We start from the raw sequence: 223,992 nt of genomic DNA, 5'->3' as shown, positions 1-223,992 counted from the left end.
GCACGCGGTCCTGCAGCATCTCGGCCAGGCGCTCGCCTTCGCGGGCGCGGGCTTCGACCAGGGCCTGCACGGCGCTGTCGGCCACCTGCGGCACGATGTCCTGCCAGTCCACGCAGACGGCGTTGCCGCTGCCGGCCAGGCGCAGCGCATCGGCCACGGACAGGCCCTTGGCGTCGGGCAGCCAGGCCTGCACCAGGTCCTGCACGCTTTGCATGCGCTGCAGCAGGGCGGGCGTGGGCTGGGGCAGCGAGGCGGAGATGTCCACATCGATGGCGGCGCGCACTTCCACCTTGCCGCGCTTGAGGCGCTGGGTCAGCAGGGTGCGCAGGGCGGGTTCCTGGCTGCGCAGCTCATCGGGCAGGCGGAAGGTCAGATCCAGAAAGCGGCTGTTGACGGCGCGGATTTCAAGCCCCAGACGCACATTGGGCGCAGAGGTGTTGTCCTCGATGGACGCCGGCGTGTGCTGGACGCTGGCGTATCCGGTCATGCTGTAAACTGCCATTGGACGTTTCTTTTGGTTGCTTGCAATCCCCTGATTATCCGGTTTCCGCTCCGACCTTGAGGTTTACCTGCACAAAATGTCTTCCCGGATCAAGCCAGCGCCCTTGCCACCCGATACCGTGATTGGCGACTACCGCGTGGTGCGCAAGGTGGCCTCGGGGGGCTTCGGGGTGGTCTATCTGGCACAGGACCGACAGGGGCAGGACGTGGCCATCAAGGAATATTTGCCTGCGGCCCTGGCCACGCGCGCGCCGGGCGAGCTGGTGCCCAAGGTGGCGCAGGACAAGCTGTCGCTGTACCGGCTGGGCCTGAAAAGTTTCTTTGAAGAAGGCCGTGCGCTGACGCAAATCTCCCACGCCTCGGTGGTGAGCGTGCTCAACTTCTTCCGCGAGAACGAAACCGTCTACATGGTCATGAACTTCCTGCGTGGCGCCTCGCTGCAGGAATACATCGTGACGGCGCGGGCCCAGCAGCACGCCAAGGTGCTGCGCGAGTCGTCCATCCGCTCGCTGTTCGACGAGGTGCTGCGCGGTCTGCGCATCGTGCACCAGCACAAGATGCTGCACCTGGACATCAAGCCGGCCAATATCTTTGTCACCGACGATGACCGCGCGGTGATGATCGACTTCGGCGCGGCCCGCGAGGTGCTGAACAAAGAGGGCAACTTCATCCGCCCGATGTACACCCCTGGCTTTGCGGCCCCTGAGATGTACCGGCGCAACGGTAGCATGGGCCCGTGGACCGACATCTACGCCATCGGCGCCTGCATGTTCGCCTGCATGACCGGCCAGCCGCCGGCCGATGTGCCCAGCCGCCGCGAGAAGGACCGCCTGCTGGTGGCCCTGGCGCGCTTGCGCGGTGTGTACTCCGACAACCTGCTGGAGCTGGTGCAGTGGGCCATGGCCCTGGACCCGCTGGACCGGCCGCAGTCGGTGTTTGCCCTGCACAAGGCCCTGAGCCAAGACACCGAACGCCGCTACACCCCGCTGAGCGTGTCGGAAAAGGTGCGACTGCAGCTGGACTCGCTGATCGGCGAGGGGCGCAAGACGCAGTCGCCGGGTGAAACCTCGGTCCGCATCAAGGCCCCATGAAATTCTCCGTCTTCCAGCTCAGCCGCCGCGGCGGGCGTGCCGTCAACGAAGACCGCATGGGCTACTGCTACACGCGCGATGCGGCGCTGTTCCTGCTGGCCGACGGCATGGGCGGCCATGCCGAGGGCGAGGTGGCCGCGCAATTGGCCCTGCAAAGCATTGCGGCGCAGTTCCAGCGCGAGGCCACGCCGGCGCTGGCCGATCCCACGGACTTCCTGAACCGTGCCGTCATCACGGCGCACCAGCACATCCAGCGCTATGCCAAGCTCAAGAAGATGGCGGACTCGCCGCGCACCACGGTGGTGGCGGCGGTGGTGCAGGGGGGGCAGGCGACCTGGCTGCACTGCGGTGACTCGCGCCTGTACTGGGTGCGCGATGGCAAGCTGCTGGCGCGCACGCGCGACCACTCGTACCTGGAGATGGAGCGCGGCGCGGCCACGCCACTGCTGCTGGCGCACCGGCTGCTGAATCGCAACGTGCTGTTCACCTGCCTGGGTGCCTCCGGCATGCCCATCTTCGATGTCAGCGGCCCGCACCCGCTGCGCAGCGGCGACCGGCTGCTGCTGTGCTCCGACGGTTTGTGGGGCGTGCTGAAAGAGCCGGCCCTGCTGCACGGCCTGTCGATCCTGCCGGTGGACCACGCCATCCCGGCGCTGGTGGATTCGGCCTTGCAGATTGCCGGCAACAAGAGCGACAACGTCACGGCCCTGGCCATGGAGTGGGAAGTGCCGGAGGACGTGCACAGCCAGCACGGGGTGGAGACCGATACCGCCACGACCACGCAGTGGTTTGCCTCCACCATCCAGTCCTCGCACGAGCTGGACACGCTGGACGATCCCCTGGACGAGGACGAGATCGAGCGCAACATCGCCGAGATCAACGCCGCCATCCGCCGCTCGGCCGCGCGCAAGTCCTGAGCCGGCCTGACCACTCCAGTGGCCCACATGGGCTTGCAGTTTGTCGGACACTGGGCGCTGGCTGGCACCAAGCGGACGCGCCGGCCTTGTCATCAACATCAAAATAGATAGCTATGGGCGCTTGCCATGTCTGCGTGAGTGCCTGATTAGACCCATGAAAATTGTTCTCGCCTCCAACAACCGCGGCAAGCTGGCCGAATTGCAGTCCATGTTCGCCCCGCTGGGCGTGGAGCTGATCTGCCAGGGCGATCTGTTTGAGGGCGAAGCCCCCGAGCCCTTTGGCACCTTTGTGGAAAATGCTCTGAGCAAGGCGCGCTTTGCCGCCGAGCGCACCGGCCTGCCGGCGATTGCCGACGACGCCGGCCTGTGCGTGGACGCCTTTGACGGCCAGCCCGGCGTGGACACGGCCTACTACTGCACGCACTACGGCTACGAGAAAAGCGACGCCAACAACGTCACCTGCCTGCTGGAAAACCTGGCGCCACACGCCAACCGCCAGGCCGCCATGGTCAGCACCCTGGTGGGCGTGCGCCACCCCAAGGACCCTGAGCCGCTGATCGCCGTGGGCCGCGTGCACGTGGAGATCGCCACCGCGCGCCGCGGCAGCAGCGGCTTTGGCTTTGACCCGGTGCTGATCATTCCCGAGATCGGCAAGACCTTTGCCGAGATGGCACCCGAGTTCAAGAACGACCACAGCCACCGTGGCCGCAGCACGCGCGCCATGATGGAGTTGCTGCGCACCACGTGGCTGGCCACGGCCTGAGGCAGAGGCGGGTGGGGGCTGTGCCGCCGCCGCGGGTGGCCTGCCGCGCAGCCTGAGTACCGATTGACGTTTGAATGCGATGAATATTCCTATTAATCCGGCAGAGACCGCAGCCCTGGGCCAGTCGCCCAAGGACGTGCAGCACTACATGCGCGCCGGCACGCTGGGCCTGCCGGCGCTGCCGCCGCTGTCGCTGTACATCCACCTGCCCTGGTGCCTGAAGAAGTGCCCGTACTGCGACTTCAACTCGCACGAGCAGCGCAGCCAGGCCGACGGTGGTGTCCCGGAGCAGCGCTACATCGACGCCCTGATGGCCGATCTGGAGGCCAGCCTGCCCTTGATCTGGGGGCGCACCGTGCACAGCGTCTTCATCGGGGGCGGCACGCCCAGCCTGTTCAGCCCGGACAGCATCGACCGCCTGATCAGCGGCCTGCGCGCGCGCCTGCGCATGGAGCCGGACTGCGAAATCACCATGGAGGCCAACCCCGGCACCTTCGAGAAGGAACGCTTTCGCGCCTACCGGCATGCCGGGGTGACGCGCCTGTCGATCGGCGTGCAAAGCTTTGACGACCGCTTCCTGCAGGCCCTGGGTCGTGTGCACGACGGCGCCCAGGCGCGTGCGGCGGTGCAGGAGGCGGCCGAGGCCTTCGAGACCTTCAACCTCGACATCATGTACGCCCTGCCGGGGCAGACCGAGGCCGACCTGGTGCGCGACCTGGAAACGGCGCTGGGCTTCCACCCCCCGCACATCTCCATCTACCACCTGACCATCGAGCCCAACACCTATTTCGCCAAGTTCCCGCCCGTGGTGCCCGAGGAGGACACGGCCTACGACATGCTGGATCGCATCACCGCCATGACCGGTGCGGCCGGCATGCAGCGCTACGAGATCTCGGCCTATGCGCGCGAAGGCCACCAGTGCTTCCACAACACCAACTACTGGCAGTTCGGCGACTACCTGGGCATTGGCGCGGGAGCGCACGGCAAGCTCAGCTTTGCGCACCGCGTGGTGCGCCAGGTGAAGCTGCGCGATCCGCAGCGCTACATGGACGCCGCCCTGGCCGGGCGTGCCCTGGCCAGCGATGAGGATGTGCGCCGCAAGGACCTGCCGTTCGAGTACATGCTGAACGCGCTGCGCCTGCGCGGTGGCTTTGCCATCCAGGAATACCTGGACCGCACCGGCCTGCCCATCAGCACCATCAGCGCGGCCCTGGACGAGGCCGAGCGCAAGGGGCTGGTGCTGCGCCAGCACGGGCGCGTGACCCCGACGGAGCGCGGCTTTGATTTCCTCAGCGATCTGCAGGCGCTGTTCCTGGGCGATGCCTGAGCGACTGGGTGCCCGGGGCCTTGCGGTCCGGGTCTGTGCAACTCCCAAAAAGAAAGCACCTCGCGCAGGTGCTTGCTGGTTTTCAGGTCGTTAGGTGCTGAAAGCAGCCGTGCCTGCTGCGTGACCTGCTATCAAAAGCGTCAGCCGCAGCGTGCCGCGACAATGCGACCGGTGGCGTCCACTTCCAGGTTCAGGCGCTCGGCGTTGAACTCCATGGTCACGGCCTGGCCGGGGCGCAGCACGCGCACCATGTAGGCGCCGGCCTTTTTGCGCGCCTCGGACACGTTGTGCTCGGTGTTGGTCTTGCCCACGGCCCATTGCGCCTTGTCCGGGTTGCAGTTCTGCACGGTGCGGGGGGCCTGCTGGGGGCCGGCCCCACCGGCGCGGGGCGGCGTCAGCGTACAGCCAGCGGCCAGTGCGGCCACCGCGGTCATGGCAAGTGCGTGCAATCCAACGTGCATGGGACGGGCTCCTTCTTGAACATGCTGGGACCATACCAGCCCACGTCGGCCATTTTGCGCTTCATGTGTGACGGTTTGTGTCGATCTGCAAGCCGGTGTGGCGGGCCTGAGCGCCATGGCCCCGCCACGGCAAAACGCGCCTAGCCGCGCGGATGCTGGAACACGCTGGCGTCGATGCGCAGCTGCTTGGCCTTGACGGCGGCCTGCTCGGCCTGCTGGCGCGTGTCGAACGGACCGATGCGCAGGCGCGTGAGATCGCCCTTGCTGCTGCTGACGGTTTGGCGCAGGGCATTCAGCTTGGCGCCCTGCAATTGCTGGACGGCCTTGTCGACATTCGCGGCCTGGGCGTAGACACCGGCGTTCAGGTAAAACTTGCCGGGCACCAGGCGCCCGTTGGTTGTTGCGGGCGCAGGCTTGGGCTCGGGGGGGCTCTTGCTGGTCTTGTCGGCTTTCCCGGCCTTGGCGGTCTTGGTGCCCTTGTCGGTTTTTTCGGGCTTGGCCGGTGCGGGGGGCTTGGCGGCTGGCGCAGGCGGTGTCACGGCTTTCTTGGCCGGGGCTGGCTGCGTTGCCGGGGGCGATGCCGCGGCCAGGGCTGGTGGCGGCACAGGCACAACGGCCGGTGCTGCAGGGGCTGGCGCAATCGCCGCTGCCGGCTCGGCGACCAGGGCCGTTTTTGGGGCGACTTCGGGCGTGGCGGGCACGGCCTGGGCCAGTGTGACGAGGGACAGCGCGGGCGCTGCGGGCGCGCTGTCGGCGGGATGGTCGGCCGCAGGCGTGGGGGTGAAGGCCACAGGCTGCGTCGGTGCCAGGTTGGACACCTGGGGAATGACGAGGTCGGGCGGGCCGGACGGTGCGGGGGCCTCGCTCGGTCCACCTTGCTTGACCTGGTGCAGCACCAGGCCGGTCAGGGCGGCCAGCAGCAGGGCCTGGATGGAGGCGATGGTGTGCAGGCGGTCCTTGGTCACGGCCTGCTCCGCCAGCTGCGCGCGTGCCTGTGACAGCGAGCTGGCGCGGGTCAGCGTCTGCAGCGTGTGCTGGCGCACATGCTGGTAGTACAAGGCGTTGCCCAGGGTGCCCGGCACCACACACAGCAGCATGCCGACCAGCAGGCACAGGGCCAGCTCCAGCGGCAGCGGCAGCCGCCCGTGCACGCCGCCCCACCACACCAGCAGCAGCGCGGCCAGCAGGCACAGGTACAGGGCCGCCGGGCGCCACAGCTTGCGCAGCACCAGCCAGGCCAGCGTGCAGAAGGCGGCGCCATGGTTCCAGGTGGGCACGGCCTTGCCCAGGGTCTCGAAGCGCTGGAAGTGCCGTTGGTAATACGCTGCGTTGACGGGGCCGACGCTCAGCCGGTACAGGTCGGGCATGATGCCCGTGTCCCCGGAGGAGGGGGCAGGCGTGAAGGCGTTGGAGCGGGAAGGCGTCGCAGGCATGCGGGCGATTGTGGCATGGCCGGTGTGCGGCCCTGAATTGTCAAACAATGTTTGTCACACCCGGCCCACACGGCGGTCGCAGGTGGTTGCGCCGCGCCTTTTGGGCGCACACCCTTGCGCGGGCTTTTACACTGGCGGCTTTGTTTTCGCGGCGCGACCCCTGCTTGGGGGCTGTGCCCACCGTGGCGGCTGTGCAGGCCGCCGTGCTACCGAGTCAGTAGGTCATGCAACAACAACACGAATGGCAGTTTTTCCGGGCGGGCGGGGTGGATCAGGTCACCATCCGCACCGGTGCAGATATCGCAAACATTGGGCAACTGGATCAGAAGCTGTGGGTGGCCCTGGCCTGTCCCACACGCGGCATTGAATTCGACAGTGCCACGCTGGACATGATCGACCTGGATGCCGACGGTCGCATCCGCGCGCCGGAACTGGTGCAGGCCTGCGAATGGGCGGTCTCCATGGTCCAGGACCCGGAGGTGCTGACCACCGGGTCGGACGTGCTGCAGCTGTCGTCGCTGCGCACAGATTCCGACGAGGCGCGGGCCCTGCTGGATGAAGCCCGGCGCATCCTGGCGCTGCAAGGGCGTAGCTGCACCGACAGCGTCTCGCTGGCCGAGGTGCAGCAGCGGCTGACGACGCTCAACAGCATGCCCTTCAACGGCGACGGCATCCTGAACCCCGTGACCCTGGCTGATCACCCCGCGCTGGCCGCCCTGGCGGAGCGCATCATGGCCGCCTATGGCAGCGCCCAGGGGTGTGACGGCCAGCCGGGCCTGGGCCGCGCGCAGCTGGACAACTTCTTCACCGACGTGCAGACGATTGCCGACTGGCATGCGCGCGCCCAGTCCAACACCTGTGCCCTGCCCACGCAGGAGCAGGCCATGGCCGCCGCGCAGGCGCTGAATGCCGTGCAGGCCAAGGTCGAGGACTTTTTTGCGCGCACGCGCCTGGCGGCTTTCGACGCCAGCGCCCTGGTGCCGCTGAGCCCGTCCGTCGAAGGCTACGCCGCCCTGGGCAAGCAACTGCTGAGCCAGGAGGACGCCGCGATTGCCGCCCTGCCCGTGGCCACCGTGGTGGCCGGGGGCGAGCTGCCGCTGACGCAGGGCATCAACCCCGCCTGGGCCGAGGCGATGGCCACCCTGCGCACCACGGCCGTCGAGCCGCTGCTGGGCCCGCTGGACAGCCTGAGTGCCGCGCAGTGGGCGCAGCTCAAGGCGCAGCTGGCGCCGTGCCAGGCTTGGCTGGCGGACTACCCGGCGACCCCGCTGGGCACGGTGGCGCAGGCCGAGGCCCAGGCCCTGCTGGACAGCGGCATGCAGCAGCAGTTGCAGGATTTCATTCAGCACGATGAGGACGAAAAGCAGCACAGCGTGCACGCGATCGCGCTGGAGAAGCTGATCCGCTACCAGCGCGACCTGCTGGCGCTGTTGAACAACTTCGTGGCCTTCTCGCAGTTCTACAGCCGCCAGGGCGCGGCCTTCCAGGCCGGCACCCTGTTCCTGGACGGGCGCAGCTGCGACCTGACGGTGGATGTGGCCAACCCCGCTGCGCACGCCACGCTGGCCGGCATGGCCAAGGTCTTCCTGGCGTATTGCGAGTGCCAGCGCAACGGCCAGAAGCGCCACATCGTGGCCGCCTTCACGGCCGGGGATGTGGACTTCCTGTTCGTCGGGCGCAACGGCATCTTCTACGACCGTGCCGGCCAGGACTGGGATGCCACCATCACCAAGCTGATCGAGAACCCCACCAGCATCGGCCAGGCCTTCTTCTCGCCCTACAAGAAGTTCGTGCGCATGGTCGAGGAGCAGGTGGCCAAGCGCGCCGCCGCCAAGGACGCCTCGGTCACCGCCAGCCTGGACGCCCAGGCCAGCAAGCTGGTCGACGTGAGCAAGAGCGCCGCCGCCGCGCCGGCCCCCGCTGCCGCGGCGGGCAAGAAGACCGATGTCGGCACGGTGGCCGCCATCGGTGTGGCGCTGGGCTCCATCAGCACGGTGTTGGTCGGCATATTCGGCAAGTTCGTGGAGCTGGGGCCCTGGATCCCCGTGGCCTTGCTGGGCATCATCCTGGCCATCTCCGGCCCCAGCATGCTGATTGCCTGGCTGAAGCTGCGTGAGCGCAGCCTGGGCCCCATCCTGGACGCCAGCGGCTGGGCCATCAATGGCCGCATGAAGATCAACCTGCAGCTGGGCAACTCGCTGTCGCAGGCGGCCAAGGTGCCGCTGAGCGCCAAGCGCATCACCCACGACCCGTTTGCCGACAAGCACACCGCCCGCTGGGTCTGGGGCGTGGTGGCCGTGCTGGTGCTGGCCGCGCTGGCCTGGCGCTGCGGCTGGGTGGACCGCGTGCTGCCCCAGCCCTGGCAGTACGACGCGGTGATGGCCGAGGTGGCGCCGCCGCCGGCAGCCACGCCTGCACCCGCTCCTTCGCCTGCGCCTTGAGCGGCGTCCTATAGCCCCCACAAGCCAGCAGCCTGCTGGCTTTTTTCATAGCTGCAGGCGCAGGATAGATAAGGGCTAGAGGTCATTTTGGCCAGAAATTGCGGGAGACCGGTCCGTGCCGGTCTCCGCAGCGGTCGGTCGTGCCGGCCCGGTGCGCCCCGAACACGCAGTCCCCAAAGGCCTGGGGGTGCCGCAGCAAGTGCCTGCCATGGCTATGCCCCGTCAGCGCCCGCAGCGCGGGTTGTGAGATGGCGACGCCGGGCTTACCAGCCCTTGGCGGCCAGCGCCTTGGCGATCTTGTTGCGCGGCACGGTGGGCTTGGGCACCTTGAAGTCGAACCAGTTGCGCACGTCCTCTTCCACGCCGATGCCGTGCATGAAGTTGTAGATGGCTTTCTTCAGCCCCACGCCCAGGGCGTCGTGGTCCACGCCGGTGGGGTCGATGAAGGGGATGTCGTTGCGCGCAAACGTGGCGGGCGGCAGCGCAGGCAGGGTCACGCCGTAGGCCTGCGGGTTCTGGCCCACGGGCGAGTGGATGGTGCAGGCAAAGCGGTGGAAGAAGCCGCTCTGGATGCAGCCGTTCTCGAACAGCTGGCGCACATACTCCAGCGCATCCACCGTGTCCTGCGCCGTCTGCGTGGGAAAGCCGTACATCAGGTAGGCGTGCACCAGAATGCCCGCGTCGGTCAGCGCCTTGGTCACGCGCGCCACCTGTTCCACGCTGACGCCTTTTTTCATCAGGTTGAGCAGGCGGTCCGAGGCCACTTCCAGCCCGCCGGACACGGCGATGCAGCCGCTGTCGGCCATCAGCTGGGCCAGCTCGGGGCTGAAGGTTTTCTCGAAGCGGATGTTGCCCCACCAGCTGATGTCGGTGCCGCGCGCGATCAGCTCCTGGGACAGGGCCTTGAGCGCCTTGGGCGGCGCGGCCTCGTCCACGAAGTGAAAGCCGGTCTGGCCGGTCTCGGCCACGATGGTGTCGATGCGGTTGGCCAGCTCGGTGGCGCTGGCGCCTTCGTAGCGGCCGATGTAGTCCAGGCCCACGTCGCAGAAGCTGCACTTCTTCCAGTAGCAGCCGTGGGCAATCGTCAGCTTGTTCCAGCGGCCGTCGCTCCACATGCGGTGCATGGGGTTGAGCATGTCCAGCAGCGACAGGTAGTCGTGGATGGGCAGGCCGTCCCAGGTGGGCGTGCCCACCTCGGCAAAGGCGATGTCGGCTTCCATCAGGTTGATGTACTGCACCGCGCCCTCGTCGTTGCGCACGAAGGTGCGCACCAGGCGCGAGCGGCCACGCTCGCCGCGCAGGTGTTCCAGCAGCGCCAGCAGCGGGCGCTCGCCCGCATCCAGCGTGATGAAGTCGAAATAGTCGAACACGCGCGGCTCGGCCAGCGTGCGCAACTCGGTGTTCACAAAGCCGCCGCCCAGCACCAGCGTGATGTGGGGGAACTCGGCCTTGATGGTCTGGGCGATGCGGAAGGCCGCGTAGACCGAACCCGGGAAAGGCGTGGACAGCAGCACCACCGTGGGGCGGTGGCGCCAGACGGCCTTGCGCGTCAGCTCGGCCAGCGCGTCATCGACCAGGGTGGGGGCGGCGGCCAAGGCCTCGGCCAGCGGATCGAAGGTGGGCTGGTTGCCCGACAGCGACTCGGCATAGCGCACAAATTCAAAGCGCGGGTCGGCCGCGTCGCGGATCACGTCGGCCAGGTCGTTCAGGTACAGCGTGGCGTAGTGCTTGGCGCGGTCCTGCTGGCCCAGTGCGCCGAAGGCCCAGCCCACGGGGTCGCCCGAGCCATCGTCCATGTAGTGTTCCAGCGCATCGAAGCGCGGGCCCTCGGGCAGCCAGGCGCGGCTGACGATGCGGTGGCTCAGCGTGCTGTCCTTGCCCTGCAGGAAGGCGATGACGCGGTTCACCGTGGCCAGGTACTGGTCGCGCTGGCCCATGAAGCTTTGCACGGCGGGGCTGAACAGGCGGCCCGGGTCGGCGTCGTACTGCGCCTGCACCAGGTCGATGATCTGCGCCAGGCCGTCGCGCGACAGCAGCTTGAGCACCAGGGCCAGGGCCAGGTCTTCCTGCACCGCATCCACCCCGCGCGAACGCAGAAAGCCCGTCAGATAGGGCGCAGAAGGGTAGGGCGTGTTGAGCTGCGTCATCGGCGGGATGAGCGACAGCACGCGGGTGTCAGGAGCAGTCATGAAGGTTCAGCAGGCCGGCGGGGCGGCACGCAGGGCCGCACAACAAAAGCCCGGCTGGACAGCAGGGCGGGGCGATATTGTCGCTGGCTTGGCGAAAAAGCGCCGGCACCGGGTTTCTGGCGGCCCGGCCCCAGGGCCTGCGCGGGCGCAAAAAAAGCCACCCGCAGGTGGCTGTCAAGGAAGGAAGCGGGGGTATGCCTCAGTTGGCAGAGAGCTTGCGCTCTTTCACCACGCGGCCCCACTGCTCATATTCTTTTTTCATGAACGCCGCCAGTTCCTGGCGCGTGGTGGGCTGCGGCGTCAGGCCATGGTCGTTCAAGGCCTTTTTCACGCCTTCGTCGTTCAGGGCCTTGACGATCTCCACGTTCCAGCGGTCCAGGATGGCCGTGGGGGTTTTGCTGGGCGCCACGAAGGCGTACCAGTTCAGGGCCTCAAAGCCGGGGTAGCCGGCTTCGGCCACGGTGGGGATGTCCGGCATGTAGGCCGGGCGTGTCAGGCCGGTGGTGGCCAGGGGGATCAGCTTGCCGGCCTGCACATGCGGCAGGGCGGTGGGCGGTGCGGCGAAGTAGCTGGTCACGCGCTCGCCCAGCAGGTCCTGCAGGGCCGGGGCGCCGCCCTTGTAGGGCACGTGCACCATTTCCACGCCGGCGCGCTGGTTGAACAGCTCACCCGCCAGGTGCGAGGCCGAGCCGGCGCCGGTGGAGGCGTAGTCCACCTTGCCGGGCGACTTCTTGGCCAGCGCCACGAACTCCTGCAGGTTCTTCACCCCCGCGCCCTTGTGCACCACCAGCACGTTCGGGAAGTTGACGCCCCCGGACAGCGGTGCCAGGTCCTTGAACGGGTCGTAGGTCAGCTTCATCAGGTGCGGTGCGATGGTCAGCGGGCCGACCGAGCCGAACAGGATCACCGATCCGTCGGTGGCGGCATTCGCCACCTGGCCGTGGGCGATGTTGCCGCCCGCGCCGCCCTTGTTCTCCACCACCACGGACTGGCCGATGTTCTCGCTCAGCTTCTTGGCGATCAGGCGCGCAGCGGCGTCGGCCGCGCCACCGGCGGCAAAGCCCACCACCATGGTCACGGGTTTCTTGGGCGGGAAATCCTGGGCCAGGGCCGGCAGACCGCCCAGCAAGCCGGCGCTGAGCAGCACGGCAGAGGATTGGATGAGGGTGCGTCGTTGCATGCGGTATCTCCTGAATGGGTGTTATGTTTTGGGTGTGGGGGAGTTCAGCGCCGCGGGGCTTGTGGCCCCGCACGCCTCAATCGGCCCCTAGGCCGATGGGGTTGGGTTGGCGTTTTTCGGTGGCGTGGCGCAGCAAGGCCGCGGTGCGGAACACACCATGGGCAAACTTGCCGTAGGGCAGGGTGGCGAACAAGGCCATCACCGCGCCCAGGTGCAGGCACAGCAGCAGGGCCAGGGCGGGGGTGGCACGGGCCCACCACAGCGCCAGGCCGCTGGTGGCCACCAGGAACAGCAGGGCGATGAAGCCCAGGTCCATGGGTTTTTGCTGGGCATCGCCATGCAGCGGGTGGCGGCGGCGGTTGAGGCGCCACAGGCCGGCCGTGCCCAGGGCCAGCATCACGCCGCCCGTGCCGCCCAGCAGCTTGGGCAGGCTGGGCAGGTCGTAGGGCGCGGCCCAGCCCAGCAGGTAGTGGTAGAGCGTGGCCACGCCGGTGGCGGCAAAGCACAGCAGGAAACCGTAGAAGGTCAGGTGGTGGCAGCGGCGGCGCTGCAGGGTGTAGGCATCGTCCTCGTTGTGGCAACCGTCGCCGTGGCCGCCATCCAGGTACTTCAGGCGCAGCACGTCGCCGGTGGCTTCGGCGGCTGCGGGCCGACTGACGTCGGCGCCACTGGTCGCGTGCTTGATGTCCTTCCAGAAGCGGCGCACGCCCATGGACAGCGCCAGCACCACGAACAGGAACACCGGCGCAAACAGGCCCACCAGCAGGTTGTGCGGGAACAGCTGGTAGAAGTTGCCACCCAGATCGGCTCCCCACAGTGCGCCCAGGCCGCCGCCTTGCAGCACGGCGCCCAGCACCAGGAACAGGCTCAGCGCGGCCACCAGGGCCAGCGACAGCGTCAGGCCGTTGCGCTGGTACAGCTGGCCCAGCGCCGGGGGCCAGGCGTAGTCCGCATAGGTCTGGCCGCGCACCTCGGCCATGGCCTTGGGGATGTTGATGCCGAACTCGTGTGGCGGGGCGTACTGGCAGGCGTGCAGGCAGGCGCCGCAGTTGTGGCACAGGTTGGCCAGGTAGTTCACATCGGCCTTGCCAAACTCCAGGCGGCGCGTCATGGCCGGGAACACGGCGCAAAAGCCCTCGCAGTAGCGGCAGGCGTTGCAGATCTGCATGACGCGGGCCACTTCGCCTTCGGCCGCGCTCAGGGGCAGGATGGGAATGACCTTGCCGCTGTGGCCAGAGGCCAGGGCCTGGGCTTCCTGGCCCAGCGTTTCAAAGGATTGGATGCTCATGGTGGCTTACACCTCGTCTTTCACGGCGCCGTGTTCGGCGCCTTTACCCGCAGCGGCCAGCGCCGCGTTGCGTCCGGCGATGCGGCCAAAGGCCGTGCCGATGGACATGCCCACACCGGCGGTGTAGCCCTTGCCCAGCACGTTGCCGGCCATCATTTCGCCGGCCACAAACAGGTTGCGACTGGGCTGCCCTGCAAAGCGCACGGCGGCGGTGTCGTCGGTTTCAAGGCCCAGGTAGGTGAAGGTCACGCCGGGGCGCAGGGCGTAGCCGTAGAACGGGCCGGTGTCGATGGGGCGGGCCCAGTGCGTCTTGGCGGGGGTCACGCCTTCGGTGTGGCAGTCGTCCAGCGCCGTGTGGTCGAACTGGCCCACCTGGCAGGCGCCGTTGTAGGCGTTGAGCGTGCGCATGAAGGTGTCCACGTTCAGCCCCAGCTTCTGCGCCAGCTCGGGCAGGCTGTCGGCCTTGACGCCGGGGAACACGGGCGGCATGAAGCGCCCGATGGCCTTGCTGTCGATGATGGAGTAGGCAATCTGTCCGGGTTGCTGGGCCACCAGGCGGCCCCAGATGGCGTAGCGCTTGGGCCAGAAGTCCTCGCCCTCGTCGTAGAAGCGCTCGGCCTCGCGGTTGACCACCACGCCCAGGGACACGCAGTCGATGCGGGTGCAGATGCCGCCGTCGTACAGCGGTGCGCGCGCGTCGATGGCCACCATGTGGGCCTGGGTGGGGTCGCCAATGCCGTCGACCCGGTGGTCCTCCAGCAGGTGCTTGAGCAGCACCCCCTTGTTGAAGGCGGTGCCACGGATGATGAAGTTGTCGGCCGGCCATTCGCCACGCGCGTTCTGGCCCCAGGCCTCGCGCAGCCATTCGCGGTTGGACTCGAAGCCGCCGGCGGCCAGCACGCAGCTGCGGGCGGTGATGCGCTGGCCGTTCACATAGGCTGCCTTGAAGATGCCGTGGTCGATGTCAATGCGATCCACCGGCGACTCGTAGCGAATCTCCACACCCAGCGCCTCGGCACTGCGGTAGTAGGCGTTGACCAGCGCCTTGCCGCCGCCCATGAAGAAGGCATTGGTGCGGGCCACATGCAGCGCGCCCGACAGCGGGGGCTGAAAGTGCACGCCGTGCTGGCGCATCCAGTGACGGCAGGTGGAGGAGGCGCGGATCACCATGCGCGCCAGGTGCTCGTTGGTGATGCCCCCCGTCACCTTCAGCAGGTCTTGCCAGTATTCCTCTTCGGGGTAGGCCTCGACCAGCACATCCTGCGGCGCATCGTGCATGCAGCGCAGGTTGCGGGTGTGGGCGGAGTTGCCGCCGCGCCATGCGCGCGGTGCGGACTCCAGCAGCAGCACGCGGGCACCTGCTTCGCGCGCCATCAGCGCGGCGCACAGGGCGGCATTGCCACCACCGATGACCAGAACATCGGTGTCCATGAATCTCTCTCCTTGCAGTCTCACTCGTGGGGAAGATCGACTGTAGGGAGCGCACCCGGCCCTGGGCAGGGGGTTCAGGGAATGGGGGTATCAGTTTTTGTGATGGCTCAACGTGGCGCCGGCCCAGGCGCCGCTGGTCACCAGGTGCTCGGCGCAATCGCGCAGCACCACGCGGGCGGCCAGCGCGGCGGGCGACAGCTCATCCTCCGACAGGCCGCACAGCATGGCCGGGCGGCGCACCTGGCCGTCCACGATCTCCGACCACAGGAATTCGCCCTGCGTGGCGTGGTGCAGCTTGACGGCCGACCAGGGCTGCACCGTGGCGCCCATGCCGGCCATCACGGCCTCCATCAGCAGTGGCAGGCCGTCAATCTCCAGTGCCATGTTCAAGGGCAGGCCCGCATGCGCGAAGGCGGTGACGATGGCATTGCGCAGCCCGTGGCTGCCCGAGGGCAGGATCAGCGGCACGCCGCCCATCTGCGCCATGGTGGTGGTGGCCGTGTGCGGGCACACCGGGCGGCGCTTGGACTGGATCAGGTAGAGCTTTTCCTCCAGCAGCGGCTGCACGCTCCAGCGGCGGGCGCCCTGTGCATCGAACAGGATGGCCAGATCCAGCTGGCGCGCATTCAGCAGGCTGGTCAGGTGGCCCGACAGCGCCGACACCATGTGCAGGCGCACCTCGGGGTAGCGCTGGCGCAGGGCCTGCATCAGCGGCAGGCCCAGCACCGAGGCAATCGTCGGTGACAGGCCAATGCTCACGGCCCCCGACAGCCGCGCCTGTTGCGCCGCGTGGATGGCCTGCTCGGCATGCCGCAGCGTCAGCTGGGCCTCGTGGAAAAAGGCCAGCCCGGCCTCGGTCGGGGCCGTGCCCTTGCTGGAGCGCTGCAGCAGGCGGGTGCTGAGTTCGCTCTCCAGGCGGCTGATCTGCTGGCTCAGGGCGGACTGCACCATGTCCAGGTCCATGGCGGCGCGGCTCATGGAGCCCAGTTCCACCACACGCACGAAGTAGCGCAGTTGGCGCAGTTCCATAGGTGGTTCACAGTGAAGACAGAAAACGCGGGCGCGATGCCCCCGCACCAGCCGGCATGGTAGCGGCCCCGCAAGGGCGACGCCGTGCACGGTCCGCATGGCGTGGCATTGCGCTTGCTTATCTGCGGGCATGCCTGACCTGATCCTGACCCCCGAACCCCTGACGCCTGCGCGCTTTGCCTCTTTTGGCCACGTGCTGGCCGTGCAGGGGCAATCGCCCGCGCTGCCCGCCTGGCCCATCAACGGTGGCAACGCCATGCGGCATGAACTGCTGGCCGACCTGCAGCTGACGGCCGAGGGCGGCGTGCCCATGCTGGCGCTGTTCAGCGCCCAGGCGCGGCAGTTTCCGCTGGCCGTGACCGAGCTGGAGCGCCACGCCCTGGGCAGCCAGACCTTTGTGCCGCTGGGCACGCAGCGCTTTGTGGTCGTGGTGGCCCGCCCCGGGCCGGCCCCCCAGGCGGGCGAGCTGCAGGCGTTCGTCACCGACGGCCGCCAGGGCGTGGTGCTGGCGCCGGGGACCTGGCACCACGCCCTGCTGGCGGTGGAGGGCGGGGATTTTGTGGTGGTGGAGCGGCGCGCGGCGGTGGTGGATTGCGAGGTTTGTCGCCTGGACCCGGGCGTGCAGCTGCGGTTCTAGCGCCCCGGCGCCCATGAAAAAGCGCCCGCAGGGGGCGCTGGTGGGGGCTGCGGTGCCTAGGGCTTGAAGTCCAACCCCTGCTGCACGGCATCGCGCATGCGCTGGTCGCGCTCGTCACCGGGCATGGGCTTGCGGTTGCGGTCCTCGATCTGGGCGTCCGACTCTCCAAACACCGGCGGGGGCGAGCGCGTGATCTCGCCTTTGGGCAAGTAGGAGGGCTGGGCCTGGAAGTACAGCAGCAAAGCGGCGCAGGTGGCAGCGGCGATCCAGCGGTTCTTGCGCTTCCAGCTCAGTCCGAAGCCGATGGCGGCGATCAAAAAGGGCAGGAGGTTGAGCAGCAGGATCATTTGGCGATGCTCACCATGGGCACGCTGTCACCCAGCGTGGTAGTGGGCAGCTGGCCGTTCCACTTCTCGATCCAGGCGCGGTCATTTTCCAGCTTGCGCAGCTGCAGCACGCGGGCATCGACGGACTGGGCCAGCACCGATTGCGACATGGCTTCGGTTTCGGCCTTTTCCTTGTCGATGGCGCGCTGCAGTCGGGCCTCCTGCAGCTCACGCTCCAGCTGGGCCTTGGAAATCGCCAGCTGGGCCTCTTCCTTCTGGATGGCTTCCCGGCGCTCGGCCGCTGACTCCTGCGCGTCGGTGATGATCTTGGGGTATTTCAGGTTGGTGATGCCGACAAAGCGCACCGAGAACGGCGTCAGCGACTCGATGGCCTTGCCCAGCTGCAGGCGCAGGTCGGCGTTGATCTTTTCATTGCTGGAGGCGATCTCGCTGATCGACAGCTTGCTCAGGTATTCGCGCACCTCGGCCTGGATGATCTGGCTGGCGTAGGTGCGGTACACCTGCTCGTTGGCAATCGTCGAGACATGCTCCGACATCTCGGTGGGGGCGATCGCATTGAACAGCTCCGCCGTCTTCTTGGGGTTGATGCTCAGCGTCGCGCGGATGGTCACCTCCAGGTTCAGCTTGTCTTCTGGGATGAAGATGCTCATGGCCTCCTGGTAGGCCTTGTCGGAGACATCCAGCAGCACCAGGCGGTCGCAGTAGGCCCAGCACTTGCCCAGCCGGAATTTGGAGGTGGGGATCAGGTTGTCCTGGTAGCCATCCTTGGTCATGATCTTGCCGATGTGGGCTGGTGGCACCTCGACCTTCTGGCCGCATGCGGCCAGGGTCACTACGGTGGCGACAGCGGCCAGCATCTTCGTGTACTGCGTCAGTCTGCTCATTCTCGTCCGCCTCCTTTGCGGCATCGTGCTGGTCCTTGTGCCCGGGTGGGGGGCACAGCCTCTGTGCACCAGCATGGGGCATGTATCACACCACAGTTTCGCGGCGCCACGGCGCTGGGGCCCGTCGAGCAGGCCCCAGCGTCCATGGTGTGGGCCAGATCAAACATGTGCCGCATGGCCTGTGGGCGCAGCGCACGCCGGTGCCACCCCATGACGCAACAGCCCCGCGGCCATGGCCTGCGGGGCTGTGCTGCAGGGCGGGGCCTCAGGCCGTGGCGGCCAGCCGCTGCGCCATGGCGATCAGGCTGCGGTCGCTGCCGGCGGGGCCCAGCAGCGACAGGCCCAGCGGTGCCCCCTGGCGCCCGGCCAGGGGCAGCGAAATCTGCGGAAAGCCCGACAGCCCGGCGATGCACAGCATCTGCACGGCCTGGTTGCGGTAGTGCTCCAGCGCGGCCTCGTCGGTGCTGCGCAGCGGGGCGATGTCGGGCATGCTGGGCATGACCAGCACGCCGTCCGGGCCCAGCAACTGGCGCAGGTGGGCGGTGAAGCGGGTGCGGAAGGCCAGGGCCTGTTCGACCTGGGCGTCGGTGACATCCCGGGACCAGGCAAAGCGTTCCTTCACGCCGGGGCCCAGCACGGGGGCGTAGCGTTCGATGAAGGCGCCGTCGGTCATCCAGGCTTCGCGGCCCTGGAGGTAGCGGAAGCTCCAGTACATGGCCTCAAAGCTGTCCAGCGCCACGCTGGTGGGCGCGGCTTCGCCGTACACGGCCTGGGCCTGGGCCCGCGCGCTGTCCCAGGCGGGCCGCACGTCGGCGGCGATCAGGCCCCAAACGTCGGTGGGGCTCAGCAGGCGCGGCCGGGCGGGCAGCGGGGCGGGGTCGGCACCCAGCAGCACGTCGCCGACGCGGGCGAAGGTGGTGGCGTCCCGGGCGAACCAGCCGCAGGTGTCGTAGCTGTGGCACAGCGCCAGGGCCGATTGCAGGCTGACGCGGCCGTGCGTGGGGCGGATGCCGTACAGGCCGCAATGGCTGGCGGGCGCACGCACCGAGCCACCGGTGTCGGTGCCCAGGGCAAAGTCGCACAGCCGGCTGGACACGGCCGAGGCCGAACCCGAGGACGAGCCGCCGGTGATGCGCTCCGGCGCCGCGCCGTTGAGCGGCGCGCCGAAGTGGGCGTTGTTGCCATTCATGGAAAAGGCCAGCTCGTCGGTGACGGTCTTGCCGGCGAAGGCGGCGCCGGCGTCCAGCAGCTGTTGCACGGTGGGCGCGGTGTGGGTCTTGGTGCCCGACAGGGCCAGCACCAGCGGGTTGCCGCCGCCCGTGGGGTAGCCGGCCACGTCGAACAGGTCCTTGACGCCGAAGTACAGGCCGCTGAGCGGGCCGGTGCTGGCGTGGGGCACGGGCACGTCGGGATAGGGTACGAAGGCGTGGGCGGGATCGTTCAAGGGCATGGCAGGCTTTCCAGAGGACAGGGATACAGACAACGAGCACGTGAAAACAGGAGCGCATGGCGCGCGCCCATTCGGCATTTCCAAGCGAAAAGGCTTGAAAAATGCCGCTGGAGGCGCGCCAGCTGCTCTTTTTTATGCAGGGGTGCCACCCGGGCGTTCAGGCCGCCAGCGGTTGTGGAGCGTGCCGCGCGGCTTCGTCGGTGCGCACGCAGCGTGCCAGGTGGCCGGGGGCCACCTCCCGCGCGGCGGGCACGTCCTGCAGGCAGACTTCGGTGGCAAAGCGGCAGCGTGGGGCAAAGGCGCAACCGGGGGGGATGGCGGTCAGGTCGGGCGGCGCACCGGGGATGGTCTGCAGCGGCTGGCCGCGTTCCATGGCACCGTGCGAGCGGCTTTGCAGCAGGGCCATGGTGTAGGGGTGGCGCGGGTGGCGGATCAGTTGTTCGGCCGTGCCTTCCTCGACGATGCGTCCGGCGTACATCACGGCGATGCGGTCGGCCACCTCCACGGCGGCGCCGATGTCGTGCGTGACGAAGATGATGCCCAGGCCCAGGTCGCGCTGCAACTCGCGCAGCAGCAGCAGGATCTGGATCTGCACCGTGGCGTCGAGTGCGGTGGTGGGCTCGTCGGCCAGCAGCACCTGGGGGTTGCAGGCCAGGGCCAGTGCGATCATGGCGCGCTGGCGCATGCCGCCCGACATTTCGTGCGGATAGGCCTTGAGGCGCTGCGCCGGGCTGGGGATGCTGACGCGCTCGAACAGCTGCAGCGCGCGCGCTTCGGCCTCGGCCTTGCTGGTCTGGGGTTCGTGGCGGCGGATGGCTTCGACGATCTGCGCGCCCACGGGGTAGACGGGGTCCAGGGCCAGCAGCGGGTCCTGGAAGATCATGGCGCAGGTCTTGCCGCGGAAGGCGGGCAATTCCTGGTCGCGCAGGGCCAGCACATCGTGGCCGGCCACTTGCACCTGGCCTTGCATGGTGGTCTTGCGTTCGGGGTGCAGGCGCAGCAGGGTGCGCAGGGTCACGCTTTTGCCCGAGCCGGACTCGCCGATGAGGGCCACGGATTCACCGCGCTGCACGCGCAGGCTGACGCCGCTGACGGCCTGCACCACTTTTTTGCCGCTGCTGAAGCGGATGTTCAGGTCTTCGATCTGCACCAAGGGGGTGGACGGGGTGGTCATGTGCAACTCCTGGGTTCTTACGCCGCCATGGCGGGGGGCATCTCGGCCGCAGCCAGTGGGTGGCCGCTGCTGAATTCGTGCACCAGACAACGGGCGTTGTGGTGCAACTGGACGTGGGAGATGGTCGGCACCCGTTCGGAACAGATGGGTGCAGCCTGCGGGCAGCGTGGGTGAAAACGGCAGCCCGAGGGCGGGTTGATGGGGTTGGGGGGATCACCCGCCAGCGGTGCCTGCTGGGTGCGGTGGGCGGGGTCCATGGACGGCACGGACGACAGCAGAGCCTTGGTGTAGGGGTGGGCGGGGTGGGCGAACAGGCTGTCCGAAGGGCCGATCTCGGCCACCTGGCCCAGGTACATCACCATCACGCGGTCGCTGATGTAGTGCACCACGCCCAGGTCGTGGCTGATGAAGACATAGGTCAGGCCGAACTCGCGCTTGAGGTCGGACAGCAGGTTCAGCACCTGGGCCTCGACCGACTTGTCCAGGGCGGAGACGGCCTCGTCCAGGATCACCATGCGCGGCTGCAGGGCCAGGGCGCGGGCGATGTTGATGCGCTGGCGCTGGCCGCCGGACAGCTCGTGCGGGTAGCGTTCGGCGAAGCGGTTGGGGGCCAGGCCCACGCGGTCCATCAGGTGGTGGGTGCGGGCGATGGCTTCCTTTTTGGATACGCCGTGCACCTGGGGGCCGAAGGCGATGGAGTCCTCGATCGTCAGGCGCGGGTTCAGCGAGGCATAGCTGTCCTGGAACACCATCTGCACCTGGCGGCGGAATTCCTTGAGTGGCAGGTCGCGCGAGCCCACGGTGCGGCCGTCGAAGATCAGCTCGCCCGCCGTGGGGTCCATGAGGTGCATCAGCAGGCGGGCCGTGGTGGATTTGCCGCAGCCCGATTCGCCGACCACGCCCAAGGTTTCGCCCTTGAGCACTTCAAAGTCCACGCCATCGACGGCGCGCACGGTGGCGCCGTTCTTCAGCGGAAAGTGCTTGGTCAGCCCACGGATGGTGAGCAGCGGCTGGGCGGGGCCGCCCACGTCGGGAAGGGTGGTGTGCAAGCGCATGGGTTTACCCCTTGTTGTCCATGGCCGAACGCAGGCCGTCCGACAGCAGGTTGAACGAGATCGAGGTGATGAAGATCATCACGCCGGGCAGGGCGGCCACCCAGGGCTGGGTGTAGATGGCGGTGCGCAGGGTGTTGAGCATCAGGCCCCATTCGGGTTCGGGCGGCTTGACGCCCAGGCCCAGGAAGGACAGGCCCGAGGCCAGGATCATGGACACCGCGATCAGGCTGGTGGCGTAGACAAAGATGGGCCCCAGCACATTGCCCAGCACGTGCACGCGCACGATGGTGAAGGCGCTGGCGCCGGTGGCACGCGCGGCTTCCACATAGTCGCGGTTGCGCGCCTGGGCTGTCACGCTTTCGGCCACGCGGGCGATCTGCGGGATGAAGACGATGGTCAGCGACACCAGGGAGTTGACGATGCCCGCGCCCAGGGCGCCCGACAGGGCGATGGCCAGCAGCACCGAGGGGAAGGCGTAGAACACGTCGATGGTGCGCATGATCACGGTGTTGGTGCGCCCGCCGGCATAGCCGGCCAGGATACCGATGCCGGTGCCGATCACAAAGGCCATCAGCACGGGCGTGATGCCCATGAACAGCGACAGCCGCGCCCCCACCATCAGGCGCGACAGCAGGTCGCGCCCCAGCTCGTCGCTGCCCAGGGGCAGGCCTTCGGTGCCGATGGGTTTGAGGCGCTTGATGATGGACGTGGCATAGGGGTCGGCCGGGGCCAGCCAGGGGGCCAGCAGGGCCATCAGGATCAGCAGGGCCACCACGGCGGCGGCGCCCATGGCCACGGGGTCGCGCACCAGGCGCTGCAGCACCGAGGCCCAGTAGCCGCGCGAACGGTGTTCCGGCAGCGGCTGGACTGCGGCGGCCGCATCGGGGGAGAGGGACAGGCTGGACATGGGGAGGGGCTCCTTCAAGGGTCAGCGCGCAATGCGGGGGTCAAGCAGGGTCTGCACCACGTCGACCAGCAGGTTGAGCAGCACGAAGAACACCGCCAGCACGAGGATGGAGCCCTGCAGCAGGGGCAGGTCGCGCTGGAAGATGGCCTGGTTCAGCAGGAAGCCGGTGCCGGGCCAGGAGAACACGGTCTCGATCAGGATGGAGCCGCCCAGCAGGTAGCCCAGTTGCAGGCCCATCACGGCCAGGGCCGTGGGCGCGGCGTTCTTGAGCACGTGGCGGAAGATGCCCAGGTGGGTCAGGCCCTTGGCCTTGAGGCCGACGATGAACTCCTGGTCCAGCAGCTCGGCCACCAGGGCGCGCACGGTGCGCGCGATGATGCCCATCGGGATGACCGACATGGTGATGGCCGGCAGGATCATGAACTGCACGTGCGCCCAGTCCCAGACCCAGCCGCCCGAGCCGCCAGGCCCTGCGCCCGTGGCGGGCAGCCACATCAGCTGGGACGAGAAGAGGATGACCATCACCATGCCCAGCCAGTAGTGGGGCACGCTGACGCCCAGCACCGACAGCACGGAACACAGGCGGTCCATCACGGAGTTGCGGAAGTAGCCCGCCACAAAGCCGAACAGGCAGCCCAGCACGAAGCCGATCAGCGTGGCCACCAGGGCCAGGCGCAGGGTGTTGACCACGGCGGTCATCACCTCGGTGGCGACGGGGCGGCTGGTGGCGATGGACTGGCCCAGGTCGCCCTGCAGGGCGCGCCAGACCCAGCGCAGGAACTGCTCGGGCAGGGGCTGGTTGAAGCCATACAGCTCGCGCATCTGCGCCTGGAGTTCGGCCGAGGCGTCGGCCGGCAGGATGGACACCAGGGGATCGCCCGGTGCGATGTGGACCAGGGCAAAGCACAGCAGGGCCACGCCCAGCATGATGGGCAGGGTGTAGAGAACGCGTCGCAACAGGTAGTTCAGCATGGGGTGTGGCGTCGTGGGGGGTCAGGAAGGTCCACGTCCGTGCGCAGGGCGCAACGCGGGGCGGACCGGGCCGGACCTGGGGCCCGGCCCGGCGGCGGCTTACTTCAGGGTCATGGTGGCGATGTCGATGAACCAGCTTTGCGGCTGGACCACATTGCCCACCTTGGCCGACATGGCGCGCGGGCCCACGTCGTGCGCCACGAACAGGAAGGGCGACTCGTCCACGACCAGGGTGTGCAGCTCGGCCAGGGCCTTGTCACGTTCCTTGGCGTCGAAGGTGGTGCGCGCCTTGTCCACCACGGCATCCACCTTGGGGTTGCTGTAGAAGCCCCAGTTGTTGGACAGCGGCGGGAAAGACTTGGTGCTGACGAAGCGCACCATGGCAAAGAACGGGTCCATGGTGGCGGCCGTCACGTTGGTGGCGCTGGCCTTGTTGGCGCCGGGATCCTTGGCGCCCAGGCGCCAGCCCGAGAACAGGGTGTTCCACTCGACCACGTCGAACTGCACATCGAAGTGGCACTGCTTGAGGGTTTCCTGGATGAACTCGTTCATCGGCAGCGGCTGCATCTGGCCCGAGCCGGAGGCCGAGGTCTGGATCTTGACCTTCAGTGGCTTGGCGGCCGTGTGCCCGGCCTGCTCCATCAGGGCCTTGCCAGCGGCCACGTCGTACTTGATCTGGAAGCTGGGGTTGCCGCGCCAGGGGTGGCCGGGTTCGAAGATGCCGGTGGCCGGCTCCATCATGCCGCCCAGCAACTGCTTCATGCTGGCGCGGTCCACGCACAGGTTGGCGGCGTGGCGCACGCGCTTGTCCAGCCAGGGCGAACCTTCGACGAAGGAGAACTGCCAGGGCCAGATGTGGGGCTGCAGGTTGGAGTAGACCTTGAAGCCGCGGCCTTTGAGGGCGTCCAGCGCGTCGGGCGCGGGGGCTTCGATCCAGTCCACCTGGCCGCTCATCAGCGCGGCGGTGCGCGAGTTGGCCTCGGGCAGGGGCAGCAGCACCACGCGGTCGATGGTGGGGGTGCGCTTGGGGTCCCAGTAGGCGCTGTTCTTCACCATTTCAAAGCGCTCGCGCGCCACAAAGCGTGCGGCCTTGAACGGGCCGGAGCCGGCCGGGTCGGCGGCAAACGCGGTCCACGCGGCCTTGCTGCGTTCGGCTTTGCCGCTCACCGTGGCGGGCACGGCCGCCAGCTTCTTGGCCCAGTGCGCGGGCGAGGCCATGAACAGGTTGGTCAGGTTGATGGGCAGGAAGGCATCGGGCTCGGAGGTGGTCAGCTCCACCGTCAGGTCGTCGATCTTCTTGGCCGAGCGCAGCGTGGGCATGCGCGAGGCGGTCACCCCCACCTGGGCGGGGTCGTACTGCTCGGCCTCCTTGTCCAGCACCTTGCCCACGTTCCAGACCACGGCATCGGCGTTGAAGGCGCTGCCGTCGTGGAACTTCACGCCGGGGCGCAGCTTGAACACCCACTTGGTCTTGTCCTTGTCGTTCACCGCCCAGGACAGGGCCAGGCCGGGGATCAGCTCGCTGGGCTTGTCGGCCTTGCTCAGGTCCCAGTGGGTCAGTGCGTCGTACAGCGGAATGCCGGTGAAGCGGTTGCCTTCAAAGCCCTGGTCCGGCTGGCCCGAGGTGCGGGGGATGTCGCCAGCGGTCATGGCGATGCGCAACACCTTGTCCTGCGCCATGGCGCTGCTGGCGCCACCGGCCAGGGTCATGGCCACAGCCAGCGTCAGCCCGTGGAGTGCCGGGCGGGAAACAGAGAAAGCAGAAGACTTGCGCATGGGAGACCTTTCCATCGGAGGGTTGGGGTAAGCCTCGCAATGCAAGCGCCGTGCCATATCGCGCATATCGTTTATCGATATGCGTTGCTGCGTGTTCGATGTGAATTGGCATGTTTTGTGCGATTTAGGCGGCTCTCATTCCTTTGTCTCTTGCCGGGAGCCTGCCCATGAACCCCTCCGCCGCGCAGCTGCGCATCGATGACCAACGCCTGTGGCAGTCCCTGATGGACCTGGCCGCCATCGGCGCCACCCCCAAGGGCGGTGTCTGCCGCATCGCCCTGACACCCGAAGACCAGCAGGGCCGCGACCTGGTGGTGCAGTGGTTCCAGCAGGCCGGGCTGAGTGTGCGCGTGGACGAGGTCGGCAATGTCTTTGGCCGCCGCGCGGGCACCGACCCGCAGGCCCGCGCCGTGGCCACGGGCAGCCACATCGACACCCAGCCCACGGGCGGCAAGTTCGATGGCAACTATGGCGTGATGGCCGGCCTGGAGGTGGTGCGCACCTTGAACGCCCACGGCATCCAGACCCACGCACCGATCGAGGTGGCGTTCTGGACCAACGAGGAGGGCACGCGCTTCACCCCGGTGATGATGGGCTCTGGTGCATTTGCAGGCGTTTTTGGTGCAAAAGACATGCACTTGCAACAAGATGGCGCAGGCATCAGCGTGGGCGAGGCCTTGCAGCGCATTGGCTACCTGGGCGATGTGGCCTGCGGCGCTGTGCCCGGCGGTGCCTTTGCCGCCTACTTCGAGGCCCACATCGAGCAAGGCCCGGTGCTGGAGGCCTATGACAAGCCCATCGGCATTGTCAGCGGCGCCCTGGGCCAGCAGTGGTACGACGTGACCGTGACCGGCATGGACGCCCATGCCGGACCCACGCCCATGGAACTGCGCCACGACGCTCTGCTGGCGGCCGCGCGCATGGTGGAGGCGGTGAACCGCATCGCCCTGGACGAGGCCCCGCACGGCCGTGGCACGGTGGGCCATGTGCAGGTCTTGCCCAATTCGCGCAACGTGATCCCGGGGCAGGTCAAGTTCACCGTGGATTTCCGCAACCTGTCGCAAGCCGGGCTGGACCGCATGGACGCCGCCATGCGCCAGCAGTTTGCGGCGCTGGCCGCACAGTGCCAGTGCACGGTGGAGATGGCGCAGGTGGTGAAGTTCGAGCCCTGCGTGTTCGACCCCGACTGCGTGGCCAGCGTGCGCCAGGCCGCCACGCAGCTGGGCTATGCCCACATGGAGGTGGTCAGCGGGGCCGGGCACGACGCGGTCTACGTCAACCAGGTGGCGCCGACGGCCATGATCTTCGTGCCCTGCAAGGACGGCATCAGCCACAACGAGATCGAGGATGCCCAGCCTGCACACCTGGCCGCCGGCTGCAACGTGCTGCTGCACGCCATGCTGGCGCGGGCCGGCGTGGCGTGAAGCCGCGCTGCCCCCCTGGCACCGGGCTTGCATGCCCGGCCGGCACCTGCCTGGCAGGTGCACCCCCAGGAGTTGACATGCCGGCCACCCACCACGTCCTCATCATCAATCCGAACACCTCGCGCAGCGTGACCGAGCGCCTGCTGTCCCAGCTGTCGCCGGGCCTGCCCGAGGTGCAGCTGCACGGCGCCACGGCCCAGTTCGGGGCGGCGTACATCGCCGACGAATACAGCTATTGCGTGGCCGGCCACGCGGTGCTGGATGCCTGGGAGCGTGCCCAGCCGCTGGCGCCGCCAGGCGGCTACCACGCCGTGCTGGTGGGCTGTTTCGGGGACCCGGGCCTGCCGGCCCTGGACGAGGTGGCGGGCATCCCGGTGCTGGGGCTGGCGCAGGCTGCGGTGCAGGCCATGGCGCGCCAGGGCTGGCAGCGCGTAGCCGTCGTCACCGGTGGTGAGAAATGGCAGCCCATGCTGGAGCGCTGGAGCCGCGCGGCCGGCCATGACGGCACCGGCGCCGCGCTGCAGATCGTGCAGGTGCGTACCCTGGCGGCCACCGGCCTGCAGATGATGCAGTCGCCGGACCGCACGGCCCAGGCACTGGCCCAGGCCAGCGCCGAGAGCCTGCAGGGCACGGGCGCGCAGGCCGTGCTGTTGGGCGGTGCCGGCCTGGCGGGCATGGGCGAGCGCGTGCGCGCCATCACCGGCCTGCCGGTGTGGGACTGTGTGGAGGCCGCCCAGCAATCCCTGCAGCACATGCTGGTCACAGCGAACCGGCGCGCGGCCGTGGCCTGATCCGCCTACAGCGGCGCCAGCCGCGAAATGGCGCGTGCGCACTCCACCACCAGCGGGGCCAGCCGGGCCTGGGCTTCGTCCATGCGCCAGCGGCTGGTGGGCGGGGCGACGTGGACGGCACCCACCACCTGGCCGCGCAGGTTCAGCACCGGCGCGGCGATGCCCATGTCACCCAGGAACAGCTCTTCGCAGTTGGTGGCATAGCCCGTGTCGCGGCAGCGCTGCAGGCGGGCCAGGATGTCGGGGACCTGGGTCAGGGTGGCGCGGGTGCGCGCGGGGCGGGGCATGCGCTCCAGCCAGGGCTGCGCCTGCGCGTCGGGCCACTGGCTCAGGTAGGCGCGGCCGCAGCTGCTGGCGTACATCGGCACCTGGGTGCCCACGGGTGTCAGCACGGGGATGTGCTGGGTGGTCAGCACCTGTGCCAGGTACACCATGTGGTCGCCGTTGGGCTCGGTCAGCGTGGCGGTCTCGCCGCTGTCGCGCGCCAGCTGCGCCAGGTAGCTGTGGGCCGCGGCAATCAGCGGGTGGGCTTCGAGGTAGTTGAAGCCCAGCTCCACCACGCGCGGCAGCAGGCCAAAGCGCTGGGTGCTGGGGTGCTTGCCGATGTAGCCCAGCCGCTGCAGGGTGTGGACCGAGCGCTGGGCTGAGGCCTTGGTCATGCCGGTGCGCGCGGCGATGTCCCCCAGGGTGAGGCTGCGGTGGCCGGCCTGGAAGGCGCACAGCACCTGCAGGCCCTTGGCCAGTGACTGGTTGAACAAGGCATCCGGTGTGGCAGTGGGTTCGGGTGGCAACATGGGCGCACGCAGGGTGGAGTGACCCAGGCACCAGCAAGAAACAAACCAGATCGGCCGCGCCCGTGCTATTTAAAAAAGGAGCGGTCAGCGCTGGTTTTACAAGGACTTCAAGCATTCTTAATGCCTGAAGTCCTTGTTTCCCCAGCGCCAACCGCTCCTGTTTTTTCAGCGGCTGCTGGGGAAGCTGAACACTGCGCCTTCGCGCACGCCGGCGCTGGGCCAGCGCTGGGTGATGGTCTTGCGCTTGGTGTAGAAGCGCACCGCATCAGGCCCGTAGGCGTGCAGGTCACCGAACAGGCTGCGCTTCCAGCCGCCGAAGGAGTGGTAGGCCACGGGCACGGGCAGGGGCACGTTCACGCCCACCATGCCGACCTGGATGTGGTCGGTGAAGTAGCGGGCGGCTTCGCCGTCGCGCGTGAAGATGCAGGTGCCGTTGCCGTATTCGTGGTCGTTGATCAGCTGCATGGCTTCCTGCAGCGTCTTCACGCGCACCACGCCCAGCACGGGGCCGAAGATCTCTTCCTGGTAGATCTTCATGCCGGGCTTCACGTTATCGAACAGGCAGGCGCCCAGGAAGTAGCCTTCCTCGTGGCCTTCCACCTTCACGCCGCGGCCGTCGACCACCAGCGTCGCGCCTTCGGCCACGCCGCTGTCCACATAGGCCTTCACTTTCTCGAAGTGCGGCTGGGTCACCAGTGGGCCCATGTCATTGCCGTTGTCGGTGCCGGGGCCGACCTTCATCTTGGCGATTTCGGTCTTCAGGCCGGCAATGACGGCGTCGCCCACGGCGTCGCCCACGGCCACCAGCAGCGGGATGGCCATGCAGCGCTCGCCGCACGAGCCGTACGCCGCGCCCATCAGCGCGCTGACTGCGTTGTCCACATCGGCGTCGGGCATCAGCACGGCGTGGTTCTTGGCGCCGCCCAGGGCCTGCACGCGCTTGCCATGCTTGCAGCCTTCGGCGTAGATGTATTCCGCAATCGGCGTGGAGCCGACAAAGCTCACGGCCTTGACGCGCGCGTCGCGCAGCAGCGTGTCCACAGCGGTCTTGTCGCCGTTGACCACGTTCAGCACGCCGGGCGGCAGGCCGGCTTCCAGCGCGAGCTGGGCGATGAACAGGGTGGACGAGGGATCGCGCTCCGAGGGCTTGAGCACAAAGGTGTTGCCACAGGTCACGGCCATGGGCCACATCCACAGCGGCACCATGGCCGGGAAGTTGAACGGCGTGATGCCGGCGGTGACGCCCAGCGCCTGAAATTCGCTCCAGCTGTCGATGCCCGGGCCCACGTTGCGGCTGTGTTCGCCCTTGAGCAGCTCGGGCGCGTAGCTGGCGTATTCCACGTTCTCGATGCCGCGCTGCAGCTCGCCGTGCGCATCGGCCAGCACCTTGCCGTGCTCGGCGGTGATCATCGCGGCGATCTTGTCGGCGTGCTCTTCGAGCAGCTGCTTGAACCTGGACATCACGCGCGCGCGCTTGAGCGGTGGCGTGGCACGCCAGGCGGGGAAGGCCGCCTCGGCCGAGGCGATGGCGGCTTCCACCGTGGCCTGGCTGGCCAGGGCCACGCTGGTGGTCGATTGGCCGGTGGCGGGGTTGAACACCGGCTGCGTGCGCTCGGTGTCGGCCACGATCTGGCCGTCGATCAGGTGGCCGATGGTCGAGGTGATGGAGGAATCCTTGTGCATGGGGTGGTGCTCCAAAAAGGCTGCAGCGCAGATGGATGGTGCGTCAGCAGCTATGGTTTCAGGGGATTGGGCCAGTATCCGCAGCGCGCCGGCTGCGGGCCAGCGCCTGCGGGACAGTGGTGTGGGCCCCAGCCTGCGGGTTTACGCGGTGGCGTTCAGCGTCTCGCCCAGGGCGTTGACCAGGCTGTCGATTTCCGCGGGCGTGCTGATGAAGGGCGGTGCCAGCTGGATGGTGTCGGCGCCGTAGCGCACGTAAAAGCCCTTGTCCCACATCGACATGGCGATCTCGTAGGGGCGCTTGGCGGGTTCGCCCGGCAGCGCGGCGATGCTGAAGCCGGCCGCCAGACCGAAGTTGCGGATGTCGGCCACGTGCTGGCAGCCGCGCAGGCTGTGCACGGCCTGCTCGAAATGCGGGGCCAGGGCGCGCACGCGGCCCGGCGCGTCCTCGCGCTCCAGCAGGTCCAGCGCGGCCAGGCCGGCGGCGCAGGCCACGGGGTGGGCCGAGTAGGTGTAGCCGTGGGCAAACTCCAGCATGTACTCGGGGCCGCCAGCGGCCATGAAGGTGTCGTAGATCTCCTTGCGCACCACGCAGCCGCCCAGGGGCTGGGCGCCGTTGGTGACCTGCTTGGCGAAGTTCAGGATGTCGGGCGTGACGCCAAAGACCTCCGAGCCCGTCCAGCCGCCGCAGCGGCCAAAGCCGGTGATGACCTCGTCAAAGATCAGCAGGATGTGGTGCTGGGTGCAGATCTCGCGCAGGCGCTGCAGATAGCCGGCCGGCGGAATCACCACGCCGGCCGAGCCGGAGAAGGGCTCGACGATCACGGCGGCGATGGTGCTGGCGTCGTGCAGGGCGATCACGTCCAGCAGGCGGTCGGCCAGCGCGCGGCCGTCTAGGTCGGGCATGCCCCGGCAGAACGAGCCGGCCGGAGGCTGGGTGTGGGGCAGGTGGTCGGCTTCAATCCCCTGGCCGAACAGCTTGCGGTTGCCAGCCAGACCGCCGACCGAGATGCCGCCGTAGTTCACGCCGTGGTAGCCCTTTTCGCGGCCGATCAGGCGGGTCTTGCCGGCCTGGCCTTTGGTGCGCCAGTAGGCGCGGGCCATCTTCAGCGAGGTGTCGGCGGCCTCGGAGCCCGAGCCGGTGAAGAACACGTGGTCCAGGCCGGCGGGCGTCAGCTCCACCAGCTTGTTGGCCAGGGCGAACGAGGCCGGGTGGCCGAACTGGAAGGCGGGCGCATAGTCCAGCTGCAGGGCGGCCTGGCCCACTGCCTGGGCGATCTCCTGGCGTCCATGGCCCAGGCCCGTACACCACAGGCCCGACAGGCCATCAAAAATCTTGCGGCCGGCGCTGTCGTGCAGGTAGGCGCCCTGGGCGCCGACGATCATGCGCGGCTGGGCCTTGAAGTTGCGGTTGCCGGTGAAGGGCATCCAGTGCGCTTCCAGCCAGGCGGCGTCCTGGCGGGTGGCGGTCGTGGCAGATGGGGCGGTGTCGGTGAAGTCCATGGCAATTTCCTCGGGCAAACGCTGTGCTGGGGGCCATTGTTGGAGGCGGCGACGTTTTCTTGAATAGTCGTACATCCATGTTTACTTGCGCAATATTGCAAGTAATGGGGCGTGTGTGCTGTGACGGCCGTGCCCTGCGGCAACCCATCTCAACATCGGGTGCGCGGGGCGGCAGCCCCCAACACCGGCGGTGCAGGCCCAGCGCGGCGGGATGAGGCCGTCGCCGCGCCTAGCGGCGCTGCTCCAGGGCCAGGCGCACGGCCAGACCGGCCAGCACCGTGCCCATGACCCATTTCTGGGCCCGCAGCCAGTGCGGGTTGCCCTGGAACCAGCGGGCGATGTGCGCGGCGAACAGCGTGATCAGCAGGTTGACGCTGAAACTGGTGGTGATCTGGACCATGCCCAGCGTCATGCTCTGCCAGAACACCGAGCCGTGCGCGGCACTGACGAACTGCGGAAAGATGGACAGGTAGAACATCGCCACCTTGGGGTTGAGGATGCTGGTGAGCAGGCCCATGGCAAACAGCCTGCGCGGCGATTCGGCCGGCAGGGGCAGGGTTGGGTCGAAAGGCGAGGCCCCACCGGGCCGGACGGCTTGCCAGGCCATCCACAGCAGGTAGGCAGCCCCGGCCCATTTCAGCACTTCAAACGCCAGCGGCACGGCCATGAACAGCGCGGTGATGCCCAGGCTGGCCGCCAGCATGTGCACGCCAAACCCCAGCACCACGCCGGCCAGCGAAATGACGCCGGCGGCGCGCCCCTGGCAGAGGGAGCGTGAGATCAGGTACAGCATGTTGGGCCCCGGGGTCAGGACCAGCAGCAGGGAGGCGCCGGCGAACACCAGCAGATCGTGGACAGGCATCATGGTGGGCTGCAGCGCGCAAGACAGGGTGTTCGATGACACCAGGGGGCTGGGCTGCCTGGCAAGCCACCGTGCGACCAGCCGGGGTCCGCTGGGGGGCAGCCATGGCGACCTGCGGTCCGCCGCTAGGCAGCTGGTGCAAAACTTGCTCTAATCCCAGCCATGACGCCACGGCCTGCTCCCATTTCTGCATCGGATATCCACCCCGCCAGCGCTTCGGCGGACGGGGGCATTGCGGCGCCGCTGGGCCGTTCGCGGGCGGTGCTGGGCCAGCTCAGCGACATGGACCTGCGCCTGCTGCGCATCTTCAAGAGCGTGGTGGAGTGCGGTGGCATGTCGGCTGCCGAGCTGGAACTGAACATCAGCGCCTCCACACTCAGTCGCCACATGAAGGATCTGGAGGAGCGCCTGGGCCTGGTGCTGTGCCGCCGTGGGCGCGCCGGCTTCGCCCTCACGCCCGAGGGCGCGCAGGTCTACGAGGCCACCTTGCAGCTGCTGGGCGGGGTGGGCCTGTTTCGCAGCCGCATCCATGCCATCCATGACCGCATGGGGGGCAGCCTGGAAATCGCGGTGTTCGACAAGACCGTGACCAACCCGCAGGCGCACATCGATCGGGCCCTCCAGGCCTTTCACCAGCAGGCGCCGGACGTGGAGATCCAGCTGCATGTGACCCACATGCACGAGATCGAGCGGGGCCTGATGGACGGGCGCTTCCAGGTGGGCGTGATCCCTGCGCACCGCAGCTCGGGCAGCCTGGTGTACCGCGACCTGTTTGCCGAGCACATGCTGCTGTACTGCGGCCCCGGCCACCCGCTGTACGGCGCGGACCACAGCCAGCTGGACTGGCCGCACCTGCAGGCGCATGCGTTTGCGGGGCTGGGCTACCACTCGCCCAACATGGAGCTGGCCCACCGCGTGGGCCTGCGCCGCAGGGCCACCGGCTTTGACCAGGAGGCGATTGCCACCCTGGTGCAGACCGGCTGCTACCTGGGCTTTCTGCCCGACCACTATGGGCGCCTGCTGCAGACCACCGGCCGGTTGCAGGCGATTGCGCCCGAGCGCTTTCACTACGACTGCCAGTTCGTCGCCATGTGGCGCCTGTCGCCGGCCCCCAGCCGTGCGGCGCAGGTCTTCATCGATTGCCTGGTGCAGGCACACGCGGGCTAGGCGCCCGGTGTTGCCGGCCTGGCCGGGGCACCGTTCACGATCAGCACCGGCAGTGCGGCGCGGCGCAAGACCTGGTCGGCCACGGAGCCCAGCAGCACCGATTCGGCCGCCGTCAGTCCTTGCGAGCCGACCGCAATCCCCAGGCTGCCCAGCCTGTGCGCCAGGCCCACGATCTCGTCCGCGGCCTCGCCCATGAGGACATGCAGGTTCCATGGAATGGACGCCGCCTCCAGCAGGTGGCGCGCAGGGGCCGTGGCCACCCAGCCGCCGCGTGCCAGCCCGGTTTCTGCGGCTTCCTTGCTCAGCCAGGACTGCACGTGCACCAGATCAATGCCACTCCCCTGGCCCAGGGCCACCAGGCGGGCCGCCGCCTGCACGGCGTGCAAGGCACAGGCCGAGCCATCGACCGCCACCAGCCAGCGCGCACTGCCGGCCTGCTGACCTTCTGCCGTGCCCAGCCAGGTCACGGCGACGAGTCGGCCCAGGTCATCACGCTGGACCCGGTCGGGGATGCGGTCGTGATCGTGGGAAGTGGACTGGGTCATAGCACACTCCGGGTTTTGCGGTGGGAGAGGTGCATGCTGAGCAGCACCGAGGCCAGAACGATGGATCCGACGATCGCCAGCGACCACTGCACCGGCATGTGGAACCAGGGCATGGCCAGCATCTTGCCGCCGATATAGATCAGCACCAGGGCCAGGCCGTACTTGAGCAGGTGGAAGCGCTCGGCCATGTCGGCCAGCAGGAAGTACAGCGCCCGCAGGCCCATGATGGCGAAGATGTTGGACGTGAACACGATGAAGGGGTCGGTGGTCACGGCGAAGATGGCCGGAATGCTGTCGACGGCAAACACCAGGTCGCTGGCTTCGATCATCATCAGCACCAGGAACATCGGCGTTGCGTAGCGCAGGCCGTCGATGCGCACGAAGAAGGCCTGCCCGTGAAAGCCGGGCGTGATGCGCATGTGGCCACGCAGCCAGCGCAGCAAGGGGTTCTTCTCCAGGTCCGGCTTCTGGTCGGCCATGACCAGCATCTTGACCCCGGTGACCACCAGCAGCAGGCCGAACACGTAGAGCACCCAGGCAAACTGCGACACCAGCCAGATGCCGCCCAGGATCATGACCGCCCGCATCGCGATGGCGCCGAGCACGCCATACAGCAGCACGCGTCGCTGCAGCTCCGGCGGCACGGCGAAGTAGTTGAAGATCATCACGAAGACAAACATGTTGTCGACCGACAGGGCCTGCTCGATGAGGTAGCCGGTGAAGAACTCCAGCGCCTTGCGGTTGGCGATCTCGCGGCCGGCCGTGCCGTCCAGGTACCACCACCACAGAGCGCCAAAGGTGATGGCCAGGGCCATCCAGGTGGCGGTCCAGCAGGCCGCTTCCCGCGCGGAAACGCGGTGTGCCTTGTTGCCACCCAGCACGAACAGGTCCAGCAGCAGCATGGCCAGCACGAAGGCGATGAATCCGGCCCACATCGGGCCGGTGGCCAGGGATTCGATGTTGCTCATGGGCAGGCTCCCGAGAGGGTGTGGGGCGTTGGGGGTAGCAGCGTGGCGCGGCGGGCATCAGCCGCCGCGGTGCATGCGCTCAGTTCGCGGCCATCCACAGGGCCAGCAGGCCCGCCCCCGTACCGACACCGGCCGGAATGCCCACGCGCTCCAGCCGCGAGGCCGCTTCGCCCGCGATCACCTCCACGGGCACGCTGGTGCGCTCCAGCACCTGGTTGGTGACCGAGTTCTCGACCAGCCGGACCAGGGAGCTCTTGCGCGCCGTGCCCATGACGATGGCATCGCACTGCAGCCGGCGTGCGGTCTCGACAATGCAGTCGACCCTGTCGCCCACTTCGCAATGCACGGTGTAGGCCAGCCCGGCGCTGTCCAGCAGCTGCCGCACCGGCGCCAGGGCCTGCCGGGCCTGTTCCCGGTGGAACTCCATCCGGCCTTCATCGCTGCTGTGGTCGCTGATGAATTTCGAGAAGGGTGGCTGCACGTTGAGCAGGTGGATGTCGAGCGCGCGGTGCTTGCCGCATTCGCTGATGACGTGGCGTACCGCACATTGCGAACTGGCGGAACCATCCGATGGGACCAGGACTTTCAACATGGCGCGTCTCCTTGCAATAGGTTGGCCTGTCAGGAACATCGCGTGCAGGTCCGGTGACGGTCCAAGGGCTGTGCCGTGGGAAGGCCGCCGGTCTTGCACAGAATGCAGCCCCACGATAGCGGGGCACCGGATTTGTAAAAGCAGATAATTGGGAAACCTCAGTTCTGGAAAACCGAACCATGGGCCCTGGCTTCAGTTACCGGCATCTGTACTACTTCTGGGTGGTCGCCAAGGAGGGGGGCATGGCCCGCGCCGCAGCCCGCCTGGGCATGGCCGTGCAGACCGTGAGCACCCAGGTGCGCGAGCTGGAGCGTTCGCTGGGCTATGCCTTGTTCAAGCCTGCCGGACGGGGCGTGGCGCTGACCGAGGCCGGCATCGCCGCCATGCGCCAGGCAGAGCAGATCTTCCAGTTGGGGGAACAGTTGCCCGACGTCGTGCGCGACGCCGTGGGTTCGCCCTCGGTCCGACTGGTGATCGGCATTTCCGATGAGCTGCCCAAGCTGGCGGTCCGCAGCCTGATCCAGCCGGTGCTGCGCGAGCCCCACTTGCGGTTGCTGTGCCTGGTCGACGAGTTCGAGGACTTGCTGGGCGATCTGGCGCTGCACCGGCTGGACATTGTGCTGGCCGACCGTGCCGCGCCGCCCAATCCCAGCCTGAAGGTGTACAGCCACGCGCTGGGGGCCTCGGCCCTGGCCTGGTACGCGCCGGCCTCGCTGTACGCGGCTGCGCGCCGGGGCTTTCCGGATTCTCTGGCGCGCGTGCCCGTGCTGCTGCCCACCACCCACGCGGCCGTGCGTGCCCGGCTGGACCAGTGGTTTGAGCGCCTGGGGATCAAGCCGCACGTGGTGGGCGAATTCGAGGACAGCGCCTTGCTCAAGACCTTTGGTGCCGCCGGCATGGGGGTCTTTCCGATGGCCGGTCTGGTGCACGACGAACTGGTGTCGCGCTACGGGGTGAAGCGCGTGGGTGCTTGTGACGGCGTCGAGGAGTACTTCTTCGCGATCGGCGCCAACAAGAAGGTGCTGCACCCGTTGGTGCAAAGGCTGCTGCCCAACCAACGCTAGGAACGCCTGGCACGGTGTGGGTGCGTTGCGAGACCGGCAGGGCAGTGCAGCGGGTGAGGGCTGGGTGCCCCAAAGAAAAAGCGCCGTAAAGGCGCTGGTTGATTGGCTATCTGGCGGAGGCTGTGAGATTCGGCGTCAGTTGATAAAAGTTATTAAAAATCAACAGCTTATGAAGTTTTAAAAACTGCGTGTGTACCAATCAAATGGACCGCTTAGTGTACCAATAAGAAGCGTCTTGCAGTAGTGTGGCCGTAGACCTCAGTTGACTTAAATGTCAGTTAGCGCTGTCCAACGCTGTTGGTCATGAACAAAAACAACTGGCCTATTTGCAGCGGAAGCAGCCCTTCAACACCGAGAGCAAACGCGGCCGTTGCAGGCAACGGCCGCACCTCATGCCTCAACTCTAGCCTTGCAGGAAGTGCGTTTAGGTTAATAGTCGTTTGGCCTGACGGTAAATCGTCCAGCTATTCCTTGATAGCTGAACCTTAGGCGGACACTGTTAAAAGGCGCCGCCTGACCGGTGAATTGACGTCAAGTCGGCAATAGAACTGAGGCGGATGAAAACCCGGCATGACTGTTCGAAGGGCTTCAAGCGTGATGGGCTTCTTCAATTTCTTGGCACCAGACAGCGCCATCGCCGACGCCACAGCCACTCCGTCAAAGTAGCTCATGAACTCGGACTTGGCGAGGCCTGAGACGGAGCGGTATTTACGCCAGACGGTGCTTGGCGCGGCCGAGTAGATCGTGCCCACGGTCGCAAAACCAACGACTGCACCTACAGGTTTTTTTACGTAGAACCAAACCGTCGAGCCTGGCTCAACGTGCATGGTTCTGCGCCTTAGCTCCACTTGCTTAGTACCAGCGAGGATGTTGTTTGCATGGCGCTCGTCAAGTGATATGAGCACATGCTGGTTCGATTGCATCAAAGTCCTTTTTCTAGGATCGCCTGAACCTGCTCGGAAGACAGGCGTTGGCAAGTAATCAGTTGGTGTGCCTCGCCGCAATTCAATGCCTTGAGCTCATGCAAAGGTACAGGCCTGGGAAGGCGCAACACATTGTCGAACACCGTGATGGTCTTGGTTTTCGAGACCCCGATGCTGGAGAGTTGGCTGCTATCCAACACCGAGGGTGCCAAGTCGTCGGTCTGCATGGCAGCTTCATCGCGAAGGTAGGCACGTAGTACGCGACCAACAGCAATGACAGCGCCGGCCCCTCCGTTCTTCACGGGCTCGTAGAAGAACATCAAATCACCGCGCGAATAGTTCTTAAGCGTCTTCTTGTCGCTAAGGTAGTGGCGCAACGGTGCGAGATGTGCCTTTCCTTTGGGTAGGAAAGAGTCCTGCGGTGAGTCCGCCAAGAGATGCTCCTCAAATTGCTGTTGTGGGTAATTAAAGTCGTAAACCGGCAAATAAAGTCGTAAACACAGGGCAAGCATTCATGCGGGTTTGCGGGGCGGTGATTTGTAACCGTAAAGTCGTAAACCCAAGCGGCTCTTTGTGATTTTTGCCAGTTATATCTAGACTTTCATCGCTGCAGATTGATCTCTTTTGCTACGAAAAAAGCGCTCTGATGGAGCGCTTTTTCTTCTATGGGGCAGGCGCTGCATGTACAGCGAGGTATAGAGGGCGTCTGATCACACAAAGAGTCGCTTGAAGAGTCGATAGGTTCTATCAGGCAGTTATGAGCGTAGAAGCATGTTTGGAGAGCACACGACTGGAGGGCAGCCGAGGCTGAGCAGCCGTTTGCTTCAGTTGATGCAGACGACTGCTATGCAGCGTGAGCGGTCGGTCAATCGGCTCGGTGAAAACGTCATCTCACGGCCAGGACCGGTATCTCACGTTGGTCAGCTTGCCGAGTTGTCAACTAGCTGCCCGATGACAGTTCGGCTACCGACTTGAGCGATCCTGCAGATCATTATTTGCACGCCAGCTCACATCAGGGCAGTAGAACGATTTCCGTAGGGAATGCCTAAACAGCCCTCACGCCCTGCTGAGTTGTAGGCGATGGGGCGATGCCGGCGCATGAGTTCGAGCAATGGCTACACACTTGGCAGGTACCCTTATCCTGGAAGGGATTCAAACCTGACAGTCGCTCCGCGCTGCCCGTGCCGTTCACATACGTCGACCACCGGGTCTGGATTTCCCAGATGATCGACTATCTGTCAGGTAAGACCCAAGTGCCGCCTCAACCCGAAGCACTCCAATACTGGCAGGATCAAAGTGGCCGCCCTACGTTCTTCGGCAAGGATCCTGATGATCAGGTCGATGTCCTGCATCAGAGCATCCAGCAGTTAGCGCACACCCTGAGTGAAATGAAAAATGCCGGCCGTGTCGAGGCATTGAGGGCTGGCATCGACAAGTTGCAACATTTGCAGGCGGATCTGCTGGGATTGCTGCCGCCAGATCAGAAGCCGGATTGATGCCATGCATGGGACAAAGGGTTGACGTGCAAGAGGCTGATCCACCCATCGGCGGCGCCACGGGCGCGCAGGACACTATGCGCTGGGTGGCTTCGCAATTGCCTCGGCAATCCAGGTGTAATCGAGTCGTCTTCTCGGACTCCCCGTTCCATTAACGTTTCATTGAAAGAGAGAGCAACGCTTATGCATAAGGAATCTGGCCACACGGCCCTTGACGAGATGCGCTCCCAGTGGCGGTTGATGACGGTTTACGAGCGCTTCGAGCAGGTCGTCGCCCTCGTTCTGTCGGCGGTAATTGCCGTCATCATCGTGGTGTCGCTGTTCCAGCTCATCGCCATCGTCTTCACGCTGCTGGTCCTCGATGCCTTCAATCCCCTGGATCACAAGGTATTCCAAAGTGTGTTCGGCATGATCATGACGCTCTTGATCGCGATGGAGTTCAAGCATTCCATCGTGCGCGTGGCGCTGCGTCGGGACAGCATCATCCAGGTCAAGACCGTGATCCTCATCAGTCTGATCGCGCTGGCGCGCAAGTTCGTGATCCTTGACCCCGAGGCGAGCCCCGCAAAGATAGCCGCGCTGGCAGGCGCCACGCTGGCTCTGGGTGCGACCTACTGGCTGCTGCGCAAGCGCGGCGACCGCGCCGCCGAGACCTCTGAGCATGACCCGTCATCATCCCAGTGATCCGCGCACGGCGCTGTTGCAACACCGCTGGCTCAACCGCCTGCAGACCGGGCTGTTGGTCCTGACCCTGGTCGGGATCGCAGCCGCAGCAGGGAGACTGTCGTTTGGGGAAGGCGGCCTGTGGCTCGCGCTGTTTGCCGTTGCAGGTGCGTTGCTGCTGGAACCGGTAGCCGCATCGGCGCTGAGCTTGCGCCTGTACCGCGTACGGTCCTTGCACCCGCAAGAAGCGCCCGAGATTTGGGCCATGTTGCGCGAACTGTCCGCCCGTGCCGGTTTGTCCGCCACGCCGGTGCCGCACTACGTGCCCAGCGGCATCGTCAATGTCAATGCCTTTGCCACCGGCTCCAGGCGCCTTGCCTCCATTGCCCTCACGGATGGTCTGCCCGGCTGGGGAAATCCCGAGCCGTCTTGGTTGCGCACGCATACGGCGGCAGAGGATCGTATCGCGCGCCTGATGGAGTTGGCGCCTCAGCCATCGCAGACCCTGCCGTTCCAAACGGATTATCTCGTGCCAAGGTCGTTCGCCCCGATGTGCCCACCACGCCGGGGCCTGAGCTGCCTTTGGCGCTAAATCACTCGAAGGAGCCTCCGTCATGTCTTCCCCCGGTCCTTACCCACAACGCCCAGCTCCGGATCATTTCGTCCGGCGGTGGCTCGTCATCACTGCGTGCGTTGCAGCACTCATGCTGTTCTGGCAGTTCCTGCCCGCCATCGAAGCCTGGTTCAGCCCGCGCCAAGCCGCTGAGCGCACCGTCACGCCGCGTGGCGATCTGGCCGCTGACGAACAGGCCACCATCGAGCTGTTCGAGAAATCCCGGGCATCGGTGGTCTACATCACGACGTCCCAACTGGTACGAGATGTCTGGACGCGCAACGTCTTTTCTGTGCCGCGCGGCACGGGTTCGGGTTTTATCTGGGATGACGCCGGTCATGTTGTTACCAACTTTCATGTGATTCAGGGGGCGTCGGAGGCCACGGTCAAACTGGCCGACGGCCGCGATTACCAAGCCGCGCTGGTCGGAGTGAGTCCGGCACACGATATCGCGGTGCTCAAAATCGGCGTCGGCTTCCAGCGCCCGCCCGCCGTTCCGGTCGGCACCAGCGCAGACCTCAAGGTGGGACAAAAGGTGTTCGCCATCGGCAACCCCTTCGGCCTGGATTGGACACTCACCAACGGCATCGTGTCCGCGCTAGATCGATCGCTGCCCGGAGAATCTGGCGGAGTGACCATCGAACACCTGATTCAAACCGATGCCGCTATCAACCCCGGCAACTCGGGTGGGCCGTTGCTCGATTCCGCCGGCCGCCTGATTGGCATCAACACAGCGATCTACAGCCCTTCCGGTGCATCGGCTGGGATTGGCTTCGCCGTACCGGTGGACACGGTCATGCGTGTGGTGCCACAACTCATCAAGACAGGAAAATACATCCGCCCGGCGCTTGGGATCGAGGTAGACGAGCAGCTCAACCTCCGATTGCAGGCACTGACCAGTACCCAAGGCGTGTTCGTGCTCCGTGTCGCCCCTGGCTCAGCGGCGCAAAAGGCGGGCCTGAGCGGTATCTCCGTTGGCCCCGAAGGCATCGTGCCGGGAGACCGTATCACAGGCATAGGTGGCGCTCCCGTCGACGATGTCGCCAAGCTGCTCGCACGGCTTGACGACCAAAAGGTAGGGGATGTGGTTGTCTTGTCAGTTGAGCGGGCCGGTAAGCCAAGGGAGGTGCGCGTGGAGTTGCAGCCTGGCGCCTGATCTGAAGTAGAGAACTTCTGGGGATCGGTAAAAAATAACGATGGATGCATCAAGTATTCGAGCCGCAGAAACTTGATGCCCTACACTTTGGTTGCCAAGGCTTTTTGCTTTTGGGCTCGGACCTCTTCTTGCGCTAGTCCTTATATCGGCAGCAGCTAGCAGCTCAGTTCTCGACGCACAGCAGAAGATCACGCTTGCATCTTGAGCCGCCGGTAAGTAGCGGCGGGCTGCCGTTCGCGGCCTAACCGTCACCTCCGGGCGTCTTACAGATAACCGTTATCCGATTGCCCGCAGTTTTACCAAGCCAAGGGCAGCTGACACTGGCGGTGCGCAGAATTACAGCGGTGTCTCGAGGGGCTGCTGCCGTAGATTGCGACCAGGAATTTCCGAACCTGACTGAACTCGATATGGGAGGATAGCGCGGCCTCGGCGCTACCTGAGCCGGAGACGATGTACGAGTTCGGCGGGCGGCGAAGCAAACCGAGGCAACTTATCAATTAAAGATCGTGATGGCGCACAACACTCGGTAGACGCCATCGATTCACAGCTTCGCAAGATCGAAGAGCAGAGCCTTGGGTATAAAGTGGCTCATTTCTTCGGTCTTCTGGGGCGGTGATTTACGCGACCTGCAGTGTCGGATAGTCTGTATAGCCCTTGGCGCCACCTGCGTAGAACGTGTTGGAGTCAGGCGTGTTCAGCGGTGCCTTGGCCCTGATGCGTGCGGGCAGGTCCGGGTTAGCCAAGAAGGCGGTGCCAAAGGCCACAGCGTCAAGCTTACCTTCGGCAATAGCTGCCTCTGCCTCATCAGCGCTGTAACCCATATTGCCCACCAACACACCCTTGTACTTTTCACGCGCTACGGGCATGACATCGGCCTTCTGCACGCCGAAGAAATCGGCCCGCATCACGTGCAGGTAAGCCAGCTTGAAGGCGTTGAGCTTGTCGGCCAAGAAACCGATGAGGGCCAGCGGGTCGCTGTCTTTCATGCTGTTGAAGCTGTTGAGGGGCGACAGGCGCAGACCCACACGTTCGGAACCGATGGCCTGGGTCACGGCAGTGAGTACCTCGAACAGCAAACGTGCACGGTTTTCCAGCGATCCGCCGTAAGCATCGGTGCGCTGGTTGGGCGTGTCGCGCAGAAACTGGTCAATCAGGTAGCCGTTGGCGCCGTGTACTTCCACACCATCAAAGCCGGCGGCAATGGCGTTGCGTGCGCCTTGAGCAAACGCGGCCACGATGCCGGGAATCTCTTCGATGGTCAGGGCGCGGGGCACCGCGTGCGGCACCTTGCCTTGGGGCGTGTGGATCTCACCCTCAATGGCGGTGGCACTGCTGGAGACAATGGGGGCGCCATCGGCAGCGCCAGGGTAGGCTGCGCGGCCAGCGTGCCAGATCTGCATGAAGATGCGTCCGCCCTTGGCGTGCACCGCGTCGGTCACCTGCCTCCAGGCTGCAATCTGCGCGTCGTTGTAGATGCCAGGCTCATTGACGAAGGCCGATGTACCGGGCGCCACCATGGTGCATTCGGAAATCAGCAGGCCGCCGGTGGCTCGCTGGCTGTAGTACTCGGCCATCAGCGCGTTGGGCATGTGGCCAGCGTCGGCACGGGCGCGTGTCAGTGGTGCCAGAAGGATGCGGTTGGGCAGGGTGAGAGAACCTACTTGAAGTGGATTGAATAGCATGTGGATGAAAACCCAGATTAGTGAACAGAAAACAGTGGTAAAGCTAACAGTGTTCCCAATACTCAGACCTTTGAAAGGTCACTGAAGACTGCTTTGGCACGGCTGGTGCTTTTGCACCCAACGCACGATGTAGTAGACACAAGTGGGTAAGCCTTTGCTTCCGACAGTTTCGCGGCGGTCTCCAGCCGTACATGCACCAAACGCCTTTGGTCATCCACCATGTCGCAACTCCCTGACACCCCTGCCCAGCTTGCGGCGCAACAGGGCCCGCAGCGTCACTCCATCCGAGTACCCGACCTGTGCGGCGACCTGGTCGACGCTGGCGTTGCTTGTGCGCAAGAGATGGACGGCATGCTCCACGCGCAAGTCCTGGAAATACGACAGCGGTGTCTTTCCCAAAACGCTTTGCAGCCGCCGCGCCAAGGTGCGCTCGCTTGTGCCCACGGCGCTGGCCGCCTCGGCCAGCGAGAACCCCTGCGCGAGCCGACGTCTGGCCCAGCACTCGAAGCGCTCTACCATCGGGTCGGCATGCGCAAGGTGGTCGGGAATCACGAACTCGGCTTGCGAACTGCGTGTCTCGATCAGCAGATAGCGTGCCACCAGGGCCGCCAGCGCCGGACTGCGCCCTCGGATGATGCGCAAGGCCAAGTCGACGTGGGCCAAAGCGGCACCCGCGGTGGTGAAGCGTGTCGAGTTCACGATCATGCGTGACTCGTCCAGCGCGACGTTCGGATAGCGCTGCCGAAACATCGGCCCCAGCCACCATGATGTCGTCGCACGATGCCCATCCAGCAGGCCACTCTCTGCAAGCAAGAAACTACCGGAGCAAGCGGCACCAAGGTGCGCGCCAGCGGTGGACCACTGCTGTAGCGCCGCGACCGCGTCGGGCACATCGGGTCGTGTGAGTCGAGCCGAGAGCGTGTCAGGCATCTTGTCGCCAAACGCGGGCACGAGCACGACGTCTGGTTCGGGCACACCATGCGCAGTGACCACGGGGACCGTCAAGCCTTGCGCAGTGCGGATGCGACGCCGCACACCCACCAGCGTGAGCTCTATGCGAGAGGGGGCCTGTGGCAGCGAGCCTGCCATCGCATTGGCTAAGCCCACTGTGTCAGTGAGCGCCGCAAGCCCCAGATCAAACACGCCATCACAAACAAGGAGGTGGAGTTTCATGGCAACAATGATATCAATGTTGTCATTATTGCCTATAGAGATGTCTGTCATGAAGACTTAGACTGCAGCCTCGTCGATCCCTTAACCTACTTTTCCATTTACCCAAAGGAATACAGCATGACCAAGCTCGCCCTGTTTGTTCGCCTCGAAGCTAAACCCGGCCAGGAGGCTGCGCTTGCCGACTTCCTGGCCAGCGCACTGCCGCTCGCCAACGCCGAGTCCGGCACCACGGCCTGGTTCGCATTGAAGTTTGGCCCTTCGACGTTTGGTGTGTTCGATGCCTTCGCCGATGAGGCAGGTCGCCAGGCACATCTGAACGGCCAGATCGCCGCGGCCTTGATGGCCAACGCCGCGACCTTGCTCAGTTCTCCGCCCAATATCGAGAAGGTCGAACTGCTTGCAGCCAAACTGCCTGCATGACAACTCGGCCTTGACCCAATCAGGTCACGCTACAGGATAGGGGTCACACAGCCCTACGTGCGATCCCCACCTCCTTGCTGTCATTCTTGCAGTCTATGGATTTTTCGGCGAGAAAAGGGCAGATTCAAACCTGCCCACCCACCCCCTTGAACTTCTCCACAAACGCAGCGATCTTCTGAAACACCGTCTGCTTCTTGGTGAGGTACTGCGGGTTCAGTGGACTGACCCTAATCAGATAGACAAAACCCTGCCTCACGTCCGGGCCCGCGCTAATTCCTGCGCAAGGAACGGAGCGGTTCTGCTGCCAGACGTTCGGGCCACCTGCTGAGGGGAGCCCGCCACCACGATGCTGCCGCCGGCAGCGCCTGCACCAGGCCCTACGTCGATCACCCAATCGGCCTGGGCCACCGCGCGCATATCGTGCTCGATCATCACCACGGTGTTGCCGGCATCGACCAGGCGCTGCAACTGCACCAGCAGCCGGTCAGCGTCCGACGCATGCAGCCCGGTAGTCGGCTCGTCGAGCACGTACAGGCTTCGGCCGCGCTGGCTGCGCTGAAGCTCGGTCGCCAGCTTGATGCGCTGCGCCTCGCCACCGGAAAGCTCGGTGGCCGGTTGCCCCAGGCGCAGATAGCCCAGTCCGATATCGCGCAGCAGTTGCAGTGGCCTTGCCACAGCGTCTTCACCCGCGAAGAATTCGCTGGCTTCGTCCACGGTCATCTGCAGCACCTCGGCGATGTTGCGCCCGTTCCATTGCACCTTCAGCGTGGCCTCGTTGTAGCGTGCGCCATGGCACGTCGGGCACGGCGCGTACACGCTGGGCATGAACAGCAGTTCCACGCTGACGAAGCCCTCGCCCTCGCAGGTCTCGCAGCGCCCCTTGGCGACGTTGAACGAGAAGCGCCCGGCGTCATAGCGGCGGCGTCGCGCATCGGGTGTGGCGGCGAACAGCTTGCGCACATGGTCGAACAGGCCCGTGTAGGTGGCCAGGTTCGACCGCGGCGTGCGCCCGATCGGTTTCTGGTCCACCTGCACCATGCGCTGTATGGCGTCCACGTCGCCCGCCAGACGACCGCCAGTCGCTTCGATCACTGCCGGCCCTTCGCTGGTGGCGCTTTCGGCCGCATCGTCTTCCGGCTCGTGGCCCAGGTGCAGCAGCACCAGCTCCGGCAGGGCCTGCGCCACGAGGCTGGACTTGCCCGAGCCGGAGATGCCGGTGACGGCCGTCAGCACGCCCAGCGGAATGCGCGCATTCACGCCATGCAGGTTGTGGCGGTGAATGTCCTGCAGCTCCAGCCAGCCGGTCGCTTCGCGTGCCCGGCTTCCCGGCGCGGGGATCTCATCGAACAGGTAGCGTGCAGTACGCGATTCGGCAATCTTGCGCAGGCCATCCGGCTCGCCGCTGTAGAGCACGCGGCCGCCACGCTCCCCAGCATCCGGCCCGACATCCACCAGCCATTGCGCGCGGCGCATCAGGTCCAAGTCGTGCTCCACCACGAACACCGAGTTGCCGGCGTCGCGCAGCCGGTCGAGCGCGTCGTACAGGGCCTGGCTATCGGAGGGGTGCAGGCCCGCGGAGGGCTCGTCGAGCACGTACACGACACCGAACAGCAGGGAACTCAATTGCGTGGCCAGCCGCAGGCGCTGCAACTCGCCGGCCGAAAGCGTCGGCGTGGCCCGGTCCAGCGTCAGGTAGCCCAGGCCCAGCCCACGCAGTTGGCGCAGGCGTGCCATCACGCCACCGGCCAGGCGCTGCGCGGCGAGGCGCTTTTCTTCCGATAGCGCCGAGGTGCGGCGCACGTCGGGCGATACCGCATGGACGGCGCGGCCGGAGGCCGCGCGTTCGGCACGGTCGCGTCGGGTCGCTTCCTTGTCCGTAGCCGCCCCCGCTGCATGGGCGCGGAAATCGCCCTGGGCGATGGGTTCGAGCAAGGCCGCCAACTGGTCCAGCGGCATCTGCATGAACGCGCCGATGTCCACGCCGGCGAAGGTGACCGACAGCGCCTCGGGCTTGAGCCGCTTGCCGTGGCAGGTGGGGCACGGTTTGCCCTCCATGAACCGGGACACGCGCTTTCTCATCAACGCGCTCTGGGTGTTGGCAAAGGTGTGCAGCACGTAGCGCCTGGCGCCGGTGAAGGTGCCCATGTAGCTCGGCTCCATCTTGCGCTTGAGCGCGGCGCGGGTTTCGGCGGGCGTGAAGCCGGCGTACACCGGCACCGTCGGTGTTTCCTCGGTGAACAGAATCCAGTCGCGATCCTTCTTCGGCAGGTCCTTCCACGGTCGGTCAACGTCGTAGCCCATGCTGACCAGGATGTCGCGCAGGTTCTGGCCTTGCCAGGCGGGGGGCCAGGAGGCGATCGCCCGCTCGCGGATGCTCAGGGAGGGATCGGGCACCATGATGGCCTCGGTCACCTCGTACACATGGCCCAGGCCGTAGCAGGTCGGGCACGCTCCCTGCGGCGTGTTGGGCGAAAAATCCTCGGCGTACAGCATCGGTTGGCCGGCCGGGTAGGCGCCGGCGCGCGAATACATCATCCGCACCAGGCTGGACAAGGTGGTCACACTGCCCACAGAGGAACGCGCGTTGCTGGAGCCCCGCTGCTGCTGCAGTGCCACCGCCGGCGGCAGGCCGTCGATCGCATCGACGTCCGGCACGCCGGCCTGGTCGATCAGTCGCCGCGCATAGGGGGCCACCGACTCGAAGTAGCGCCGCTGGGCCTCGGCATAGATGGTGCCAAAGGCCAGCGAGGACTTCCCGGAGCCGGAGACACCCGAGAACACCACCAGCGCGTTACGCGGGATGGAGACGTCCACCTCCTTGAGGTTGTTCTCGCGCGCGCCACGCACCTGCACGAGGCCGCTGGCCGCAGCGGCACAAGAGGATTCACCGAAAGAATTGTTTGGCATGTTCTTGACTTGTAGTTCGTCCCGCTCAGGACGGGACTTCCTGAGTTCGGGTGCCGCGGCGGCTGGCTTCAAGCGCTGCGGTGACAGAGCGGGCGTCGTAGCTGCCGCGCAGGCGGCGACCCTCGACGAAGAACGTCGGCGTGGCATGCGCACCGCTGGCGACCGCACTGGCGAGGTCGCGCTCGACACGCTCGATCACCGCAGGGCTGTCGAGATCGGCGATGAACCGATCGACGTCGAGCCCAAGCTCTGCGGCGTAGCCGATCAGATCCTCGCGCTCCAGCGCGTGCTGACGGCTGAACACGAAGTCCAGCCACGGCCAGAACATCCCCTGGTTCGCCGCTGCCTCGGACGCACGCGCGGCAATCGGCCCGTGCGGGTGGTGCGGCAGATGGCGCACCACATACCGCAGGTCGTCACCGAAGTGGGCGCGAAGATCGTCCCACGAACCGGTGGCGTGCGCACAGTACTCGCACTCGAAGTCCACGTACTCGACGAGAGTGAGTTGGGCGTCCTCTGGCCCGCGAATGTGATCGACCTCGGGATCGACCGGCGGCTCAAGCACCATCGGCAGATCGGCGTTCTCCTCACCCCACCTGCGAGCGGCAACCTTGAAGATGAGCCACCCGAGCAACGTGGCGAGCATCATCGACACGAGCACGCCGACCGTCGCCTGGCGGCCCAGGTCGGAGGTCGTGCCGAACGCGAGCCCGATGATGAGCAGCGACACGGTGAACCCGATCCCGGACAGTGCCGCACCACCGAACACGCTCCCCATTCCGACGCCCTCGGGCAGCCGGCCCAGGCCGAGACGGACGGCGACGAGCGTGGTGAGCCCGATGCCCAGGAGCTTGCCGAGCACGAGCCCCGCGATGACGCCCCAGGTCACGGGCGAGCCGAAGGCCTCAGCGAGCAGCCCACCACGCAGGTCCACCCCGGCGTTCGCCAAGGCGAACACCGGCACGATCAGCAGCGCTGTCGGCAGCCGCAGGAACTCGTGCAGCCGCTCGTTCACCGAGATACCCTGGGACAGCCCGCAGTCCACCGCGCGAGCCGATGCGGCACTCGGAGACTGCCAGAAGTCACGGAACAACTGTCTTGCCGCAACGACCCCGTGACGTTGCGTCGCATAGGCGGGGATCAGCAGCCCCGCGGCCATCCCGGCGAGGGAGGCATGGATGCCGGAATACACGGTTGCGAGCCACAGCACGATCACGATCAGCACATACGGCATTGCCCGCCACTGGCGGGTGCGCCCCAGCAACCACAACCCGACGAGACTGGCAAGGGCGATCAGCAACGGGACGACCCGGATCTCCTCGCTATAGACGATGCCGATGATGGACACGGCGAGGAAGTCATCGACCACGGTCAGGGTGAGCAGGAACACACGCAATTGACCGGACAGCCGCGGACCGACGATCGCCAGGGTGCCCAGCATGAACGCCGTATCGGTGCCGACCACCGCACCCCACCCGTGCAGGCCCTGACCTCCGGCCAGCCCCACGAGCAGGACGTACACCAGAGCGGGAAGCACAACACCCGCGACCCCCGCGATCAGGGCGAGACGGGCACGGCTGGGGTCCCTGAGCGACCCGTGGGCGAATTCCTGACGCACCTCCAGGCCGATCAGGAAGAAGAAGACGACCATCAGGCCGTCGTTGACCCAGTGATGCAGGTCCATGTGCAGGCCCAATGGCCCAAAGTTGAACCCGACGTCCAGGTGCCACAACTTGAAATAGGCATCGGATAGCGGCGAGTTCGCCCACGCCAGCGCCACAACCGTGACGATCACCAGGAGCACCGCAGCCCCAGACTCAGTGCGTAGATAGCGGGCAACTCGACTCCGTCTGATATTCGCAGAGGATTCACCGATAGAAGCGTCTGGCATGTTCTTATCCTGTAGTTCGTGAGGTAGCGATGGGCCGATTTCGGGGGGGAGGTCGGTCAAGCGTCCGGGCTTGGCGGCGTCGCGTCATCGAGCGAGCGCAGCCAAGTAAGCCTTTCTCCCAGCCTTCGCTCGACGCCCCTGTCCGTTGGCTGGTACCAGCCCGGCCGCGCCACGCCCTCGGGAAAATAGGTTTGCCCAGCGGCATAGCCGTTGGGCTCATCATGCACGTAGCGGTAGCCTTCGCGATAGCCCATCTGCTTCATCAGCTTCGTCGGCGCATTGCGAAGATGGAGCGGCACAGCCTGGGAGCCGCTGCGCTTGACGAATGCCTTGGCCTGATCCCAGGCGGCATAGGCGGCATTCGACTTGGGGGCCAGAGCGAGGTAAGTCACCGCCTGGGCCAGCGGTATCTCGCCTTCGGGTGAGCCCAGCCTGTCGTAGGCCAGCGCGGCATTGAGTGCCAGTTGCAGCGCCTGCGGGTCGGCATTGCCGATGTCTTCGCTGGCCATCACCACCATGCGGCGGGTCACCTGACTCACATCACCGCTGCCATCGAGGATGCGGGCCAGCCAATACAGGGCCGCATCGGGGTCGGAACCCCGCAGCGATTTGTGGAATGCCGAGAGCTGCCAGTAGAACTCGTCGCCGCCCTTATCGAAGCGGCGCAGCGACGGACTGGTGGACAACCTGGTGAACTCGCCATCGACCAGCGGTTTGCCGGCGCCCGCCGCCGCATTTGTCACCTGCTCAAGCAGATTGAGGAAGCGCCTGCCATCGCCATCGGCGAAGCCCTTGAGCAAGTCCAGCGCGTCCGCCTCCAACGTAATGCCCTGCAGATGCGGCAGCGCGCGTGCATAGAGCTGCTGCATCTCTTCGCCAGACAGCGGCTCCAGTGTGTAGACCTGAGCACGAGAGAGAAGGGCGGAATTGACAGCCAACCCCGGATGCTCCGTAGTCCCTCCCACCAGGGTAAGCAGACCAGACTCGACATGGGGCAACAACGCATCCTGCTGCGCCTTGTTGAAGCGATGGATTTCATCGACGAAAAGGACTGTAGAACTGTATTGACCCAGCGGTTTCTGCACAGGTCAGGCTGCTAAAGCATAAGCCTCAGCGGGGGTCTTCATGCCCAGCGCCTGATGAGGGCGCCGGTGGTTATAAAAGCCGATCCAATCTGCGATCACACGACAGGCGTGCTGCAGTGTCTCGAAACGGTGGCGGTGTACGCATTGGTCTTTGAGCGTTCTGATCACGCGCTCGACCATGCCGTTTTGCTCCGGGCTGTACGGGGTGATGAACTCCTGCTGCAGGCCATAGCTTTTGACCAAGGCCGTGTAGCTGCGGCTGGTGAACACCAGACCGTTGTCTGACCTCAACAGGAACGGGTGCCGGACCTTGCCCAGACAGCCGTACCTGGCAATCAACGCCTGCTCCAGCGCCGCTTCAGCGGTCTTGGATCGGCCACTTCGGCTGAGGTGCCAGCCCAGCAGCTCGCGGCTGTAGCAGTCGATCACCAGGGCCAGCGAAGCCCAGCCATCACGCCCTGTCCACACGCGGCACAGATCGGTGGCCCAGCGCTCATCTGGCGCCTTGGCCACAGAAGGCAATGCCTGGATGCGAGGCCTGAAGCCCACCGGGCGCTTGCGCACCTGCCAGCCCTTGAGCTGGAAGACCCGCTGCACGGTGTTCTTGTTGAAGCCAAGCAGGTGCGCCACGGTGCGATAGCCGAACGACGGGTTCTCTTCGATCATGGCCTTGATGGGTTTGACGAAGTGTTCCTGAACCTTCGGTGGTGCCTTGGTGCTGCGGTAGTACACCGTGCGCCGGGGCATCTCGAACCAATGGCACAGCTTGACCAGGCTGACTTTGAATCCGTCTTGGGCCAGTCCCTGCTGAAGGCTGAGGATCATTTCTCGTCCTCGTTGCCCAGCAGGGACGCCAGCTTTTTTCTGGCACGCAGCTCCAACATGGCTTCGCCATAGGCCTGCTGAAGTTCGCGCAGTTGCTTCTCGTACTGCTCTTTGACTTCCAAGGGCTTGGTGCGCAGGGCGTTCTCCATGCCACGTTTGCCTTCATCGACCCATTGCTCAACCTCCGAGGGGTTGAGGTCGAAGGCACGGCTGGCCTCCGAGATCGTGGTCTTGCCCTGGATGATGTCCAGGACAAGGGCTGTCTTACGCTTGGCTGTCCAGCGCTTGATGTCGTCTTCCATCAGGGTGCTCATCGTCGTTTCCTTCAACGTTAACACCTGAGCAGGAATTCACTGGGTCAATACAGAACGACCGTGGTTATCCAGTTCAGCCTGGGCTTCGTCGATGGCTTGCCGAATGTCCTTTACCCCGGCCAGCACGGCGGAGATGGCGATGAAGCGGCTGTCGGTCACGCTGGCGGCTAGACGGCCCAGGGTGGTCTTGCCCACGCCCGGTGGCCCCCAGAGGATGAACGAGTGCAGCTTGCCCGACTCGAATGCGAGGCGCAGCGGCTTGCCGTGGCCAAGCAAGTGCCTTTGCCCGACGAATTCATCCAGCGTCTTGGGACGCAGTAGTTCGGCCAAGGGAGGCTTGGGCTTTGTCGTGAATAGATCGGTCAAGTTCGTCTCCCAGGCATTTCAAAAAAATGATTCCGATGACGCAGGTTCTTGTGTAAGCACACGTATTTCTTCAATCCCAACATTTGAGTTGACTGGAACCAGTCAGCGACTGCGCTGAATTACCCCTGGTTCACAAGGCGCTATTGCCATGAGACAGCGAGTTCACTACGGCAACTATCGCGATCCCAAGCAGAAGCCAAGCCACTTGTATCGTGGCGTCCTTCGCCGTTCGGCGTTGCTGCATCCGGGGTATTACGTCTGAGAGAGCCACATAGATAAAGCTGCTCCCAGCGACAGCCATCAAGAATGGTTGCAAATGCTGTAGCTTTTCAAGCAGAAGATATCCACTCACACCTCCTAATGCTGTCATCCCGCCAGCCATGGTGAGTTTCAGAACCGCAGAACCTCGATAACTCCCCTCCCGTAGAACGGCCAGATCACCCATGTGATGAGGTATCTCATGCGCTGATACTGATGCGGCAGCAATCGCGCCCAATCGAATGTCCACGATGAACATAGAAGCGATCAGAACGCCGTCACCGAAACAATAAACACCATCACCAATCAGCAATGCCCAACTGGAGCCTCTGTGAGAAGGGCTTGTATGTTCATGGTCGTGCGGGTGATGCCATAGCTCTGCCTTGCCCAAAAGAAAAAAGAAAACCAAGCCCGCAAGAATGACCAAGAAGAGCTCATGCGCATCTACATTGCTTTCAAGCGCTTCAGGCAGCAGATGAGTGAGGCTTGTAGTTAAAAGTGCGCCAGCTGCCAAACCAAGAAAGCCTTGGTGCGCGTAACTAGTCTGTCCATTGCTTGCCCTGGTACGGGCGACCAACAGATAGGCTATCCAGACGCTCCCTATGCCCGCGGCCAGCGTTGCCAGGATGATGATCATCAGTGACATAGATTTTGTACGTAGTTAGTAGGCCAATGGATGTGAAAGAGCAGCTGTCTTGCCTGAATTGCCAACTGGCTACTTGACTGCGCGGCCTGGCGCGCTGTTTAGAACAACCAGCTGTCTTATCCAAGCTACTGACGATCAACGTCAATTAAGCAAGACGATCAAGAATCCGTACTGCACCCAAACGTGGTCTTGCCTACTCCGGAGCATGGTCCTCTAATCCTAAGGTCTGGATTTACCCAACGCCATAGGCTTAGGGGTGGTCCTTGCTCGGGCTTGTCCGAAGGATGATGCGAGAGCCTCGGTAGCCAATGCTGTGGTTCCATACCCAACTCAAGGCAACGCTAAGGCGATTTCGAGTACCAATAAGAAAGTAGATATGCGCGAGTTTCCAAATCCACCATGCAAACGCTCCGCGCAGCTTCACTCGTCCCATGTCAATGACCGCCAGGCTACGGCCTATGGTTGCTAGGTTCCCCTGATGTCGGTATTTAAAGGGACCATCGCTGGGCTTACCCTTCAAGCGTCGCCCAATCAGGCTAGCAACGTACTTGCCTTGCTGTTTTGCTGCTGGTGCAATTCCTGGGACAGGCTTTCCATCAGGCATAGTGCACGAGGCCGTATCGCCGATGGCAAAGATCTCAGGGTGTCCCGCCACCGTCAGGTCGGCCCCAACGACAACTCGGCCAGCACGATCAGAGGCAGCACCCAACCAGCGGGCTGCAGGAGACGCTTGGACTCCGGCGGCCCAGACGATGGTCTTGGCCGAAAGGGGATTGCCGCCATACATCACGCCGTCGGCCGAGCATTCGGTGACCGGCGTACCCAGCACGACCTCGACCCCGAGCTTTTCGAACGCCTGGCGCGTATAGGCCGAAAGATCCTCGGGAAAGACGGACAACAGGCGTTGACCAGCCTCGATCAGTACAACCCGCGACGTGCTTGGATCGATGGAGCGAAAGTCTCGCGCCAGCGTGTCTCGTGCAAGCTCCGCGATGGTGCCCGCCAGTTCCACCCCGGTGGGGCCGCCACCAATGATGACGAAGGTCTGCAACGCAGCGCGTCGTTGCGGATCGCTCGTGCGCTCGGCCTCTTCGAATGCAGCCAGAATTCGGCCTCGGATGGTCGTGGCGTCCTCAAGAGTTTTCAGGCCTGGGGCAAAAGGCTCCCATTCGTCATGCCCGAAATAAGCGTGGGTCGCGCCTGTAGCGAGCACGAGCGTGTCATAGGGCTGGCGCGATCCATTGCTGAGAATGACTTCACGTGCGTCCGTGTCTACACCTTCCACTTCGGCCATCAACGTGTTCACTTCCGGCCGATTGCGAAAGAGATAGCGGATAGGCCAAGCGATCTCCGAGGTAGATAGGGACGCCCCTGCGACTTGGTAAAGCAAGGGTTGGAACAGATGATGATTGCGCCGATCGATGATCGTCACATCGACCTCGGCACCAGCAAGCTGGTTTGCAACCTCGATCCCACCGAAGCCCGCTCCGATAATGACGACGTGATGTCGGTTTTTGGAGGTCTTTGTCATAACCTGATCTCATCTCTCTCAGCGTTTCAGCGCCGATGCGTGGTGTGCCATATGCTCGCCAATGAAACTGGCAATGAAGTAGTAGCTGTGGTCGTAGCCTGGGCGCAGATTCAACGTGAGCGGGTGCCCCGTCTCGTCGCAGGCTTTGCGCAGCAGATCGGGCTGAAGCTGACTCTCCAGGAACTCGTCGCCCAAGCCCTGATCCACCAGCAGCGGCAGACGCTCCTGCACGGTGCGAATCAGCTCCACGGTGTCGTACTGCTTCCACGCCTCCCGGTCGCTGCCCAGGTACGCCTCGAAGGCCTTGTGTCCCCAGGGAACCTGGGTGGGGGCGACGATGGGCGAGAAGGCCGAGACGCTTCGATAACGGCCCGGGTTGCGCAGGGCGATGACCAGAGCACCATGTCCCCCCATGGAATGGCCGCTGATGCTCCGCTCCGCCGTCACGGGAAAGTGGGCCTCGATCAGCGCCGGTAGTTCCTGCACCACGTAGTCATACATCCGATGATTCGCAGCCCAGGGTTCCTGCGTGGCGTTGACGTAGAAACCCGCCCCCTGTCCGAGGTCATAGGCGGGATCGTCGGCAACGCCTTCGCCGCGAGCGCTGGTATCGGGCGCGACGACGGCAATGCCATGTTCGGCTGCGTAGCGCTGGACGGCGGACTTGGTGATGAAGTTCTGCTCGGTGCAGGTGAGGCCTGAAAGCCAGTAGAGCACCGGCACCTTGCTGTGCTGTGCCTGCGGAGGCAGATAGACGCCGACTTTCATCGTGCAACCGAGCGTCGTGGATTCATGCTGATAAACGTCCTGCCAACCATCAAAGCTGGCGTGATGTTCGATGCGTTCCATGGTGTTCTCCTATGTTCAAAGGAACGGCGCAGCTCTCGCGCGCCAGGACGGCAGCTCGTCAGGAAGATTTCTCTTCCGCTGCCGTGTCGCCGTGGGCGTGTCTGATCCTGCGAACGATCCACCAGACCGTCAGCATCACCGCAGGCACCAGGACCGCCATCACCGGCGCCACGCTGTCGTGAACCATCGGAATGCCCTTAAGCAAATAGCCGAGAAGACTCACGACGTAATAAGAAATTGCCGCGACCGAAAGGCCTTCGACGGTTTGCTGAAGGCGCAATTGCATCTTGGCCCGGTTGTTCATCGACGCAAGTAGATCGCGGTTCTGGCGTTCAAGCTCGACGTCGATCCAGGAACGCAGCAACGCGATGGCCCGGGTCAGCTTGTCGGAGAGCTTGGTCTGGCGCTCCTTTACGGATTGGCATGTCCGCATGGCGGGAGCGATGCGACGCTGCAGGAAATCCGCCCAGGTGAAGTACCCGGATACGGCCTCTTCCGAAAGCGCTGCCAGCCTTTCCTCGACGATCTCGTAGTAGGCACGGCTGGCGCCGAAGCGATAGAGATTCGCCGCAATGCCAGCTTCCAGCTCGGCAGCCAGGCCGGTCAATTCGGACAGCAGCACGTCGCTGTCGCGCCGTTCCACCAAGCTCGTACACATCTCGTCGGTGATCGCCGCAAGGCGCGACTCCATGCGTCGCAGCTCCGACGTCATCGATCGTGTCAACGGCAGGGACAGCAACGCCAAGGTGCGGTAAGTCTCGATCTCCAGCAGACGTTGAGCCAGCGCACCCGCACGCGCCGGGGTCAAATCGCGGGCCAGGACGAGGATTTGCGTCAGGCCGTCCTCATCCTGTCGAAAGTCGGTCAGGATGGCGGCAGAGCCGTTCTCCACCAGCGAGTAGCACAGGCTGGCAGGATCGAAGCGATCGACCTCCTTCTCCGTTTCCGGCATCCACGGAAGAAGTCTCAAACGGATGCCGGATACGACCGGGCCGGGAGGAACAAATCCATGCTTGAACGGATTTTCGCCACACGGCTCTCCCGTCTCGGAATCCAGCGAAGCGCACCAGAGATACGTCGAGAACTCGGTGTGCTTTTCGCAGTGCAGGTCTCCTTCATCCCATGTCACGCCGTGAAGCGGCGTAGCATGGTCGGGTTCGGCAACGCCGAAGCGATGAGACAACTCGCTCATCGCCATCTGATCCCTGGCCTGGTCGCCTTCGGTCATGAAAGCGAGCTGCAATATACCGCGGGGGGCCTGAATCAAGAGATGCGGGCGCGCATGCACTTCACCCACGGCGGCAGCACGATCGGTATAGGCCGGCATGCCGTACACGGTGGCGGTCGGGGCGGGTTGTACGGTCGTCGTATTGATGTTGGCCGGCTCTTGCATAACGACCTCATTTCTCATTGGTTGAAAAACACGCTTCAAAGCAACTGCCCGCAGCCATGCGTTTCGCACATGGCTGCGGGCCGATCTTCATGAGCGGGCACCGCTCTACACGGTCCGTCCAATAGGCTCGCCGTGTAGAGGCTTGTGCTGGCCTTTTCAGAACGCCCTCAGCTTCCTGGCTTTCAGACGAAGGTGTACGCGCAAACCTTGTTGCCCGCCGGATCACGCAGGTAGGCCGCATAGGCACCCGGCAGGTGGCCACGCGGGCCGGGCTGGCCCTCGTCGGTGCCGCCTGCGGCAAGGCCGGCGGCGTGGAAGGCGTCCACTTCGGCGGGAGTGGCGGCCGCAAAGCCGACCGTCACGCCGTTGCCGGAAGGCGCTTCACCATTGCCCGGACGGGCGATGATGAAAGCCGGCTTTTCGCGACCGAAAAGCACCCATCCGTTGCCGAAAGGACCGAGATTCTTGATGCCGAGAGCACCCAGAGCGGCGTCATAGAACGCGGTCGACTTCTGGAGGTCGGCGGCGCCGACGAAGACGTGCGAGAAGATGCCGTCGCCGGAAATGACAGGATTGGACATGGTTAATTTCCTTGGTGGTTGGTGTTGAATGGATAGTGGGTGATCAGTAGTGGATCACCGTGCGAATCGACTTGCCTTCATGCATCAGGTCGAAGGCCTTGTTGATGTCGTCGAGGCCCATGGTGTGGGTGACGAACGGGGCGAGATCGATCTCGCCTTTCATTGCGTCTTCCACCATGCCGGGAAGTTGGGTGCGGCCCTTGACCCCACCGAAAGCCGAACCCTTCCAGGTGCGACCGGTGACCAACTGGAACGGGCGGGTCGAAATTTCCTTGCCAGCACCAGCCACGCCGATGACGATCGACTGGCCCCAGCCGCGGTGTGCTGCTTCCAATGCAGAACGCATCACATTGACGTTACCAATGCATTCGAAGGTGTGATCGACACCCCAGCCGGTCATCTCGATCAGAACCTCGTGAATCGGCTTGTCGAAGTCCTTCGGGTTGAGACATTCGGTCGCGCCGAAGGTACGAGCCAGTTCGAACTTCGCCGGATTGGTATCGATGGCGATGATGCGGCCCGCTTTGGCCTGGCGTGCACCTTGAATCGCAGCGAGACCGATGCCGCCGAGGCCGAAGATGGCCACCGAGTCGCCGGGCTGTACCTTGGCCGTGTTGTGCACGGCGCCGATGCCGGTGGTCACGCCGCAGCCCAGCAGGCAGACGTGCTCGGGGTTGGCGTCCGGGTTGATCTTGGCCAGCGAGACTTCGGCGACGACTGTGTATTCGCTGAAGGTCGAGCAGCCCATGTAGTGGTAAACCGGCTGACCGTTGTACGAGAAGCGAGTCGTACCATCGGGCATCAGCCCCTTGCCCTGGGTTGCGCGAACCGCGACACACAGGTTGGTCTTACCGGACTTGCAGAACAGGCACTCGCCGCATTCGGCGGTGTAGAGCGGAATGACGTGATCGCCAGGCTTCACGCTGGTCACACCTTCACCCACCTCCACGACGATACCCGCACCTTCATGACCCAGCACGACCGGGAAGATACCTTCGGGGTCGTCGCCGGACAGGGTGAAGGCGTCTGTATGGCAAACGCCGGTATTCGTGATCTTGATGAGCACCTCGCCCTTGCGCGGCGGCTCGACATCGATCTCGACGATTTCCAGCGGCTTTCCTGGCCCGAAGGCAACTGCTGCACGTGATTTCATGATGTTGTTTCCTTTACTAACTAAATTTGACGTCAGCGATGATGAATATTGAGCACATCAAGCGCCGCCAATAACGCAACTGGCTTCGCGATCGCTGCAGTGCAAGGTGCCGTAGTAGGTGGTGATCTATGCAGAAGTATTCATTCGCGGTTCCTGTGGAGTTGCTCTGGAATCGAAGTATGTGATTCCGCAAAACTCTTGTATATGGAATTGTTTCGATTTATTAATTCCAATTTATGGAATAATAAACGCGCAGTGGAACTGACCAGGTGAAGCGCTCGTCATGAACAAGGAAATTGAACTGCTGCGTATCTTTAGAGTGGCGGCCGAAAGCAGCAGTTTTCGCGATGCGGCCGTCCGGCTCAGTACTTCCCCGCAAGGCGTTACACGCGCGATCCAGCAGCTGGAGCAACACTATGGCGAGGTGTTGTTTCATAGAAGCACGCGCCAGGTACGCATCACTGCGTTTGGTGAAGGTTTGTTAGACCAGGTGCGCCCCGCATTGGAGCGGTTCGAGGAACTCTGGCGAGTTCCTGGGCGTGACGAGCAGACATCCCTCTCTGGCACGGTTCGCATCACGGCACCGCTCAGCTTAGGCACCAGGGCGGTTCTGCCTGCACTGGAGCGCGTGGCCGCGCGTCATCCCGCAATCACACTGGATGTCCGTTTGTCCGATCGCATCAGCAATACGGTTGAAGAAGGGATAGACGTTGGCGTCAGACTCGGATTTATGCGCGATAGCCGCTTTGTCGCGCGAAAGGCCGCCGACATGAAATTTCCAATCGTTGCCGCACCGCATTTGATCAGAAAAGTTGGCGCACCTGACACCATTGATGCCCTCAGTAGACTGCCGACCACTGCGTCTGTCGATCTCAATACCGGCCGCCCCTGGCCTTGGTATTTCAAAGCGGGACGTCAGTGGACACCCATTGCTGCTGCAATCATCGTCGACAATGCCGACATGGAATTGGGGGCGGCGTTGGCAGGCATCGCCTTTGCACAACTGCCAGACTACGTAGTCGCCCCATACATTGCCAGCGGAAAGCTTGTGCGCGTGCTGGAGAAAGAAGAATCTTCAGCATGGGGTTTGTACGTTTATCGGCCGCAGCGCGGCCCGGTCTCGGGAAGAGTTCGGGCGGTATTTGATGAAATGTTGGCTGCCGTTAAATCGTTGCCGGCATTGAGGTGACACACCACCACGCGTCGTAGGTAGGGCCTAAGCTTCGGAAAGCGAAGCGCCGAGCCTTGGTCGCTGATTACGTACGCCCGAATTGTTCGTCGACTGAATCGCCCCGGGTTTCAAGGAGGCCGATTGGTTTAAGTTGACACCTCTGCCGAGGTGTCGCTGACGGCTAGTTGCCTCCAGTAGTTTGCCTCAGCTTCTGCCGGAGGGATGCCCCCAATCGGCGTGAGCAATCGGACATGGTTGAACCAGTGCACCCATTGCAGGGTGGCCAGTTCCACGGATTCCCTGGTCTTCCAGGGTCCCCGGCGGTGAATCAGCTCGGCCTTGTACAGACCGTTGATGGTCTCGGCCAGCGCGTTGTCGTAGCTGTCACCCCGGCTGCCCACCTAGGGCTGTATGCCCGCCTGGTCCAGCCGTTCGGTGTAGCGGATGCTGACGTATTGACTGCCCCTGTCGGAATGGTGCGTCAAGGCATGGGCTGCTGGCTGGCGGTCATACAGCGCCTGCTCCAGCGCATCCAGCACGAAGTCCGTTTGCATGCTGCGGCTGACTCGCCAGCCCACGATGCGCCGGGCATACACATCCACAACAAAGGCCACATACAGCCAGCCCTGCCAGGTGGAGACATAGGTGAAGTCCGACACCCATAGCTCGTTGGGACGGCTGGCCTTGAAGTGCCGGTTGACGTGGTCCAGCGGGCACGGCGCTGATGTGTCAGGCGTGGTGGTACGTACCGCCCTGTCACGGCGAGCCCCTTGCAAGCCCATGGCACGCATCAGTCGCTCCACAGTACAACGTGCCACCGGGATGCCCTCGCGGTTCATCTGCAGCCAGACCTTATCGGCCCCGTAGACCTGCCAGTTGGCATGCCACACGCGCTGGATGTCCGCCTTCAAGCACTCGTCACGCTGGGCGCGTTGACTGCGCAGTTGCGGGTTACGCAGCCGGGCTGCGTGGCGCCAGTAACACGACGGGGCCATCTGCAGCACCCGGCAGATGGGCTCGACCCCGTAGTCGTCACGGTGGCAGTCGATGTAGTTCTTCAAGACTTCAATCGGCGGTCGAGCTGCGCCTGCGCAAAAAACGCGCTGGCCGTCTTCAGGATGTCGTTGGCCCGGCGCAGCTCCTTGACCTCACGTTCCAGCTCCTTGATGCGCTGGGCTTCTGACGTGGTGGTACCGGCACGCTGGCCGCTGTCGACCTCGGCCTTCTTGACCCAATCGTTCAAGGTCTGCGGCACGCAGCCAATCTTGGGGGCTATTGATTCAATGGCTGCCCACAGCGAAGGGTAGTCGGCTCGGTGCTCCTGCACCATGCGTTCGGCACGCTCGCGGACCTCGGGTGAGAACTTGTTTGACTTGGTCATAGCTCCATCTTCTCAAGTGTTGGAGCCTCCTCAAAACCCGGGGCGATTCACTCATATGAATGTCGTCTCAACGTGCTCACACGCAGCTCGCCTGTTACGGAGCTGGTTCTTCGAGGAAGCGAATTGAAGGGCCGCCCGGGAACAGTGAGGCCTGCAGCTAAGCAGCTACAGCCTTTTGGAAAGTGAGCGAGATATCTCTAGAGTCACCAGCCAACTGGTGCGAGCCTTCGTGAGAAGCTAGGCATGGAGTTCTCTAGTCGGATAGATCTGAGTGGCTGCCGTGAATGGGCTGTCCACAAGATGGCACGAGAGATGACTTGACCCTCCGCTCGACGGCGGATAAATTGGAGACCGTGCATTGATCTCTGGGTTCATCTCGGAGTAACGCGGCCCTGGACTGCAATCCTGGGCCGCGTTTGTTTTTCCGCATTCAGTTTGGGCGGAAAGCAGAGGCGCTGTGTTATGGGCTGGGGCTATTTCATGCGAAGCTCCTTGGCGATCTGGGCACTCTCGCCGCGCAAACACTTACGTTGTCCTCGCAAAATTTCGTATACCAGCCGGGGGTTGAATCCACGGTCTCTGGCCCAGGAAGACACAGAGATGCCCGCAGCATGAAAATCCGCCCACGTCAGTGCCCCATGGGTGGGCATGGGGGCTTCTGTGTGTCTTTGTGGAGTTTGATGGACTTGCATTTTCTACAAGCTTGCTGCAAGAGGTACTTATGCATGCATACTATTTGCAAGTCCGTTTATCGTCTACTCACTGAGATGTCTATATAAATCAATCTGGTTGCAGATCTACATTTTTTTATCACATTAAATCTATACGAAGAAATGTCATTTATGCAGAGATCTTGCGAAAAGTACAAATAAATATCTGAATAGATAGGAAGCGTTTTTCGAAGGTAAATAGCCTTGTTTTGTTTCAATTTGTTGCAATTTATCTTTGGATTGGATGCTCTCCGTGCACACCAAGATCCTTGGTTAAATAGGCAATATTGAGTGCATCGTCCAGTGCGCGGTGATGTTGACCTATGGGTTCCTGCCCTTGAATTTTTAAGGCGGTTGTCATTCCTACCTGTTTGATGCGACGATTTTTCGCAAATATTTTTTTCAAATTGATGTGCTGTAGCGGTGTCAATGGATTGTTGACTCCATGTCGAAGGCACTCCCGCTCGATTTGCTTGCGGTCGAAGTCGCCCCAGCTTCCCCAGTGCTGAGCAGCTACGTGTTTTGAGTGACAAAACGCTGCTAGAGCGCAGGCAACGCTTGGGAACATCGGAGCGTTGTCCACTTGTGATTGGGTAATACCAGTGAGGTCCATGCAAAACTGGGTTAAGCAAGGATGCTCGATGGGGCGTACAAATGACTGAAAGGTATCGAGCACAGCACCTTCTGTTGTGACCCAGCAAGCGCCAACTTCAATAATTTCCATTGATTCTTCTGTAATATATTTATCGTCACTGCATGTGGCTTCTAAATCAATGATTAGCATCATGATAATTATCCTTTGATTTTAATTTGTTAGATATTTTTGAAATGCCTATTATTCAAAAATAATATCTTGAAAATTAATAATTTGCTTAAAGTTGCAATCAATAGGGTGAAGAATAATATTAATTTTGGCATTCCCTCAAAAAATAATGATTGTGCTGTCGGTCTTGAAGAGCAAGCGTGCTGATGCATGAACTGTGGTGTTACTACTATGCTGCGTTGAATTCTTTCGCCCTAGCATTTACCCAGGAAATGGTGATTCTTGATCTCAGTCAGGAGTACATAGTTATACTGAAAATGCTGCAACTTTGACTGATGGGTTCTGCTTGTTGCAGCGAGTTCCACGTTTGTTGTGGACTTTCGTGGAGGCATCGTCAAGTCTTTGCGGAGACTCTCCAGTCTTGCAAAGGGTTAGATGCCATCTGCAGATGGAGTCGCGTTACACGAGATGCTCCTAGACATTGGAATAGAGACGCACAAGCTTTGCTCTTTCTAAGAAAAGTGGTTGACTCAGAAGCTTCAGGTCCTGGGCAGCCTTAGCTATGCTGGACAAGAGGTGCGTTTGACTGGCTTAGGCCTCGATCGCTAAGGAGTTACGAATGTTTGATTCGTTACCAACAAAGTTGCCACTGCCGGACAAGACTAGGGGAAAGCTCAAACGAGAACTCGAGTTACTGCCTAAGATGAGTTATGCCAGATGGGCTACGTCTGAGCAGAAGGCTGCTCGCGGGAGGGCCGTGGCAGATCTGCTGGATGCAGACTTGGTGGCTCGTAAAAACAGGCTCAACTAGCGAGAAAGTCCTATGTTGGAACAGATATCAGGACTGTCAACTATCTACAACCTTCTGAACGATTAAACGTGTGTGTCGGTCAGTTTCTATAGCTAGCATGAGCAGTGCTGCAAGCCAAAACGGTTTGAGGGTTTACGACATTAGTTGAGCATGGGATGACGCGCGTGGTTTCGCAAGCCGCATGGATGCTAGGTTGGTGTTTACGACTTTAATGACCCGGAATAATTGCTTTCGCAAGGGGACCATCACACCTTCTCTACCAGGCAAGCAAATGAGCATCGGCGCCAGCAAAGACTCCAACTTGAAAAGCGGGACCAAGACTTTCTGCCCGTCTGGTCGAATCACTGAAATTTGCTGATCCACATGTCTGAACGGTGGTGGGGTGTCTGGCAAACCTAGTTTGCTCACTGCTTCCAACGATTTGCGCCCGACATTCCAGTTCTGTTCGGTCATGCGCCATTTGGCGACAATCTTCTGAAGGTCGTCCGACGTGGATGAGGATGCCACATAGCCAAAGGTTGCCGCGACTTCGCGAAGCGTGGCTTGACGAGGAGGGCAGCTTAACCGCACCCGGCCTACCCCCCCTGGTTTCACGATGCTCAGAACATGTCGGAGCAAGGTTTGAGCAATCTCGTATGCATCTCTCTGCTCCTCGGAAACTGCCGCAAAAGCTCGAATTTCCTGTCCTCGAATGCTCGTTGGCATTACTAGGTAGCCAGCGACGACACCGTTGCATCGCGCCACGTGGCGCAAGCATGCCGAATTGCCGGTCTCAGTCGCAGCCCATTCGTTAACCTGGGTTGCAGTGTCGAGGTCAAGGTTCGTCAAGAGACTCCGAATGGCCGTTGCATCGCTTGACGATGCGGGTTGCACTTCGATAATGTCCTCACTATGAGCCTTGTGCACAACAGGGCTTGCCGTGTGGTCGGGCTCGACTCGAAACAACTCAGGCGAAATTGCATCCACCCCAAACTGCCTTCTGAGATCAGGTGCCCGCTCAAGAATTCTCCCGTCGCTGGTTATGAGTCCTGGCAGGCCGTGGTGAATAGCCGTTGCGAGGTGCCGAAGGTCAGACCTGTCGTTCTCCGACAACGAACCCGACGCATGGCGCTGGGGAAAAACGATTGCGGCAAGCACCGGCAAAAGGCGTCTCCACTCGCTGTCGGGCGGCGTCGAGAACTTCGCAAGAGTTCCTGCGAACGAGAGCATAGGATCCGTCTTTCCTTCGTGGGCGGTGCGACGCAGCTCCGTCTCAATCTCGCTACTAATCGCCAGTGAACATGTCCGCATCCGCTCGGCTCTGAAGACGCTCATGGCTAGTTCATTCCGAGGCCGGCGAGGTCCGAGGTCAAAAAGCACGTTCAAGTCCAGAAGGTAGAGCGGCTTGCCTCCGCTCTCCAAGGTATCTAGGCCGAGTGGGTCAACGGCGTTGATTCCGCTGGGAGCAAAGAGCTGAGGAGTGTCAAGTTCATGGGCGCGAACCACGATCATGCGATTGCGACTAGCCCCTCCTGGTTCCACGCGTTGGGCGTAGAACCCCTGCGCTTCCCAGAAAAAATTGGCGTCTTTGAGGTCTTCAGCGACCCGGGCATGAATCGCAATGAACTGTGCCTCCGTCAACATTTTTTTCAAGGCATCAAGCAGCGCTCGACCAATGTTTCGACTGCGATTGCCCTTAGGAACATAGATCTGCCGAACGTGTGCTTTAGGGAAGCGGAGGTCAAACAACAGATGACCCACATACGTCTCGCCTTGACCGTCACTCTCGACGGCCACAAACAACTGCCCTTTGCGACAGAAGTCCGCATAGACGCTGCGCGAGAAAAATCCAAGCGCATCTCGGTCGCTGTCTGCTGCCTGCACGACCTCTCCCAAGAATGCTGTAGCAGCACTTGGCTCCGTAAGAATCCTGACTGCACCTCCGCTCTTTGTCATAGTTTCCCTTTTGGTGTTATGGATTAACTTTAACGGAAACGCAAGCAAGCCTGCCGTGAACGGAAAGTGGTGAGCTTGTCTCGATTTGAGCGGCAGACTGCTCTCCGACGGAGAGATTTGAAATCTGGATGACTCGCAAAGAGTCGATTGCAGGCGGGAATGAACGACCACATACACGCACCACCTCTGGGTCATTGGTGCTCCAGCCTGCGTAAGAGGTGAACGACGGCTCTCAGCCTGAAGCAGTCCACACCTCACGGTTCAAGCGAGCCAGCGATACCGGGGCTCGCACTAGAACATCTTTGGCTGCGCTACACATCGCATGGCTCTTCAAGGGGCCGCGGAGACCTTGCGTAGCAAGGGCGATCGTGGGGCAAGGCGTTCAGCCGCTGATAGCTTGTGCCCGGGAGACTCAGGTGCTCAGGTCACTAGGTAGGTTTGGATGGTTGCGAACGCGTGATATCGGAGCACTATGCTGGAATCGCTGGCTACCAAAGCCGGTGGCCCCTCTTGATTTGGCAGCCGTAAATGCAACCGACTCTGGGCTTCGCATGGCGCAGAGAACGCTTAAGCGCTTGCGCCTTCAGAATAAGGTGATTTCATCGCAAGCACCTGATGGCAGCATCGTTTACGCGCTCGCAGAAGCAGGTGTGCGAGTACTGCAAGAAGCTGGGGTTGATGCTGCAAGTGGTAAAGACCTGGTGCGCGGATTCAGTGCTGCTTTTTTCAGACATCGATGCATTGCAAACGAAGTGGCGATTGCCGCTATCAACCAGGGCTTTCGAGTTTCAACAGAGCGTGAAATCGCTAAAGGGCTCTGGCTTGGTGGCGAAGCAGGGGTCTTTGGCAAACGACCAGATGTCGTGATCCGAGACGGCAAACGGGTCACCTTTTGCGAAGTTGAAAAATCTCGCAAAAAACAGGCTGAGTACCAATCGCTTGTGCGCTGGCTGTCCAGGCTTTTGCAGCTTCAGCAGAAGTCCGGCGGCCAGGCACAGCTTTCGCCTGAAGTGTGCTTGGAGCGAGTCGTTTTCATCTGCACCCAAGGCTTCCGGACGAAGCTCATGCGCGATCTTGATGCAGCGGGATGGTCGCAGGCCCAACAAAGTGCCCTGATTGAGTATTCATGTGAGCTATACCAATTCAGAGACATATTGTTCCAATGATCCAGCACTTGCTGACGGCTTTGTTGCATAAATCGGCCATAGGCCAAGGCATCCCCAATCCCAAATAGATTTACGCAGCAGCGACTGTCTGGGGCGTGCCCAGAGCGGTAAATTGATTGAGGATTGAAGCTCGGATGTGCAGCTCGGTCACCTGGCGCTCAAACGTCCTGGCCATGACCTTCTCGCCCAGGCGCTTGAAGCAATTCATCTTGGTCTCCACCAGTGACCTTCGGTGGTAGCCGCTCCAGCGTTTCCAGATAGCCCGCCCCAACTGCCTACACGCCTTGACCGCTTCATTGCGGTGAGCAAATGCCAGCCCTTTGCGCAGCTTCGCTCCTTTGCGCGGCGGGATGATTGGAATGGCTCCCCGCAGGTAGCACGCCTTATGTACATCCTGCGTGTCGTACGCCCCATCACCGGTAAAGCTAGCTATCTCTTCATTGCTTGGAATTTGACCTAGCAGGTCTGCTGCCATGGGCGAGTCGCCCACTTCATTGGTTGTTACTGCGATGGCCCGAATCTGCAGTGTCTGGGCATCAATACCCAGATGCACCTTGCGCCACTGGCGGCGGCGCTCGGCACCGTGCTTTTTGGTTTTCCACTCACCTTCGCCCAAGAACTTGATGCCCGTGGAGTCGGCCAGCATGTGCAAGCCTTTGTCACTTGCACGGTAGCGCACCTGCACATCCAAGCTCTTTTGCCTGCGACACACCGTGCTGTAGTCGGGCACTGGCCAATGCAGGCCTGCCATACCCAATAGCGACTCAACCAGGCCCAGTGTCTGGCGCAAGGGCTGGCCAAACAAGCACTTGATGGTCAGGCAAAACTGGATGGCCGCATCTGAGAACTTCTGGCAACGACCACGCTTGCCCGTGGGCCGAGCTAGCCACTGCATATCCCTATCGAGCCAAATGGTCAGCTCACCTCGCGCCTTCAACGCTGCGTTGTAAGCCTTCCAGTTCGTTGTGCGGTACTTAACCCGACCCCAGCTCGTCTCTCTCATCTCCCGAGCCTACCTCAGCTGCGACCGGCATTTGTGCAACAACGCCCCTTGCCGGACAGCTGCAAGCGACGGACAAACCGTCAAGGCGTAATGCTGATGCCGTTGGGAGTCTTGCCTACCGGAACGGTCTTCACAACCTTGCGATCCTTCACATCAAGCACGGAAACCGAATTGGCGTACATGTTGGTAACGTAGGCGTACCGGCCTTCACGGTCGACAACCACGCCATGAGCACCGGCGCCGGTCACGACGGTCTTGGCAACCTTGAAACTCTCCAGCTCAATCAGGCTGACGGTTTTGCCAGGCTTCTTGGGCGTGCCCTGATTGGCCACCAGCAGCGTGCGCGAATCCGGCGTGACATACAGCTGGATGGGGACTGTTCCGACGGCAACCTTGCGAATCACCTTGCGCGTAGCCGGGTCGATCACGGCGACCGCGTTTTCCTCCGACAGCGACACCAAGACAAGACTCCCGTCCGGCGTGAAGCCCACTTGAGCCGGCCCCTTGCCTGCAGGAACTTGCGCGATCTCCTTCTGGCTGGCGGTATCGATGACCGACACCGTTCCGCCCTTGAGGTTGGCGACGTAGGCCTGCTTGCCGTCCGGACTGATGCGAAGACCGTGGGGAAACTTGCCGACCGGAATCGTCGCCACGAGGCTCCGCGCCGCTGTGTCGATCACACTGACCGTGTTGTCGTCGCCGTTGGTGATGTAGGCGAAGCGGCCGTCGGGCGACACCACCACATGGGCCGGGTGCATGCCAACCGGCACCTTGGCGACGACTGCGTTAGTCGCGGTATCGATGGCCCAAACCGCGCCGGGCTTTCCCATCGCATCGTGGCTGCCTTGGGCCATCTCCTTGTGCTCCGACGCGTCGGCCGTTTGAGCAGGCTCCCCGTTATTGGTCACCCATACGACCTTGCCGTCGGGCGATACCTGCACGTTGTGCGGTGCCTTGCCGACGCGCACGCTTGCCAGTGTCTTGAACGACGCAGCATCGAGCACGCTCACCGTGTCAGCCCCCTCGTTGGCCACATACACCTTGTCGGCGGCCAAGGTGGCGCCGGACCAGGCCAATAGGCCCATCTGCACCGCTGTCAAAAGCCAGTTGTTTTTTCTTGTCATCATGATCTCTCTTGGTTGGAAAATAAAACTTCTATCAGGGCTCAGTCGGCGTTGGGGCGCACTGAATTACCGTTGCCACCCTCTTTACCCACCATCCCCAGGACGCCTGCGAACAAGACAGGGTTTTGAAACATCAGGCGAAACGCCTGCTCGCTCGCAGCGTCTCGGCCTTCGCGCAGCCTTCCCAGCGCATGGGTCACTTCCCCTGCAGCTTCACGCTCACGCTCGATCAACGGGTGATGCGGCGCAAGCGGCTGGCGGTTCTTGCTAAGCGGCTCGGCCAGCAAGGCAACGCCGCGCATCCACGGACTGAACGTTTCCGAGAGCAAATACCGACTGGTGCGCATCGGATGGAGCCACTTGAGCATTTGGGCTGTCCAGGGTGTGGACAGCGCTTGCGCCCAAGGACTGACGAATGCCCGGTAAAGCGCCTCGTTGAATGTCGAGACCTGTTTCACCCGCTCAAAAGCTTCCTGCGGGTAATCCGTTTTCAGGTCTTCAACCTGACGGGGTTCAAAGCGGATGCTGTAGGTGGGCTTATGGCAGTCCGGGTCACCCGACGGGTTGTCGATCTTCATTTCATAGAGGCCCGGGGCCAGCGCCTCAATCTCAGCCAGGCTCTCCAGGATCGCCCGGTGCTCCAGACGCGCCACCCCGGCGGAGACAAAAATGCCGAGATGGCCGACGTGCGGGTTCGTGAGGTAGACGATGCGCTGTCCGGCCTGCTTGAGATCCTCGGTGTCTTTGTAGACTGCCGGAATCCATCCGAGCGCCTGGTGTGGTGGCGTAATGTTGTCGCCGTAGGACGCAAAGATGACGATTGGATTCCTGATCCGCCTGAGGTCAGCAGTGCAACCCTGGCAAATCTGGAAAAGACCCTGTTCAAGCTGGTTGCCGATGAACAGGTTTTCAACAATCGCAAGGATCTCTTCCCGACTCAGGAAATAAAAACCGTTCCACCAACGCTCGAACTCCAGAAAACGCGCCTGCTCACTGTCGACGTTGGTGAAGAGTTGGGCGTACTTCTCCCAAACAGCCTTTTCGGGCTTGAGGTTCTCGAAATTCTGCGCCAGCCAGGCTCCATCGAAGCGGCCATTGCCCAGGTCGGCCGTCAGATGCGCCAACCAGCTGCCGCCAAGGAGCCCTCCGGAAAGACGCATTGGATTGACACCGGACTCGCCAGCCCAATATGACAAGGGTGAGCCATTGAGCACCACCGGTCCGACCAGACCGGCGCAGTCTGCGGACAGCAGCGTCAGCGCCCACCCGGCCTGGCAGTTGCCATAAAGCACAGGAGGATTGCCAGGATGGCGTTGCGCAACTTCTTCGGCGAAACGCCGCAGCACATGCAACACGTCTGCCAGGGTCTGCCCCAGAGTCGGCTCGGGAAAGAAGATCACGAAATAAACCGGATGGCCCTCGCGCATCGCCATTCCGACTTCAGAGTCGCGCTTGAAGCCGCCGATCCCAGGGCCATGGCCGGCGCGTGGATCGACAACAATGACCGGAGGTTTGTCAGGATCGACGCAGTCGTCCCAGCAATGCCCGTCGATTTCCGTGATGCGCAGCAGTGCATAGTTGACGGACCGTTCGAAGCTGCGCGCGTCCAACAGCATTTCATACTTGAAGTCCAGAAGCGGCGGCAATCCGGCTCGCTCGTGCTCCAGCATGTTGTTCGCGCGCTGGCGAAGCGTGTCCCAGAACAGAATGGTGCGTTCGAAGAAGTCGCGCTGGTAATCGAAATAGTCCTGCGCCGAAGGTGCTTCAGCTGCTCTTTTCATGCCACTAGACGCATCCTGTGGCGCAGGCTTCAACAACTCCTCGGAATGATCCAAGACGGTCGGTGGTAGATCCTTTGTCTGGCGGTGCGTCCATTGCACCGCTGCTTCCTTACCTGTCGGGTCCCGGACGATTGGCTGCTTAAAAACAAGCGTCCGTTGCTGCATGGCCGAGAGGTACTGCAAGCAGTTCTGGCAACATGGCAATCCCGTGCCAAGGAGTTGCCATGCTGATGCTGCATGGCCGAGAGGTACTGCAAGCAGTTCTGGCAACATGGCAATCCCGTGCCAAGGAGTTGCCATGCTGATCAGCCTTCATAAGAACGCTACGACCACACCTGCCACCCGTTTGGCATTGCAGCAAGCCAGTGGTACTGATCGAGAGTTGGCGCAGCAATACGGCATTGGCATAGGGACCGTGCGTAAGTGGCGGGGCAGAACCACGGTGCATGACGCCAGCCACACGGCCCACCGCCTGCAAACGACTCTCAATGCAGGGCAGGAAGAGCTGGTTATTTATCTGCGCAGCCAGCTGCGGCTACCTCTGGATGACTTATTGGCGGTGGTGCGAGAGTTCATTGAGCCTGCCATGAGCCGCTCGGCGCTGGATCGCTTGCTGCGCAGACGAGGCCACTCCAGATTGCCCGTACAGCCCAAGCCTGAGGGCGAGCACAAACCCTTCAAGGCGTATGAGCCTGGCTATGTACATGTAGATGTGAAGTACCTGCCCCAGATGCACGATGAGGACAAGCGCCGCTATGTTTTTGTTGCCATCGATCGAGCTACACGCTGGGTGTTCATTGATATCAAGCAGCACAAGACGGCAGCATCCGCCAAAGCCTTCTTGGCTGCCGTACGCAAAGCTGCAGCGTTCAAGATCCACACCATCCTCACCGACAACGGCAAAGAGTTCACAGACCGATTGTTTGGAAGCCGCACACGTCAGCCCTCAGGCGAGCACGAATTCGACCAGTTATGCCAAGCATTGGGGATAGAGCATCGGCTGACCAAGCCAAAGACGCCACAAACCAACGGCATGGTTGAGCGCTTCAATGGCCGCCTGAGCCAGGTGCTGCGCTCGCATCACTTCAACAGCGCAGAGGATTTGGAGAAGACACTGCACAGGTTTGTCTGGCTGTACAACCACCACTTGCCACAAAAGGCACTGGGGCATGAAGCCCCAGTCCAAGCACTCAAAAAATGGAAGATGAAAGCACCTGATTTATTCGTCAAGAACGTGCGTAATCATCCGGGACCTGACACTTACCCACCGCCGTGGTGCGTTGAGAGGTCCGAGGCTTTTGTGGTGACGTGGGGATTTTCATCATTCCTCCGAACTACGGGGTCATTTTTTTCCGCGCCGTAAACGCAGAGCATTGAAAATCACCGAGGCCGAGCTCAGACTCATGGCCAGCGCCGCGATCAGCGGGGACAACAACCACCCAGTGAATGGGTACAGCACGCCTGCCGCAATCGGCACCCCAATGCCGTTGTAAACGAATGCGAACAGGAGGTTCTGGCGCATGTTTCGGACGGTGTCGATAGAGATGTCGCGTGCGGCGGTGATGCCGCGCAAATCGCCTTTGACCAGCGTGATCTGGCCGCTGTTCATGGCCACATCGGTCCCCGTGCCCATGGCCACGCCGACATCGGCCTTTGCCAACGCAGGCGCATCGTTGATGCCATCGCCGGCCATGGCGACAATGTGGCCCTCTTTCTGGAGCCGTTCCACGAGCGCCAGCTTGTCTGCGGGCTTGACTTCGCCATGCACCTCGTCGATGCCAAGTTTTGCACCCACTGCCTTGGCGGTGGTCAGACCATCGCCAGTTGCCATCACGATGCGCAAGCCGCTGGCGTGCAAAGTCTTAATGGCTTCCAGCGTGGTGGCCTTGATGGGATCGGTCACAGCCAGGATGCCAGCCAGTTGTCTGTCCACGGCCAGATGCATCACGCTGGCGCCTTCACTGCGCAGACGCTCGCCATCGATCTTGAGCGCATCAGTGGCCACGCCCTCCTGCTGCATCAATGCGGTGTTGCCCAGCACCAGATGCTTCCCATCGACCATGCCGCGCACGCCAATACCGCTGCCAGATTCGAAATCTAGCGGTTTGATCAGTTCCAGGCCCTTGGCGCGTGCTGCACTGACGATGGCCTCTGCCAAAGGATGCTCGCTGCCTTGGTCCAAACTGGCAGCAAGGCGCAGAACTTCGTCCGCTGTATAGCCAGGTGCGGCAACTGCGGTGTCGAAAGCGGGTTTACCTTCGGTCAGTGTTCCTGTCTTGTCCACAATCAGCGTGTCGACCTCGCGCATTTTTTCGATGGCGCCAGCATCACGGAACAGCACCCCCTGTGTCGCGGCACGCCCTGTGGCCACCATCACCGACATCGGCGTGGCCAGCCCCAGCGCACAGGGGCAAGCGATGATCAGGACGGCCACTGCGTTAATCAAGCCAAACACCCAGCTAGGTTCCGGACCGAACCAACCCCAGACAAAGAAGGTGGCAATGGCGATGAGCACCACCACGACCACGAATTGGCCTGCGACCACGTCCGCCATGCGCTGCATGGGCGCCTTCGAGCGCTGGGCATTGGCCACCATCTGAACAATCTGCGACAGCATGGTGGCCGCACCGACCTTCTCGGCGCGCATTACCAGGGCGCCACTGGTGTTCATCGTGGCGCCAATCACCTTGTCACCAAGGCGTTTGGTCACCGGCACAGGCTCACCGGTCAGCATGGATTCATCGACCGCACTGCTGCCTTCAGTCACAACGCCGTCGACCGGCACTTTCTCGCCGGGGCGGATGCGCAACAGGTCACCGACGTGAACATGGTTCAGCGGTACGTCTTCTTCGTTGCCATCCGCATTGATGCGGCGAGCGGTCTTGGGTGCCAAACCGAGCAGCGCCTTGATCGCCGCAGAAGTTTGCGAACGGGCCTTCAACTCGATGATCTGGCCCAGCATGGTCAGCGAGATGATGACCACTGCCGCCTCGTAGTAGACCGCCACGCGCCCCATGGAAATGAATGAATCCGGGAACACGCCCGGCGCCACGGTAGCCACGAGGCTGTAGAGAAAGGCCGCGCCCGTACCCAAACCGATCAAGGTCCACATGTTGGGGCTGCGGAGGACGAGAGACTGCCAGCCGCGTACGAAGAAGGGCCACCCCGTCCACAACACGACGGGTAAGGAAAGCACCAGCTCAACCCAGGTTTGCACCTTCATGTCAAACCATCCAAGACGATGGCCGAACATTGCAAGAACGGTGACAATGACTGTGAATGGCAGCGTCCACCAGAAGCGATGCTGAAAATCCTTTAACTCATGGTTGTCTTCCTCGTCCAGTGGAATGATGGGCTCCAATGTCATGCCGCACTTGGGACAGACTCCAGGATGATCCTGCCGCACCTCGGGGTGCATAGGGCAGGTGTAGATGGTGCCGGCCGGCTCTGGCGCGGTGTCCTCGGGTGCAGTAGATACAAGGTATTGCAGTGGGTTCGCTGCGAACTTGCTTTGGCACTTGGCGCTACAGAAATAGTAGGGCCGCCCTTCGTGCGTCAATTTGTGTTCAGACTGCTCCGTAACGGTCATGCCGCACACCGGATCCTTTAGATCCTTTGGCGAGGCTGGCTCGGCAGGGGGGTGACTGCCGTGATGGTGGTGTGCATGCATGTCCATTGCTTATTCCTTGTCGTTGTTGGTGCGCCGGGGCGTCTGCGCATGGTTGCCGTGCCCACCATGGCCGCCGTGGCCGTGCATCAGGTGCATTAGCGGACAGACGAGCAGCAGCAGGTAGGGCCAATAACCCAGAACATGGCCCCAGTGCTCTCGCAGCAGATAAAAACCAGCGATCACGGCAGCCGTTGCCAGCGCCATGCCGGCTGGGCGGCGCCAGAACGATGGCGCATGGGAGTCGTTGTCAGGCTGATCCATGGCGTTGCTCCTTCAAAGTTGCCAGCAAAAGGTGCGGGCGCGGACGCGCCCAGCCGGTCGACCCTGAATCAAATACCGTGGCCGTCATCGGCAACCACAGCCCCCCGCACCGCCGCTGTGGCAGCCCGAGGCTTTAGGCTGCGAGGTCGCAGCGGGAATGGGCGCGTCTGTGGCCAGCTTTGCGGGGTAACCCGCATCCGTCAATGCCATCAACAATGGGGCGCTGCCCTGCGCCAGTTCCCCGCTCACCCGGACATGCCCAGACTGGAGATCGACCTCCACCCCACTGACACCCGGCAGCGGTTGCAATGCGTGCGTGACGTGCTTGACGCATGAGTCGCAGCTCATGCCCTCGACTTGCAGATCAATCGTTTTCATATATCAAACTCCTAAAAATTGAAACGTATACCGCCGGGGAAATATTCCAGATCATCTTTTTGACACCGAGTCAGTCGTCGACTGGGCCTTGCCCATGCGAGGGATAAACCGGGGTGTGCGCTGGGCGTATGTGTCGTACGTTGCACCGAACTGTTTGTGCATTTCGTTCTCTTCGGTGATTGCCAGACGTCCGTACATCAGGAGCAAGACAGGGAACATGGCCAAGGTCAGCAAGGTGGGCCACTGCAGCAGGAAGCCCAGCAGAATCATCACAAAAGCCACGTACTGCGGATGGCGAATGCGCGCGTAGGGGCCTGTTGTTGCAAGCGATTGGCCACGCTGAGCGTGGTAGAGCACATTCCACGCTGTGGACAACAGGTAGAAACCAAAGCCCAGAAAAACGTAGCTGGCGATGTGCAGTACGCCGAAATGCGGGTCGCCCTTTTCGCCCAACAGGGTGGACCACAAGTGACCCGAGGTGTGGGAGAGCAGATCCAGATTAGGGAACTTGGTTTGAAGCCAGCCCGATATCAGATAAATCGTCAGCGGGAAGCCATACATCTCTACGAACAAGGCAACTATGAAGGCTGCGAATGCGCCAAACGTCCTCCAGTCACGGGCCGTTGCAGGCTTGAAAAAGCTGAACGCAAACATGATGAAGATCGCTGAATTGATGATGACCAACGACCACAGGCCATAAGCAGATTCGGTGTGGTTCACTGGGGATCTCCTTCTTTGCGCGATTCGGCAGTCTTCGACACATCAGGCTTGCTCTGGCCATGGTGACCATGCCCACCGTGGCTGCCGTGCATGAAAACATGCATCAGCGGGCAGGCGAGGAGCAGGAGAAAAGGTAGCGCCCCGACGACATGCGCGAGGTGTTCTGTCAACAAAAAATACGCCGCCACGGCACCAATCGCCACGTAGCCGATGGCGTATCGAGAACTCCAGAAACTGGGGGGCGACTCGTGTCCGTCGTGTTGATGGCTCATGGTGACTCGCAATCAGGTGGGTGCGTTACTTGGTCGGCGTGGCAGGCAGGCGGTCCATCATCATTTGCATCATGGACTGCATCATGTCCATGCGCTTTTCCATCAGGGCATGGCGCTGCATCATCTGCCCCATCATTTGCGGCCCCATGCCTGGCGCTGATGTGCCGCTTGCTGGTGCAGATGGAGGAGTCGTCGAGCTACCTGACATTCCTGCTCCTCCCATCATCTGGCCATTCATCATGCCCATCCCCCCCATCGGCATGCCTTGCATTTGCCCCATCATCTTCATGCTGTCTTGCATGGTCTTCTGATGCTCAGCCATCATGGCCTGCCGTTCCTGCGGAGTCTTTGCGTCTGCCAGTTTGCGGCTCATGTCACGCATCAGCTGCAACTGCTTGTCCATGGCTGACATTTGCTGCTCGGGAGTTGCTGGCACGGCCTGGGCCGGTGCGGCTGCTCCGTCAGGGTGATGTTGCGTATGCTCGGCAGCCGTTTGGGCTGAGGCGGAGAACGCCGTGATGCCGATAAGCATCGCTAAGGCCAGGGGTTTTGAGGCATTCATGGTGCAGTCCTTTCCAGACAAAATCCAGCGGTCATCGCCAGTGTGGCGCCACCACCGCGTCCCCATGACGCTTGATGTACGCCAGTGACTTCACTCTATGCTTGCAAGAGTTACTGGAACATGACCGCTGGATTGCAAAATTGTCAGGATGCAGGGGTGATTTGGGTAATCACCATCTTGCCATTTTGCTGTTCGACCACGAACCGGACCTTGTCGCCGGCTTTGAGGTTACTGAGCATGGAGGGTTCGGCCATGGTGAAAACCATCGTCATCGGCGGCATATCCAAGTTTTTGATCTCGCCGTGTTTGATAGTCACCTTGCCCGCACCAGTGTCGATGCGGCGAACCTCTCCCTCGGTCATGTCGGCTGGTGCGGCCATGTCCATCTTGCTGTGGTCCATGGTTACCTGCGCGAACGCCTGAGTGCTGGCGAGGGTGGAGGCTGCTAATGCCGCAGCGCTTAGAAAAACGCGAAAATTCTTCATGGTTGCATCCTGTGCAAATTAGGCTCAACAGTTCAGCGAGCCGAGACTTTGACTTGGCCCTTCATGCCTGCCTCGTAGTGGCCAACGTGCAGGCAAGCAAAGTGCACAACACCTGCTTTGGTGAAGCGCCAGATCACTTCACCCTGCTGGCCGGGCTTGAGTGAAATCTTGTTTGCTTCCTCATGCTCCATGCCAGGAAACTTCTTCATCTCTTCGTAGTGCTCCTTCAACTCCTGCTCCGTGCCATGAATCACACCGGCTTCCGTGGAGGCTCATCTCCTGAGAGGATTGAGTCATGAACACTAAAGCTGCTCGTTTTAGCCCAGAGGTACGTGAACGTGCCGTACGTTTGGTGCAGGAATGCCAAGCGGATTACGCATCACTGTGGGGTGCGTGTGAATCGATTGCCCCCAAGATAGGTTGCTCGGTCAGCACCCTGCATGGGTGGGTGCAGCGCAAAGAAATAGATGCAGGCCAACGGCCAGGGTTGACCACGGATGAACGTGAGCGGCTCAAACAACTTGAGCGAGAGAACAAGGAACTGCGCCGTGCCAATGACATCCTCAAGGCTGCGAGCGCTTTTTTTGCACAGGCGGAGCTGGACCGTCGCATCAAGAGCTAATTGACTTTGTAGACCAGTATCGCGATGCCTATGGGGTCGAGCCAATTTGTAGGCTGCTGCAAATTGCCCCATCGGGCTACAGGCGCAGGGTTCAGCAAAGAAACTGCCCTTGGCTGCGCTGCAAGCGCAGCCAATCGGATGAAGAACGTTGCAGTCATATTCAACGGGTGTGGCACGCTAATTGGCAGGTGTATGGTGCCGTCAAAGTTTGGAAGCAGATGCACCGAGAAGGCTTACCGATTGCCCGCTGCACAGTGCAACGCCTGATGCGCAAGCTGGGCCTGGAAGGCGCAAGGCGTGGCAAGAAGGTGCGCACAACCCGTCCAGACACAACCAGGCCATGCCCGCTAGACCTCGTCAACCGGCAGTTCAAAGCCCAGCGGCCTGACCAACTTTGGGTTGCAGATTTCACCTATGTATCAACATGGCAAGGGCAGATGTTTGTGGCCTTTGTGATTGATGTGTATGCCCGCCGCATAGTGGGCTGGCGGGTCAGCAGCCACATGCGTACGGACTTTGTAGTGGATGCGCTGGAGCAGGCGCTGTATGCAAGGCGGCCTTCAAGTGACACGGAGCTCATTCATCACTCCGACAGGGGCAGTCAGTACGTTTCCATTCGCTACACAGAACGTTTAGAGGAAGCTGGCCTGATGCCTTCGGTGGGTAGCACTGGCGACTCTTATGACAACGCCTTGGCCGAAACCATCAACGGCTTGTACAAAACGGAGGTGATCTACAAATGAGGGCCGTGGAAAACACGGGAATCACTGGAGCTGGCAACCCTGCAATGGGTGCACTGGTTCAACCATGACAGGCTGCTGGAATCCATAGGGCATATACCGCCAGCGGAAGCTGAGGCAAACTACTGGCGGCAAGTTGCCAATACCGTGCAGGCTAACGCCTGCACTTCAACAAACTAGCCTCCACCAAACCCGGTGCGATTCACTTGGATGAGTACCTAGGGTCTCGAATCCCTCTGGGTTGGAATGATGAGGATGTCTACCTTCATAGTGCTTATGTAGGGCTGTTCCGTGCTTCATTGGTGGTTTCGATTGACAAAATTCGTACAAGGCAAGGTAAGCACAGTGTTGATTGCCGATTACTGACGCAAGAAGACGTAGCCCTGCTGCAAAGAGCTTTGAAGACGGCACTGCGCTGGATGGCAAGGCGGCACTCTTGCTCTGCCAACAGACGTCTCTACGTAGAGATGCTGAAGACGCAGCGTTCAATTGAAAAGTACGTTGCGGCTCTTGCGAGCACGACTTCACAAGCGGTTGTAGTGCTCGCAAAGATGGATCTCGTTGAGGGCTATGGTTCTTCCTGGGCTGCGATGGCCGGGAAAGGGGATCCGAGCCACATCGGCGTACAACCCTACTTGGCGTTTTTTAAAACAGCATCCAAATACATTGCGATGTTGCAAAAAACATGGCCTGAGTCGCTGATTGGGCATTTTGCCAAGGTAACGAGATCGGACCAAGGAGCGCCACAGTGTGTGATTCTGCTTTTTCTGCAGCCTGAATCAGGAGCGTATAGCTGGAAAACCAAGCTGCAAGCACTGCATGTTGATTTTAACAAGCAGCGTACTGCCAAACTTTATGATCCAAGCCGCATCACAGTCACTGATCTGACGCAGCCAATTCGCAAGCAATCCGGAGTGCGCACGCAACAATTTCGGCAATTGATCGAAGACTTGTTTGTGAAAGAGCTTCGCTACCGAAGGCTCAATTTGCCAGCGCGACGCCGTTCGTGGTCGAAGGGTGGGGATAAAGGCTGAACATCTTGCTCGGTGCGCTCAATTGCAAATCCTTCCAGCCTAGAATCTTCCATTTCAGGAGACGAAGATGGGTACCTGAAGCAACTTGGCTGTGTTCAGCCCTGCAAACTCCCGAAACAGTGGCATGTCGTGCAGCGCTTCTTCCATCGCTGGGTCGCTCAGCGTGAACCATTGCTGCATGAAGTGCACGCGCAGCATGGTTTCCACGGCAAATGGCGGGCATCCGCGTCTGCCCTCGGGCGCGTAGGGCGTGATCAGCGCGACCAGCGCGACCAGCGCCGCCCATGGCACCACGCGCTCCATCTCGCCGAGAAAATCCCGCTTGCGCGTGCGCTTCGTCGTCAGGTTCAGACCCAGGTCGGCATGTTTCATGGCTGCAATTCTCGCAGGGCATCAGCTTTGGCCAAGCACATCGGGGCGGGATTTATGCAGGTGTTCCCTAGAAAAATGCTTACACGGGCTAGCAATGTCAGTTGCCAGATCGCAAGTCCTCAGCGTCCGTGTAGAGCCGCACATCTAGGTGGCTTTGCAGTGGGCTGTCTAGCGTGAAATGCGCAGCCTTGCCAACATGACCGAGGTCATGGTCGTGACCTACTGAGGAGCGCAAGGTTACCCCTTGGAAGGCGTGCCCGGCGAGACGTTGTCGACAACACGAGCCTGCGAGGGAATGCGGCATGATTGAACGATGCCCTGCACAACTGGCCCAGCCAGCGGTGCCGCACTGTCCGAAAAAACTTGACCACGACACTTGAACGTGCACATGACAGCATTGTCATTTCTGCGTTGGTGTTTTGTCGGAGACGAATTTCTACACTTGAGCCATCTTCTCCTCCTAGGTGCATTGCAGCTTTAAGGAGAGTGTTCTTAACTGAAAAAAGGATGGTTTCCATGTCACAACGTCGTCTCACTTGGTCTTCTTTGATTGCTGCTGCAGCAGCAACAGCGGCATTGGGTATGCCCGGCATGGCCGCAGCCAGTGGCTATTGGCATCCGGCAAACAATGAAGCAGGTGTCACCACGCACCCCGACCATTTCAAGAGCAGCAAGACGCGTGCTGAGGTCCGTGCTGAGGCTGAAGCTGCCATGCGTCAACAAGGCGGTCTTTCTCGCTTCAATGCGAATAGTTATCCGGCCCCTGTACAAGCCAATGGTCCGGGAAAAACTCGCCAGCAAGTCATTGACGAATTGGTGAATGAGACGCCTGCTGCGCGCGCGGAGCGAGAAAGCATGTGGAGGAACTGAGCGAGGATTTGTGATCGCGAAGTCATCTGATATCGCGCTCTCTTTTCCCGTTCCGGTGGACGCAGCGCTTATCGACTTGTTCAGATTTCTGAGATGCGCTCGCCAGGCCGCAGGCGCACGATGGTTCCTACCGCCACGGCAGCGGTCTGCATGCGCCGCCATTGCCCGTCGGCTTGCTGTACCTCGGCCATCCTGCGGCGTCAGGTCTATAAGGCTCTTGATAGCGTTGCGAGCACAGTCCACGGCCCGGGCTTCAATGAGCTTGGCAATGGCATACAGTGCCATCACCATCGCTGCCTCAGGCCATTGACCCATCGACCCGGGAGACTCGTGCTTCTCTTGGAAGCGTCACCGCGCCTTCTCGCAGGCTTCGGGTATAGGAAAACATCCCTAGCCCGCTCGGAGCAGCGACTGGGTGCAGTGCAATAACGCCCAGCATTCAGTCATCGGAGGGGCCCTGTAATCAGCCCGGCGGGCCCAAGTTCAGCCCCTTCGCTTTCAGCGTCGATGGCGGGGGCGCGGTTTCCTCGGGGTTCTGCACTTCAAGCGCAGCGCCTGGCGATCTCTCAGTCTTTTGGTCAAGCGCCGGCTGTACTTGGTTCGCACATCCAGTGGGGGATGGAGTTTCAGCCACAGATGCCGCAGTCTCCAAAATACGAACACGGAGATCAACAAGCTGATCCATATCCAGAACAGCTTGGCAAAAAGCCCATCCTGGGCCACCTGCAATGACATGGATTGCTTCTCTTGCCAGACCTTGACAGGAACACGTGAAGCGCCGAGACGGTGGACCGTGCCCGCCATTGCGATGTCGCAACACTGGACGAGCAACGTTAGGCGCAGGAAGTGGAATCGCCACCCGATATCTCGGAACGGGGATTCCATGCGCCTTTCGTGTTACTTCAGCGTGAAGCGGACGGAAGCGACGGATTTGCCCGCCTTGGAGACTGCGACCACGGCTTTGGTACCGGCAGGGACTTTGAAGCTCCCAGAGGCTTCCAGCTTGCCGTCACCAGGTTGGAGTTGCACATCCTGCTTATCGCTGCCAGCCAAAAGCGTGACCTTTGCGGTCATCCCTGCGACGGCAACGGACTTGCCGTGGTCGCGCATGTAAAGCTGCAACTTGTCCGCTGTGGCGACAAATTCGTATTCGACATCCTTTGCTTCGGCAACAGCGCCTCCGTGCATGGGCTTTGCATCGTGACCATGGTTGTCAGCCGCGATGGCCGTGCTTGAGATCGATACCGCCAGGGCGAGAATGAGTTGAGAGATTTTCATTAATGTTCCTTCGGAGCAAGGTTTAAGGAGATGAAAGGTCCCGCTGATCGCGGGACCTTTCACAACTACACGGGAGCGGTCACGTCCGGCGGGTGCGAGGGCTCGGCCGAAACGTCCTCATCTTTCTCATCGGGCCTGTGGGCCAGACGGTAGAGAATTGGCAACACGAGCAGCGTGAGCAGTGTGGAAGAGAGAATTCCGCCAATCACCACCGTCGCCAAAGGACGCTGGACTTCGGCCCCGGTGCCGGTAGCGATGGCCATGGGAATGAAGCCCAGCGAGGCAACAAGTGCCGTCATGAGTACCGGCCGCAAGCGGGTCAAGGCGCCCTCGCGGATCGCGGCATCCAGCCCCATGCCTTCTTCCCTCAAGGTACGGATATAGGAAATCATCACCAGTCCGTTGAGCACCGCCACGCCGGAAAGCGCGATGAAGCCAACCGCAGCCGAAATGGACATTGGAATGTCGCGAAGCCAAAGCGCGAGGATGCCACCCGTCAAAGCGAATGGGATGCCGGTAAAGACCAGCAGACCATCCTTTGCGTTCCCAAACATCGCGAACAGCAGCACGAAGACCAGCAGCAGGGATACGGGCACAACGATCTGCAGGCGCTTCGTGGCCGATTGCAGGTTCTCGAAGGTTCCGCCCCAGCTTGTCCAGTAGCCCGTAGGGATCTTGATTTGCGCCAGGCCTTGCTCGGCCTCCGCTACAAAGGAACCCACATCGCGTCCCCGCACGTTGGTGCTCACCACGATACGTCGTTTGCCGTTCTCGCGGCTGACCTGGTTGGGGCCGGGCGCAAGTTCGAATGTGGCGACTTCACCCAGTGGGATGAAATTCGTCCTGGCTTCCGTCCCGCTCACAGAACGTGGCAGCGGTATGGGCAGCCGTTTCATGCCTTCCAGGTCGTTGCGCAAGGCCTCGGGGAGACGAACAAGGATGTCGAATCGACGATCTCCCTCGAACATCGTGCCAGCCTCGCGCCCGCCGATGGCTGTGGCCACGGTATCCTGGATGTCAGCAACGTTCAGTCCATAGCGCGCGGCCTTCTGACGGTCGATGTTCACCGTCAGCATCGGAAGGCCCGTCGTTTGCTCGACCTTCACCTCGGATGAGCCCTGGATCTTCTGCAGCATTGCAGACACTTCTTCAGCGGACTTGTTCAGCACATCCATGTCGTCGCCGAAGATTTTTACCGCCACGTCACTTCGCACCCCCGAGATCAGCTCGTTGAAGCGCAGCTGAATGGGTTGAGAGAACTCATAGTTGTTGCCGGGAATTTTCCCAAGAACCTCCTGAATCGCAGCAAGCAGTTCGTCCCGGGTCTTGCGCGGCTCAGGCCATTCGTCCATCGGCTTGAGCATGATGTACCCGTCCGAGATATTCGGCGGCATGGGATCCGAGGCAATTTCTGCCGTGCCGGTTCTGGCGAAGATGCGTTCGATCTCGGGGAACTTCGCTTTCAGGGTCTTTTCGATCTGCTGCTGCATCGCAACCGATTGGGAAAGGCTGGTGCCCGGAATGCGCAGCGCCTGGATCGCGAAGTCGCCTTCATTGAGGTTGGGCACAAATTCACTGCCCATGCGCGTGGCGATCAACCCGCACAAGATCACGGCAACTGCTGCAATGGTCAGTACAACCGCCTTGGCGGCCATGACGCGGTCGAGCAGCGGGGCGTAGAGGCGCTTGGCATGGCCCAGCAGGAAGTTCTCCTTCTCGCTGACCCGATTGCCGATGAAGAGGGCCACGGCTGCCGGAATGAAGGTCACCGACAAGATCATTGCCCCCACCAAGGCGGCGACAACAGTGAATGCCATCGGGTGAAACATCTTTCCCTCAACGCCCGTGAGCGCGAAGATGGGCAGATACACCACCATGATGATCAACTGTCCGAACAGCAAGGGACGGCGCGACTCCTGGGATGCCAGGAACACTTCATGGAAGCGCTCCGCTCGCGTCAGCGGTCGACCGTGATGCGCCTGCGCATGGGCAAGACGCCGCACGCAGTTCTCCACGATCACGACCGCTCCATCAATGATGATGCCGAAGTCCAGGGCTCCCAGGCTCATCAGGTTGGCACTTACCTTGTACTGGACCATGCCCGTGAATGTGAAGAGCATCGACAAGGGAATGACCATTGCCGTGATGATCGCTGCGCGGATGTTCCCCAGGAACAGAAACAGGATCACGATCACGAGAACCGCACCTTCCAGCAGGTTCTTCTTCACGGTACTGATGGCCTTGTCGACGAGCACCGTACGGTCGTAGACCGTCACCGCATGCACTCCCTCAGGAAGGCTCTTGTTGACCTCGACCATCTTCTTGCTCACGGCCTGCGAGACGGTCCGGCTGTTTTCGCCGATCAGCATGAACACGGTACCGAGAACCACTTCTCGCCCGTTGTCCGTTGCGGCGCCAGTTCGCAGCTCCCGACCAATCCCCACTTCAGCCACGTCCCGGATGCGCACGGGCACGCCGTTGGCACTGCTGAGGATCACGTTGCCGATGTCTTCCAAGGACTTCACCTGCCCTGGTGCTCGAATGAGGTACTGTTCGCCGCGCTTTTCTATGTAGCCCGCGCCCACGTTACCGTTATTGCGGTCCAGAGCAGTGACCACATCCTGCAGCGTCACGCCCAGTGAAGCCAGGCGCTCGGGAATTGGCGCTATCTGATACTCCTTGGCGAAGCCACCAATGGAATTAATTTCCGTCACGCCCGGAACGTTTCGCAATTGCGGCTTGATGATCCAATCCTGGATCTCTCGCAGATCCGTAGCGGTGTAGGGACTCCCATCAGGTTTCTTCGCGCCGTCTTTTGTTTCTACTGTCCAGAGATAGATTTCCCCCAGCCCGGTGGATATTGGCCCCAGGGCCGGTGTGATGCCTACGGGCAGTTTGTCCCGCGCCTCCTGGATACGCTCGTTGACTAGCTGGCGAGCAAAATAGATGTCGGTGCCGTCCTTGAAAATGACGGTTACCTGCGACAGTCCATACCGTGAAAGCGACCTGGTTTGTTCCAGGTTCGGCAGGCCGGCCATGACCGTCTCGATGGGGTACGTGACCCGCTGCTCCGTTTCCAGCGGCGAGTAACCCGGTGCCTGCGTGTTGATCTGAACCTGTACGTTTGTGATGTCGGGGACAGCGTCGATGGGCAGCTTTTGATAGCTGAAAACGCCGAGCGCAGCCATGGCAAGGGCCGCAAGTAGCACCAACCATCGTTGTTCGATTGAAAATCGAATGAGTTTTTCAAACATGTATGGGCTCCGTGATTAGTGCGTGTGTTCGGCAGATCCCTTGCCGAGCTCGGATTTCACGACGAAGCTCCCCGATGAGGCGTAGGGCATTCCGGCCTTGAGGCCTTGAAGGACCTCGATCCGCTTGCCGTCGCTGCGCCCCAGCTTCACTGGCTGGGTAATGAAGCCATCGTTGACCTTGAGGAAGACAACGGGCTTGTCTCCAACGTTCTGCACGGCGTCAGCCGAGATCGTCACGGGCGCCGCCGTTTCTTCGGACACAACTTCGACGTTCACGAACAGGCCGGGACGCCAGGCGCCCTTGGGATTTTCAAGAACCACGCGGGCTTTTGCTGTGCGGGTTTGCTCGCCGATCAGTGCCCCCACAAATGCGACGGTGCCAGTGGCGGATGCGTCAAACGCCGTCGCTTTGATGGTGACTTTTTCGCCCACCCGCACCGATGGCAGATCCTTTGCCGGGACGTTGATCTCCGCCCATACTTGGTTGAGGTCCGAGATGGTGAACACGGCTGCATCTTCCTTCACGGCCTCGCCGAGACTCAGGTGCTTTTCGATGACGATGCCGTCAAAGGGGGCACGCAGTTCGATGCGATTCAAGCCGGACACTGACGAGGTGGACAGACCCAGCGCACTCAGTTTCTGATTGGCGTTGGCCATAGCCACCTCTGCTTCGCTCAATGCCTGCTTGGCCTGCAGGTAGTCCTGTTCAGCCGATACCTTTTGCTCCCACAGCTTCTTCTCCCGCTCGTAGGTGGTCTTGGCCAGCGTCAATCGTTTTTGAGCGGTCTGCAGTTCGCTGCGTTGCTCAGAGGCGGCCGGACTTGCAATGGCGGCCAGCACCTGCCCCTTCTTGACGACCTGGCCAAGGTTGGCGCTGACACTTTCCACGACTCCTGCAAGACGGGGGACCACGTGCGAGGTGCGGTCTTCATTGAGTCGGATCTCGCCGGGCAACAGCAGTGCCGTCTTGATGTTCGCGGCGGACGCGGTGTCCACGCTGATCGATGCCGCCTTGATTTGGGCGTCGGTCAGTTCAATCTTCCCTTCTTCTTTGCTCATCACGAACATGAAGGGTTCGGTGGCAGTCTGCGCAATGATCTCGATCTCGAAAGCATGGGGTTCGGCAACGATTTCGCGGCTGACCAAGCTATCTTTATCCTGGGCGAAAGTCAGCTTCTGCTTTTCGTCAGTCGGGCGGGTCACCGTTGCTGTGACCGTTGCCGCATTCAGGGGAAGAGCTTTGTCTTTGTCGAACAGCCAGATGCGCAGCCGAGGCTCGCCGCCGTCTTCTGAAAGCAGTGCCTCCAAGCTGAAATCCCCTTCTTTGAAGACGGTGCCGTCATGGGCGCCCTTTGCTTCGCTCTTTTCGTGGTGCTCGCCGTCCGCATGGCCCTTGTCATCGTCGTGGCCATTTTCCCCGCCCTTGCCATGGTGCTCACCATCACCGTGCCCCTTGGCCTCGGTGTGGCCGCCGTGGCCATGGCCATCTCCCTCTACGGCCGCGGCTTTGGGCTTGCCGCCGCCCTGCAAGATGTAGGTTCCCACCCCGCCCCCCAATGCGAGGACGACGGCAATAGCGATCACGTGCTTTTTGCTGATGGTGGATTTGCTGGTGTTCATAGTCATTCTCAGTTCTGCGGTGCGGTTAAGCGGGAATCGTGGGGGCTGCCGAGCAGGCGATCAACATCGGCCGCTGCGCGATGAGCCTCGCCAAGTGCTTTGAGATACTGGGACTTGGCGGTGAAGTAGGTGCGCTGCGCATCGAGCACCTCCAGGAAATTGAACTTGCCGTTCTCAAAGCCAATGGTGGCCGCGTCATAAGCTGACTTTGCCCCCGGAAGCACGTCCTGCTGCAGAGATTGGATCTCTGCAGCGATCGTCGCAAGTCGCTCCCGGGCCTGCGCCACTTCGCTATGCAGGCGCACGGTGGCCCCCTGCAACTCGTCACGCGCTTTGTCCTCAAGCTTTAGTGCTTCGAGGAGGTTGCCCTGGTTGCGGTCGAAGACGGGGAGAGGCACAGAGACACCGAAAAGAAGAACGTTTCGCTGCGTCTCGTTGCTGCGCTGCATGCCAACACTGACGGTGACATCAGGCACCCGCTTGCTTTGTTCCAGGTCGGTCAATGCCTTACGCCGATCCACCTCGATTCTCGCCAGGACAACGGCTGGCGAAGAAGAAATGAGAGGCTGAAGATCGGCGAGGTTCGGTACAGGGGGGAGGTTTCCAGCCTTTCCCTCTAGGACCGTGAAAGGCACGTCGATCTTTCCCAATAGCGCAAATAGACGGGACAGGGCGTTGCGTTCTTCACTCGCAGCCTGGGCGAGCTCAACACGAACACCGGCCTCCGCAACCCTGGCCTTGGACTCTTCGACGGGAGACACCTTGCCGGCGGCCACCCGCTTGGCGACGGTATCGGTGGAAGACTTAGCCAGCGCGACGCTGTCCCGGGCGAGCACCAAGCGCTCTTGCGCCGTCAGCACATCGAAATAGGCGGCAGCCACGTTGGCTCGCACGGTTGCCTTCAGCTCCGTGAGCTGGGCTTGCGCCTGCTCGCGGGATTTTTCCGCTGCCTTGGTGCGCGCGGCACGCTTGCCCCCCAATTCCACGGGGAGGTTGAGCTGCCAACTTTGCGTGCGCGTTTTGGAGCGTGCGTCTTCCAGCGAGTAGGCGAGCTCTGGATTGGGGCGTGCGCGCCCTTGCAGAACTTGCCCCTCGGTTGCCTCCAGCTGGCGCGTCGCCGCTGCTACCTCAGGATTTCCCGCCAAAGCCAATTCAATTGCCCTGGCCAAAGACAGTGGCGTAGTTGGTGCTGTTGCGGCAGTCAGAGGTGCTTCCTCGCCGCCGATAGGGCGTTGCGACACACCCTGCGAAAAGGCGCTGCTGGAAGCGGCCAGCAATATGGCCGCCGCACTAGCTGCGAGCCTGATTTTCTTGCGGCCGCGCCATGCGTGCGGCTTTTCTTGAAGGTAAATACCCTTGAACATCCGATTCTCCAGTGGTTTGAAAACACGAAGGAATCGGCGGGGTGGCAACCGTGCAGCTGCCTGGCAACTCGTCACTCATCACAGCCGCGACACGCGCAACTACATCCGCCTGTGGGGGCGGACACGAATGACTGAAGGAAGGAGAGATGCCCCGCCGATTAGGCGAGGACGGACCACTGAGGGCGGTCAGGGGGAGTGGGCGTTACACAAGCCAACCGCTCGTTGGGCTGGGCACCCACACTACTGTCGTGAGTGACGCCTTGCTTGGCATAGGACAAGTCGAGGGCGCCGACGCCGACGCCATGGCAAACCGAGCAATCGGCATCCAACTGGTTGGCGTTTTGCCCGTTCTTATCTGCGTGGTCGACCACGCTTTTGGCCTCATGCTTGTGCTCATGATGCCCCACGTGTTGTGTCTGAGTCGTAACGCGTTCATGCATGCAATAGGTAGCAACCGCAGACCAGCTGAACTGGAACGGTAGCAATGCAAGCATAAAAACAGCTATCAAGCGGTACATTTTTTGAGTCTAGCACGCGGCAATGAAATCCCGGATATGGGGCACGGGTAGAAGCTGGATAGAGGCTATCGGCTCAAGAGTCAGCCGCCCGTGCCGTACAGTTCCTGAATACGCTGTTTTTCAGCGGAAGACATGTTCAGGTATTCCTGTTGCACCTGCTCACGGGTCTTGGAGGGGCTCGTTGCCTTGACAGGCAGAGCATCGCCGCGCGAGAGGATCGCCAGCGTGCCGTCCTCACGGGCGACGGCCACCGACTCAAGCACGTCGGCACGGGACAAAGAGCTTTGAAAATGGTTGGGATGGGTGGTAAATCCCTCTTCGCCACCGGCGGGGTGATACAGCGAAGATGCAGATGTCAGGCCCGGGGCCGCGATGGCAAGGGCGATCAGGGAAAGCGCGAGGGGTTTGCGAACGATCATGGTTTTGTCTCTGGATTCAGGTGAACCCTTGGCGACTTACCAGGGCTATGCCTTGCGACACGGGGTGAACTTTAGAAAGCGAACCGCGACAAGGCACCAACAGCCAGATGACAAATTCGTAATCTACGAACGGGCCGCATTCTTCGAGAATGGCACCATGAAAATCTTGCTCATTGAAGACGAAGTCAAGCTTGCCGAATACCTGCGTAAGGGCCTCGGAGAGGCCGGCTATGTGGTGGACGTTGCCCACAACGGGGTAGATGGTCTGCACCTGGCGCTTGAAGGTGAGCACAACCTACTGGTACTGGACGCTATGCTCCCTGGGATCGACGGCTTCAGCCTCCTCACCGCTTTTCGCAAATCCAGGCAGACACCTGTCTTGATGCTGACAGCGCGGGTCAGCGTCGAGGACCGGGTGCTGGGACTGCAGACAGGTGCTGACGATTACCTGGTCAAGCCCTTCGCATTTTCCGAATTGAACGCACGCATCCAGGTGCTGCTCAGGCGCACCTATGGCGCGCGCGATGCGGCAGAGCCCACGCAACTGCGCCTTGCCGATCTCGAACTTGACCTAGTGCGGCGCAAGGCATCCCGCGGCGGTCAGCGGTTGGAGCTGACCGCAAAGGAGTTCCTGCTTCTGACGCTGTTCCTGCGAAGGAAAGGCGAGGTACTGTCTCGCACCGAGCTTGCTGAGCAGGTGTGGGACATGCACTTCGACAGCGAAACCAACGTAGTGGAGGTCGCTATTCGTCGCTTGCGAAGCAAGATAGACAAACCCTTTGACACTGTGCTGCTTCACACCATCCGAGGCATGGGCTACATCATGGAGGAGCGTAACGGATGAAGGCATTGATCCACCATCGCTCGCTGCGCCAGAGGCTGTCGTGGTGGTTGGCGTTGCAAAGCTTTGCAGGCCTGGGCCTGGTCTGCCTGGCCGTGTATCTGGTAACCGAGTTCAATTTTCGCGATCGGCAAGAGGAAACGCTGGCGCAAAAGGAGAACGTCATTCGGCATCTCTTGGTAGAGGGGACGGAGCACCGGGAGTCGGAAGCTCTCGCTCACAAGCTCGATGACTTCCTGGTGGGGCATGGAGATTTATCGCTTGAGGTGTCACTGGCCGATGGGACCGTGCTCTACGCGCACACCCGCAACCAGAATGCACAGACGGTATGGCGCCAACGGAAATTCGAGGTGGCGCAGGTTGCAGGCCCTGCCTCGCCGGCTTTGCACGTCCAGCTGTCGCTGGATATTCAAACCGACAACCAGTTGTTGCACCGGCTCGCACTCACCCTGCTGGTGGCTGCCATCGGGGGCGCCATCGTGGTTTCACTGGGCGGCTTCTCCCTGGTCAAACTCGGCCTTGCGCCTGTGCGAAGGCTGGCCGGCCAAACGCGAGCACTGTCGGCGGATAGCCTGCACCAACGGCTCGATGGCGACGAGCAACCTCTTGAACTCGTGCCGCTGATCGACCAGTTCAACGCCCTCCTTGCACGCATTGAGAAGGCCTACTCACAGATGGCGGGTTTCAATGCGGATGTGGCGCACGAGCTATGCACGCCACTGGCCACGCTCATTGCCAACAATGAACTGGCTCTAAGGCGTCCTGAGCAGGCGGATATGCGGGAGGTCCTCGCCTCAAATCTGGAGGAACTGCATCGCCTGACCGGCATCGTCAACGATATGCTGTTCCTATCGCAAGCTGATCGGGGTGTAGGCGCGCGTCGCGTTCCCGTATCGAGTCTTGCATCGGTGGCTGTAGACGTGCTGGACTATCACGAGGCGGCACTGGCCGAGGCCGGGCTCACCGCCAAAGTAGTCGGCGACGCACATGGTGCCTTCGACGTGCCCCTGTTGCGCCGAGCCTTGTCAAACCTGCTGGGGAACGCCACCCGATACGCGAGAAATGGCTCGATCGTCCAAGTCAACTTCAGGACCGTTGATGAGGACCGCGTGCTGATCAGTGTCTCCAACTGCGGAGACAGCATCGATCCCGAAATACTCCCTCACTTGTTCGATCGATTTTTCCGCGCCGATCCCGCTCGCAGTCATGGACAAAGCAACCACGGCCTAGGCCTGGCCATCGTTGGCGCGATCGCTCGCATGCATCAGGGCAAACCAGTCGCATGGTCGGAGAGCGGGGTGACGAGCGTTGGGCTGGAGATCCGAGCCCAATGACTTTTGGCAGTCAGCCCTTACGGTTAATGCGCAGCTGTTTGGCAGCGGCTCCGATTTCGCGATGCACGCCAGGTGGATGCGCTTCATTGGGGTTGGCTGTAGGCATGTGATTGTGTTGGCGCGCCGCTATTGCCAGGCCGCCCAAGATGCCGCAGTCCCCGGCCAGGTGACCTGGCGAACACTGCTGCTGCAGACTGCGCAATTCTAATTCCAGCACCTGGAGTTCCCGGATTCGCGAGACGACATGATCAATGTGCTCCTCAAGAAGCGCATCCACCGCGCCACAGTTCTCACCAGGTGCGTCCTTGAAATGCAACAGCACGCGGATTTCATTGAGTGTCATGTCCAGGCAGCGGCAATGCCGGATGAAGGCAAGACGCTCGATGTGGCTGCTATCGTAGATTCGGTAATTGCTTTCCGTACGTATCGCCGCCGGCAGCAGACACTCCCGCTCGTAGTAGCGAATGGTCTCTGTCTGGGTGCCGGTGGCCTTGGCCAATTCGCCGATCTTCATGGCACATCCTTTGCAAATGGGGGTAGTGCCTGACGGTGCTGGGGCGCATTTCGCGCTGTCACTTGACTTTAAGGTCACTACAGGGTTTCCAATTAAGCCATGAAACTAGAAACCAGCACCTCTTCAAGCGTTGACACCTGCTGCTCAGCGGGATGCTCCAGTTCCGCCTCTCCGGTCAATGCCGCCGCAAGCGGCCCGGGCCAAGTCAAGCTGTTCAGAATTGCGACCATGGACTGCAGCGCCGAGGAGGCGGAAATCCGCCGCGCGCTGGAACCCTTGGACGGAATCCGCTCTCTGGGCTTCCAGCTCGGTGCTCGCACGTTGAAGATCGATGCGGCAGAAAGCACGTATCCCTTGGCCCTGGAGGCTATCCGCAAGGCGGGCTTCGATCCACAGCCGGTGGCCGGCGCAATGAACTCCCAGGGGGGGCCGGCAGTAGGGCCTGTCGAAGGCGACGACGATGGACATGGGTTCGCTGGCGGCATTTCTCGCCTGGTGGCTGCGCTTGTGTTCGCCACGGGCGCGGAGGTGCTCTCCTTCTTCGCGCCCGACCAGATGGCCTGGAAGGTGGCAGGCATGGCCATCGCCGCGTTGGCCATCTGGCTGGCTGGAATCGACACCTACAAGAAGGGCATCGCAGCGCTGCTACGTGGCAAGCTCAACATCAATGCCCTGATGTCGGTGGCCGTCACAGGCGCTTTCCTCATTGGCCAGTGGCCCGAGGCTGCCATGGTGATGGCCCTGTACGCCATTGCTGAGCTGATTGAGGCCAAGGCCGTGGACCGGGCACGCAATGCGATCAAGGGGTTGCTGGAACTGGCGCCGGAAGAGGCTCTGGTTCTGGGCCCCAATGGCGCATGGTCTGCCACGCCGGTCGCCGCTGTAGCCATCGGTGCGACCGTGCGCATCAAGCCGGGAGAACGGGTGCCGCTGGACGGCAAGGTGACGAAGGGGAACGGGGCCATCAACCAGGCTCCGGTGACTGGCGAGAGCATTCCCGTGGACAAGGCACCCGGCGATCAGGTGTTCGCGGGCACCATCAATGAGACCGGTGAACTTGAGTTCGAGGTCACGGCCCTATCGAGCAACACCACCTTGGCCAGAATCATTCAAGCCGTTGAGCAGGCACAAGGCACGCGCGCACCGACACAGCGCTTTGTCGATCGGTTCGCCGCGATCTACACGCCTGCGGTCTTCGCCATTGCGGTGGCGGTGGCAGTTCTCACACCGTTCCTGATGGGACTGACCTGGCTGGAAGCGCTCTACAAGGCCCTTGTCCTGCTGGTGATTGCCTGCCCATGTGCCTTGGTCATTTCCACGCCTGTGACGGTGGTAAGCGGACTGGCGGCCGGCGCTCGCCGAGGCATCCTGATCAAGGGCGGAACCTACTTGGAAGACGCGCGGCTCCTGAAGGCGGTGGCGCTGGACAAGACGGGCACCATCACCGAAGGTAAACCCAAGCTGGTGCAGTGGCACGTCTGGGGCGCTGGCGATGAAGCTGCAGCCCAACAGATGGCCGCCAGCCTGGCTGGCAGATCCGATCACCCGGTGTCCAAGGCGATCATCCAGGGTCTGGAAGTACCAGGCCCGGAGGCCGAAAACTTCAAGGCCTTGCCGGGGCGCGGTGTCGAAGGCGTGGTCAATGGAGTACGCCTCGTGCTGGGCAATCACCGACTGATCCATGAACGGGGACTGTGCACCCCTGAACTGGAGGCGGAACTCGCCATCCATGAAAAGCAAGGCCGCACGGTCACCCTCCTGGCTGACGATTCGTGCGTCCTGGCCTTGTTTGCTGTTGCAGACACCATTCGGGCGACATCAAAGCAAGCCATCGTCGATCTCAAGGCGCTGGGAGTGACCTCGGTGATGCTGACCGGCGACAACACGGCCACGGCCAAGGCAATCGCGGCGCAGGCGGGGATCGATGACGCCCGCGGCGACCTGCTGCCCGAAGCCAAGCTCGACGCCATCAAGGAGATGCAAAAGCGCTACGGCGCCACCGGCATGACCGGGGACGGCATTAACGATGCACCGGCATTGGCCCAGGCTGATATCGGTTTTGCCATGGGCGGCGCTGGTACCGACACCGCCATGGAAGCGGCCGACGTGGTCATCATGAACGACAACCTGCAGCGCGTCGCCGAGACTGTGCGGCTATCCAAGCGCACGCATGCCGTGCTCTGGCAGAACATCACCTTGGCTCTGGGCATCAAGAGCGTGTTCCTGGTGATGGCGGTCGTTGGCACGGCGACCATGTGGATGGCGGTTTTCGCGGACATGGGTGCGAGCTTACTGGTAGTGGGCAACGGGCTTAGGCTGCTTCGCGGGACACTGGATCCAGCCTCCAAGCTCAACCGCTCAGAACCCAAGGAGCATGCCCATTCCCACTAGTGTGTCCGCGCCGAAGTAGAACTGAGCCACCGGCTCAGTTTCCGGTCGGCCATTGACAAAGAAGGTGGGCGTCTTGGTGACCTGCAGTGCGGTGAGGTCTTCGATGTCTTGCTGCACTAAGGACTGCATGCCAGGTGGCTTGTAAGCGCAAAAAATGGCGTTAGGGATGGTGTGTTGGCGGCTCGGTATCCTCCGGATAAAGCTCCTCCACAATGTCCGCCGCTTCCTCCGGCGCATCTTCAAAGCTGCCGTTAGCATAGCCCAGACGTGCAGCCTCATCCAAAGCGCTCTGCGCAAATCCTGCAGACTGGCGCTGTGCAGCCAGCGCCTTGGCTTGGCCGATGGCCTCGTTCAAGCTCAGGCCGGTGCGCACCACCAGGTCGGCGTAGTAGATGGCCGCACGGTGCGACTGTGTGGTGGATTTGCCCCGCAGCCGCATTTCTAGAGGCATGGCGGCCAGGTGGCCGCCTGAGACTGCAGCAAAGTAGCGCAGGCGTGCAACGAGCGTACGAATGCTGTTGAAGCCCGTGGTACGAAACACAAAGCTGCCCAATTCATCGCTGTCACCGATGCTGACGTTCAGCCGCCCATAAGGCTTGCAGTTACCCAGCCCAAAACGACAGCTATCAGGACCGGGACATTCCATCGTCTCCAGCCCTTGATCCGTGACGCGCTTGCTGCTCTCCCCGTCACCCACGCAGACAGGACGCGCTGTGCTGCGGTCAAACATGCAGTAGTTGGCTCGCAGGTTTAGATCAGGGTCATTGAACAAGACGCGCACGGGAATGCTGCGCAGCTTCCGTCGTGGAGAGCTAGTTTCTGCAGGCGCTTGACCTGCAACCCCCATCTTGTCTTTGAGCGTGCGCTTGGCACTGCGTGCGGGAATACTTTCACTTTGACTGTCGGAAGGCTCAGCGCCTTTCGTTACGGTTTTGAGCTTTTTCCGGCAAGTGCATACGCGCTTTTTGAGTGACGCCGCACTTGTTTCGATCTTCTTGACAAGTTCACCGAGACCATGCGGGCCTCGGAGAGGGGTGATATGCGGATGCATGGTGCGCTCCAAAGAGCGCTCGCCACCATCTGTCCTCATGCCAGCCGAAGCTGGTAACTAATTTCTTGCCCTCAATTGCGAGCGAGTTGTTGTTGAACGCGCCCTATACTGGTTTGGTTGGTTTCAGTATTGGGACGCACGATGAAAGCCGGATGGCACCGGCTTGATTCCATAGGCTTTGGGGAGACCTCAAGGCCTATGTTTTTGGCTCAAGCAGCATTTCGGGTGTTGGCCGCAGGTTGTATAGCGTCGAACGCGATACGCCGAACTGCTTGCAAATCTCTGCAATCCTCATGTTGCCGCTTTTCATCAGGGACAGAGCCATGTTTTTTTGTGCGGGCGATAGGCTGGCGGGTCTGCCGCCTTTGCGGCCCCGTGCCCGTGCTGCATTAAGCCCCGCGATCGTCCGTTCACGCAGCAACTCACGCTCAAACTGAGCCAAGGCGGCGAACAGGTGAAATACCAGCTTGCCAGCAGGCCCGCGAGTATCAATCGATTCCTTGAGTGACTTGAACGTCACCCCTCTGGCTTCAAGCTCGTTGACGATGCGAATAAGGTCTTGCAGATTGCGGCCGAGTCGATCCAATCGCCAGACGGTAAGCGTGTCGCCTTCCCTCAGGGCTTTCAGGCAGTGGAGTAGCTCAGGCCTCTCGGCTGTCTTGCCACTAGCATGGTCTTCGTAAATTGTCTCGACCCCGGCCCGTTTCAATTCATCGTGCTGAAGGTCCAGGTTCTGCTCGTGCGTACTGACCCGCGCGTATCCAATTTCTGCCACACGGCCCCCTTTCTTGGATGTTGATTGATGGATGACTTCTTGCACATATCCGTATAGCGTCTGGCACCCAGGATGATGGGTTTCCGCGATGTGCAGAAACCCATCGTTTGTTAGACAGCATCTACCAAAACAAGCTGTGCTATCAGTTGCCAAGAGACGTACACCACTTGCTCAGCTAAGGGCCTCCAAGGCACTAGTGATCGAGCCTCTTCAGAGAATATTCGTTCTCCTGCTTCCAAGAGTCGAGTTCAAACCCCGACAGGGTCTCTTTGTTGTGGGCTGCTGCCGGTTCCGTTGACACCGACCTAAGCTTCTTGAGCTTTCTCGAACTGTACGGGACTGAGATAGCCGAGCGTCGAATGCCGGCGCGTCGGGTTGTAGAAGCACTCGATGTAGTCGAACACATCTGAACGGGCCTGCCCTCGTGTGCGGTACACCTTCCTGGCCGTGCGCTCGGTCTTGAGGGAACTGAAGAAGCTCTCCATGGCCGAGTTGTCCCAGACCTCACCAGCCCGGCTCATGCTGCAAGTGATGCCTTGTTCATCCAGCAGCTTCTGGAAGTGCTCGCTGGTGTACTGGCTGCCCTGGTCCGAGTGATGCAACAAGGCCACCGTCTTGCCTCGACGCCACACTGCCATCATCAGCGCATCCACCACGAGCTGCGAGGTCATGCTCTCCTGCATCGACCAGCCCACGATGCGCCGCGAGTACAGGTCCAGCACCGCCGCCACGTACAGCCAGCCCTCGGCTGTCCAGATGTAGGTGAAGTCGGCTACCCACTTCTGGTTCGGGCCATCGGCCCGGAACTGGCGGTCCAGCACGTTGTCGGCCACCGCGCTGCGCGTGCCCCGGTCCTTGGGCAGTCCACGTCGTCGGGGCCTGGCTCGTAGTGCCTGCTCTCGCATGAGTCGCTCGATGCGGTGCAGACCACAGGCTTGACCTTGCTCCAGCACGTCGTGCCACACACGGCGCGCGCCGTAGGTGCGGTCGCTGCGCACGAAGCTCTGGTGGACTTGCGCGCCCAGCACTTCATCGCTGAGGCTGCGCTGGCTCCTGGGCCGTGTGAGCCACGCGTAGAAGCCACCCCGCGAGACACCGAGCGCCTCGCACATCAGATTGACCGGCCAGGCCCCTCGGTGTTTCGCCACGAAGCCGAACTTCACATCGACTCCTTCGCGAAGTAGGCCGCGGCTTTTTTCAGGATGTCGCGCTCCATCTTGAGCTTGGCAACCTCCTTGCGCAGTCGCGCTATCTCCGCGTCCTGGGCCTTCTGCTTGCCGTTGCCAGGGTACGCCTCCTGGGGCTCCTCTCGCAACTCACGAACCCACTTGCGCAGCACGTTCTCGTGAACGTCCAGGTCCTTGGCTGCCTGGGCCACAGCCACGCCACGCTCGGTGACCAACCTGACCGCCTCGAGCTTGAACTCGCGGCTGAATGTCCTTCTTGTCTCCATGAACCACCTCCGGTTTCATCTTCCACCTTAACAAGGTGTCTTTGAAACCGGCAGCAGCCCATACAGCTCTTAATCAGCGACCTACAGTTCACACTGGACGCCTAGGTTCCAGCGCGCAGCCAGCAGTTCAAGAGCTTCTTCTCCGCCATCAATGTCTTTCTCGACGTTGTTGTGTCGAACACTGTTCATATATAGGACAGCGATGCAGTCCTGAATGACTGGCTTATCGAGTGCGCGCAAATCCGTCATGTCAAAAGTGAAGCGGCTTGAGTCGTATAGGCTGAGCAGGAAGCAGGCGACTTTTTGTGGCTGCCCTGAAAAGCCCTGGGCGAATTCGAACAACCGCTGCAAGGCAGCTTTACCTCGCGCAACTTCTTCTGGTGACATGGGCTTCATTGCCTCGCGCAGCTGGGCCAGCAACTCAGCGTCGATTAATCTAGGGTGGTCTGTTGGCATAGAACTCCTTGTGACATAATTTATCATCAAAATTGATGACGAATGAAGTCTATAGCAATCCTATCCAAAAATGCAACCCCTGTTATGAACGACATCAAAAATTCAGACGTAAAGTCGATCGCACCCAATGACGTACGCTCTTTGCTACAGTTTTTTGCGAAGCGGCATCCTGGTAGATCACAGAAATCTCTCGCTGAGCTGGCTGACCTAGATCCAGGGAATATTCAAGCTAGCCTCAATGGGCGCCGAGCACTTGCGCCAGAAAACGTGCCGCTTATTGCTGCATCTCTTGGGCTGAGATACACAAGATCAGATGCAGATGGAGGTCGCTTGGCGCTTGCGCAGGATTGCGTGGCTCAAGTTGAAGTGCCACTTGATGAACTGGATTTGCTAGATGCCGTTTTGCGTTGCATTGCAAACAGTCCACCGCGTTGGTTGCTGATCTCCAAGTTGTGGGCTCCTGGCGTTGCAGAGGACGACACTGATGAGTCAGTTCCAGGTGTGTACACCTTGCTGATTGGGCGTTTGTCTGACAGCTACCTGATCGTTCATCTGAACTGGCCCTCCTTGAAAGAGGCGATAGAGCAAACTGACATTTGCATGCAGTTGTCCAAAAAGCTTTACGGTGTTTGGGATCGAGATCAAGGTCAAGGCCTGACCGTGAGCCATGCGCATTGGATAAGACTCGCGGCTGGAGTCGTTGGCACTCGCAGCTTGGACAAACTGTTTGGAGATGAGGTGCGTCCAACCTTAAGTGAATGGGCGAACCTGCTTCTTGCCCTAGACGCCAAGGGTGCTACGCCGCAAAGTGTTCTTGCTGGGCTGGGCGGATAGGTCTGCTGCAATCAATTAATAGGTTGTAAGGCAGGATTCGCTAGATGACGGCAGTTGGGCTCTCAATCGTCCCCGGGGTGCTGCTATCTGTTGCTGAATCGTGCATGAAAAAAGGCCCGGCAAAAAGCCGGGCCAAGAGAGGTGAGGAAACTTCATGACACATGAGAGCCTATTTTGCACAGACACTTGCCTTCCAAAATCTGCCCTCAAACCTGTATAGCGCGCAAGTTAGAGGATGATGAGCATCGTGACTGTTTTTTTTGAAGCCTGCGCCTCATTAAGCTACGGGGTCTTATGGGTCTCTTCTCTCCATCGCTGCACATGTGAAAGCAGTCGCTTACTTATGATGACTCTCCCTTGGAGCCAATCTTTAAAGGGGGGTGGAAGCTTTACATTAGGGTAGGTGATTCGTTGGATGTAGGGTCTGAACGCTTCAAGTTCGTATCCATATCCATAGTGTCTTTCACTACCTTCTTTTTCGATTTCGCCTTTGTCTTGGGGGCGCACTGATGCTCGGCCTGTATAGGCTTGTGCTAGCCCTTTAGGCCATTGGTCTTCAACGTTTGCTGCTCTGATTCTGTCTTCCAGAGAGTGTCTGAAGCTGTGATTGCCATAGCCGCTACCGAAACCTAACTTATCCCGTACAAAACGAACAAATGGCTGCTCGTATGCTCGTCCCCACTTGGGTGATTTTCCATCACATTCAGGAAGGGCTGCCGGGAAGAGGGGGCCCTTCGAATAGTGGTTCATGACGCTGCGGACGAAGTCGACAAAACCTTGTTGTATAAGAACATGGTGAATCGGTACGACACGCATCGATGCTTCATTTTTAAGAGCTCGAGCAGGGCCAAACTCGGTTTCTCCATCTTGAATCAAGATACCTAAGTCTTTGAGTAGCACATCCTCTACTTGTATTTGAGCTGCCTCGCTGACGCGTAATCCATGCCACATGCAGATGAGCGGAATCCAGTAGCGAGCCCCAAGATCGTCTTTCATCTTGCCTCGCCAAGCTGACGAGTTCGGGTTGTACCAGTCTGATGCAAATAATTTATTGAGGTGGTCGGACTGATAAGGAAAGCGGGGCTTTTGGCGAAGTTTTTCTTGCTTGGCGTCGACAGTAGGCATCACATCTAGTTCTACCACTGGGTTGTTGTTGATGAGTTTCTTTGTTTTCCCAATACCAAATGCAGTGTGCAAAGCTCTTTTTACGCGGCCTGCTACGTACTTGTAGCTCCAAGCCGCTTCTTTGTCTTGCAGACGGTTTTCCAGGAAGTTGTAGACATCATCTGAGCTAACCAAATGCAGGGGCTTGTTCTCTGCGAAGTCAACAAATCGCTGCCAAATCGACAGATAAGTAGACTGGGTTTTGGGATATTTAGGGGATAGATAGCGTTTGTAGTGAGGTGTGATGTCTGCCAAACGATTTACCTGTGGAGTCGGCGCGCGTTCTGGCTGCGCCTCCCATACTGCTTCAAGCGGCGGTGGCAGTTTTGAAAGATCAGGTGATCCGAGGGATTCGCCTTGCTGTCGAGCCGCGAGAGTTTTGTACCCAGTTTTCACATGTGTCAGCACTTCGTAGGTGAGTGCTTGCCATTGCGCGTCGGTTGCCTCTAATTGATAGCCACGAAACACCATGAGCTGGTTCACGAATTCGTGGAATCTGCCAACATTTCCTGAGGCTACTGCTCGGTTGATGAGGGGGAGCATTTCCTGGATGTTCGCATCCAGCGATTCGAACTCCTCATCGCTCATCCCCTCTTTGCGTGCTTGGGCATCCGCGTCTAGCGTGCTCAGAAAGAGGGAAGCGATTTGCCCTGGGAGCTCTGGACTGATGGAGAGACTTTTAAGCCGCGTCTTACGGGGCAGCTTCAAGAAAGAGCCGATGGAAGTTGCTTGCGTTTGGTTGGATCGAGCTGCGGCAAGCTCGCGATCTGTTTGCACGGTCAGCAAGGCGCAAAGCTCTTTGGCCTTTTTGTAGTCTCGCCCGAGCCTTTTAACGAAGTTGGCTTTTGCGAAACGTGGGCGCAAATCTTGGGGGATGGGACGAAGGAAACGATAACCGTGGTCGTCCTTGCGCATGTAGGTTGGCATGTCAGCGTCCTTGGCTGGCCGAACCTTTTGCTGCCGCTGTGTACCAGTCATTTGTACCACTTCAGGAGTAAAACTCCTTCATGTGAAGCGATTTCAATGACTTAGTTCAATCTGGCGGAGGCTGTGAGATTCGAACTCACGGAAGGATCACTCCTTCGGCAGTTTTCAAGACTGCTGGTTTAAACCACTCACCCAAACCTCCGTAAGCCGCCTATTTTACACATGGATTGGTGCCTGCCACGGTGATGTGGCGCACTATGGGCGAGCGTCTGCCGGAGTGCTGGGGGGATGCAAAAGCTCCTGATTAGAGAGCGTTGTACGCCTGTTGGTGCTTGCGTTGCAGAGGATTTGTTCGAACACCTCAATGACTGCATGCGCCAGCAGCTACTCTAATGCGAGCGCGCATAAAAAAACGCCTTCGCAAGGAAGGCGTTGGCAGGGGCCGTTGAGGGCTTAGTCGGCGGTGGCGCCGGAGGCCTTGACGGCGTCGCCCCACTTCTTGATGTCGGCGTCGACCAGGGCGGTGAACTCCGCGGTGCTCAGGCCATATGCTTCGGCGCCCAGGTCGGAGATCTTCTTCTTCACGCTGTCCTGGGCCAGGATGTCACGCACATAGCCGTTCATGCGTTCGGCCAGTTCCTTGGGCAGGTTCTTGGAGCCGATCATGCCGTACCAGGGTTCCACGTCGAAGTTGGTGTAGCCCAGCTCGTGCAGGCTCTTGACGCCGGGGAACTTGGGCGAGGCGTGCTTGCTGGTGATGGCCAGGGCCTTGAGCTTGCCACCGTCGATCTGGGGCTTGAGGGGCACGGGGTTGTCGATGCCGTACTGCACTTCGTTGGCCATCAGCGCAATGATCAGCGGAGCCGATCCCTTGTAGGGGATGTGGGGCGACTTGGCCTTGATCTGCATGTGGAACATTTCCGCGATCATGTGCTGGGGCGAGCCGGCACCGGCCGAGCCGAAGTTCAGCTTGTCCTGCTTGATCTGGGCGACCAGCTCGTCCACGCTGTTGATGCCGGAGGTGGCACCGGTGACCAGCAGGAAGGGGGCCTTGGCGATCGGGGTGATGGGCGTCAGGTCGGTGCGGGGGTTGTAGGGCACGCTCTTGTACAGCGAGGGCGAGATCACCACGGGGCTGCTGGAGCCGACCAGGAAGGTGCCGCCATCGGGCTTGGCGCGGCTGACGTAGGCCGTGGCGATGTTGCCGTTGGCACCGGGCTTGCTTTCTACGATGACGCTGGCTTGAATGCGCTTTTCCAATTCGAGGGCCACGATGCGGGCCAGCATGTCGCTGGTGCCGCCGGGTGCGTAGGGCTGCACCAGGGTGATGGTCTTGACGGGCCATGCGTCTTTGGCGTGGGCCACGGCAGGCAGCCCTGCGGCAACGGTCATTGCGGCGGTCGCAGCCAAAACGGTTCTTCTGAACATATCCACTCCTTGTAAGCCGGGCGCGTGAGGTTGGCGCCCCATCGTGATCACGGGGATGACCCAAAACAGTGCATTTGCACGTTTGTGAATCAGATTTAACCCGTACATGCTAACCCGCAGTCTTGTAGAAGACATGCCCGTCTTGTGGCTAATTGCAAATATCGGATGTGGATATTACGTAGAAATCCTTGGATTTTTCAGACGACGGTTTTGTGTTTTGTAATGTAAAAAATGTTGCGTTGCAGCATGATTTATAAGGATTTTTTCCACCGCAGGGATCCGGTCGGTGGGTCACGGGGCGGTGTCAACCGGTGGTTCGGGCGATGAAGAACACCTTTTTCACGCGCTCGTCCACCTCCCAGTGGCCGGCAAAACCTTCGGGCAGCACGAAGCTGTCCCCGGCCGCGAAGCTGTGGGGGGTGCCGTCCGGGTCGACCACGCGGCAGCTGCCTTCGACGATGTGGCAGAACTCGACGTAGCCTGCGCAATGGGAGCGGAAGGCGCCGGCCGTGGCCTCCCAGACGCCGCTGCTGAGCTGGCCGTGCTGTGCGCTGAAGCTCTCCAGCGTCAGGTAGGTGGTGTCGCCGTGGATGGGGCGGCTGGGCCGGCCGGGCGTGGCCTGGCGCAGGTCGCGGGTTTCGATGCGGACAAGGGTGGCTGGGGTCATGGTGGCGTGCTGTTGAGAAAAAAGGAGCGTGTGGCGCAGGCAGCGAAAAGGTTTGGTGCGGATTCGTGCTGAAAACCCAGCGTTGGCGAGCGCGGCATGCTCTGATTTTGAAGGTATGCAAAAAGGCCTGCGTTGCCGCAGGCCCTGTCACACACGATCACTGCCGGGCGAGCCGCTCAGCGTTTGGGCAGCACGTCCAATTCTGCCGCGCTGGGCAGGAAGCTGCCGTTCCACACGGCCTGGACGGGGATGGGGCGCTTGGTGGCGTAGGCCTTGGCGACCTGTTCGGCCATCAGCTGCAGGCGTGCGGGGTTGAGCTGGCCAAAGCCTTCCTTGCGCGCGCCTTCGCTGTCGATGGCGGTTTCGATGGTCAGCTTTAGGCGCTTGACTTCCTGGGGCACGTTGACCAGGCCGTCCTTGGCCTTCATGGAGGCGATGGCCGCCTCGGGGTGGGCGATGCCTTCCTTGGCGCCCTTGGCAAAGGCCTTGAGGAAGGCGCGTACGGCTTCGGGCTTTTCGGCAATCAGCTTGGGGCTGGCGATGATGACGTTGCCGTACAGCTGCACGCCGTGCGTGGCGTAGGGCAGGACCACCACGTCCTCGCGCTTGACGCCGCGCGCCTCCAGGTTCAGCAGGCTGGTGAAGGTGTAACCGGTCACGGCGTCCAGGTCGCCGCGCACCAGCATGGTCTCGCGCAGCGGCGGGTCCATGGTGGTCCATTGCACCTCGCCCACGCCGTTGGCCTGCGCAAAGATGGGGAAGGTGCGGCGGCCGGCATCAAAGATGGGCGCACCCAGCTTCTTGCCGGTCAGATCGGAGGCCTTGGTGATGCCGGATTTCTTCAGCGCCATGACCGAGGCCGGCGTGGTGTTGTAGATCACCATGATGGCCACCGGCTTGATGGGGGCGTCCGGATTGTTGGCGTGGAATTCCATCAGCGCAGCCAGGTCGGCAAAGCCCAGGTCGTGCGTGCCCGAGGCCACGCGCTGGATGGCGCCGGCGCCGCTGGCGGCTTCCACATTCACATCCAGACCTACGTCCTTGAAGTAGCCCTTTTGCTCCGGGTGCACGAACAGGGCGGCCGGGCCTTCGAAACGCCAGTCGAGCTGGAACTTCAAGGGCGTGGCCTGTGCGTGGGCGCTGGTCAGGGCCGAGGTGGCCAGCAAGGCGGCGGCAGCGGTCTGCAGGAATTGGCGTTTGCGCATGGTTCAACACAATCAGAGGGTGGAAGGAGCACGGGTTGAGCAAGATCAATGCCCGGATTGCATACACAATTGGCATGCAAGTTGCGGCGGTCCGGGGCACAGGTCGCCGCATGGCGACAGAAACGGAAAGCTCCATGACCGAAATCGATTTCTCCACCCTGGGTACGTACGAGCGCTACAAGCTCATGGCCAGCCTGATCGTGCCGCGGCCGATTGCCCTGGTGACCACGCTGGCCGAGGACGGCACGGTGAATGCCGCGCCGTTCAGCATGTTCAACATGGTGGGCGAGGACCCGCCGGTGGTCATGCTCAGCGTGAACAAGCTGCAGGACGGCCAGCTCAAGGACACAGCAGCGCACATCCTGCGCACCCAAGAGTTCGTGGTGCACCTGGCCGATGAACCGATTGCGGCCGCCATGCACCGCTGTGGGGATCGCCTGCCCGTGACCGAGAGCGAGCTGGCCTACACCGGCCTGCACACCACGCCGTCCCAGACCGTGCAGGTGCCGCGCATTGCCGAAGCGCCCGTGGCCTTCGAGTGCGTGCTGCACGAGCTGATGGAAACCGACAGCCGCTACGTCTTCATCGGCCGCGTGCAGTGGCTGGCGGTGCGTGAGGGCCTGGTGGACACGGCGACGTGGCGCGTGAAGCTGCAGGACTACTTTCCCGTGGGCCGCTTTGGCGCCAGCTTCTACGTCACCTGCCGCGAGCGCTTTGCCATTGAGGCCCACGAAGGCAAGGCCGCGCTGCAGGGCGGCAGTGCCAGCACGGCCATTGATGAAATGTGAGCGGCGGGCGCTGGCTGTGCGTGGATTGCATGTGATTTCTGTTGAAAACCATGGCCAGGTAAGCGCAAGCCGCTACACATACTGAAGCGTTGATGCACAAAGCCCCGGGCCGAGCGGTCCGGGGCTTTTTACATGGGTCAGGCGCCGCGGTGGAGCCGCGCTGCATGCGGTGCTGGGCGCCGCGCCAACGACCACCACCGGGGGCCGGCGCTGTTCCGGCTAGGCGTGGCGGCAGGGAGCTTGGCTCACCGCCGCCTTGATCGCATCAGGCCAGCCAGGGCTGCAGCCAGCCCAGGCCGTCGCGGGTGGCGTGCGGTGCCGCGCCCCGGGCGGGCTTGTACTCGCAGCCAATCCAGCCGTCATAACCCAGCGTGTCCAGCAGCTGGAACAGGTAGGGGTAATTGAGCTCACCCACATCGGGCTCGTGGCGCTCGGGCACGCCGGCGATCTGGAAGTGGCCGACGTTGCCAGTGGGCAGGTACTGGCGGATCTTCATGGCCAGGTCGCCTTCGACGATCTGGCAGTGGTACAGGTCCATCTGCACCTTGACGTTGGCGGCGCCGATTTCGGCCACCAGCGCGTGGGCCTGGTCCTGGCGGCTGAGGAAGAAGCCCGGCATGTCGCGGCCGTTGATGGGCTCCAGCAGGATCTGGATGCCATGGGCGGCGGCCTGCTCGGCGGCGTAGCGCACATTGACCACGTAGGTGGCGCGCACGGTGGCGGGGTCGACATCCTGGGGCACCAGGCCGGCCATCACGTGGATGCGCGGGCACTGCAGGGCCTGGGCATAGGTGATGGCGCGGGCGATGCCCTCGCGGAACTCGGCCTCGCGGCCGGGCAGGCAGGCGATGCCGCGCTCGCCCGCGTCCCAGTCACCGGGCGGGGCGTTGAACAGCACCTGCTGCAGACCGTGCCGGCGCAGCAGGGCGGCCAGTTGCTCGGGCGTGTAGGCGTAGGGGAAGAGGTATTCCACGGCCTTGAAGCCATCGCGCGCGGCGGCGGCAAAGCGGTCGAGGAAGTCCACGTCGTTGTAGAGCATGGACAGGTTGGCAGCAAAACGGGGCATGGTTGCTCTCGGGGTTCAGCCTGCGGGCACCAGGGCCTGCAGACCAGGAATGGATGGGGTCACCACGACGCGCCAAAGGTCTGGCGCAGCTCGTCGATCTGCGCCTCGTTCAGCGGGGCGGGGGGCTGGTGGCGGCACAGTTGCCACAGCTGGGCGGTTTCTTCCAGCTCTTCCAGCGTGGCCATGGCGGCGGCCGGGCTGTCGTGCCAGACGTTGGGGCCCAGGCGCGCCAGCATCACGGCGCGGATGGGACTGCCGGCCGTGGCATAGCGCTCGATCGCTTCGACCACGGCCTGCGCCGCCTCGGGGGCCCCGGGGCGGTGGTAGGGAATGTGCGGCACGCGCCCGACCTTCATCACGAAGTAGGGGGTCAGGGCGGGCAGCAGCTCGGCCTGCGGCGTGGCCGCACCGGCCTGCAGCGAGCAGGCCACCAGGTGCGTGCTGTGCGTGTGGATCACGCAGCCAGCGGGCGCGGCCGTGGTGGCGCTGGCCTCGTAGATGCGGCGGTGCAGCACGATGGTCTTGCTGGCCCGGTCGCCGCTGAGCTGTTGGCCCTGCAGGTCCAGCTTGGCCAGGCGTTCGGGCTGCAGTGCGCCCAGGCAGGCATCGGTGGGCGTGATCAGGTAGCCATCGGCCAGGCGCACGCTGATGTTGCCGGCCGTGGCGTGCACATAGCCGCGCTCGAACAGCGAGCGCCCCACGCGGCAGATTTCCGCGCGGGCGTGGGCTTCGGTCAGAAAGTCGGTGGGCATGGGGGCTTTCGGGGTCAGGCCAGGGCCGTGAAGGCCTTGGAGAAGAAGTCCGGGGTTCCGAAGTTGCCCGACTTGAGCGTGATGTGCAAGCCCTGGGGGGCGGCCGGCGAGGCCGCGTGGCACCATGGCACGCCGGGGTCGATCTGGCCGCCGATGCGCATCTGCTCGATCTCCAGCGCCTGCACGCAGGCGCCCGAGGTCTCGCCGCCGGCCACGACCAGCTGGCGCACGCCCAGTTCCACCAGACCGCGGGCAATGCCGGCAATGGTCTGCTCGACTATGGCGCCGGCCTGCTCCACGCCCAGCTGGCCCTGGATGGCCTTGACGGCCGCGGGCTCGGCGGTCGAGTAGATCAGCACCGGGCCGTGGGCGATCTTGTCCTGGGCCCAGGCCAGGGCTTCGGCGCGCACGTCCTGGCCGGCGGCGATGCGCAGCGGGTCGATGGCCAGGGCCGGACGGCCGGACTGGATGAAGTGCAGCACCTGCTGGTTGGTGGCCACCGAGCAGCTGCCCGAGACCACCGCCTGCAGGCCACTGGCGGCGGGCAGGGCCGCAGCCTGGTCGGTGGGCTGCAGGCCGAAGTTGGCGGGCAGCGCAATCGCCACGCCCGAGCCGGCAGTGACCAGGGCCATGTCGGACAGGGCGGGGCCCATGCGCAGCAGGTCGGCGTTGGACACCGCGTCCACGATGGCGATGCCCACGCCTTCGGCCTTCAGGGCCGCGATGCGGGCGCGGATGGCGGTTTCACCCTGGGCGACCACGCTGTGGTCGATCAGGCCCACCTTGCGCTGGCACTGTGCCTGCAGCACGCGCACCAGGTTGGGGTCGGTCATGGGGGTCAGCGGGTGGTTCTGCATGCCGCTTTCGTTGAGCAGCACATCGCCCGCGAACAGGTAGCCCTTGAACACCGTGCGCTTGTTGTCCGGGAAGGCCGGGGTGGCGATGGTGAAGTCACAGCCCAGGGCATCCATCAGTGCCTCGGTCACGGGGCCGATGTTGCCGGCGGGCGTGCTGTCGAAGGTGGAGCAGTACTTGAAATAGATCTGCTGCGCACCTTGGGCCTGCAGCCAGCGCAGGGCCTCCAGCGACTGGGCAATGGCTTCACTGGCCGGGATGGTGCGCGACTTCAGGGCCACGACCACGGCGTCGGCCTCGGTGTCCAGCGGGGCCTGGGGCACGCCAATGGTCTGCACCACGCGCATGCCGGCGCGCACCAGGTTGTTGGCCAGGTCGGTGGCGCCGGTGAAATCGTCGGCAATGCAGCCGATCTTCAGGCGGGAGATGCTGCTCATGGCTGGCCTTCGTCGTTGGCGGCTTTGGGCAGGGTGATGCCGGGGAAGATCTTGATCACGGCGCTGTCGTCTTCCTTGGCAAAGCCGGCGGTGGAGGCCTGCATGAACATCTGGTGCGCGGTGGCTGCCAGCGGCAGCGGGAATTTGGTGGCGCGGGCCGTGTCCAGCACCAGGCCCAGGTCCTTGACGAAGATGTCCACGGCCGACAGGGGGGTGTAGTCACCGGCCAGCACGTGGGCCATGCGGTTTTCGAACATCCAGCTGTTGCCGGCGCTGTGGGTGATCACGTCGTAGATGGCGGCCGCGTCCACGCCTTCACGCAGGCCCAGGGCCATGGCTTCGGCGGCCGCGGCAATGTGCACGCCGGCCAGCAGCTGGTTGATGATCTTGACCTTGCTGCCCGCGCCGGCCTTGTCGCCCAGGCGGTAGACCTTGCCGGCCATGGCGTCCAGCACGTCGCCGGCGGCCGCGTAGGCGGCGGGCGTGGCCGAGGTCATCATGGTCATCTGGCCCGAGGCGGCCTTGGCCGCGCCGCCGGAGATGGGGCCGTCCACGTACAGGATGCCGCTTTGGGCCAGGCGTGCTTCCAGGGCGATGGACCAGTTGGGGTCGACCGTGGAGCACATGATGAAGGTGTTGCCTGCACGCATGGCGGCAGCAGCGCCGTGCTCGCCGAACAGCACGGATTCGGTCTGCGCGGCGTTGACCACCACGGACACCACGACATCCACCTGGGCGGCCAGATCGGCCGGCGAAGCGCAGGCCACGCCGCCATCCTTGGCGAAGTCATCGGCTGCGCCGGGGCGCACGTCACAGACATGCACGCAGTAGCCGTTGTTGCGCAGGGTTTTGGCAATGCCCAGGCCCATGGCGCCCAGGCCGATGACGCCGACTTTTTTCTGAGTCATTTGAGAAGTTCCAATCGAAAGAGGATGTTGCGGAAGCAAACGCAAACGCCGGGCAGGCCCGGCGTGGAAGAAGACAAGAGCTGGATCAGGACGCCAGGACCCAGATCAACCAGGTCAGCAGGAAACCGGCCAGCCCCAGGATGGTGGTCAGCACCGTCCAGCTGCGCAGCCCGTCGGCCACGCTCAGGCCCAGGTAGCGGGTGACGATCCAGAAGCCCGAATCGTTCACGTGCGACAGGCCCAGACCGCCGAAGCCGATGGCCACCGTGAGGATGGCGACCTGCAGGGCGCTGTAGCCACCGCCGTTGATGCTTTCGGCCAGCAGGCCGCAGGTGGTCAGGATGGCCACGGTGGCCGAGCCTTGGGCGGCGCGCAGCGCCAGGGCGATCACAAAGCCCAGCAGGATCAGGGGCAGGCCGGTGCCGGCCAGGGCCTGGGACAGGGCGGTGCCGATGCCGCTGACGGTCAGCACCTTGGCGAACACGCCGCCGGCGCCGGTCACGAGGATCACTGTGGCTGCTGCGGGCAGGGCCGATTCCATCACCTCATTGGTGCGGGTGCGGGTCCAGCCCAGGGGGCGCACCAGCAGCACAAAGGCCAGGCCGATGGCGACCATCAGGGCGAACACCGGGGCGCCGGTGAACGACATCAGGTTGCGCAGGCTGTCGCCCTTGGGCAGCAGGGTGGCGCCGGTGGTGCCTAGCATGATCAGCGCCAGTGGGGCGAGGATCAGCGTCAGCACGGCGGCCACGCTGGGCAGCTTGTTGGAGGTGGTGGTGGTCGAGGCGTCGGTGCCGAACTTGCGGAACTGGGCCTCGGCATCGGGTTGCATCACGTAGTCGCGACGGTTGAGCTTGCCGCCCACGTACTGGGCCAGGAAGGCCAGGGGAATGCAGGTGGCCAGGCCGATCAGCGTGATCCAGCCCACATCGGCCGACAGCACGGCCGCGCCGCCGACGATGCCGGGGTGCGGGGGCACCACCACGTGGGTGGCCAGCATGATGCCGGCCACGGGCAGGCCGTACTTGACGGGGTTGACGCCCGCGGCCTTGCAGAAGCCGTAAATGATGGGGATCAGGATGATGAAGCCCACGTCGAAGAACACGGGGATGGACAGCACCAGGGCTGCGGCCGTCAGGGCGGCCGGCACGCGGCGCGGGCCCAGGATCTGGGTGAAGCGCTGTGCCAGGGTGTTGGCGCCGCCAGACACCTCGATCATGCGGCCCAGCATGGCACCCAGCGCCACCAGGATGGCCACCGAGCCCAGGGTGCCGCCCATGCCGGCGATCAGGGTGGGAATGATTTCGGCCACGGGGATGTTGGTGGCCAGGGCCACCAGCAGGCTGACCAGCATCAGCGCCACGAAGGCGTGGACTTGCAGGCGGATGATCAGGACGAGCAGCAGCGCGATGCTGCCCCCGGCAATGCTCAGGAGGGCAAGGGTGGACATGGAAATGTGTCTCGAAGTTTGTAATCAGGGAGGCGCGCAGCACCGCTGCTTTGCCTGCTTATATTGTCATCATACAAATTTTTTGTGCCAAGGAACCCCGGGAAACTGCGTATGCCTGACGACCACGCGTGGGGTGTTGCGCCGGCGCGCCGTTTTACAGCGCGTCCGGCAGCAGCACCTGGGCCAAGCGGCGGCCATCCTGCGCCCAGAAGGCAGGATCGGCCTGGCGGATGCGGGAAATGGCGTTGTTCATGTGCGCGGTGGCGGCGGCGCGGGCCGCGGCGGGGTCGCCGGCCTCGATGGCCTGGACGATGCCGGCGTGCTCCTGCGTCACGGCGGTGGAAAAATCGGTGCGCCGCGCTTCATTGGCCCGGGTCACGCGCGTGGCGCCGGCCAGGATCTGGGACAGGTAGTCCAGGGTGTTGAGTAAAAAGGGGTTGCGCGCGGCCTGGGCGATGGCGCGGTGGAAGGCCACGTCCTCGCTGACCCCGTCGCGGCCCTGCTGCACCGCATCGGCCAGGGCCTGCACGGCCGCGTGGATGCGGCGGAGGTCCTCGGGGTTGCGGCGCGCGGCGGCCAGCTCGGCCACCTCGGCCTCCAGGGCCCGGCGCACTTCGACGATCTGGATCACCGCCTCCTGCGAGGCGGCCTGGGTCTTGTCCAGGTCCAGTGGCTCGATGCGGGCCGCCTGCACGTAGACGCCGCTGCCCTGCTTGGATTCCACCAGGCCACTGGATTTCAGGCGCGAGATCGCTTCGCGCACCACGGTGCGGCTGACGCCAAACTGCGCGACCATGGCCACTTCGGTGGGCAGGCGGTCGCCCGGGCGCAACTGGCCCTGCCGAATGCTGGATTCGAGGGATTGGGCCACTTGATCGGCAAGCGACGTACCGGCCTTGACGGGCTCAAAGGACACTGGCATGCGGTGGGGGTGTATCGGGGCGGTCAGGGCCGCCTGCAGGGAGAAGTTGCAGTTACTGTACCCCAAGGGGCGCGTGCTTTGGCAGGGTGGTGGTGATGGCACAGCGGCGCGCTTCGGTTCAGCGCGGGCGGGCCGCATGGGGCGGAGCGAATGGATTGTGCTTCAATAAAAAGAGCGTTTTGCGCTCATTGGAAAAGGATTTTGCAATGATTAAGCAATCAATTCATTGCTGCAAAAGCGCAAGCTGCTTTCAAAAATGAAGCGGTCATGAAAAAAGCCCTTGGCCACAGGGCCAAGGGCTGGTGCCGGGGGCGGGGCGATCAGGCCTTGCGGGCAATCGCCTGGGCGGCGGCCAGTGCGGTCATGTTGACCACGCGGCGCACGGTGGACGAAGGTGTCAGCACATGGGCCGAGGCGGCGGCGCCCATCAGGATGGGACCGATGGTGGTGCCGTGGCCGGAGGTGGTCTTGAGCACGTTGAACAGGATGTTCGCGGCGTCCAGGTTGGGGCAGATCAGCACATTGGCTTCACCCGACAGGCTGCTATCCAGCAGCGTGCGCTCGCGCACCTTGGCGTCCAGCGCGGCGTCGCCGTGCATTTCACCGTCGCATTCGATGCCGGGGTTGGCCGCGGCAAACAGGTTGCGCGCGGCGCGCATCTTCAGTGCCGACTTGCGGCTGGAGGAGCCGTAGTTGGAGTGCGACAGGAAGGCCACCTTGGGGGGGATGCCAAAGCGGGCGACTTCGTCGGCCGCCATCTGAGCGATCTGGGCCAGCTCTTCGGCTGTGGGGTCTTCGTTGATGTAGGTGTCCGCGATGAACAGGGTGCGGTCTTCCAGCATCACGGCGTTCACGGTGGCCAGGCGGTCGGCGCCGGCCTTGTGGCCCAGCACGGTCTCGATGTGGTCCAGGTGTCGGTCGAAACGGCCGACCAGGCCCGACAGCATGGCGTCGGCATCGCCCAGCTTGACCATCAGCGCGGCGATCAGGGTGTTGGAGCGGCGCACGGCCGACTTGGCGGTCTCGGGTGTCACGCCGTCACGGCCCATCAGCTGGTGGTAGGCCTCCCAGTACTGGCGGAAGCGGGGGTCGTCCTCGGGGTTGCAGATTTCCACGTCCACCCCGGGCTGCAGGCGCAGGCCAGCCTTGGCAATGCGCGCTTCGATCACGGCGGGGCGGCCGATCAGGATGGGCTTGGCCAGGCCTTCTTCCACGGCCACTTGCACGGCACGCAGCACGCGCTCGTCTTCACCTTCGGCATAGGCCACGCGCTGCAGCTTGGCCTTGGCGGCGGCAAACACGGGGCGCATGAACATGCTGGTCTGGTAGACGAAGCGGGTCAGGCTTTCGCGGTAGGCGGCAATGTCCTCGATGGGGCGGGTGGCCACGCCGGATTCGGCAGCGGCCTGGGCCACGGCGGGGGCAATGCGCAGGATCAGGCGCGTGTCGAAGGGCGTGGGGATCAGGTAGTCGGGGCCAAACTTCAGTTCCTTGCCCTGGTAGGCGGCGGCCACTTCGTCGCTCACGTCCTGCTTGGCCAGGGCGGCGATTTCGCGCACGCAGGCCAGCTTCATGCTTTCCGTGATCTTGGTGGCGCCGCAGTCCAGCGCGCCACGGAAGATGTAGGGGAAGCACAGCACGTTGTTCACCTGGTTCGGATAGTCCGAACGGCCGGTGGCGATGATGCAGTCGGGGCGCACCGCCTTGGCCAGCTCGGGGCGGATTTCCGGCTCGGGGTTGGCCAGCGCCAGGATGATGGGCTTGTCGGCCATGGTCTTGACCATCTCGGCGGTCAGCACGCCAGGGGCCGAGCAGCCCAGGAACACGTCGGCACCGTTGACCGCGTCGGCCAGGGTGCGGGCGTCGGTCTTCTGGGCGTACTGGGCCTTGGAGGCGTCCAGGCCACCGGGGCGGCCTTCGTAGATCACGCCCTTGGAGTCGCACATGAAGACGTTCTCGCGCTTCACGCCCAGGCCCACCATCACGTTCACGCAGGCAATCGCCGCGGCGCCGGCGCCGGAGACGGTGACCTTGACCTGGTCGATCTGCTTGTTCACCAGTTCCAGGCCGTTGAGCAGCGCGGCGCTGGAGATGATGGCGGTGCCGTGCTGGTCGTCATGGAACACGGGAATGTTCATGCGCTTGGAGAGTTCCTGCTCAATGTAGAAGCACTCGGGCGCCTTGATGTCTTCCAGGTTGATGCCGCCCAGCGTAGGTTCCAGCGAGGCAATGATCTCGATCAGCTTGTCGGGATCGCGTTCGGCCAGTTCGATGTCGAACACATCCACACCGGCGAACTTCTTGAACAGGCAGCCTTTGCCTTCCATCACGGGCTTGCCAGCCAGGGGGCCGATGTCGCCCAGGCCCAGCACGGCCGTGCCGTTGGTGATCACGCCGACCAGGTTGCCGCGGGCGGTGTAGTCAAAAGCCTTGGAGGGATCGGCCTGGATGTCCAGGCAGGGGTAGGCCACACCGGGGGAGTAGGCCAGCGACAGGTCGCGCTGGTTGGACAGTGGCTTGGTGGGGGTCACCGAAATCTTGCCCTTGTTGGGGCTTGCGTGGTACTCACGCGCAGCATCGCGCAGGGCTTGTTCAGCGGTGGACAGGGTTTGCGTCATACAAAAATATCTCGTGAATCTGGCAGATCAAGCCTGAAGGCTTGCTGACCTAGAGCTTACCCTAGGTCGGGTCTTTCCAATAGATGAACGGTTTGTGCGCTGCAATAAGCGTAGCCCAAGGCGCAAACCCCCTGCGGCGTGGGCAGGGGGCTTCGTGGGGCCCGGGGATGTCCGGGCTACGGGCGAAGGCAGACTGGGTCAGTGCGCGTCGGCCTGGCGTGCGGCATTGATAACAGCTTGGGTATCTCCGCGCGCTCCGTTGAAGAAGACATTCAGGAGCACGGCGGCGATCGAGGCCAGAAGGATACCGGATTCGATTAGCGGGTGGATGGCATGGGGCATCCACTGGCGGAAATTGGGTGCCACCAGCGGAATCATGCCGACACCGATCGAGACCGCCACGATCATGGCGTTGTTGCGGTTGCGGATGAAGTCCACCGTCGACAGGATGCGGATGCCGGTGGCAGCGACCATGCCGAACATCACCAGGCCGGCACCGCCCAGCACCACGGTGGGCAGGGACTCGATCAGCATGGCCATCTTGGGCAGCAGGCCCAGCAGGATCAGGATGGCCCCGCCTGCCACGCAGACCCAGCGGCTCTTGACCCCAGTGACCGCGACCAGACCCACGTTCTGCGAGAAGCTGGTGTAGGGGAAGGTGTTGAAGATGCCGCCGATCAGCGTGCCCAGGCCGTCCGTGCGCAGGCCGCGCGTCAGCTCATCCTGGTTGATGGGCTTGCCGGTCATGTCGGACAGGGCCAGGAACATGCCGGTGGACTCGATCATCACCACCACCATCACCAGGGTCATGGTCAGGATCAGCACCGGATCGAACACCGGGGCGGCGATCTCGAAGGGCAGCACCAGGTTGAACCACTGGGCATTCGCCACCTTGTGGAAGTCCATCAGGCCCATGGCCGCGGTGATCACACCACCCACCACAATCCCCAGTAGCACCGAGATGTTGGCCAGAAAGCCTTTGCCGAAGCGGGCCACGAACAGGATGGTCAGCAGCACGACGGCCGAGATCCCGACCCCGGTCAGGTCGGCGTACTTGGGGTTGGGGATGGTGGGCACCACGGCAAAGCCCTTGGGCACCGGTGGCAGCGAGGTGCCCGGTGCGCCGGCCATGGCCTGGGCCTCGGTCAGCCATTTCAGGTGTTCGGGGTTGGGCACGGACGGGGCGGTGGGCCCCACAGGGTTGCCGAAGATCCAGTTGATGCCCACGCGCATCAGGCTGATGCCGATCACGGTGATGATGGTGCCGGTGACCACGGGCGGAAAGAAGCGCAGCAGGCGACTGACCACCGGCGCGATCAGGATGGAGACCACCCCGGCGCCGATCACCGAGCCGAAGATCAGGCCGGCCCCGGCATGGCCGCCGGTGCTCTGCGCCATGGACACCATGGGGCCGACGGCGGCAAAGGTCACGCCCATCATCACTGGCAGCTTGATGCCGAACCACTGCGTGCAGCCCATGGCCTGGATCAGCGTCACCAGGCCGCAGACGAAGAGGTCGGCCGAGATCAGCATGGCCACCTGCTCGGGCGGCAGGTTCAGGGCCCGGCCGACGATGAGCGGCACGGCAACCGCACCGGCGTACATCACCAGCACGTGCTGCAGGCCCAGTGCCGTCACACGGCCTAGTGGGAGCTTTTCATCGACAGGATGCACAGTGGTCTGCATGGGGTCTTCCTTGGAGTCCTTGTAGGGTGGTGTGGTTGTGCTGCATCGCTTGCATGCAACCATCCATACAAAAAGTGTATACAAAACAGAATGGATTAGGACCTCTAGAAATCCCGGGTAGGGGCCTGATTTCCTAGGGGTTTGCCCCTTGCTGGTGCATGCCCGTGCGCAGTGCCTGGTTTGTGTTTTGAAACACAAAAGGGCTTTTCGGAATGTGAAAGCGGGCATACCCCATGCTGGGGCTCTTCCCTGGAAACAAGCAAGATGCACGCCCGCTGGGCACAGGCATGAAAAAGCCCGGTCGCAACCGGGCTGGAGGGGCGGGGCGTGGAGCGCCGGGGGTCAGGCCAGCAGGTCGACCAAGCTGCGTGCCACCACCTTGGTGGCGCGGCGCAGGTCTTCCAGCTCCAGGCGTTCGTCGGCCCGCTTGGCGTGGCTTTCCAGCACGCTGCGGGGGCCGGCGCCGTAGATCACGCCGGGGATGCCGCGCTCCACGTACAGGCGCACGTCGGTGTACAGCGGCGTGCCCACGGCGGGGGGCTTGGTGCCGAACACGGCTTCGCCGTGGGTCTGGATGGCCTCCACCAAGGGCTGGTTGCCGGCCAGCGGGGTCATGGCGTTGGCCAGCAACAGGCGCTTGATGTCCACGCGCACGGCGTCCTCACCGGTGTAGCCCCGCTGGGTGTTGAAGTCGGCGGTGGCGCGGGCAATCACGGCGCGGATGCTGGCTTCCACCTCGGCCGGGTGCTCCTCGGGGATCATGCGGCGGTCCAGCTTGAGCACTACCTTGCCGGGAATCACATTGGTGTTGGTGCCGCCTTCGATGCGGCCGATGTTCAGGTAGGGGTGCTTGATGCCGGGGACCTGTGAAGTCACCTGCTGGTAGCGGGTGTTCTCGGCATACAGCGCGTTCATGATGGCCACGGCGCCCTGCAGCGCGTCCACCCCGGTGTGGGGCACGGCAGCGTGGGCCATCTTGCCGTGTACGGTCACTTCCATCTGCAGGCAGCCGTTGTGCGCGGTCACCACTTCGTAGCTGAAGCCGGCAGCCACCATCAGATCGGGCCGGGTCAGGCCTTGCTCCAGCAGCCAGCCGGGGCCAAGCAGGCCGCCAAACTCCTCGTCGTAGGTGAAGTGCAGCTCCACCGCGCCCCGGGCGGGCTTGGCCACGGCCTCCAGTGCACGCACGGCGAAGGTGAAGGTGGAGAAATCGCTCTTGCTCACCGCCGTGGCGCGGCCATACATCTTGCCGTCCTCAATCTGGGCGCCATACGGGTCCTTGGTCCAGCCTTCACCGGGCGGCACCACGTCGCCGTGGGCGTTCAGGGCAATCGTCTTGCCGCCCGCGCCATAGGGGCGGCGCACGATCAGGTTGGTGATGGACTCCATGCCGTAGTCCTTGACGGCCTGGGCCGGCACCACGTGCTTTTCGGCGTCGAAGCCGAAGGCCTGGATCAGCTCGGCCGTGCGTTCGGCATGCGGGGCATTGTTGCCGGGCGGCGTGTCGGTGGGCACTTGCACCAGGGATTGTAGGAACTGCACCTGCTCGTCAAAGTGCTGGTCGATCCAGGCGTCCAGTGCGACGTACGTGGCTTGGCGGTCTTGCTTCATGGGGTGTCTCGTGTCGGTGGGTGTTATTGCGCGGCCAGTTGCTGCAGCACGTGGCTGAAGGCTTCCACGGCCAGTTGCATGTCGTCGCTGGTGGTGGATTCGCGCGGGTTGTGGCTGATGCCGCCATTCAGGCCGCGCGTGAACAGCATGGCCTGGGGCATGATTTCGTGCAGTTTCATCGCGTCGTGGCCGGCGCCGCTGGGCATGCGGAACACGGGCACGCCCAGTGCGGCCACGGCCTTCTCCCAGCGCAGCTGCCAGTCGGGGGCGCTGGGGGCGGCGGCCGCCTGCATCGCCAGCTCGGTCTTGTACTGCAGGCCGCGGCGTCGGGCGATCTCTTCCAGTTTGGCCAGCACATCCTGGACCATGGCGTCGCGCTGGGCGTCGGTGGGGGCCCGCAGGTCCATGCTGAACAGGCAGCGGCCAGGAATCACATTGATCGAGCCATTGGGCACCTGCAGCATGCCGATGGTGGCCACGCTGTCGCCGTCCTGCCGCGCGCGCTGCTCCATATATAGGCCCAGTTCGGCCACGCCCAGGCCGGCGTCGTGGCGGCGGTCCATGGGGGTGGTGCCGGCATGGCTGGCGGTGCCATACATCTCGCACACATAGCGCACGCCGCCGTTGATGGAGGTGACCACGCCCAGGGGCAGGTCCAGTTCGTTGAGCACCGGACCCTGCTCAATGTGCACTTCGATGAAGCCCAGGTACTGCGCGGCATCGCGCCGGATCTTGGGGATGTCGTCGATGCACAGGCCGGCGTGCTGCATGGCCTCGCGCATCGTGATGCCGTCGGCATCCTTTTGTTCCAGCCACTCGGGTTTGAAGTCGCCGATCAGCGCGCCCGAGCCCAGGAAGGTGGCCTTGTAGCGCTGGCCTTCCTCCTCGGCAAAGCCCACCACTTCGATGCCGAAGGGCAGGCGCTTGCCCTGGCGGTGCAATTCGCGCACGCAGGCCATGGGCACGAAGATGCCCAGGCGGCCGTCGTACTTGCCGCCGTTGCGCACGGTGTCGTAGTGGCTGCCGGTCAGCAGGTACTTGGCGCCTGCCTGGGCCGGGTGGTAGCGGCCGACCACGTTGCCCACGGCGTCGATCTCGACCTCGTCAAAACCGCAGTCGCGCATCCAGTGGCTGATGCGCTGGGCGCAGGCGCGGTGGGCGTCGGTCAGGTAGGTGACGGTGAGCTGGCCCTTCTCGGCATAGCCCGGTTCGCTGTGCTGGGCCAGCTTTTCCTGCCAGTCCCAGACATCGTTGCCCAGCGTGGGGGTGTAGCCGAACTTGTCGTTCAGGCGAATCTCTGCAATCCGATGGATGTTGCGCAGGGCTTCGGCCCGCTCGTAGTTTGGGTGGTTGAAGCTGCGGCGCGCAAAGGTGTCGATGATTTCGGCCTTGGTCAGCCCGGTGCCACGCGGGCCGCGCACGGCCAGGATGAAGGGGAAGCCGAAGCGCGCGTTGTAGTCGGCGTTGAGCTGCTGGATGCGCGCGAATTCCTCGGGTGTGCAGGCCGTCAGGCCGGCGGTGTTCTGTTCGTTGGTGGATTCGGCGGTCAGCGACTGGGCCACCATGGCCTTGCCGGCCAGCTCCGGGTGGGCGCGGATCAGGTCCAGCTGCGCCTCGGGCGAGGCCTGGGCCAGCACCTGGACCATGGCGTGCTTGAGGTGGGCCAGTGACTTGAACGGGCGCTGTGCCAGCGCAGCTTCGGCAATCCAGGGCGAATGCTCGTACAGGCCGTCCAGCAGCTGCACGGCGCTGGCGGTGTCGGCGGTGTTGAGTTGTTCCAGGGTCAGGGCCATGGTGCTTCCTGTCAAAAAATAGAGCTGCTGACGCAGGATGGATAAGGGCTGGATGCCAGTTTGGCAATCAAGCTGCGTTCACAGCGCAGGCGCCGGGAAGCGCTGGGCCCAGTGGCGCGCCAGGTCGATGCGGCGGCACACCCAGACGTGGCTGTGGCGCTGGATGTGGTCCAGAAAGCGCTGCAGTGCGGTGATGCGGCCGGGGCGGCCCAGCAGGCGGCAGTGCATGCCGATGCTCATCATCTTGGGCGCGTTCTCGCCGGCGGGGTCGCCCTCGGCGTACAGCGTGTCGAAGGTGTCTTTCATGTACTGGAAGAACGGGTCGGCGTGCGAATAGCCCTGGGGCAGGGCAAAGCGCATGTCGTTCACGTCCAGCGTGTAGGGCACGATGAGCTGGTGGTGGTGGCTGCCATCGGTCTTTTCCAGGCGCATCCAGAACGGGAGGTCGTCGCCGTAGTAGTCGCTGTCGTAGGTAAAGCGCCCGTGATCGGCTACCAGTCGGTGGGTGTTGGGGCTGTCGCGCCCGGTGTACCAGCCCAGGCCGTGGTCGCCATCGTGGCCGTAGAGGTCTTCGAAAATCTCCATGCACTGCGCCATGTGGGCGCGCTCGATCTCCTCGGGCACGTTCTGGTAGTGGATCCACTTCAGGCCGTGGCAGGCCACCTCGTGGCCCAGATCGGCAAAGGCCTGGGCCAGCTCGCGGTGCTTTTGCAGGGCCGTGGCCACGCCGAACACGGTCAGCGGCAGTCCACGCTTTTCAAACTCGCGCAGGATGCGCCACACGCCGGCGCGGCTGCCGTACTCGTAGATGCCGTCCATGCTCATGTGGCGCGCCGGGTAGGCGGCCGGGTTGAACATTTCGGAGAGGAACTGCTCGCTGGCCGGATCGCCGTGCAGCACATGGTTCTCACCGCCTTCCTCGTAGTTCAGTACGAACTGCACGGCCACGCGGGCCTGGCCGGGCCATTGCGGCTGGGGCAGCTGGCGGCCGTAGCCGATCAGGTCACGGGGGTAGGGGGCGCAGGCGTTGTAGGTCATGGTGTGTGGCAGAGATCAGGGCGCAGAACAGGCATTCAGGCGGTCACGCCGGACAGTGCCATGGACAGATCGTTGCTAGGTGGTTCGCGGTCAAACGTCAGCCCCGCCTCCACGTGCTGCAGGTGGTCCTGCATCAGGCGCACGGCCAGGGCCTCGTCCTTGGCGGCCAGGGCCGTGACGATGGCTTCGTGCTCTTCGTGCGAGTGTTCGGCGGCGCTGGCGCTCTGGTACATCAGCGTGATCAGGGCGCAGCGCGACAGCAGCTCGCCCAGGATCTGCGCCAGCACGTGGTTGCCCATCTGCTCGGCCATGACCACGTGGAAGTCGCCCAGCAGCTCGGTGCGCTGGCCCACGTCGTTGCGGTCCATGGCCTTCTTCTCAGCCGTGATGTGGGCCTTGAGCGCCTTGATCTGCGCGGGCTTGACCTGGCGCACAAAGGCGCGCGTCATCTCGGTTTCCAGCATGCGGCGCACGGCAAACACCTGCTGGGCCTCCTCGACCGAGGGGGTGGCCACGAACGCACCGCGGGCCGGCGCCAGGGTGACCAACCGGTTTTGCGACAGCTGGAACAAAGCTTGCCTGACCAGGGTGCGCGACACCCCGAAATGGTCGGCGAGCTTTTGCTCGGCCAGCTTGGTGCCGGGCAGCAGTTTGTGCTCGACGATGGCCCGCGTCAGGGCGTCGGCGATGGCGCTGGTGGAGGATGTTTCCATAGGGATCATCATAGATGCGTTTGAGCAAAAATTGTATACACTTTTGGTAAACAAGCGGCTGCACGGCGGCTGCGTCACATTGAGGAGTTACCCCCATGGGCTTGAGTACCCACGTTCTGGACACCATGCACGGCGGCCCCGCGGCCGGCATGCAGGTACAGCTGTTTGCGCTCGAGGGCGACAAGGTCACGCTGCTGAAAAGCCTGACCCTGAACCACGACGGTCGCACCGATGCCCCACTTTTTGACAACCACAGCCTCAAAGTGGGGACCTACCGCTTGTCCTTTGACGTGGCAGGCTACTTCAAAGCAAAAGGTGTGCAACTTCCCGAGCCCAATTTCCTGAATGTGGTGCACCTGGATTTCGGCGTGGCGCACGCCGACCAGCACTACCACGTGCCGCTGCTGGTCAGCCCCTGGAGCTATTCCACCTACCGCGGCTCCTGAGTGGGCGGCTGGCACCATCAAAAAAGAGCGCTGGGCGCTCTTTTTTGATGGCTGGCGCTGGTTAGCCGCCCGGAAGCTGTCCCTCGGTCAGCGTGTCCAGCTGAAAGCGCCCGGAGCGGTCCCACAGCCATGTGTCGGTGTAGATGAGATTGCCCGCCCCGGTGGGCGGAAATGGTGCGGCAGCGCGCACCATGCGCTCAATCTCCCTGACCACTTCTGGTGCATGGCTGGGCTGGCGCATCCAGCTGAGGCGACGGATCTGGCCATTGCCGCTCACATGGATTTCCAGCACGGCCACGGCGTACAGCATCGCGGGCAGCTGTCCGCGGTAAATGCGCGCGGCATAGCGTTGGTACAGGTGGCGTGCGGCCTTTTGCTCGTAGGCCGTGGAGGCGCGCTGCTCGGTGCGTGCGCCTGGCAAGGGCATGGGGATGCCGCAGGCGGTCAGGGCAGCGGCGGCGACGCTGCCCAGGACTCCCAGCAGCCAGTGGCGGCGTGAGCGTGGCGGCGGCGCAAGGGGCGGGGTGGTCATCATGCGGCCAGCATAGGTCGCAGGGCCGCCGCTGTGGTGTCGCCGGCGGCGTGGGTGGCTGTAGGCGGGGGCGCTGCGAAAGCTTTTCAGAGCGCATCCGTCGATCTGCGCTGCGCTGGATGGACCGGGCCTAGCCTCCGTCGCGCTGGCCTTCGGTCAGGGTGTCCAGCTGGAACATGCCAGTGCGGTCCCACAGCCAGGTGTCGGTCCACACCAGGCGGTCCTGCACGCGCTCGGGTGCCGGGTAAGGGGCGGCGGCACGCACCGTGCGTTCGATTTCCCGGATGACTTCGGGGGCATGGCGCGGGGCACGCATCCAGTTCAGGCTGCGCACATTGCCCTTGCGGTCCAGGTTCACCTCCAGCACGCCCACGGCATACAGCATCGGCGGTAACTGGCCCTTGTAGATGCGCGGGGCATTCTGGGCATACAGGTGGCGGGCCGCGTCCTGGCGGTAGGCGCGGGCCGAGGTGGCGCTGGAGCTGCGGCTGGTGCCGGCCCCCGCGCTGCCGGTGGCGGGTGGCGGGGACGAGGGCGCCACGCCGCAGGCTGCCAGGATGGCGGTCATGGCGGCGGCCATGCCGCCCCACAGCCAGTGGCGTTTAGGATGCTCGGAACCGGGTCGGTGCTTGTCAGTCATGGTGCAAGCTTATCGCCATCCCGGGCGTGGGACGAAGTGGCAAGACTTGTGCTTGCGATTGTGACGTGCATGAAACAAACAAGGTGGATCTCGTGAATGCTTTGGAACGCCTGCGGGCCGCCGTGCGCCAGGCCCCGGTGTGCCTGGTCGAAGTGGTGGCCACGCAAGGCTCGGCCCCACGCGGCCCGGGTGCGTGGATGGCGGTGCAAGCCGAAGGGCTGATCGGCACCATCGGCGGGGGGCACCTGGAATGGGAGGCCACGCGCCTGGCGCGCGCATGGCTGGCCCAGGGCTTGCCCGGGCCGGTGCGCAGCCTGCGCCTGGCCCTCGGGCCTTCGCTGGGCCAGTGCTGTGGCGGCGCGGTCGATCTGCGCCTGACGGCCGTGGGCGCCGCCGATGGCGCCGTGCTGGACCGCCTGCAGGTGCCGCACCAGCCGGTGGCGCTGTTTGGCGCCGGCCATGTGGGCCACGCCCTGGTGCGGGTGCTGCAGCCGCTGCCGTTTGCCGTGCACTGGGTGGACAGCCGGGACGGCATGTTCCCGGCATCGCCGCTGCCGCAGGTGCGCTGCGAGCACTCCGAGCCCGTGCACGCGGCCGTGCGCGACCTGCCCGCGCAGGCCTTGGTGCTGGTGATGAGCTTCAGCCACACCGAGGACCTGGACATCGTCGCTGCCTGCCTGCGGCGCCAGCGCGAGCGGGGCGACCTGCCGTTTGTGGGCCTGATTGGCAGTGCCACCAAGTGGGCCGTGTTCCAGCGCCGGCTGGCGCAGCGGGGCTTCAGTGCGGCCGAGATCGCACACATCACCTGCCCGATCGGCCTGCCCGGCATTCCAGGCAAGGAGCCCGAGGTGATCGCCATCGCCGTGGCGGCACAGTTATTGCAGCTGCGGGCCCAGCAGCTTGCAGCCGCCTGACGGGGTGGTGCTGGGTCCTTGGTAGTTGCCCGGGGGCAGGCTGAATTTGCAGTTTTTGGCGACAAAAATTGCATACACTTTAACGAAAGACAGGTCGCAGCGGTGCCCACGATGTTGTTACAACCCAGGTGCGCGGCCCATTCTTCTGCTCAGAGCGCCCGCAGTGGTGAGCAGGTTGATCTTCCAGGGCAGCCCTTGTGCTGCCGGAGTTGAGTGCTATGGAAAGCTATATCCTCGACTGGGCCAACCTGCTGTTGCGGTGGCTGCATGTCATTACCGCCATCGCCTGGGTGGGCTCGTCGTTCTACTTCGTGTTCCTCGACAGCAGCCTGACCCCGCCGGTCGATGAGGACCTGAAAAAGCAGGGCGTCAGCGGCGAACTCTGGGCCGTGCACGGCGGCGGCTTCTACCACCCGGTCAAGTTCAACGTCTCCCCACCCAAGCTGCCCGACCACTTGCACTGGTTCTACTGGGAAAGCTACACCACCTGGCTGTCCGGATTTGCGCTGCTGACGGTGTCCTACCTGTGGAATGCCAAGATCTACCTGGTCGATCCCGCCAACCCGCTGATGTCCAGCCAGATGGCCATCGTCGCGGCCCTGGCCTTCCTGGTGGTGTTCTGGTTCCTGTACGACGGCATCTGCCGCGTCTTCGGGCAAAAGGACGGCGGCGATGCCACCGTCGGCGCGCTGGTGCTGGTGCTGGTCTGCGTGGCCGCCTACCTGGCCTGCCACATCTTCCCCGGCCAGGCCGCCTTCCTGCTGATCGGTGCCATGCTGGCCACATCCATGAGCGCCAACGTGTTCTTCTGGATCATCCCCGGCCAAAAGAAGATGGTGGCTTCCATCAAGGCCGGTGAACCCGTTGACCCCATCCACGGCAAGCGCGGCAAGCAGCGCAGCGTGCACAACACCTATTTCACCCTGCCGGTGCTGTTTGCCATGCTGTCCAACCACTATGGCTGGCTGCACAGCCACCCGCAGAACTGGCTGGTCCTGATCCTGATGATGTTTGCCGGCGCTGCCATCCGCCAGTTCTTCGTCATGCGCCATGGCCACAAGCTGGGCCGCAACCCCCATCCCTGGAAGTACGCCGCCGTGGGTGTGGTGGTGCTGCTGGGCGTCATCGCCTGGCTGCGCCCGGCCCCGCCCGCGGCGGTGGCCGCCAACCCGGCCGTGATCGCCCCCGTGGGCCAGTCCGTGGTGCAGGGGGAGACTGCCAAACCTGTGGCCGAATCGGCCTCCAGCCCAAGCACGGCAAGCGCAGGCAGCTATGAAAAAATGCACGCCATCATGCAGCAGCACTGCGTGGTCTGCCACAGCTCCGCCACGATCGCGCAAAAGAACGTCAAGTTCGACACCCCCGCCGACGTGAAGAGCCATGCCCAGCAGATCTATGCCCAGGTGGTGCAGCTGCGCAAGATGCCCTTCGGCAATCCCGGCGCCCTGAGCGCCGAGGAGCGCGACAGCTTCAAGCAGTGGTTCGAGTCCGGAGCGCCCGTGCCCACCCCCTGAGGTCGCGCGCCAGCCGTGTCCGTCCCTGCAGGCCCGCAGCCGTGGTTGCGGGCCTTTTTTTGCGGGCGCCGCAACCGCTGGCCGGCACGCCGGTCGGGGCCCGTCTGGCGTGGCATTCATTATTGATGTGGCTCAACACCGTCCGGACAGCGCTGCGGCACAGTCCGTGACCATGTTCCACATTCCATCGTTCGATCCATTGGCCCAGGCTGAGGTGGTTTCCGCCGGCCAGCTGCTGCGCCAACGTGGCTCACGTCCCGACTCGGTCCTGTACCTGGACAGCGGCTGCGTGGTGCTGGGTGTGCTCGAAGACGGGCAGATGCGCCACCAGCTCGGCGTGGTGGAAGGCCCGGCGTGGCTGGATGCCGCCTTCGCACTGACGGGCAGCAGCTGTGGTGTGGACATGGTGACCGACTCGCGGGTGCGCCTGCGCCGCATCTCGCTGGGCGCATTCCAGCACAGCCTGCAGTCCCTGCCGGACACGGTGGCCACCCTGGTGCGCGACATGGCCCAGGGCTACTGCCAGCAGACGGAAACCGCCGTCAGCCGCCTCGCACAGGATGCCGAGGCCCGCTGCGCCCAGTGGCTGCTGCGCCATGCCCAGCATGCCGATAACGGCACCATGTGCGTCACGCTGAACCAGCGCAAGCGCACGATTGCCGCGCAGCTGGGGATTGCGCCCGAAACCTTCTCGCGCGTGCTGCGCCACCTGCGCGAACACGGCCTGATCGCCGGCACGGGCAATGTGCTGAACCTGCCCCAGCCCAGCGCACTGCAAAGCGTGGCCGGCATCTGAGCCCACGCGCCAGCGCGCAACAGGGTGACACAACCAGGAGGCCGCAAGGCCTCCTTGGCGTTTGTAGGGCACGGACTTCAAGGGTTCCACCGGAACAACGCCCCGTCCAGTCCTGCCTATAGTGGGGCGTGATCAATTCCAGCAAACCCGCTCCTGCCCCCCTGGCTGACGCAGTGACCGACTGGCGCGGACTGCGTCTGCTGGTGCTGGTGCTGGCGGCCCTGGTGCTCACGGTGGCGGCGTTTGGTGCCTGGTGCCTGGTGCAGGTGGTCGATGCACGCACCCAGGAGCGCCTGGTGGCCCAGCAGAACACCGAGGCCGACCTGTGGGCGCGCATGCTGACGGCGCGCATGGAAGCCCAGCAGCGCCTGCTGGTGTCGATTGCCCAGGGCATGCACACCAGCCTGCTGGACAAGCCGGCCGTGCTGGATGCGCTGATGCAGCAGGAGGGTTCCACGCTGCGGCTGTTCGACAGCCTGCACGTGGCCCTGCCCAGCGGCTCCATCACCCACCATGGCCTGGGCGGCGCGGTGGTCGAGATCGACACCAACGGGGTGGAGGCGTTGCGCCGCACGATTGCCGAGGGCAAGCCCAATGTGGTGCAGATCCAGACGCCGGAAGACGCCAGCCACCTGCGTGTCCTGTTGACCGTACCCATGCGCCGGGCCGATGGCGCGGTGGCCGGTGCCCTGGCGGCGGTCTCCAAGCTGCCCCTGGCCACCCTGATCCCCGAACCGCTGGGCGCCGTGCCCGGTCTGCAGTACGTGCTGCTGGATCCGGACGGCGTGGTGCTGGCGCATTCCGATGTCACGCAGCGCTGGAAGCATGCGCGCGAACTGTGGGAGACCCATTGGGCGGAGTGGCAGTCGCTGTCCAAGCCTTCGGCCGCCAGTGCACAGACCGTGGCCTGGGGCGCGCGGCTGGTAACGCGGGTGGGCCTGCCCCTGCCACAGTGGCAGGCCGTGATCCTGCGGGACATGTCGGGCGACATGCTGGGCAACCAGGGTCTGCCCGTGCAGACCTGGCTGATGCTGGGCCTGGGGCTGGCCATCCTGACGGCCCTGGCTGTGTGGGCGCTGTGGGGCTGGCTGGCCCCCTGGCCGCGCCATGCGGGCGCAGCGGTGGCCCCCGGCACGATCGAGGGGCTGATGGCCCACCGCCACGGCGAACCCGGCGGCGCGGTGGCCGAGGCTGACACCCCCCCCGTGGCTGGCACGCTGGCCATGCTGGACAACGTGCCGGTGGCCATGCTGCTGGAGCAGGACGGGCGGGTCCAGGTAGCGACGCCGCAGGTGGGCGTGATCCTGGGCTATTTCCCCTCGGAAGGGGCGGTGCTGGCGCTGGACCAGCTGTTTGAGAACCCGCAGGCGCTGGCGGCGGTGCGCCATGCCCTGGTCGACCTGGGCGGCTTCGAGGGACTGGTGCAATTGCGCAAGAAGGACGGCGACTGGGTGTGGGTGGAGGTGCTGGCCTGGACCCCCGATCGCGCCCCGGACAGCACGGTCTGGCGCCTGCGTCTGCCCTGGCGCCAGGGGCGCAGCGTGCCCTCCTGGCCGGTGGAGGCCCATGCCTGGCGTGACGGGCTCACCGGCCTGCCGAACCGCGAGGCCTTCATGTGGAGCCTGCAGTCCTGGGTGACGGACAGCCTGCAACCGCCCAAAGCCCAGGTCGACAGCGCGGTGGCGCGCGTGCCCACCCAGGGCTGTCTGCTGTTTGTCGATGTGGACCACCTGGGCATGATGAACGAGGTCACTTCGCGCGACATGGGCAACAAGATGCTGCGCCACATCGGCCGTCTGCTGCACAGCCACGTCCAGCCGCTGGGCGATGTCGCGCGGCTGGGCGGGGATGAGTTTGCCGTGCTGCTGCCGGGCCTGAGCCTGGCCCATGCCCAGGGCGTGGCCCAGGCCCTGTGCGATGCCGTGTGGCGCTGGCAGCCCAGCTGGGGGGGCGAGCGCCACTGGATCAGCGTCAGCGTCGGGGTGGTGGCCGTGGATGCCTTGCGCCATGCCCCGCAGGAGGCGGTGCGCGGGGCCGACATGGCCTGCTACGAGGCCAAGCGCCGTGGCCGCTGCCAGGTGGCCGTGGGGCAGGTCAGCACGCTGCAGGCCGTCAGCCGGCCCGCGGCCTGAGGGCTGCGCCCCCGGCGCATACGGGCCGGGGTGGGCGCACAAGGTTCAGCGCTGCAGGGCCTGCAGCACATGCTCGGCCGTGGCCGGGGCCTGCAGCTGGACCACGCCCCGCTTGCCCTGGCGTTCGCGCGCGCTGGCGATGGCGTGGCGCAGGGCTTCGTAGACGCTTATGGCCAGCATGAACGGCGGCTCGCCCACGGCCTTGCTGCCGCCCACGTTGTCCTCGCGGTTCGGCTCCTGGTAGAGCTGGACCTGGAAGTGCTCCGGAATGTCGCCCGTGGCCGGGATCTTGTAGGTGCTGGGGGCGTGCGTGGTCAGTACGCCCTGGTCGTTCCAGACCAGCTGTTCCGTGGTCAGCCAGCCCATGCCCTGTACGAAGCCGCCTTCGACCTGGCCGATGTCGATGGCCGGGTTGATGCTGCGGCCGGCGTCGTACAGCACGTCGATGGCCAGCACCTTGGATTCGCCGGTCAGCGTGTCGATGGCCACCTCGGAGCAGGCCAGGCCATAGGCGAAGTAATAGAAGGGGCGCCCGGTCAGCGTGGTCTTGTCGTAGTGGATCTTGGGCGTGCGGTAGAAGCCATCGCTCCACAGCTGGATGCGGTTGGCATAGGCCTCCTTGACCACGGCCCGGAAGTCGCGCGTGCCCTTTGGGGTGTGGATTTGGCCGCCCGCAAAGCTGACGGCGCCGGCCCCGCAGCCGTCCAGCCCTGCGACGAAGGCCGCCAGGTTGCCACGCACCTTGCGCGCCGCGTACTGGGCGGCGCGCCCGTTCAGGTCGGTGCCGCTGCTGGCCGCGGTGGCGCTGGCGTTGGGCACCTTGCTGGTGTCGCTGGCGGTGACCTGCACCGCCGACAGGGGTACGCCCAGTTCGTCGGCCACCACCTGGGCCACCTTGGTGTTCAGGCCCTGGCCCATCTCGGTGCCGCCGTGGTTCACCTGCACGCTGCCGTCGGTGTAGACGTGCACCAGCGCCCCGGCCTGGTTGAACAGTGTGGCCGTGAAGCTGATGCCGAACTTGACCGGCGTGATGGCGAGGCCGCGCTGCAGCACCGGGTTCTGGGCATTCCAGGCCGAAATGGCCTCCAGCCTTTGCTGGTAGCGCGCATCCTGCTCCAGTTTTTTGGTCATCGGGTGCAGGATGTTGTCCTCCACCGTCATCTGGTAGTGGGTGACGGCGCGCGGCGAGCTGGCATCGGCGTCGTAGTAGTTGCGCTGGCGCACGGCCAGCGGGTCCAGGCCCAGGGTGCGGGCGATGTCGCCCAGGATGGTCTCGATGACGATCACGCCCTGCGGTCCGCCAAAGCCGCGGAAGGCCGTGTGGCTCTGGGTGTGCAGCTTGCAGCGGTAGGAGCTGATGCTCACGTCCGACAGGAAATAGGCGTTGTCGGCGTGGAAGATGGCGCGGTCGGCCACGGGGCCGGACAGGTCGGCGCTGAAACCGCAGTTGGCGGCCATCTGCAGCTTCAGGCCGGTGATCAGGCCCGTATCGTCAAAGCCCACGTCCCAGTTGTAGGCGAACGGGTGGCGCTTGCCGGTGATCATGAAGTCGTCGTCGCGGTCCAGGCGCAGCTTGATCGGGCAGCCGAACTTGCGCGCCGCCAGGGCCGACCACACGGCCAGGTGCCCGGCCTGGGTTTCCTTGCCGCCAAAGCCCCCGCCCATGCGGCGGCACTGCACGGTGACGGCGTGGTTGCCGATGCCCAGGGCGTGGGTCACCCATTCCTGCACCTCGCCCGGGTGCTGGGTGCTGGAGTAGACCCACCACTGGTTCTGTTCCATCGGCAGCACGTAGGCGATCTGGCCTTCCAGGTAGAAGTGCTCCTGGCCGCCCACTTCCAGCGTGCCCTGCAGGCGGTGGGGGGCACGCGCCAGGCCGGCGGCGGCGTCGCCGCGCGTTACATGCACGGGCGGCAGCACATAGTGCTCGGCCTCCAGCGCCTGCTGCACCGTCAGGATGGCAGGCAGGGGGCTGATGTCCGGCTGGACCTGGCGCGCCGCGCGGCGCGCGGCCATCACGCTGTCGGCCACGACCAGGCCGATCACCTGGCCGACGTACAGCACCTGGTCCAGCGCAAAAATGGGTTCGTCATGGCCGAAGGCGGCCAGGATGGGATCGCCGGGAATGTCGGCCGCCAGCACCACGCCGTGCACACCGGGCATGGCCAGGGCTGCGCGCGTGTCCACGCCGTGCAGCGTGCCATGGGCCACCCGGGACAGGATGGGCGCGGCATACAGGGTGCCGCGCACTTCGGGCATGTCGTCCAGGTAGGGCGCTTGGCCCAGCACCTGGGCGCGGGCGCTTTCGTGCAGGTGGGACTGGCCGACCGCGCCCTGCGCGGCCGTGTTCAACAGGGTGTCCGGGGCGTTCATGCGCTCACCTCCACGCGAATGTCTTCCAAAGAGGCGCCGGCCTGGCCCTGGCTTTCCAGCCAGAAGCGCTGCAGCAGGCTGCCCAGCAGGTGCTTGCGGTAGCTGCCGCTGGCCCGCATGTCGGAGATGGGGCTGAACTCCGCCTGCAGCACGGATGCGGCGGTTTGCACGGTGGCAGCGGTCCAGGGTTGGCCGGTCAGGGCGGCCTCGGTCTGCACGGCGCGCGCGGGCACGGCCGCCACGCCGCCGGCGCCGATGCGGGCGCTGGTCACCGTGCCGTGGTCGACGGTCACCTGCAGCACCAGGCAGACGGCGGAGATGTCATCGTCCTGGCGCTTGCTGACCTTGTAGGCGCGCAGGTGCCGGGTTGCACCGCTGGCCGGTGGCAGCGGCACGTCGATGCGCACCAGCAGTTCGTCCGGGGCCATGACGTTCTGGCGATAGCCGGTGTACAGGGCTTCCAGGGGCAGGCTGCGGCCCCCGCGCACGCTGGCCAGCACCACCTGGGCGCCCAGCGCGATCAGCAGCGGCATGGAGTCGCCGATGGGCGAGCCGTTGGCCACGTTGCCGCCCAGCGTGCCGCTGTTGCGCACGGGCAGGCCGGCAAAGCGCGCGGCAAAGCGGTGCAGCTGGGGCCACTGCGCCTGCAGGGCGGCGAAGGCCTCTTCCAGCGTGGCGGCGGCGCCGATGCGCAGCCAGCCCTCGGTCTGGGTGATGGCCCGCAGCTCGGCGGCGGCGGTCACGTCCAGCACCCGGCTGAAGCGGCGGTGCTGCTTGGTGACCCACAGGCCGACGTCGGTGCAGCCGGCGACGATCTGGGCGTCGGGGTGGTCTGCACGAAGTTGTAGCAGCTCACGCAGGCTGTTTGGGCGTTGGTAGCTGTTTTCTGCCTCAATCACAGCATCCTTGAGCGCCAGCTGCTCCAGTTTTTGCAGAACGGCCGGTGCGTTGACCGTGGCCGGCGGCAGCTGTGCCATGTCGCGGGCGGCTTCCAGGATCGGGCGGTAGCCGGTGCAGCGGCACAGGTTGCCGGACAGGGCTTCCTGCGCGCTCTGGCGGTCCAGCGCCGCGCCGCGGGCGTGGTTCTGGTACATGCCGAACAGGCTCATCACAAAGCCCGGGGTGCAAAAGCCGCATTGCGTGCCGTGGCACTGGGCTAGGGCCTGTTGCACGGGGTGCAGCTGCTGGCCGGCCGGCAGCTGGATGTCCGGGTCCTGGGCCAGGTCCTCCACGGTCCACAGGGCCATGCCGTCGACCGAATGCGCCAGGCGGATGCAGCTGTTGATGGCCTTGTAGTGCAGTCGGGGCTGGCCATCAGCGTCCAGCGTGCGCTCGCCCAGCACCACGGTGCAGGCGCCGCAGTCGCCTTCACCGCAGCCTTCCTTGGTGCCGGTGCAGTGCAGGTCTTCGCGCAGCACTTCCAGCAAGGTGCGGTCCGGCGGGATGTCATGCAGCGTGACGGGCTGGCCGCGACGCAGGAAATGGAGAGGACGTGGAGACATAGTCTTGCAATTTGACGGTGTTTTTGTTCATTAAGCCATCCGGGTCTTGCCGCGACATATAGACTTCCGTATGTAGTCCATGCGATTGCAGCCATAGTGCGCGCGGCCAGGGCCGGCGCACACCGCGGGCCCGATGTGTATACAAAAGTTCCTAGCAATTTCCGTGCAACGAGCTTTGGGCGGCCTGTACACCCCTGCAATTGCTAAACTGCACCACCAATTTTCTGGACCTTTTGCCGCAACATGAATTTTTCTGACTTCTTGCGACGCGCCAAAAGTTCCCTCAAGTTCTGGTCTGCACCTGCACAACCTGAACCTGCCCCCACAGAATTTCACATCGACGAAGTTTCCGAGCGGGTCGCCAAGCTCAAGGTCCCCGAGCCCAAAGAGCCGACGCAGTTCCACTCCTTGGTCAAACTGGCCCCCATTCCTGTGCCCCGCGAGGTGCGCTGGGAGAGCCAGGCGATCTATCTGGGGGCGTGGGCAGGCACGGCGGCATTGGCTTGGGGGGGCTTTCAGGTGCCTACCGACTGGCTGCTGTGGTATGGCGCCGCGGCCGTGCTGGCGTTTGCCGTGCTGTTCCGCCTGGAAGGCCCGCGCACCCGTGCCGAACGCCTGCAGCGCGAGGCTGAGGTGCAGCGCTGCCACGAGGTCTATTTGCAGGCCGAGGCGCACCTGAAGGCCGTGCTCAACGAAGGCTTCAACGAACGCATGGAAGAGTTCACGACCGTGCGCGCCGCCTACGATGAAGCCTGCCGGGTGCTGCGCACCGCCGACACCCCGAAGCACAGCAAGCTGATCGCCGCCCTGGCCAATCCCCTGCGGACCGAGAAGACCGCTGAGGAAGAGCTGATGGAGCAGATGTCGCAGATGGAACGCACCATGCTCCAGCTGGTGGATGAGATGGAGGATTACTCCGACACCCACAAGGTGGCCATCGACGCAGCCATCATGGCCCGCCACAACGCCCGGCTGGCGTACTGGCAGGCCAAGCTGGACGAAGCAGCCCTGACCGGCGAGGCCGTGCAGCAGCATTGAACACCACCGAATAATCCCTGCCCCCTGGGCGCCACCGCCTTGGCATACTGGGTCGCTTTCGCGGCCCATCGTTCTTTCATGCGAGAAACCACGCCCTTTGAAAAGATTGACCTGCACCTGATCCGCGTGCTGCATACGGTGATTGCCGAACGCAGCGTATCGCGGGCGGCAGTGCGTCTGGGCATGCACCAGCCGGCGGTGTCCACGGCGCTCAAGCGCCTGCGGGACCTGTCGGGCGATCCCATTCTGGTGCGTTCGGGCGGGGGCATGCAGCCCACCGATGCCGCGCTGCGCATGCTGGAGCCTGCGGCCGCCATCCTGCAGTCGGCGGAGCACCTGTTCACGGATGCGCGGGCCTTCGATCCGCGCAGCTCGGCGCGCACCTTCCGCATCGCCGCCAGCGACTACCTGGACCCGCAGTTCCTGCCCAAGCTGGTTGCCCACCTGAAAAAGCAGGCGCCGCTGTGCGCCGTCGAACTCCAGGCGCTGAGCCAAGGCGTGGACTACAGCGGCCAGCTGGCCCAGGGCGAGGTGGACGTGGTGATCGGCAACTGGCCCCAGCCACCGACCGAGCTGCGCATGGCCCAGCTGTTCTCCGATGAACCCGTGTGCCTGGTCAGCCAGTCGCACCCCGCCGTGCGCCGCGGCTGGACGGCCGAGGAGTGGCTGGACGCCGAACACATCGCCCCGATGCCGACCCACCCCGGGGCCAAGGGCGTGATCGACGAAGCCCTCAATGCCCAGGGGCTGCACCGCAACATCGCGGTGCGCTGCGCCCATTTCGGCCTGATGCCGCAGATGGTGGCATCGAGCTTGCTTGTGCTGACCACCGGGCGCCAGTTCTGCGAGCGCTATGCCGCGCAGCTGCCGCTGGCCATCCTGCCGGTGCCGGTGCCTTTGCCGCAGATGCGCTACTACCAGCTGTGGCACGACCGCACGCACCACTCGAGTGCCGGCACCTGGCTGCGTGAGGCCGTGAAGAATACCGCTCTTTTGCTATGAAATAAATAGCTATCAGCCAACGTCAAATCTGCGGTTGCGCAGTATTTGTTATTAGGATTTTTTTGAACTGAGACAATCTCGCGCATGACATCCCCTGAATCCATCCCCACGCCCGGTGACGCGCCACCGCGACTGCAGCTGGTGGGCATCACCAAACGATATCCGGCCGTGGTGGCCAACGATGGGGTATCGCTGACGGTGCAGCCTGGCGAAGTGCACGCGGTGCTGGGTGAAAACGGCGCTGGCAAGTCCACGCTGATGAAGATCATCTACGGCACCGTCAAGCCCGATGAAGGCCAGGTGCTGTTCGACGGCCAGCCGGTGTACATCCGCAATCCGCAGGAAGCGCGCCAGTTGGGCATCGCCATGGTGTTCCAGCACTTCAGCCTGTTCGACACGCTGACCGTGGCCGAGAACGTGTGGCTGGGCCTGGACAAATCCATGTCCCTGGCCGAGGTGACGCGCCGCATCGAGTCCAAGGGCGCCGAGTACGGCATGGACATCGATCCCTCGCGGCCCGTGCACACCCTGTCGGTGGGCGAGATGCAGCGCGTGGAAATCATCCGTGCCCTGCTGACCGACCCGCGCGTGCTGATCCTGGACGAGCCCACCTCGGTGCTGACGCCCCAGGCCGTGGAAAAGCTGTTTGTGGTGCTGAAAAAACTGGCATCCGAAGGCTGCTCCATCCTCTACATCAGCCACAAGCTGCACGAGATCCGCGAGCTGTGCACGGCCTGTACTGTGCTGCGTGGCGGCAAGGTCACGGGCTACTGCAACCCACAGGAGGAAAGCAACGCCTCGCTGTCGCGCCTGATGATCGGTGCCGAACCCGCCGCCCTGCAGCACCGCGCGGTGCAGGCCGGCGCCGCCGTGCTGCGCGTCCAGGGCCTGAGCCTGGCCAAGCAGGACCAGTTCGGGGTCGACCTGGTCGACATGCATTTCGAGGTGCGCGCCGGCGAGGTGGTCGGCATTGCCGGGGTCTCGGGCAACGGCCAGCAGGAACTGCTGTACGCCCTGTCCGGCGAGGACACGCGCGCCGAGGCCAGCATGGTCCAGGTGGCTGGTCAAGCAGCGGGGCGCATGAACCCGCGCCAGCGCCGTGCGCTGGGCCTGCACTTCGTGCCCGAAGAACGCCTGGGGCGCGGCGCCGTGCCGGCCATGGGGCTGGCGCACAACATGCTGCTGACGCGCGATGACGCGGTGGGGCAGGGCGGCTGGCTGAGCATTGCCAAGCTGGAAGCGCATGCGGCTGACATCATCCGCCGCTTCGGCGTCAAGGCCGGCGGCCCGAACGCCTTGGCCAAGTCGCTGTCGGGCGGCAACCTGCAGAAGTTCATCGTCGGTCGCGAGATCGACGCCAAGCCCAAGCTGCTCATCGTCTCGCAGCCGACCTGGGGCGTGGACGTGGGCGCGGCGGCACAAATTCGCGGTGAAATCCTGGCCCTGCGCGATGCGGGCTGCGCCGTGCTGGTGCTCAGCGAGGAGTTGGACGAATTGTTTGAAATCAGCGATCGTCTGCACGTGGTGGCCAAGGGGCAGCTCAGCCCGTCGCTGGACCGTGCGGAGGCCACCTTGCAGTTGGTGGGAGAGTGGATGAGTGGTTTGTGGAATGCCGACGTGCAGCAGCACCTGGCGCAGGTGGAGGCGCAGTCGCGCAACGGAGGGGCCCAGCATGTTTAAGCTCGAACCCCGTCCCCAAGTGTCCAGGTTCTGGACCTATGGCGCGCCGATCCTGGCCTTGCTGATCACGGTGGCGATCGGCGTGTGCCTGTTTGCGGCCCTGGGCAAGGACCCGGTCAAGGGCCTGCAGGCCTTTTTCTGGGAGCCCATCAAGACCAGCTACGCCCTGGGCGAGCTGGTGATGAAGGCTACGCCCCTGCTGCTGATCGCGCTGGGCCTGGCCGTGTGTTTCCGCTCCAACATCTGGAACATCGGCGCCGAAGGCCAGTTCGTGATCGGTGCGGTCACGGCGGGCGGCGTGGCGCTGCTGGCCGACAAGACCACGGGCCCCTGGATCGTGCCGGCGATTTTGCTGGCCGGTGTGCTGGGCGGGATGGTGTGGGCGGGCATCGTGGCCTTGCTGCGTGACCGCTTCAACGCCAACGAGATCCTGGTCAGCCTGATGCTGGTGTACGTCGGGACCCTGGTGCTGGGCTATCTGGTCTATGGCCCCTGGAAGGACCCCATGGGCTACAACTTCCCGCAATCCAAGGCCTTCGAGCGCGTCACCCAGATTCCCAAACTGATTGAGGGCACGCGCGTGCACATCGGCACGCTGCTGGCGCTGGCAGGGGCTGCGGGCCTGTGGGTGTTCCTGTTCCGCACCAAGGCCGGCTTCGCCCAGCAGGTGGGGGGCATGGCCCCGGCGGCGGCACGCTACGCCGGCTTTTCCTCGCGCCGCGCGTTGTGGACGGCGCTGCTGATCTCCGGGGGCGCCGCCGGTCTGGCGGGTGCGCTGGAGGTGGCGGGCCCGATCGGCCAGCTCACGCCCTATGTGCCGGCCGGCTACGGTTTCGCGGCCATCATTGTTGCCTTCGTGGGGCGCTTGCACCCCGTGGGCATGATTTTCTCTGCCATTTTGATGAGCATGTTCTACATCGGCGGTGAGCTGGCGCAGTCGCGCCTGGGCTTGCCCAAATCTCTGACGGGTGTCTTCCAGGGGCTGCTGCTGTTTGCCCTGTTGGCCTGCGACACCTTGATCGCGTACCGCGTGCGCTGGGTCGGTGCCAAGTCGGGCGCAGTGAAGGGAGTCCAGTGATGGATGCCTACGCATTGCTGTTTGCTTCCACCCTCAGCGCGGGCACCGTGCTGGCGCTGGCGGCCCTGGGCCTGCTGATCAACGAGAAGGCCGGTGTGATCAACCTGGGCGCCGAAGGCATGATGCTGTGCGCGGCACTGGCGGGCTTTGCCGCCGTGGTGCACACCGGCAGCACGCTGGTCGGCTTTCTGGCCGGCATGGGGGCCGGGGCCCTGCTGGCGGCCATCTTTGGCGTGCTGGTGATCTGGCTGAACACCAACCAGTCGGCCACCGGGCTGGCCCTGAGCCTGTTTGGTGGCGGCTTCTCTGCATTTGCAGGCCTGAACTATGTGCAGGCCAAGATGCCCGAGACCCCCAAGTTCGCCATCCCCTACCTGGCCGACCTGCCCGTGGTGGGGCCTGCGCTGTTCCGCCACCACCCCCTGGTGTACGGCGCCATCGTGATCGCGGCGCTGCTGGTCTACTTCCTGTACCGCACGCGTGCCGGCCTGGTGCTGCGTTCGGTCGGCGAGTCGCCCGAATCGGCCCATGCCCTGGGCTACAACGTGCGCATGATCCGCCTGGGTGCGGTGATGGCGGGCGGCGCGCTGTGCGGTCTGGCGGGGGCCTATGTGTCGACCGTCTACACCCCGTTGTGGGTCGAAGGCATGGTGGCCGGCCGCGGCTGGATTGCGCTGGCGCTGACCACGTTTGCCACGTGGAGGCCCGGTCGTATTTTGCTGGGCGCCTACCTGTTTGGCGGCGTGACCATGCTGCAGTTCCACCTGCAGGCCACCGGCGTGCACATTGCCAGCCAGTTGCTGAGCATGCTGCCGTACATCGCCACCATCGTGGTGCTGGTCCTGATTTCACGCAATCCGGCATGGATTCGTGCGAACATGCCGGCTTCGTTGGGCAAGCCTTTTTACCCCGGCTCTTAAACAGGGCCTTACATCAACGACGCTGGTGTCTGCTGCCTTGGGCAGTGGACACGCAAAGCGCGCAGCGGGCTGTTTCAGCCCGCTTTCTACATCAACGTCGAGGAAACACTCCATGTCCAAACTGCACAAACGCACTGTGCTGAAGATGGTGGCGCTGTCTGCTGTCTCCGTGGCCACCCTGGCCGCCTGTGGCAAGAAGGAAGAAGCTGCACCAGCTCCTGCCGCCGCACCGGCCGCCCCAGCGCCGGCCAACGCCGAGCCCCTGAAGGTTGGCTTCGTGTATGTGAGCCCGATTGGCGACGGCGGCTGGACATTCCAGCACGACCTGGGCCGCAAGGCCATCCAGGAGAAGTTTGGCGACAAGATCGTCACCAGCTTCGTGGAAAGCGTGGCCGAAGGTCCGGACGCCGAGCGTGTGATGCGCGACATGGCCGCCCAGGGCAACAAGCTGGTGTTTGCCACCAGCTTCGGCTACCAGGAATTTGTGCAGAAGCTGGCCCCCGAGCTGCCCGGCGTGAACTTCCAGCACGCCACGGGCTACAAGCAGGCAGCCAACAGCGCCACCTACGATGCCAAGACCTTCGAAGGCGCCTACATGGCCGGCATCGTGGCCGGTGGCATGACCAAGACCAAGACCATCGGTGTGGTCGCGTCGGTGCCAATTCCTGAAGTGGTGCGCAACATCAACTCCTTTGTGCTGGGTGCGCAAAGCGTCGATCCCTCGATCAAGGCCAAGGTGGTGTGGGTGAACTCCTGGTTCAGCCCACCCCAGGAAGCCGAAGCGGCCACCAGCCTGATCAACGGCGGCGTGGACGTGATGTACCAGAACACCAACTCGCCCGCCGTGCTGAAGACGGCGGAAGAGCGCGGTGTCTACGCCTTCGGCAAGGACGGCGACATGAGCGCCTACGCGCCCAAGGCCCACCTGGGCTCGGCCGTGATCAACTGGGCGCCTTACTACACCAAGGTGGTGCAGGACGCGCTGGACGGCAAGGTGGAGAACGGCCAGAACTTCTGGTGGGGTGTGAAGGAAGGTGCGATGGATCTGGTCAAGATCTCGGACGACGTGCCCCAGAACATCAAGGACAAGGTGGCTGAAGTGCGCCAGGGTCTGAAGGACGGCACATTCCAGATCTGGAAGGGCCCGCTGAAGGACAACACCGGCAAGGAACTGCTGGCCGACGGCCAAGTGGCCGACATGCCCTTCATCACCAGCATCAAGTTCTACGTCCATGGCGTGGAAGGTACCGTGCCCGGTACCGGCAAGTAAAGCTGCCCGCTGCACGGCGATCTGCGCCGTGCAGCAGCTACCCCAGGCCTCCGTTTGTCGGAGGCTTTTTTGTGGGCGACAGGCGGTGGCATGCATCTTGCGGTGCGCTCTGAATGCAACGCTTGCCGTCTGCGTGCCGGATCGCTGGATGGATTTCGACACACCGGCATTAGGATGTGATGGGCTTTTGAAAAAGTGCACTGGTTTTGTGCAACCATCACGCCCTCAGCAAACGGTGGCATGCCTGCGGGCAAGCCGCCGTGCGCTGCAGACGCTGCTGCAGTGGTTTGCTACTCCCCTACATAAGGACGATTCATGACTGACCTGAACAAACGTTCCCTGTTCAAACTGGCCGCCGTGTCGGCGCTGACCGTGACAGCCCTGGCGGCGTGCGGCAAGAAAGAAGAAGCCGCTCCCGCACCTGCGGCAGCCCCTGCGGCCGAAGCGCCTGCCAAGGCTGAGCCCTTGAAGATCGCTTTCGCCTACGTGGGTCCCGTGGGGGATGGTGGCTGGAGCTTCGCGCACGACACGGCCCGCAAGAAGATGCAGGACGCGTTGGGTGACAAGGTTCAGACCAGCTATGTGGAGAGCGTGCCCGAAGGCCCTGACGCCGAGCGCGTGCTGCGCGACCTGGCCAGCCAGGGCAACAAGCTGATCTTCGGCACCACCTTCGGCTACATGGATTCGCTGCAGAAGATCGCCCCCGACTTCAAGGACGTCAAGTTCGAACACGCCACCGGCTACAAGACCGCCGAGAACGTGCGCACCTACGACAGCCGTACCTACGAAGGCGCCTACATGGCCGGCGTGATCGCCGGTGGCATGACCAAGTCCAACACCCTGGGCGTGGTGGCGTCGGTGCCGATCCCTGAAGTGATCCGCAACATCAACTCCTTCACGCTGGGCGCGCAGTCGGTCAACCCCAAGATCACCACCAAGGTGGTCTGGGTTAACGAATGGTTCAGCCCGCCCAAGGAAACCGAAGCCGCCACCAGCCTGATCAATGGCGGTGCTGACATCCTGTTCCAGAACACCGATTCGCCCGCCGTGCTGAAGACGGCCGAGGAAAAGGGCAAGCGCGCCTTCGGCTGGGATTCGGACATGACCGCCTACGGCCCCAAGGCCCACCTGGGTTCGGCCATCATCGACTGGTCGCCGTACTACATCAAGGCCACCAACGATGCACTCAATGGCACCTGGACCACGGGCAGCAGCTGGTGGGGCGTGAAGGAAGGCGCGATCGACCTGGTCTCCGTGGCCGAAGACGTGCCTGCCGAACTGAAGGCCAAGGTCGAGGAAGTCAAGGCCGGCCTGAAGGCGGGCACCTTCCAGATCTGGAAGGGCCCGGTCGCTGGTAATGATGGCAAGGAAATCCTGGCCACCGGCGCTGTGGCCGACGACGCCTTCTTGTCGGGCATCAACTTCTACGTCAAGGGCGTGGAAGGCAAGGTGCCCGGTCAGTAAGGACTGGCATTCGGGCCTGGATCGGGCTCGGATATTGCAAAGGCTGCCCACGGGCAGCCTTTTTCTTTGGAAAGATGCCGTCCATGACGATGAATGTGACCCCGATGATGGAAAAAAACCAATGGCACCCTGTGGCGTTGTCCCAGGCCGTGACCGATGCGCCGGTGCCCGTGCGCCTGCTGGATGAAGACCTGGTGCTGTGGCGCGATGCCCAAGGCGCAGCCCAGGCGTTTGTGGACCGCTGCCCGCACCGCGGCGCGCGCTTGTCGCTGGGCCGTGTCCAGGGCGGCCAGCTGGAGTGCCCCTACCACGGCTGGCAGTTCGCCAGCAGCGGCCAGTGCGTCCAGGTGCCAGCCGTGCCGGCCTTCACCCCGCCCCCGCAGCACTGCGTGAAATCCTTTGGCGTGCAGGAAGCCCATGGCCTGATCTGGGTGCAGATGGAGGCGGCCGAGGTGCCGCTGCCGGTGTTCGAGGCCGAGGACGACGCGCGCCTGCGCAAGGTGAACTGCGGGCCTTACGACGTGCAGGCCAGCGCGCCGCGCATCATCGAAAACTTCCTGGACATGTCGCACTTCGGCTTCGTGCACGAGGGCTGGCTGGGCAGCCGCGATGCGACCGAGATGGCGCCGTACCAGGTCGAGAACACCGCCTGCGGCGTGAAGGCCACCAACTGCAAGGCCGTGCAGCCGATGTCCAACCTGCACTCCACCAAGCCGGCCGAAGTGCACTACACCTACGAAGTCACCGCGCCCTTTACCGCGCTGCTGACCAAGATTCCCGAAGCCGGCAGCAGCAAGGACGGCTGGCGCGAGGCGATCGGCCTGTTCATCTGCCCGGTGAGCCCCACCACCAGCCGTGTGTGGTTCCGCCTGGCCGTGGCAGACTTCGAATCCAGTGATGAACAGCTGCAGGCCTTCCAGCACACCATCTTCACGCAGGACCAGCCGGTGCTGGAGTCGCAGCAGCCCAAGGCGCTGCCCCTGGACCCGCGCGCGGAGCTGCATTCGGCGGCCGACCGCATGTCGTCCGCCTACCGTCGCTACCTCAAGGCCAGCGGCGTGACCTTTGGAGTTTGCTGACCATGAGCTATGCCATTCCCGACGCCGTCCAGCACATGGCTGCGGCCCACGTGCCCGCGCTGCTGCGCACCATGCCCAAGGCCGAGCTGCACATGCACATCGAAGGCTCGCTGGAGCCCGAGCTGATCTTTGCCCTGGCCCAGCGCAACGGTGTGACATTGCCGTACGCCAGCGTGGAAGCGCTGCGCGCGGCCTATGCCTTCACCGATCTGCAGAGCTTTCTGGACATCTACTACGCCGGCGCCAGCGTGCTGCTGCAGGAGGTCGATTTCTACGACATGGCCATGGCCTACCTGGCGCGCGCTGCCGCCGACCATGTGGTGCGCGCCGAGATCTTCTTCGACCCCCAGACCCACACCGAGCGTGGCGTGCCCATGGCCACCGTGATCCACGGCCTGTCGCGCGCCTGCAAGGAGGCCGAGGCGCGCTGGGGCATCAGCGCGGTGCTGATCCTGAGCTTCCTGCGCCACCTCAGCGAGGACGCCGCCTTCGAGACGCTGGAGGCCGCCCTGCCGTACCGCGAGCACTTCGTCGGCATCGGCCTGGACAGCTCGGAGCGCGGCAACCCGCCCGAGAAATTCGAACGCGTGTTTGCCCGCTGCAAGGAACTGGGCCTGCACCTGGTCGCCCACGCGGGCGAGGAGGGGCCGCCCGCCTACGTCTGGGGCGCGTTGAATGCCTTGCAGGTGGAGCGCATCGACCACGGCGTGCAGTCTGAAAAAGACCCTGCGCTGATGCAGCACCTGGCCACCACGCGCATGCCGCTGACGGTGTGCCCGCTGTCCAACCAGAAGCTGTGCGTTTTCCCAGACCTGCGCGACCACAACCTGCCACGCCTGCTGGCGGCGGGGCTGAACGTGACCGTCAATTCGGACGATCCAGCGTACTTTGGTGGCTATGTGAACGACAACTACCTGCAGCTGTTTGCCGCCACCGGCATGGGCGCGGTGCAGGCCTACCAGCTGGCCCGCAACAGCCTGGAGGCGACGTTCGCCAGCCCGGCCCAGCAGGCTGCCTGGGTGCAGCAGCTGGACGACTGCGTGGCACAGCTGGCCCAGGCGTCCTGAGGCGACGCGGCATCGGGCGTGGTCTGCCGTGGCGGCGCAGGAAGCGCGGTGCGCAGGCCATGCTGAAAATATAGCGCACAGCGCTTGAAGAACAAGGGGTTGAGGTGCCTATGCACCTCAACCCCTTGATTCATCTGCGCAGCCTGCTATGGCTTATGCAGTGGCCTGCAGGGCCGCCTGCAGCTGCGCAGCATACGTCTGCAGCGTCTGTGCACCCGGTTCCTTGCGCGGCCAGGCCAGGGCCACGCCGTCGCCCTCATGGCGCGGCAGTACATGCAGGTGGAAGTGGAACACCGTCTGCCCGCCGGCGGCGCCGTTGGCCTGGAACAGGGTGATGCCGTCGGGGACGAACGCCGCCTCGGCAGCGGCGGCCACGCGCTGCGCGGTCTGCATCACGGCGGCGGCTTCCTCGGGGGTCAGGTCCAGCACGGTGACCGCATGGCGCTTGCTGGCCACCAGCACATGGCCGGGGTTGACCTGGCCGATGTCCATGAAGGCCACGGTCAGCGCGTCCTCGTAGACCTTGGCGGCGGGGATGTCGCCAGCCACGATTTTGCAGAAGATGCACTGTCCGGGGGGCGAGGTGTCCACAAACATGGGCATGGCAAAGGGGCTCCTGAAAATAGGGGAAAGGGTTCTTGCCGCCATCGTAGCCAGCCCACCCCGGTGCTGCCAGTGTGGTTAGCCCCCGGCACGCAGGGGTGGGCAATCGGCGCTAGAATCCGCACCCTTCGCGCACCGCCTTGCTCCAGTGGCGCGTGAATTCATTGCTTCTGGAGCCATGTAGAGGAACACCATGTACAAAAACCTCGCAGCCACGCTCGTGGCCGCCTGCGTTATCGCCCCGTCTCTGGCGCAAACCGCCGCCACCCCTGCCACCCCCAGCACCGCGCCCCTGAAGGCCGCCTTTGTCTACGTCACGCCCGTGCTGGATGCCGGCTGGACGCGCCAGCACGAAAACGGCCGCCTGGAAATGCAAAAGGCCCTGGCCGCGCAGGTGCAGTCCACCGCCGTGGCGAACGTGCCCGAAGGCCCGGACGCCGAGCGCGTGATCCGCGACCTGGCGGCCAACGGCCACCAGATGATCTTCACTACCAGCTTTGGCTACATGGACCCGACGCTGCGGGTCGCCAAGGAATTCCCTCAGGTCAAGTTCGAGAACGTGACCGGCTACAAGCTGGCGGACAACGTGGCCACCGGCAATGCGCGCAACTACGAAGGGCGCTATTTGTCCGGCATCGCCGCCGGCCGCATGAGCAAGACCGGCGTGGCCGGCTTTGTGGCGGGCTTCCCCATCCCCGAGGTGCTGCAGGGCATCAACGCCTTCACGCTGGGCATGCGCAGCGTCAACCCCAAGGCCCAGGTCAAGGTGGTGTGGCTGAACGCCTGGTTCGACCCACCGCGCGAGCGCGATGCCGCCATGACGCTGATGGACCAGGGCGCCGACGTGCTGTCCTTCCAGGTGGCGACCACGGCCGTGATGGCTGCTGCGCAGGAGCGCGGCAAGATGGCGATCGCCTTCCACTCCGACATGCGCAAGGACGGGCCGGACGCCCAGTTGCTGGCCGTCACCCACCAGTGGGGCGGCTACTACACCCAGCGCGCCAAGGCCGCACTGGAGGGCCGCTGGAAAAGTGCCGACACCTGGGGCGGCGTGAAGGAGGGCATGGTGCGCGTCGAGGCCTTCGGCCCCAAGCTGCCCGCCGCCGTGCGCGACGAGGTGCTGGCACGCCAGCAGCAGATGGCCCAGGGCAAGCTGCAGCCATTTGCCGCACTCCAGGCCGACGTGAAGGACAACCAGGGCCAGGTCCGCATTCCCAAGGGCGTGCAGCTGACCGACACCCAGCTGCGCCAGATGGACTGGCTGGTGGACGGCGTGCAGGGCAGCGTGCGCTGAACACGGCGGGCCTGCCATACTGGGGCGGGCCGCGGCGGTGGGTGGCAAATCCCTATGCCGCGGGCCCCAGGTTTGCTTGAAAATAAGGAGCATCTGGCGCGCTTTCCATATAGGGTTTGGCATGTTTCATGCATGAATTCCTGGGAAGCCCCGCGCTGACTGCCCCTGAACCCCTTTGTTGCCCCGCTCCGTGCCCATGCCCACCCAGATCTACCGCAGTGCCTTGCTCCGCTTTGCCGACGACGGCAGCCCCCTGTACGACAGCGACGGCCTGCTGGCCGTGGCACCGGATGCGCATGGGCAGCAGCGGGTGCTGGCGGCCGGCAGCTGGCAGGCGCTGCAGGCGCAGTTCGTGGGGTTGCCGGGCGCGCAGGTGGTCCACCTGCCCGGCAAGCTGCTGGCCCCGGGCTTTGTGGACATGCACATCCACTACCCGCAGACCGATGTGATCGGTGCGCCGGCCGACGGCCTGCTGCCCTGGCTGGAGCACTACACCTTCCCGCACGAGGCGCGCTTCCACGACCGGGCCTATGCCGACGGCGTGGCGGAGTTCTTTCTCGATGAGCTGCTGCGCAACGGCGTGACCACGGCGTTGACCTTTGCGACCTCGCACCCCGCATCGGTGGATGCCATCCTGACCGCCGCGCAGCAGCGCGGCATGCGCATGATCGCTGGCAAGGTGCTGCAGGACCGCCACAGCCCCGATGGCGTGCGCGACGACACCGAGCAGGGCCTGATCGACACCGACACCCTGATTCAGCGCTGGCACGGCGTGGACCGCCTGGGCTACGCCATCACGCCGCGCTTTGCGCCCACCAGCAGCGAGGCCCAGCTGCGCGGGGCGGGCGCGCTGGCCGCCCAATACCCGGACGTGTGGGTGCATTCGCACGTCTCCGAAAACCTGGACGAAATCCGCTGGGTGCGCGAGCTGTACCCGCAGGCGCGCAGCTACCTGGACGTCTACCACGGCTTCGGCCTGATGCGCGAGCGCGCCGTTTACGCCCACTGCATCTGGCTGGATGCCGCCGACCGCGCCCTGCTGCGCGAGACCGGCACGGCCGCTGCCATCAGCCCCACCAGCAACCTGTTCCTGTCCAGCGGCTACTTCGATTACCTGCAGGCCGATGCCGCCGGTTTCAGGTACGGGCTGGCCAGCGACGTGGGCGGGGGCATGAGCTTTTCGCCCTTCCGCACCATGCAGGCCGCCTATGTGGTGGGGCGCGAGCAGCACAGCAAGCAGGGCCTGAGCCTCAAGCCCGGCCAGCTGTGGTGGCAGCACACCGCCGGTGCGGCGCGTGCCCTGGGGCTGGAGGGGGTGATCGGCAACCTGCAGCCCGGTTGTGAGGCCGACTTCGTGGTCCTCAATCCGGCCTGCACGCCCTTGCTGGCGCGCAAGACGCAGCAGGCGCAGTCGCTGGACGAACTGCTTTTTGCCATGATCGTGCTCGGGGATGACCGGCTGATTGAGCAAACCATTGTTTCTCAAGCAAAATAGGGCCCTTGCGCTGGTTGTATAGCCGCATGGCGCTATCAAAAAACAAGCGAACAGGATTTTCCCAATGAGCATCAAGAGCGACAAATGGATCCGCCAGATGGCGGAGCAGCACGGCATGATCGAGCCCTTCGAGCCCGGCCAGGTGCGCCAGGTCGACGGCAAGAAGGTCATCAGCTACGGCACGTCCAGCTACGGTTACGACATCCGCTGCGCCCGTGAATTCAAGGTCTTCACCAACATCCACAGCACCGTGGTGGACCCCAAGAACTTCGACGAGAAGAGCTTTGTCGACATGGAAGGCGACTACTGCATCATCCCGCCCAACAGCTTTGCGCTGGCCCGCACGGTGGAGTATTTCCGCATCCCCCGCGACGTGTTGACCGTGTGCCTGGGCAAGAGCACTTACGCGCGCTGCGGCATCATCGTCAACGTGACGCCCTTCGAGCCCGAGTGGGAAGGCTATGTGACGCTGGAGTTCTCCAACACCACGCCGCTGCCCGCCAAAATCTACGCCGGTGAAGGCTGCGCCCAGGTGCTGTTCTTCCAGGGCGACGAGCAGTGCGAGATGAGCTACAAGGACCGCAACGGCAAGTACCAGGGCCAGCACGGCGTGACCCTGCCGCGCACCTGAGTCGGCCGCACACGGCCTGCACCCGCCCAGCCGACCTCTGGTCGGCTTTTTTGCGCCTGCGCTAGTCCTGGCGGCAGGCGCGGTTGCGGCCGGTGCGCTTGGCCTGGTACAGGGCATCGTCCGCGCGGCGCAGCATGTCGGTCAGGCCGTCGGCGTCGCCCGCCTGCAGGCTGCTGACCCCGGCGCTGGCGGTGATGTGCCCGACCTGCGGGATGGGCGTTTCCTCGATGGTCTGCAGCAGGCTGTGGCCCGTGCGCAGCGCATCCTCGCCATCGGTGTCGGGCAACAGCACCACAAACTCCTCGCCCCCGAAGCGCGCCACGATGTCCGCCTGGCGCAGGCGTTTGCGCAGCAGGTGGGCCAGGCTGGTCAGTACCAGGTCGCCGGCATCGTGGCCGAATTGGTCGTTGATGTGCTTGAAGAAGTCGATGTCCAGGGTCAGCACGCTCAGCGGGCGGCCGCTGCGGATGGCCAGTGCCAGCGCCACCTGGGCCTGGGTCTCGAAGCCCCGGCGGTTGAGCAGGCCCGTCAGCGGGTCGGTGCTGGCCTGGCATTCCAGCTCGGCATTCGCCTGCTGCAGCTCCAGGGTGCGGATGCGTACCTGCTCCTGCATTCCCTCGTTGGCCCGCAGCAGCTTGTGCGTCATCTCGGACAGGGCCTGGGACAGTTGGAACACTTCGCGGTTGCTGTGCAGCAGGGGAATGCTGTCGATGTCGTGGGTCGTCTGCACGTGGGTGGCGGCCTGGGCCAGCTGTTTCAGGTCGTTGCTGACATGGCGGGCGAGGCGCCAGGCCATCCAGGCAGCGAACAATCCTGCGACCAGGCCCAGGCCCAGTGCCATCCACAGCACGCGGTTGGCATCGGCGTACGCGGTTTCCATCGGCTGGCGTGCCACGATCCACCAGCCCAGGTCGTTCTCATCACTGGGGGGCTGCAGGCGCAAGGCCGCCGTCAGATAGGGTTGGGGACGGTCTTTCCAGGTGACCAGTTGGGGTCGTGGGCTTGTATGGTCTAGTGCTTGCGGGTAGGTCTGCCCAAGCGCCAGGTGGGGGGCGATTGCCCCGCCGGGGGCGTAGATGAGCGTGCCCGCACGGTCAAAGATGAAGATGGACTGCTGGCTGCCTTTGGCAGGGCCCTGCAGCAAACGGTCCATGGCGACCTGCACCCAGTCCCAGTTGGCGTGGATGCCGAGCACCCCCAGGCGCTTGCCACTGTCGGACTGGTAGATGGGGGTGGCGAAGTCCACCACCCGCAGCGGCTCGCCGGTTGCACTGCGCGGCAGCAGGTTCTGTAGTAGCTTGGCCGGGTGCACGTCACTGATGTAGGGGCCCCGCAAGGCTTCCTGAAACCAGGGGCGTTCGCTGACATTGCTGCCCTGCAGCAGGCCGCCTGTGGCGTTCTGTACCTGACCATCGATGTCGGTGACACCAATCCACACGTTGTAGGGATTCAAATGCTGCATGCGTTGCAGCAGTTGCGCCACGGAGGGTGAGTCCAGTCCCTCTTCCCACAGTTCGGGCGAGCTGGCCAACACCTGGGCCCTGCGGATTTGTTGCTGCAAATCCTGCAGTAGCAGATTGCCCGCGTTGTAGGCCACGATGCCCAGTGCGGTGCCTGCCTGGTTCTGCAGCCGTGTCTTGAGAACCTCGCCCGCGATGAAGCACACGACCATGGCCAGGGCCGCAGAGAAACTGCCGAAGACCAAGGCGATCTGGGTGCGCAGGCTGCGGATCGGTGGGGGGGCTCGACCATTGTTTGTGGCGAAAGAAGCGGGAGAGTAGGGATGGCTCGGTTATACCGGTCCCGCTCCAGAAAATAAATGCAAACAGCGGTGAATGGCGGGAACTTCCTACATGCCATAGGGGAAATCACAGCCTGGCCGACCTCGCTGTGCTTTCCCAGCATGGCCTGCGAGCCGGGTCCACAGGCCGGCGCAGACCGCGCTGGCCGTGGCCCAGATGGCATGGCGGCCGGGACAAGGTGTCAGATTGACGCCGGTCCGCACGGACCTGCCCCACCGTGGACGCCATCCCGGGTATGCTGCGTACGGGATAGCCCGCAGACGATGAGAGGAACAGCCAATGAAATGGGAAGGCAATCGCCAGTCCGACAACGTGGAAGATCGCCGCGGCGACGGTGCACCGATGCTGGGAGGGCGCAGCATTGGCATCGGCACCATCGTGGTGGCGTTGATCGGCGGCTGGGTGCTGGGCATCAATCCGCTGACCTTGCTGGGCGTACTGAGTGGCGGGGGCAGCGTGGTGCAGGCACCGGCGCCAGCCCAGGCGCCGCCGGCCCATGACACCATGGCCCAATTCGTGTCCACGGTGCTGGCGGACACGGAAGACGTTTGGGGCCCGATTTTTCAGCAAGGCGGCGGGGCCTACCGCGAGCCACGGTTGGTGCTGTTCCGCGGTGCCGTGCCCACCGCCTGCGGCACCGGGCAGGCGGCCATGGGGCCTTTTTACTGCCCCGGCGACCAGAAGGTCTACATCGACCTGTCTTTTTACGACCAGCTCAAGAACCAATTGGGCGCGCCGGGCGATTTTGCCCAGGCCTATGTGATTGCCCACGAGGTGGGCCACCATGTGCAGCATTTGCTGGGCATCAGCGGGCAGGTGGAGCAGATGCGCGGCCGTGTCAGCCAGGTGGCCTACAACCGCCTGTCGGTGAAGCTGGAGCTGCAGGCCGATTGCCTGGCCGGGGTCTGGGCCCACCATGCCGACCAGCAGCGCCAGATTCTGGAGCAGGGCGACATCGAGGAGGCCATGAACGCGGCGGCCAAGATCGGTGATGATGCGCTGCAGCGTGCGCAGACCGGGCAGGTGGTGCCTGACAGCTTCACCCATGGCACTAGTGTGCAACGCCAGCGCTGGTTCCGCACCGGTTTGCAGTCGGGCTCCGTGCAGGCCTGTGATACCTTCTCCGCCGCCAGCCTGTAGTGCTCACGTTCGGCGGCTGCCGCGCCAGTGTGGGAGGGGACGGCCTATCCAGCTGTGAGCTACCGCCATGGAGTCGGCCCGCGTGCACCGGGCGCCACGGCTCCAATCCTGTGATCCTTGAGGTTGAAAACTGACGGAATCCGCGAGATCACGCTGGATTTAATGACCTCACAAGGTGGTTTCTGTACTCGGTGCGACAATAGCAGGCTCAATGACAAGCTCTTTTTCCTCTTTACTCTTGGCGGAGCCTCTGGCACGCGCCGTGGCCGAAATGGGCTACGAGTCCATGACCCCCATCCAGGCCCAGGCAATTCCGGTGGTTTTGACCGGCAAGGATGTGATGGGAGCAGCGCAAACCGGCACCGGCAAGACTGCTGCCTTTTCGCTGCCGCTGCTGCAGCGCTTGATGCGGCACGAGAACAGCTCGGCCTCGCCAGCGCGCCATCCCGTGCGTGCCCTGGTGCTGTTGCCTACGCGCGAACTGGCCGACCAGGTGGCCCAGCAGATTGCGCTGTATGCCAAGCACACCAAGCTGCGCAGCACCGTGGTGTTTGGCGGCATGGACATGAAGCCCCAGACCCTGGAGCTGAAAAAAGGCGTCGAGGTGCTGGTGGCCACGCCGGGGCGTCTGCTGGACCATATCGAAGCCAAGAACGTGGTGCTCAACCAGGTCGAGTACGTGGTGCTGGATGAAGCCGACCGCATGCTGGACATCGGTTTCTTGCCTGATCTGCAACGCATCCTGAGCCACCTGCCCAAGGCACGTACCACCCTGTTGTTCAGCGCGACCTTCTCACCAGAGATCAAGCGCCTGGCTGGCAGCTACCTGCAGGATCCCGTGACCATCGAGGTGGCGCGCCCCAACGAGACAGCGTCCACGGTGGAACAACGTTTTTACAGCGCCAACGACGACGACAAGCGCCGTGCGATTTGCACCGTCCTCAAGGACCGCGGAATTCGCCAGGCGTTCATCTTCTCCAACAGCAAGCTGGGCTGTGCGCGCCTGACGCGCGCCCTGGAGCGCGATGGCTATCGCGCTGCGGCCCTGCACGGTGACAAGAGCCAGGACGAGCGTCTGAAGGCCCTGGAAGCCTTCAAGCAAGGGGAAGTCGATCTGCTGGTCTGTACCGATGTGGCTGCGCGTGGCCTGGACATCAAGGATGTGCCGGCCGTGTTCAATTACGACGTGCCGTTCAACGCCGAGGATTACGTGCACCGGATTGGCCGCACGGGCCGTGCCGGGGCTTCTGGCCTTGCCGTGACCATGGTCAGCAGTTCGGACACCCGGTTGGTGGCCGACATCGAGAAGCTGATCAAGAAGAAGATCAACGTCGAAGCGATTGAGTTGCCCGATGCGCGCCGCTACCGCGAGCGCGATCCACGCCGGGATGTGGCTGGCCGCGAAGAGGTGCAGCGCAGCGCCTCCATGCCCGGCACCCGTCCGATGCGCGGTGCCCGCCCTGTGCGCAGTGCTTCGGCCGATCCTTTCTTTGACAAGCCCTACGAGGCCAGCGACGCCCACACGCCATCCTGGGATGCCGCCGGCAGCACCGGCCCCAAGGCGGTGACCCCTGGCCTGAAGACCAAGCGCAAGGTGGCCGCCCTGTTTAAGCCTGCGGGCAGCTACTGACGCTGCCGTTGGCAGCAGAACTAAAAAGCCACGCTTTATAGCGCGGCTTTTTTTTTGCCGGTGGTTCACCCAGGTCGCTGGGCTTGATCGCAGTGCACTTGGTGCAGCTGGCGCTCGGTGAAATCATGGCCGATTTCCATGGCGCTGAGACAGCCGCCCCAGACGCAGCCGGTATCCAGTGCCATCAGGTTGGGGCGGTTGATCAATCCCAGGGTCGACCAATGGCCGAATGCGACCATGACATCGCGTGTCTGGCGGTCGGGGCATTCAAACCAGGGCACCAGGCCGACCGGTGCCGCTTCAGCCGATTCCGAACTTTCAAAATCCATGGCACCACCGGGTGTGCAAAACCGGATGCGGGTCAAGGCATTCACAATCACGCGCAGCCGGTCATGGCCTGTCAGCGTGGCATGCCATTGATTCGGCGTATTGCCATACATGTGCTGCAGAAACTCCGGCAATCCATCGCTGCTAATATGGTCGTGGACTTCCTGCGCCAGGGCCATCACGTCTTTCAGGCTCCATTGCGGCAAAACCCCGGCGTGGACCATTAACAGCTGCTGCCCCTGGGGATTTTCCAGGCACCGGGCCAAAGGTTGTTGCGCCACCCACTCCAGTAAATCCTGGCGGTCATTGGCATCCAGAATGCTTTGTAAAGTATCGCGCCGCCCGGGTTTGCGCACCCCATGGGCACTGGCCAGCAAATGCAGGTCGTGATTGCCCAGCAGGGGTTTCACTGCATCGCCATATTCCATGCAGCGGCGCAGAACGTCGGCGGAAGCCGGGCCTCGATTGATCAGGTCGCCCAGCAGGTACAGGGTGTCGCGGCTCGGGGAAAAATCGATGTGTTGCAGCAGGCGCACCAAGGCGCTGTCGCAGCCCTGGATATCGCCAATCAAGTAAGTAGACACTTTTCAATCCGGAAAATATTGAATGCCATCGGCCATTCAGTGACAGATGGCATCGATCTTATGGCGCCCCAGACCCACCGGAGGTGACCATTCCGTGAATCCAATCGTGAATGTGGTAAATACGTAGTTGTGAATGCGCTTCAGTCGCTGTGGCATGCTGCAGAAATGCATTCAATCATTTCCCGGGTATCTATAATCATTTTCATCAACGAAAGGATGCATGCAAATGACCTCTTACCAAGACCTGTTGAAGCAACGTGACGAACTGGAAAAACAAATCCAGGATGCCCGCAAGCGCGAGTTGATGGACGCTGTGGCCAAAGTGCGGTCGCTGGTGGCTGAATATGGGTTGACGGTCGAAGATGTTTTCCCGCCTGCGCGTGCTGCACGCAGCGGTGGTGCTGGCAGCAAGGTGCCGCCCAAATATCGCCATCCTGAAACTGGGGAAACCTGGACCGGCCGTGGCAAGCCTCCAAAATGGATTCAAGACCAGGACCGCAGCAAGTTTGAAATTTGATTCAAGCCCGCATCAGCGGGCTTTATTGATTTTAAATATCCCATAGATTTTTTATTTAATGCGGTTGGGGTATTTTCAACCCCGTGCCTTGCGGACGCCACTAAATCTGGGGTGTGGTGCCTGCGCTGCGTTCCGCATGAATTGTGGTGCCGGTTTGCTGGACGTCAGAAATTGCCGCGCCGGCTCGCCCGCTGCGCACGGTTTCGGCGCCACAATTTAGCGCATGAGAAAACAAGTATTGATTGCTGGTGGCGGCATCGCAGGGATGGCTGCCGCTCTGGGCGCATCGCACGCGGGTTGGGACGCACGCTTGTTTGAGCGGGCACAGGAATTCTCCGAGGTGGGTGCCGGCGTGCAGTTGGGGCCCAACGTGGTGCGCCGCCTCCAGGCCTGGGGGCTGCAAAAGGCCCTGCACGCCGTGGCGTCCGTGCCCCAGCAACTGGTGGCCCGCTGCGGCCGCAGCGGCAAGGTGCTGGCGGGCGCGCCGCTGGGGCAGAGCATGGTGGACCGCTATGGTGCGGCCTATGTCACCATCCACCGCGCCGACCTGCACAGCCTGCTGTGGTATGCCGCCAGCGAGCGCGCGGATGTGTTCATCAATCCTGGCCGGGAGGTGGTGGAGGTGCTGGGCACCGAGCGCGTGACCACCATCCGCACCTCGTTGAACAAGGAAATCGAGGGCGACGCCCTGATGCTGGCCGACGGGGTCTGGAGCAAGCTGCGTGGCCCGCTGCTGGGCGATGCCAGCCGGCCCCGGGTATCGGGCCATCTGGCGTACCGTGCGCTGCTGCCCATGGCCGATGTGCCCGCCGGCTGGCGCAGCAACGAAGTGACCGTGTGGCTGGGTCCGCACATGCATGCCGTGCACTACCCCGTGCGCCGCGGGGAGATGATGAACATCGTGGTCATCATCGAGGGCCCGGCCCCCGAGGACATGGAACACTGGGACCACGCCGCCAATGCCCAGGCCCTGGAGCAGGCGCTGCAGGGCTGCGCCAGCAGCCTGCAGGACCTGGTGCGCAGCGTGCCTGCGGCCGGCAAGGCGTGGCGCCTGTGGCCGCTGTCGGACCGCACACCCTTGCAGGGGCCCGAAGGCATGGCCAAGGGCCTGGTCGGGTTGATTGGCGATGCCGCCCACCCGATGCGCCCCTACCTGGCCCAGGGCGCGGGCATGGCCATCGAGGATGCGGCCGAGCTGCAACGCGCCCTGGCCATGGACGACCTGGACGTGGCGCTGCGGCTGCGCCGTTATGCCCTGAACCGCTGGGAGCGCAACGCCCGCGTGCAGGCGCGCTCCATCCGCAACGGCAACATCTTCCACGCCACCGGACCGGTGCGCTGGGGGCGTGACCTGTCCATGCGCCTGCTGGGCGCCCGCCTGATGGATGTGCCCTGGCTGTACCGCGGGGATGGATCCAGCGCCAGCAGCTTGTAAAACGGGGGAAGGTGCGGGTGGGCCTGTGGCTGGCGTGTGAGGCCTTACGTGTCCTGGTAGAGCGTCAGTCCTGGGCAGACCATACAGGTATCAGCCCCTGGCCTCCACCCCAGGTGGGTTGCTCATAACTCCGGACTCAGGCAGCCGTGGCCTTGAGCAGCGGCGAGGCCGGCAGCAGGCGGTAGGCGGTGGAGGCACAGGCCAGCCACAGGGCAATCGTCAGGGCCACGGCGGTGTAGGCCTCCCAGCCCTGGCGCGTGGCCCAGGCGGCCACCACGCCGGTGAACCACTGCATCAGCGCCACGCCCAGGAACATGGACATGGTGAACAGCGACAGCGCCCGCCCGGTCATGTGGTTGGGGTAGGAGGCGCGCACGTCCGCGTACTGCAGCAGGCTGTAGCCCGACAGCAGGGCCATGGCGACCAGGGTCAGCACATTGGCCAGCGGGTGGTGCCACAGCGCCAGGGTCACGAACAGCGCAGCCATCAGCAGCGACAGCCAGCCCAGCCAGGTGCGGCGGCGCAGCGTGCCCGGGTCCAGGCGGCCGAACATGGCGGGTGTGAACAGCGAAATCAGCGACACGCCGAACGCCACGTGGCCGCTGCTGACCAGGCTGAAACTGTGGCGGTCCATCAGTAGTGGCCCTAGCCACAGGCCGCGCAGCGACAGAAAGGCCGCGTAGCAGGACATGCCCAGCACCAGCATGCCCCAGGTGTGGGGCAGGGTCAGCAGTTCGGCCAGGCGCACAAAGGCCTGGCCCCAGGATTCCTTGTCCGTGCTGGGCGCCTGCGGCAGACGCGGCTCGTGCACCATGGCGAAGATCAGCAGCCAGGACGCCACGCACAGCCCGCACAGCAGCCAAAAGCCACTGCGCCATCCGCCCAGCTCCACCACCCAGGCCAGCGGGGTTCCGGTGAACAGCAGGCCCAGGCCACCCACACCCATGGACAGGCCCGAGAAGAAGGCAAACCGGTCGGCCGGAAAGTGGCGGGCGATGAAGATGGTGCAGGCCAGGAAGGCGGGCGAGCAGCCCACGCCGATCAGCAGCTGGCCCAGCATCAGCCAGCCGTAGCTAGGCGCGGCGGCCGACACGCCCGCCCCCAGGGCGGCCAGCGGGAAGGCAGTGAGCACGGTGCGGCGCAGGCCATACAGGTCCATGCCGATGCCCATCAACAACTGGGCCACACCGAACGACAGGCCGAACAGCCCGGCGAACGCGCCCAGGGAGCTGGCGCTGATACCGAAATCCTGCTGCAGCCCCTGCGCCAGGATGGCGGTGATGGTGCGAAACGCCTGGCTGAGCGCAAAACCGCTGAGCAAGGCCAGCAGCATGACCCAGAGCTGGCGGTGCGTGTGCGTCTGGGCGGTGGTGGGTGGGGTGGTCACGGGCTACATCTCTCCTGGGCGCAAGCGTAGCGGCAAGCCGGCGCAAGCGCTGTCTCCTGTGGGTAGGGGCTTGCCCTTGGCGCACGGGGTCGGCTCGCATACAGTGCACGGCATGCCCACCCGCCCTACATCCTCCACACCGCCCGCCCCCCTGGTTTTGCACTACACGGTGCGCAGCTGTCCGCAGGGGCAGGTGCTGGTGGCGGCCACCGGCCAGGGGGTTGCGGCCGTGCTGCTGGGCGATGACAAGGCCAGCCTGGTGCAGGAGCTGGCGCAGCGCTATCCGCAGGCGCAGTTGGCGACGGGCGGAACGCCGTTGCACCACTGGAGCGACCAGGTGCTGGCGCTGCTGGCCCAGCCCGCGCAGGCGCACCGCCTGCCGCTGGACGTGGTCGGCGGCACGGACTTTCAGCGCCGGGTCTGGGCGGCGCTGCAGCGCATTCCCGGCGGGCAGACCTGCACCTACACCCAGCTGGCCCAGGCGTTGGGCCAACCGCGGGCCGTGCGCGCCGTGGCCAGTGCCTGCGCGGCCAACCCGGTGGCGGTGCTGGTGCCCTGCCACCGCGTGCTGCGCAGCGACTGGGGCCTGGGTGGCTACCGCTGGGGGCTGGCGCGCAAGCAGCAATTGCTGGCGCAGGAAGCGGCTTGAAGCTTGAAACAAGGAGCGGCCGGCGCTGGATGGCAGGGCGTTTCAGCCAGAAAACACCTTAAAAGCCTTGAAGCGGCTGCGCTACCCGCTACAGAAAATGAAAGCTCAGCCCGCCGCCGTGATGTCCAGCCCCGGCAGCGTCGGCTGGGTTTGCTGCTGCGCGCTGCGCTGCAGCAGGGCCGCCACGTGGGCCCGTTGGCAGGTTTGCAGGCTGCACAACAGGCCGTGGTGCGGATCGGGAATGTGCCAGCGCCGCTGCAAATCGCTTTGCATGCGCAGCAGCAGGTGGGCCGTCATCTCGGCATCGGCCAGCGCGCGGTGGGCCTTGTCGGCCGGCGGCAGCTGCAGGTGGCGCACGATGCGGCCCAGTGAATGGCTGGGCGCCTCGGGGTAGAGGCGGCGCGACAGCAGCACGGTGCAGGCAAAGGGCTGCGTGGCATCGCAGCCGGCGCGCTGCAGCTCATCCACCCAGAACTTGCGGTCGAAGGCCGCGTTGTGCGCCACCAGGGGCGTGCTGCCGACAAAGGCGGCGGCCTCGCGAATGACAGTGTCGGCCGGCGGCGCGGCGCGCAGCATGGCGCTGCTGATGCCGGTGAGCTGGGTGATGTTCCACGGCATGCTCTGCCCGGCATCCATCAGGCTCTGGAAACGGTCGACGATGCGCCCGCCCTCCACCAGCACGATGCCGACCTCGGCCGCGCGCGCACCGTGGGCGGGGCTCATGCCCGTGGTTTCAAAGTCCAGGATGGCAATGCGTTGTTGCATGGTTTTTGATAGCTGTCTGCGCTCGTCCAGTCAGCGCTTTAGCCCGATTGTGTGCCCAAAGTGCGCAGCACGGCCCGCACCGGGGAGGCCTCGGCCTCCATCAGCTTCAGGGGCAGGGCGATGAGTTCGTAGTCGCCCTCGGGCACGGCGTCGAGCACCAGGTTTTCCAGCACGCGCAACTGGCGCGTGCGTGCCACCTGGTGGCTGTGCAGTTCGTGGCTGTCGGCCGGGTCGATGCTGGCGGTGTCGATGCCGATCAGGCGCAGTCCCAGGTCGGCCAGGCGCGCCAGCACCTCGGGGGTGATGCCGCTGAGCTGCGGGTCCCAGCCCTGCGGCGCTTGCCGGTAGGTGCGCACCAGCAGGCGCGGCGGCAGGTCGGGCGTGATGGCGTGGGCCAGGTGCTGCCATTGCACCTGCGGCCCGCAGCCGATGGCATGCACCACACGGCAGGGCCCCAGGTAGGGCGCCAGGTCCAGCGCGCCGGCGGCGGCGCCCTGGGCGTCGTAATGCAGCGGTGCATCGGCGTGCGTGCCCACGTGCGGCGACAGGCTGAGGGTGCTGAGGTTGACCACGCTGCCCTCGGCCATGCTGGCGCTCCAGTGTTGCTGGTAGGGCGCATCCCCCGGATAGACGGGGCTGGCGCGGTGCACGGGGGCGGAAATGTCCCAGACGGACGGGGCGTTGGTGGTGGGCATGGTGCGGGCGGCTAGGGGGGCTATTGCACCACAGCTGGGCCGTGGGGCGCCTGGCGCAGCCCGCAGGCACTTGCCCCTTGAGGGTCGTGGTGCCGCGGGGCGGCCAACATGCCGTGCCTGTGGTGGGGCGGTGCAGGCCCTGTGTAGGCCGCGCCGGCTCAGCGCGACCCGCGGGCTATGGCCAGCAGCAGGCCCAGGCCGACCAACAGTCCGCCAAAGGCCCGGTCGATCCAGTGGCGCACGGCCAGCAGCCGCGCCCGCACTGCGCCGGCCGAAAAACACAGCGCCACCAGGCTGAACCACGCCGCATGGGCCAGCGCAATGAAGGCGCCATAGCCGATCTGTACCGGCAGCGGCGTGTCCGGCTGCACCACCTGCATGAACAGGCTGACGATGAACATGGTGGTCTTGGGGTTCAGCACATTCGTCAGAAAGCCCGTGCGCAGCGCGGCGGCATCTGACAGTGCCGCGGCGGTGTGGTCGGCCTGCGGGGTGCTGGCGCGGGTGCGCAGCATCTTCACGCCCAGGTAGATCAGGTAGGCGGCGCCGACCAGCTTGAGCACCTGGAACAGCACCATGGACTGCTGGATCAGCAGCCCCACGCCGACCAGGGTGTAGGTGACGTGGACCAGCACGCCCAGGGCGATGCCCAGCGCCGTTCCCACCCCGGCGCGGCGCGACAGCAGCAGGCTGTTGCGCGTGACCATGGCGAAATCTGGGCCGGGGCTGATGACGGCCAGCAAGGTGATGGTGATGACAGCTATCCATTCGGTCATGCTCTATCCTGTGAATCAATGCGAATGGCCTGCATGCTAGAAGCCTGACACGGGATGGCATAACGATGATTTCTGACAAAGATAGTGAATTGAAATCACCAATTCATGGCGCCCGACTGCCCTCGCTGCTGGCGCTGCGCTGCTTCGAGGCGGCGGCGCGCCTGGAGCACTTCAGCCGCGCGGCCGACGAGTTGCACCTGACGCATGGCGCCGTCAGCCGGGCCGTGCGCCTGCTGGAGGAGGAGCTGGGCGTGGCCCTGTTCGAGCGCCGCAGCCGGCGCGTCTACCTCACCGACGCGGGGCGCACGCTGGCGCGGGCTGTGGGCCAGGGGCTGGATCTGATGCGCCAGGCGGTGGCGGAACTACGCGCCAGCGCCCGCCAGCAGCGGCGCTGGGTGCTGTCGTGCGAGCCGACCTTGCTGATGCGCTGGCTGATTCCGCGCTGGCCGGACTTCCAGGCCCGGCACCCGGGGGTGGAGGTGCACCTGGTCGCGGGGGGCGGGCCGTTTGCTTTTGGCAGCGGCATGGATCTGGCCATTCGCCGCAACGATTTCCCCTGGGCACCCGGCTGCCATGCCGCCCCGCTGTTTGCGGAACAGGTCGGGCCGGTCTGCCGCCCGGACAAGGTGGCGGCCTGGTTTGGCGTGGCACCGGCACAGGCTGGGCGTCCACCCGGTGTCCCCTGCCTGCATACGCGCACGCGGCCCGGGGCCTGGGCGCAGTGGGCCGCAGCGGCCGGCCAGCCCCTGCCCGAGGGCGCGGGGCAGACCTTCGAGCACTTCTACTTCAGCCTGCAGGCGGCCGTGGCGGGGCTGGGGGTGGCCATCGGCCCCTGGCACATGGTGCGCGACGATCTGGACAGCGGGGTGCTGGCGGCGCCGCTGGGCTTTGTCGAGGACGGATCGCGCTACTGCCTGCTGGCGCCGCAGCCCATCCAGCCCGGCAGCCTGCAGGCCGATCTGCTGGCGTGGTTGCGGGCCCAGGCCTAGCGCAGATCTACCCCTCGGGCTGCTGCAGCACCTGCGCGGCCGTCCGGGCGTGCGGGCTGCCGTGTGACTGTGCCCAGCGCCGCGCAGCGGGCGGGGCAGGTCGCAGGCTTCAGCGGCGGTGCAGGCGCCAGTAGACCAGGGTCAGCACCAGCAGCCAGGGCAGGCCGAAGACCAGGGTCAGGCGGAAGGCGGGCGTGAACAAGGTGGTCAACAGCACGGCGCCCATCAGGGTGGCGCCCAGCAGCGTCAGCCAGGGGAAGCCCCACATGCGGAACGGCACGCGGTCGGCGCCTTCGCGGTCGCGGCGGCGGCGGAAGGCCAGGTGGGTGACGAACACCATGAACCACGCAAACATGGCGCCGAACATGGCGATCGACATCATCCACATGAAGGATTGCTCGGGCCAGAAGGCGTTGATCACCATGGCCACGGCGGCGCCCAGGCTGGACACCAGGATGGCGGCTACGGGCACGCCGCTGGCGTTGGTCTGGCCGAAGCGGGCGGGTGCATGACCGGCGCGCGCCAGGCTGAACATCATGCGCGAGGTGGTGTAGAGCTGGCTGTTCATGGCCGACAGGGCCGCCACCAGCACCACGAAGTTCAGCACCCCGGCGGCGTAGGGGATGTCGATGATCTCCATCACGCGCACAAAGGGGCTGGTCTGGGTGGCGGCTTCGGTCCAGGGCACGATGGCCAGCATCAGCGCCAGGGTCAGCAGGTAGAACAGCACCAGGCGCAGCACGGTGGTCTTCATGGCGCGCTGCACGGCCTGCTGGGGGTGCTGGGCCTCGCCGGCGGCCACGGCAATCGCTTCAACGCCCAGGTAGCTGAACATGGCCACGATCACGCCCAGCCACATGCCCCACAGGCCCTTGGCCCAGAAGCCGCCGCCCAACTGGTAGTTCTCCAGCCCGATGCCGGGAATTCGCGCCCCGAAGACCACGTAGCTGCCGATCAGCACAAAGGCCACGATGGCGGCGACCTTGATGGCCGAGAACAGGTACTCGGCCGCGCCATAGACCTTCACGCTGCGCAGGTTGATGCCGATCAGCAGGGCCGAGAACACGCCCACCCAGATCCACTGCGGCACCTGCGGGAACCAGTAGGCCATGTAGATGCCGACGGCGGTGACCTCCATGCCCACGGCCAGCACCAGCGCGGCCCAGTAGGCATAGCGCACCACAAAGCCGGCCAGCGGGCCCAGGTAGTACTCGGCATAGGCGCCGAACGAGCCCGAGGTGGGGTGGGCCACGGTCATCTCGCCCAGACAGCCGATCAGCAGCAGGGCGATGAAGGCGCCGATGGCATAGCTGACCAGCACGGCCGGGCCGGCAAAGCCGATGGCGAAGGCACTGCCCATGAACAGACCGGTGCCCACGGCGCCACCGATGGCGATCATCACCATCTGCGCGCTGGTCAGGTGTTGTTGCAAGCCGGTTTCGCGGCGTTGGATGTCGTGGAAATCGGCCATGCGCCAGCTCCGTCCTGTGTTCAAGCAAAGCCTGCAAGTATCGGCGTTATCGCGCCTGGCGATGGTGCTGCTCGCGGATTTCCGCAGTAGGCACTGGGGGTGCGTCAATGCGCCTGGGGTTGGGCGTAGCGCCCCGGCGTCAGCGCGTGGTGCGCCTTGAAGCTGCGCTGCAGGTGGGCCTGGTCGGCAAAGCCCATGGCATGGGCGGCATCGGCCAGCGCCACGCCCTGGGCCAGCAGGTGGCGCGCGCCATTCAGGCGCAGGTTCAAGCGGTAGGCGCCGGGTGTCACCCCGGTGGCGGCCTTGAAGTGGCGGATGAAGCGCGAGGGGCTCATGCCACCGGCAGCGGCCAGGTCTTGCACGCTGGGGGCCGCGTCCGGGTGCTGGTGCAGGCACTGCAGGGCCTGCTGCACCGCCGGTTCCCCCATCGCCGGCGCCGGGCCGGGGTGGGCATGGCACAGCTGGTCGGCGTGCAGCCATTGCAGCAGCTGCGTAGTCCAGCCCGCAGCGTCGCCTGCGACCAGGGCCTGGCACAACCGCTGCAAGGTGGCGGTGCTGGCGGCGCTGCGCAGGTGGCGTTGTACAAACTGCAGGCCGTCCACGCCCAGTTGGTCGTGCAGCCACCCGGCCTGCACATACAGCATCCGGTAGGACCAGCGCGTGGGCTGCGCCGGGTTGCAGGCGTGCCAGATGCCGGGCTCGATCAGCACCACATCCCCCGGGGCCAGGGCCTGTGGCCCCTGCGGGTGCTGGAACAGGGCCGTGCCGGCGTCGATCAGGCCGAACGAATACTCGGCATGCATGTGCAGCCGGTAGCAGTGGGGCGACTGGCGGCTGGTGCGCAGTTCGGCCCAGGGCAGGGCCGGGTGGCGGTGGAACTGGTGCACGGGCGCGGTCATGGGCACCATCATGCCAGCATACCCAGCACGCTGACCACCAGCAGCACCGCCAGCGCGCGGTGCAGCCATTGCTGGCGCTGCGGCGTGCGCAGCCACTGCGTGAGCACGCGGCCCAGCACCGCCCAGCAGCCCACGCCCACCAGACAGGCGAGCAGGGAGATGGCGCACAGGGCCAGCAGGGCGCCGGACCCGGACGCCGATGCGGGCAGGGCGAACACGCCGACGGCCGACAGGGCAAACAGCCAGGCCTTGGGGTTCAAGGTCTGGATCGCGACCCCCTGGACAAACGACGGCCACAGCGCGGGGGCATGGTGCCCCGCAGCAGGGCCGGGGTAGTCGACCGGAGCCCGCGCCAGCTTCCAGGCCAGCCACAGCAGGTAGGCGGCGCACAGGGCTTGGGCGGCGCCGGCCCAGCGTGGCAGCGCCTGCGTCAGCTGGCTGGCAAACAGGCCCATGCCCGCGACGATCAGCGCATAGCTGAGGCTGGCACCGAGTACATACAGCAGCGCCGCCAGGCGCAGGCCCTGGCTGCCGTGGCGCAATGCCAGCACGTTGACCGGTCCGGGGGTGATGGCGCCCACCAGGGCAAAGCTGGCCATGGCCAGCAGCGTGGGCAACAGGGGGAGGGTGGATGGCAGGTTCACAGCCCGGCACTGTGCCGGGGTGTGGTGGCCGTGTATTGAACGCAATTGCGCCGGGCGGGGTGTTACAGGTCGCCCGCGTTGTCGCTCAGGGTCTGTTCCATGCACAGCACGGCCACCAGCAAGCCACCGACGATGAGTCCACTGGCAATCAGCATCCACAAGGTGAACATGGCAGCCTCCGCTGGGGAGTGGGCGATGTGGGCAGTGTGCGCCTGCCGCGTGTCCCTTGTCTGCGCGTGGCCTGCCTGAGGTGGTGCAGGCCAGGAGATTACATAGTCTTACAGTAATCTGCGCTCCAGCGTCGGCAGGCCATGGCGCAGGCGCACACGGTTGCAGGCATCGGAGCCGGCGGCGAATTCTCGGCAGGGCGAGGGGCGCCACTCGTAGATGCCGCAGGCGGCCTGCTCCCCGACCTTGCCAGTCAGCGCGGCGCAACGCGGCCGGGCATGGTCGGTGCCGCGCATGCGGCAGGTGAAGTCGGTGACCGCATCGATCAGGCCGCGCGGCACGCGCCCGCCGTTCTCTTCGGATTCGTAGACCGAAAAATCGACACGGAACGAGGCGCAGCAAGCGCCGCAGGACAGGCAGGGGTGGGTCATGGGCGCGTCAGAAGGCCGGGAGCTGCGCATTGTCTCCGGGAAATGCGGTGCCCTACAGGGCGCCGGGGCAATCGGGGCAAAGTCCCTTGGCGGAAGTCTGGTTCATACCGCGGACTTGGACGGCGGGGGTGTCAGAAAGACAATAAGAATCAAAATCAATTAAAACTCGTATGCACACTTCTTCTTCGGCAGCACCGGCACCGGTGGCTGCGTCTGCGCGCCCGGGTGGTTCTGCCGCCCTGGTCAGTCTGGATTCTCTGGCCTTGCGGGTGCCTGCCCGTGTGGTGGACTGGGCCCCGGCCACCACCGAGCACGAGCAAGGCCTGCTGCTGCGCCTGATGGAAATCGGCTTTCTGCCTGGAGAGTCGGTGCGCGTGGTGTCCGCCGGCTTCCCTGGGGCCGATCCCTTGGCAGTGCGCATCGGGCAGGCCACATTTGCCCTGCGTCGCCATGAGGCGTCGATGGTGCTGGTACAGCCGGAGGCCAACGCATGAACGCGCGTGAATCGACGGTGCACCTGGGGCGTGCCGCCACGCCCAGCGAAGCAGCCCCCCTGCGCGCTGCGCTGCTGGGCAACCCCAACTGCGGCAAGACCGCCTTGTTCAACCTGCTGACGGGCGCGCGCCAGAAAGTGGCGAACTACGCCGGCGTGACCGTGGAGCGCAAGGAGGGCTGGCTGACCACGCCCGGCAAGCGCCGCGTGCGCCTGCTGGACCTGCCGGGCACCTACAGCCTGGATGCCCACAGCGAGGACGAACGCATCACCCGCGACATCGTCACCGGCGAACATGCCCGCGAGGCCCCGCCCGAGCTGCTGGTCTGCGTGACCGATGCCACCCACCTGCGGCTGAACCTGCGCCTGGTGCTGGAAGCCCGCGCGCTGGGGCTGCCCATGCTGCTGGTGCTGAACATGAGCGACATGGCGCGGCGCCAGGGGCTGCAGATCGACACGGCCCAGCTCAGCGCCCTGCTGGGTGTGCCGGTGGTCGAGAGCGTGGGCGTGCACCAGGCGGGGGCCCGGGACCTGCTGGCCTGGCTGGACAGCGAGGCCGCGCACCGCCTGCAGCCGCCGGTGGCGGACCCCCGCTTTCCCATCGAGGTGGGGCGCAACACGCGCGAGCAGTTGCTGGCCCTGCACCAGCAGGTGGCCCAGATCATGCAGGCGACGGTGCAGGAGCCGGCGCAGCCAACCCAGCGCGATGACCGCATCGATGCCGTGGTGCTGCACCCGCTGTGGGGCACGCTGCTGCTGCTGGTGACCCTGTTCCTGATCTTCCAGGCCGTGTTCAGCTGGGCCGAGCCCCTGATGGACGGCATCGAAGGCAGCGTGGCCTTTGCGGGCGAGTGGCTGTCGGGCGCCATGCCGGAAGGGGTGCTGCGCAGCCTGCTGGTGGATGGCGTGATTGCCGGCACGGGCTCGGTGCTGGTGTTCCTGCCGCAGATCCTGATTCTGTTCTTCTTCATCCTGGTGCTCGAGGACTCGGGCTACCTGCCGCGCGCGGCGTTCCTGCTGGACCGCATCATGGGCACGGTGGGGCTGTCCGGGCGCTCCTTCATCCCCTTGCTGTCCAGCTTTGCGTGTGCGGTGCCGGGCATCATGGCCACGCGCTCCATCCCCAGCTGGCGCGACCGCCTGCTGACCATCATGATCGCGCCGCTGATGACCTGCTCGGCGCGCCTGCCGGTGTATGCGCTGCTGATTGCGGCCTTCATCCCGGACCAGACGGTGGCCGGCGTGCTCAACCTGCAGGGGCTGGTGCTGTTTGCGCTGTACATCGGCGGCATCCTCAGCGCCATGGCCGTGGCCTGGGTGGCCAAGCTGGGGCGCAGCAACCTGGCCCGCACCCCGCTGCTGATGGAGCTGCCGGCCTACCGCTGGCCCAGCGTGCGCAGCCTGGTCATCGGCCTGTACGAGCGCGCCATGATCTTCCTGCGCCGCGTGGGCGGCATCATCCTGACGGTCAGCATCGTGCTGTGGTTCCTGGCCAGCTACCCCGGGGCGCCCGAGGGCATCACCGAAGGGGCGATCCGCTACAGCTACGCCGGCCAGATCGGCCACTGGCTGGAGATGGTGCTGTCGCCCATCGGCTTCAACTGGCAGATTGCGATCGCCCTGGTGCCGGCCATGGCGGCGCGCGAAGTCGCGGTCAGCGCACTGGGCACGGTCTATGCCCTGTCGGCCACCGGCGATGATGTGGCCGAGCAGCTGGGCACGCTGATTGCACACAGCTGGTCGCTGGCCACGGCCCTGTCGGTGCTGGTGTGGTTCGTGTTTGCGCCGCACTGCATTTCCACGCTGGCCATGGTCAAGCGCGAGACCAACGGTTGGCGCTACCCGCTGATCATGGCGGGCTATCTGTTCGGTTTGGCCTATCTGGCCAGTTTTGTGACCTACCGCATCGCCGTGGCGCTGGGTTGGGGTTGAACGAAAGGAGCGCGGGTATGTGGCAAGAATGGATCGTGGGCGTGGTCGTGGCGTTGGCCGCGGTGTCCCTGCTGTGGCGTTACCTGCCGCGGCGCTGGCGCCAGCAAGCCGGACGCTGGGTGCCGGCCCTGGCCCCGGTGGCCAGCAAATCGGCGGGCTGCGGGGGCTGCAGCGGCTGCGAGGGGGAGTGTTGTGCCCCGGCGGTGAAAAAGCCCTGAGGCAGGCGCCGGCCAGTGGCCGGTGGTGACCTGCCCAGCCCACCGAAGGCCTGGGGTGCTGTCAGCGCCCCAGGCCTTGCTTGTTTGTGCACGGCGCAGTCGGGGCGCTGGTGGCTCAGACCGCTTCCTGCCAGCGTGTGATCTCGTCCTCGGTCAGGGGCGGCAGGTCGAACTTGGCGCGGGTGTCGTGGCAGCCATACGAGGCGAACGGAAAGTCCCGGCAGGGGCGCGAGCGCTGTTCGTAGATCGTGCAGCCGATGCAGTCATTGCCCAGGTCCCCCAGGGCCACGCAGCGCACGGGGTGGCGCTCTGTGCCGTTCATGCGGGCGCGGTTGCCGTTCACTTCGTGGGCCAGGTGGTCGGGCACGGTGCCGCCCATGGATTGCAGCTCGTAGATGGAAAACTCGACGCGGTAGTTCTGGCAGCAGACGCCGCACTTCAGGCAGGGGTGGATGGCTTCGGACATGGTGGGGAAGCGGGGGCTCGGGGTGTTCTTCGATAGGCAGGCAATGGGCAAGGGCGCACGGCACGGGGTACCCCTGCGCAGGCGGGCGGTGTTGCGGCAAGCAAGACACAGGCCCGCCCACGGCAGGCGCAAGGCGTGCAGTGGGCGAAATGGGCAACGAGGCCCTAGGTGTGACCGAGGAGGTAGCGCGGCGTCTTCAGCAGGTGGCTGCAGGCGATGGCGTGCAGGGCACTGCGGCGGCGGGACATGCGGCGCAGATCCAGGCTGCGGCTGCCGCTGACGGAGCAGGAGAAGGGTTGTTGCGCCCGCAGCCGCATCACGGTGCTGCGGGGCTTGAATAAAAAAAGAGCTGCCAGCGCTGATCCTGCTTGGCTTTTCACACGAAAGATGTGTGAAAGCTTTTGCAGGCGCGCGCAAGCAGCTCCTGTTTTGGTGAGTGGCGTGCAGAATCTGTTCAGAGCATGCATCACTTCACTCACCGGGTGGGCCATGGGCGTGCGGCGTCAGCCGGGCTGCTGGCCCAGCAGCAGGTACTCCATGAGCGCCTTTTGCACGTGCATGCGGTTTTCGGCTTCATCCCAGACCACGGACTGCGGCCCGTCGATGACATCGGCTTCCACCTCTTCGCCGCGGTGGGCGGGCAGGCAGTGCATGAACAGGGCTTGCGGCTGGGCGGCGGCCATCATCTCGGCATCCACGCACCAGTCGGCAAACGCCTTGCGGCGCTCTTCGTTCTCGGCCTCGTAGCCCATGCTGGTCCACACGTCGGTGGTGACCAGGTCGGCGCCCTGGCAGGCGGCAAGCGGATCCTTGAACACCTTGTAGCAGCCGGGGTTGACGGGCTTGCCGTTGAAGGCCAGTTGCTCGTCCACCTCGTAGCCGCCGGGCGTGCTGACATGGACGGTGAAGCCCAGCAGGTCGGCCGCCTGCAGCCAGGTGTTGGCCATGTTGTTGCCATCGCCCACCCAGGCCACCACCTTGCCCTGGATGGGGCCGCGGTGCTCAATGAAGGTGAAGATGTCGGCCAGGATCTGGCAGGGGTGGAACTCGTTGGTCAGGCCGTTGATCACGGGCACGCGCGAGTGGGCGGCGAAGCGCTCGATCTTGTCCTGGCCGAAGGTGCGGATCATCACCAGGTCGGTCATGCGGCTGATGACGCGGGCGCTGTCCTCGATGGGTTCGGCGCGGCCCAGCTGGCTGTCGCCCGTGGTCAGGTGGACCACGGAGCCGCCCAGCTGGTACATGCCGGCCTCGAAGCTGACGCGCGTGCGCGTGCTGGCCTTCTCGAAGATCATGGCCAGCGTGCGGTCGCTGAGCGTGTGGTGCTTTTCGTAGTTCTTGAACTTCTTCTTGATCAGCGCCGCGCGCGCCAGCAGGTAGGCATACTCGTCGGCGGTGAAGTCACTGAATTGCAGGTAATGCTTCATGCGGGATTCCTTGGGTTCAGGCGGCCAGCAGGGCTTGGACCAGGGGCTTGAGCTTGGTGACGATCTCGTCGGCCTCGGCCTGGCTCAGGATCAGCGGCGGCACGATGCGGATCACGGTGTCCGAGGTCACGCTGATCAGCAGGCCGGCTTCGGCCGCTTCGCCGATCAACTGGCCGCAGGGCTTGGTCAGCTCCACACCAATCATCAGGCCCTGGCCGCGCACTTCGACAAAGCCTTCCAGGCTGCTCAGGGCGGCGTGCAGCTGGGCCTTCAGGTAGTTCCCCACCTCGGTGGCGTGGGCCAGCAGGCCGTCCTCTTCCATGATGCGGATGGTTTCCACACCGGCGCGCATGGCCAGCGGGTTGCCGCCGAAGGTGGAGCCGTGGTTGCCCGCCTTGAGCACTTCAGCCGCCTTGTTGTGCGCCACCACGGCGCCGATGGGCACGCCCGAGCCCAGGCCCTTGGCCAGGGTCATCACGTCCGGCACGATGCCGGCCCACTGGTGGGCAAACCACTTGCCGGTGCGGCCCATGCCGGCCTGCACCTCGTCCATGATCAGCAGCCAGCCCTTGGCGTCGCACAGCGCGCGCACCTGCTTCAGGTACTCGGCGCGCATGGGATGCAGACCGCCTTCGCCCTGGATGGGCTCCATCATCACGGCGACGATGTTGGGGTTGCCTTCGGTGGCTTCCACCAGCGCCTGGTAGTCGTTTGGGGCCACGCGGGTGAAGCCCTCCAGCAGCGCGCCAAAGCCATTGCGCACCTTGGGGTTGGCCGTGGCGGACATGGTGGCGATGGAGCGGCCGTGGAAGGCGTGGTCATAGACCACGATCTCGGGCTTGGCAATGCCCTGGTCCACGCCGTACTTGCGGGCGATCTTGATCGCGGCCTCGTTGGCTTCCAGGCCGGTGCTGCAGAAGAACACATTGGTCATGCCCGCGCGGTCGGTCAGCAGCTTGGCCAGGGTTTCCTGGCCGGGCACGTGGTAGTAGTTGCTGGTGTGGATCAGCTTGGCGATCTGGTCCTGCAGGGCCGGCACCAGCTTGGGGTGGTTGTGGCCCAGGGTGTTGACGGCGATGCCGCCCAGTGCGTCCAGGTATTCCTTGCCGTTCACATCCCACACGCGGCAGCCTCGGCCTCGCTCCAGCGCGATCGGTACGCGGCCGTAGGTGGGCATAACGTGGGGCGAGGCAGCCTCAATGTGAGCGGTCATGAATACATCTCCTGACATGGCAGTCGTGGCACAACTTTTGCGAGCTTTCGCAAAAGACAAACGTTGATTCTAGGGCCCTGCAAGTAGTGCCGCGTGGACTGTTTCCATATTTGGAAAACTGCAGGGTTGGCAATTCCGTGCGTCACGCCCATGTCTTGTATAAGAGTTAGAATCGCACCGTCGGTGTTCAGGCGGTGATCCCGTGGCGCACCTTTTCTTACGCAGATGTATCTTGATGGTTTCCCCAAGCTCCAAAGAATTGTTCATCCAAGGCCTGACCTTGGAGGGAAAAACCTTTCGTCCCAGTGACTGGGCCGAGCGTTTGGCGGGGGTGATGAGCCAGTTTCGTCCCGGTGGCGCCCAGCGCGGCAGCCACCTGGGCTATTCGCCATGGTGCACCCCCACCACCATGAATGGCGTCAAGTGCATCGTCGTCCACCGCGACCTGCAGGCCCATGAGCCCATGGCCTGGGATTTCGTGCTGAATTTCGCCCGGGACAACCACCTGCAGGTGGTCGAGGCCTGTCTGATCCCCGACGAGGCGCCCGGTCGCAAGGGCTGATCGTGGTGGGAGGGGCGTTGGCCCCGTGCATATGAAGGCTTCCGAAGGGAAGCTTTTTTGTTTCTGCGGCCAGTGGGCGGCCTCAAGGCACTGGCGGTGCGCTGCCCAGCAGGCGGGTCTGGCGCCAGTGGCCCCAGCGGTAGTAGGCCAGGGACAGCAGCAGGGACGCCAGGGCGCTGAGCGGGAAGCTCCACCACAGCGCCTCCAGCCCCCACAGTGGCTGCAGCCCCCAGGCCAGGGGCAGGCGCACGCCCCACAGGGCCACGGCCAGGATGGCCAGCGGCACCAGCACCGCACCCGTGGCGCGCACCACGCCGGCCAGCACGCCGCTGATGCCCAGCAGCACGAACGAGCCCAGCACGATGCGGTTGAGGTGCCGCGCCGGCTCCAGGGCGGCACTGCCATCGGGCAGGAACAGGGCTAGCACCGGGCGGTCAAAGGCCAGGACCAGGGCCACGCAGGCCCCGGTCAGCAGCAGGTGGCAGGCAATCCCGGCACGCGCCGTGCTCGCCACGCGCGGCCAGTGGCCGGCGCCCACGTTCTGCGCGGCGATGGTGGTGCAGGCCGAGGCCACGGCAATCGCCGGCATCTGCACATAGGTCCACAACTGCAGGGCCGCGCTGTAGGCGGCCAAGGCCTGGGCGCCGTGGGCGTTGACCAGGCCCAGCATCAGCACCAGGGACAGCGCCACCAGCAGCATCTGCAGGCCCATGGGCAGGCCCTTGGTGACCAGGCAGCGCACCAGCGCGGGATCGGGCAGCAGGCGGTGGCCCTGGCGCCAGCCATGCCACAGCGGCACGCGCCGCCAGCGCAGCCAGGCCAGCAGCCCTGCCAGGCCCAGGCTGTTGGCCACCAGGGTGGCCAGGGCCGAACCGGCCATGCCCCAGGCGGGCAGCGGGCCGGCGCCGAAGATGAGCAGGGGATTGAGCGCAGCATCGCCCAGGGCCACGGCCAGCAGGGCGATGAAGGGCGTGCGGCTGTCCCCCGTGCCGCGCAGCACGGCGGCGACAAAGATCAGCAACAGCATGGGGGGCAGCGCCAGAAAGAGCACCCGCAGGTAGTCCACGGCCAGGGCGGCAGTGGCGGGCTCGGCGCCCATGGCGCGCAGCAGCGGGGCTGCCAGCGGCCAGCCCAGGGCGGCCATCAGCAGGGCTGCGCCCAGAAACAGGCTGGCGCTGGTGCCCGTGGTGCGCCGCGCCAGCGCCCAGTCGCCCGCGCCCACGGCCTGGGCGACCAGCAGGTTGGTGGCCTGGCTGATGCCGAAGACCAGGGCGATCAGCACGAACAGCAGGTTGTTGGCGTGCACCGCCGCCGACAGTGCGGCCTCGCCCAGGTGGCGACCGATCCAGAAGGCGTTGACTGAGGTGTTGAGCGACTGCAGCACATAGCCGCCCCACAGGGGCAGGGCAAAACGCAGCAGGGCGCGGCCGATCGGGCCGTGGGTCAGCAGGCGGGACATGGCAAAGCGGGAAGCCGGTGGCGTCCGTCACCCCAAGAAAAAACCCCGCGCGACAGCGGTCGGCGGGGTGGCACCGGCAGGGCCGGTGTGTGGGGTGGCGGCAATCAGAGTGCCTGCATTTCCTTGTTCAGCTGCGTGGGGTGCTGGGCAGCAGCCGGAGCGGCAGGGGCAGCCACTGGTGCCTCTGCCTTCTGGCCCACGGTCAGTGGCACGTCCAGGTAGGGCAGCTTCAGGGCCGAGCTGGTCATGCGGCGGATCTCGTTGGTGTAGGCCGCGTCTTCGTTGATCTTGCGGCCATACGAGGGCACGATCTGCTGGATGTGGGCCTTCCACTCGGCGCTGGCCATCTGCTCGGGGAAGGATTTCTTGAGCAGGTTCAGCATGATGTGGGGGGCGGTCGAGGCGCCGGGCGAAGCACCCAGCAGGGCGGCGATGCTGCCGTCTTCGGAGCCTACGATTTCGGTGCCGAACTGCAGCACGGCGCCCTTTTCGGGGTCACGCTTGATGATCTGCACGCGCTGGCCGGCAGTGATCAGCTTCCAGTCCTCGCGCTTGGCGTGCGGGAAGTACTGCTGCAGCACCTGCTGGCGGTCTTCGTCAGTCAGCTCTGCCTGTTGCAGCAGGTACTGCACCAGGTCCAGGTTGTGGATGCCCACGCGCAGCATGCCCATCAGGTTGTCGTGGTTGACCGAGGAGAACAGGTCCCACCAGGAGCCGTTCTTGAGGAATTTGGTCGTGGCCAGGGCGAAGGGGCCAAACAGCACCACGGGCTTGCCGTCGAGCTGGCGGGCGTCCAGGTGGGGCACGGACATCGGGGGCGAACCGGTGGAGGCAATGCCATAGGCCTTGACGTCGTGGCGGGTGGTCAGTTCGGGGTTCTCGATGGCCAGGAATTGGCCGCCCACGGGGAAGCCTGCGTAGTTCTTGGACTCAGGGATGCCCGAGGCCTGCAGCAGCTTGAGCGCGGCGCCACCGGCACCCACGAACACGAACTTGGCCTTGACGGTCTTTTCCTGGCGATTGTTGGCCAGGTCGGCCACGGTCACGTTCCAAGTCTTGTCGGCGTTCTGGCGCAGGGCGGTCACTTCGCTTTGCAGGTGCAGCTGGAAGTTGTCCGTCTTCTGCAGCGAGGCCATCAACTGCTGGGTCCAGGCGCCGTGGTTCACGTCGGTGCCCAGGGGCATGTAGGTGGCGGCGATCTTCTGGGCCGGGTCGCGGCCTTCGATCATCAGCGGGGCCCACTGCTTGATCTTGGCGTGGTCCTCGGAATACTCCATGCCATAGAACAGGGGGTGCTGCACCATGGCTTGCTGGCGCTTCTTCAGGAATTCGATGTTGTCGTCACCCCAGACAAAGCTCATGTGGGCCGTGGGGTTCACGAAGGTCTCGGGCGACTGCAGGTGGCCGCGGCCGACCTGGTGGGCCCAGAACTGGCGCGTCACCTCGAACTGTTCGGCAATGCCCACGGCACGCTTGGTCTCCACGCTGCCGTCGGGTAACTGGGGGGTGTAGTTCAGTTCGGCAAAACCCGAGTGGCCCGTGCCGGCGTTGTTCCAGCCGTTCGAGCTTTCCAGGGCCACGCCGTCCAGGCGTTCGAAGACCTCGATCTTCCAGTTGGGTTGCAGCTCCTGCAGGTAGGTGGCCAGCGTGGCGCTCATGGCGCCGGCACCCACCATCACCACATCGACGGGTTGCTCGTTCTCGGGCTTGGGCACTGAGCGGGGGAACAGCGGCCAGGATAAAAACAACAGTGCGGCCAGGACCAGGGTCGAGACGAACCCCAGTCCTATTTGGATGGATCTTTTCATGATTTTTAGAGGCTGAGCGACTAAAAAAGCCTGCGCACAGGGGGCAGGCTTTGGCGATGGGAGAGAAGGCGTGCTGCTATAGGTCCTATAGAAGACACAAGACTTTTCAGCCTCGGATTATCAAGGAATGATCAAAATTTGATGCTAATCAATTAGTACTAGTACCTATGTGGTAGATGGTTGCGGCGTTGTGCATGGCATGCGTGGTGCAGCCGAGGGGCATGTATCGGGCGCGGAAACAAAAAAACCGCCGTGAGGCGGTTGTTTTGTTTCGCTGGCAGCGCACCCGAAGCAAACGGCGGAAGGCTATGCCTTCCGGGCGATGCCTAAGGTTAATTAGGCGGCAGTGGCCAGGGCCTTGACCTTGGCGGACAGACGGCTCTTGTCGCGAGCGGCCTTGTTCTTGTGGAAGATGCCCTTGTCGGCGATCGAGTCGACCACAGCTTGCATCTTTGCAAACAGTTCGGTGGCCTTCACCTTGTCGCCGGCCAGCACGGCCTTCTCGACATTCTTCACCACGGTGCGGTACTTCGAACGCAGCGAAGTGTTGGCTGCGTTCAGCTTGACGTTCTGGCGTGCGCGCTTGCGGCCGGAGGCCAGGCGGGGGTTCTTTTTGGCTTTGGTTGCCATGATGTATTCCTTGTGTTGTCTGGGGATGATGCCAACGAAGCCCGCGATTATAGCAATGCTTGGGCGCTTGTGCAGGATGGCTGCTTGACCGGAAATGGTGCGCCATATTTCAACTTGGTGCACTTGCGCACCAAGTTGGGTTGAAAGCGGTGTGGCGGGCTGCAGGCCAGCGCCGCGCGGCTGTTGCAAGTTTGTGTGCCCTGCCACACTTTGTCGCGGGTGGGCGTGGCTACACTGGGCGGGTGTCGTTATTCAAAGCCGCCTCCACTGTTTCGTTGCTGACTCTGGCCTCGCGGGTCACGGGTCTGGTCCGTGACCTCATCATGGCCTCCATGTTCGGCGCCAATGCGCTGACCGATGCCTTCAACGTTGCCTTCCGCATTCCCAACCTGTTTCGCCGCCTGTTTGCCGAGGGGGCATTCAGCCAGGCTTTCATTCCGGTGCTGGCAACCACCAAGACCCAGGATGGGGAGGAGCGCACGCGCGCCCTGGTGGCGAATGTGGCCACGGTGCTGTTCTGGGTGCTGCTGCTGACCTGCGTGGTCGGTGTGGCCGGGGCCCCGGTGCTGGTGTGGCTGCTGGCCAGCGGGCTGGATGGTAGCCACGCGCACGAGGCCGCGGTGCTGATGACGCGCTGGATGTTCCCGTACATCGGCTTCATGTCGCTGGTGGCGCTGTGCGCCGGTGTGCTCAACACCTGGAAGCAGTTTGCCGTGCCGGCGGCCACGCCGGTGCTGCTCAATGTCTGCATGATCGCGGCGGCGGTGCTGCTTGCCCCCTGGATGGGGCGCCAGGGCCTGGAGCCCATTTATGCCATGGCGGCGGGGGTGATGCTGGGCGGTGTGCTGCAGCTGGCGGTGCAGCTGCCCGTGCTGAAAAAACTGGGCTTGCTGCCACGCATCGGTCTGTCGCCGGTGGCCGTGCGTGCAGCCTGGAGCGATGGTGGGGTGCGCCGCATCCTGGCGCTGATGGCACCGGCCCTGCTGGGGGTGGGTGTGGCCCAGGTCAGCCTGATGATCAATACGCAGATCGCGTCCTACCTCACCCCGGGCAGTGTGACCTGGCTGTTCTATGCCGACCGTTTGATGGAATTTCCCACAGCGCTGCTGGGGGTGGCGCTGGGCGTGGTGCTGACGCCGCAGCTGGCCTCGGCCAAGGCAGCGGGTGATGCGCAGCGCTACTCCGGCATGCTGGATTGGGGCCTGCGCCTGGTGGTGCTGCTGGCGGTGCCATCGGCCGTGGCCCTGCTGACCTTTGCCGAACCGCTGGTGGCCACGCTGTTCCACCGCGGCGCGCTGCAGGGCAGCGATGTGTCGCAGATTGCCGTGGCGCTGGTCGGCTACGGGGCCGGCCTGCTGGGGCTGGTGGCCATCAAGGTGCTGGCACCGGGCTACTTTGCCAGCCAGGACATGCGCACGCCGGTCAAGATCGCTATGGCGGTGCTGGTGCTGACGCAGGTGCTGAATGTGGTACTGGTGCCATGGTTGGCCCATGCGGGCTTGGCGCTGTCGATCGGTTTGGCGGCGCTGGTGAACGCGCTGTGGCTGCTGATCGGGCTGCTGCGCCGTGGCGCCTACCAGCCGGGTCCGGGCTGGGTCAAGTATGGGCTGCAGGTGCTGGCGGCCTCCGCCTTGCTGGGGGCCTTTTTGCTGTGGGGCCAAGGGCATTGGAACTGGCAGGCGCTGGGTGCGCACGAGTGGCAGCGCGCAGGCCTGATGGCGCTGATGCTGGGCGGTGCGGGCATGGTGTACTTCGGGGTGCTGCTGGCGACCGGCTTGCGCGTGCGCACCCTGCTGCGCCGCTGAGGCGGGCGGTGCAACTGCCGTGGGTGAGGCTTTGCAAATCGCGCTAGAGTGCGGCCCATGTCGCTGAACTTTGAAGCCCCCAGTGCCCTGGAGCATTTCCGCTGCCTGGTGCGTGAGGACCTGGATTTGCCGCTGCTGGAGGCCGCGGCCAGTCTGGCGCTGGATGCCGAGCCGGCGCTGGACCTGCAGGATGTGCTGTTCCAGGTCGACAGTCTGGCCGCCCGCTTGCGGTCCGCGTTGCCGCAGGGCGCCAGTGCGCTGCAGCGCACCGTGGTGCTGAACGAGTTCTTCTACGACAAGCTGGGCTTTGGCGTGAACGCCAACGATTTTGCCGACCCGGCCAACAGCTTTGTGCACCGCGTGCTGGCCACGCGCAAGGGCATCCCGATCTCCCTGGCCGTGCTGTGGCTGGAGCTGGCCGCCGCCATCGGCCTGAAGGCGCAGGGCATTTCCTTCCCCGGGCATTTCCTGATCAAGGTGCACGTGGACGAGGGTCTGATCATCCAGGATCCGTTGACGGGCCGTGGCCTGACCCAGGACGCCCTGCAGGAGCGGCTGGAGCCTTTTCGCGAAGGTTGGGGGCTGGCGCAGGACGAGATGGCGCCGCTGCACCTGTTCCTGGTGCCGGCCAGCAGCCGTGAAATTCTGGAACGCATGCTGCGCAACCTGCAGACCATCCATGCCCATGCCGAGGAGGCGCCGCAACTGCTGGCGGTGCTGCACCGGCTGATCGTGCTGCGCCCGCAGGAATACAGCCACTACCGAGACCGGGGGCTGGTGCTGGCGCAGCTGGGCCAGCGGGACGCGGCCTTGCAGGACCTGCAGACCTATGTGCGCCATGCCCCGGCGCCGCACGATCTGCCGCTGATCGAGGCGCGCATCGAGCTGTTGCGGGCCGAGCCCTGAACGCCTGTCAGGCGGGCGTGGTTCCACGCTTGGCGCCGCAGGAATAAAAAACAGAGCGTCCAGCGCTCTGTTTTTCTATGTTTCGATGCGAAATCGATGGGAAAGCCGCTTTCAATCAACGCAGGCTGCTCTTCTTTTTAGACCAGTCGTGCGGCTTCCAGTTCTTTCTTCAGATACGCGTAGAACAGCGGGGCTGCCACCAGGCCTGCCGGGCCGAAGACCGATTCGGCAATGAACATCACCGACAGCAGCTCCCACACGGCCATGTGGGTGCGCTGGCCGACCACCTTGGCGTTGATCACGTACTCGGCCTTGTGGATCAGGATCAGAAAGCCCAGGCAGACGGCGGCGGCCACGGGCGAGACGGACAGGCCCACCACCGTCAGCACCACGTTGCAAAACAGGTTACCGACGATGGGAATCAGGCCCGCCACAAAGGTCAGCAGGATCAGCGCCGGCGTATACGGCAGCGCGATCTCGAAGGTGGGCAGGATCAGCAGCAGGAACAGGGCGGTCAGCGTGGTGTTGAACAGTGCAATCCAGAACTGCGCGGCCACGATCTGGCGGAAGGCCTCGCCCAGCAGCATGACGCGGCGCTGCAGCGCCTGCGTCAGCGGTGCCCGGGGCACCAGGCGCGGGCGCACGGCCGCCAGCGCACCGATCAGCAGGCCCACGTAGGCGTGCAGCAGGCCGCCCAGCCAGGCCTTGCCGGCCGAGGCCAGGGCGCCGGCCTTGGTCGCCAGGTAGGTGGCGATCGTCTGCTGGATCTCGGCCGAGCCCTGGGGCAGTAGGGCCCCCAGGTCATTGGGCAGCTTCTGGCGCAGCTCCAGCACGGTGTTGGCCAGGTAGTCCAGCAGCTCCTTGTACTGGTGCGGAATGTCGGTCAGGTAGCCGCGCGAATGCGTCAGGGCAATCGCAATCCACAGCAGCGGCCCCAGGATCACCAGGGTGGCGGCCGTCGCCTGGGCCCAGCGGTCCGGGATCGGCCCGGGCGGGCGCCGGTCGATGCGCGCCAGCAGGGTGGACAGGGCGCGCGTCAACAAAAAGCCCAGGCATGCGCACAGCAGCCCGGGCAGAAGCTTTTGCCACATGACCAGCAGCAGCGTGCAGGCCATGAGCAGGTAACTGGCGATCATCACGCCGCGGGACGGCGTTACGGGGGACTGACAAACGGTCGGAAGTTGGTGCTGGTTCCCCATGGATGATCGCTCTGGATGAAAGACTACTTGACTTGGACGGGTGCGCCTTCTGTGCGTGCCGTAATGTTACCGATCGTGTAGACCGTTTCACCCAGCTCACGCAAAGTTGCTGCCGTGGCCTCGGCTGCCTCGGGCGCCACCACCACCACCATGCCGATGCCGTTGTTGAAGGTGCGGTTCATTTCCACATCGTCAATGCCGGCGGTCTTTTGCAGCCAGGCGAACAGCTCGGTCTGGGGCCAGCTGCCGGCCTGCAGGTCGGCGCCCGTGCCTTCGGGCAGCACGCGGGGGATGTTCTCCAGCAGGCCGCCGCCGGTGATGTGGGCCAGGGCCTTGATGGGGTGCTGGGCCAGGGCCGCCAGCACATTCTTCACGTACAGGCGGGTGGGTTCCATGATGGCGGCCTTGAAGGGCTTGCCGTCCAGGGAGGCGGGCACGGTGCCCTGGCTTTCGGCGCGCTCGATGCACTTGCGCACCAGCGAGAAGCCGTTGGAGTGCACGCCGGCCGAGGCCAGGCCCAGGACCACGTCGCCGGGCTTGACGTTCTGGCCAGTCAGGATCTTGGACTTTTCCACGGCGCCGACGGCAAAGCCGGCCAGGTCGTACTCGCCATCGGGGTACATGCCGGGCATTTCCGCGGTTTCACCGCCGATCAGGGCGCAGCCGGACAGCTCGCAACCTTTGGCAATGCCGCCCACCACGGCCGCGGCCGTGTCCACGTCCAGCTTGCCGCAGGCAAAGTAGTCCAGGAAGAACAGGGGTTCCGCACCCTGCACCAGCACGTCGTTGACGCTCATGGCCACCAGGTCGATGCCCACGGTGTCGTGCATGTTCCACTCGAAAGCCAGGCGCAGCTTGGTGCCCACGCCGTCGGTGCCGGACACCAGCACGGGCTCCTGGTAGCGCTTGGGCACTTCGAACAAAGCACCAAAGCCGCCAATGCCGGCCATCACGCCTTCGCGCATGGTCTTCTTGGCCAGCGGCTTGATGCGCTCGACCAGTGCGTCGCCTGCGTCGATGTCAACGCCGGCGTCTTTGTAGGAAATGGGGGTGGATGGGGAGGCAGAGGAGCTCATGAGAAGGATCTGTGCAGGGTGTGGTGCCCGATGTGGGGGCAGGAACGCCCATGATTTTAAGTGCAGTCCCTCCGGAATGTCCGCATGCCGCCCCAGGGATGCGGGACATCTGGGGATGTGAGAGCTTGCTGCGCCGGCCTGTGGCACAGTGCGGTCCAGGCGTGCGCGGGGCCTACGCCTGTCAGCGGGGCGGAAGCTGATTAAAATATGTAAACGCGATGCCGGGACCGGCTGGCATGCGGCCGTGGTCTTGCGCACGCAGGGCGTTTCCTGCTCTTTTCCTCCCCCTATGCCTACGTTCCTGCTCCCGATGGCTGAGTTTGTGCCCATGCGCTTGCTGTGCAGCAAGCGGGACGTGTCGACGGCATGCCCTCTATGAAGCAACTGGCGCTGGACATCGGCTTGCCCACGGGGCCTTCTCTGGCGCGCTTTTACGCCGGTCGCAATGCGCCGGTGGTCGATCACCTCCAGGCCTGGATCAGCGATGGCTTCGGCCCTGCGCCGCGCGCGCCGGTGCCCACCTACCTGTGGGGCGATTCCGGCTCCGGCAAGACGCACCTGCTCAAGGCAGTGCGCGAAATGCTGCTGGAGCAGGGGGCCCAGGTGGGCTGGATGGATGCCAGCACCGGCTTTCCGCCGGAGTTTGACGAGCGCTGGTCGGCCGTGCTGATGGACGATGTGCACCTGTTCACGCCCATGCAGCAGGCCCGTGCCTTCAACTGGTTCGTGAACGCCATCAACCCGCCCAGCGGGTCACCCCGCTGGATTCTGTCGGCCGGCGATGCGCCGCCGGCGGGCATGGAGGTGCGCGACGATCTGCGCAGCCGCCTGGGCTGGGGCCATGTGTTCCAGCTGCAGGTGCCCAACGAGGAAGAGCGCCGCGAAGTGTTGAAAACCGAGGCGGCCGCCCGGGGCGTGACCCTGAGCGCCGACGTGGTGGACTACATGCTCAAGCGCTTTTCGCGCGACCTGGCCAGCCTGATGCAGCTGTTGGACATGCTGGATGAGTTTGCACTGCGCAACAAGCGTGCGATCACCATTCCCTTGCTCAAAACCATGCTGGAGACCGAATAGCCCAGCGGCACGCTGGTGCCGCATGCCATGGCTGTATGTCTTCGCTCCCTTTGAATGAATCTATGAACCCTGCAACCCCGTCCCAGCGCCCGCGACTGGCCTTGTTTGATCTGGACCACACGCTGATCCCCATGGACTCCGACCATGGCTGGGGCGAGTTTGCGATTGCCATCGGCTGGTGCGACCGCACCGAGTTCGGGCGCCGCAACGACGAGTTCTTTGCGCACTACCAGGCGGGCACGCTGAATGTGCCGGACTATGTGCGCTTTGCCACCGAGGCCATCGTGCAACGCGGCGCCGCCGCCGCGCAGGCGGCGCACCAGCGCTTCATGCAGGAGGTCATCACCCCGGCCATCCTGCCCCAGGCGCAGGCCCTGGTGCGTGCGCACCAGCAGGCTGGCGACCTGGTGGTCATCACCTCGGCGACCAACGAGTTCGTCACGCGCCCCATCGCCGCCGCCTTCGGCGTGCAGGAGCTGCTCTCGACTGAGCTGGAGCGCGACGCGACGGGCTGGTTCACGGGGGGCGTGCAGGGCGTGCCGAACATGCGTGAAGGTAAGGTGGTGCGCATGGATGCCTGGCTGGCGGCGCGCGGCCTGTCCTGGGAGGGTGTGGAATCGACGTTCTACAGCGATTCCATGAACGACCTGCCCCTGCTGGAGCGTGTGAACCACCCCGTGGCCACCAACCCCGAGCCCCGTCTGCGAGCGATTGCGCAGGAGCGCGGCTGGCGCGTGCTGGACCTGTTTACTGAAAACCCATGATCAAGACCATCATCGACAAATTGCTGGGCAAAGAGCCCGCCGCCCGTGCGCGCAAATCGCGTTTTGGCAAGCGTGAAGAGGTGCCCGCCAGCGTGCACGGCATCGATCCGCAACTGGTGGACCAGCGGGCGGTGGATGTGGTGCGCACCCTCAAGGATGCGGGCCATGAGGCCTACATCGTCGGCGGCGCGGTGCGCGACCTGCTGCTGGGGCTGCGCCCCAAGGACTTCGACGTGGCCACCGATGCCACGCCCGAGCAGGTCAAGCACCTGTTCCGCCGCGCCTTCATCATCGGCAAGCGCTTTCGCATCGTGCACGTGGTGTACGGCCGGGGGCGTGAGCACGAGGTGATCGAGGTCTCGACCTTCCGTGCCTTCATGGACAACAGCCAGGCCGAGCAGGTCAGCGGCAACGAGCGCACCAGCAAGCTGGCCCTGGCCAGCATGAAGCACGCCGTGGATGCCAGCGGCCGCGTGCTGCGCGACAACGTCTGGGGCCCGCAGGACCAGGACGCCACGCGCCGCGACTTCACCGTCAACGCCATGTACTACGACCCCGAAACCCAGGTCGTGGTGGACTTCCACAAGGGCATCCAGGACGCGCAAAAGAAAGTGCTGCGCATGATCGGCGATCCGGCCACGCGCTACCGTGAAGACCCGGTGCGCATCATCCGCGCCGTGCGCTTTGCCGCCAAGCTCAGCCCCCTGGGCTTCAAGCTGGAGCCCAAGACCGCCAAGCCGCTGCTCGAATGCGAACCGCTGCTGCGCGAAGTGCCGCAAAGCCGTCTGTTCGACGAAATGCTCAAGCTGCTGCAGACCGGCCACGCGCTGGCGTCGATCGAGCAGCTCAAAAAGCTGGGCCTGGAGCACGGCATCTACCCCCTGCTGGATGTGGTGGTGGAGCGCGCCGGGCACCCGTTCGTGCAGGCGGCCCTGGCCGACACCGACCGCCGCGTCGGTGAAGGCAAGCCCGTGGCGCCCAGCTTCATGCTGGCCTGCGTGCTGTGGCAGGACGTCAAGCAGGGCTGGGAGCGTCGCCTGAAGAAGGGCTACCACGCCTTCCCTGCGCTGAACGAGGCCATCGATGAGGTGTTCGACCAGCGCATCGGCGACGTGTCCGGCCGCGGCAAGCTGGCCGCCGACATGCGCGAGATCTGGGTCATGCAGCCGCGCTTCGACAAGCGCACCGGCTCGACCCCGTTCGGCATGGTGCTGCAGGCGCGTTTCCGCGCCGGCTTCGACTTCCTGCGTCTGCGCGCCGATGTGGGCGAGATCGAGGAAGACCTGGCCGAGTGGTGGCAGGAGTTCCAGGCCGCCGACGATGCGCGCCGCGAGGACCTGGTGGCCCAGGTGCGCGAGGAGCAGCGCCAGAAGCAAAAGGCGGCACAACCCGCCGCGCGCCGCGCACCCCGCAAGGCGGAGGACGTGCAGGAGGCCTCGCCCCTGGACACCATCGTCAGCGAAGGCGATGCGCCCGCCAAGAAGCGCCGTCGCCGCCGTCGCAAGCCTGCCGGCGGTGCCGACATGGCGCCCTCCGGCGGCAGCGCCGAGTGATGGCGGCCGAACGGGTCTACATCGGCCTGGGGGCCAACCTGGGGGATCGCGGTGATGCCTTGCTGCAGGCCCTGCACCGCATGGCAGCCCTGCCGCAGACCCGGCTGTGCGCCGTGTCTTCGCTCTACAGCAGCGCCCCGGTGGATGCCACGGGGCCGGACTATCTGAACGCCGTCGCGGCCCTCGAGACCGACCTGGCGCCCGAAGCCTTGCTGCAGGCGCTACAGGGGCTGGAGCTGGCCGCCGGGCGCGAGCGCCCCTACCGCAATGCGCCGCGCACCCTGGACCTGGATGTGCTGCTGTGGGGCCAACGCCAGCTGGCCACGCCGGCACTGACGGTGCCGCACCCGCGCATGCACGAGCGCGCCTTTGTGCTCCGGCCTTTGCACGAGTTGGACGCCCACCTGGTCACGGCCGCGCAATTGGCCGCTGTGGCCGGTCAGCGCATTGCCGTGGCGCAGGATGCCCGCTGGGCCGCCAGCGCCGTGTCGGCCTGATACCGCGCTGTAGGGGTGACCCGGGCGGTGTCGTGCGGCCGCCAGGGCCCAGGCTGGGGACGCCTTGGGCCTGGGCTCTTGATTCTCTGTGGCGGATCGTGCGCGGCCTGTGTGCCACCTGCTGCGTAGCAGCGCTGCGCAGCGGGGCACCCGTTCTGCCGCGGGGTCTGGGTCAGGCAGCCTTCAGTCCAGAACGACATGCCCTAAAAAAAATGAGCTGACAGCGTTTGTATTGCTTGGTTTTCCGTATGTTTTTCATCGGAAAGCCAGGCAGCGCAAGCGCAGGCAGCTCTCATGCATCAAGCGATTTCTGCGATCAACTCGATTTCCACGCAGGCGCCCATGGGGATTTGCGCCACGCCGAACGCGCTGCGGGCGTGCGAGCCCTTGTCACCGAAGACCTCGGCCAGCAGCTCGGAGCAGCCATTGGTCACCAGGTGCTGCTCGGTGAAACCGGCGGTCGAGTTCACCAGGCTCATCACCTTGACGATGCGCTGCACGCGGTTCAGGTCGCCGCCGCAGGCCGCCTGCAGCGTACCCAGCAGGTCGATGGCGACGGCGCGGGCCGCTTGCTTGCCCTCGGCGGTGCTGATCGCCGCACCCAGCTGGCCGGCCCAGACCTGGCCGTCCTTCTTGGCGATGTGGCCGCTCAGGAACACCAGATTGCCCGTCTGCACAAACGGCACGTAGGCGGCGGCGGGAATGGCCACGGGGGGCAGGGCAATGTTCAGGGCTTGCAGGCGGTCGTAAACGCTCATGACGGTCTTTCTGGAGAGGGTTGTTGAATGGCGGGCGAACTGTGCAGCCGGCTTTGCCGGTGTGGCGTTTGCCCCGCATGCTGCGCAGTATGCCAAGACCACCGTCCTCCTCGCAGCAACATCCTCCCGGCATGTGGTGGATGCTGGGCGTGGTTGCGGGCACGGCCACCCAGTTGCAGCAGGCGGCCTTGCTGCCGTGGCCGGTCTATGCCGGGTGCCTGGCCGCGGCCGTGCTGCTGGGCCCGCTGCTGTGGCGCCGGCCGGCATGGCGCTGGGGCTGGCTGCTGTGGGGCGCGGCACTGGCCTGGGGGATGACGGGCTGGCGCGCCGCCAGCTTTGCGGCCACGGCCATGCCGCCCGCGTGGGAGGGGCGCGATGTGCGCGTGACCGGGGTCATCACCGACATGCCACAGGCGGCCGAGCGCGGGGTGCGCCTGCGCTTTGCGGTGGAGCAGGCCCAGTCGGCCGAGGTGCCCCCGCAGCCCGTGCCACTGCCGCCGCAGGTGGCGCTGACCTGGTACGGCGAGCTGCCACCGCAGGGCTTGCAGGCCGGCCAGCGCTGGGCCTGGACCGTGCGCCTCAAGGCCCCGCACGGGGAGCGCAACCCCCACGGCATGGATTGGGAGCTGTGGTGGTGGAGCCAGGGCATCCAGGCCACGGGCTATGTGCGCCGCAGCGCACGCGATGCGCAGCCGCAATGGCTGGGCCAGACCTGGCAGGCCCCGGTGGCGCGCTGGCGGGGGCAGATCCACCAGCGCCTGCAGCCCCCGGAAGGGGCCTCGGCACGCCTGCAGGCTTCCATGGGCGTGGTCCAGGCCCTGGTGACCGGCGCGCAATCGAGCATCGGCCGCGCCGACTGGCAACTGTTCCGCGACACCGGGGTGGCGCACCTGGTCAGCATCAGCGGGCTCCATATAACAATGTTCGCCTGGCTGGCGATGGCCGTGGTCCAGCTGTGCTGGCGGCGTTCGGCCCGGCTGTGCCTGTGGCAGCCGGCACCGGTGGTGGCCGCCTGGGCCGGCTTGGCGCTGGCCACGGCCTATGCGCTGTTCAGCGGCTGGGACATTCCCGCGCAGCGCACCATCGGCATGCTGGCGGTGGTGGTGCTGCTGCGCAGCCAGGCGCGCAGTTGGCCTTGGCCCTGCGTCTGGCTGACGGTGTTGACCGTGGTGGTGCTGATCGATCCGTGGAGCCTGCTGCAGGCCGGCTTCTGGCTCAGCTTTGTGGCCGTGGGCGTGCTGGTTGCCGCACAGCCGAGGCCGAGGGGTGACACGGCGCGGGGCTGGAAGCCGGTCCTGGTGCGCATGGCGCGCGAGCAATGGGTCGTGGGCATCGCCCTGGCACCGCTGACCTTGCTGCTGTTTGGCCAGGTGTCGGTCATCGGCTTGCTGGCCAACCTGTGGGCCATCCCCTGGGTCACGCTGGTGATCACGCCCCTGTCCATGCTGGGCGTGCTCTGGTCGCCGCTGTGGTGGCTGGCCGCCCAGGGGGTGACGGTCATGGTCGGGTTGCTGGACACCATGGCCGGCTGGCGCGGGGCCGTGCTGTTCTTTGCCCAACCGCCCTGGTGGGCGGCCCTGGCCGGGGTGCTGGGCTGCCTGTGGCTGGTGATGCCCTGGGGCTGGCGTTGGCGCATGCTGGGCCTGCCGTTACTGGTGCCCCTGCTGGGGTGGCACCCGCAGGCGCCGGCCTGGGGGCACTTCGAGGTGCTGGCGCTGGATGTGGGGCAGGGCAGTGCCGCGCTGGTGCGCACCGAGGGCCACAGCCTGCTGTTTGACGCTGGCCCGCAGTGGTCTGAGCAGGCGAATGCGGGCGAACGCACGGTGGTGCCGGTGCTGCGGGCGCTGGGGATCGCGCCCGATGTGCTGCTGGTCAGCCACGCCGACAGCGACCATGCCGGTGGGGCCGAGGCCGTGGTGGCCGCCTTCCCCCGTGCGCAGCGCCTGGGGGCGGGCGGTGTGCCCTGTGTCCAGGGGCAGTCCTGGACCTGGGATGGGGTGCAACTGGAGGTGCTGCACCCCATGGCCCCTGCGACGCACACCCCGGTGGGAGGCGCCGGGCGCAATGCCCAAAGCTGTGTGCTGCGGGTGCGCAGCGTGGCTGGCACGGTGGCCCTGTTGACGGGCGATGTGGAGGCCCGGCAGGAGCAGGCGCTGCTGCACGCCGGCAGCCCCTTGCGGGCCGATCTTGTGCTCATGCCGCACCATGGCAGCAAGACCTCGTCCACCGCGGCCTGGGTGCAGGCGGTGCAGCCTGCGGTGGCCATTGCGCAAAGCGGCTACCGCAACCGCTTTGGCCATCCCCATCCCGCAGTGGTCCAGCGCTACCAGGCGCAGGGGGCGCGGACGGTGACCAGTGCCGGCTGTGGCGCAGCCCAGTGGCGTTCTTGGGCCCCGGGCGCGGTGCAGTGCGAGCGCACGCTGGCGCGTCGGTATTGGCAGCATGCCGTGCCCGAGGCGGCAGGGGCTGGCTACACTGAGTGATCCCCGAGTGGTTCGGGAAATGTCAGGAATTGCTTCCTCCACCAGATGGGCCCGGACTGGGCCTGATTCTTGCTGTCACCACAGCAATCCATTCGCAGGAGGCGTGCAAAGATGCAGAAGTTTGACGAGATGTACGCAATGCTGCCGTTCGATGGCAGCGACGTGCGGACCCATTACAAGGCCTATTCCCAGTGGCTGGCGCGGCAGGCGCAGACCACCATGCGTGCGCGGCAGGCCGAAGCGGAGATGATCTTTCGCCGCGTCGGCATCACCTTTGCCGTCTATGGTGACAAGGATGAGAGCGGGGCGGGCACGGAGCGTCTGATTCCCTTTGACCTGATCCCGCGCATCATCCCCGCCGGCGAGTGGGCGCGCATGCAGCAGGGGCTGGTGCAGCGGGTCACGGCGCTGAACCGCTTCATCGAGGACATCTACCATGGCCAGGCCATCCTGCACGCCGGCATCGTCCCGCGCGACCTGATCGATGGCAATGCCCAGTTCCGCCCGCAGATGCAGGGCGTGCTGGTGTCCGGCGGGGTGTACGCGCACATTGCCGGCATCGACATCGTGCGGGCCCGCAACGCCCAGGGCGAGGGCGAGTACTACGTGCTGGAGGACAACCTGCGCGTGCCGTCCGGCGTGTCGTACATGCTGGAAAACCGCAAGATGATGATGCGGCTGTTCCCCGAGCTGTTCAGCACCCACGCCGTGGAGCCGGTGGCCCACTACCCCGACCTGCTGCTGGACACGCTGCGCGCCAGCGCGCCGGGGTCGGCCGGGGCCGCCTCGGCCACGGTGGTGGTGCTGACGCCGGGCATGTACAACAGCGCCTATTTTGAGCATGCCTTTCTGGCGCAGCAGATGGGGGTGGAGCTGGTCGAGGGCCAGGACCTGGTGGTGCGCGACCGGGTGGTGTACATGCGCACCACGCGCGGTTTGCAGCGCGTGGACGTGATCTATCGCCGTGTGGACGACGACTTCCTGGACCCCCAGGTGTTCCGCCCCGATTCCTCGCTGGGCTGTGCGGGCCTGATGGATGCCTACCGCGCCGGCAATGTCACCATCTGCAATGCGGTGGGCACCGGGATTGCCGACGACAAGTCGGTCTACCCGTATGTGCCGGACATGATCCGCTTCTACCTGGGGGAGGAGCCCATCCTCAGCAACGTGCCCACCTGGTTGTGCCGCAAGCCCGACGACCTGCGCTACGTGCTGGACCACCTGCACGAGCTGGTGGTCAAGGAAGTCCATGGCGCGGGCGGCTACGGCATGCTGATCGGGCCGGCCGCCACCCAGGCGGAGATCGCGAGCTTCCGCCATGCGCTGCTGGCCAATCCGGCGGGCTACATTGCCCAGCCCACGCTGAGCCTGTCCAGCTGCCCGACCATGGTGGAGGCGGGGATTGCCCCGCGCCACATCGACCTGCGCCCCTTCGTGCTCAGCAGCCAGGAGGGCGTGCGCATGGTCGCCGGCGGCCTGACGCGCGTGGCGCTCAAGGAGGGATCGCTGGTCGTGAACTCTTCCCAGGGCGGTGGCACCAAGGACACCTGGGTCCTGGGCGACGGCAGCGATGGGCTGGCAGACAGCCTGGCTGCTGGCCTGTCACAGTCCGCCGGCGCCTGGAGCCTGCAAGCCTCGCTGATGGGGGGCGTATGACAACGATGAACGCCTGCATCATCCCGGCCCGCATGCTGCCAAGCACCGGCCGGACCGCACGACGCCTGGCGCTGGCCATCCCAATCCGTGGGGAGAACGCATGCTGAGCCGCACCGCCGACCACCTGTTCTGGATGTCACGCTACACCGAGCGGGCAGAAAACACCGCCCGCATGTTGAGCGTGAGCTACGACACCTCGATGCTGCCGATGCGCCCGGACGATGCCGCGCGCACCTGGCAGGGGGTGTTGTCCATCAGCGAACTCATCCCGGCCTACCAGGCACGCTACCGCGACATCACGCGCGACAACGTGCTGTTTTTCATGGTGGCCGACGAAAGCAATCCGGCGTCCATCGTGTCCTGCCTGCACGCCGCGCGTGAGAACGCACGGGCCGTGCGCGGGGCCTTGTCCACCGAGGTCTGGGAGACCCAGAACCAGACCTGGCTGGCGATGCGCAAGCACTTGAAGGAAGGCTCCCTGGGCAAGGATCCCGGTCAGCTGGCGGAGTGGGTGAAATACCGCTCCCACCTGTCGCGCGGCGTGGTGCTGGGCACCATGCTGCAGGACGAGGCCTTCAACTTCCTGCGCCTGGGCACCTTCCTGGAGCGGGCGGACAACACCGCGCGCTTGCTGGACGTGCGCTTCCATGCCATCCAGCGCGACTACCACGGCATGGAATCCGAGCGCAAAACCGCGCAGCAGTTCGACTTCTACCACTGGAGCGCGCTGCTGCGCAGCGTCTCGGCGTTCGAGGTGTACCGCAAGGTCTACCGCGACGTGATCACGCCCGAGCGTGTGGCCGACCTGCTGGTGCTGCGTGCCGACATGCCGCGTTCGCTGCACGCCTGCATGCGCGAGGTGGTGGACAACCTCAAGGCTGTGGCCCATGAGGGCTCGCAGGAAAGCCAGCGCAAGGCGGGGCGCCTGCTGGCCGACCTGCAGTACGGTCGCATCGATGAAATCCTGGACACCGGCCTGCACGCCTACCTGACGCAGTTCCTGGACCGGGTGAACATGCTGGGCGAGTTCATCACCCGGGATTTCCTGGTGCCGGAGTTGTGAATATTGGCAGCGCGTAAAAAACGGAGCCCATGGGCTCCGTTTTCAATTGCATAGCAGCTGGCGCAGGTGGGATAAGGGCTGGAGCCTATTTAGGCGCGTGCCCCACCCACCAGGGCGGCGACGGTGGGCTCAATGGCCTTCGGCCTCGCCCATCTGGGTCTGCAGGTAGTTCTGCAGACCGATCTTGTCGATCAGGTCCAGCTGGGTTTCCAGGAAGTCGATGTGTTCCTCGGTGTCGTCGAGGATCTTGAGCAGCAGGTCGCGAGAGACAAAGTCGTGCGCGGCTTCGGCGGTCTTGATGCCGTCCTTGATGGTGGCCTGGGCCGCCAACTCCAGGTTCAGGTCGCACTGCAGCGCTTCGGGCACATCCTCGCCGATCTGCAGCTTGCCCAGGTCCTGCAGGTTGGGCAGGCCGTCCAGCATGAAGATGCGGTCCATCAGCACGTCGGCGTGCTTCATCTCACCGATGGATTCCTTGTACTCCACCTTGGCCAGGGCTTCAAAGCCCCAGTGCTTGTACATGCGGTAGTGCATGTAGTACTGGTTGATGGCAGTGAGCTCGTTCTTGAGTTGTGCTTGCAGAGCGGCAATGACTTGCGGTTCGCCTTTCATATGGGGCTCCTTGTGTGAGGGTGACGCATGGATGACCATTGTCAAGGATTCGCGGCCGTTGGCACGGCAAGTCCCCACTGGTGCGGATTGGCTGCGGTTGATGCTCAGTTGCGTTTGCGTTGATAAATAGTTTTAAGCAATCAAAACAATTAAGTCAATTGATTGAAATTATTTTACCCAGGGCTTAGACTACAGCCTGTGTTCAGTCGCATCACATAAGGAAACTACATGTCCGTTATCAATACCGTTATCAAGCCTTTCCAAGCCTCCGCATTCAAGGATGGCAAGTTCATCGAAGTGTCCGAAAAGGACGTGCTGGGCAAGTGGGCCGTGTTCTTCTTCTACCCCGCTGACTTCACCTTCGTGTGCCCCACCGAACTGGGCGACGTGGCTGACCACTACGACCAATTCCAGAAGCTGGGCGTGGAAATCTACTCTGTGTCCACCGACACCCACTTCGTGCACAAGGCCTGGCACGACGCTTCCGAAACCATCGGCAAGATCAAGTACACCATGATCGGTGACCCCAGCGGCGTGGTGACCAACAACTTCGAAGTGATGCGTCCCGGCGTGGGCTTGGCCGACCGCGGCACCTTCATCGTGGACCCCGATGGTGTGATCCAAGCTGTGGAAATCACCGCGGAAGGCATCGGCCGCAACGCTGAAGACCTGCTGCGCAAGGTGAAGGCTGCCCAGTACGTGCGCAACCACCCCGGTGAAGTCTGCCCTGCCAAGTGGAACGAAGGCGAAGCCACCCTGGCTCCTTCGCTGGACCTGGTCGGCAAGATCTAATCCGATTGCCCGTGAAAAGCCTGGGCGAGGCCCGGGCTTTTTTTCAATCAAGCAATTGGCGACTATCAAAAAAGAATTTTATTAGGATTTGACTATTATGCTCGACGCCAACCTCAAGACCCAACTCAAAGCTTATCTCGAACGCCTGCAAAAGCCGCTCGAACTGGTGGCCACTTTGGACGACAGCAAGGCGGCTGGCGAAGTCAAGTCCCTGCTGGCCGACATCGCGGCGCTCAGCGACAAGATCACCGTGGTCGAGAACAACGACCTGAACGTGCGCAAGCCCTCGTTCCTGATCACCAACCCCGGCGTGGACAGCGGCGTGCGCTTTGCCGGCGTGCCCCTGGGCCATGAGTTCACCTCCCTGGTGCTGGCGCTGCTGCACGTCGGCGGCCATCCCTCTAAGGAATCGGTCGATCTGCTGGAGCAGGTCAAGGCCATCGACACGCCGCTGCACTTCGAGACCTACTACTCGCTGTCCTGCCACAACTGCCCCGATGTGGTGCAGGCGCTGAACCTGATGTCGGCCCTGAACCCCCACATCACACACACCGCGATCGACGGTGGCCTGTTCCAGGACGAGATCAAGGACCGCGAAGTCATGGGCGTGCCCACCGTGTTCGTGAACGGTGAACGCTTTGGCCAGGGCCGCATGGAACTGGCGGAAATCGTCGCCAAGGTGGACACCGGCGCCGCCGCCCGCGAAGCCGCCAAGATTTCGGCCAAGGAGGCGTTCGACGTGCTGGTGGTCGGCGGTGGCCCCGCTGGCGCCGCTGCGGCCATCTACGCCGCCCGCAAGGGCATCCGCACCGGGATCGCTGCCGAGCGCTTGGGCGGCCAGGTGCTGGACACCGTGGACATCGAGAACTTCATCTCGGTCAGCAAGACCGACGGCCCCAAGCTGGCCGCGGCCATGGCGGCACACATCCGTGACTATGAAGTCGACGTGATGAACCAGCAGACCGGCGCCAAGCTGGTGCCCGCCGCCACCGAAGGCGGCCTGATCGAGGTGCACACTGCCTCGGGTGCGGTGCTCAAGTCCAAGACCGTGATCCTGTCTACCGGCGCGCGCTGGCGCAACATGAACGTGCCCGGCGAGGAGCAGTACCGCACCAAGGGCGTGACCTTCTGCCCGCACTGCGACGGCCCCCTGTTCAAGGGCAAGGACGTGGCGGTGATCGGCGGTGGCAACTCCGGTGTGGAAGCGGCCATCGACCTGGCTGGCCTGGTCAAGAGCGTGACGGTGCTGGAATTTGCCGGCGAGCTGAAGGCCGATGCCGTGCTGCAAAAGAAGCTGGCGTCGCTGCCCAACGTGAAGGTGATCCTGAACGCCCAGACCACCGAGGTGAACGGTGATGGCAAGAAGGTCACCGGCATCACCTACAAGGACCGTACCACCGACCAGGTCCACCAGTTGGCGCTGGAAGGCATCTTCGTGCAGATCGGCCTGCTGCCCAACACCGACTGGCTCAAGGGCACGGTCAACCTGACGCGCTTTGGCGAGATCGAGATCGATGCCAAGGGCCACACCAATGTGCCTGGCGTGTTCGCGGCCGGCGACTGCACGAATGTGCCGTACAAGCAGATCATCATTGCCGCGGGCGCTGGTGCCACGGCCGCGCTGTCGGCCTTTGACCACCTGATCCGCCACTGATGGGTTTTTAAGCCAAATTGGCTGCCAGCGCTTATGAGGTAAGCGTTAGCAGCTATCAAAAGAGAAAGGACTGCTCAGAAGAGCAGTCCTTTTTTTATTGTGTGTGTGACGAGGCGGCTTTCGGCCAGAAGCCGCCGTTCGCCTCCCTTTTATTGAATGTCTGCTTATCGATATAGGCACACAGTGGGAGGCCTGCGTTCGGCTACGGCCTGACGCAGGTGCCCTAGGCCATCCACCATCTAATCAAGCCTGTAGAAAGAGACGCGACGGCATCTAGCCCAACTGCAACTTAGAAGCTGTACGACTCACCGTCTGCAGGCACGAGAACCTGCTTGGGGTCCATGCCCTTTTCCGCGATGAAGTCACGCAACTCCTTGCGCGTCTGCATTCCGTGGTTCACGGCCTCCATGTGGCTGCCAATGACCTTGGCATCAGGCGCTAGTTGGGATGCGCGCAAGAGGTCTTCCTTGCCCATGATGATGGAGCCATCCAGTCCCTGGATGCGGGCGTAGCCTGTGTTGAGGATGATGACCTCAGGCTGGTAGTCCTGAATGGCGCTTTCCACTTGTTTGTTCCAGACCGTGTCGCCAGCGACGTAGACTGTCTTGTGGCCTGGCCGTTGGAAGACAACACCCATCACCTGCCCCAGCAGTTCACCAGCGACCGCCATGGTTTTGTCATCCCCATGCTGACCGCCTGTGGGGCTGAGGCGTGTGCCCTTGAACTCGGTGCCCTTGGTGAGCACGCGCACATTCGTGAATCCGTCTTTGCGGATGCTTTGGGCATCGGCTTCGTTTTGTGCGAAGAGCGGGAGGTTCTTAGGTAGGTTTTGCTTGGCCGCGTCATCCCAATGATCCAAATGGGTGTGGGTAACGATGATGGCGTCAGCCTTCATCGCCTCGGCCAGTGGCATCGGCAGCTCGACCAACGGGTTTCGCAACTGGCTGTTGTACGTCCCCTCAAAACCAGGGTATGTCCCTTTCTTGGCCAGCATTGGGTCGATGAGGAAGGTGGTGCCCGCGTAGTTCACTTTGATGGTCGCGTTGCGGATTTGCTGAACCTTGACGGCATGTGTCGCGGCGGACAGTTTGGCCTTGGCGGGTGTTGCCGCATTGGCTGTGCCGCATACGATGAGGGTCGCAATGCCGCCGAGGGCGGCGGCGTTTCGCAATACGTTCGAAATATTCATGGTGTTGTCCTTGGTTCAAGTGGCGAATGTCGCGGCATGAAGGGTCTTCAGCGCGTTGATGCCAATTGTCCGAAGGGCTGGCTTTTTGAACCATTGGCCCAAATGACAATGTTAGATAAAATCGGGCCAATTTCTCAGCCTCTGCCGTTGGAGCGTCCATGCAACCTGTCCGCGTCGCCGTTCTTGCTTTCGAAGGCGTCAGCCTGTTTCACCTTTCTGTACCAGGCATCGTGTTTGGAGTGACACCAGCGCCCACAGGGCTGCCACCGCACGAAGTGCGGTACTGCGCGCCGACGCCGGGCAAAGTGCGCTGTGATCAAGGCGTGGAGATTGAGGTGCCTGGCGGGCTTGAGGCCATGACCAGCGCTGACCTTGTGATCGTTCCGGCCTGGAATCATCCAGAAGCGGCAGCGCCGGCCGTGTTGACGGAAGCTCTCAAACAAGCCCATGCCCGTGGTGCCCAAGTGGTCGGTTTGTGTCTTGGCGCTTTTGTCTTGGGTGATGCAGGTTTGCTGGACGAGCGCCGTGCTACCACGCACTGGGCCTGTTGCGACCTCTTTGTCCAGCGTTTTCCCAAAGTCAATTTCTTGCCAGACGTGCTCTATGTGGACGATGGCAATGTCGTCACGTCTGCGGGCACAGTTGCTGCGATTGACTGCTGTCTGAACCTCATACGCCAGCGCCACGGTGCGGATGTCGCCAATCGGGTCGCCAGACTATTGGTGACACCTCCGCACCGCCAAGGCGGTCAGGCCCAGTACATAGAGCAGCCGGTACCCGTTCTGCCCAGCGAGAGCCGTTTGCCAGGCGTTCTGGAATGGGCCCGAGAGAACCTGTCGCAGCCGCTTTCGCTAGATGTATTGGCCGAAGTGGCGCACATGAGCCGACGGACCTTCACACGCCGCTTCAGGGAAGCAACTGGCACAACCTTCGTGAAGTGGCTCGCGGCGGCCCGCATCGCACGCGCACAGCAGTTGCTGGAAACCACCGAGCTGTCGATTGAGTCGATTGCAACCGAAGTGGGTCTGGGCTCGGCCTTGTCGTTGCGGCAGCACTTCGCGAGCCAACTTCATACATCGCCATCGGCATACCGCCAACTTTTCTGCGAGGGCCGACAGAGTGCTGTGGACACCTCAGAGTTTCAGGCAGGGACTCCCTCAATCACGAGTGCAGTTCATGTTTGAACGCATCAGACATCGGGTAACGACCATTCACGCTGACAGGCAGACATTAGTGGCTGAGGCAGGAACGACAGCAATGGGTCGATAGCTGCCAAGAATGGCAATAGCACCTATTCATCTATCCGTGACTCACCTCACAAGTAAAAACGGCTGCCGAGGGCAGCCGTTGTTGTTAACACTGCCGCAGCGGATGTCTGCGGCCGTTGGCATGGATCAGTCCAGCGTCAGCTTCTGCTTGTCCACCACGTCCTTGTAGGCGGTGTATTCGGCCTTGATTTCCTGGGCGAACTTCTCGGGCGTGTCGGCCACGATCAGCGAGCCGGTGTCCTCGATGCGTTTGCGGATGGCAGGGTCCTGCAGCACTTTGTGCACGGCCTTGTTCACCTTGTCCACGATCTCCTTGGGCGTGCCCTTGGGGCCGACCACGCCGTAGTAGGCCATGCGGTTCACGCCGGGGGCACCGACTTCGGCCAGCGTGGGCACGTCGGGCAGCACGGCCAGGCGCTTGGGCGCGGCAACCACCAGGGCGGTCAGGCGCTTTTCCTTGACGAAGGGCAGGGCCGAGGGGAAGTTGTCAAAAATCAGCGGGATCTGGCCGGCAACTGCATCGTTCAGCGCCGGGCCGGAGCCGCGGTAGGGCACGTGCTGCATCTGCGTGCCGGTGGCCAGCATGAACATTTCCATCATCAGGTGGCCGATGGAGCCGGTGCCGGGCGAGCCGAAGGAGTGCTTGCCGGGGTTCTTCTTGACCTCTTCGAGGAAGGACTTGTAGTCCTGGCCGACGAACTTGGGGTTGGCCGCAATGATGTTGGGCGTGGCGGCGATGTTCACGATGGGCGTGAAATCGGTGAACACGTTGTAGGGGATCTTGGGGTTGATCGCGGGGTTGGTGGCCGTGGTGGACACGGTGGCCAGGCCCAGGTGGTAGCCATCGGGGGTGGCACGTGCGGTTTCGGCCGCACCGATGGCGCCGCCGCCACCGCCCTTGTTTTCGACGATCACGGGCTGGCCCAGTTCGCGACCCAGGGGGTCGGCGACCACGCGGGCGATCAGGTCGGTGGTGCCGCCGGCGGCAAAGGGCACCAGCAGCTTGATGGGCTTGTTGGGGTAACTGGATTGGGCGTGTGCGGCACCGATGGTGGCCAGGGCCGCAAGTGCCAGGAGGGTACGACGCATCATGTGCAGTCTCCTTGTCGTTGTTGGAAGAACAGCGAATCCTAGGCAGGACGGTGCGTGGTGGCTAGGACTTGCGCCTAGTTGAAAACCCTGGTTTGAGGGTAAATGCTAGGTCTGTCAGTGTCTGCAAACGGGTATGCGAAGCCCTGACGTTGGCAAGTCATTCCCAAGGGGGGGTGAATGGGCAGACCGGCGGTGGCGCAGTACGTGCCGCGCCACCGGTCGGATCAGATGGCGCGGGCGGCGTGCAGGGCGCGGATGCGGTCCTCGCTCAGTCCCAACTCGTGCAGCACCTCCTGCGTGTGCTGGCCCAGGCTGGGCGGCGCACGGCGGTAGCTGACGGGGGTGGCCGACAGGCGCATGGGGTTGGCCACGGTGGCCACCTGGGCGATGCCGTCGCCGGACTGGCGTGGCAGCGTGCGGGCGATGCCGCGGTGGCGCACCTGGGGGTCGTCAAAGGCCTGGGCCACGGTGTTGATCGGGCCACAGGGCACGGCCTTGTCTTCCAGCAACGCAATCCATTCGGCCGTGGTGCGCGTGCGCATCACCGGCAACAGGCGCTCCAGCAGTTCCGCGCGGTGTTGCACGCGCGCGGTGTTGGTGGCAAAGCGCGCGTCCTGGGCCCAGTCAGGGTGGCCGCAGGCCTCACAAAAGCGGGCGAACTGGCCGTCGTTGCCGATCGCCAGCAGCACGTTGCCGTCGCGGCTGGGGAAGTCCTGGTAGGGCGCCAGGCTGGGGTGGATGTTGCCGGCACGGCCCGGCGCCTGGCCGGTGGCCAGAAAGCCGGCGGCCTGGTTGGCCAGCACGGCCATGCCCACGTCCAGCAGCGCCATGTCGATGTACTGGCCCTGGCCTGTGCCGTGGCGCGCGTTGTCGCGGGCATTCAGCGCGGCCAGGATGGCGTTGCTGGCGTACAGGCCGGTGAACACGTCGATCACGGCCACGCCCACCTTCAGCGGGCCGCCGCCGGGCTCGCCATCGGCATGGCCGGTGATGCTCATCAGGCCGCACATGGCCTGCACCATCAGGTCGTAGCCGGCACGCTCGGCATAGGGGCCGTCCTGGCCGAAGCCGGTGATGGAGCAGTAGATGAGGCCCGGGTTCAGGGCCTTGAGGCTGTCGTAGTCCAGCCCGTACTGCTGCAGGCCACCGACCTTGAAGTTCTCGACCACCACGTCGGCCTCGGCCGCCATCTGGCGCAGCAGCGCCTGGCCTTCGGGGTGGGCCATGTCCACGGTGATGCTGCGTTTGTTGCGGTTGCAGGCGGTGAAGTAGCTGGCCTCGCGCGTGACCTGGCCCGCATCGTCCTTCAGGAACGGTGGGCCCCAGTGGCGGGTGTCGTCGCCCGCAATCGGGCGCTCGACCTTGATCACGTCCGCGCCCAGGTCGGCCAGCATCTGCGTGGCCCAGGGGCCGGCCAGCACGCGGGACAGGTCCAGCACTTTGATGCCCGACAGCGCGCCGGGCGTGGCAGTGGTTGGCATGAGGGGGCTCCTGCAATCCAAAGCGGTTGGAATAAAAAAAAGGAGCTGTCAGCGCCTGTCATTGAAGCACTTCACATGCTTTCGCATGGGAGGTGAAGCAATACCAAGCGCCAGAAGCTCCTGAAAAAAGAGCGATTGTGTCGCCCTGAGAGACAAAAACCGAGGCTGCCGCCGCGCACGGCCATGTCGGTGGTGTGCGCGGTGTGCAGGGCCAGCTTCAGTTGGCGAAAGCGGCGATGCCGGTCTGGGCGCGGCCCAGGATCAGCGCGTGCACATCGTGCGTGCCTTCGTAGGTGTTGACCACTTCCAGGTTCACCAGATGGCGGGCCACGCCGAACTCGTCAGAGATGCCGTTGCCGCCCATCATGTCGCGGGCCAGGCGGGCCACGTCCAGGGCCTTGCCGCAGTTGTTGCGCTTGATCAGCGAGGTGATCTCGACCACGTTCTGGTGCTCGTCCTTCATGCGGCCCACACGCAGGGCGGCCTGCAGGCCCAGGGTGATTTCGGTCTGCATGTCGGCCAGCTTCTTCTGGATCAGCTGGTTGGCGGCCAGGGGGCGGCCAAACTGCTTGCGGTCCAGCGTGTACTGGCGCGCGGTGTGCCAGCAGAACTCGGCGGCACCCATGGCGCCCCAGGCGATGCCGAAGCGCGCGCTGTTCAGGCAGGTGAAGGGGCCCTTGAGGCCGCGCACTTCGGGGAAGGCGTTTTCTTCGGGCACGAACACGTCGTCCATCACGATTTCACCGGTGATGGAGGCGCGCAGGCCCACCTTGCCGTGGATGGCGGGGGCGGACAGGCCCTTCATGCCCTTGTCCAGGATGAAGCCGCGGATCTGGCCCACGTTGCCGGCTTCGGACACTTCCTTGGCCCAGACCACGAACACGTCGGCCACGGGGCTGTTGGTGATCCACATCTTGGAGCCCTTGAGCTTGTAGCCGCCGTCCACCTTGTAGGCGCGGGTGGCCATGGAGCCGGGGTCGGAGCCGTGATCGGGTTCGGTCAGGCCGAAGCAGCCGATGAATTCACCGGACGCCAGCTTGGGCAGGTACTTCTGCTTCTGGGCTTCGGTGCCGAATTCGTTGATCGGCACCATCACCAGCGACGACTGCACGGACGCCATGGAGCGGTAGCCGCTGTCCACGCGCTCGATCTCGCGGGCCACCAGGCCGTAGCTCACATAGTTCAGGCCGGCGCCGCCGTATTCGGTGGGGATGGTGGGGCCCAGCAGGCCCAGCTCGCCCATCTCGCGGAAGATGGACACGTCGGTCTTTTCGTGGCGGAACATGTCTTGCACGCGCGGCATCAGCTTGCCCTGGCAGTACTCGTAGGCCGCGTCGCGGATCATGCGCTCGTCGTCGGTCAGTTGCTGGTCGAGTTGGAAGGGGTCGTTCCACTGGAAGTTGCCGGACATGGGGTGTCTCCTTGAATGCCTTGTTGGGAAGCCAGGTCCACATGGTGTTTGTGCATGTATGACCTGCGATGAACGGCATCGTAAAAGCGTACCTTCAGTGTCGCAAACGATTTGTTTGCATCCAGGTATGAGTGTTTCGCATTTCTTGCTTGGCAAGCCAGGGCGTTTGCGGCAGCATGGCGCGGTCTCTGGCTTGTTTTGACCGACCATGCGCCGTCCCATCCCGTCCACCCAGGCCCTGGCCTGTTTTGAAGCCTCCGCCCGCCACGAAAGCTACACCCGCGCCGCGCAGGAGCTGGCGCTGACCCAGAGCGCGGTCTCGCGCCAGGTGATTGCGCTGGAGGAATTCGTCGGCGTGGCGCTGTTCCGCCGCACGCGCCACGGCGTCAGCCTGACCCCGGCGGGTGCGCTGTACGCCAAGAAGGTGCGCGGCTGGCTGCAGGGGCTGGAGCGCGACACGCTGGACCTGATGAGCCACCAGGGCCAGGGCGGCACGGTCAACCTGGCGGCCGTGCCCACCTTCGCCACGCGCTGGCTGATGCCGCGCCTGCCGCTGCTGGCGCGCCAGCACCCCGACATCACGGTGCACATTGAGGTGCAGACCCGGCCCTTCCTGTTTGCCGACACCGTGCACGATGCCGCCCTGTACGCGGGCACGCCCGAGCAGGTCGGCAACTGGCCCGGCGTGCAGGTGCTCAAACTGATGGACGAGGACGTGGTGCCCGTGTGCAGCCCCACGGTGCTGGGCAAGGCCGCCGCGCGCGACCTGGGGCGGGCCTGGCAACCCGTGGCGCCCGAGGTGCTGGCACGCCTGCCGCTGCTGCAGCAGAGCACGCGCCCCTATGGCTGGCAGCAGTGGTTCCAGTCCGTCGGCGTGGACGCACCGCGTGCCCTGGACGGCCCGCGCTATGAGTTGTTTTCCATGCTGGCCGTGGCCGCCAGCCATGGCCTGGGCATGGCGCTGATTCCGCCCATGCTGGTCGAGGCCGAACTGGCGCGCGGCGAGCTGGTGGTGGCCTGCGCCCAGCCGCTGCGCGGCGAACGCAGCTACTACCTGGTCACGCCCAATGGCACGCCCGCGCCTGCGCTGGGCCTGTTCTCGGCCTGGCTGAGCGAGATGGCGGCGCAGCAGACCTGACGGGCATCGGGTGCGTGACGGTGTGGCGGTGGGTGGTCAAGCAGGTATTCAGCGTGCGACTGCCACCTGGTTGCGGCCATGGTCCTTGGCGTGGTACAGCGCCTGGTCCGTGCGCCGCAGCAGCTCTGCGCTGTCCTCTGGCGCTTGCCAGGCGGCGACCCCCAGGGACATGGTGACCTGGCCCACGGTGGCGTCGTCTTGGGCGGCCAGGCTGGTGCGCATGTGTTCGGCCAGACTGTGCGCCGCATCCAGTGGGCAGCCCGGCAGCACGATCAAGAATTCTTCCCCGCCCCAGCGCACCACGGCATCACCGCTGCGCACGGCCGAGCTGAGCAGCTGGGCGCAGCGCTGAAGCACCTGATCGCCGGCTTCATGGCCCCAGCGGTCATTGATCTGCTTGAACTCATCGATGTCTGCCAGGATGAGGGCATAGCCCACGCCGTCGGTCTGCGCCGCATGCTGGCAGCGTTGCAACTGCTTTTCACCCGCGTAGCGATTGAGCAGGCCGGTCAACGCGTCGTGGTGGGCCTGCTGGCGCAGCTCCTGCGTTCGGGTCACCAGTTCCGTCACATCCTTGCTCACGCAGACGTAGTGCTGGACCGTGCCCGTGTCGTCTTTGAGCGGCGTGATGGTCTGCGCCGCGTGGTACAGGTGGCCGCGCTTGTGGCGGTTGGTGAAGGTGGCCTGGTAGCTGTCGCCGCGCGCCAAGGCTTCGCGCAGCTGGGTGTAGAACGCGGGGGGATGCTGGCCCGACTGCAGAAATTGCGGGGTGCAGCCCAGCACTTCCGCGCTGGCATAGCCGGTCAGGTGCTCAAAAGCCTGGTTGACGAACAGGATGTGCGCCTGGTGGTCCGCGATCAGCACGGCGTCCCGGGTGGCATGCAGGGCCCGCGCCAGCAGGGCCTGGCGTTGCTGGGCCTCCACCCGTGCCGTGATGTCTTGCTGCACCGACACAAAGGCCTGGATCTGCCCTTGTGCATCGCGCACGGGTGAGATGTTCCACTCCACCAGATAGGTGCTGCCATCTTTGCGGTAGTTGAAGGTGGAGCCCAGGAAAAACGTGCCCTGGTGCAGGCTGTCACGCAATCGCTGCAGCACCCGCTGATCGGTCAGCGGGCCTTGCAGCAGGCGCGGAGAGCGGCCCTGCAACTCCGCGGCGCTGTAGCCCGTGAGCTGGCAGAACGCCGGGTTGCAATAGGTGATGTGTGGGCCATCTCCCTGCAGATCGGCCGTGGTGATGACCACGGCGTTGAACGCCTGCTCCACGGCAGCCTGCAGCAGGTCCGTGGCGTGGAGGGGCGGAGGAGCAGTCAGTAAAGAGGTCACAGCGTGGGTGGCTCAGGGGCGGGGGCACAAAGGGCCAGCATACCAAGGCTGGTCATTGGCCGCATTCCTTGGACCAGGCGCTGGCAATGCCAAAATTGCGCGCTGCCTCCCTGCCCGGAATCACCATGCCCCCTGCCGCCCTTGTCTGGATGCGCCGCGATCTGCGCTGCGACGACCATGCTGCGCTGTACCACGCACTGCGCCGCTACCAGCGTGTGTACTGTGCTTTTGTTTTTGATACGGACATCCTCGATGCCCTGCCCACGCGCAGCGATCGGCGCGTGGCGTTCATCCATGCCAGTGTCCAGTCCCTGGACCAGGAACTGCGCGCGCTGGCGGCGCGCAGCGGGGCCCCGGGCGGCGGGCTGATCGTGCGCCACGGCCCGGCGCCGGCCTGCATCGTGCAGCTGGCGCGCAGCCTGGGCGTGCAGGAAGTGTTGACCAACCGCGATTACGAGCCCGAGGCCATCGCCCGCGACCAGCGCGTGGCCGAGGCGTTGCGCGCCGCCGGCATCGCCTTCAGCGACTACAAGGACCAGGTGTTGCTGGAGCAGCGCGAAGTGCTGACCCAGCAGGGCCAGCCCTACAGCGTGTTCACGCCGTACAAGCGCGCCTGGCTGCAGAAGCTCGATGCCTTCCAACTGACGCCCTACCCCGTGGCGCGCTACGCTGGCCACCTGGCCGCGCCCCCGGACGGCGAGCGCCTGCCCACGCTGGCGGATCTGGGGTTCGAGGCCACCAACCTGGCGCAGCTGCCCCTGCCCACGGGCGCGCAGGGCGCGCAGCAGCTGCTGCAGGACTTTGTGCCGCGCATGGCGGCCTACCACGAAGCGCGGGACTTCCCGGGCCGCAAGGGCGTGTCCTACCTGTCGGTGCACCTGCGCTTTGGCACTGTGTCCATCCGCCAGCTGGCCGCCCTGGCCGTGCAGCAGGCGGCACAGGGCAGCGAGGGCGCGCAGACCTGGCTGTCCGAGCTGGCCTGGCGCGACTTCTACTTCATGATCCTGTGGCACCACCCGCAGGTGGTCACGCAGTCCTTCCGGCCTGAGTACGACCGCGTGCAGTGGGACGAGGCCCCGGAACTGTGGCATGCCTGGTGCGAGGCCCGCACCGGCTACCCCCTGGTCGATGCCGCTATGCGCCAGCTGCTGCAGACCGGCTACATGCACAACCGCCTGCGCATGGTGGTGGCCAGCTTTCTGACCAAGGACCTGGGCATCGACTGGCGCCGGGGCGAGCGCTTCTTTGCCCAGCACCTGAACGACTACGACCTGGCCGCCAACAACGGCGGCTGGCAGTGGGCCGCGTCCACGGGCTGTGACGCCCAGCCCTGGTTCCGCATCTTCAACCCGGTGACGCAGTCGCAGAAATTCGACCCGAACGGCAAGTTCATTCGCCGCTACCTGCCGGAGCTGGACCGGGTGCCGGATCGGCACCTGCACTTTCCGGCGGCCATGAAGCCGCTGGAGCTGCAGGCCTGTGGCCTGCGCCTGGGGCAGGACTATCCGTGGCCCGTGGTGGACCACGCCAGCGCGCGCGAGCGCACGCTGATGCGTTTTCATTTCCTGGCCCGCAAGGAGGACTGAGGCCGTCCACGCGCTGGGGGCAAGCCCTCGGTGGCGGGCCAGGCCACAGCGCAGGGCCGCTGCCCCGCTGCCGCCCGGGAGCAGGGCCCACCCAGGAGGCGGCGGCGTGCAATCCGTGGGCAAGGTCTGCTGAAAATTTAAGCGCCCCGCAAAAACTCCCATCAGAACAAGCCGCTAAGTGCCTTATCCAGGCAGGGGGGCGCACTTATCCACAAGCTTATCGGTGGCGATTGGGGAGAACTGGCGCGCGGCGTTCAGCGGTGCCGGCCGGCCTCGACCAGGTGGTCGATCAGCGCCCGCACCTTGAGCGGCACATGGCGCGAGGGCATGTACAGCGCATAGGCGGTGCGCGGCGCGTAGTTGCCGGTCAGCCGCCAGTCGGGCAGCACCGGCACCAGCGCGCCGCTGTCCAGCGCGGCCTGGGCCGCAAAGTCGGCCACCAGACCGATGCCCTGGTGCTGCAGCGCCAGGTGGATGATGCCGGTGCTGCTGTCGATGGACAGCGGCGCGTGCACGGTCACCTCGGCCACGGCCGGGGGCTGGCCCGGGTCGGCCTGGTGCATCCATTGCAGGCGGTGCTGAAAATCCCCATAGCCCAGCGTGATGCAGGCCACGCCATGCGCGCGGTCCAGGTCCTGCGGGTGCTGCGGCCGGATGGCCAGCCCCTGCAGGTAGGCGGGCGAGGCCACGGCGATGTACCGCACCTGGCGCAGGGCGCGCGCCACCATGTGCTGGGGCAGTTGCTCGGGCCGCGTCAGGCGGATGGCCAGGTCCAGCCCCTGCTGGGCCAGGTCCTGGATCTGGTCGCTCAGGCTCACGGCCACTTCCAGCTCGGGCCACTGGCGGCGCAGTGCGGGCAGTTGGGCGCTGAGCCAGATCTCGCCAAACACCGTGGGGGCCGTGAGCCGCACCGTGCCGCGCGGCACGCCGCGGTAGTGGCCGGCAATCGCATGGATGTCGCTCGCGGCATGCGCCAGCTGGCTGCAGGCGGCATAGACCTCGGCCCCCAGCTCGGTCAGCGACAGCGAGCGGGTGGTGCGGTGCAGCAGCTGCACGCCCCAGTGGGCCTCCAGCCGGCCCACGCTGCGGCTGACGGCCGAGGTGGTCAGCTCCAGCTGGCGCGCGGCCGCGGCAAAGCTGCGCAACTCCACCACCTTGGCAAAGACCAGCATTTCGGGGACCAGACCGGGTTCGGTGCGCATGGGCATGGGCATGGGACGGTGATTGTTGATTCAAGGGCAATAGTAAGTGGAATCAAAGCGTATTGATGCGTGGATGCGCTTGGTGGACGATGCAGGCATGACCTACCCGACGACTTCCTCCCTGCGGCCTACCCCCCGGCGGCGCGGCCTTCCTCTTTGGCGACCTGCGGCGCACCCGGGGGCACCTGGCGCATGGTGCTGGCCATGGCCTTGTCCGGCACCATCGGCCTGCTGGTGGTGGAAAGCGGTCTGCCCGTGCTGTGGGTGGTGTGGCTGCGCTGCCTGCTGGGCGGGCTGGGCCTGGCCGCATGGCTGCTGTGGTCCGGCACCTGGACCCGGCCCAGCCGGCGCGAAGCCCTGTGGCTGCTGCTGGGGGCGGCCGCGCTGATTGCCAACTGGCTGTGCCTGTTCCGGGCCTATGCCTACAGCGGCATTGCGATTGCCACCGTGGTCTACCACGTCCAGCCGTTTGTGCTGTTGCTGCTGGCTGCCGTGCTGCAGGGTGCCCCCCTGCCGCTGGCGCGTCTGCCGTGGCTGGTGCTGGCCCTGGTGGGCGTGGGGCTGAGCAGCGGCCTGCTGGAGCAGGCCGCCACAGGGGCCGCCCAGGGCGCGTGGCAGGGCATGGTGCTGGCGCTGCTGGCGGCCAGCCTGTATGCCGTGGCCACGCTGACCACCCAGCAGCTGTCGCGCATTGCCCCGGCGCAGATTGCCATGCTGCAGATGCTGGCCGGCGCCCTGGCCCTGCTGCCCGGGGTGTGGGCGCTGCGTGGGCAGGCCGTCTTCAGCCCCCAGGCCTGGGGCGCGGTGGCGGTGCTGGGTCTGGTGCACACGGCCTGGATGTACACGCTGATGTACACGGCGTTCCAGCGCTTGCCGGCCCAGGCGATTGCCGGCCTGTCCTTTATCTACCCCGTGGTGGCCTTGCTGGTGGATGTGCTGTGGTTTGGCGCCCGCCCGCAGCTGTCGCAATGGCTGGGCATGGCACTGATCCTGGGGGCGCTGTGGGCCTACCGGCGCAGTGCACGCCCTGCGTGAGGCGGTGGTGTGCGGCCAGTTCTACCCAGGGCCTCGCGGTGCGCCCAGCGCCATCTCAATGATGGCAAAAAGTGGCCACAGCGCTTGTCCAGCAATCGCGGGCAGCTATGTTTTTCTGCGGCTCAGGGCAGGCGCTGGAACACGGCCACGCACAGCGGCATCAGCAAGGCCGTCAGCACGCCGTTGAGCCCCATGGCCAGCGCGGCAAAGGCGCCGGCCGTGGGGTTGACCTGCAGGCCCCGGGCCGTGCCGATGGCGTGGGCTGTCAGCCCCAGGGCAAAGCCGTTGACGGCCGGGTCCTGGGTGCGCAGCAGCCGGCCCAGCCAGGGGGCCAGCATGGTGCCGCTGATGCCGGTGACGGCCACGGCCACAGCCGCCAGCGATGGCAGGCCGCCAAAACGTTCGGCCATGGGCAGGGCGATCGGGATGGTGGCCGACTTGGGTGCCAGCGAGACCACGGTCTCCCACGAGCCACCCAGGGCCCAGGCAATGCCCATGGCCGAGACCAGGGCCACCACGCAGCCTACGACCAGGGCCACGGTGATCGGCAGCCACAGGGCGCGGATGCGCTGGCGCTGCGCATACAGCGGCACGGCCAGCGCCACGGTGGCCGGCCCGACCAGCAGGCTGAGCCACTGCACGCCTTCGCGGTAGGTGGCGTAGGGCGTGCCCGTCAGCAACAACAGGCTGACGATGACCACCACGGCCGTGAACACCGGGATCAGCAAGGGGTGGCAGCCGCTGCGCTTGTACAGCGCCAGGGCCGCCAGGTACACCCCCATGGTCAGCACCAGCCAGGGCAGGGCGCTGCCCTGCAGGCCCTGCACGATGTCGTTCCAGGCGTTCATGTCGACGCCCCAGGGGTGGTGGCTGGGCTGCGCGCCAGCATCCAGCGGAAGGTCAGGGCCGTGACCACGTAGGTGATCGCCGCCCCGGCCACGCCGGCCACGACGAAGGGCTGCCATTCGCGCGCGATGCGGTCAAAGTGCAGCATCACGCCCGCGATGGTGGGGATGAACAGCAACATCATGTTCTGCAGCAGGGTCAGGGCCGTCTGCTCCAGCGCCACGGGTAGCCGGCCCAGCCACAGCAGGGCGGTCAGCAGCAGCAGCGTGCCGACCAGGGCGCCGGGCAGGGGCAGGGCAAGGGCGTGGACCAGGGCTTCGCCGGCCAGTTGAAAGGCAAACAGTGCAGCAAGTGCGTACAGCATGGTGTCGGGGGAGTGAAAGGCGGTGCGGCCGGTGCTGCGGGACAGCACCACCGAGTGCCCGGGGATGGAACCAGCCGCCAGTCTAGGCCGCTTGCGCCGATCGTGGGCGGCCCCGCCCCAGGCTGCGGCCCGCCTGCCTGCTTTCTGGGCAGCCTAAGCCCAAGGCCGTAAAAACAAGCACTTGCGGCGGATGTGGGGCGCGCAGGGGTCAGTTGTCCACAGGCTTGTCCAACGCTTTCGTGGACAAGGGTTCGGGTTTTTACTTAGTAAATCGGGGGCCCGGTCGGTGCGTCTGGGGGCGGTGCCACGGTGGGGCCCAGTTGGTGGGCTGGGGCCTGTGCCCGCCGCCAGCCTGGCAGGGCCGGCCGGCGGATCCCCAGGCGGCGCATGCCGCATGCGCGGGCCCGTTCGGCGGCGGTGCCCAAGCAGCGATGGACCATGCGGAGGGCACGCAACGCGCGATCAATCTGCGCTGGCAGCTATCATATTTGTATCGATTTGCCTCCACCCCAACCGTCCCATGAGCACCAAGAACTGGCTGGTCTACCACGACATTGCGGGCAACCCTGCGGTGCAGGCCTTGTTTGACCGCGCGGTCGCCCAGATCGCCGGTGGCACACCACCCCCGTTGAACCGGGACTATCCCGTCGGCTTCATGGTGGAAGGGCAGAAGCTGCTGGGCAGCGCGGTGCTGGAATACCGGCTCAGCCAAGAGGCCCTGGCCCATTTTTCGCGCACAGACCTGCGTGACTTTGTCGAGCAAATGCGGGCCCTGTTGGGCTGGAACGAGATCGACCACACCCTGCACCGGTGGGTACATGCGTGGCTGCGCGACCCGTACTTTGTCAACCAGGGCCACAACTGGTCGGCGCACTGGGTACGCAAGAGCGACGCCCCCGCCGCCGACCTGCCGGACAGCGTCTACCGCTTTGCCTGCGACATTGCGCTGGGCGACCTCAAGTACGGGCCTAGCTATGCGCGCGTCAGTGCCGAGGAGATTTTTGACTGGGTGACGCAACTGGGCAGCGAGCTGCCGGCGCAGCTGCTGAAACAGGGCACGGGCGAGCTGCCCCCGGCCCTGGCCCGGTGGAAGGGGGACGGGGCCAGCGCCACGGCCAACGATGCGCTGGCCGTGGTCCGCATCACCCAGCGCGCAGCGAGCGAAGCCGCGTACGGGCAGGTGCTGGACTACCTGATCCAGCTGCTTTCCACCACCGACTTTCCGCGCTCCTACGCCATCGAGTACCGCGGCCCCACCAAGGTCTATCTGCCCATTCCGGGCCTGCCCAGGAAAGGCGTGCACCAGCTGTTTGCGGCGGCCGCCACCTACCCGGGACTGCATGAACGGATCGCGGCCTATGCACATACCGCCATGCGCGAGCACCACTGGTACCAGAACCTGGAGGACGCGCACTGTGCCTTGCCAGGCAGCTTTGCGGTGTTCGCGCTGGCCTGGGCCGACACGCGGTTTGCGCCGCTGGTCTTGCAGTACCTGCACACCGTGGATGGTGAGCACCAATCGCTGTAGGGCCGGTTTGTCGAGGCCTATGTCGACGCCCACGGCCTGGACGCCACCAGCCTGGCATATCTGATGGCCTGTGCCGGCAACATCCAGCACCTGCGCCACCGCAAGACGTATCTGGCGTTGATGGACAACGCCGCCAGCCTGCAGGCCTTGCTGGCGGCCCGCCAGCAGCACGGCGGCGATGCCCCCTCGCCGGTGGCCGCACTGCGCGCCCAGATGACTGCACAGAGCACGGTCGAGGCCGCTTTTAGCGAAGTCCGGCGCACGCTGTGGGGCGATGCCGTCTGCCAGGACCAGGGCCGCCGGCTGATCGCCCGGGCACCCGAGGCGCTGCGGTCGCTGTATGCACAGGTCTTCGCGCCCGCCGCGGGGCGTCTGCCCGGCTGAGCGGCGCCACGCCGGCATGGACGGCGTCCGCGCGTGGACAGGTCGCGCAGGGACTGTGTGGGGACTGGGCGTTTTGAGGCCAGCGGGTTGCCATCGCCCGATGGTCCTCGCCGTGCCACCAGGCGCAGGCCCCAACCCGCTGGCGGGCGCGGCCATGCGCCCATGAAAAAGGGCGACCCGGTCGGGTCGCCCTGTGCGGTGGCGGGTGCGGCTCAGTGCGCCCCCGCGGCGGCGTCCGCGCCGCCCCCGCCGTGCGCCTTGGGCCGCTGCGTGAACCAGATCAGCACGATCAGGCTCAGGAACAGGAAGGACGAGGCCAGGAAGATGTCGTCCGCCGCGCGCGTGAAGGCCTGCTGGTCGATCAGGCGGTTGATCTGGGCATAGGCCTGCTCGGCGCTCATGCCCGCTGCCTGCAGCTGCTGCACGGTGGTGGCGAACGCGCCCTGGCCCTGCACCAGCAGCTCCGTCAGGTGCGCGTGGTGCATGGCGGCGCGGCTTTCCCACAGCGTGGTGGCGATCGAGGTACCCATGGCCCCGGCCGTGATGCGCACGAAGTTGGACAGGCCGGCCGCGGCCGGAATGCGGTCCGGCGTCAGCCCGCTGAGCGTGATGGTGGTCAGCGGGATGAAGAAGAAGGCCATGGCCGCGCCCTGGATCAGCGTGGGCACCAGGATGTGGCGGAAATCCGTCTCCACCGTGAACTGCGAGCGCATCCACAGCACCAGGGCGAACACGATGAAGGCGCCGGTCGCCATCTTGCGCGGGTCCCAGACACCGACCTTGCGCCCCACCAGCGGCGTCAGCACGATGGCCAGCAGCCCCACCGGCGCCAGCGCCAGGCCGGCGGCGGTGGAGGTGTAGCCCATCCACTGCTGCAGCCACAGCGGCAGCAGCACCACATTGCCGAAGAACACGCCGTAGGCGATGGACAGCGCCATCGAGCCGGCCGCGAAGTTGCGGCGCTTGAACAGGCGCAGGTCCACCACCGGGTGGGCGTCGGTCAGCTCCCAGACCACGAACACGGCAAAGGCCACCACGGCGATCACGGTGAAGGCGATGATCTCGCCGGAGGCGAACCAGTCCAGCTCCTTGCCCTTGTCCAGCATCAGCTGCAGCGCGCCCACCCACAGCACCAGCAGGGACAGGCCCACGGTGTCGATGGGCAGCTTGCGCGTGGGCGTCTCGCGGTGGCGGTAGATGCTCCAGGTCATCAGCGCCGACAGCAGGCCCACGGGCACGTTGATGTAGAAGATCCAGGGCCAGGAGATGTTGTCCGTGATCCAGCCCCCCAGCAGCGGCCCGACCACGGGCGCCACCAGCGTGGTCACGCCCCACAGGGCCAGGGCCGTGCCGGCCTTGGACGGCGGGTAGCTGGACAGCAGCAGGGTCTGCGACAGCGGGATCATGGGGCCGGCCACGGCGCCTTGCAGCACGCGGAACAGCACCAGCATCTCCAGCGACGAGGCGAAGCCGCACAGCCAGGAGGTCAGCACGAACAGCAGCACGCTCATGGTGAACAGGCGCACGGCGCCGAAGCGCTGCGTCAGCCAGCCGGTCAGCGGCACGGAGATGGCGTTGGCCACACCGAAGCTGGTGATGACCCAGGTGCCCTGGCTGGGGCTGACCCCGACATCGCCGGAGATGGCCGGGATGGCCACGTTGGCGATGGACGAGTCCAGCACGTTCATGAAGGTGGCCAGCGACAGGGCCAGTGTGCCCAGGGCCAACTGGGCACCCTTGAGCGGCACGACCGGCGGTGGCGCGGTGCGGGCCGCCCCGTTGGGGGCGGAAGCGGTGGAAGTCATGGCAGGTTCCCGGCGGCTTTAGGGGGCGACCTGGGCATCGGCCACGGTCTTGAGCGCGGGCAGGCGCTCACCGGCGATCAGGCGCGCGATGCGGGCATCGGCCTGGGCCAGCGTGCCGTCGTAGACCGTGGTCTGGGCCACGGGCGCGGTGCGTGGTGTGTTCGCCAGGGCCGGGCCGTCCTGGTCGCGGATGTCGACCTTCACGTCCATGGACAGGCCCACGCGCAGCGGGTGCTGCTGCAGGGCTTCGGGCGCCAGGCTGATGCGCACGGGCACGCGCTGCACCACCTTGATCCAGTTGCCGGTGGCGTTCTGCGCCGGCAGCAGCGAGAAGGCCGCACCGGTGCCGGCGCCCAGGCCCACGACCTGGCCCTCGTAGGTGGTCTTGTCGCCATAGACGTCGGCAGTCAGCGCCACCTTCTGGCCCATGCGCAGGTCGGCCAGCTGGCTTTCCTTGAAGTTGGCGTCCACCCACAGGTGGTGCAGGTCGACCACGGTCATCAGCGGGGCGCCGGCGGCCACGCGCTGGCCCAGCTGCACGCCGCGCTTGGCCACGTAGCCGTCCACGGGCGCCACCAGGCGCGTGCGCTGCAGGGCCAGGTAGGCCTCGCGCACCTTGGCGGCGGCGGCCATGACGGCGGGGAAGTCCTCGGCCGTGCTGCCCTGGGTCTGGGCCTCGGCGGCGGCCAGCTGGGCCTTGGCGGCACGCACGGCGGCGTCGGCGGCGTTGACGGCATTGCTGGCGGCGGTGAACACGGCCTGGGCGTGCTCGAACTCTTCCTTGCCCACGGCGCCGGTGGCGGTCAGGGGGCGGCGGCGTTCCACGTCGTCGCGCGCCTTGGCGGCATCGGCCTTCAGGCGCTGCAGGTCGGCCTCGCGCTGGGCCACCTGGGCGGCCAGGGGGGCGTTGTTGGCGTACAGCGTGCGGGTCTGGCGCGCGGTCTGGGCCAGTTGCGATTCGGCCTGGGCCAGTTGCACCAGGTAGTCGGCGGGGTCCAGCTGCACCAGCACCTGGCCGGCGCGGACGTAGTCGGTGTCGTCCGCGCCGATGCTCAGCACGGTGCCGCCCACCTGGGGCGTGATCTGCACCACGTTGCCGGCGACGTAGGCGTTGTCCGTGGTCTGGTAGCGGCTGGCCACCACCCAGTGCCAGCCGCCCCAGGCGACGGCGGCCACGGCCACGGCGGTGGCGACCAGGGTCAGGCCCTTGCGGCGGCCGGCGGGGTTGGCGGAGGAGGTGCTGGGGATCTTGCTGCTGTCGGTCATGGGGGTGGGCGCTTTGTTATCGGGTGTGGAAGACATGGTTTTGCGGCCGTTTAAAAAAAGGAGCTGTCAGCGCTGGTGTTGATTCGGTTTCAAGACGTTTGGTGCAAGAAAACCAAGCTATGCAAGCGCGACCAGCTATGAATTTCAAGAAAGCTGAGGGCGGTGGTCTCAGTGCGGGCGGGGCTGCAGCTGGGGCGTGTCGTCGCTCCAGCCACCGCCCAGGGCGGCGGCCAGGGCGATGCGCGTGTCCAGCGCGCGCGCCTGCAGGTCCACGGCCAGGCGGCGCTGGGTGATGAGCTGGCTCTCGGTGTTCAGCACGCTGATCTGGTTGCCCAGCCCGGCTTGGTAGCGCTGCACGGCAAAGTCGTAGGCGCGTTCGGCCTTGGCCAGGGCCTCTTGCTGCAGCACGTGCTGGCGCTGCAGCGACTGCACGGAGGTGATGGCATCGCCGGCCTGCTTGACGGCGTCCAGCACCGTGCCGTTGTACTGGGCGATGGCGGCGTCCAGGTCGGCCTGGGTGCCGCGCAGCTGGGCGCGCAGGCGCGGGCCGTCAAAGATCGGCAGGCGCAGCGCGGGCGTGACGCCGATCTGGCGCGAGCTGGCCTGGAACAGCTGGTCCAGCCCCAGGGCGTTCAGACCGATGAAGGCGCTGAGGTTCACGTCCGGGTAGAAGTCGGCCTTGGCCACGTCGATGCCGTGGGTGGCCGCTTCCACGCGCCAGCGGGCCGCGACCACGTCCGGGCGGCGGCCCAGCAGGTCGGCGCCCAGCACGTCGGGCACGGCCTGCATGTGCAGCGCCGACAGGCGCGGGCTCAGCGCCTGCTGGGCGTCCGGCGCCTGGGCGCACAGCACGGCGATGGTGCGGCGCGCCAGGGTGATCTGCTCGTCCAGCATTTCCAGCTGGGTGCGCGCGTCGGGCATGGCGGCCTGGGCCTGGGTCAGCTCCACCTGGCTGTCCAGGCCGGCCTGGGTGCGCTGGGCGCTCAGCTCCAGCAGCGACTGGCGTTGAGCCAGGGTGCGCGCGGCCACCTCGCGCTGGGCCAGCAGGCGCGCCAGGGCCACATAGCTGCGCGCCACCTGGGCGGTCAGCTGGGTGGCGGCGGCGGCACGGTCGGCCTGGGCGGCACGGGCCTGGCCCAGGGCGGCTTGCAGCTCGGCGGCGTGCTTGCCGAAGAGGTCGGGCGACCAGGACAGGCCGGCCTGCAGGTTGCCGCTGTTGTAGGTGTGGCCGGCAATCGGCGCGGGCACCATGCCGTGGGCGGTGTAGCGCTGGCGCGTGGCATCGGCGCTGAGAGTGCCGTGCACGTCGGTGGCGGTGCTGCTGGCCGCGACCAGGGCCAGCGCCTTGTCCAGGCGCGCCTGGCTGGCGGCCAGGCTGGGGTGGCCGGCCAGGGCCTGGGCGACCAGTTGGTCCAGCTGGGCATCGCCCAGGGCGGTCCACCAGGTGGGCGTGGCCAGCGCCGCGGCATCGGCCGGAGCGGCGGCGGGTGCGCCCAGTCCCAGATCGGTGGCGGCCAGGGTGGTCAACGGGGTGTGGGCCGGGCCTTGGGAGGCGCAGCCCGCCAGGACCAGGGCCGCCACCAGGGCGGTGGCCGCACCCAGGGCAGGGCGCACCACGGGTGTGCGAAGGTTGGGAAACGTCATGAAAAGTGCCTGTGGTTTTTATTGAAATGGGGGCAGAAAACGCCGCGGCGTGCGGCGCGGTGTCGCACGCAGGATCAGGGACTGGGGTCGGGGCGGACCTCCTTGGGGGGCGGGTTCCAGGCGTCGCGCAGGGCATCGCCGTTGGCCAGCATGCGCTGCAGCAGGCTCAGCATCAGCGTGCATTCGGCATGGCTGAAGCCCTGCAGGTGGCCGTTGAGCACCCGTGTCAGCACCTGGGGCACCTGGGTGGCCACGTGGCGGCCGGCATCGGTCAGCACCAGGTGCACCACGCGCCGGTCGGTGGTGGAGCGCTCGCGGCGCAGCAGGCCCTTGGCCTCGATGCGGTCCAGTGCCCGCGTCACCGAGGCCGGGTCCATGCCCAGGTCCTTGGCCAGCGTGCTGCTGTTGGTGTCGGCACACAGCAGCAGCTTGTACAGCGGCAGCCATTGCACATAGGTCAGGCCCTGCTCGGCCAGCTGGGCATCGGCCGCCTGCAGGATGGAACTGAGCACGCGGCGCATCAGAAAGCCGATGCTCTGGTCCGGGGTGTAGGTGCCACTTTGGTAGAAGAAGGTGGCCGTGTCGCCCGGATCGACGATGAGGTCGGGTTGTTTGTGCACTTGTCGTGTCAATACTTGATTGATCAATGATTGAAGCGTCAATTATTAATCAAGCCAGCCCACGCTGTCTTGCGGACCCGTGCAGCCCCGTTTTTGCAACTACTGCGGGCAGGGTTTTTGGCGGGATGGATTCAGGCGCGCGGCCCAGGGCGTGCAGGCTTCGCTGCTTCTTGTGGGTCGCCGTTGTCGTTGGCTTGGTGCTGCCATGGACCGGGTTGCTGCACTCCACCCATACAGACGCTGTGGCCCATTGGCGGGGGCGCCGCGGTAGCCGGGCCCATGGCCGGTCGTGGCGCAACCTGGTTTTGAGAAAGGCGTGTTCCCTTGCGCACGGCGGATGCGCAGCAGTACGGGCGTCGTCACCGTCGTGCTTGGTCTGGGCTGGGATGCGCGGCGATTCTTGGTCTGCCAGAGCTTGGCGGGTCAGGTGATTAAGCTGGCCGTGGTGGCGCTGTTGTGCACGCGAGGGCGTGTCCGTGGGGCACGCCGTGCGGCGTGTGGGTATGGCTTGCAAGCCTCGGCGCGTGACATGGGCGGTAGAGGTCGCGGCCTTGGGTTGTGCAAAGGTGGCATCAGCGCAAGGTCGGTGTGCTCAGGGGGCCAGCCCCGCGGGCGTGGCACCAGTTCTGCCATCTCCCTTGGCAGCGCCAGCCGGGCTGGCAATCCAGGTGTAGGTCATTACACTCACAGGTTCTGTTACGAAAGCCCGCGGACTGCGTGCGTCGTTAGCGGCATGGCTGCGCGGCCTGTGGTGAGGCGCGGCACAGCCGTGGTTCTGCCGTGCAGCAGCTCTGTCTACATTCTTTCCATCCCCCATGGTTGCAACCATTCTCGTTGGCATGCTGTGCGCACACCTGTTGTGCTTTGCCGTGATGTTTCTGCTCATCAGCAAGCGCTTGCACGGCAAGACGATGGGCATGGACTTTTTCGCCGTGGGCAACCTGCTGCTGGGACTGGCCTATGTGCTGCAACTGCTGGAAGGCGGGCCGGCCTGGAGCGTGATGAGCGTGGTCAACCATACGTTCACGCTCGCGTCGCCCGTGGTGTTCTGGCTGGGGGCCATGCGTTTTTTTGGGCATGCCGTGCCCTTGTGGCGACCGTTGCTTGCCGTGGTCGTGGCCTACACCAGTCTGCAGGTGCTGGTGCAGTGGAGCTTGGGGCCGGTGGCGCGCTATGCCATGCTGTCTGGCATGTCAGCCCTGCTGTTCCTGGTCATGGCCAGTACCGTGGTCTATGGGGTGCGCACCTTTGCCAAGGATTTGTACGCGGAGATGGTGTTTTTTGCGGCCTTGATCAGCGGCATCAGCCTGCTCAATGCCATCAAGTTCCTCAAGCTGCTGCAGGGCGGACTGGTGGCGCTGCAGATGGACGCCAATTTCCAGCTGGTGTTCTACATCTACATGTCCTTTCTGGCCACGGTGCTGCCGCCGTCCATCGTCTGGCTGGTGCTGCGGCGCTTGACCGATGAGCTGCGCCACCAGGCGGCGCGGGACCCGATGACACAGCTGCTCAATCGCCGGGGATTGACCGATGCGTTGAAGCAGCACTTAAATGCTCGCCATGCAGGGGCTGCGCATCTGTTGCTGATCGACGTCGATCACTTCAAGCACATCAACGACACCTATGGCCACCAGGCGGGTGATGCGGTCTTGTGCCATGTGGCGCAGGTGCTGCAGGCCACCGTGCGCCGCGGTGATCTGGCCGGTCGGATCGGGGGTGAAGAGTTTGCGGCCATCTGCCTGGATGCCGATGCGGTGGGCGTGGTGCATCTGGCGGAGCGCTTGCGCGGGGCGATGGAGCGCCAGGCCATTCCGGTCGAGGGCACTGGGCAGCCGCTGCGCTGCACGATCACGGTGGGGGTGTCGCCCGCCTTCGTGGGGGCCCAGGCCCTGGACGGTGCAATGCGCGAAGCCGATGCCGCCTTGTACCGTGGCAAGGCAGCTGGGCGCAATCGGGTGGAGGTTGCACTCAACCCCCATGACCAGGCCTTACTTGCGGCGCTGAATGCCTCTGCGGCGCAGCAGACGGACGCCATCGGGTAGCCAGCCCCGTGCCCTCATGTGGCACGGCAATCCAAGCATGTCCAAGGTTGCAGCCAGTTTGGGCCGCCAGGGGCAGGAGGTCTCTGAGGGGGAAGCCCAGCGCGGAGAGGGTTTTTGGTGGGTGCTGTGCGCCTGCGCATTTGGCGAAGTGGCCCTGCTGTTTGGTGGGGGCGCGGCAGGGCATGGGCTGCCAGTGCCAAGCCGTGAGATGCCAAGCGCGCAACTTGAGGCAACAACAAAAAAGGCTTGGCGCAGTGCGACAAGCCTTTTGGGGGTTGGTTGCGAGGGCTGGATTTGAACCAACGACCTTTGGGTTATGAGCCCAACGAGCTACCAGACTGCTCCACCTCGCGGTAATTCTGGATGTGCGTGATGACGTGGCATACAACCGTGTTGTGGTGCCCGGGGCCGGAATCGAACCGGCACGCCTTGCGGCGGGGGATTTTGAGTCCCCTGCGTCTACCAATTTCACCACCCGGGCGTCATCAGCGCAGACGCGAATTATGGCACATTTATGGAATGCAAAACAAATATCTCTCCATCGAAGCTGCCATTGGTTCCACCCCGCTGGTGGCCTTGCAGCGCATCGAGGCAGCCGCAAATGCAGAGCGTGGAAATGTGGTGTTGGGCAAGCTGGAAGGGAACAACCCGGCCGGTTCGGTGAAGGACCGCCCCGCGCTGTCCATGATCCAGCGTGCGCAGGAGCGCGGCGAGATCCGGCCCGGCGACACGCTGATCGAGGCCACCTCGGGCAACACCGGCATCGCCCTGGCCATGGCAGCGGCCATCAAGGGCTACCGCATGGTGCTGATCATGCCCGAGGACCTGTCGATCGAACGCGCCCAGACCATGAAGGCCTACGGGGCCGAGCTGATCCTGACGCCTAAGAGCGGCGGCATGGAATATGCGCGCGACCTGGCCGACCAGATGGTGGCCCAGGGCAAGGGCGTGGTGCTGGACCAGTTTGCCAATCAAGACAACCCGCGCGCGCACTACGAGACCACGGGCCCCGAGATCTGGGCACAGACCTTTGGCGAGGTGACGCACTTCGTCAGCGCCATGGGCACGACCGGCACCATCACCGGCGTGGGCAAGTTCCTCAAGGAAAAGAACCCCAACGTCAAGATCATTGGTGCCCAGCCTTCGGAAGGTTCGCGCATTCCCGGCATCCGCAAGTGGCCCGAGGAGTACCTGCCCAAGATCTACGACGCCTCCCTGGTGGACGAGCTGGTCTACGTGAGCCAGGACGACGCCGAGGACATGTGCCGCCGCATGGCGCGCGAGGAAGGCATCTTTGCCGGCATCTCGGCCGCCGGGGCCTGCTGGGTCGCGCAGGAGATTGCCAAGCGTGAGCGCAATGCCACCATTGTGTTCATCGTCTGCGACCGCGGCGATCGCTATCTGTCGACGGGTGTGTTCCCCGCCTGAGCGGTGGACCGGAACCCAGGCCGCATCCCAGCGGCCTTTTTTTGCTCTGTGTGCACGGAAGGTAGGGCCTGATGAGCCATGAAATGCGTTTTTGCCCCAGTTGTGCCACCACCCTGCAGCGGGTGGCGCAGCAGGAGGATGGGGGACTGAAGGAGCGGCTGCGCTGCCCGGCGTGCGACTGGACGCACTGGGGCAACCCGACGCCGGTGCTGGCGGCCGTGGTGGAAAACGATGACGGGCAGGTGCTGCTGGCGCGCAATGCGCTGTGGCAGGAGGGCATGTTTGGCCTGATCACCGGCTTCATGGAGGCGGGTGAGTCGCCCGAGGCCGGCATTTGCCGCGAGGTGCAGGAAGAAACCAGCCTGCGCGTCAAGGCGCTGCGCATTCTGGGCTCGTGGGAATTCCTGCGCATGAACCAGGTGCTGATTGCCTACCACGTGCGTGTGGATGGCGAGGTCAAGCTTTCGCCGGAACTGGTGGAGTACCAATGGAAAACGCCGCAGGAGGCGCGCTGCTGGCCATCGGGCACAGGCTACGCCTTGGCGCACTGGGTGCGCAGCAAAGGGCTGGAGCCGCAGTTTGGCGCGTTCAGGCCCAACCAGTCGCCCGAGCCGGATCCGGCCAAGTGGCCCCTGCAGCACTGGAGCCACGACGAGCGCTTCGTGCTGCCCCCGCAATGGTGAGTCAAAACCACAGTTGCGGCGCTGCGCGGTGCGGCTGCCTACAATGACCGCTTGTTACAGGAACACACGCCATGGACATCCACAAGGAAATTGACACCCGGGGTCTGAACTGCCCCTTGCCCATCCTGAAGGCCAAGAAGGCGCTGGCGGAGATGGTCAGCGGCCAGTTGCTCAAGGTGGTGGCCACCGACAACGGTTCGCTGCGCGACTTCCAGGCCTTTGCCAAGCAGACCGGCAACGAGCTGGTGCAGCAGGACACGGTGGGCGGCGAGTACATCCACATCCTGCGCCGCCGCTGATGCGATCTTGAAATTGCATAGCTGTTAGCGCACAAAAGGCCTGCATTTGCAGGCCTTTTGTATTGGAAGCGCAGGATGGCCGCGCGTCAGATGCTCAGGTTTTTCAAGTACTCGCGGAAATGTGCACCCACGTCGGGGTGCTGCAGGGCCAGCTCCACCGTGGCTTCCAGGAAGCCTTCCTTGCTGCCGCAGTCGTAGCGCTTGCCCGCGTACTGGAAGGCGTAGACGGTCTCGTGCGCCATCAGGCGCTCGATGGCATCGGTCAGCTGGATCTCGCCACCCACGCCCTGGGGCTGGTTGCGGATTTCGTCAAAGATGCGCGGCGTCAGCACGTAGCGGCCGGCCACGCCCATGCGCGAGGGGGCCTTCTCGGGGGCGGGTTTTTCCACGATCTCGTCGATGCGCAGCAGCGGGCCGCCGGCCGGCTCGCCCTTGACGATGCCGTAGCGCTTGGTGTGCTCCAGCGGCACCTCCTGCACGGCGAGGAGCGAGCGGCCCTGCTTGGCAAACGCATCCACCATTTGCTTCATCACGCCCGGGCCGCCTTGGGTGCCGCGCATCAGGTCGTCGGCCAGGATGACGGCAAAGGCCTCCTGGCCCACCAGGGGCTCGGCACACAGCACGGCGTGGCCCAGGCCCAGGCTGCGGGGCTGGCGCACGAACAGGCAGTTCATGTCGGCCGGGGCAATGCTGCGCACCAAGTCCAGCATGGCATGCTTGCCGGCGTTTTCCAGCTCGTTCTCCAGCTCGTAGGCGGTGTCGAAGTGGTCTTCGATGGCGCGCTTGCTGCGTCCGGTGACAAAGATCATGTCGCGGATGCCGGCCTCATAGGCTTCTTCCACGGCGTACTGGATCAGCGGCTTGTCCACCACGGGCAGCATCTCCTTGGGCGAAGCCTTGGTGGCCGGCAGAAAGCGGGTGCCCAGGCCGGCCACGGGGAACACGGCTTTGCGGACGCGGGTGGGGTGGGACATGCAAATTCCTTTTCGAGTTCTGGATGGCAAAAAGGCGCAGTTGCCTGCGCCTTGGGTTGCTCAGCGAGAAAGCATATCAGCCCAGGCGGGCCAGTTGCTCCTGAATGCGGGCCAGGGTGGCGCCAAATTCCGCCACGCGCTTCTTTTCCTGTTCCAGCACGGCGGCGGGGGCCTTGGCGCAGAAGGCTTCGTTGCTCAGCTTGCCGTTGGCCTTGGCGATCTCGCCTTCCAGGCGCAGCGCTTCCTTCGACAGGCGGGCCTTCTCAGCGGCCACGTCGATTTCCACGAACAGCGCCAGGCGGGCATCGCCCACCACGGACACCGGGGCGGACTGGGCTTCGGCCTGCCAGGTGGCTTCGTGGTCGAAGACCTTGACCTCGCTGAGCTTGGCCAGGTTCTTCAGCACGTCGGCATTGGCGCGCAGGAAGTCGGCGGCCTCGGCGTTGTCGCCCTGGGCCAGCAGCGGCAGGCGCTGGGCGGGGGAGACCCCCATCTCGCCGCGCAGGGTGCGGCAGGCGTCGACCATCTGCTTGATGCGGCCCACGTAGGCGATCGCAGCTTCGTCGATCTTCTCGGGCTGGGCCTCGGGGTAGGCCACCACGGCGATGGAGTCGCCGGCACGGCCAGCCACGGGGGCCACCTTCTGCCACAGCTCTTCGGTGACGAAGGGGATGATGGGGTGGGCCAGGCGCAGGATGGTCTCCAGCGTGCGGATCAGCGTGCGGCGCGTGGCGCGCTGCTGGGCTGCGTTGCCGGTCTGGATCTGCACCTTGGCGATTTCCAGGTACCAGTCGCAGAACTCGTTCCAGACAAAGTCGTAGATGGCGTTGGCCACGTTGTCCAGGCGGTACTCGGCAAAGCCCTTGGCCACTTCGGCCTCGACCTTCTGCAGCTGCGACACGATCCAGCGGTCAGGCTGGCTGAACTGCAGATAGCCACCGGCGCAGTCGGCGGCGGTGTGGTCCTGCAGGCCGCAGTCGTAGCCTTCACAGTTCATCAACACAAAGCGGCTGGCGTTCCACAGCTTGTTGCAGAAGTTGCGGTAGCCCTCACAGCGCTTGCTGTCGAAGTTGATGGAGCGACCCAGCGAGGCCAGGGCGGCAAAGGTGAAGCGCAGCGCGTCGGCACCGTAGGCGGGAATGCCTTCGGGGAATTCCTTTTGCGTGTTCTTGCGCACCTGGGGTGCAGTTTCGGGCTTGCGCAGGCCGGTGGTGCGCTTGTCCAGCAGCGGCTCCAGCGAGATGCCGTCGATCAGGTCGACCGGGTCCAGCACATTGCCTTCGGATTTGGACATCTTCTTGCCTTGCGCATCGCGCACCAGGCCGTGGATGTAGACATGCTTGAACGGCACGCGACCGGTGAAGTGCGTGGTCATCATGATCATGCGCGCCACCCAGAAGAAGATGATGTCGTAGCCCGTGACCAGCACCGAGGAGGGCAGGTAGAGGTTGTAGTCGTCATCGGCAGCGTCGGTCTGGCCGGGCCAGCCCATGGTGGAGAACGGCACCATGGCGGACGAGTACCAGGTGTCCAGCACGTCCGGGTCGCGCGTGAGGGTCTTGCCGGGGGCCTGGGCCTGGGCTTCGGCTTCGTTCTTGGCGACGTAGAGATTGCCTGCTTCGTCATACCAGGCCGGAATCTGGTGGCCCCACCACAGCTGGCGCGAGATGCACCAGTCCTGGATGTTGTTCATCCACTGGTTGTAGGTGTTGACCCAGTTCTCGGGCACAAATTGCACTTCGCCAGAGGCCACAGCATCGATGGCCTTCTGGGCGATGGACTTGCCGGTCGGGTCCTGGTCGCTGACCTTGCTCATAGCGATGAACCACTGGTCGGTCAGCATGGGCTCGATCACCTGGCCGGTCCGGTCGCAGATCGGCACCATCAGCTTGTGCTTCTTGGTCTCGACCAGCAGGCCCAGGGCTTCCAGGTCGGCGACGATGGCCTTGCGGGCCACGAAGCGGTCCAGTCCACGGTACTTCTCGGGCGCCTCGTCGTTGATGGTGGCGGTCAGCGTCAGCACGCAGATCATCGGCAGCTTGTGGCGCTGGCCGACCTGGTAGTCGTTCTGGTCGTGTGCCGGTGTGACCTTCACCACGCCGGTGCCGAACTCGCGGTCCACGTAGTCGTCGGCAATGATCGGGATTTCGCGGCCCACCAGCGGCAGGGTCACGGTCTGGCCGATCAGGTGCTGGTAGCGCTCGTCTTCGGGGTGGACCATCACGGCCACGTCGCCCAGCATGGTTTCGGGGCGGGTGGTGGCCACCACCAGCTGGCCTTCACCGCTGCTCAGCGGGTAGGCGATGTGCCACAGCGAGCCGTCCTTTTCCTGGTTCTCGACTTCCAGATCGGACACGGCCGACTGCAGCACCGGGTCCCAGTTCACCAGGCGCTTGCCGCGGTAGATCAGGCCTTGCTGGTACAGCTTGACGAAGGTCTCGGTCACCACCTGGGACAGCTTGTCGTCCATGGTGAAGTACTCGCGGCTCCAGTCCACGGTGTCGCCCATGCGGCGCATCTGCGTGGTGATGGTGTTGCCGGACTTTTCCTTCCACTCCCAGATCTTCTGGGTGAAGGCGTCGCGGCCCAGGTCATAGCGGCTCACGCCCTGGGTCTGCAGCTGGCGCTCCACCACGATCTGGGTGGCGATGCCGGCGTGGTCGGTGCCAGGGATCCAGGCCGTGTTGTAGCCCTTCATGCGGTGGTAGCGCGTCAGCGAGTCCATGATGGTCTGGTTGAACGCGTGGCCCATGTGCAGCGTGCCGGTCACATTGGGGGGGGGCAGCTGGATGGCGAAGTTGTGGCCTGCCGCGGTGGCCTCGGCACCGGGCGCGCCCGTGCCGCGGTAGCCTGCGTTGCCATAGCCACGCTTTTCCCACTCGGGGCCCCAGTGGGCTTCCAGCGCGGCAGGTTCAAAGGATTTGGACAGGCTGTTCAGGCCCGGCTGGGCAATGGATTCACTCATGGCGGATTCGCAAATGAAAACGGCATCCAGCGTACGGGATGCCGTCGGTGAGCTGTTAGCTGAAAGGACGGATTGAGGGTGATTTTACCGACCCAACCCAGCGATGGGTGGGGTGGGGCATTGTTTGTAGTCAAATTGGCGTTGGACGCAGGTGCAGCAAGCGTTGGCAGCTATGGTTATTGCTGGTTCTGTAAGGCTGCCTGGCGCCAGGCCTGGGCCGCGGCCTGGCTGTCTTCGCGCTGTTCGGCCACAACGGCCAGGGCCGTCCAGGCCCGCGCGCGCAGCGGGGCATCGTCCAGGCGCATGACCGCGCCTTGCAGCAATTGCTCACCCTTGCCCCACAGCTGCTGCTCCATGCAGGCCATACCGGCCAGGTATTGCAGCCGGGGCTCATGCGGTGCGGCGCGGTAGGCCGTTTCCAGCCGGGCCAGCCAGGTGGCGTCCAGCCCGTCCAGCGCCTGGGGCAGGACGGTGAACAGGCGCAGGGCCTGCGTGCTGGTCAGGGACTGGGGCGACTGGATGAACTGCTCCAGCACCGGCAGCAGCCAGCTGCGCGCTTGCTGGGCATCGCCTTGCAGTTCCACCAGCTTGCGCGCGGCGGCCAGGGCGATGTCGGGCGCGTCGCGGTCGGCCGGGTGCAGGCTGCGCCAGGTCTGTTGCAGTTGCTCGGCATCGTGGGTGTGCTGGATCTGTTCGATCACCAGGCCGCGGATGATGCTGGCGGCCGCTTCCGGGGACAGGCCGCCGTGCTTGGCCAGCAGGCGGGCGGTTTCCAGGGCGGAGTGCGTGGCATGCGCCAGGCGGCTGGCCTTGAGCTGGATGCGCAAGGCCATGGTGCGCCGGCTGGCGCCGGGGGGGAGCTGTTCCAGGCGCTGCAGGGCTTCCTGGGGATCGCGGTCATCCAGGGCCCAGCGCGCGGCACGCATCTGGGCGCCTTCGCGGATTTCCTGCTGCTGCAGGCTGCCGTTGAGCGGCACATCGTCCAGCGCCTGCTCGTAATGGCTGTCGCGCGCCGCCACATCGCGCAGGGCATGGGCGCTGTCGGCGGCCAGCATGTGGGCGATTGCCCGCAGGTGACTGTCCTGGGCGAAGTGCGCGTCCTCGTGGCGCAGCTCGTCGCTGAGCTTGAGCAGGGTCTGCGCCGACTTGCGCGCCCGCACATAGCGGCCCGCCTGCAGGTGCGAGAAGCTAGCCACCAGCGCCTGGTAGAGGTTGCGTTCCTTTTGCTGCTGGCGCCAGCGCTTGGCTTGGTGGGGCAGCATGACCAGGGCCGAGAAGGCCCGCAAGGCCGCATAGGCCAGGGCGAACACGGTGAACAGCAGCAGCAGCACCATGTTGAGAGACAGGTCCACCCGGTACGGGTGCCAGAACAGGCTGACCATGCCCTGGTTGTTGCCAGCGAACAAAGCCAGAGCGACGGCCACGGCGAACAGGCCGACAAACCAAAGTGCTGCGCGCATCATGGTGGAAGTCCTTTCGCGCGCTTACAGCCCGGTCGCTGCGGTGGACAGCGCGGTCAGCGTGTCTTCCAGCGACGGTTGTTGGGTGGCTTGCAAATGCGTCTGCAGCTGGGCCAGGACCGATTGGGCCTGGTGGGTGCGGCGCGATCCGACCTCGAAGTACTTGTTCAGCGAGGCCTGGGCCGCACCGATGTCGGCGCGGGCCGCATCGAACTGGCGCGCCAGCACGGCCAGGCGGGCGTTCAGCAGCTTGAACTTGAGGTTCTCGCGCAGGAAGAAGGCTTGCTCGGGCGCCATCAGCATGGCGTCGGCGTGCTCGATGCGGCTGACGCGCAGCAGATCGCGGGCTTCATCAAGCGTGCCCTGCCAGATTCTGTGGCCCCAGTTGCTCCACCACGCCCACTGCGCGGGGGTGAGGGTGGCATCTTGCGCGGCCTGCGGCTGTGGCGCCTTGCGCTCGGGTTGCCGCTGGGTGTCCTGCAAGGGGGCGCTGTTTTGCACGTGCAGGTCATCGACCAGGCGCACCACATCGTCCAGGCGGGCCAGCAGGCTGGCGGTGTCGGTGACCGCGGTTCGGGACAGGCGCTCCAGATCCCGTTCCATGGCTTGCTGCACGGTGATCAGGCGTGGCTGGGTGGAGCGCTCCAGGCGCTTGATGCTGTGGTGCAGGGCGGCTACCAGGGGCTCCGTGCTGCCTGTCAGCTGGGCCTGTTGCTGGGCCATGCGGATGGCCGACTCCAGATCCACCACCAGGGTTTCGTCGCGCGAGCGGGTGAGGTTTTGCACCAGCGTGTCCAACTGGCCGCGCTGCAGGCTGACCTCGTTCACGCGGGCTTCCATCACCGACAGCTTGGCGCTGGCATCCCGCACCAGGTCCTGCGACTCCCGCGCCAGGGCGCGGGCCTCGACGGCCTGGGTGGTGGCCTCGGCCGTCTGCCGGGCCAGCTGTTCCTGCATGCCATCGACTTTCTGCCAGAGCATCAGGCTGCAGCCCAGGCCGGTGGCGCCGACCACCAGGGACAGCCACGCCCAGGCCGGCGTGGCGGCGTGGGGAACGCCGGGTTTTTCAAACGGTACGGCCTGCGAGGCAATGGGGGCGCTGTCAGGGGAGGTCATGCAATGATTTTATCGAGGCCACAATGCCTTGCACGGTGGGCGGTGTGTCGATCACGGTGCCGAAACCCGCGTCGCGCGCTTGCTGGGCAATCCGCGGATGAGTGGCCAAGGCGGTGTGCGCTTGCCAGGACCAGGCGGGGTTGCTCAGTCGCAAATGTTGCACACATTCGGAGCTGCTGAACAGCCAGAGGGCATTCTGCGCGCGCAACGCGGCGATGTCCTGCAGCAAGGCCGCGCCATCGGCGGGGGGGTGGCGCTCATACACCGGGGCAAAGTCCACCTGCACCCCCTGGCGCTGCAACTGCTCGGTCAGCCAGACCCGGCCACGGCCCGCGGCATCCTGCCCGTCGCCACCGCGCACGATCAGCACGCGCTGGCCGGTGCGGACCTGGGTCTGGATCTGGGCCCACAAGGACTCGGAGTCAAACTGCGCGGCATCGGCCGCAGGCTGGTCGATCTGTGCCAGGGGCACGCCGGCGGCCAGCAAGGCCTTGGTGGTGCCGGGGCCGGGAGTCCAGATGCGCGCCTGGGCAGGCCAGGCACGGTGCGCGGTCTGCAACTGGTCGGCGAAATAGCGTACGGCATTGCCGCTGACGAACATCAGGGCGCTGTAGGTGTCCAGCTGTTGCAGTGCGCAGGCCAACGCTGCCTGGGCCGCGGGGCTACGGCTGGGGCCGATCTCCATCAGGGGCAGGCAGTGGCTGGGCACGCCGGCCGCCTGCAGCTGCTGTGTCCACAGCGTGGCGTCCGGTTGTGGACGGGTGACAACGAGCAGCGGCAGCATCCGGCAGTGCTATGCGTTGCTGCAGACCTTGGCACCGCCCGCCTGCAGGCGGCGTGCTACGTCCGTACCCAGGGCTTCGGCCTGTTCCAGCGTGGAAACTGGGGCGGTCTGTTGCACCTGCACTAGCGGCAGGACGCCTTCGGGGTCGCCCCAGGCGGCATCCAGGCGCATCTGGCCCGCGTCCAGCACGGCATGGGCGGCCAGGGGGACCGAGCAGCTGCCCCCCATGCCGCGGCTGACGGCACGCTCGGCGGCCACGCGCAGCCAGGTTGGCATGTGGACCAGCGGTGCCAATGCCTGCGCCAGGTCCTGGCGGTCGGTGCGAATCTCGATGCCCAGGGCGCCCTGGCCCGCGGCGGGCAGCATGGCGGTGGGCTCGAAGATGCTGCGGATGCGGTCGGTCATGCCCAGGCGCTTCAGGCCTGCTGCGGCGAGAACGATGGCGTCGTACTGGCCTTCGTCCAGTTTGCGCAGGCGGGTGTCGAGGTTGCCGCGCAAGGGTTCGATCTTCAGGTCGGGGCGCAGCGCCTGCAGCAGCACCTGGCGGCGCAGGCTGGACGTGCCGACGACAGCGCCCTGGGGCAGGGCATCCAGGTCGGCGTAACGGGGCGACACGAAGGCGTCACGGGGGTCTTCGCGCTCCATCAC

Annotated in this window: 195 protein-coding genes, 3 tRNA genes, 7 pseudogenes and 2 other annotated features (2 of these 207 running past the window's edge); of the genes and pseudogenes, 74 read left to right on the top strand and 131 right to left on the bottom strand. The window is 64.5% G+C overall.

Annotated elements, in window-relative coordinates; genetic code table 11:
- Nucleotides 1-487, bottom strand: the 5' portion of a protein-coding gene (locus tag KAQ61_RS12010; RefSeq protein ID WP_338026699.1) for a YicC/YloC family endoribonuclease. Its footprint begins 407 nt before the window's first position; 487 of the gene's 894 nt are visible here — the first part of the coding sequence; it begins with the start codon at nucleotides 485-487; its stop codon lies off the left edge, out of view.
- A gap of 91 nt (nucleotides 488-578) precedes the next feature.
- Between KAQ61_RS12010 and KAQ61_RS12005 the strand changes: the two genes are divergently transcribed.
- The 4 genes from KAQ61_RS12005 to hemW all read left to right on the top strand — a co-directional run bounded on the left by KAQ61_RS12005 (nucleotide 579) and on the right by hemW (nucleotide 4,599).
- Nucleotides 579-1,592, top strand: coding sequence for a serine/threonine protein kinase (locus KAQ61_RS12005; RefSeq protein WP_210929306.1), 1,014 nt, complete (start codon nucleotides 579-581; stop codon nucleotides 1,590-1,592).
- A complete protein-coding gene (locus KAQ61_RS12000) occupies nucleotides 1,589-2,509 on the top strand; it encodes a PP2C family protein-serine/threonine phosphatase (RefSeq protein WP_042417277.1) in 921 nt (306 codons plus the stop codon). Before KAQ61_RS12005 ends, KAQ61_RS12000 begins: the two co-directional genes overlap by 4 nt.
- Before the next feature lie 154 nt (nucleotides 2,510-2,663).
- Nucleotides 2,664-3,272 (top strand): non-canonical purine NTP pyrophosphatase, encoded by a 609-nt coding sequence (locus KAQ61_RS11995; RefSeq protein WP_043384075.1) that lies wholly within the window; start codon nucleotides 2,664-2,666, stop codon nucleotides 3,270-3,272.
- A 79-nt stretch (nucleotides 3,273-3,351) separates the two neighbouring features.
- On the top strand, nucleotides 3,352-4,599 hold the full coding sequence (gene hemW / locus KAQ61_RS11990) for a radical SAM family heme chaperone HemW (protein WP_210929305.1): 1,248 nt from the start codon (nucleotides 3,352-3,354) through the stop codon (nucleotides 4,597-4,599).
- A gap of 140 nt (nucleotides 4,600-4,739) precedes the next feature.
- On the opposite strand, the gene KAQ61_RS11985 is transcribed toward hemW, so the two are convergent.
- Together KAQ61_RS11985 and KAQ61_RS18980 are read right to left on the bottom strand one after the other, a co-directional pair.
- Nucleotides 4,740-5,060 (bottom strand): I78 family peptidase inhibitor, encoded by a 321-nt coding sequence (locus KAQ61_RS11985; RefSeq protein WP_043384062.1) that lies wholly within the window; start codon nucleotides 5,058-5,060, stop codon nucleotides 4,740-4,742.
- 140 nt (nucleotides 5,061-5,200) lie between these two features.
- Entirely contained in the window at nucleotides 5,201-6,493 is a 1,293-nt protein-coding gene (locus KAQ61_RS18980) for an SPOR domain-containing protein (protein WP_210929304.1), read from the bottom strand.
- A 224-nt stretch (nucleotides 6,494-6,717) separates the two neighbouring features.
- On the opposite strand from KAQ61_RS18980, the gene KAQ61_RS11975 reads away from it, so the two are divergent.
- On the top strand, nucleotides 6,718-8,934 hold the full coding sequence (locus KAQ61_RS11975; protein WP_210929303.1) for a hypothetical protein: 2,217 nt from the start codon (nucleotides 6,718-6,720) through the stop codon (nucleotides 8,932-8,934).
- A 263-nt stretch (nucleotides 8,935-9,197) separates the two neighbouring features.
- Here KAQ61_RS11975 and KAQ61_RS11970 read toward each other — a convergent pair whose 3' ends face one another.
- From KAQ61_RS11970 to KAQ61_RS11950, 5 genes are all read right to left on the bottom strand, one after another.
- Nucleotides 9,198-11,123, bottom strand: a complete 1,926-nt coding sequence (locus KAQ61_RS11970) for a B12-binding domain-containing radical SAM protein (protein ID WP_210929302.1) — start codon at nucleotides 11,121-11,123, stop codon at nucleotides 9,198-9,200.
- A gap of 199 nt (nucleotides 11,124-11,322) precedes the next feature.
- Nucleotides 11,323-12,303 (bottom strand): Bug family tripartite tricarboxylate transporter substrate binding protein, encoded by a 981-nt coding sequence (locus KAQ61_RS11965; protein WP_043384047.1) that lies wholly within the window; start codon nucleotides 12,301-12,303, stop codon nucleotides 11,323-11,325.
- A 76-nt stretch (nucleotides 12,304-12,379) separates the two neighbouring features.
- Nucleotides 12,380-13,591, bottom strand: coding sequence for a tricarballylate utilization 4Fe-4S protein TcuB (gene tcuB / locus KAQ61_RS11960; RefSeq protein ID WP_210929301.1), 1,212 nt, complete (start codon nucleotides 13,589-13,591; stop codon nucleotides 12,380-12,382).
- Between the two features lie 6 nt (nucleotides 13,592-13,597).
- Entirely contained in the window at nucleotides 13,598-15,022 is a 1,425-nt protein-coding gene (gene tcuA, locus KAQ61_RS11955) for an FAD-dependent tricarballylate dehydrogenase TcuA (protein WP_210929300.1), read from the bottom strand.
- Nucleotides 15,023-15,112: 90 nt separating this feature from the next.
- The gene (locus KAQ61_RS11950) at nucleotides 15,113-16,051 is read right to left on the bottom strand and encodes a LysR family transcriptional regulator (RefSeq protein WP_210929299.1); all 939 of its coding nucleotides are present in this window, start codon (nucleotides 16,049-16,051) and stop codon (nucleotides 15,113-15,115) included.
- A 130-nt stretch (nucleotides 16,052-16,181) separates the two neighbouring features.
- Here KAQ61_RS11950 and KAQ61_RS11945 point away from each other — a divergent pair, with 130 nt between their 5' ends.
- Nucleotides 16,182-16,688, top strand: coding sequence for an ureidoglycolate lyase (locus KAQ61_RS11945; RefSeq protein WP_210929298.1), 507 nt, complete (start codon nucleotides 16,182-16,184; stop codon nucleotides 16,686-16,688).
- Nucleotides 16,689-16,744: 56 nt separating this feature from the next.
- Here the strand turns inward: KAQ61_RS11945 and KAQ61_RS11940 are convergent, their stop codons facing one another.
- The 8 genes from KAQ61_RS11940 to KAQ61_RS11905 form a co-directional block, all read right to left on the bottom strand.
- Nucleotides 16,745-17,035 carry a hypothetical protein gene (locus tag KAQ61_RS11940; RefSeq protein WP_196994744.1) on the bottom strand — a complete coding sequence of 97 codons (291 nt, stop codon included), beginning with the start codon at nucleotides 17,033-17,035 and terminating at the stop codon, nucleotides 16,745-16,747.
- Nucleotides 17,032-17,919, bottom strand: coding sequence for an SPFH domain-containing protein (locus KAQ61_RS11935; protein WP_244982883.1), 888 nt, complete (start codon nucleotides 17,917-17,919; stop codon nucleotides 17,032-17,034). The genes KAQ61_RS11940 and KAQ61_RS11935 overlap by 4 nt, the downstream gene beginning before the upstream one ends.
- 265 nt (nucleotides 17,920-18,184) lie before the next feature.
- Nucleotides 18,185-19,369, bottom strand: coding sequence for an amidase (locus KAQ61_RS11930; RefSeq protein ID WP_210929297.1), 1,185 nt, complete (start codon nucleotides 19,367-19,369; stop codon nucleotides 18,185-18,187).
- Nucleotides 19,370-19,526: 157 nt separating this feature from the next.
- Nucleotides 19,527-20,543 (bottom strand): ABC transporter ATP-binding protein, encoded by a 1,017-nt coding sequence (locus KAQ61_RS11925; protein WP_210929296.1) that lies wholly within the window; start codon nucleotides 20,541-20,543, stop codon nucleotides 19,527-19,529.
- A gap of 17 nt (nucleotides 20,544-20,560) precedes the next feature.
- Complete coding sequence (locus KAQ61_RS11920; protein WP_210929295.1) at nucleotides 20,561-21,598, bottom strand: ABC transporter ATP-binding protein; 1,038 nt, start codon at nucleotides 21,596-21,598, stop codon at nucleotides 20,561-20,563.
- A gap of 4 nt (nucleotides 21,599-21,602) precedes the next feature.
- Entirely contained in the window at nucleotides 21,603-22,505 is a 903-nt protein-coding gene (locus KAQ61_RS11915) for an ABC transporter permease (protein ID WP_210929294.1), read from the bottom strand.
- A 21-nt stretch (nucleotides 22,506-22,526) separates the two neighbouring features.
- Nucleotides 22,527-23,477 carry an ABC transporter permease gene (locus KAQ61_RS11910; protein ID WP_210929293.1) on the bottom strand — a complete coding sequence of 317 codons (951 nt, stop codon included), beginning with the start codon at nucleotides 23,475-23,477 and terminating at the stop codon, nucleotides 22,527-22,529.
- Between the two features lie 99 nt (nucleotides 23,478-23,576).
- The gene (locus tag KAQ61_RS11905; protein WP_042417325.1) at nucleotides 23,577-25,253 is read right to left on the bottom strand and encodes an ABC transporter substrate-binding protein; all 1,677 of its coding nucleotides are present in this window, start codon (nucleotides 25,251-25,253) and stop codon (nucleotides 23,577-23,579) included.
- Between the two features lie 167 nt (nucleotides 25,254-25,420).
- Here KAQ61_RS11905 and KAQ61_RS11900 point away from each other — a divergent pair, with 167 nt between their 5' ends.
- Both KAQ61_RS11900 and KAQ61_RS11895 read left to right on the top strand, forming a co-directional pair.
- Nucleotides 25,421-26,677: a Zn-dependent hydrolase gene (locus tag KAQ61_RS11900; RefSeq protein WP_210929292.1), complete on the top strand. Its 1,257-nt coding sequence runs from the start codon at nucleotides 25,421-25,423 to the stop codon at nucleotides 26,675-26,677.
- Nucleotides 26,678-26,754: 77 nt separating this feature from the next.
- A complete protein-coding gene (locus tag KAQ61_RS11895) occupies nucleotides 26,755-27,468 on the top strand; it encodes an aspartate/glutamate racemase family protein (protein ID WP_210929291.1) in 714 nt (237 codons plus the stop codon).
- Nucleotides 27,469-27,473: 5 nt separating this feature from the next.
- Here KAQ61_RS11895 and KAQ61_RS11890 read toward each other — a convergent pair whose 3' ends face one another.
- The 4 genes from KAQ61_RS11890 to KAQ61_RS11875 form a co-directional block, all read right to left on the bottom strand.
- Nucleotides 27,474-28,262 (bottom strand): IclR family transcriptional regulator, encoded by a 789-nt coding sequence (locus KAQ61_RS11890; RefSeq protein WP_210929290.1) that lies wholly within the window; start codon nucleotides 28,260-28,262, stop codon nucleotides 27,474-27,476.
- A gap of 165 nt (nucleotides 28,263-28,427) precedes the next feature.
- The gene (locus KAQ61_RS11885; RefSeq protein WP_210929289.1) at nucleotides 28,428-29,945 is read right to left on the bottom strand and encodes a CoA-acylating methylmalonate-semialdehyde dehydrogenase; all 1,518 of its coding nucleotides are present in this window, start codon (nucleotides 29,943-29,945) and stop codon (nucleotides 28,428-28,430) included.
- Between the two features lie 141 nt (nucleotides 29,946-30,086).
- Nucleotides 30,087-31,445 (bottom strand): omega-aminotransferase AptA, encoded by a 1,359-nt coding sequence (gene aptA, locus KAQ61_RS11880; protein ID WP_210929288.1) that lies wholly within the window; start codon nucleotides 31,443-31,445, stop codon nucleotides 30,087-30,089.
- A 229-nt stretch (nucleotides 31,446-31,674) separates the two neighbouring features.
- On the bottom strand, nucleotides 31,675-32,310 hold the full coding sequence (locus tag KAQ61_RS11875) for a LysE family translocator (RefSeq protein ID WP_210929287.1): 636 nt from the start codon (nucleotides 32,308-32,310) through the stop codon (nucleotides 31,675-31,677).
- A 228-nt stretch (nucleotides 32,311-32,538) separates the two neighbouring features.
- On the opposite strand from KAQ61_RS11875, the gene KAQ61_RS11870 reads away from it, so the two are divergent.
- Nucleotides 32,539-33,474 carry a LysR family transcriptional regulator gene (locus KAQ61_RS11870; RefSeq protein ID WP_420839411.1) on the top strand — a complete coding sequence of 312 codons (936 nt, stop codon included), beginning with the start codon at nucleotides 32,539-32,541 and terminating at the stop codon, nucleotides 33,472-33,474.
- Here the strand turns inward: KAQ61_RS11870 and KAQ61_RS11865 are convergent.
- The 3 genes from KAQ61_RS11865 to KAQ61_RS11855 form a co-directional block, all read right to left on the bottom strand.
- Nucleotides 33,471-34,019, bottom strand: coding sequence for a universal stress protein (locus tag KAQ61_RS11865; protein ID WP_210929285.1), 549 nt, complete (start codon nucleotides 34,017-34,019; stop codon nucleotides 33,471-33,473). The genes KAQ61_RS11870 and KAQ61_RS11865 overlap by 4 nt on opposite strands.
- Complete coding sequence (locus KAQ61_RS11860; RefSeq protein ID WP_210929284.1) at nucleotides 34,016-34,987, bottom strand: TerC family protein; 972 nt, start codon at nucleotides 34,985-34,987, stop codon at nucleotides 34,016-34,018. The genes KAQ61_RS11865 and KAQ61_RS11860 overlap by 4 nt, the downstream gene beginning before the upstream one ends.
- A gap of 79 nt (nucleotides 34,988-35,066) precedes the next feature.
- Nucleotides 35,067-35,579, bottom strand: a complete 513-nt coding sequence (locus KAQ61_RS11855) for a universal stress protein (RefSeq protein ID WP_210929283.1) — start codon at nucleotides 35,577-35,579, stop codon at nucleotides 35,067-35,069.
- A 179-nt stretch (nucleotides 35,580-35,758) separates the two neighbouring features.
- Between KAQ61_RS11855 and KAQ61_RS11850 the strand changes: the two genes are divergently transcribed.
- A complete protein-coding gene (locus KAQ61_RS11850) occupies nucleotides 35,759-36,643 on the top strand; it encodes a LysR family transcriptional regulator (RefSeq protein WP_210929282.1) in 885 nt (294 codons plus the stop codon).
- A gap of 485 nt (nucleotides 36,644-37,128) precedes the next feature.
- Here the strand turns inward: KAQ61_RS11850 and KAQ61_RS11845 are convergent, their stop codons facing one another.
- Together KAQ61_RS11845 and KAQ61_RS11840 are read right to left on the bottom strand one after the other, a co-directional pair.
- Nucleotides 37,129-37,566, bottom strand: a complete 438-nt coding sequence (locus KAQ61_RS11845; protein ID WP_210929281.1) for an ASCH domain-containing protein — start codon at nucleotides 37,564-37,566, stop codon at nucleotides 37,129-37,131.
- Nucleotides 37,566-38,078 carry an EVE domain-containing protein gene (locus KAQ61_RS11840; protein WP_210929280.1) on the bottom strand — a complete coding sequence of 171 codons (513 nt, stop codon included), beginning with the start codon at nucleotides 38,076-38,078 and terminating at the stop codon, nucleotides 37,566-37,568. The genes KAQ61_RS11845 and KAQ61_RS11840 overlap by 1 nt, the downstream gene beginning before the upstream one ends.
- 711 nt (nucleotides 38,079-38,789) lie before the next feature.
- Here KAQ61_RS11840 and KAQ61_RS11835 point away from each other — a divergent pair.
- The 4 genes from KAQ61_RS11835 to KAQ61_RS11820 all read left to right on the top strand — a co-directional run bounded on the left by KAQ61_RS11835 (nucleotide 38,790) and on the right by KAQ61_RS11820 (nucleotide 41,494).
- A complete protein-coding gene (locus KAQ61_RS11835) occupies nucleotides 38,790-39,062 on the top strand; it encodes a hypothetical protein (protein ID WP_244982882.1) in 273 nt (90 codons plus the stop codon).
- A gap of 183 nt (nucleotides 39,063-39,245) precedes the next feature.
- On the top strand, nucleotides 39,246-39,746 hold the full coding sequence (gene psiE-GI / locus KAQ61_RS11830) for a heat resistance protein PsiE-GI (protein ID WP_210929279.1): 501 nt from the start codon (nucleotides 39,246-39,248) through the stop codon (nucleotides 39,744-39,746).
- On the top strand, nucleotides 39,724-40,317 hold the full coding sequence (locus KAQ61_RS11825; protein ID WP_210929278.1) for a M48 family metalloprotease: 594 nt from the start codon (nucleotides 39,724-39,726) through the stop codon (nucleotides 40,315-40,317). The genes psiE-GI and KAQ61_RS11825 overlap by 23 nt, the downstream gene beginning before the upstream one ends.
- 22 nt (nucleotides 40,318-40,339) lie before the next feature.
- Nucleotides 40,340-41,494 (top strand): S1C family serine protease, encoded by a 1,155-nt coding sequence (locus KAQ61_RS11820; protein WP_210929277.1) that lies wholly within the window; start codon nucleotides 40,340-40,342, stop codon nucleotides 41,492-41,494.
- A 617-nt stretch (nucleotides 41,495-42,111) separates the two neighbouring features.
- Here KAQ61_RS11820 and KAQ61_RS11815 read toward each other — a convergent pair.
- A complete protein-coding gene (locus KAQ61_RS11815) occupies nucleotides 42,112-43,176 on the bottom strand; it encodes an alkene reductase (protein WP_210929276.1) in 1,065 nt (354 codons plus the stop codon).
- 210 nt (nucleotides 43,177-43,386) lie between these two features.
- Nucleotides 43,387-44,400, bottom strand: a complete 1,014-nt coding sequence (locus KAQ61_RS11810) for a GlxA family transcriptional regulator (protein WP_210929275.1) — start codon at nucleotides 44,398-44,400, stop codon at nucleotides 43,387-43,389.
- A gap of 66 nt (nucleotides 44,401-44,466) precedes the next feature.
- Between KAQ61_RS11810 and KAQ61_RS11805 the strand changes: the two genes are divergently transcribed.
- Nucleotides 44,467-44,769 (top strand): putative quinol monooxygenase, encoded by a 303-nt coding sequence (locus KAQ61_RS11805; RefSeq protein ID WP_007182542.1) that lies wholly within the window; start codon nucleotides 44,467-44,469, stop codon nucleotides 44,767-44,769.
- A 252-nt stretch (nucleotides 44,770-45,021) separates the two neighbouring features.
- Here KAQ61_RS11805 and KAQ61_RS11800 read toward each other — a convergent pair whose 3' ends face one another.
- From KAQ61_RS11800 to KAQ61_RS11745, 12 genes and pseudogenes are all read right to left on the bottom strand, one after another.
- A complete protein-coding gene (locus KAQ61_RS11800) occupies nucleotides 45,022-47,676 on the bottom strand; it encodes an excinuclease ABC subunit UvrA (RefSeq protein WP_210929274.1) in 2,655 nt (884 codons plus the stop codon).
- Between the two features lie 25 nt (nucleotides 47,677-47,701).
- Complete coding sequence (gene nhaA, locus KAQ61_RS11795) at nucleotides 47,702-49,567, bottom strand: Na+/H+ antiporter NhaA (protein WP_210929273.1); 1,866 nt, start codon at nucleotides 49,565-49,567, stop codon at nucleotides 47,702-47,704.
- 56 nt (nucleotides 49,568-49,623) lie between these two features.
- Nucleotides 49,624-50,652, bottom strand: coding sequence for a replication-associated recombination protein A (locus KAQ61_RS11790; protein WP_244982880.1), 1,029 nt, complete (start codon nucleotides 50,650-50,652; stop codon nucleotides 49,624-49,626).
- A gap of 3 nt (nucleotides 50,653-50,655) precedes the next feature.
- A complete protein-coding gene (locus KAQ61_RS11785) occupies nucleotides 50,656-51,477 on the bottom strand; it encodes an IS3 family transposase (protein ID WP_210929272.1) in 822 nt (273 codons plus the stop codon).
- Entirely contained in the window at nucleotides 51,474-51,791 is a 318-nt protein-coding gene (locus tag KAQ61_RS11780; protein ID WP_003074457.1) for a DUF1153 domain-containing protein, read from the bottom strand. The genes KAQ61_RS11785 and KAQ61_RS11780 overlap by 4 nt, the downstream gene beginning before the upstream one ends.
- Before the next feature lie 45 nt (nucleotides 51,792-51,836).
- Nucleotides 51,837-52,157: pseudogene (locus KAQ61_RS11775) on the bottom strand (AAA family ATPase); the annotation flags it as partial.
- A 130-nt stretch (nucleotides 52,158-52,287) separates the two neighbouring features.
- On the bottom strand, nucleotides 52,288-53,061 hold the full coding sequence (locus KAQ61_RS11770) for a ZIP family metal transporter (RefSeq protein ID WP_034395397.1): 774 nt from the start codon (nucleotides 53,059-53,061) through the stop codon (nucleotides 52,288-52,290).
- Between the two features lie 250 nt (nucleotides 53,062-53,311).
- Nucleotides 53,312-54,592, bottom strand: a complete 1,281-nt coding sequence (locus KAQ61_RS11765) for an NAD(P)/FAD-dependent oxidoreductase (protein WP_210929271.1) — start codon at nucleotides 54,590-54,592, stop codon at nucleotides 53,312-53,314.
- Between the two features lie 18 nt (nucleotides 54,593-54,610).
- Nucleotides 54,611-55,441 (bottom strand): S-formylglutathione hydrolase, encoded by an 831-nt coding sequence (fghA, locus tag KAQ61_RS11760; RefSeq protein WP_034395396.1) that lies wholly within the window; start codon nucleotides 55,439-55,441, stop codon nucleotides 54,611-54,613.
- 58 nt (nucleotides 55,442-55,499) lie between these two features.
- Nucleotides 55,500-56,834, bottom strand: coding sequence for a DUF3422 family protein (locus KAQ61_RS11755; RefSeq protein ID WP_210929270.1), 1,335 nt, complete (start codon nucleotides 56,832-56,834; stop codon nucleotides 55,500-55,502).
- Between the two features lie 182 nt (nucleotides 56,835-57,016).
- Nucleotides 57,017-57,415 carry a VOC family protein gene (locus tag KAQ61_RS11750; RefSeq protein ID WP_023435205.1) on the bottom strand — a complete coding sequence of 133 codons (399 nt, stop codon included), beginning with the start codon at nucleotides 57,413-57,415 and terminating at the stop codon, nucleotides 57,017-57,019.
- 43 nt (nucleotides 57,416-57,458) lie between these two features.
- Nucleotides 57,459-58,568, bottom strand: coding sequence for an S-(hydroxymethyl)glutathione dehydrogenase/class III alcohol dehydrogenase (locus tag KAQ61_RS11745; protein WP_034395387.1), 1,110 nt, complete (start codon nucleotides 58,566-58,568; stop codon nucleotides 57,459-57,461).
- Between the two features lie 283 nt (nucleotides 58,569-58,851).
- Between KAQ61_RS11745 and KAQ61_RS11740 the strand changes: the two genes are divergently transcribed.
- On the top strand, nucleotides 58,852-59,757 hold the full coding sequence (locus KAQ61_RS11740; RefSeq protein WP_210929269.1) for a LysR family transcriptional regulator: 906 nt from the start codon (nucleotides 58,852-58,854) through the stop codon (nucleotides 59,755-59,757).
- 128 nt (nucleotides 59,758-59,885) lie between these two features.
- Here the strand turns inward: KAQ61_RS11740 and KAQ61_RS11735 are convergent.
- The 4 genes and pseudogenes from KAQ61_RS11735 to KAQ61_RS11720 form a co-directional block, all read right to left on the bottom strand.
- A pseudogene (locus tag KAQ61_RS11735) lies at nucleotides 59,886-61,120 on the bottom strand (IS3 family transposase).
- Nucleotides 60,726-60,842: a sequence feature (AL1L pseudoknot), on the bottom strand. It overlaps the preceding pseudogene by 117 nt.
- A gap of 473 nt (nucleotides 61,121-61,593) precedes the next feature.
- Nucleotides 61,594-61,770 (bottom strand): DNA-binding protein, encoded by a 177-nt coding sequence (locus KAQ61_RS11730; RefSeq protein ID WP_210929268.1) that lies wholly within the window; start codon nucleotides 61,768-61,770, stop codon nucleotides 61,594-61,596.
- A gap of 289 nt (nucleotides 61,771-62,059) precedes the next feature.
- On the bottom strand, nucleotides 62,060-62,617 hold the full coding sequence (locus KAQ61_RS11725) for a 3'-5' exonuclease (protein WP_210929267.1): 558 nt from the start codon (nucleotides 62,615-62,617) through the stop codon (nucleotides 62,060-62,062).
- A 919-nt stretch (nucleotides 62,618-63,536) separates the two neighbouring features.
- Complete coding sequence (locus KAQ61_RS11720; RefSeq protein WP_210929266.1) at nucleotides 63,537-65,279, bottom strand: GNAT family N-acetyltransferase; 1,743 nt, start codon at nucleotides 65,277-65,279, stop codon at nucleotides 63,537-63,539.
- A gap of 611 nt (nucleotides 65,280-65,890) precedes the next feature.
- Between KAQ61_RS11720 and KAQ61_RS11715 the strand changes: the two genes are divergently transcribed.
- Nucleotides 65,891-66,505, top strand: a complete 615-nt coding sequence (locus tag KAQ61_RS11715) for a hypothetical protein (RefSeq protein ID WP_244982879.1) — start codon at nucleotides 65,891-65,893, stop codon at nucleotides 66,503-66,505.
- 70 nt (nucleotides 66,506-66,575) lie between these two features.
- Here the strand turns inward: KAQ61_RS11715 and KAQ61_RS11710 are convergent, their stop codons facing one another.
- The 3 genes from KAQ61_RS11710 to KAQ61_RS11700 all read right to left on the bottom strand — a co-directional run bounded on the left by KAQ61_RS11710 (nucleotide 66,576) and on the right by KAQ61_RS11700 (nucleotide 70,578).
- Nucleotides 66,576-67,508: an IS5-like element ISAav2 family transposase gene (locus KAQ61_RS11710; RefSeq protein ID WP_043387407.1), complete on the bottom strand. Its 933-nt coding sequence runs from the start codon at nucleotides 67,506-67,508 to the stop codon at nucleotides 66,576-66,578.
- Between the two features lie 80 nt (nucleotides 67,509-67,588).
- A complete protein-coding gene (locus KAQ61_RS11705) occupies nucleotides 67,589-68,635 on the bottom strand; it encodes a YVTN family beta-propeller repeat protein (RefSeq protein ID WP_210929264.1) in 1,047 nt (348 codons plus the stop codon).
- A gap of 38 nt (nucleotides 68,636-68,673) precedes the next feature.
- Nucleotides 68,674-70,578, bottom strand: coding sequence for a DUF3141 domain-containing protein (locus KAQ61_RS11700; RefSeq protein ID WP_210931893.1), 1,905 nt, complete (start codon nucleotides 70,576-70,578; stop codon nucleotides 68,674-68,676).
- A gap of 133 nt (nucleotides 70,579-70,711) precedes the next feature.
- Here KAQ61_RS11700 and KAQ61_RS11695 point away from each other — a divergent pair.
- Nucleotides 70,712-71,671, top strand: a pseudogene (locus tag KAQ61_RS11695) (IS481 family transposase); the annotation flags it as partial.
- 84 nt (nucleotides 71,672-71,755) lie between these two features.
- Here KAQ61_RS11695 and KAQ61_RS11690 read toward each other — a convergent pair.
- From KAQ61_RS11690 to KAQ61_RS11655, 8 genes are all read right to left on the bottom strand, one after another.
- Nucleotides 71,756-74,089, bottom strand: a complete 2,334-nt coding sequence (locus KAQ61_RS11690; RefSeq protein ID WP_210929263.1) for a heavy metal translocating P-type ATPase — start codon at nucleotides 74,087-74,089, stop codon at nucleotides 71,756-71,758.
- Nucleotides 74,090-74,092: 3 nt separating this feature from the next.
- Nucleotides 74,093-74,344 carry a DUF2933 domain-containing protein gene (locus KAQ61_RS11685; protein ID WP_210929262.1) on the bottom strand — a complete coding sequence of 84 codons (252 nt, stop codon included), beginning with the start codon at nucleotides 74,342-74,344 and terminating at the stop codon, nucleotides 74,093-74,095.
- Nucleotides 74,345-74,428: 84 nt separating this feature from the next.
- On the bottom strand, nucleotides 74,429-74,722 hold the full coding sequence (locus tag KAQ61_RS11680; RefSeq protein ID WP_210929261.1) for a heavy-metal-associated domain-containing protein: 294 nt from the start codon (nucleotides 74,720-74,722) through the stop codon (nucleotides 74,429-74,431).
- A gap of 51 nt (nucleotides 74,723-74,773) precedes the next feature.
- The gene (locus KAQ61_RS11675; RefSeq protein ID WP_119558837.1) at nucleotides 74,774-75,442 is read right to left on the bottom strand and encodes a methyltransferase family protein; all 669 of its coding nucleotides are present in this window, start codon (nucleotides 75,440-75,442) and stop codon (nucleotides 74,774-74,776) included.
- Nucleotides 75,439-75,714 (bottom strand): DUF2933 domain-containing protein, encoded by a 276-nt coding sequence (locus KAQ61_RS11670; protein WP_066691667.1) that lies wholly within the window; start codon nucleotides 75,712-75,714, stop codon nucleotides 75,439-75,441. Before KAQ61_RS11670 ends, KAQ61_RS11675 begins: the two co-directional genes overlap by 4 nt.
- A 25-nt stretch (nucleotides 75,715-75,739) precedes the next feature.
- Nucleotides 75,740-76,276: a hypothetical protein gene (locus KAQ61_RS11665; RefSeq protein WP_210929260.1), complete on the bottom strand. Its 537-nt coding sequence runs from the start codon at nucleotides 76,274-76,276 to the stop codon at nucleotides 75,740-75,742.
- 143 nt (nucleotides 76,277-76,419) lie between these two features.
- Nucleotides 76,420-76,761: a copper-binding protein gene (locus KAQ61_RS11660; RefSeq protein WP_210929259.1), complete on the bottom strand. Its 342-nt coding sequence runs from the start codon at nucleotides 76,759-76,761 to the stop codon at nucleotides 76,420-76,422.
- Between the two features lie 32 nt (nucleotides 76,762-76,793).
- A complete protein-coding gene (locus KAQ61_RS11655; protein ID WP_338026697.1) occupies nucleotides 76,794-76,991 on the bottom strand; it encodes a cupredoxin domain-containing protein in 198 nt (65 codons plus the stop codon).
- Nucleotides 76,992-77,056: 65 nt separating this feature from the next.
- On the opposite strand from KAQ61_RS11655, the pseudogene KAQ61_RS11650 reads away from it, so the two are divergent.
- A pseudogene (locus tag KAQ61_RS11650) lies at nucleotides 77,057-78,303 on the top strand (IS3 family transposase).
- Nucleotides 77,338-77,454: a sequence feature (AL1L pseudoknot), on the top strand. It overlaps the preceding pseudogene by 117 nt.
- Nucleotides 78,304-78,329: 26 nt before the next feature.
- Nucleotides 78,330-79,157, top strand: a complete 828-nt coding sequence (locus KAQ61_RS11645; RefSeq protein ID WP_155895611.1) for a hypothetical protein — start codon at nucleotides 78,330-78,332, stop codon at nucleotides 79,155-79,157.
- 96 nt (nucleotides 79,158-79,253) lie between these two features.
- On the opposite strand, the pseudogene KAQ61_RS11640 reads toward KAQ61_RS11645, so the two are convergent.
- Nucleotides 79,254-79,529: pseudogene (locus KAQ61_RS11640) on the bottom strand (transposase); the annotation flags it as partial.
- Nucleotides 79,530-80,045: 516 nt separating this feature from the next.
- On the opposite strand from KAQ61_RS11640, the gene KAQ61_RS11635 reads away from it, so the two are divergent.
- On the top strand, nucleotides 80,046-80,399 hold the full coding sequence (locus KAQ61_RS11635) for a DUF4148 domain-containing protein (protein WP_081770869.1): 354 nt from the start codon (nucleotides 80,046-80,048) through the stop codon (nucleotides 80,397-80,399).
- 92 nt (nucleotides 80,400-80,491) lie between these two features.
- On the opposite strand, the pseudogene KAQ61_RS18845 reads toward KAQ61_RS11635, so the two are convergent.
- From KAQ61_RS18845 to KAQ61_RS11605, 8 genes and pseudogenes are all read right to left on the bottom strand, one after another.
- Nucleotides 80,492-80,714, bottom strand: a pseudogene (locus KAQ61_RS18845) (heavy metal translocating P-type ATPase); the annotation flags it as partial.
- A 183-nt stretch (nucleotides 80,715-80,897) separates the two neighbouring features.
- Complete coding sequence (locus KAQ61_RS18840) at nucleotides 80,898-81,284, bottom strand: hypothetical protein (protein ID WP_231499269.1); 387 nt, start codon at nucleotides 81,282-81,284, stop codon at nucleotides 80,898-80,900.
- 12 nt (nucleotides 81,285-81,296) lie between these two features.
- Nucleotides 81,297-81,677 carry a hypothetical protein gene (locus KAQ61_RS11625; protein ID WP_043387453.1) on the bottom strand — a complete coding sequence of 127 codons (381 nt, stop codon included), beginning with the start codon at nucleotides 81,675-81,677 and terminating at the stop codon, nucleotides 81,297-81,299.
- A gap of 65 nt (nucleotides 81,678-81,742) precedes the next feature.
- Nucleotides 81,743-84,931: a CusA/CzcA family heavy metal efflux RND transporter gene (locus KAQ61_RS11620; protein WP_043387450.1), complete on the bottom strand. Its 3,189-nt coding sequence runs from the start codon at nucleotides 84,929-84,931 to the stop codon at nucleotides 81,743-81,745.
- Nucleotides 84,932-84,946: 15 nt separating this feature from the next.
- Nucleotides 84,947-86,557 (bottom strand): efflux RND transporter periplasmic adaptor subunit, encoded by a 1,611-nt coding sequence (locus KAQ61_RS11615; protein WP_043387449.1) that lies wholly within the window; start codon nucleotides 86,555-86,557, stop codon nucleotides 84,947-84,949.
- Between the two features lie 2 nt (nucleotides 86,558-86,559).
- Nucleotides 86,560-87,915 (bottom strand): TolC family protein, encoded by a 1,356-nt coding sequence (locus KAQ61_RS11610; RefSeq protein ID WP_210929258.1) that lies wholly within the window; start codon nucleotides 87,913-87,915, stop codon nucleotides 86,560-86,562.
- Nucleotides 87,916-88,073: 158 nt separating this feature from the next.
- Nucleotides 88,074-88,433 (bottom strand): cation efflux protein, CzcI family, encoded by a 360-nt coding sequence (czcI, locus tag KAQ61_RS19035; RefSeq protein ID WP_043387447.1) that lies wholly within the window; start codon nucleotides 88,431-88,433, stop codon nucleotides 88,074-88,076.
- Nucleotides 88,434-88,513: 80 nt separating this feature from the next.
- Nucleotides 88,514-88,852, bottom strand: a complete 339-nt coding sequence (locus KAQ61_RS11605) for a hypothetical protein (protein WP_043387445.1) — start codon at nucleotides 88,850-88,852, stop codon at nucleotides 88,514-88,516.
- Nucleotides 88,853-89,009: 157 nt separating this feature from the next.
- On the opposite strand from KAQ61_RS11605, the gene KAQ61_RS11600 reads away from it, so the two are divergent.
- Together KAQ61_RS11600 and KAQ61_RS11595 are read left to right on the top strand one after the other, a co-directional pair.
- A complete protein-coding gene (locus KAQ61_RS11600; protein ID WP_043387455.1) occupies nucleotides 89,010-89,696 on the top strand; it encodes a heavy metal response regulator transcription factor in 687 nt (228 codons plus the stop codon).
- Nucleotides 89,693-91,027 (top strand): heavy metal sensor histidine kinase, encoded by a 1,335-nt coding sequence (locus KAQ61_RS11595; protein WP_043387442.1) that lies wholly within the window; start codon nucleotides 89,693-89,695, stop codon nucleotides 91,025-91,027. Before KAQ61_RS11600 ends, KAQ61_RS11595 begins: the two co-directional genes overlap by 4 nt.
- A gap of 10 nt (nucleotides 91,028-91,037) precedes the next feature.
- On the opposite strand, the gene cadR is transcribed toward KAQ61_RS11595, so the two are convergent.
- Nucleotides 91,038-91,541, bottom strand: a complete 504-nt coding sequence (gene cadR, locus KAQ61_RS11590) for a Cd(II)/Pb(II)-responsive transcriptional regulator (RefSeq protein WP_042413482.1) — start codon at nucleotides 91,539-91,541, stop codon at nucleotides 91,038-91,040.
- A 99-nt stretch (nucleotides 91,542-91,640) separates the two neighbouring features.
- Here cadR and KAQ61_RS11585 point away from each other — a divergent pair, with 99 nt between their 5' ends.
- Entirely contained in the window at nucleotides 91,641-93,932 is a 2,292-nt protein-coding gene (locus KAQ61_RS11585; RefSeq protein WP_276514443.1) for a heavy metal translocating P-type ATPase, read from the top strand.
- Nucleotides 93,933-94,107: 175 nt separating this feature from the next.
- Here KAQ61_RS11585 and KAQ61_RS11580 read toward each other — a convergent pair.
- From KAQ61_RS11580 to KAQ61_RS11565, 4 genes and pseudogenes are all read right to left on the bottom strand, one after another.
- Nucleotides 94,108-94,983, bottom strand: a pseudogene (locus KAQ61_RS11580) (recombination directionality factor); the annotation flags it as partial.
- Between the two features lie 196 nt (nucleotides 94,984-95,179).
- Entirely contained in the window at nucleotides 95,180-95,803 is a 624-nt protein-coding gene (locus tag KAQ61_RS11575) for a recombinase family protein (RefSeq protein WP_420839316.1), read from the bottom strand.
- A 260-nt stretch (nucleotides 95,804-96,063) separates the two neighbouring features.
- A protein-coding gene (locus KAQ61_RS11570; RefSeq protein WP_210929257.1) for an IS3 family transposase occupies nucleotides 96,064-97,211 on the bottom strand; the annotation gives its coding sequence in 2 pieces (ribosomal slippage) (nucleotides 96,064-96,950 and nucleotides 96,950-97,211; 1,149 coding nt in all).
- A gap of 81 nt (nucleotides 97,212-97,292) precedes the next feature.
- Nucleotides 97,293-97,667, bottom strand: coding sequence for a DUF7673 family protein (locus KAQ61_RS11565; protein WP_210929256.1), 375 nt, complete (start codon nucleotides 97,665-97,667; stop codon nucleotides 97,293-97,295).
- Between the two features lie 84 nt (nucleotides 97,668-97,751).
- Between KAQ61_RS11565 and KAQ61_RS11560 the strand changes: the two genes are divergently transcribed.
- Nucleotides 97,752-98,501: a hypothetical protein gene (locus KAQ61_RS11560; protein ID WP_210929255.1), complete on the top strand. Its 750-nt coding sequence runs from the start codon at nucleotides 97,752-97,754 to the stop codon at nucleotides 98,499-98,501.
- A 282-nt stretch (nucleotides 98,502-98,783) separates the two neighbouring features.
- On the opposite strand, the gene KAQ61_RS11555 is transcribed toward KAQ61_RS11560, so the two are convergent.
- From KAQ61_RS11555 to KAQ61_RS11535, 5 genes are all read right to left on the bottom strand, one after another.
- The gene (locus tag KAQ61_RS11555) at nucleotides 98,784-100,592 is read right to left on the bottom strand and encodes a DUF6538 domain-containing protein (RefSeq protein WP_148729815.1); all 1,809 of its coding nucleotides are present in this window, start codon (nucleotides 100,590-100,592) and stop codon (nucleotides 98,784-98,786) included.
- 112 nt (nucleotides 100,593-100,704) lie between these two features.
- Nucleotides 100,705-100,794: transfer RNA gene (locus KAQ61_RS11550), tRNA-Ser, on the bottom strand.
- 251 nt (nucleotides 100,795-101,045) lie between these two features.
- Nucleotides 101,046-101,984: a Bug family tripartite tricarboxylate transporter substrate binding protein gene (locus KAQ61_RS11545; protein ID WP_231499193.1), complete on the bottom strand. Its 939-nt coding sequence runs from the start codon at nucleotides 101,982-101,984 to the stop codon at nucleotides 101,046-101,048.
- A 340-nt stretch (nucleotides 101,985-102,324) separates the two neighbouring features.
- Nucleotides 102,325-102,687 (bottom strand): cupin domain-containing protein, encoded by a 363-nt coding sequence (locus tag KAQ61_RS11540; RefSeq protein WP_210929254.1) that lies wholly within the window; start codon nucleotides 102,685-102,687, stop codon nucleotides 102,325-102,327.
- 176 nt (nucleotides 102,688-102,863) lie between these two features.
- The gene (locus KAQ61_RS11535) at nucleotides 102,864-103,892 is read right to left on the bottom strand and encodes an ABC transporter substrate-binding protein (RefSeq protein WP_210929253.1); all 1,029 of its coding nucleotides are present in this window, start codon (nucleotides 103,890-103,892) and stop codon (nucleotides 102,864-102,866) included.
- A 134-nt stretch (nucleotides 103,893-104,026) separates the two neighbouring features.
- Here KAQ61_RS11535 and KAQ61_RS11530 point away from each other — a divergent pair, with 134 nt between their 5' ends.
- Nucleotides 104,027-104,680 (top strand): flavin reductase family protein, encoded by a 654-nt coding sequence (locus tag KAQ61_RS11530; RefSeq protein ID WP_210929252.1) that lies wholly within the window; start codon nucleotides 104,027-104,029, stop codon nucleotides 104,678-104,680.
- 265 nt (nucleotides 104,681-104,945) lie between these two features.
- Here KAQ61_RS11530 and otnI read toward each other — a convergent pair whose 3' ends face one another.
- From otnI to KAQ61_RS11470, 12 genes are all read right to left on the bottom strand, one after another.
- A complete protein-coding gene (otnI, locus tag KAQ61_RS11525) occupies nucleotides 104,946-105,746 on the bottom strand; it encodes a 2-oxo-tetronate isomerase (protein WP_210929251.1) in 801 nt (266 codons plus the stop codon).
- Between the two features lie 59 nt (nucleotides 105,747-105,805).
- On the bottom strand, nucleotides 105,806-106,483 hold the full coding sequence (locus tag KAQ61_RS11520; RefSeq protein ID WP_210931889.1) for a class II aldolase/adducin family protein: 678 nt from the start codon (nucleotides 106,481-106,483) through the stop codon (nucleotides 105,806-105,808).
- 29 nt (nucleotides 106,484-106,512) lie between these two features.
- Nucleotides 106,513-107,790, bottom strand: coding sequence for a 3-oxo-tetronate kinase (otnK, locus tag KAQ61_RS11515; protein ID WP_210929250.1), 1,278 nt, complete (start codon nucleotides 107,788-107,790; stop codon nucleotides 106,513-106,515).
- Nucleotides 107,787-108,698 (bottom strand): L-threonate dehydrogenase, encoded by a 912-nt coding sequence (gene ltnD, locus KAQ61_RS11510; protein ID WP_210929249.1) that lies wholly within the window; start codon nucleotides 108,696-108,698, stop codon nucleotides 107,787-107,789. Before ltnD ends, otnK begins: the two co-directional genes overlap by 4 nt.
- A gap of 85 nt (nucleotides 108,699-108,783) precedes the next feature.
- Entirely contained in the window at nucleotides 108,784-110,148 is a 1,365-nt protein-coding gene (locus KAQ61_RS11505) for a GntP family transporter (protein WP_210929248.1), read from the bottom strand.
- Between the two features lie 154 nt (nucleotides 110,149-110,302).
- Complete coding sequence (locus KAQ61_RS11500) at nucleotides 110,303-111,070, bottom strand: FadR/GntR family transcriptional regulator (RefSeq protein ID WP_154164357.1); 768 nt, start codon at nucleotides 111,068-111,070, stop codon at nucleotides 110,303-110,305.
- A gap of 320 nt (nucleotides 111,071-111,390) precedes the next feature.
- Nucleotides 111,391-113,688, bottom strand: a complete 2,298-nt coding sequence (locus tag KAQ61_RS11495; protein ID WP_210929247.1) for an NADP-dependent malic enzyme — start codon at nucleotides 113,686-113,688, stop codon at nucleotides 111,391-111,393.
- Between the two features lie 198 nt (nucleotides 113,689-113,886).
- Nucleotides 113,887-115,374, bottom strand: a complete 1,488-nt coding sequence (locus tag KAQ61_RS11490) for a nucleobase:cation symporter-2 family protein (RefSeq protein WP_042414226.1) — start codon at nucleotides 115,372-115,374, stop codon at nucleotides 113,887-113,889.
- Nucleotides 115,375-115,716: 342 nt separating this feature from the next.
- Nucleotides 115,717-116,985, bottom strand: coding sequence for a M20 family metallopeptidase (locus tag KAQ61_RS11485; RefSeq protein ID WP_210929246.1), 1,269 nt, complete (start codon nucleotides 116,983-116,985; stop codon nucleotides 115,717-115,719).
- A 23-nt stretch (nucleotides 116,986-117,008) separates the two neighbouring features.
- The gene (gene uraD, locus KAQ61_RS11480) at nucleotides 117,009-118,778 is read right to left on the bottom strand and encodes a 2-oxo-4-hydroxy-4-carboxy-5-ureidoimidazoline decarboxylase (RefSeq protein ID WP_210929245.1); all 1,770 of its coding nucleotides are present in this window, start codon (nucleotides 118,776-118,778) and stop codon (nucleotides 117,009-117,011) included.
- 78 nt (nucleotides 118,779-118,856) lie between these two features.
- Nucleotides 118,857-119,816 carry an allantoinase PuuE gene (puuE, locus tag KAQ61_RS11475; protein WP_210929244.1) on the bottom strand — a complete coding sequence of 320 codons (960 nt, stop codon included), beginning with the start codon at nucleotides 119,814-119,816 and terminating at the stop codon, nucleotides 118,857-118,859.
- 35 nt (nucleotides 119,817-119,851) lie between these two features.
- Complete coding sequence (locus KAQ61_RS11470; RefSeq protein WP_210929243.1) at nucleotides 119,852-120,529, bottom strand: GntR family transcriptional regulator; 678 nt, start codon at nucleotides 120,527-120,529, stop codon at nucleotides 119,852-119,854.
- Nucleotides 120,530-120,624: 95 nt separating this feature from the next.
- Here KAQ61_RS11470 and uraH point away from each other — a divergent pair, with 95 nt between their 5' ends.
- Nucleotides 120,625-120,975 (top strand): hydroxyisourate hydrolase, encoded by a 351-nt coding sequence (gene uraH, locus KAQ61_RS11465; protein WP_042414131.1) that lies wholly within the window; start codon nucleotides 120,625-120,627, stop codon nucleotides 120,973-120,975.
- Nucleotides 120,976-121,036: 61 nt separating this feature from the next.
- On the opposite strand, the gene KAQ61_RS11460 is transcribed toward uraH, so the two are convergent.
- Nucleotides 121,037-121,510 (bottom strand): hypothetical protein, encoded by a 474-nt coding sequence (locus KAQ61_RS11460; RefSeq protein ID WP_244982877.1) that lies wholly within the window; start codon nucleotides 121,508-121,510, stop codon nucleotides 121,037-121,039.
- Nucleotides 121,511-121,637: 127 nt separating this feature from the next.
- Nucleotides 121,638-122,147 (bottom strand): hypothetical protein, encoded by a 510-nt coding sequence (locus KAQ61_RS11455; RefSeq protein WP_210929242.1) that lies wholly within the window; start codon nucleotides 122,145-122,147, stop codon nucleotides 121,638-121,640.
- 92 nt (nucleotides 122,148-122,239) lie between these two features.
- Here KAQ61_RS11455 and xdhC point away from each other — a divergent pair, with 92 nt between their 5' ends.
- The 4 genes from xdhC (at nucleotide 122,240) to KAQ61_RS11435 (ending at nucleotide 127,503) form a co-directional block, all read left to right on the top strand.
- Nucleotides 122,240-123,061 carry a xanthine dehydrogenase accessory protein XdhC gene (xdhC, locus tag KAQ61_RS11450; RefSeq protein WP_210929241.1) on the top strand — a complete coding sequence of 274 codons (822 nt, stop codon included), beginning with the start codon at nucleotides 122,240-122,242 and terminating at the stop codon, nucleotides 123,059-123,061.
- Nucleotides 123,062-123,279: 218 nt separating this feature from the next.
- Complete coding sequence (locus KAQ61_RS11445; RefSeq protein ID WP_042414123.1) at nucleotides 123,280-124,575, top strand: urate hydroxylase PuuD; 1,296 nt, start codon at nucleotides 123,280-123,282, stop codon at nucleotides 124,573-124,575.
- 172 nt (nucleotides 124,576-124,747) lie between these two features.
- On the top strand, nucleotides 124,748-125,371 hold the full coding sequence (locus tag KAQ61_RS11440) for a Crp/Fnr family transcriptional regulator (RefSeq protein WP_043384551.1): 624 nt from the start codon (nucleotides 124,748-124,750) through the stop codon (nucleotides 125,369-125,371).
- Between the two features lie 128 nt (nucleotides 125,372-125,499).
- Nucleotides 125,500-127,503: a sensor domain-containing diguanylate cyclase gene (locus KAQ61_RS11435; protein ID WP_210929240.1), complete on the top strand. Its 2,004-nt coding sequence runs from the start codon at nucleotides 125,500-125,502 to the stop codon at nucleotides 127,501-127,503.
- A gap of 45 nt (nucleotides 127,504-127,548) precedes the next feature.
- Here the strand turns inward: KAQ61_RS11435 and xdhB are convergent, their stop codons facing one another.
- On the bottom strand, nucleotides 127,549-129,876 hold the full coding sequence (gene xdhB, locus KAQ61_RS11430; RefSeq protein WP_210929239.1) for a xanthine dehydrogenase molybdopterin binding subunit: 2,328 nt from the start codon (nucleotides 129,874-129,876) through the stop codon (nucleotides 127,549-127,551).
- Nucleotides 129,873-131,378, bottom strand: a complete 1,506-nt coding sequence (gene xdhA / locus KAQ61_RS11425; RefSeq protein ID WP_210929238.1) for a xanthine dehydrogenase small subunit — start codon at nucleotides 131,376-131,378, stop codon at nucleotides 129,873-129,875. Before xdhA ends, xdhB begins: the two co-directional genes overlap by 4 nt.
- A gap of 243 nt (nucleotides 131,379-131,621) precedes the next feature.
- Here xdhA and KAQ61_RS11420 point away from each other — a divergent pair, with 243 nt between their 5' ends.
- From KAQ61_RS11420 to KAQ61_RS11380, 9 genes are all read left to right on the top strand, one after another.
- Nucleotides 131,622-132,416 (top strand): hypothetical protein, encoded by a 795-nt coding sequence (locus KAQ61_RS11420; protein WP_045267196.1) that lies wholly within the window; start codon nucleotides 131,622-131,624, stop codon nucleotides 132,414-132,416.
- Nucleotides 132,417-132,494: 78 nt separating this feature from the next.
- Nucleotides 132,495-133,418: a LysR family transcriptional regulator gene (locus KAQ61_RS11415; RefSeq protein ID WP_154164346.1), complete on the top strand. Its 924-nt coding sequence runs from the start codon at nucleotides 132,495-132,497 to the stop codon at nucleotides 133,416-133,418.
- Nucleotides 133,419-133,502: 84 nt separating this feature from the next.
- Complete coding sequence (locus tag KAQ61_RS11410) at nucleotides 133,503-135,098, top strand: ABC transporter ATP-binding protein (protein WP_210929237.1); 1,596 nt, start codon at nucleotides 133,503-133,505, stop codon at nucleotides 135,096-135,098.
- Nucleotides 135,091-136,176 carry an ABC transporter permease gene (locus KAQ61_RS11405; RefSeq protein WP_210929236.1) on the top strand — a complete coding sequence of 362 codons (1,086 nt, stop codon included), beginning with the start codon at nucleotides 135,091-135,093 and terminating at the stop codon, nucleotides 136,174-136,176. The genes KAQ61_RS11410 and KAQ61_RS11405 overlap by 8 nt, the downstream gene beginning before the upstream one ends.
- Nucleotides 136,176-137,096 (top strand): ABC transporter permease, encoded by a 921-nt coding sequence (locus KAQ61_RS11400; protein WP_042414096.1) that lies wholly within the window; start codon nucleotides 136,176-136,178, stop codon nucleotides 137,094-137,096. The genes KAQ61_RS11405 and KAQ61_RS11400 overlap by 1 nt, the downstream gene beginning before the upstream one ends.
- 112 nt (nucleotides 137,097-137,208) lie before the next feature.
- Nucleotides 137,209-138,366, top strand: coding sequence for a BMP family ABC transporter substrate-binding protein (locus KAQ61_RS11395; protein ID WP_043384417.1), 1,158 nt, complete (start codon nucleotides 137,209-137,211; stop codon nucleotides 138,364-138,366).
- 315 nt (nucleotides 138,367-138,681) lie between these two features.
- Complete coding sequence (locus KAQ61_RS11390; protein ID WP_210929235.1) at nucleotides 138,682-139,830, top strand: BMP family ABC transporter substrate-binding protein; 1,149 nt, start codon at nucleotides 138,682-138,684, stop codon at nucleotides 139,828-139,830.
- 104 nt (nucleotides 139,831-139,934) lie between these two features.
- The gene (locus KAQ61_RS11385; protein ID WP_210931885.1) at nucleotides 139,935-140,909 is read left to right on the top strand and encodes an aromatic ring-hydroxylating dioxygenase subunit alpha; all 975 of its coding nucleotides are present in this window, start codon (nucleotides 139,935-139,937) and stop codon (nucleotides 140,907-140,909) included.
- 2 nt (nucleotides 140,910-140,911) lie between these two features.
- The gene (locus KAQ61_RS11380; RefSeq protein ID WP_244982876.1) at nucleotides 140,912-141,976 is read left to right on the top strand and encodes an adenosine deaminase; all 1,065 of its coding nucleotides are present in this window, start codon (nucleotides 140,912-140,914) and stop codon (nucleotides 141,974-141,976) included.
- A gap of 153 nt (nucleotides 141,977-142,129) precedes the next feature.
- On the opposite strand, the gene KAQ61_RS11375 is transcribed toward KAQ61_RS11380, so the two are convergent.
- Nucleotides 142,130-142,579 (bottom strand): HIT family protein, encoded by a 450-nt coding sequence (locus KAQ61_RS11375; protein ID WP_210929234.1) that lies wholly within the window; start codon nucleotides 142,577-142,579, stop codon nucleotides 142,130-142,132.
- Nucleotides 142,580-142,772: 193 nt separating this feature from the next.
- On the opposite strand from KAQ61_RS11375, the gene KAQ61_RS11370 reads away from it, so the two are divergent.
- From KAQ61_RS11370 to dcd, 3 genes are all read left to right on the top strand, one after another.
- Entirely contained in the window at nucleotides 142,773-143,873 is a 1,101-nt protein-coding gene (locus KAQ61_RS11370; protein ID WP_210929233.1) for a BMP family ABC transporter substrate-binding protein, read from the top strand.
- A 196-nt stretch (nucleotides 143,874-144,069) separates the two neighbouring features.
- Nucleotides 144,070-145,368 carry a guanine deaminase gene (guaD, locus tag KAQ61_RS11365; protein ID WP_210929232.1) on the top strand — a complete coding sequence of 433 codons (1,299 nt, stop codon included), beginning with the start codon at nucleotides 144,070-144,072 and terminating at the stop codon, nucleotides 145,366-145,368.
- Nucleotides 145,369-145,432: 64 nt separating this feature from the next.
- Entirely contained in the window at nucleotides 145,433-145,999 is a 567-nt protein-coding gene (gene dcd / locus KAQ61_RS11360) for a dCTP deaminase (protein WP_042414074.1), read from the top strand.
- Between the two features lie 61 nt (nucleotides 146,000-146,060).
- Here dcd and KAQ61_RS11355 read toward each other — a convergent pair whose 3' ends face one another.
- Nucleotides 146,061-147,704, bottom strand: coding sequence for a diguanylate cyclase (locus tag KAQ61_RS11355; protein ID WP_244982875.1), 1,644 nt, complete (start codon nucleotides 147,702-147,704; stop codon nucleotides 146,061-146,063).
- A gap of 376 nt (nucleotides 147,705-148,080) precedes the next feature.
- Between KAQ61_RS11355 and ypfJ the strand changes: the two genes are divergently transcribed.
- On the top strand, nucleotides 148,081-148,941 hold the full coding sequence (gene ypfJ, locus KAQ61_RS11350) for a KPN_02809 family neutral zinc metallopeptidase (protein ID WP_210929231.1): 861 nt from the start codon (nucleotides 148,081-148,083) through the stop codon (nucleotides 148,939-148,941).
- A 211-nt stretch (nucleotides 148,942-149,152) separates the two neighbouring features.
- The gene (locus tag KAQ61_RS11345; RefSeq protein WP_210929230.1) at nucleotides 149,153-150,571 is read left to right on the top strand and encodes a DEAD/DEAH box helicase; all 1,419 of its coding nucleotides are present in this window, start codon (nucleotides 149,153-149,155) and stop codon (nucleotides 150,569-150,571) included.
- A 65-nt stretch (nucleotides 150,572-150,636) separates the two neighbouring features.
- Here the strand turns inward: KAQ61_RS11345 and KAQ61_RS11340 are convergent, their stop codons facing one another.
- Nucleotides 150,637-151,482: a symmetrical bis(5'-nucleosyl)-tetraphosphatase gene (locus tag KAQ61_RS11340; RefSeq protein WP_210929229.1), complete on the bottom strand. Its 846-nt coding sequence runs from the start codon at nucleotides 151,480-151,482 to the stop codon at nucleotides 150,637-150,639.
- A 226-nt stretch (nucleotides 151,483-151,708) separates the two neighbouring features.
- Here KAQ61_RS11340 and KAQ61_RS11335 point away from each other — a divergent pair, with 226 nt between their 5' ends.
- Together KAQ61_RS11335 and KAQ61_RS11330 are read left to right on the top strand one after the other, a co-directional pair.
- Nucleotides 151,709-151,999 (top strand): H-NS histone family protein, encoded by a 291-nt coding sequence (locus KAQ61_RS11335; protein ID WP_210929228.1) that lies wholly within the window; start codon nucleotides 151,709-151,711, stop codon nucleotides 151,997-151,999.
- A 223-nt stretch (nucleotides 152,000-152,222) separates the two neighbouring features.
- The gene (locus KAQ61_RS11330) at nucleotides 152,223-153,434 is read left to right on the top strand and encodes an FAD-dependent monooxygenase (RefSeq protein WP_210929227.1); all 1,212 of its coding nucleotides are present in this window, start codon (nucleotides 152,223-152,225) and stop codon (nucleotides 153,432-153,434) included.
- A gap of 136 nt (nucleotides 153,435-153,570) precedes the next feature.
- Here KAQ61_RS11330 and KAQ61_RS11325 read toward each other — a convergent pair whose 3' ends face one another.
- A complete protein-coding gene (locus KAQ61_RS11325) occupies nucleotides 153,571-154,767 on the bottom strand; it encodes an MFS transporter (RefSeq protein ID WP_210931878.1) in 1,197 nt (398 codons plus the stop codon).
- 166 nt (nucleotides 154,768-154,933) lie between these two features.
- Between KAQ61_RS11325 and KAQ61_RS18975 the strand changes: the two genes are divergently transcribed.
- Nucleotides 154,934-155,470 carry a methylated-DNA--[protein]-cysteine S-methyltransferase gene (locus KAQ61_RS18975; RefSeq protein ID WP_210929226.1) on the top strand — a complete coding sequence of 179 codons (537 nt, stop codon included), beginning with the start codon at nucleotides 154,934-154,936 and terminating at the stop codon, nucleotides 155,468-155,470.
- A gap of 105 nt (nucleotides 155,471-155,575) precedes the next feature.
- On the opposite strand, the gene KAQ61_RS11315 is transcribed toward KAQ61_RS18975, so the two are convergent.
- The 3 genes from KAQ61_RS11315 to KAQ61_RS11305 form a co-directional block, all read right to left on the bottom strand.
- Nucleotides 155,576-156,235: a 3'-5' exonuclease gene (locus KAQ61_RS11315; RefSeq protein WP_210929225.1), complete on the bottom strand. Its 660-nt coding sequence runs from the start codon at nucleotides 156,233-156,235 to the stop codon at nucleotides 155,576-155,578.
- A 38-nt stretch (nucleotides 156,236-156,273) separates the two neighbouring features.
- On the bottom strand, nucleotides 156,274-156,930 hold the full coding sequence (kynB, locus tag KAQ61_RS11310; RefSeq protein ID WP_210929224.1) for an arylformamidase: 657 nt from the start codon (nucleotides 156,928-156,930) through the stop codon (nucleotides 156,274-156,276).
- Nucleotides 156,931-157,088: 158 nt separating this feature from the next.
- Complete coding sequence (locus KAQ61_RS11305) at nucleotides 157,089-157,706, bottom strand: LysE family translocator (protein ID WP_210929223.1); 618 nt, start codon at nucleotides 157,704-157,706, stop codon at nucleotides 157,089-157,091.
- Between the two features lie 65 nt (nucleotides 157,707-157,771).
- Here KAQ61_RS11305 and KAQ61_RS11300 point away from each other — a divergent pair, with 65 nt between their 5' ends.
- Nucleotides 157,772-158,695, top strand: coding sequence for a LysR family transcriptional regulator (locus KAQ61_RS11300; protein ID WP_210929222.1), 924 nt, complete (start codon nucleotides 157,772-157,774; stop codon nucleotides 158,693-158,695).
- A gap of 109 nt (nucleotides 158,696-158,804) precedes the next feature.
- Here KAQ61_RS11300 and KAQ61_RS11295 read toward each other — a convergent pair whose 3' ends face one another.
- From KAQ61_RS11295 to KAQ61_RS11280, 4 genes are all read right to left on the bottom strand, one after another.
- A complete protein-coding gene (locus KAQ61_RS11295; RefSeq protein WP_042414037.1) occupies nucleotides 158,805-160,166 on the bottom strand; it encodes an amino acid permease in 1,362 nt (453 codons plus the stop codon).
- 104 nt (nucleotides 160,167-160,270) lie between these two features.
- Nucleotides 160,271-161,065, bottom strand: a complete 795-nt coding sequence (locus KAQ61_RS11290; protein ID WP_210929221.1) for an AraC family transcriptional regulator — start codon at nucleotides 161,063-161,065, stop codon at nucleotides 160,271-160,273.
- 8 nt (nucleotides 161,066-161,073) lie between these two features.
- Nucleotides 161,074-161,709 (bottom strand): LysE family translocator, encoded by a 636-nt coding sequence (locus KAQ61_RS11285; RefSeq protein ID WP_244982874.1) that lies wholly within the window; start codon nucleotides 161,707-161,709, stop codon nucleotides 161,074-161,076.
- A gap of 278 nt (nucleotides 161,710-161,987) precedes the next feature.
- On the bottom strand, nucleotides 161,988-162,308 hold the full coding sequence (locus KAQ61_RS11280) for a YkgJ family cysteine cluster protein (protein ID WP_210929220.1): 321 nt from the start codon (nucleotides 162,306-162,308) through the stop codon (nucleotides 161,988-161,990).
- 170 nt (nucleotides 162,309-162,478) lie between these two features.
- On the opposite strand from KAQ61_RS11280, the gene KAQ61_RS11275 reads away from it, so the two are divergent.
- The 3 genes from KAQ61_RS11275 to KAQ61_RS11265 are packed head-to-tail and all read left to right on the top strand — an operon-like array spanning nucleotide 162,479 to nucleotide 164,951.
- The gene (locus KAQ61_RS11275) at nucleotides 162,479-162,802 is read left to right on the top strand and encodes a FeoA family protein (RefSeq protein WP_042414031.1); all 324 of its coding nucleotides are present in this window, start codon (nucleotides 162,479-162,481) and stop codon (nucleotides 162,800-162,802) included.
- The gene (gene feoB / locus KAQ61_RS11270; protein WP_210929219.1) at nucleotides 162,799-164,733 is read left to right on the top strand and encodes a ferrous iron transporter B; all 1,935 of its coding nucleotides are present in this window, start codon (nucleotides 162,799-162,801) and stop codon (nucleotides 164,731-164,733) included. Before KAQ61_RS11275 ends, feoB begins: the two co-directional genes overlap by 4 nt.
- Before the next feature lie 17 nt (nucleotides 164,734-164,750).
- Nucleotides 164,751-164,951: a hypothetical protein gene (locus KAQ61_RS11265; protein WP_210929218.1), complete on the top strand. Its 201-nt coding sequence runs from the start codon at nucleotides 164,751-164,753 to the stop codon at nucleotides 164,949-164,951.
- Between the two features lie 115 nt (nucleotides 164,952-165,066).
- On the opposite strand, the gene KAQ61_RS11260 is transcribed toward KAQ61_RS11265, so the two are convergent.
- The 4 genes from KAQ61_RS11260 to KAQ61_RS11245 form a co-directional block, all read right to left on the bottom strand.
- Nucleotides 165,067-165,417 carry a YkgJ family cysteine cluster protein gene (locus tag KAQ61_RS11260; RefSeq protein WP_043384469.1) on the bottom strand — a complete coding sequence of 117 codons (351 nt, stop codon included), beginning with the start codon at nucleotides 165,415-165,417 and terminating at the stop codon, nucleotides 165,067-165,069.
- A gap of 164 nt (nucleotides 165,418-165,581) precedes the next feature.
- Nucleotides 165,582-165,908 (bottom strand): hypothetical protein, encoded by a 327-nt coding sequence (locus KAQ61_RS11255; RefSeq protein ID WP_156781670.1) that lies wholly within the window; start codon nucleotides 165,906-165,908, stop codon nucleotides 165,582-165,584.
- Between the two features lie 12 nt (nucleotides 165,909-165,920).
- Nucleotides 165,921-166,844 carry an ornithine carbamoyltransferase gene (argF, locus tag KAQ61_RS11250; protein ID WP_042414024.1) on the bottom strand — a complete coding sequence of 308 codons (924 nt, stop codon included), beginning with the start codon at nucleotides 166,842-166,844 and terminating at the stop codon, nucleotides 165,921-165,923.
- A gap of 16 nt (nucleotides 166,845-166,860) precedes the next feature.
- Nucleotides 166,861-168,057 (bottom strand): aspartate aminotransferase family protein, encoded by a 1,197-nt coding sequence (locus tag KAQ61_RS11245; RefSeq protein WP_042414020.1) that lies wholly within the window; start codon nucleotides 168,055-168,057, stop codon nucleotides 166,861-166,863.
- A 235-nt stretch (nucleotides 168,058-168,292) separates the two neighbouring features.
- Between KAQ61_RS11245 and KAQ61_RS11240 the strand changes: the two genes are divergently transcribed.
- Entirely contained in the window at nucleotides 168,293-168,619 is a 327-nt protein-coding gene (locus KAQ61_RS11240) for a DUF3579 domain-containing protein (RefSeq protein ID WP_154164736.1), read from the top strand.
- An 82-nt stretch (nucleotides 168,620-168,701) separates the two neighbouring features.
- Here the strand turns inward: KAQ61_RS11240 and KAQ61_RS11235 are convergent, their stop codons facing one another.
- The 3 genes from KAQ61_RS11235 to rpsT all read right to left on the bottom strand — a co-directional run bounded on the left by KAQ61_RS11235 (nucleotide 168,702) and on the right by rpsT (nucleotide 172,516).
- Nucleotides 168,702-170,078: an MATE family efflux transporter gene (locus KAQ61_RS11235; RefSeq protein WP_210929217.1), complete on the bottom strand. Its 1,377-nt coding sequence runs from the start codon at nucleotides 170,076-170,078 to the stop codon at nucleotides 168,702-168,704.
- Between the two features lie 104 nt (nucleotides 170,079-170,182).
- On the bottom strand, nucleotides 170,183-171,886 hold the full coding sequence (gene mqo, locus KAQ61_RS11230) for a malate dehydrogenase (quinone) (protein ID WP_042414011.1): 1,704 nt from the start codon (nucleotides 171,884-171,886) through the stop codon (nucleotides 170,183-170,185).
- 336 nt (nucleotides 171,887-172,222) lie between these two features.
- On the bottom strand, nucleotides 172,223-172,516 hold the full coding sequence (rpsT, locus tag KAQ61_RS11225) for a 30S ribosomal protein S20 (protein WP_042414209.1): 294 nt from the start codon (nucleotides 172,514-172,516) through the stop codon (nucleotides 172,223-172,225).
- 242 nt (nucleotides 172,517-172,758) lie between these two features.
- Here rpsT and murJ point away from each other — a divergent pair, with 242 nt between their 5' ends.
- Nucleotides 172,759-174,321: a murein biosynthesis integral membrane protein MurJ gene (murJ, locus tag KAQ61_RS11220; RefSeq protein ID WP_043384482.1), complete on the top strand. Its 1,563-nt coding sequence runs from the start codon at nucleotides 172,759-172,761 to the stop codon at nucleotides 174,319-174,321.
- Between the two features lie 57 nt (nucleotides 174,322-174,378).
- Nucleotides 174,379-175,227 carry a SirB1 family protein gene (locus KAQ61_RS11215; protein WP_210929216.1) on the top strand — a complete coding sequence of 283 codons (849 nt, stop codon included), beginning with the start codon at nucleotides 174,379-174,381 and terminating at the stop codon, nucleotides 175,225-175,227.
- Between the two features lie 137 nt (nucleotides 175,228-175,364).
- On the opposite strand, the gene KAQ61_RS11210 is transcribed toward KAQ61_RS11215, so the two are convergent.
- The gene (locus KAQ61_RS11210; protein ID WP_183301936.1) at nucleotides 175,365-176,426 is read right to left on the bottom strand and encodes an AI-2E family transporter; all 1,062 of its coding nucleotides are present in this window, start codon (nucleotides 176,424-176,426) and stop codon (nucleotides 175,365-175,367) included.
- A gap of 23 nt (nucleotides 176,427-176,449) precedes the next feature.
- Nucleotides 176,450-177,502, bottom strand: coding sequence for a phosphoribosylformylglycinamidine cyclo-ligase (purM, locus tag KAQ61_RS11205; protein ID WP_210929215.1), 1,053 nt, complete (start codon nucleotides 177,500-177,502; stop codon nucleotides 176,450-176,452).
- A gap of 375 nt (nucleotides 177,503-177,877) precedes the next feature.
- On the opposite strand from purM, the gene hda reads away from it, so the two are divergent.
- The 4 genes from hda to folK all read left to right on the top strand — a co-directional run bounded on the left by hda (nucleotide 177,878) and on the right by folK (nucleotide 181,390).
- Nucleotides 177,878-178,576: a DnaA regulatory inactivator Hda gene (gene hda, locus KAQ61_RS11200; RefSeq protein ID WP_042413996.1), complete on the top strand. Its 699-nt coding sequence runs from the start codon at nucleotides 177,878-177,880 to the stop codon at nucleotides 178,574-178,576.
- Nucleotides 178,577-178,638: 62 nt separating this feature from the next.
- Entirely contained in the window at nucleotides 178,639-179,340 is a 702-nt protein-coding gene (locus KAQ61_RS11195; RefSeq protein ID WP_045267166.1) for a histidinol-phosphatase, read from the top strand.
- Nucleotides 179,337-180,893, top strand: a complete 1,557-nt coding sequence (pcnB, locus tag KAQ61_RS11190) for a polynucleotide adenylyltransferase PcnB (RefSeq protein WP_042413992.1) — start codon at nucleotides 179,337-179,339, stop codon at nucleotides 180,891-180,893. Before KAQ61_RS11195 ends, pcnB begins: the two co-directional genes overlap by 4 nt.
- Nucleotides 180,893-181,390 (top strand): 2-amino-4-hydroxy-6-hydroxymethyldihydropteridine diphosphokinase, encoded by a 498-nt coding sequence (gene folK / locus KAQ61_RS11185; RefSeq protein ID WP_210929214.1) that lies wholly within the window; start codon nucleotides 180,893-180,895, stop codon nucleotides 181,388-181,390. Before pcnB ends, folK begins: the two co-directional genes overlap by 1 nt.
- 299 nt (nucleotides 181,391-181,689) lie before the next feature.
- Here folK and KAQ61_RS11180 read toward each other — a convergent pair whose 3' ends face one another.
- The gene (locus KAQ61_RS11180; RefSeq protein ID WP_043384501.1) at nucleotides 181,690-182,148 is read right to left on the bottom strand and encodes a RidA family protein; all 459 of its coding nucleotides are present in this window, start codon (nucleotides 182,146-182,148) and stop codon (nucleotides 181,690-181,692) included.
- A gap of 131 nt (nucleotides 182,149-182,279) precedes the next feature.
- Here KAQ61_RS11180 and KAQ61_RS11175 point away from each other — a divergent pair, with 131 nt between their 5' ends.
- From KAQ61_RS11175 to KAQ61_RS11165, 3 genes are all read left to right on the top strand, one after another.
- Complete coding sequence (locus KAQ61_RS11175) at nucleotides 182,280-184,631, top strand: DNA internalization-related competence protein ComEC/Rec2 (RefSeq protein WP_244982873.1); 2,352 nt, start codon at nucleotides 182,280-182,282, stop codon at nucleotides 184,629-184,631.
- 111 nt (nucleotides 184,632-184,742) lie between these two features.
- The gene (locus KAQ61_RS11170) at nucleotides 184,743-186,287 is read left to right on the top strand and encodes a circularly permuted type 2 ATP-grasp protein (protein WP_210929213.1); all 1,545 of its coding nucleotides are present in this window, start codon (nucleotides 184,743-184,745) and stop codon (nucleotides 186,285-186,287) included.
- A 100-nt stretch (nucleotides 186,288-186,387) separates the two neighbouring features.
- Nucleotides 186,388-187,350, top strand: a complete 963-nt coding sequence (locus KAQ61_RS11165; protein ID WP_210929212.1) for an alpha-E domain-containing protein — start codon at nucleotides 186,388-186,390, stop codon at nucleotides 187,348-187,350.
- Nucleotides 187,351-187,479: 129 nt separating this feature from the next.
- On the opposite strand, the gene bfr is transcribed toward KAQ61_RS11165, so the two are convergent.
- On the bottom strand, nucleotides 187,480-187,962 hold the full coding sequence (bfr, locus tag KAQ61_RS11160) for a bacterioferritin (protein ID WP_042413978.1): 483 nt from the start codon (nucleotides 187,960-187,962) through the stop codon (nucleotides 187,480-187,482).
- 228 nt (nucleotides 187,963-188,190) lie between these two features.
- Between bfr and ahpC the strand changes: the two genes are divergently transcribed.
- Nucleotides 188,191-188,754 carry an alkyl hydroperoxide reductase subunit C gene (ahpC, locus tag KAQ61_RS11155; protein ID WP_042413974.1) on the top strand — a complete coding sequence of 188 codons (564 nt, stop codon included), beginning with the start codon at nucleotides 188,191-188,193 and terminating at the stop codon, nucleotides 188,752-188,754.
- A 97-nt stretch (nucleotides 188,755-188,851) separates the two neighbouring features.
- Nucleotides 188,852-190,408: an alkyl hydroperoxide reductase subunit F gene (gene ahpF / locus KAQ61_RS11150; protein ID WP_210929211.1), complete on the top strand. Its 1,557-nt coding sequence runs from the start codon at nucleotides 188,852-188,854 to the stop codon at nucleotides 190,406-190,408.
- 289 nt (nucleotides 190,409-190,697) lie between these two features.
- On the opposite strand, the gene KAQ61_RS11145 is transcribed toward ahpF, so the two are convergent.
- On the bottom strand, nucleotides 190,698-191,597 hold the full coding sequence (locus KAQ61_RS11145; RefSeq protein ID WP_042413968.1) for an MBL fold metallo-hydrolase: 900 nt from the start codon (nucleotides 191,595-191,597) through the stop codon (nucleotides 190,698-190,700).
- A 158-nt stretch (nucleotides 191,598-191,755) separates the two neighbouring features.
- Between KAQ61_RS11145 and KAQ61_RS11140 the strand changes: the two genes are divergently transcribed.
- The gene (locus KAQ61_RS11140; protein ID WP_210929210.1) at nucleotides 191,756-192,781 is read left to right on the top strand and encodes a GlxA family transcriptional regulator; all 1,026 of its coding nucleotides are present in this window, start codon (nucleotides 191,756-191,758) and stop codon (nucleotides 192,779-192,781) included.
- A gap of 210 nt (nucleotides 192,782-192,991) precedes the next feature.
- Here KAQ61_RS11140 and KAQ61_RS11135 read toward each other — a convergent pair whose 3' ends face one another.
- The 3 genes from KAQ61_RS11135 to KAQ61_RS11125 form a co-directional block, all read right to left on the bottom strand.
- Nucleotides 192,992-193,957, bottom strand: a complete 966-nt coding sequence (locus tag KAQ61_RS11135; protein ID WP_042413962.1) for a tripartite tricarboxylate transporter substrate binding protein BugE — start codon at nucleotides 193,955-193,957, stop codon at nucleotides 192,992-192,994.
- Between the two features lie 224 nt (nucleotides 193,958-194,181).
- Nucleotides 194,182-195,438, bottom strand: coding sequence for a CaiB/BaiF CoA transferase family protein (locus KAQ61_RS11130; RefSeq protein WP_210929209.1), 1,257 nt, complete (start codon nucleotides 195,436-195,438; stop codon nucleotides 194,182-194,184).
- Nucleotides 195,439-195,655: 217 nt separating this feature from the next.
- Complete coding sequence (locus tag KAQ61_RS11125; protein WP_042413955.1) at nucleotides 195,656-196,849, bottom strand: acyl-CoA dehydrogenase; 1,194 nt, start codon at nucleotides 196,847-196,849, stop codon at nucleotides 195,656-195,658.
- 208 nt (nucleotides 196,850-197,057) lie between these two features.
- Here KAQ61_RS11125 and KAQ61_RS11120 point away from each other — a divergent pair, with 208 nt between their 5' ends.
- Nucleotides 197,058-197,987 (top strand): LysR family transcriptional regulator, encoded by a 930-nt coding sequence (locus tag KAQ61_RS11120; protein ID WP_210929208.1) that lies wholly within the window; start codon nucleotides 197,058-197,060, stop codon nucleotides 197,985-197,987.
- A 48-nt stretch (nucleotides 197,988-198,035) separates the two neighbouring features.
- On the opposite strand, the gene KAQ61_RS11115 is transcribed toward KAQ61_RS11120, so the two are convergent.
- On the bottom strand, nucleotides 198,036-199,313 hold the full coding sequence (locus tag KAQ61_RS11115) for a sensor domain-containing diguanylate cyclase (RefSeq protein WP_210929207.1): 1,278 nt from the start codon (nucleotides 199,311-199,313) through the stop codon (nucleotides 198,036-198,038).
- A gap of 125 nt (nucleotides 199,314-199,438) precedes the next feature.
- On the opposite strand from KAQ61_RS11115, the gene KAQ61_RS11110 reads away from it, so the two are divergent.
- Entirely contained in the window at nucleotides 199,439-200,899 is a 1,461-nt protein-coding gene (locus tag KAQ61_RS11110; RefSeq protein ID WP_210929206.1) for a cryptochrome/photolyase family protein, read from the top strand.
- A 254-nt stretch (nucleotides 200,900-201,153) separates the two neighbouring features.
- Here KAQ61_RS11110 and KAQ61_RS11105 read toward each other — a convergent pair whose 3' ends face one another.
- A complete protein-coding gene (locus KAQ61_RS11105) occupies nucleotides 201,154-202,101 on the bottom strand; it encodes a LysR family transcriptional regulator (RefSeq protein ID WP_210931872.1) in 948 nt (315 codons plus the stop codon).
- A gap of 204 nt (nucleotides 202,102-202,305) precedes the next feature.
- Here KAQ61_RS11105 and KAQ61_RS11100 point away from each other — a divergent pair, with 204 nt between their 5' ends.
- On the top strand, nucleotides 202,306-203,136 hold the full coding sequence (locus KAQ61_RS11100; RefSeq protein WP_244982872.1) for a DMT family transporter: 831 nt from the start codon (nucleotides 202,306-202,308) through the stop codon (nucleotides 203,134-203,136).
- A gap of 122 nt (nucleotides 203,137-203,258) precedes the next feature.
- On the opposite strand, the gene KAQ61_RS11095 is transcribed toward KAQ61_RS11100, so the two are convergent.
- Both KAQ61_RS11095 and KAQ61_RS11090 read right to left on the bottom strand, forming a co-directional pair.
- Complete coding sequence (locus tag KAQ61_RS11095) at nucleotides 203,259-203,984, bottom strand: LrgB family protein (protein WP_042413947.1); 726 nt, start codon at nucleotides 203,982-203,984, stop codon at nucleotides 203,259-203,261.
- Complete coding sequence (locus KAQ61_RS11090; protein ID WP_210929205.1) at nucleotides 203,981-204,346, bottom strand: CidA/LrgA family protein; 366 nt, start codon at nucleotides 204,344-204,346, stop codon at nucleotides 203,981-203,983. The genes KAQ61_RS11095 and KAQ61_RS11090 overlap by 4 nt, the downstream gene beginning before the upstream one ends.
- A gap of 520 nt (nucleotides 204,347-204,866) precedes the next feature.
- Here KAQ61_RS11090 and KAQ61_RS11085 point away from each other — a divergent pair.
- The gene (locus KAQ61_RS11085; protein WP_210929204.1) at nucleotides 204,867-205,874 is read left to right on the top strand and encodes a DUF6138 family protein; all 1,008 of its coding nucleotides are present in this window, start codon (nucleotides 204,867-204,869) and stop codon (nucleotides 205,872-205,874) included.
- A gap of 63 nt (nucleotides 205,875-205,937) precedes the next feature.
- Nucleotides 205,938-206,258: a hypothetical protein gene (locus KAQ61_RS11080; RefSeq protein ID WP_210929203.1), complete on the top strand. Its 321-nt coding sequence runs from the start codon at nucleotides 205,938-205,940 to the stop codon at nucleotides 206,256-206,258.
- A gap of 212 nt (nucleotides 206,259-206,470) precedes the next feature.
- Here KAQ61_RS11080 and KAQ61_RS11075 read toward each other — a convergent pair whose 3' ends face one another.
- From KAQ61_RS11075 to KAQ61_RS11060, 4 genes are all read right to left on the bottom strand, one after another.
- Complete coding sequence (locus KAQ61_RS11075; RefSeq protein ID WP_210929202.1) at nucleotides 206,471-208,063, bottom strand: DHA2 family efflux MFS transporter permease subunit; 1,593 nt, start codon at nucleotides 208,061-208,063, stop codon at nucleotides 206,471-206,473.
- Between the two features lie 18 nt (nucleotides 208,064-208,081).
- Nucleotides 208,082-209,329, bottom strand: a complete 1,248-nt coding sequence (locus KAQ61_RS11070; RefSeq protein ID WP_210931868.1) for an HlyD/EmrA/EmrK family protein — start codon at nucleotides 209,327-209,329, stop codon at nucleotides 208,082-208,084.
- A gap of 168 nt (nucleotides 209,330-209,497) precedes the next feature.
- Nucleotides 209,498-210,973 carry an efflux transporter outer membrane subunit gene (locus KAQ61_RS11065; RefSeq protein WP_210929201.1) on the bottom strand — a complete coding sequence of 492 codons (1,476 nt, stop codon included), beginning with the start codon at nucleotides 210,971-210,973 and terminating at the stop codon, nucleotides 209,498-209,500.
- A gap of 74 nt (nucleotides 210,974-211,047) precedes the next feature.
- Nucleotides 211,048-211,593, bottom strand: a complete 546-nt coding sequence (locus KAQ61_RS11060; RefSeq protein ID WP_210929200.1) for a MarR family winged helix-turn-helix transcriptional regulator — start codon at nucleotides 211,591-211,593, stop codon at nucleotides 211,048-211,050.
- Between the two features lie 815 nt (nucleotides 211,594-212,408).
- On the opposite strand from KAQ61_RS11060, the gene KAQ61_RS11055 reads away from it, so the two are divergent.
- Nucleotides 212,409-213,635 (top strand): GGDEF domain-containing protein, encoded by a 1,227-nt coding sequence (locus tag KAQ61_RS11055; RefSeq protein WP_210929199.1) that lies wholly within the window; start codon nucleotides 212,409-212,411, stop codon nucleotides 213,633-213,635.
- A gap of 276 nt (nucleotides 213,636-213,911) precedes the next feature.
- Here the strand turns inward: KAQ61_RS11055 and KAQ61_RS11050 are convergent.
- Together KAQ61_RS11050 and KAQ61_RS11045 are read right to left on the bottom strand one after the other, a co-directional pair.
- Nucleotides 213,912-213,988, bottom strand: a tRNA-Met gene (locus tag KAQ61_RS11050).
- Nucleotides 213,989-214,031: 43 nt separating this feature from the next.
- Nucleotides 214,032-214,116 (bottom strand) — tRNA-Leu (locus KAQ61_RS11045).
- Between the two features lie 38 nt (nucleotides 214,117-214,154).
- On the opposite strand from KAQ61_RS11045, the gene cysM reads away from it, so the two are divergent.
- The 3 genes from cysM to KAQ61_RS11030 all read left to right on the top strand — a co-directional run bounded on the left by cysM (nucleotide 214,155) and on the right by KAQ61_RS11030 (nucleotide 216,045).
- Nucleotides 214,155-215,063 carry a cysteine synthase CysM gene (gene cysM, locus KAQ61_RS11040; protein WP_210929198.1) on the top strand — a complete coding sequence of 303 codons (909 nt, stop codon included), beginning with the start codon at nucleotides 214,155-214,157 and terminating at the stop codon, nucleotides 215,061-215,063.
- 71 nt (nucleotides 215,064-215,134) lie between these two features.
- Complete coding sequence (locus tag KAQ61_RS11035) at nucleotides 215,135-215,746, top strand: NUDIX domain-containing protein (protein WP_042413927.1); 612 nt, start codon at nucleotides 215,135-215,137, stop codon at nucleotides 215,744-215,746.
- A gap of 71 nt (nucleotides 215,747-215,817) precedes the next feature.
- Nucleotides 215,818-216,045, top strand: coding sequence for a sulfurtransferase TusA family protein (locus KAQ61_RS11030; RefSeq protein ID WP_042413925.1), 228 nt, complete (start codon nucleotides 215,818-215,820; stop codon nucleotides 216,043-216,045).
- Between the two features lie 86 nt (nucleotides 216,046-216,131).
- Here KAQ61_RS11030 and galU read toward each other — a convergent pair whose 3' ends face one another.
- The 6 genes from galU to hemC form a co-directional block, all read right to left on the bottom strand.
- On the bottom strand, nucleotides 216,132-217,019 hold the full coding sequence (galU, locus tag KAQ61_RS11025) for a UTP--glucose-1-phosphate uridylyltransferase GalU (protein ID WP_183301910.1): 888 nt from the start codon (nucleotides 217,017-217,019) through the stop codon (nucleotides 216,132-216,134).
- Nucleotides 217,020-217,095: 76 nt separating this feature from the next.
- Nucleotides 217,096-219,984 (bottom strand): valine--tRNA ligase, encoded by a 2,889-nt coding sequence (locus KAQ61_RS11020; RefSeq protein WP_210929197.1) that lies wholly within the window; start codon nucleotides 219,982-219,984, stop codon nucleotides 217,096-217,098.
- 176 nt (nucleotides 219,985-220,160) lie between these two features.
- Nucleotides 220,161-221,444, bottom strand: a complete 1,284-nt coding sequence (locus tag KAQ61_RS11015; RefSeq protein ID WP_154164772.1) for a heme biosynthesis protein HemY — start codon at nucleotides 221,442-221,444, stop codon at nucleotides 220,161-220,163.
- 24 nt (nucleotides 221,445-221,468) lie between these two features.
- Entirely contained in the window at nucleotides 221,469-222,560 is a 1,092-nt protein-coding gene (locus tag KAQ61_RS11010) for a uroporphyrinogen-III C-methyltransferase (RefSeq protein WP_045267148.1), read from the bottom strand.
- Nucleotides 222,547-223,344: a uroporphyrinogen-III synthase gene (locus KAQ61_RS11005; protein WP_154164765.1), complete on the bottom strand. Its 798-nt coding sequence runs from the start codon at nucleotides 223,342-223,344 to the stop codon at nucleotides 222,547-222,549. The genes KAQ61_RS11010 and KAQ61_RS11005 overlap by 14 nt, the downstream gene beginning before the upstream one ends.
- Before the next feature lie 9 nt (nucleotides 223,345-223,353).
- Nucleotides 223,354-223,992: the 3' portion of a hydroxymethylbilane synthase gene (gene hemC / locus KAQ61_RS11000; RefSeq protein ID WP_210929196.1), read on the bottom strand. It continues 297 nt past the right edge of the window; 639 of the gene's 936 nt are visible here — the last part of the coding sequence; its start codon lies beyond the right edge, outside the window; the stop codon is at nucleotides 223,354-223,356.

The organism is Comamonas aquatica (genome assembly GCF_018064205.1).
Lineage (GTDB): Bacteria > Pseudomonadota > Gammaproteobacteria > Burkholderiales > Burkholderiaceae_C > Comamonas > Comamonas aquatica.
The sequence above is the reverse complement of the archived record's forward strand: the minus strand, read 5'-3'. Positions and strand labels throughout refer to the sequence as shown.

Excerpts from the sequence above, each read along its gene's own strand:
- KAQ61_RS11595 (WP_043387442.1), top strand. The coding sequence starts at position 89,693 with ATGAAGGCATTGATCCACCATCGCTCGCTGCGCCAGAGGCTGTCGTGG.
- KAQ61_RS11470 (WP_210929243.1), bottom strand. The coding sequence starts at position 120,529 with ATGGAAACATCCTCCACCAGCGCCATCGCCGACGCCCTGACGCGGGCC.
- pcnB (WP_042413992.1), top strand. The coding sequence starts at position 179,337 with ATGATCAAGACCATCATCGACAAATTGCTGGGCAAAGAGCCCGCCGCC.
- KAQ61_RS11140 (WP_210929210.1), top strand. The coding sequence starts at position 191,756 with ATGCAACCTGTCCGCGTCGCCGTTCTTGCTTTCGAAGGCGTCAGCCTG.
- KAQ61_RS11440 (WP_043384551.1), top strand. The coding sequence starts at position 124,748 with ATGTTCCACATTCCATCGTTCGATCCATTGGCCCAGGCTGAGGTGGTT.
- KAQ61_RS11710 (WP_043387407.1), bottom strand. The coding sequence starts at position 67,508 with ATGAGAGAGACGAGCTGGGGTCGGGTTAAGTACCGCACAACGAACTGG.
- nhaA (WP_210929273.1), bottom strand. The coding sequence starts at position 49,567 with ATGCCAGACGCTTCTATCGGTGAATCCTCTGCGAATATCAGACGGAGT.
- KAQ61_RS11485 (WP_210929246.1), bottom strand. The coding sequence starts at position 116,985 with ATGAAGCAAGACCGCCAAGCCACGTACGTCGCACTGGACGCCTGGATC.
- KAQ61_RS11605 (WP_043387445.1), bottom strand. The coding sequence starts at position 88,852 with ATGATCGTTCGCAAACCCCTCGCGCTTTCCCTGATCGCCCTTGCCATC.
- puuE (WP_210929244.1), bottom strand. The coding sequence starts at position 119,816 with ATGACCTACAACGCCTGCGCCCCCTACCCCCGTGACCTGATCGGCTAC.
- KAQ61_RS11670 (WP_066691667.1), bottom strand. The coding sequence starts at position 75,714 with ATGAGCCATCAACACGACGGACACGAGTCGCCCCCCAGTTTCTGGAGT.
- tcuA (WP_210929300.1), bottom strand. The coding sequence starts at position 15,022 with ATGGACACCGATGTTCTGGTCATCGGTGGTGGCAATGCCGCCCTGTGC.
- hemW (WP_210929305.1), top strand. The coding sequence starts at position 3,352 with ATGAATATTCCTATTAATCCGGCAGAGACCGCAGCCCTGGGCCAGTCG.
- KAQ61_RS11685 (WP_210929262.1), bottom strand. The coding sequence starts at position 74,344 with ATGGATCAGCCTGACAACGACTCCCATGCGCCATCGTTCTGGCGCCGC.
- KAQ61_RS11135 (WP_042413962.1), bottom strand. The coding sequence starts at position 193,957 with ATGATGCGTCGTACCCTCCTGGCACTTGCGGCCCTGGCCACCATCGGT.
- KAQ61_RS11665 (WP_210929260.1), bottom strand. The coding sequence starts at position 76,276 with ATGAATGCCTCAAAACCCCTGGCCTTAGCGATGCTTATCGGCATCACG.
- KAQ61_RS11935 (WP_244982883.1), bottom strand. The coding sequence starts at position 17,919 with ATGAGCAGACTGACGCAGTACACGAAGATGCTGGCCGCTGTCGCCACC.
- KAQ61_RS11975 (WP_210929303.1), top strand. The coding sequence starts at position 6,718 with ATGCAACAACAACACGAATGGCAGTTTTTCCGGGCGGGCGGGGTGGAT.
- KAQ61_RS11085 (WP_210929204.1), top strand. The coding sequence starts at position 204,867 with ATGAGCACCAAGAACTGGCTGGTCTACCACGACATTGCGGGCAACCCT.
- KAQ61_RS11835 (WP_244982882.1), top strand. The coding sequence starts at position 38,790 with ATGATCGACTATCTGTCAGGTAAGACCCAAGTGCCGCCTCAACCCGAA.
- KAQ61_RS11615 (WP_043387449.1), bottom strand. The coding sequence starts at position 86,557 with ATGACTATGAACACCAGCAAATCCACCATCAGCAAAAAGCACGTGATC.
- KAQ61_RS11940 (WP_196994744.1), bottom strand. The coding sequence starts at position 17,035 with ATGATCCTGCTGCTCAACCTCCTGCCCTTTTTGATCGCCGCCATCGGC.
- KAQ61_RS11680 (WP_210929261.1), bottom strand. The coding sequence starts at position 74,722 with ATGAAAACGATTGATCTGCAAGTCGAGGGCATGAGCTGCGACTCATGC.
- KAQ61_RS11610 (WP_210929258.1), bottom strand. The coding sequence starts at position 87,915 with ATGTTCAAGGGTATTTACCTTCAAGAAAAGCCGCACGCATGGCGCGGC.
- KAQ61_RS11910 (WP_210929293.1), bottom strand. The coding sequence starts at position 23,477 with ATGCTGAACTACCTGTTGCGACGCGTTCTCTACACCCTGCCCATCATG.
- KAQ61_RS11385 (WP_210931885.1), top strand. The coding sequence starts at position 139,935 with ATGATGGAAAAAAACCAATGGCACCCTGTGGCGTTGTCCCAGGCCGTG.
- kynB (WP_210929224.1), bottom strand. The coding sequence starts at position 156,930 with ATGCCCACCACCAACGCCCCGTCCGTCTGGGACATTTCCGCCCCCGTG.
- KAQ61_RS11860 (WP_210929284.1), bottom strand. The coding sequence starts at position 34,987 with ATGAGCAACATCGAATCCCTGGCCACCGGCCCGATGTGGGCCGGATTC.
- xdhA (WP_210929238.1), bottom strand. The coding sequence starts at position 131,378 with ATGTCTCCACGTCCTCTCCATTTCCTGCGTCGCGGCCAGCCCGTCACG.
- KAQ61_RS11950 (WP_210929299.1), bottom strand. The coding sequence starts at position 16,051 with ATGGAACTGCGCCAACTGCGCTACTTCGTGCGTGTGGTGGAACTGGGC.
- ahpC (WP_042413974.1), top strand. The coding sequence starts at position 188,191 with ATGTCCGTTATCAATACCGTTATCAAGCCTTTCCAAGCCTCCGCATTC.
- KAQ61_RS11555 (WP_148729815.1), bottom strand. The coding sequence starts at position 100,592 with ATGCCAACCTACATGCGCAAGGACGACCACGGTTATCGTTTCCTTCGT.
- KAQ61_RS11030 (WP_042413925.1), top strand. The coding sequence starts at position 215,818 with ATGGACATCCACAAGGAAATTGACACCCGGGGTCTGAACTGCCCCTTG.
- KAQ61_RS11585 (WP_276514443.1), top strand. The coding sequence starts at position 91,641 with ATGAAACTAGAAACCAGCACCTCTTCAAGCGTTGACACCTGCTGCTCA.
- KAQ61_RS11905 (WP_042417325.1), bottom strand. The coding sequence starts at position 25,253 with ATGCGCAAGTCTTCTGCTTTCTCTGTTTCCCGCCCGGCACTCCACGGG.
- KAQ61_RS11005 (WP_154164765.1), bottom strand. The coding sequence starts at position 223,344 with ATGCTGCCGCTGCTCGTTGTCACCCGTCCACAACCGGACGCCACGCTG.
- KAQ61_RS11370 (WP_210929233.1), top strand. The coding sequence starts at position 142,773 with ATGTACAAAAACCTCGCAGCCACGCTCGTGGCCGCCTGCGTTATCGCC.
- KAQ61_RS11395 (WP_043384417.1), top strand. The coding sequence starts at position 137,209 with ATGTCCAAACTGCACAAACGCACTGTGCTGAAGATGGTGGCGCTGTCT.
- KAQ61_RS11020 (WP_210929197.1), bottom strand. The coding sequence starts at position 219,984 with ATGAGTGAATCCATTGCCCAGCCGGGCCTGAACAGCCTGTCCAAATCC.
- KAQ61_RS11780 (WP_003074457.1), bottom strand. The coding sequence starts at position 51,791 with ATGAGCACCCTGATGGAAGACGACATCAAGCGCTGGACAGCCAAGCGT.
- KAQ61_RS11265 (WP_210929218.1), top strand. The coding sequence starts at position 164,751 with ATGTGGCAAGAATGGATCGTGGGCGTGGTCGTGGCGTTGGCCGCGGTG.
- KAQ61_RS11015 (WP_154164772.1), bottom strand. The coding sequence starts at position 221,444 with ATGCGCGCAGCACTTTGGTTTGTCGGCCTGTTCGCCGTGGCCGTCGCT.
- KAQ61_RS11755 (WP_210929270.1), bottom strand. The coding sequence starts at position 56,834 with ATGCAAGAGCCGGCCAACATCAATACGACGACCGTACAACCCGCCCCG.
- hda (WP_042413996.1), top strand. The coding sequence starts at position 177,878 with ATGAAGCAACTGGCGCTGGACATCGGCTTGCCCACGGGGCCTTCTCTG.
- aptA (WP_210929288.1), bottom strand. The coding sequence starts at position 31,445 with ATGGACTTCACCGACACCGCCCCATCTGCCACGACCGCCACCCGCCAG.
- KAQ61_RS11295 (WP_042414037.1), bottom strand. The coding sequence starts at position 160,166 with ATGGCCGATTTCCACGACATCCAACGCCGCGAAACCGGCTTGCAACAA.
- ahpF (WP_210929211.1), top strand. The coding sequence starts at position 188,852 with ATGCTCGACGCCAACCTCAAGACCCAACTCAAAGCTTATCTCGAACGC.
- purM (WP_210929215.1), bottom strand. The coding sequence starts at position 177,502 with ATGAGCTCCTCTGCCTCCCCATCCACCCCCATTTCCTACAAAGACGCC.
- KAQ61_RS18975 (WP_210929226.1), top strand. The coding sequence starts at position 154,934 with ATGCCCACCCGCCCTACATCCTCCACACCGCCCGCCCCCCTGGTTTTG.
- KAQ61_RS11495 (WP_210929247.1), bottom strand. The coding sequence starts at position 113,688 with ATGACGCAAACCCTGTCCACCGCTGAACAAGCCCTGCGCGATGCTGCG.
- KAQ61_RS11945 (WP_210929298.1), top strand. The coding sequence starts at position 16,182 with ATGCCTGACCTGATCCTGACCCCCGAACCCCTGACGCCTGCGCGCTTT.
- KAQ61_RS11660 (WP_210929259.1), bottom strand. The coding sequence starts at position 76,761 with ATGAAGAATTTTCGCGTTTTTCTAAGCGCTGCGGCATTAGCAGCCTCC.
- otnI (WP_210929251.1), bottom strand. The coding sequence starts at position 105,746 with ATGCCCCGTTTTGCTGCCAACCTGTCCATGCTCTACAACGACGTGGAC.
- ltnD (WP_210929249.1), bottom strand. The coding sequence starts at position 108,698 with ATGACTCAGAAAAAAGTCGGCGTCATCGGCCTGGGCGCCATGGGCCTG.
- KAQ61_RS11915 (WP_210929294.1), bottom strand. The coding sequence starts at position 22,505 with ATGTCCAGCCTGTCCCTCTCCCCCGATGCGGCCGCCGCAGTCCAGCCG.
- argF (WP_042414024.1), bottom strand. The coding sequence starts at position 166,844 with ATGAAGCATTACCTGCAATTCAGTGACTTCACCGCCGACGAGTATGCC.
- KAQ61_RS11240 (WP_154164736.1), top strand. The coding sequence starts at position 168,293 with ATGGTTTCCCCAAGCTCCAAAGAATTGTTCATCCAAGGCCTGACCTTG.
- KAQ61_RS11210 (WP_183301936.1), bottom strand. The coding sequence starts at position 176,426 with ATGGGGAACCAGCACCAACTTCCGACCGTTTGTCAGTCCCCCGTAACG.
- fghA (WP_034395396.1), bottom strand. The coding sequence starts at position 55,441 with ATGGAACGCATCGAACATCACGCCAGCTTTGATGGTTGGCAGGACGTT.
- KAQ61_RS11965 (WP_043384047.1), bottom strand. The coding sequence starts at position 12,303 with ATGCAACGACGCACCCTCATCCAATCCTCTGCCGTGCTGCTCAGCGCC.
- KAQ61_RS11455 (WP_210929242.1), bottom strand. The coding sequence starts at position 122,147 with ATGACTGACAAGCACCGACCCGGTTCCGAGCATCCTAAACGCCACTGG.
- KAQ61_RS11255 (WP_156781670.1), bottom strand. The coding sequence starts at position 165,908 with ATGGCCCACCCGGTGAGTGAAGTGATGCATGCTCTGAACAGATTCTGC.
- KAQ61_RS11445 (WP_042414123.1), top strand. The coding sequence starts at position 123,280 with ATGGAAAGCTATATCCTCGACTGGGCCAACCTGCTGTTGCGGTGGCTG.
- KAQ61_RS11750 (WP_023435205.1), bottom strand. The coding sequence starts at position 57,415 with ATGTCCAATCCTGTCATTTCCGGCGACGGCATCTTCTCGCACGTCTTC.
- KAQ61_RS11600 (WP_043387455.1), top strand. The coding sequence starts at position 89,010 with ATGAAAATCTTGCTCATTGAAGACGAAGTCAAGCTTGCCGAATACCTG.
- bfr (WP_042413978.1), bottom strand. The coding sequence starts at position 187,962 with ATGAAAGGCGAACCGCAAGTCATTGCCGCTCTGCAAGCACAACTCAAG.
- KAQ61_RS11130 (WP_210929209.1), bottom strand. The coding sequence starts at position 195,438 with ATGCCAACCACTGCCACGCCCGGCGCGCTGTCGGGCATCAAAGTGCTG.
- KAQ61_RS11080 (WP_210929203.1), top strand. The coding sequence starts at position 205,938 with ATGGCCTGTGCCGGCAACATCCAGCACCTGCGCCACCGCAAGACGTAT.
- KAQ61_RS11055 (WP_210929199.1), top strand. The coding sequence starts at position 212,409 with ATGGTTGCAACCATTCTCGTTGGCATGCTGTGCGCACACCTGTTGTGC.
- KAQ61_RS11700 (WP_210931893.1), bottom strand. The coding sequence starts at position 70,578 with ATGCAGCAACGGACGCTTGTTTTTAAGCAGCCAATCGTCCGGGACCCG.
- KAQ61_RS11215 (WP_210929216.1), top strand. The coding sequence starts at position 174,379 with ATGTCGCTGAACTTTGAAGCCCCCAGTGCCCTGGAGCATTTCCGCTGC.
- KAQ61_RS11535 (WP_210929253.1), bottom strand. The coding sequence starts at position 103,892 with ATGCGCAAACGCCAATTCCTGCAGACCGCTGCCGCCGCCTTGCTGGCC.
- KAQ61_RS11885 (WP_210929289.1), bottom strand. The coding sequence starts at position 29,945 with ATGCACAAGGATTCCTCCATCACCTCGACCATCGGCCACCTGATCGAC.
- KAQ61_RS11785 (WP_210929272.1), bottom strand. The coding sequence starts at position 51,477 with ATGATCCTCAGCCTTCAGCAGGGACTGGCCCAAGACGGATTCAAAGTC.
- KAQ61_RS11845 (WP_210929281.1), bottom strand. The coding sequence starts at position 37,566 with ATGCAATCGAACCAGCATGTGCTCATATCACTTGACGAGCGCCATGCA.
- ypfJ (WP_210929231.1), top strand. The coding sequence starts at position 148,081 with ATGAAATGGGAAGGCAATCGCCAGTCCGACAACGTGGAAGATCGCCGC.
- guaD (WP_210929232.1), top strand. The coding sequence starts at position 144,070 with ATGCCCACCCAGATCTACCGCAGTGCCTTGCTCCGCTTTGCCGACGAC.
- KAQ61_RS11275 (WP_042414031.1), top strand. The coding sequence starts at position 162,479 with ATGCACACTTCTTCTTCGGCAGCACCGGCACCGGTGGCTGCGTCTGCG.
- otnK (WP_210929250.1), bottom strand. The coding sequence starts at position 107,790 with ATGAGCAGCATCTCCCGCCTGAAGATCGGCTGCATTGCCGACGATTTC.
- KAQ61_RS11625 (WP_043387453.1), bottom strand. The coding sequence starts at position 81,677 with ATGAAAATCTCTCAACTCATTCTCGCCCTGGCGGTATCGATCTCAAGC.
- KAQ61_RS11245 (WP_042414020.1), bottom strand. The coding sequence starts at position 168,057 with ATGACCGCTCACATTGAGGCTGCCTCGCCCCACGTTATGCCCACCTAC.
- KAQ61_RS11330 (WP_210929227.1), top strand. The coding sequence starts at position 152,223 with ATGAGAAAACAAGTATTGATTGCTGGTGGCGGCATCGCAGGGATGGCT.
- KAQ61_RS11800 (WP_210929274.1), bottom strand. The coding sequence starts at position 47,676 with ATGCCAAACAATTCTTTCGGTGAATCCTCTTGTGCCGCTGCGGCCAGC.
- KAQ61_RS11705 (WP_210929264.1), bottom strand. The coding sequence starts at position 68,635 with ATGATGACAAGAAAAAACAACTGGCTTTTGACAGCGGTGCAGATGGGC.
- KAQ61_RS11070 (WP_210931868.1), bottom strand. The coding sequence starts at position 209,329 with ATGACCGACAGCAGCAAGATCCCCAGCACCTCCTCCGCCAACCCCGCC.
- KAQ61_RS11305 (WP_210929223.1), bottom strand. The coding sequence starts at position 157,706 with ATGACCGAATGGATAGCTGTCATCACCATCACCTTGCTGGCCGTCATC.
- KAQ61_RS11540 (WP_210929254.1), bottom strand. The coding sequence starts at position 102,687 with ATGACCCCAGCCACCCTTGTCCGCATCGAAACCCGCGACCTGCGCCAG.
- KAQ61_RS11805 (WP_007182542.1), top strand. The coding sequence starts at position 44,467 with ATGACCAAGCTCGCCCTGTTTGTTCGCCTCGAAGCTAAACCCGGCCAG.
- KAQ61_RS11235 (WP_210929217.1), bottom strand. The coding sequence starts at position 170,078 with ATGTCCCGCCTGCTGACCCACGGCCCGATCGGCCGCGCCCTGCTGCGT.
- KAQ61_RS11380 (WP_244982876.1), top strand. The coding sequence starts at position 140,912 with ATGAGCTATGCCATTCCCGACGCCGTCCAGCACATGGCTGCGGCCCAC.
- KAQ61_RS11970 (WP_210929302.1), bottom strand. The coding sequence starts at position 11,123 with ATGACTGCTCCTGACACCCGCGTGCTGTCGCTCATCCCGCCGATGACG.
- KAQ61_RS11120 (WP_210929208.1), top strand. The coding sequence starts at position 197,058 with ATGCGCCGTCCCATCCCGTCCACCCAGGCCCTGGCCTGTTTTGAAGCC.
- uraH (WP_042414131.1), top strand. The coding sequence starts at position 120,625 with ATGGGCTTGAGTACCCACGTTCTGGACACCATGCACGGCGGCCCCGCG.
- KAQ61_RS12005 (WP_210929306.1), top strand. The coding sequence starts at position 579 with ATGTCTTCCCGGATCAAGCCAGCGCCCTTGCCACCCGATACCGTGATT.
- KAQ61_RS11460 (WP_244982877.1), bottom strand. The coding sequence starts at position 121,510 with ATGATGACCACCCCGCCCCTTGCGCCGCCGCCACGCTCACGCCGCCAC.
- xdhB (WP_210929239.1), bottom strand. The coding sequence starts at position 129,876 with ATGAACGCCCCGGACACCCTGTTGAACACGGCCGCGCAGGGCGCGGTC.
- KAQ61_RS11925 (WP_210929296.1), bottom strand. The coding sequence starts at position 20,543 with ATGACCACCCCGTCCACCCCCTTGGTGCAGATCGAAGACCTGAACATC.
- KAQ61_RS11815 (WP_210929276.1), bottom strand. The coding sequence starts at position 43,176 with ATGCTATTCAATCCACTTCAAGTAGGTTCTCTCACCCTGCCCAACCGC.
- KAQ61_RS11770 (WP_034395397.1), bottom strand. The coding sequence starts at position 53,061 with ATGTCACTGATGATCATCATCCTGGCAACGCTGGCCGCGGGCATAGGG.
- KAQ61_RS11490 (WP_042414226.1), bottom strand. The coding sequence starts at position 115,374 with ATGCAGACCACTGTGCATCCTGTCGATGAAAAGCTCCCACTAGGCCGT.
- KAQ61_RS11280 (WP_210929220.1), bottom strand. The coding sequence starts at position 162,308 with ATGACCCACCCCTGCCTGTCCTGCGGCGCTTGCTGCGCCTCGTTCCGT.
- KAQ61_RS11095 (WP_042413947.1), bottom strand. The coding sequence starts at position 203,984 with ATGAACGCCTGGAACGACATCGTGCAGGGCCTGCAGGGCAGCGCCCTG.
- KAQ61_RS11075 (WP_210929202.1), bottom strand. The coding sequence starts at position 208,063 with ATGACTTCCACCGCTTCCGCCCCCAACGGGGCGGCCCGCACCGCGCCA.
- KAQ61_RS18840 (WP_231499269.1), bottom strand. The coding sequence starts at position 81,284 with ATGGAATCCCCGTTCCGAGATATCGGGTGGCGATTCCACTTCCTGCGC.
- feoB (WP_210929219.1), top strand. The coding sequence starts at position 162,799 with ATGAACGCGCGTGAATCGACGGTGCACCTGGGGCGTGCCGCCACGCCC.
- KAQ61_RS11170 (WP_210929213.1), top strand. The coding sequence starts at position 184,743 with ATGCAGAAGTTTGACGAGATGTACGCAATGCTGCCGTTCGATGGCAGC.
- KAQ61_RS11165 (WP_210929212.1), top strand. The coding sequence starts at position 186,388 with ATGCTGAGCCGCACCGCCGACCACCTGTTCTGGATGTCACGCTACACC.
- czcI (WP_043387447.1), bottom strand. The coding sequence starts at position 88,433 with ATGTACCGCTTGATAGCTGTTTTTATGCTTGCATTGCTACCGTTCCAG.
- KAQ61_RS11855 (WP_210929283.1), bottom strand. The coding sequence starts at position 35,579 with ATGTTGAAAGTCCTGGTCCCATCGGATGGTTCCGCCAGTTCGCAATGT.
- KAQ61_RS11290 (WP_210929221.1), bottom strand. The coding sequence starts at position 161,065 with ATGACCGCGCCCGTGCACCAGTTCCACCGCCACCCGGCCCTGCCCTGG.
- KAQ61_RS11335 (WP_210929228.1), top strand. The coding sequence starts at position 151,709 with ATGACCTCTTACCAAGACCTGTTGAAGCAACGTGACGAACTGGAAAAA.
- KAQ61_RS11740 (WP_210929269.1), top strand. The coding sequence starts at position 58,852 with ATGAACAAGGAAATTGAACTGCTGCGTATCTTTAGAGTGGCGGCCGAA.
- KAQ61_RS11985 (WP_043384062.1), bottom strand. The coding sequence starts at position 5,060 with ATGCACGTTGGATTGCACGCACTTGCCATGACCGCGGTGGCCGCACTG.
- KAQ61_RS11730 (WP_210929268.1), bottom strand. The coding sequence starts at position 61,770 with ATGCCCACCCATGGGGCACTGACGTGGGCGGATTTTCATGCTGCGGGC.
- tcuB (WP_210929301.1), bottom strand. The coding sequence starts at position 13,591 with ATGAGCATCCAATCCTTTGAAACGCTGGGCCAGGAAGCCCAGGCCCTG.
- cysM (WP_210929198.1), top strand. The coding sequence starts at position 214,155 with ATGCAAAACAAATATCTCTCCATCGAAGCTGCCATTGGTTCCACCCCG.
- KAQ61_RS11505 (WP_210929248.1), bottom strand. The coding sequence starts at position 110,148 with ATGTCCACCCTTGCCCTCCTGAGCATTGCCGGGGGCAGCATCGCGCTG.
- KAQ61_RS11010 (WP_045267148.1), bottom strand. The coding sequence starts at position 222,560 with ATGACCTCCCCTGACAGCGCCCCCATTGCCTCGCAGGCCGTACCGTTT.
- KAQ61_RS11500 (WP_154164357.1), bottom strand. The coding sequence starts at position 111,070 with ATGCCAGTGTCCTTTGAGCCCGTCAAGGCCGGTACGTCGCTTGCCGAT.
- KAQ61_RS11715 (WP_244982879.1), top strand. The coding sequence starts at position 65,891 with ATGGCGCAGAGAACGCTTAAGCGCTTGCGCCTTCAGAATAAGGTGATT.
- KAQ61_RS11825 (WP_210929278.1), top strand. The coding sequence starts at position 39,724 with ATGACCCGTCATCATCCCAGTGATCCGCGCACGGCGCTGTTGCAACAC.
- folK (WP_210929214.1), top strand. The coding sequence starts at position 180,893 with ATGGCGGCCGAACGGGTCTACATCGGCCTGGGGGCCAACCTGGGGGAT.
- cadR (WP_042413482.1), bottom strand. The coding sequence starts at position 91,541 with ATGAAGATCGGCGAATTGGCCAAGGCCACCGGCACCCAGACAGAGACC.
- KAQ61_RS11725 (WP_210929267.1), bottom strand. The coding sequence starts at position 62,617 with ATGATGCTAATCATTGATTTAGAAGCCACATGCAGTGACGATAAATAT.
- KAQ61_RS12000 (WP_042417277.1), top strand. The coding sequence starts at position 1,589 with ATGAAATTCTCCGTCTTCCAGCTCAGCCGCCGCGGCGGGCGTGCCGTC.
- galU (WP_183301910.1), bottom strand. The coding sequence starts at position 217,019 with ATGTCCCACCCCACCCGCGTCCGCAAAGCCGTGTTCCCCGTGGCCGGC.
- KAQ61_RS11635 (WP_081770869.1), top strand. The coding sequence starts at position 80,046 with ATGTCACAACGTCGTCTCACTTGGTCTTCTTTGATTGCTGCTGCAGCA.
- KAQ61_RS11195 (WP_045267166.1), top strand. The coding sequence starts at position 178,639 with ATGAACCCTGCAACCCCGTCCCAGCGCCCGCGACTGGCCTTGTTTGAT.
- KAQ61_RS11315 (WP_210929225.1), bottom strand. The coding sequence starts at position 156,235 with ATGCAACAACGCATTGCCATCCTGGACTTTGAAACCACGGGCATGAGC.
- uraD (WP_210929245.1), bottom strand. The coding sequence starts at position 118,778 with ATGGCCCTGACCCTGGAACAACTCAACACCGCCGACACCGCCAGCGCC.
- KAQ61_RS11390 (WP_210929235.1), top strand. The coding sequence starts at position 138,682 with ATGACTGACCTGAACAAACGTTCCCTGTTCAAACTGGCCGCCGTGTCG.
- KAQ61_RS11865 (WP_210929285.1), bottom strand. The coding sequence starts at position 34,019 with ATGACCCAGTCCACTTCCCACGATCACGACCGCATCCCCGACCGGGTC.
- KAQ61_RS11410 (WP_210929237.1), top strand. The coding sequence starts at position 133,503 with ATGACATCCCCTGAATCCATCCCCACGCCCGGTGACGCGCCACCGCGA.
- dcd (WP_042414074.1), top strand. The coding sequence starts at position 145,433 with ATGAGCATCAAGAGCGACAAATGGATCCGCCAGATGGCGGAGCAGCAC.
- KAQ61_RS11560 (WP_210929255.1), top strand. The coding sequence starts at position 97,752 with ATGAACGACATCAAAAATTCAGACGTAAAGTCGATCGCACCCAATGAC.
- KAQ61_RS11300 (WP_210929222.1), top strand. The coding sequence starts at position 157,772 with ATGATTTCTGACAAAGATAGTGAATTGAAATCACCAATTCATGGCGCC.
- KAQ61_RS11545 (WP_231499193.1), bottom strand. The coding sequence starts at position 101,984 with ATGACCGTTGCCGCAGGGCTGCCTGCCGTGGCCCACGCCAAAGACGCA.
- KAQ61_RS11890 (WP_210929290.1), bottom strand. The coding sequence starts at position 28,262 with ATGTTGCCACCCGAACCCACTGCCACACCGGATGCCTTGTTCAACCAG.
- psiE-GI (WP_210929279.1), top strand. The coding sequence starts at position 39,246 with ATGCATAAGGAATCTGGCCACACGGCCCTTGACGAGATGCGCTCCCAG.
- KAQ61_RS11125 (WP_042413955.1), bottom strand. The coding sequence starts at position 196,849 with ATGTCCGGCAACTTCCAGTGGAACGACCCCTTCCAACTCGACCAGCAA.
- KAQ61_RS11065 (WP_210929201.1), bottom strand. The coding sequence starts at position 210,973 with ATGACGTTTCCCAACCTTCGCACACCCGTGGTGCGCCCTGCCCTGGGT.
- KAQ61_RS11900 (WP_210929292.1), top strand. The coding sequence starts at position 25,421 with ATGAACCCCTCCGCCGCGCAGCTGCGCATCGATGACCAACGCCTGTGG.
- KAQ61_RS11090 (WP_210929205.1), bottom strand. The coding sequence starts at position 204,346 with ATGCTGTACGCACTTGCTGCACTGTTTGCCTTTCAACTGGCCGGCGAA.
- KAQ61_RS11110 (WP_210929206.1), top strand. The coding sequence starts at position 199,439 with ATGCCCCCTGCCGCCCTTGTCTGGATGCGCCGCGATCTGCGCTGCGAC.
- KAQ61_RS11325 (WP_210931878.1), bottom strand. The coding sequence starts at position 154,767 with ATGCTGCTGGCCTTGCTCAGCGGTTTTGCGCTCAGCCAGGCGTTTCGC.
- KAQ61_RS11565 (WP_210929256.1), bottom strand. The coding sequence starts at position 97,667 with ATGCCAACAGACCACCCTAGATTAATCGACGCTGAGTTGCTGGCCCAG.
- KAQ61_RS18980 (WP_210929304.1), bottom strand. The coding sequence starts at position 6,493 with ATGCCTGCGACGCCTTCCCGCTCCAACGCCTTCACGCCTGCCCCCTCC.
- KAQ61_RS11375 (WP_210929234.1), bottom strand. The coding sequence starts at position 142,579 with ATGCCCATGTTTGTGGACACCTCGCCCCCCGGACAGTGCATCTTCTGC.
- KAQ61_RS11260 (WP_043384469.1), bottom strand. The coding sequence starts at position 165,417 with ATGTCCGAAGCCATCCACCCCTGCCTGAAGTGCGGCGTCTGCTGCCAG.
- KAQ61_RS11875 (WP_210929287.1), bottom strand. The coding sequence starts at position 32,310 with ATGATGCCTGTCCACGATCTGCTGGTGTTCGCCGGCGCCTCCCTGCTG.
- KAQ61_RS11895 (WP_210929291.1), top strand. The coding sequence starts at position 26,755 with ATGCCGGCCACCCACCACGTCCTCATCATCAATCCGAACACCTCGCGC.
- KAQ61_RS11810 (WP_210929275.1), bottom strand. The coding sequence starts at position 44,400 with ATGACAGACATCTCTATAGGCAATAATGACAACATTGATATCATTGTT.
- KAQ61_RS11415 (WP_154164346.1), top strand. The coding sequence starts at position 132,495 with ATGCGAGAAACCACGCCCTTTGAAAAGATTGACCTGCACCTGATCCGC.
- KAQ61_RS11345 (WP_210929230.1), top strand. The coding sequence starts at position 149,153 with ATGACAAGCTCTTTTTCCTCTTTACTCTTGGCGGAGCCTCTGGCACGC.
- KAQ61_RS11690 (WP_210929263.1), bottom strand. The coding sequence starts at position 74,089 with ATGGACATGCATGCACACCACCATCACGGCAGTCACCCCCCTGCCGAG.
- KAQ61_RS11100 (WP_244982872.1), top strand. The coding sequence starts at position 202,306 with ATGGCCTTGTCCGGCACCATCGGCCTGCTGGTGGTGGAAAGCGGTCTG.
- KAQ61_RS11930 (WP_210929297.1), bottom strand. The coding sequence starts at position 19,369 with ATGCCCTTGAACGATCCCGCCCACGCCTTCGTACCCTATCCCGACGTG.
- KAQ61_RS11035 (WP_042413927.1), top strand. The coding sequence starts at position 215,135 with ATGAGCCATGAAATGCGTTTTTGCCCCAGTTGTGCCACCACCCTGCAG.
- KAQ61_RS11850 (WP_210929282.1), top strand. The coding sequence starts at position 35,759 with ATGGGCCCTGGCTTCAGTTACCGGCATCTGTACTACTTCTGGGTGGTC.
- KAQ61_RS11820 (WP_210929277.1), top strand. The coding sequence starts at position 40,340 with ATGTCTTCCCCCGGTCCTTACCCACAACGCCCAGCTCCGGATCATTTC.
- KAQ61_RS11105 (WP_210931872.1), bottom strand. The coding sequence starts at position 202,101 with ATGCGCACCGAACCCGGTCTGGTCCCCGAAATGCTGGTCTTTGCCAAG.
- KAQ61_RS11995 (WP_043384075.1), top strand. The coding sequence starts at position 2,664 with ATGAAAATTGTTCTCGCCTCCAACAACCGCGGCAAGCTGGCCGAATTG.
- KAQ61_RS11175 (WP_244982873.1), top strand. The coding sequence starts at position 182,280 with ATGTGGTGGATGCTGGGCGTGGTTGCGGGCACGGCCACCCAGTTGCAG.
- KAQ61_RS11765 (WP_210929271.1), bottom strand. The coding sequence starts at position 54,592 with ATGACAAAGACCTCCAAAAACCGACATCACGTCGTCATTATCGGAGCG.
- rpsT (WP_042414209.1), bottom strand. The coding sequence starts at position 172,516 with ATGGCAACCAAAGCCAAAAAGAACCCCCGCCTGGCCTCCGGCCGCAAG.
- KAQ61_RS11405 (WP_210929236.1), top strand. The coding sequence starts at position 135,091 with ATGTTTAAGCTCGAACCCCGTCCCCAAGTGTCCAGGTTCTGGACCTAT.
- KAQ61_RS11145 (WP_042413968.1), bottom strand. The coding sequence starts at position 191,597 with ATGAATATTTCGAACGTATTGCGAAACGCCGCCGCCCTCGGCGGCATT.
- KAQ61_RS11745 (WP_034395387.1), bottom strand. The coding sequence starts at position 58,568 with ATGAAATCACGTGCAGCAGTTGCCTTCGGGCCAGGAAAGCCGCTGGAA.
- KAQ61_RS11530 (WP_210929252.1), top strand. The coding sequence starts at position 104,027 with ATGACCGAAATCGATTTCTCCACCCTGGGTACGTACGAGCGCTACAAG.
- KAQ61_RS11920 (WP_210929295.1), bottom strand. The coding sequence starts at position 21,598 with ATGCGCTTGCACACCACCCTTCCCGACGTGGGCGGCCCCGCCCAGCCG.
- mqo (WP_042414011.1), bottom strand. The coding sequence starts at position 171,886 with ATGAAAAGATCCATCCAAATAGGACTGGGGTTCGTCTCGACCCTGGTC.
- KAQ61_RS11400 (WP_042414096.1), top strand. The coding sequence starts at position 136,176 with ATGGATGCCTACGCATTGCTGTTTGCTTCCACCCTCAGCGCGGGCACC.
- KAQ61_RS11620 (WP_043387450.1), bottom strand. The coding sequence starts at position 84,931 with ATGTTTGAAAAACTCATTCGATTTTCAATCGAACAACGATGGTTGGTG.
- KAQ61_RS11840 (WP_210929280.1), bottom strand. The coding sequence starts at position 38,078 with ATGCTTGCCCTGTGTTTACGACTTTATTTGCCGGTTTACGACTTTAAT.
- KAQ61_RS11180 (WP_043384501.1), bottom strand. The coding sequence starts at position 182,148 with ATGAGCGTTTACGACCGCCTGCAAGCCCTGAACATTGCCCTGCCCCCC.
- KAQ61_RS11420 (WP_045267196.1), top strand. The coding sequence starts at position 131,622 with ATGAATTTTTCTGACTTCTTGCGACGCGCCAAAAGTTCCCTCAAGTTC.